The organism is Mesonia sp. HuA40 (assembly GCF_008017835.1).
Taxonomy (GTDB): Bacteria; Bacteroidota; Bacteroidia; order Flavobacteriales; family Flavobacteriaceae; genus Mesonia.
In genome coordinates this window covers 1-220217 of record NZ_VRLT01000026.1, presented here as the reverse complement: position 1 = coordinate 220217, position 220217 = coordinate 1, and the positions used below count along the sequence as shown (strand labels likewise).

Genomic DNA, 220217 nt, shown 5'->3' with positions numbered 1-220217 from the left:
TCTTTGACCGTTACGGTAAGCTATTGAAGCAATTAAGCCCAAGTGGTCCAGGATGGGACGGTACCTTTAACGGTAAGGCAATGCCATCAAATGACTACTGGTTTAGCGTAGAATACAAGCAAATTTTACCAACCGGTGAAGAGCGTATAGATACCTTTAAAGGTCACTTTACCTTGAAGAGATAATCAAGTTACCCTTTAAATTAAGAAAAGGCTGCTCCTAATAGAGCAGCCTTTTTTTTGCCATTTTAATAGTATTTATTGCTTAAAAGGATAGCCTTAAATAGTTTAAAGTCTGCTTAATTATGAATTCAAAACATTGGAATAGTTCACTTAGGGGTTTATTGAATTAAATAAAATCATTGCGGAGCTGGTAAAATGAACCGCTGTTTGCACTACAATAGGAAAAGCATTTTGTTATTTTGAAGCAATCTATACTTAGACAAAACATTTGTCTGGGGCAAGCAGTTGCAAAGAACCAGCCTATGAACTTGAAAAATTAGTAATAGAGGTTCAAAAACCTATAGTACAAGATTTTAGTGGGAGGTTATTTTTCTAAAATAGTCTTCTAGGCTCTCTTGTTCTTTGGTTAAAGAAAGTATTTTGCAATTATTGGCTTGAGACAAATCATAGATTTCGCCGCCCATATCCGTTTCGGTATCGAATTTTAAACGGTAGGAGCGAGCATCTATTGGTTCGCTTGAGATTAAATGCGGTAGGTGAGCAAACTTTTCTTCGCTTATGCCTTGGTCAAAAACCACTTGAATGATTTGATTTTTTTCTTGTTGTAAATCCGATAAGGGCTTATCAATTATCAATTCGCCCTTGTTCATAATCAACACCCGACTGCACATTGCTTCAACCTCTTGCATAATATGGGTGGAAAGAAAAATAGTTTTATCGGTACTAATACTTTTGATAAGATTCCTTATTTCTACCAATTGATTGGGATCTAAACCCGTAGTGGGTTCATCTAAAATCAGCACTTTGGGATCGTGCAACAAGGCTGTTGCAATTCCTACACGTTGGCGATAACCTTTTGAGAGCGCTTGAATTTTTTTACCTATTTCGGGTTGCAATCCCGTGAGTTCGATTACTTCTTGAATACGTTGTTTTGAACATTTATGAATACGAGCGTGAAACAATAAATACTCCCGTATATACATATCTTCATATAAGGGGTTGTGTTCGGGTAGATAGCCGGTCAAAGCTTGTACTTCTATAGGATTTGCTTGTACATCTATACCTTCTACAAAAGCGGATCCTGAACTAGGTTTAAGGTAGCCGGTAAGAATTTTCATCATAGTAGATTTTCCTGCGCCATTTGGTCCTAAAAAACCAATTACCTCTCCGCTTTTAATTTCAAAAGAAATTTCTTGGAGGGCTTGTTGTTGACCATAAAATTTACTCAGATTTTTTACCAGAATCCCCATAAATAATTCGTTTATGTTATTGGTTTAAGATTGTAAATTTACATATTTTATTGAAAGCCTACTTTTATTTATACTAGAGAATAAAGTATCTTCGTAAAAAAGATGAAATATGGGTAAGGAAATGTCTGGTAATACTGCAATGAACGATTGGTTGAAAGCTTTTAATTTAAATCGACCATTGTTAATTGCTGGTCCTTGTAGTGCCGAAACCGAAGAGCAAGTACTGGCCACAGCAAAAGCATTGCAAAACACAGACACCAATGTATTGCGTGCGGGTATTTGGAAACCCCGTACCAGACCTGGCAACTTTGAAGGCGTGGGTGCGCTGGGTTTAAAATGGCTTTTAAAAGCTAAAAGAGAAACCGGTTTGCTTACTACTACCGAGGTGGCCAACCCCATTCACGTAGATCTAGCTTTAAAGCACGAAGTTGATATTTTATGGATAGGGGCACGTACCAGTGTTTCTCCTTTTGCCGTTCAAGAAATTGCCGAAGCGCTTAAAGGGACTAACAAAATAGTACTGGTTAAAAATCCTATTAATCCAGACTTAAGTTTATGGCTAGGAGCTTTAGAACGTTTTTATAAAACCGGTATAGAGCAATTGGGTGCTATTCACCGTGGTTTTTCTAGCTATAAAGATAGTTTGTATAGAAATATACCCGAGTGGCAAATACCTATTGACCTAAGGCAAGAACTCCCCGATATACCCTTAATTTTAGATCCTTCTCACATCGCTGGCGATAGGAAGTTGATTTTTGATTTATGCCAAACCGCCTTAGATTTAAATTATAATGGATTGATGATTGAAACCCATCCTAATCCAGACCAAGCCTGGAGCGATGCTAAACAGCAAATAACGCCAGAAACGCTAGCAGACTATACCCGCAAATTAAAGGTGAGAAAGAAAAGTTCATCAAATCAAGATTATGAAGCCTCTTTAAGTCGGTTGCGCCTTCAAATTGATAAGTTAGATGAACAACTGATTCAAATACTTATCGATCGTATGCAAATTGCCGATAAAATTGGAGCGGTAAAAAAGAATCATAATGTGGCTATTTTACAACCAGAACGCTGGCAGGCCATATTACAAAAAATGATAAATTTGGGTGTAGATAAAGGTCTAGCCGAAGAATTTGTGTACAGACTCTTTCAAGCGATACATCAAGAGTCTATAGCCCACCAACAAAAAATATTGCACGCAAATAATTCGCAACAAGCAAATAGCCATTAAGCGGAAAGCCTATGAAAGAAGGAATCGTATATAAATCAACCGGAAGTTGGTATCTTGTCAAAGAAAAAGAAGAGGAGAATTTTTATAAGTGCCGCATCAAAGGCAAATTTAGAATAAAAGGAATCAAAAGTACCAACCCTGTTGCTGTAGGCGATCTTGTTTTGTTTCAATTAGAAGCAAACAAAGAAGAAGAAACAGGAGTTATTCAAGATATAAAACCTAGAGAAAATTATATCGTACGTAAATCGGTTAATTTGTCTAAACAAACGCATATCATAGCCTCCAATTTAGACCAAGCCTTTTTAATGGTTACGCTTAATAACCCGCCTACCTTTACTTCTTTTATCGATCGTTTTTTAGTAACCGCACAAGCTTATCAAATACCAACCACCATCTTGTTCAATAAAATAGATGCTTATACAGAAGATGAAAAAGATGAAATTCGGCATTTGGCTTTGTTGTATCGTGAAATTGGCTACACTTGTATAGGTACATCGGCGGTTAGCGGTAAAAATATTGAAAAAGTAAAAGAACTTCTTAAAGATAAAACGACCCTTTTAGCGGGTCATAGTGGTGTGGGTAAATCTACTTTAATCAATGCGATTGAGCCAAGCTTAGATTTAAAAACGGCGCAAATCTCTAACCAACATTTGCAAGGCCAACATACGACTACCTTTGCAGAGATGTTTGATTTGCCTGAAGGCGGACAAATAATCGATACTCCAGGAATCAAAGGTTTTGGAGTGGTAGATATGGAAAAAGAAGAGCTAGACCATTACTTTCCTGAATTTTTTGCTCGTAAAAAAGATTGTAAATTTCACAATTGCCTGCATCTCGAAGAGCCCAAATGTGCGGTTAAAGATGCTGTAGAAGAAGGCGATATTGCCTGGTCAAGGTATAAATCTTACTTGCAGTTGATACAAGGTGAAGACGAGAATTACAGAGTAGATATTTATAAAAATTAAAATATGCGAGCGACTATACAACGGGTGAGCCAAGCCAGCGTAGAGGTAGATAACCATATCGCTGGGGTTATTCAAGAAGGTTTGTTAATTTTATTGGGGGTTTGTGATGATGATACCGAAGATGACATTGCTTGGTTAAGCAAGAAAATTGCCCAACTGAGAATTTTCCGTGATGAACATAAACCCATGAATCGATCCCTAATCGATATTGATGGTGATGCGCTGGTGGTAAGTCAGTTTACCCTTTATGCCAATACTAAGAAGGGCAATCGCCCCAGTTTTGTTGACGCCGCTAGCCCTGAGCTGGCTAAAACACGTTACGAAGAATTTGTAAAGGCATTAGAAAAACAACTCGATAAGCGGGTGGCAACCGGCATATTTGGTGCCGATATGCAAGTTAGCCTAATCAATGACGGACCAGTTACCCTAAATATAGATACCAAAAACAGATAAATGATTATACAAGACGCACAAAAAGCAGTTGACGATTGGATTAAAACGCACGGAGTGCGGTATTTTAATGAATTGACCAATATGGCTCAGCTTACCGAAGAGGTAGGAGAGGTGGCCCGTATTATCGCCCGCCGTTATGGCGAGCAAAGCGAAAAAGAAAGCGATAAAAACAAAGACTTAGGCGAAGAACTAGCCGATGTGGTTTTTGTGGTACTCTGTTTGGCCAATCAAACCGGTGTAAATCTGCAAGAAGCTTTCGATAAAAAGCTTGAGCTCAAAACCAAACGCGATCACGATAGGCACCACCAGAACCAAAAACTTAAATGATGAGTTCTTTTAAACAAATACTAAAAGCACCCAATTTTTGGAAATCGGTGCTTTTTATTGGCCTAGCCTTTGTTTTGTTGTACAATGCAATTGATTACGCTTTTGGTTATTCGATGAATTGGGATCAATTTCTGGCGACCAAGTGGCAAGGAAGCACAAAATGGCGTTTTATCATCGCGAACATTTTGGGTGGGGCACTTTACGGATTTATCATTAGTTTTTTACGCTATCGCAAGCAAATCTTACAAGATAAGCACAAAAAATGATACGGCTAGAGCATAGTAAAACACCTATTGCGGCAAAGATTAAAATTAGCGGCTCCAAAAGCATTAGCAACCGCTTGCTCATACTTCAGCAATTTTGTCCAGATTTGATTTTAGATAACCTATCGGATAGCGAGGATACTCAAGTGCTTATTAAAGCCCTGCAAAGTCAAGAAGAACATATTAATGTGGGGCATGCCGGTACTGCTATGCGTTTTTTACTAGCTTATTTTGCTACGCAACAAAAAGTTACAAAAATTATAACCGGAAGCAAGCGTATGCAGCAACGACCGGTAGCACCTTTGGTGGAAGCCTTACGGCAGTTGGGAGCTAAAATTACCTACTTGGGTACCAAAGGCTACCCACCCGTGAAAATTCATGGGTTTTCTCAACAAATTGCTCAAATAAATATTAAGGCAGGTATTAGCAGTCAGTTTATAACGGCCTTACTATTGGTAGGGCATCAACTACCCTTGGGTTTAGACTTGCATTTACAGGGCAGGCTCATTTCAAAACCCTATGTACAAATGACTATTGACCTGTTGGCGCAATTGGGGGTGCATGTAGCAGTAGAGGAAAAACGAATATTAATTGAACCCCAGCAGCTTAAGCCGCAAAAGATTAATGTTGAACCCGATTGGAGCTCGGCTTCTTATTTTTATAGCGCCTTGGCTTTAGCGCCTGTAGGTTCAACTTGTTTCCTTTACGGATTTAAAACAAAAAGTTTACAAGGAGATGCCCGTTTAGTCTCTTGGTACAAAAAATTGGGGGTCGAAACCCAAGAAACATCCGAAGGATTACAATTGAAACGCGTGGAGAAAGAAATTCCGAGCCATCTTAGCCTAGACTTAGTCAACAACCCAGACCTGGCACAAACCTTAGTAGTTACCTGCTTGGGTTTAGGTATGAGCTGTGATTTGTCTGGCTTGCAAAGTTTAAAAATAAAAGAAACCGATAGACTACAAGCTTTAAAAAATGAAATGCAAGGCTTAGGGGCAACTTTGCGTATTACCGGTTCAAGTTTACATTTGAGCCGCCAACAAAATCCGCTGCAAAGCGCCACTATAAAAACCTACCAAGATCACCGTATGGCTATGGCTTTTGCACCATTAGCTTTAAAAGTACCCCTAATGATAGAGAATGAAGCAGTGGTAGCCAAATCTTACCGAAGCTTTTGGAAAGATTGGGAGAAAATGGGTTTTTTAATCAATTATAAAACAGGTTTTTATAAACTTATGGGTAAATCAAATAAAAGATAAGCAACTTTTATAAATACGCTGCCTAAGAAGTAATAATTTGTTCTGCGACTTATAAAAAAATATTGTACAATATTTAAGCGAAAATTGTACAATATTTATAAAAAAATTGTACAATATTTTTTCAAGAGTTGTACAACTTTTGTAAATAAGCTCCCTATGTTATTTTAAAAAGTACAGCAACTTTTGTTAGGTACTAGCCTATCTTTTTTCAAAATCTTATAGATGTACTGTTTTATTATTTCCTGTATTCAATTTTTTCAATTTCAAACCTTTATTAGTTTTGGCATCAGTAGCAGTAATAGAGGCATTATATTTAAAATAACAGCAAGCTTTGAATCCGCGAAAGCTAACCCACTAGATTTTAGGTAAAAAACATGTCGTTTTACTTGACAACCCCTAGTCTGAGGTTGTATATTTGCATTCTTTTAAAAATGATACTATGGGAATGAAACTTTCGCAGTTCAATTTTGAACTACCTAAAGAGTTATTAGCAGAATACCCTTCTGAGCATCGCGACGAAGCCCGTTTGATGGTAATACACAGAGAATCGGGAAAAATTGAGCATAAAATGTTTAAAGACCTAATCGATTATTTTGATACCGATGATGTAATGGTTTTTAATAACACGAAAGTGTTTCCTGCCCGTTTATTTGGAAACAAAGAGAAAACAGGGGCTCGTATTGAGGTTTTCTTATTAAGAGAGCTTAACGCCGAAACCCGATTATGGGATGTTTTGGTAGATCCTGCTAGGAAGATAAGAATAGGAAATAAACTATATTTTGGTGAAGATGAGAGTTTAGTGGCCGAGGTTATCGATAACACTACCTCTAGAGGAAGAACCCTACGCTTTTTATATGACGGATCTTATGAAGAGTTTAGAAAAAAATTAAATGATTTAGGAGAGACACCGCTACCCAAATACATCAAAAGGGAAGTAGAGCCAGAAGATGCAGAACGTTATCAAACCATATATGCCAAGCAAGAAGGAGCAGTAGCAGCCCCAACCGCTGGCTTGCATTTTTCTAAACATCTGTTGAAACGTCTAGAAATTAAAGGGATAAATCTTGCCGAAGTTACGCTTCACGTAGGATTAGGTACTTTTAATCCTGTTGAAGTGGAAGATCTGTCTAAACATAAAATGGATAGTGAAGAGGCAGAGATTGCCAAAGAAACTACTCAAATTGTTAATAAGGGTATAGAAGATAAGCGTCGCGTTTGTGCGGTAGGTACTACCGTTATGCGCTCTTTAGAAAGTGCGGTTTCATCAAACGGTACCTTGAACGAGTTTAAGGGATGGACCAATAAATTTATTTTTCCTCCTTATGACTTTAGTATTGCCAATTGTATGATTACTAATTTTCATACGCCAAAGTCAACGCTTTTAATGATGATTTCGGCATTTATGGGGCACGAATTAATGGAAAAAGCCTATAAAGAAGCCATTAAAGAAAAATACAAGTTTTATAGTTATGGCGATGCGATGTTAATTTTATAACTGCAACGCACACAATCTAGTAAAACCACACTTCGGTGTGGTTTTTTTGTTTAAATTTTAGTAAGCGTAAATAAAAATCTACCTTTGCAGCGTGAAAAAAGAGAAAAAAGATATACGGTCGCTCACTAAAGAGCAATTGAGAGATTTTTTTGTTTCTATTGGTGAAAAAGCCTTTAGGGGTAATCAAGTCTATGAGTGGTTGTGGTCTAAAGCGGCGCACGATTTTGATGCGATGACCAACCTCTCAAAAGAGGTAAGGCAATTGTTAGAAGAGCACTTTGTAATCAACCACATACAGGTAGATGAAATGCAGCGCAGTAGCGATGGCACCATTAAAAATGCCGTAAAATTACACGACGGTCTAACGGTAGAGTCTGTATTGATTCCTACCTTTTCTAGAACAACTGCCTGCGTTTCTTCACAAGTGGGTTGCAGTCTAGATTGTCAGTTTTGCGCTACAGCCCGCTTAAAGCGGATGCGTAATTTGAATGCCGATGAGATTTATGATCAAGTAGTCGCTATAGATCAAGAAAGCCGATTGTACAATGGTATACCCTTATCTAATATTGTTTATATGGGTATGGGAGAGCCATTGATGAATTATAAAAATGTATTGGCCTCTATAGAAAAAATAACCTCTCCCGAAGGACTTGGAATGTCGCCAAAGCGCATTACGGTTTCTACTTCGGGTGTGCCCAAGATGATAAAAAAATTAGCCGATGATGAGGTAAAATTTAATTTGGCTGTTTCCCTACATTCAGCTATTGATGAAGTGCGCACGCAAATCATGCCTTTTAATGCTAGTTTCCCTTTAAAAGATTTAAAAGAATCTTTAATTTATTGGTACCAGAAAACAAAGAGGAGAGTAACCTATGAATATTTAATTTGGAAAGACATCAATGACAAACCAAAAGACATTGCTGCATTAGTCGATTTTTGTAAAGCTATCCCCTGTAAGGTGAATATCATAGAATACAACCCAATAGATGATGGTGCTTTTCAACAAGCCGATACCCAGGTTACCTCGGCTTATCAGCGTGCTTTAGAACAGGCAGGTATAACGGTAACGGTAAGGCGTTCACGAGGTAAAGACATTGATGCTGCCTGTGGACAACTCGCTAATAAATCTTCTAAATAAAAAAGGCTGCCTTTTTAGACAGCCTCTTTTTTAGGTGTTGGTGGGCGAGATCTACTCGACCATAAATTTAAAACTTGCTTGTTTGTTACTCATATTTAATCGAGCAAAATAAACACCAGGTGTTAACTGACTAAGATCTATTTGTGCCGATTCTTTATTTACCTTAATGGTTTTGATTTGCTTACCTTGCAAGTTATAAAGATTTACTTCTTTTAATAATTGCGTGGTATTTATAAATAGCTGCTTGTTTTGCGTATAGAAAGTATGACTCAATGCATCTGCTTGATCTAAACCAGCAGTCCCTTCTGTAGTGAAACTCCAAGTAGGCGTATTTACAGCAGCGCCAGCATCGTTTTTAGGAATAACGCGCCAGTAATAAGTTGTTCCGTAGGTTACGTTGCTTAAGGTGGTGCTGGTACCATTTACATTACCCAAAATATTTAGCTGAGTAGGATCTGTGGCGGTAGGATCGCTTAAGTAAAATTCATATTGTGCTGGAGCGCCTCCTGTTGCGGCTGCCTCCCATGTTAAATCTACACTAAGTTGGTTTTGGTTGTCGGTATATAAGACTACCCCTGTGGCGCCATCTGCAGGCGTTGGATTGGCAGCGGGGTCTGGTGCAATGCTACTATCACCCGTTGTAAAAGACCAGGTAGCAGAGTTAGTCGCTGTTCCTGCAGCATTCTTGGCCACTACTTGCCAATAATAGGTTTCTCCTTCTTGAATACCGGTTACATTTACCGAAGTGTTTGGTGTTGAACCAAGCAAGTTGAGCTGAGTAGGATCTGTAGCGGTTGGGTCACTTAAGTAAAATTCATATTCATCTGGTGTACCTCCTGTTGTAGCAGCAACCCAAGAGAAACTTACTTGTGGTTGATTTTGAGCATTCATACTTACGCCTACTTGAGTAGCGCCATCGGCTGGAGAGGGTGTAGTAACGGCGTCGGGTAAAGTGGCTACTGTCGATGAACTCACCACATCAAAAGTAAACGCGTTGGTGCTTCCTAAACCAGCATTAGCATAATAGTTATCAAATGCTATATAATAGGTAGTGTTGGCATAAGCAACGAAAGATACGGTAGGGTCGTTTAAGGTAGCTCCACCGTCTGGGGTGGTTACCAAACTACCCCCAAGACAATTTAAACTGGTACAAGTACCATCAAATACACTAAAAGAAGGAAAATAATCTGTGCTACTCACCGAAGCAGGTGCAGGTGAAGTTACAGTAATGGTTTGGTCTTGAGTTGGTGTAAAGGTATACCAACCGCTACTGGTAATATCGGAGGCGGTGTAATAAGCAGGGTTACAAGTAGTGGTGGTTGCGGTTCCCGAAACCCCTGTTGCATTCACGGTAAGGGAAGCATTAAAATTTAAGGTAATACTTTGCGCATTGTTACAGTCAGACTGAGCATACAGCCAACCGGTAAAAAGCATGAGTAGTAAGGTAATTTTTTTCATGATAATTTGTTTTAACAATTGTTTTGTGAATATACTTAAATCTTATCATAAAAAAAATAATTGTTTGTAAATTAAAAATAAGATAGAGTTGTTGTTCTATATAATTTATCTAATCCAAATACCTGACTACAAGTGGGGCTTTCAAAAAAAAACACCCATAAAAATCATTTTATAATGCATAAAAAAAGGCTACCTAAAAGGCAGCCTTTAAACTATTAGTGTTAAGCGTAAATTACTTCTTAATCACTTTAAAGCTTTCTTTTTGACCGTTGATGTTTACTTGTACTAAGTATACGCCAGCGTTTAAGCTATTCAAGTTGATTTGAGCATCTTTAGCCTCTACGTTTTGATTGATTACCTCTTGACCTAAAAGGTTAAATACCGCTACATTGTTCATTGCATTTTCTGCATTGATGTTTAGTATCGCATTGGCATCAACAAAATGCTTGAAGTTTGCTTGAGCAATTGTTTCTGTTGAAAGTGAATTAGAGATCACCATGTTATCAAAATACATGCTTCCTACACCTGAGTTGTCGTGAGCAAGACGCATCTGATCAAACTGACCGCTAGACCAGTTTGTTCCTGTGTATATAGAAGTCCCATTCCAATATAAAGTAGCATTGCTCCCCGATAACTCAACTTTTATCGTTCCCCAAGTTCCGTTGGTGAAAGTTACCCCCGTATCGATGGTCGTCAAGCCTCCAGCACCATCATCATCAACTGCTATAATTTTACCAGTTGTTCCTTCGAAAAAAACCATCATACCGTAATTTTGACCGGTAATCATTTGAATAGCAGCATTAAAAGCAGAATTATCTAAATAAATATCGGCTTCAAACGAGAAGGAGGTATGATCTATTGGAGTGGTAAAATCATAAAAACCACCAATGATAGCTCCGCTTTGAGCTGGTATTCCATCAGCTACAAGATCAGTAATTTTAAAAGCATAAGTTCCATCAGAAGCGAAGTCATCGCTAATGTCTTGTTTGGTTACATTTCCTCCACCGTTCATTGGAGTAGAAATCCAGCCATTCTGATTATTAATGTCTCCTAAAGTGAAACCTTCGTTTGCTTCAAAAGATGTACTAAACACTTGCGCTTGCATTGTGAATGCTGCAACTAAGGCAGCAAAAGTTAAAGTAATTTTTTTCATAAATATAGTTTTTAATTTGAGGCTCTAAAGTAATAAAAATTTTATCGTTTTGCTTATAAATTAACACATTTTTAATTTGTAAGATATGTACCTTTGTCTTCTATGAAGATTATAGCCCAGATAAAACAGCCCATTGAGCACGAAATGCGCTTGTTTGAAGATAAGTTTAGACTGTTTATGTCTTCGCGTGTAGCTTTACTTAATAAGATTACCTACTATGTTGTAAACAGAAAAGGAAAGCAAATGCGCCCTATGTTTGTTTTTTTAGTTGCTAAAATGGTTGCAAAAGGCGAAGTAAACGACCGCACCTATCGAGGGGCATCGGTTATTGAGCTTATTCATACCGCAACCTTGGTGCACGATGACGTGGTTGATGATTCTAACCGGCGACGTGGTTTTTTCTCACTTAATGCATTATGGAAAAATAAAATAGCTGTCTTAGTAGGCGACTTTTTGTTATCAAAAGGTTTGCTATTGTCTATAGATAATGAAGATTTTGATTTGCTTAAAATTATTTCGGTAGCGGTGAGGGAGATGAGCGAAGGAGAATTGCTACAAATTGAAAAAGCACGCAAACTTGATATTACAGAGGAGGTTTACTACGAAATTATAAGACAAAAAACTGCTACGCTTATTGCAGCTTGCTGTAGCATAGGGGCGGCCGCTGTAAAACCTGATTCACCACACGTTGAAGCTATGCGAGAATTTGGCGAACTCATTGGAATGGCCTTTCAAATAAAAGATGACCTGTTTGATTATGGGCAAGAAAAAATAGGTAAACCCACCGGTATAGATATTAAGGAGCAAAAAATGACACTTCCGCTGATTTATGCCCTTAACCAAGCTTCGCCCAAAGAAAAAAACTGGCTGATAAACTCCATCAAAAATCATAATAAAGACCGCAAAAGGGTAAAAGAGGTTATTGCTTTTGTGAAAGCTCAAGGCGGATTGGATTACGCGGTAAAAGTGATGAAATCTTACCATTCGCGCGCACTTAAAATCTTGGAAAATTACCCCGATTCTCCCTATAAAACCTCATTGCTTTTGATGGTGAACTATGTTATTGAAAGAAAAAAATAATTTTTTTGTGCATCAGGCAACCTTTTTGCTTTTACTTTCGTCTATATAAATAGAAGTCCACACGAGAGTGAAAGTTATACGTTTACATAAAAAAGAATCCTTTAACCTAAATAAACTTAGGCGGCAAGACCGAAGAGAGCAAAAACGGCTCTACGAGCGGTACGCTCCAAAGATGCTTAGTGTAGCACGTATGTATATCAAAGATTTGCAATTTGCAGAAGATAGCATGCTTAGGGCATTTGTAAAAGTATTTTCCAAGATCAACCAATTTGATGAGAAGGGTAGTTTAGAAGGCTGGATACGCCGAATTGTAGTGCGAGAGGCGATAGATTTTTTACGTAAAAAACAAAACCTAATGTTTGAGGAAAAGCTAGAGAACCTGTCGCAACAATCTTGTGAGCAACCCAGTCTTGATCGGCAACAAATTGCCAATGACTTGCAACAGGCTTTAGATTTGTTGCCAGCTGGCTACCGCAGTGTTTTTGTTTTGTTTGAGGTCGAAGATTTTTCGCATAAACAAATTGCCGAGTGCTGTAATATTAGCGTGGGTACCTCTAAATCACAGTTGGCCAAGGCCAAAAAAATGTTGCAAGATATTATTAAGAATTCAAACAGTTGGAAAGATGGAAGTATGGGATAAGGAGCTTGAAAAGCTAAAAAATAGAGAGATTACCCCCTCAAATAATGCATGGTTTGAGATTGAACATCAACTCAATGGCAAAGCTAAGCGAAAGCGTAAAAGACTTTTTTTCTATGCTGTGGCGGCAAGCTTTTTATTGGGAGTTGTGCTAACGGGCTTGTTCAATCGGTCACAAGATGTCCCTGTAACAGATGTGGTGCAGCCTAAGCAGCAACCCGAAGAAAATACCATAAAAAAGTTAATAGAGGGTAAGCCGCAGTTCAAATCTGCCGATGAATTGAAACAGCTCTTTCCTCAGCAAGGCTTAAGCGAGACCACTGAGCAAAAACAAAATAAATCAGATTTTAATGCAGAGCGGCCTTTAATCCGTAAAGAAAAATTAAACAAATCTCTTCCTGTAATCGCTCAAGCTGAAGAAAAAATAGCGAATGAAATTCAACCCGATCACATGCTACCGCTTTTACCTCAAGAAAAAGTACAGCTTACTACTGCTCATTGGGATGAGGCGCAAATCGAAGCCGCATTGCAAAAAGCATTAGTGCAAATGGAGCAGCAAAAAGAATCAAAAATCTATAGCGTAGATGCTAATGCACTGCTGCAGGAGGTTGAACGTGAATTAGATGTGCAGTTTAGAGAAAAGATATATTATGCGCTGGAAAAGAGAATAGAAAATATTAAAAATGCAATTGTTAAACTTTAATTGAATCTTATGAAAAAACAACTACATGTATTAATGCTCGTATTCGCTTTGTTGGGCGGTACCTTAACCCAAGCTCAGGTAATTATAAAAACCGAAGCCAAGGAAAAACTTGAGCAATTAAACGCCCAAAAAAGCAGGGTGCAAGAAGAAGAAAAGGCGTATTTAAAAAAGGAAATTGAGCGCATTGAGCAAATGCAAGCCGAAAATAAAATTACAGCGGCCGAGGCGCAAAGACGCAAAGAGGCAGCTGCACAAAAATCGGCTCAGAACATCGCAAGTAAGATGCTTATCATCGACGAGCAAATTGCTTTGATCAATAGGAATAGCGACGATTATCAAGCGACAGAACTCACCTTGGGCATCGGTCTAAATAACGATAAAGAAGACAATAAACAATACGATGAAAAAGACGCTATTCTCAAGCGTACTACTTCTGGTTTTACCATGGCCTTTGGTTTGAGCAACGCTTTAATAGATGGTTCAATAGACGACTCGCCTTATAAAATTGCGGGGAGTAGGTTTTTTGAAATGGGTTATGAGTGGCAAACCGTATTAGATAAGAACGCTTGGTTGCGTTTACGTTACGGAGCTTCACTTCAGTTTAACGGATTAAAACCAGAAGACAATCAATATTTTGTCGAAGACGGTAATCAAACCGTTTTAGAAGAGTTTCCGGTAGAATTAGACAAAGCTAAACTACGTATGGATAATTTGGTTATTCCAATTCATTTAGAATTCGGGAAAGCCCATAAATATTTTGACAAGGGTACTGCTTGTTACACTAGCACAGATAAATTTAAGATGGGTATAGGAGGTTTTGTAGGCTTGAATTTGAATACCATCCAAAAACTAAAGTTTGAGGAGAATGGTAAAAACAGAAAAGAAAAGCGTAACCAAAGCTATAATACCAATAACTTTCTTTACGGATTAAGTGCTTATATTGGTTATGATTCTGTTTCTTTATATGCTAAATATGAATTGAATACGGTTTTTAAAGACAATGCCATAGATCAAAATGCAGTAGCATTAGGTTTGCGTTTTAGTTTTTAACTATTTCAGAAAAAGTAAAGTAAAAAAGGAAGCCTTGGGTTTCCTTTTTTTTTGTTTCATATTGTTTAATTTTGTCCCGCTTGGCTTCTAAACATCCAATCGCTTATGATTAAAAAATCCACCATCGATCAAGTTTTTGATGCCGCTCGAGTAGAAGAGGTTATTGGCGATTTTGTGCAATTAAAAAAATCGGGTAGTAACTTCAAAGGTTTGAGTCCGTTTACAGATGAACGAACTCCGAGTTTTATGGTTTCGCCAGTAAAACAAATCTGGAAAGACTTTAGTAGTGGTAAAGGAGGAAATGTAGTGGCTTTTTTAATGGAGCATGAGCATTTTAACTATCCTGAAGCGATAAAATACTTGGCAAAAAAATATGGGATTGAAATAGAAGAAACCCAACAAACCGATGAAGAAAAGGCACAAGCCGACGAACGTGAAAGCCTGTTCTTAATCAATGAATTTGCCCGCGATTATTTTGAGCGTATGCTGCACGAAACCCAACTGGGTAAAAGTATAGGCTTATCTTATTTCAAAGAACGCGGTTTCACTCAAGATACCATCAAGAAATTTCATTTAGGGTATTCGCCAGATGTTTGGGATGCTTTCACGCAAGAAGCCATTCAAAAAGGCTATAAACTTGAATTGCTCGAGAAAACCGGTTTGAGTATTGTAAAGGAGAACAAGCAGTTTGATCGATTTAAGGGTCGGGTGATGTTTCCTATTCATTCGATGTCTGGGCGGACACTTGGGTTTGGCGGACGTATTTTGCGTACCGATAAAAAAGCAGCAAAGTACCTCAATTCACCCGAAAGTCCGGTTTATCATAAGAGTCAAGTCCTTTACGGATTGCATTACGCTAAGCAAAGCATGGCCAAAGAAGATCGCTGCTATTTGGTAGAAGGTTATACCGATGTCATCCAGATGCATCAAGCGGGTATCGAAAATGTGGTGTCTTCTTCGGGTACGGCTTTGACCGAACAGCAAATACGATTGATTTTACGACTAACAAAGAATATTACCGTTCTGTTTGACGGGGATGAAGCAGGTATGCGAGCCGCTTTACGCGGAATTGATCTTATTCTAGCGCAAGGACTTAATGTTAAAGTATGTACTTTTCCAGAAGGAGAAGACCCCGATAGTTATGCCCGAAAGCATCCTGCCGAGGATATAAAGGCGTTTTTAAATAATAATGCCCAAGATTTTATAAGTTTTAAGGCCTCTTTATTGATGAAAGAGAGCGCTAACGATCCTATTCAAAAAGCCGCTACCATTCGCGATATGGTTGAAAGTATCGCAAAAATACCCGACCGTATTCAGCAAGAGATATACCTGCAAGAGTGTTCGCGCATCATGGATATTTCAGAGAACGTTTTGTATAGTTCGTTAGCCCAATTAACCGCTAGTCAAACCCGAAAAGCCAAACAAAAGTCTCAGCAGGCACCGGCTCCATCGGGTGGTATGCAGGTAGTTAAAGAGCAAACCCAACAAACCAAGGTAAATAGACAACACGAATTAGAAAAGCATATTATTCACCTTTTACTGCATTATGGCGCAGCCGAAGGTGAGTTTAAAGAAACCTATATAGAAGAAGATGAAGACGGAGAGGAGTTTTTAAAAACTGAACAGGTGACCCGCAAAGTATACGAGAAAATTTATTTAGATCTGCAAGAAGATGAGATTGAGTTTACCCATCCCGTATTTAAAGCGATCTATCAAAAGTTAATCGATACACTCAACCAAACCACAAGCCTAGATGTTTCTGCTTTTATTAGAGAGCTAGAGCCAGAGCACGCTCAATTGGTAAGTTCATTGGTTATGAGCCAGGAGAAAAACTTGCTTAGCCGTTGGGAAGACCAAAACATTTTTGTACGAGATATTCAAGATTTAGAGCCCTTAGAAGTAGAGCAAACCATTTTGCATTTGCGCAATTTATTGGTGCAGAAAAAAGTGCAAGAGTTAATGCAGGAAGTGATGCAAAATAAGGCTAACCATCACGCCAATATCCTTGAAGACATCAATGATTATAACGTTTTAAAAAAGATGATTGCCGATAAATTAAACCGGGTAATTTAGAAACGCATAGGTTATAATTACTTTAAATGCGGGGGAATGTTACAAACCGGTATAGGATTAATTTTATGTAAATTGGCCCGATTTAATCGAGTATAAATATTTAATACGGTTTCTTGTCTTGGGGTTAACTTATGATCTGTTGGGTTGGTTGTATATGCCATAGCCCATTCGAGTTCGTCATAACTCGCACCAAGCTGATCTTCATCGGTGCGGCTGTCTCCAAAAAGTCCGTCGGTAGGTGCTGCTTTTAGAATACTCGGTGCTACGTTAAGGTATTCTCCCAGCGCATAAACTTCACTTTTAAGTAAATCGGCAATAGGGCTAAGGTCTACACCACCATCGCCATATTTGGTAAAAAAGCCTACACCAAAATCTTCAATTTTGTTTCCAGTACCCGCCACAAGATAGCCGTGTAAACCTGCGAAGTAATATAAGGTGGTCATGCGCAAACGAGCTCTAGTGTTGGCAAGCGTTAAAGCGAGTTGGTCGGTGTCGGGTGTGCTAGGAAAACTATTTTTAAGGCTTTCGAAACTTGGGGTTAAATCGACTTCGAGCGAACTAACGTTACTAAATTCTCTTTTAAGGTTTTGAATGTGTTCTTTCCCGCGTTGCATTTGGCTAGCCGCTTGGTGTATTGGCATTTCAATACATAAAGTACGCAAACCTGTTTGCGCACATAAAGTTGAAGTTACGGCAGAATCAATACCGCCGCTAATGCCTACAACAAAGCCATTGGTTTTTGCTTGTGTGCTATAATTTTTAAGCCAATTTACAATGTGTTCGCTTACCTTATCTGTTTGCATAGTCGCTGGGTTTTTAGAGAAATTAAACTACCTTTGCCCCAAAAATAAGGCGAAAAATTTAGGAATAAAATTATATCGCTTTTATTGCAAAAAAATCAACCTATTGCATATGATTAAATTCAGGTATCTTTTGCCGATTTTACTACTATTGTTAGTAAGTTGTAGTCAAGAATCGGCCGTAGAACAGGCGATTGAGGAAATAGATATTTCGGTGCAAATCGATCGGTTTGATTTGGCATTTGGTAAGGCAACCCCAGAAGATTTGCCGCGCTTAAAAAGAGATTATCCTTTTTTGTTTCCAGAGCGTTTTCATGATTCAATTTGGGTAAATATGATGCGCGATACCATTAACCAAGAACTGCATGCCGAGGTTAAAAAAGCTTTTCCAGATATGCAGGAAGAAGCAGAAAAAATCGCTCATTTGTTTAAGCATTTTAAATATTATTTTCCTGGTTTTGGAGCACCCCGGGTAGTAAGTGTGACTTCAGAAGTTGATTATAAAAACAAGGTGGTGGTTAGCGATAGCTTAATGCTGATTGCCCTAGATACTTATTTGGGTGAAGATCATTTCTTTTATGATGGTTTGCAGGTTTTTCTAAAGAAAAATTTTAAAAAAGAAATGTTATTAAGTGATATAGCTGGTAGCTATGCTCGCCAATTGGTACCTAAGCCTAAGGGGAGAACTTTCTTAGAGCAGATGTTGTATTATGGCAAACAATTGTATCTTAAAGATTTGGTGATACCACATACAGAGGAGGCTTACCGTATGGGATATACTTTAGACGAAATGCAGTGGGCGCATAATAATGAAGCGCAAATCTGGAAATATTTCTTACAACAAGAGTTGCTCTACGATACCGATGTGCAGTTGCGTGAACGATTCATTAACATAGCACCCTTTAGTAAATTTTACTTGCAGCTCGATCAGGAAAGTCCGCCTCAATTGGGGCAGTATATCGGCTGGCAAATCGTTCGGCAATTTGCCGAAAAGCATCCAGACATTAGCTTAAAGCAGCTTTTGCAATTGCCTGCTCAAAAATTATTTCAAGAATCAAATTATAAACCTAGAAAACCAGAATAATGAGTACCAAACAGTCTGAAATAAAAATACACGTTGAGGTAGATGAAAACAATGTACCAGAATCTTTGCACTGGAGCGCAGAAGATGGAGGCGTGCGTCATGCCCAATCTAAAGCTATGATGCTTTCTTTGTGGGACAGTCAAAAGCAGGAAACCTTACGAATAGATCTTTGGACTAAAGATATGCCGGTAGACGAAATGAAGGTGTTTTTTCATCAAACGCTAGTCGCTATGAGCGATACTTTTTATCGCGCCACAGATGACGAAAAGATGATGGAAACCATGAAAGATTTTTGTGATTATTTTGCTGAAAAACTTGAACTTAAAAAGGAATAAGTAACTTAGTCAGTCAAACTTTGATTAATCTCATCTATGTAATTTAGCAGTTCTTCATCACCCATTCTCTTTGATGAAGAAGTGAGAAAATAAGGAGGTATTTCTTCCCAGTATTGCAGTAAAACAGATTTATAGTGCCCAATGTTTTTTTCTATTGCATTGGGCTTTAATTTGTCAAGCTTCGTAAACACAATACTAAAAGGAATTTGATGTTCGCCTAACCAAATCATAAAATCTAGATCAATATTCTGCGGCTCGTGTCTGGCATCAACCAAAACAAAGGCAGAAACCAATTGCTTACGCTCTTTAAAATAATCGGTAATAAACTTTTGAAAGGTTTTCTTGGCCTTTTTGCTAACGCGAGCATATCCGTAACCAGGCAAATCTACCAAATGCCAAGCTTTATTGATTAAAAAGTGGTTAATCAATTGCGTTTTACCAGGTCTTCCCGATGTTTTAGCCAAGTTTTTACGCTGGGTAAGCATATTGATGAGAGAAGATTTCCCTACATTACTGCGCCCAATAAAAGCATATTCAGGTAATTGGCTAGCCGGGCATTTTTTTACTTGGCTATTGCTCATTACAAATTCTGCAGAGGTAATCTTCATATAAATTATATGGATTTTGCTTTTAACCAGTCGTGTAAAATGGTATTGAAGGTATCGGGGTGCTCCATCATTGCCGCATGCCCGCACTTGTCTATCCAAAATAAATCAGAATTGGGTAGTAATTCATTAAACTCAACCGCTACTTCGGGCGGAGTAACATTATCTTGTTTTCCCCAAATGATGCAAGTGGGAGTTTTCATTTTAGGCAAATCTTTAGCCATATTGTGACGTATAGCCGATTTTGCAATGGCTAAGGTGCGTATTAATTTATTTTTATCGTTTACGGTATTGAAAACATCGTCTACAATTTCTTTTGTGGCAACCTTAGGATCATAAAAAACATTCTCAGCTTTTTTCTTTATAAACTCATAATCACCTCTTCTGGGGTAACTTTCTCCCATAGCGCTCTCGTATAAACCTGAACTTCCTGTGATTACCAGGGCTTTAACCCTTTCGGGAAATTTTTTAGTGGCTAATAAACCAATGTGGCCTCCAAGGGAGTTTCCAAGCAGAATAACTTCAGACCAACCTTTGTGATCTATAAAATCTTTTAAGTATTTCGCAAATGAGTTAATATTGGTTTTAAGCAATGATAAAGTGTAAAGTGGTAGTTCTGGAATTACTACTTTATAACCCTGTTTTGGGAAATAGTTGGCTACTCCGTCAAAATTACTTAATCCGCCCATGAGGCCGTGTAAAATCACGATGGGAGTTCCTTCCCCTAATTCTATATACTTAAACTTGCCTTCGGTTTTGATGTCTTGTTCCATGCACTAGTCTTGCTGTTAGCGTTAGCAAATATAGGTATTATTGTTAAAAACAATCTACTTTTAAAAGAAACCTAAGGCTAAAGGTACTGTTAATTGTGGCAAATTTAAAATCCAAAATCTAAAATAAGCCTTAAAATTTGGTTTTATGTTCCACAATTTCCCACTCGTTTAAATGCCGTGAATTGTAGCTTAAGGCTTTAATTTTCAAAAACTTATTAACAATGTGGAGAAATGTGGTAAAAAGTGGATAAAAAATCAATATATTTGACTATTCAAATCGATTTAATGCTTCATTTAACCGGAACATACGAGTGTAAAATAGACGCCAAGGGTAGGTTGATGCTGCCTGCTGCGCTAAAAAAGCAGTTGTTGCCCGAAATAGAAGATGGCTTTGTTTTAAAGCGTTCTGTATTTGATCAATGCTTAGAACTTTACCCGATGAGTGAGTGGAAAGAAATGATGTTGAAGATTAATAAGCTGAATCGGTTTAAGAAAAAGAACAACGATTTTATAAGACGATTTACAGCAGGTGTGAAGATTATAGAGGTAGATGCTGCTGGTCGTTTATTGGTGCCAAAAGACTTATTTAATTTTGCAGAATTGCAAAAAGAAGTAGTGCTTTCATCGCAGATGACTATCCTTGAATTGTGGGATAAGAAAAAGTATGAACAGGTTATTGACAATTCTGCAGATGATTTTGCAAGTCTAGCCGAAGAAGTAATGGGAGATCGAGATGAGCAATTATGAATATCATAAACCCGTATTGTTGCATCAAACTGTAGATGGTTTGGCAATAAACCCTAGCGGTACATATGTAGATGTAACCTTTGGGGGTGGTGGTCATTCAAGAGAAATTTTGAATCGGCTAAACGACCAAGGGAGGCTCTTTGCTTTTGATCAGGATGCAGACGCGCAAGCCAATGCAATAGAAGATAGTCGCTTTACCTTAATACCAGAGAATTTTAGGTATATCAAGCGTTTTTTACGTTTTTATGGAGTTAAAAAAGTAGATGGTATTCTTGGTGATTTTGGCGTTTCATCTCATCAATTTAATGAGGCTGAACGCGGATTTTCTACGCGTTTTAATGGGCGATTAGATATGCGCATGAATCAGAATGATAGTTTGTCGGCTTACCAAGTGATTAATACGTATGATGAAGCGCAGCTTAGAGATATGTTTTACGCTTACGCCGATTTAAAAAATGCTCCTAAACTTGCAAGAACAATCGTTGCGGCTAGGGCAGAAGCGCCTATAGTTACTTCGCAACAATTAAATGATTTGTTGACCCCATTATTGTTTAAGGGAAAGGAGTTTAAAATTTTAGCGCAAATTTATCAAGCTATAAGAATCGAGGTGAATCAGGAAATCGAATCTTTAAAAGAATTTTTATCGCAAACGCCAGAATTGTTAAACCCAGGCGGTCGTATTAGTTTGATCTCTTATCATTCGTTAGAAGATCGTTTGGTAAAACGCTTTGTAAGAAATGGCTTGTTTCAAGGTGAGCCTGAGAAAGATATGTTTGGGCGTGTTGAGGTGCCGTTTAAAAAGGTAGGAAAATTAATAGTGCCTACCCCACAAGAGGTGCAAGAAAACAATCGGGCAAGAAGTGCAAAACTTAGAATAGGCGTGCGTTTATAAGTTAAATAGCAGGAGGTATGAGTAGAGAGCGGGTGTATGATTTTTTGCGAGGCAAGTTTCTCTTAAGTGAAGAGGCAAGTAAACACTGGTGGTTTATTATTTTTTGTACGCTATTGGCTTTAATAATGATTGCTTCTTCACATAGTGCAGAACGAAAAGTGCACCTAATTGCAAAAATGAATAATGAAGTGCGCGAATTGAGGAGTGAGTCTATAGCGGCTAAAAAAAATTTAATGACTTTAAAAATGAAGTCTACTTTAGAAGAGAAATTAAAAAATACAGGGGTGGGTCCAGCAAAAAATCCGCCCAAAAAAATAATCGTTTATCTGAATGACTAACGAAAAGCAAATAACCAATCGAATTATAGTTGTAGCAAGCTTTATGCTTATTTTTGCTATAGGGGTAGGGTATAAGCTTTTTGAAATACAGGTAGTAGAAGGAGAAAAATACAGAGACCTGTCTGAAAAACGCATTTTCAAGAATTTTGAAATTCCAGCAAATCGAGGTAATCTTTATGACAGTAACGGTCACCTTCTGGCCACTTCTGTGCCCGAATATGATATCCGATTTGATGCCGTCACGGTATCCGAAGAAAATTTCAATAAAAATTTACGTCCGCTAGCCAAAGCTCTGGGTAAATTATTCAATCGGCCTGCCAGCCATTATATCAATAAATTAAAAGAAGCTCGGAATACTAAAAACAGGTACTATTTAGTAGCTCGCGGGGTGAGTTATACCCAGTATGTTCAATTACGGGAATTTCCTATGTTTAATTTGGGGGCCTTTAAAGGCGGATTTATTGCCGAACAGCGAACGGTTAGAGAGCTGCCGTTAGGTAAAATAGGTGAACGTACCGTAGGAAGAGGTCAGGCCGGATTAGAGGGAGCTTACAATGAGTATTTGCAAGGGAAAAACGGAAGACGTTTAAAACAGAAGATAGCCAAAGGGCAATGGAAACCTATTGGAGATGCAAACGAACTAGAACCACAAGATGGTCTAGATGTGTACTCTACCATAGATATCAATATGCAAGATGTGGCGCATCACGCTCTGTTGAGGCAATTAGAAAAGTATGAAGCGCACCACGGAACAGTGGTGGTTATGGAGACCAAAACAGGGGAGATTAAAGCCATGGCTAATTTAGCACGAACCAGTTTGGGGACATATTATGAAAAACGTAATTATGCCGTATGGGAAGCGCAGGAACCTGGCTCTACATATAAACTAATGACTTTAGTGGCTGCGCTTGAAGATAAGGTGGTAGATACCAGTGACGTGTTTGACACCGATGGCGGAAAGGTTTTATACTATGATCGTGCGGTGAGGGATTCTCGTTTTGGAGGTTACGGAAAGATTTCGGTGGCCCGAGCTTTTGAGGTTTCTTCTAACACTGTTTTTTCAAAGTTTATAACTCAAGGCTATCAGCATAACCCAGAAAAATTGGTTAATCGTTTAAGCTATATGGGCTTGAATGATCGTATTGGTCTTGATATTAAGGGAGAAGGAAAACCTCATATACCGCATCCAGATGACACAAATTGGTACGGTACTACACTCCCCTGGATGTCTTTTGGTTACGGTGTAACTATAACCCCCTTGCAAACACTTAGCTTTTATAATGCCATTGCCAACGATGGTTTAATGGTGAAACCACGTTTGATTAAGCAAGTAAAAGATAAAGACCGGTTAGTAGCGCATTACCAACAACCTGAGGTGAGAAATACTATTTGCTCAAAAGAGACCGCTGCTAAAGTGAAAAAGTTAATGGAGAATACGGTGAAAAAGGGTACCGCAACCAATATTTATAGCAAGGAGTTCTCAATGGCGGGTAAAACCGGAACTTGCTTAACGAATTATGGTTCAAAACAAAAAGACAAAGAATATATCGCTTCTTTTGTAGGGTATTTCCCCGCAGAACAACCTAAGTACTCGTGCATTGTTGTTATTACAAAACCCAATAGAAAATTAGGCTATTATGGAAGTACCGTTGCGGCTCCTGTTTTCAAAGAAATCGCACATGCGATTCATACCGATACGCCTATCACTAAAGAATTTGAATCGCTTGAAGTAGAAAACAAGAAAGTGAAACAAGCGTTCGAGAACTATTATGCTACGGCACAAAAGTTTAAAACCAAAGTGCCTAAAGTTATTGGTATGCCAGCCATGGATGCTGTGGCTTTATTAGAAAATTTAGGACTTCGTGTAGTTTTGAAAGGTACTGGTGAAGTGAAAAAACAGTCGTTAGAGGCTTATACCGATGTTAAACCCAATCAAACCATTTATTTATTAACAAGTTGATTACCCTAAGAGACATATTATATGGTGTGCCCATTGAGGGCACAAAAGGCAATACCCAAATAGCTATTACTAACTTGCACTTTGATAGCCGTAAGGTAGAGCTTAATGATGTTTTCGTGGCCATAAAGGGCACCGCAGTCGACGGGCATAAGTTTATCGAAAAAGCGGTTAATCAAGGCGCAATTGCAGTGGTTTGTGAGGTTTTTCCCGAACAGATTCAAGGAGGAGTTACCTATATTCAAGTAGCCGATACCAAAAAAGCATTAGCCATAATAGCTAATAATTTTTATGATTCGCCTTCAAAGAAATTGAAGCTAGTTGGGGTAACGGGTACCAATGGTAAAACAACAGTATCCAGTTTGTTGTACCAAATGTTTAAAAATGCCGGTTATGCTGTAGGACTTATCTCAACCATCAAAATTATGGTTGATGAAGAGGAGTATTCCACAAAGTTGACTACCCCAGATTCTATTACCATAAATAAGCATTTGGCCGCTATGGTTGATGCTGGTGTGGACTATTGTTTTATGGAGGTAAGCTCACACGGAATAGCTCAACACCGTACGGCAGGTCTGCATTTTGCAGGAGGTATATTTACCAATTTATCACACGACCATTTAGACTATCACAAGACTTTTGCTGAGTATAGAGATGTAAAGAAACGATTCTTTGATGAATTAGATAAAAGTGCCTTCGCTATTACTAATATAGACGATAAGAATGGCTTATTTATGTTGCAAAATACGCCAGCAAAAAAATATACCTATGCCCTTAAAACACTTGCCGATTATAAGGTTCAAATATTAGAAAATGAATTTACTGGTTTATTGCTTAAATTGAATAATCAAGAAGTATGGACCACCTTAATTGGGGCTTTCAACGCGTATAATATAGCGGCCATTTTTGCTGCAGCAGATTTATTAGACTTACCTGTTCTTGAGAATCTAAAACAAATCAGTAAACTAAAGGCTGTTAACGGGAGGTTTCAATATGTGGTTTCACCAAAGCAAAAAGTTACGGCTATAGTAGATTATGCCCACACCCCCGATGCGCTTAAAAATGTGCTGCAAACCATTAATTCTATACGCAGTAAGAATGAAAACTTAATAACTGTAGTCGGTTGTGGCGGAGATCGCGACAAAACCAAACGTCCCGTAATGGCTCAAGTCGCTACGGCTAGTAGCAATCGGGTTATTTTTACGAGTGACAACCCCAGAACCGAAGACCCCGATATAATAATTGAAGAAATGCAGGCTGGAGTAGAGCCGCAACATATAAGCAAATGTTTAGCCATTACTCAAAGAAAAGAAGCGATTAAAACTGCTTGTGCGTTGGCTCAAGATGGAGACATTATTTTAATTGCCGGAAAGGGTCATGAAACTTATCAAGAAATAAATGGCGTAAGAACCGATTTTGACGATTTAAAAGTCGTACAAGAATTTTTAATACAACTAAAGAAATAACTATGCTATATTATTTATTTGCATATCTAGAACAGCATTTCGACTTCCCTGGCGAACAACTTTATCAATTCCTTTCGTTTAGGGCTAGCTTGGCTATTTTATTTTCTTTATTGATTTCAACTATCTTCGGTAAGAGGATTATCAAGTACTTATTAAGAAAACAAGTGGGTGAAAGAGTACGTGAATTAGGACTTGAGGGTCAGGCCGAAAAAGCAGGAACTCCTACTATGGGAGGACTCATTATTATCTTAGCTACTCTTATTCCGGTGCTTTTATTTGCAAAATTAGACAACATTTATGTAGTCCTTTTGATTGTGGCCACCCTTTGGATGGGAGCAATAGGTTTTCTAGATGATTATATCAAAACATTTAAACAAAATAAAGAAGGCTTGCAGGGCAAGTTTAAGGTGATTGGGCAAGTTGGTTTAGGTATTATAATTGGGGCTACCATGTACCTACATCCCGATATAACGGTTAGGTCTAGTGTTTTATCAGAAACAAAATCTGAGCAAACCACTCTAGCCCAGGAGGGTCAACCTCAAATAGAAGAGGTGAAAAGCACTACTACAACCATTCCGTTTGTAAAAGATAATGAGTTTGACTACTCGAGCTTGATTAGTTGGATTAATCCGAGTTACAAAAAATATGCATGGCTGATTTTTATTCCTATTGTGATTTTTATTGTGACCGCTGTTTCTAACGGAGCCAATTTGACTGATGGAATAGACGGACTAGCAGCAGGTTCTTCGGCCATTATTGTTCTTACATTGGGGATTTTTGCTTGGGTATCGGGTAACGTTATTTTCTCAGAATATCTGGATGTTATGAATATTCCTAGATCGGGTGAAATGACCATTTTTATAACTGCTTTTGCAGGAGCATTGGTTGGCTTTTTATGGTACAATACTTATCCCGCTCAGGTTTTTATGGGTGATACCGGCAGTTTAACCATTGGAGGCGTTATAGCCGTTTTGGCTATCGCCACGCGTAAAGAACTATTAATACCTCTTTTATGTGGTATTTTTCTTATTGAAAATCTCTCGGTAGTATTACAAGTAGCTTGGTTTAAATACACCAAGAAGAAAACAGGAGTGGGGAGACGAATTTTCTTAATGTCACCCCTGCATCACCACTATCAAAAGAAAGGAATCCACGAAAGTAAAATTGTAGTTCGTTTCTGGGTGGTAGGTATATTTTTAGCCATTTTAACTATTGTAACCTTAAAGATAAGATAATGCAAAGGAGACTCGTTATATTGGGTGCTGGAGAAAGCGGGATGGGAGCTGCTCTTTTAGGGAAAAAAGAGGGGTATGAAGTTTTTGTATCTAGTTTGCAGATTATTGAAATGCGCTATAAACAAGTTTTACAACAAGAAGATATTGCATTCGAAGAAGATCAGCACAGTTTAGAACGCTTGCTTAAAGCCGATCTGGTGATGAAAAGTCCAGGAATTCCTGAGGATGCTCCAGTGGTGGTACAACTAAGAGAAGCTAGAATTAAAATTATTTCAGAAATTGAGTTTGCTAGTTTGCATACACACGCTATGCTCATTGGTATAACCGGAAGCAACGGTAAAACCACGGTTACTTCTTGGATTCATTATATTTTACAAAATGCTGGGATAGATGCTGTTCTTGCTGGGAATATTGGCGATAGTTTTGCCAAGAATGTAGCCCGTAAAAGTAATAATTGTTATGTGTTAGAATTGAGTAGCTTTCAGCTTGACGGAATAGAGACCTTTAAGCCACATATAGCCGTTTTAACCAATATAACTCCCGATCATCTCGACCGCTATCACAATCAATTTGAATCTTATATCGCAGCTAAGTTTCGCATTGTAAAAAATCAAACCCAACAGGATTATTTTATTTATGATGCCGATGACCCAGTGATTAATAATTGGTTATCTCAACACGAAATCAAATCTATAAAAATTCCCTTAAGTTCTAAAGAATTATCGGGTAATGGTGCTTTTTTAAAAGACGATGAGCTCCATATAAAAATAAACGAATCACATTTTACTATGGCTCAAGAAGATATTGCATTAAAAGGAATTCACAATACAAAAAATGCGATGGCTGCCTCTGCAGTTGCACAACTATTAAAAATTAGAAAACAAACGATTAAAGAAAGTTTACAGCGTTTTCATGGAGTAGAACATAGGTTAGAACGAGTGCTTAATAAAAACAAAGTAAGTTATATCAACGATTCTAAGGCAACTAACATCAATGCCACCTATTATGCATTAGACAGCGTTAAAGCCGATACGATATGGATAGTAGGAGGCGTAGATAAAGGTAACGATTATACAGAATTGCTAGCACTAGTTAATGAAAAGGTAAAAGCAATTATTTGTTTGGGGGTAGATAACCAAAAGTTAATAAACTCGTTTAACAATTGTGTAGATACCATAGTTGAAACTCAAAAAATGCAAGAAGCTGTAAGCCTTGCCCATGATTTAGCCAAACCTGGCGATACAGTTTTGTTATCGCCCGCTTGTGCTAGTTTTGATCTTTTTAAAAATTATGAAGATCGAGGGAATCAGTTTAAAGAAGCAGTGTTAAAGTTAAAATAATAGTAATAGTGAGCGCTAAAAAGAATAACATAAAGCAATTTCATTTCTTTCACCTTTTAAAAGGAGATAAGCTTATATGGGCTGTTGTAGTGTTATTGGGGTTGTTTTCTTTTATTCCCGTATATAGTGCAAGTAGTAATTTGGCCTATATTTATGGCAATGGTAACACCTTAAGCTTTTTATTAAATCATCTTGCGCACTTACTTATTGGTTTTTTCTTGATATTTGCGGTGAGTAAAATACCATACAATTACTTTAAAGGCTTGTGTGTACTGGCTCTGCCTTTGGTTATTATTTTATTGGTTTATACGCTCTTTCAAGGAACCACTATTGATGGAGCAAATGCTAGTAGATGGATCAAAATTCCTTTAATCAATAAAACCTTTCAAACATCTACAGCTGCTGCAGTAATATTAATGGTATTTGTAGCGCGTTATTTATCTAAAATAGCCGACAAAGAGATCACTTTTAAATCGAGTATGATTCATTTATGGCTACCAGTAGGAGCTGTTTTGGTACTTATTTTACCAGCCAATTTTAGTACAACTGCAATTTTATTTGCGATGATACTCATGCTGGTTGTGGTTGGAGGATATCCGTTGAAATACGTAGGAATTATATTATTAGCCGGCATAATTGTTTTAAGTGTTTTTATGTTATCGGCAAAAGCCTTTCCAGGTTTGTTTCCTAACCGGGTAGATACTTGGATTAGTAGGGTTGAAAATTTTGCCAGTGCAGATGACAAAGAAATTTATCAAGTTGAAAAGGCTAAAATAGCCATCGCTAGAGGAGGAGTTTTTGGGGTAGGTGTAGGTAAAAGTGTACAGCGTAATTTCTTGCCGCAGTCTTCATCAGACTTTATTTATGCGATAGTTGTTGAAGAAATGGGGCTCGTAGGCGGATTTCTAGTGCTATTTGCATATTTACTCATATTATTTAGACTGGTGGTTGTAGCTATAAAAGCCCCCAGTATATTTGGTAAACTATTGATAATTGGCGTTGGATTACCTATTGTTTTTCAAGCTCTGATTAATATGGGAGTGGCTACCGAGTTATTTCCGGTAACGGGGCAAACCCTACCTTTAGTTAGTAGTGGGGGGTCTTCTATATGGATGACTTGTGTGGCCTTAGGAATGGTGCAAAGTGTATGTGCAAAACGCGAATCGTTAAGAAATAAAACCGATTTACAAGGTCAACAAGACGATGCAAAATCGGGATATAATCAAGAAGAGAACCCATTAGAAATACTAAGCGAAACCCTATGAAGCCGTTACGAATCATATTGTCAGGAGGAGGAACAGGCGGGCATATTTATCCCGCTATTGCCATAGCGAATGAGCTTCAGGGTCGTTATCCAGAAGCCGAATTCTTATTTGTAGGTGCCAAGGATAAAATGGAAATGCAAAAAGTGCCACAAGCAGGTTACGCAATTAAAGGATTATGGATTAGCGGTATCCAGCGTAAGCTGAGTTTAGACAACCTAAGTTTTCCATTTAAATTATTAAGTAGTTTATCGGCTTCTAGAAAAATTATAAAAACCTTTAAGCCGCACGTTGCCGTTGGTACAGGAGGATTTGCAAGCGGACCTTTATTAAAAATGGCCAGTATGATGCAAATACCTAGTTTGATACAAGAACAAAACTCTTACGCTGGTATTACCAATAAGTGGTTAGGAAAATCTGTAGATAAAATTTGTGTGGCTTACCCTGATATGCAGCGGTATTTTCCCTCATCAAAGATAATTTATACAGGAAACCCAATCCGTAAAGAGATTACTAATGGAAGTGCTTCAAAATCTGAAGCTTTAGGTAAACTGGGTTTAAATCAACAACAGCCAGTACTTCTTGTATTGGGTGGTAGTTTAGGCTCAAAACGTATCAACCAAGAAATCGCTAAAAATGTAGAATGGTTTGCACAATTAGGTTTACAGGTAGTTTGGCAAACCGGTAAATTATATTTTGAGCAATATAAGCATTTAACTAGCCAAAGCGTGCGGGTAGTGCCTTTTATAGAAGAAATGAGTATGGCTTATGCTGCAGCAGATTTTATTGTTTCTCGCGCAGGTGCAGGTGCTGTTAGTGAATTAAGTGTGGTAGGAAAACCAACGCTATTTATACCTTCTCCTAATGTAGCAGAAAATCATCAAACCAAAAATGCCGAAGCTGTAGCACAACAAAAAGCTGCATTATATATCAAAGAGAAAGATTTAGAGACTAAGTTTCAAGAAGTTCTTTCTGAATTGGTGCAAGATGAACACAAACAACGCGAATTGAGTTTTAATTTTAAGCAGTTGGCAAAACCTCATGCCGCCGCACAAATAGTAGATGAAATTGAACAATTAATACAAGAAAAGTATGGTGAACTTTCGTAACATAGAAAACCTTTATTTTTTAGGTATTGGCGGTATAGGGATGAGCGCCCTGGCACGTTATTATACCGGTGGTAAATATCAAGTTTATGGTTATGATAGTACTCGTACCCAACTTACTCAAGCGTTAGAGCATGAAGGTGCTCAAGTAGTTTATCACGAAGAGGCTGGCTTAGGTCTGTTGCAAGGTTTAAGTAAAGCCAATACATTAGTGGTGTTTACCCCAGCCGTGGCTAAAACTAATATAATATTGTCTTATGCCCAGACCAACCAATTTCCCATACTAAAACGAGCCCAACTCTTAGGGGAGATTACAAAAAATCACCCTACGTTGGCTGTTGCTGGTACACATGGTAAAACCACTACTACTAGTATTTTAGCACATATTCTTAAAGTAGCAGAGGTACGTTTGACGGCCTTTTTAGGCGGTATTACCGAAAATTACAATACCAACTATTTAAACGATGGTAACGAGGCAATTGTGGTTGAAGCCGATGAATTTGATCGTTCGTTCATGCATCTAAGTCCGAGTATCGCTGGCATTACAAGTTTAGATGCCGATCATCTCGATATTTATAAAAATAAAGAGTCTTTAGAAGTTAGCTACCGTGCATTTATCTCAAAGATAAAGCAGCCTGAAAATTGTTTTAAAATAGAAGAATTAGCAATACCAGGGCAGCCGGTAGGGTATTCGGCTACTTGTGTTTATCAAATACTTCAGTATACCGTGCGTGAGGGCAAGTATATTTTTGATTTTAAAACACCCAATGGGGTTTTACGGGATCTTGAATTTGCTTTGCCAGGTAGGCATAATTTATTAAATGCAGCACTAGCAATGGCCATGGCTCTGCATTTTGGGGTAGCACCTAAGCATATGGCATCAGCACTAAGAAGCTTTAAAGGAATCAAAAGAAGATTTAGTATTCATTGCCATAAACCCCGTGTATTAATAGAGGATTACGCGCATCATCCTGAAGAAATTAAAGCGATGCATCAGGCGGTGAGTGAGATGTACCCAAATAAGCGATGTTTGGCTATTTTTCAGCCGCATTTATATTCTAGAACACAAGACTTTGCCACAGAATTTCAGCAAAGTTTGGCAGCTTTTGATGAAGTATTGTTATTGCCAATTTACCCTGCACGCGAGCAAGCCATCCCAGGGGTAAACAGTGAGATGCTACTTTCGGGTATAAAAAATGCGCAAAAAAAATGCATTCAAAAAACCGATTTAGTTTCGGAAGTGTTTCATTCGGATGCCGAGGTGGTTATATTATTAGGAGCAGGAGATATAGGGCTAGAGGCCGAAAAAATTAAAAAAGCGTTAAAACGTGAAAATTAATTGGAATTACATAAAAGGCTTTGCATTATTGAGCTTGATTGTGTTTCTGTACGGATTCACACAGCAGCGTAACCAAGCTAGAAAATTCGATCAATTGCAGGTAGTTTTTGTTAAGGATAGCGAAAAGTTTATCAGCGCCAAAGAGATAGAAAAAATTGTTTTACAAAATGAAAAATCTATTGAAAAAATACCTAAAGATAGTTTAGATTTGAAAGTTTTAGAAAAACATATAGACGAACATCCGTTGGTTAAAAACGCAGAGGTGTATTTAACTGTAAATGGGGATGTTATCGTTGAGGTGCAGCAAAAAAAACCATTGGCTAGAGTGTATGCTAATGCATCATTTTATATCGATGAAGATGCTAATAAGATGCCATTATCAAAAAACCATACGGCTCGAGTGCCCATGGTAAAGTATTCTGGGCAACAAGATTTAGGTTATGTGCGGGGTTTGTTGAAAGAAATTAATCAAGATAGTTTTTTAAAACATCAGGTTGTTTCTATAGAGGTAGATAAAAAAAAAGAGATTCGATTTTATGTGCGTGGTTATGATTTTGAAACTATCTTAGGAGATAGTACAGCGCTAGCAGAGAAACTAAGAAAATTTAAGGCGTTTTATAAAACCGCATTTATAGATAAAAAGTTGGAGCAGTACGAGAGTATAAAATTAAATTACAAACAGCAAGTAGTTGCTACCAAAAAGGTATAGAAACTGGTTATGGAAGTAAATGATCAAGAAATCGCAGTAGGGCTAGACATAGGTACAACCAAAATTGTAGCTATGATTGGTCGGTATAATGAATACGGTAAAACCGAAGTTTTAGGTGTTGGTAAATCTAAAAGCTTAGGAGTGCATCGTGGCGTAGTAAATAATATAACCCAAACCATACAATCTATACAACATGCCGTAGAACAGGCAGTTGCCGATGCCGGAATTGAAGTGAAAGACGTGGTGGTGGGTATTGCTGGTCAACACATCAGAAGTTTACAACATAGCGATTATATTACTCGTGAGAATGCCGAAGAAGTAATTGGTGCTCAAGATATAGAAACCTTGTGTAACCAGGTACATAAATTAGTTATGTTACCAGGCGAGGAGATTATTCATGTTTTGCCCCAGGAGTATAAAATAGACGGTCAGGGCGAAATAACTGAGCCAATCGGTATGTACGGCGGTAGATTGGAGGCCAATTTTCATGTGGTAGTAGGCCAGATCTCATCTATCAGAAACATAGGTCGTTGTATAAAAAGCTCTGGATTAGAACTAGAAGGAGTAACCTTAGAGCCATTAGCATCCGCCAAAGCAGTATTAAGTCAAGAAGAGAAAGAAGCCGGTGTAGCATTGGTTGATATAGGAGGAGGAACTTCTGACTTGGCTATTTTTAAAGATGGTATCATACGCCACACGGCAGTTATCCCATTTGGAGGAAATGTAATTACCGAAGATATTAAAGAGGGTTGCAGTATTATTGAAAAGCAAGCAGAGCTCCTAAAGGTGAAATTCGGTTCGGCTTGGCCTGGAGAAAATAAAGAAAATGAAATTGTATCTATTCCTGGCTTACGCGGAAGAGAACCCAAAGAAATATCTTTAAAAAATTTATCAAAAATTATTCATTACCGAGCGGTTGAAATTATTGAGCAGATTTATTTAGAGATAAAAAATTACGGTCACGAGGAACAAAAGAAAAAACTAATTGCAGGTATAGTTATTACCGGTGGTGGCGCACAATTAAAGCACTTAAAGCAATTGGTTGAATATGTAACCGGTATGGATACCCGTATAGGGTACCCCAATGAACATCTTGCAGGAGATAGCAATAAAGAAACCACCAGTCCTATGTACGCCACGGCTGTAGGTTTAGTTTTAAACAGCCTAGAGCGTAAACAGCAAGAAAAACAAGAGCGATTAGAAGCCGAACTTCGCCGTAAACACGCCGAGAATCATCAAGGTGTTAAAAGTGAAGACACTGGTAATATTATGAATGATTCAGTAAAGGAAGAGCAAATTGAAGGCGAACAACTAGAGCAAACCCATCAAGAAGAACAAGAGCGAGAGGTGAAAGCCAGTAATATAGCCCGCAAGAGCATTTTCGAGAAATGGTTTGACACCTTAAAAGATTTTTTAGATAAAGTAGAATAAAGTAAATAAGCGAAGCATAACACCCAAAATATAGAATTATGAGCAGCACAGAATTCGACATTTCATTTGATTTACCCAAAAATCAATCTAACGTGATCAAAGTGATTGGCGTTGGTGGCGGCGGTTCAAACGCCATTAATCATATGTTTGAACAAGGAATAAAAGGAGTAGATTTTGTAGTGTGCAACACCGATGCACAGGCCCTAGATAATAGTCCGGTTCCTATTAAGTTACAATTAGGAGTAAACCTAACCGAGGGGTTAGGAGCAGGTGCTAATCCAGAGATTGGAGAGCAGGCCGCTTTAGAGAGTTTTGAAGACCTTAAGAGCATGCTTAACACCAATACAAAAATGGTATTCATTACCGCAGGTATGGGTGGAGGTACCGGAACTGGAGCCGCACCAATTATTGCTCAACAGGCTAAAGAGATGGGTATTCTTACCGTAGGTATTGTAACCATTCCATTTCAGTTTGAAGGTAAAACAAGAAATGATCAAGCTCAACAAGGGGTAGAAAAATTAAGAAAACAAGTAGACTCGCTTATTGTTATTAATAATAATAAACTTCGTGAGGTTTATGGTAATTTAGGCTTTAAAGCCGGATTCTCTAAGGCCGATGAAGTTTTAGCTACTGCCTCACGAGGAATTGCAGAAGTAATTACACATCATTACCAACAAAATATAGATTTACGTGATGCTAAAACGGTATTGAGTAATAGCGGTACGGCCATTATGGGGTCTTCAACCGCCTCAGGTAGCAATAGAGCTCAAGAAGCCATCATTAAAGCATTAGATTCACCTTTATTAAACGATAATAAAATTACGGGCGCTAAAAACGTGTTGCTGCTTATTGTTTCAGGCTCCCAAGAAATTACTATCGATGAAATTGGAGAAATCAATGATCATATTCAAAATGAGGCTGGGCATAGTGCAAACATCATAATGGGTGTAGGAGAAGATTCTAACCTTGATGAGTCTATATCGGTAACCATAATTGCGACGGGTTTTGATGTAGAGCAACAAAATGTAATTGTGAATACAGAGGCTAAGAAGATTATTCACACCTTAGAAGATGAGCAGAAAGTAGTTCATGATTTAAGCGAGAAGCGCTTCCAATTACGTTCTTCTGCGGTAGACGAGCCTTTGCCTAAAGAAGAGCGGGAAGAAAGAGTAGTGCACACGCTATTTGAGCAAGAGCAGCTTGAAGAACCACAAGAGTCTACTAATGCGCAAGAACAAGAAGTGCAAGCTTCCGCGGAAGCGAATACAGATGATTTTGTTTTTGTTGATGCAACTAAGAATACAACCAAAGAACAAGAGCCAGTAGAAGAGAAAAGACAAGTTGAAGAAGATAAGGAGAAAGAACAGGTAAATTTTACATTTGATTTTCCTATTAATCCTATAGCTTCAAAACCTGCTTCTTCATCTATTTCGGAGGAGACTGCAAAAACAACTACGGAGGCAGAACCTACGTCATCTAAAATTATTCACAGGCTTGAGGAAGAGCCGAACGAAAAGCAAACACCATCTGCGCCAAAACCTAATGTAACTGGAGGAGTAAAACGCTATAGTTTAGATGACTATATGGAGGAGGAAAAACAGTTCCAAGAAAATAAAGCTCCAGAGGAAGATTATAGGCAACAGACTCAAATTGAAGTTAAACAGCCTGTTTCTGAACCTATAAGTAAGGTTGAGGCCGCTTCTTTTGAGAATAAAAATAATCTGGTAGAAGAGTCAAAAAATACAGAAGAAATCGATCCTTTAGAAAACCCGATATCGCAAGATCTTATTGCACGAGCGGCAGAGAGACGCAAGCGCATGAAAGAGTTCAACTATAAGTTTAGGAATAATTCATCTATAGAAGAAATTGAACGAATGCCAGCATATAAGCGAGCCGGTCTCGATTTAGAAGAAGGAGAAACCACAGGTGACACAAAACTATCTCGAACCAGTGTAAACGGTTCCTCAAGGGATAATTTGAATTTTAGAACGAACAACTCGTTTTTACACGATAATGTAGATTAAAAACAAAAATTATGAGTTTAGAAAAACAAGTAATGATAAAAATGAAAGAGGCCATGAAATCTAAAGATCAAATGGCCTTAGGAGCATTGCGTGCTATAAAAAATGCATTGATTTTAGCTAAGACAGAGGCTAATGCAACGGATTTGACTGAAGAGCAAGAAATCCAGATAGTACAAAAATTAGTGAAGCAACGTAGAGATAGCGCAGAAATTTACCAAAGTCAACAACGTGAAGATTTGGCAGAGCCAGAATTAGCCGAAGCTGAGGTTATTGCGCAATTTTTACCTAAGCAGCTTACTGAATCGGAGATTGAAGCCGAAGTGCAAGCTATAATTGCAGAAGTAGGAGCGTCTGGAATGCAAGATATGGGTAAAGTAATGGGTATAGCTAGCCAAAAAATGATGGGAAAAGCCGATGGTAAAACCATTTCGGCAATTGTTAGAAAAAAATTAGCATAAGTATACTATATTAGGTATTTTTGCGCTGCTAAAATAGCTATTAGGCCCCGTGGCGCAACTGAATAGCGCATCAGATTTCGGCTCTGAGGGTTGCAGGTTTGAATCCTGCCGGGGTCACGAATAAATAAAAAAACCTCACTTTCTGCCAAGCTTGCTTGAAACTGAAATTGAGGTTTTTTTATTTTCAAAGCGGAGCTTTTTCAGGAAGGCGTAGCCAATCTGCCGGGGTCACGAATAAATAAAAAAACCTCACTTTCTGCCAAGCTTGCTTGAAACTGAAATTGAGGTTTTTTTTATTTTCAAAGCGGAGCTTTGTCAGGAAGGCGTAGCCAATCTGCCGGGGTCACTTTTTTAGTCTGTAACTTCTTTTTTTTAAGGGGTTATTTTTTTATTGTGTCGCCCGTTGTGTCGCCCATTTAAATGTTCTTAAACTTCCTCATAAGGCTCATACAGAATTTCTGTTACTTATTGAGATCAAGTTTATCTAAGCATTTGATTTAACTTATAAAGAGCCCTTTTTTAGAGGTTATAAACATTTTTTCTCATCAATTATATTCCTAAAGTGTAAAAACAACCAGATTAGATTAACCTTTTAAGTACATAAATTCTAGATGAAATCAATTAACATCTTTAGTTAAACTATGATTTCTTGAGAAAATACAATTATTAGATCCATTTAATTTAAAATCCGCTAATCTGAAGTATTGAATTGTGTAAATATTCACATATTCTTTGTTTTTATTTTTTAATTTTAAGTTAAATATTAGAACGTATAAAGGTGCTTAATAAATTATTTTGCTTAGGATTTTGCTTTATGTTAGGCGTTTCTTCGGTAGCCTGTGATAATGACGACGGTAATGCACCAAACCAAAATCAATGTGCTTACCAAGGTTTTTCTTATTTGGACACAAATGACAACACAAGTATCTTTATTCCAGAAACCGATTTATATACCGATTTTTTTATCTCCTCATCAAACGAACCAGAAGTTGAAATTTATAAAACCGCTCAACCTGGTAGTTTTTACTTTTTAACCACTACTGTGGGGTTAAATGCAACAGGAACTGGTACGCTTAGTTTAAATGGGAATGTATATAATGTAAATGTAATTTGCCAGCGAACTGGTAACACGGTAGGAAATGAAATGCGATTTGATTTGACTGCAAATGGTTTAGAAGCCGAATTTTGTGTTATTATAGATAGAGTCCAGTAATAATTGAAACCGCCGCAAACTCGAAAATTTAGTAGTTACCCTAATTTTAAACTGGTTTAATAAAAATTAAACAACTATTACGGCGGTTATAATTGGTTAATTAGTATCTTAAAAATATTGAATTTATTTTTATTAAAAATACCCAGTAAAAGGTATATATAAATAAACCTCTATGAGTGGCATTTGTTTGCCTAAGTAATATTATTTTTATAAAACATTTTATTTAAAAATCATATTAATGAAATATTATTTTACCCTAATCTTGTTGATTGCATCTACAACGGCTATGATTGCACAAGAGTTTGAAGGCTCCTGGTATGGAGTGTTGCAGGCGGGAGGTCAACGTTTAAACCTAAGTTTTCATATCAATAAAACTGCACAAGGCTTTACCACTACAATGGATAGTCCTGACCAAAACGCAAAGGGAATACCAGTTAAAGTTACCCGAGTTGAAGGGTATAAACTACACTTAGAAGCACCACAACTTGCGTTGCGCTATAATGCAGAAATTAGAAAGGATACTCTTTTTGGTACCTTCGCTCAAGGCGGATTTAGTACGCCCTTAAACTTAACTAGAACAAAACCTGCTCAGTTGCGGCCTCAAGAACCACGTGATCCTTTTCCTTATACAGTAGAAGAAGTAAGTTTTGAAAATCAACAAGCAGGAATTCGGTTGGCTGGTAGTTTAACTTTGCCTAATTCTACCGATGATTTTCCTGCAGTTATCTTATTAAGTGGTAGTGGTCCCCAAGATCGTAATGAAAGTTTAATGGGGCATAAGCCATTTTTAGTACTAGCCGATTTCTTAACTAGAAACGGTATTGCTGTTTTGCGCTACGATGATAGAGGGGTGGGAGAATCTACAGGAGATTTTAGTCAAGCCAGTTTAAACGATTTGGTAAGTGATGCGGCTTCGGCACTTTCATTTTTAAAAAACTATGATCAGGTAAAAGAGATCGGTTTAATTGGTCATAGTGAAGGCGGATTGGTTGCTGCTATGCTTGCTAGTGGCAATTCGAATGTTGACTTTATCGTTAGTTTGGCGGGGCCTGGAGTACCTTTAGATGAACTGCTTATTGCCCAAAATAAAGAATTAAGTCTGGCGCTTGGTTTTACAGAGGAACAAGTACAACCAAGATTAGAATTCAATCAGAAAATGTTTGATTTAATAAAGAGCATAAGCGATGAAGAAGCTTTAAATCAGGCTGTAAATGATTTTTTTAATGAGCAAGAAATAAATTCCGCTCAAAAGCGAAATGAATTAAAACAGCAGTTTTTGAGTCCGGGTATTCGAAGTTTAATTAAAACTAATCCGGCTCTTTATTGGAGTAAAATAGAAGTACCTATATTAGCTTTAAATGGTGCGCTAGATTTGCAGGTCAACGCTAAAGACAATTTGCAAGCCATAAAAAACGCAAACAGCAGAGGAGGTTCAGCAAATGTTGTCGTGAAGAATTATCCTCATTTAAATCATTTATTTCAGGAAGCTAAAACGGGATTGCCGGCAGAATATGGGCAGATTGAGCAGACCATTGCTCCTATAGTTTTGCAAGATATTCTAGATTTTATTCAATATAATATTAAGAGAGAATAAGTATATTTGAATAAAATTTCAACATGAAAAAATTACTTATTTTACTACTTATAGCTATTTTTGTTATTGGCTGTAGCAATGAGCGTAAGGCGCTTAAAGAAAAACACGATGAGGTGCTACAAGAAGTATTTAATGCTCACGATGTAGCCATGCCTAAGATGGGAGAAATAAACACCCTGCTTAAGCAATTAGAAGAAAAAATTGATAGTACATCAGAATCAGGAAATTATATAAAAGCTCAAAAAGAATTGCAAGCGGCACATAAACATATGATGACTTGGATGCAGGATTTTTCTTCTAAATTTCCAGATGTTAACCAAATCGAAAATCTTGATGCAAAAGAATTAAAGCAACGTACGGATAGCTTAATAAGCGAAAAGCCGGCTGTGGAAGCCATGCGGGATCATGTTTTAAGAAGCATTAGCCGTGCTAAAGAAATTTTAAATAATTAGGCTAAGGCTTTCTAAAAAAAAGGTGGGTGCAATTGCACCCACCTTTTTTTATTAAACCAACTATTGCTCTTTTTGTATTTTTTTTACGAGGTAAGCTGCATCCTTTTTTATGCCACCTAAAGTTGCAGAACCGCGGGTATGCAGCCACGGAAGGCCTATAAAGTATAAGCCTCTCATTGTGCTCACTCCTCTGTGATGTTTGGGATAACCTTCGTGAGTAAGCTCTAAGCCTTCAATCCATTCAAAATTTGGTCGATAACCGGTTGCCCAAACAATATTTTTAACATCTTCTAGGATCGTTAATTCAGTTTCGATGCGTTTACCGTCTGCATCGGTTGTTCTACCTACGGGTATAACATTTTCTCTATTTAGTATCTCTTTTACGTTGGTGCCAATAACAGGCTGGCGGTTATTACTTATTCTTTTTCCAATAAAACTATTTTTGCTAAATGATAAAAAACCTGTCTTTGTAAACCACCACCAAAGTGTTTTACCTAAAATTTCTTGGGGTAAACTTTTAATATTGGTTTCTCCTGAAAAATAAACAGTATGTTGGTTTTGTTTAGAGACTTCATCAAGAATTTGAAAACCGCTGTCGCCATCACCCACAACTAAAGCATCGCCTTCTTTTAACTGTTGCGTATTTTGATAATAATTGCTGTGCATTTGGCAAATTTCATTAGAAATTTTTTTTGCGCAAGGTGGGGTGTATGGAATATGGAAAGGTCCTGTGGCAATGATTACATTTTTGGCTTGGTAAATCCCGTTATTATGCTTTAGATGAAAAATCTCGTCTTTTTTATAAATTTTTTGAATTAAGGTGTTTAACTCAATAGGGAAGTTAAAATGATTGGCGTAGGTTTTAAAATACTCGGCAACTTCATATTTATTAGGATAATGGCCCTTTGGGGCAGGAAAATCTAAGCCGGGTAAATGATTGAACTCCGTTGGTGTAAAAAGCTTTAATGAATCCCATCTATTTAACCAAGATGCTCCTATTTCACTTTCCTTATCAACCATTAAAAAAGATTGATTGTTTTGTTGTAGGTAATACGCCATTGCTAGACCTGCCTGAGCAGCGCCTACAATAATAAAGTCTTTCATAGCTTATAGGTATTTGCCCATGATAACGTAAAAATTTAAAAAAACCAAATTATGAAATGGAATAGAGGTTAAAAAATATTATATATTCGAAAAAAAATTAGTTTGGAAGAAGAAAAAATAAATATTTACTTTTTAGTCATAGTTTTAGGGGCCCTCTTTATATTCTTTGTTCTATTTTTATTGGGTAAGATCTTTTCAACGATAGAATATATTTATGCCACGCGCAGCAATAAACCCTTATTTATCCATTTTTATTGGCCTTTGCGTAAACTTACTCCAGACCAAAAGCAATTTATCAGCAAACGTTTTTCGTTTTATCGTCAATTAAATCGGCGAAAGCAACTTTTTTTTGATCACAGGGTAAGTGGTTTTTTAAAGCATAAAACTTTTGAAGGTCGTTCAGGGTTTGTGATCACTCCAGAAGTAGAGTTGTATGTGGCGGCCACTGCTATCATGCTTACTTTTGGAATGCGTCGCTATAAGTTACCTGTCTTGCAAAAAATTTTGATTTATCCAGAAATTTATCGCTCAACTATCACGAAACAAGATCACAAAGGAGAGTTTAACCCGCTTTTGAAAACCATGGTATTAAGTTGGAAAGATTTTCTTCTTGGTTTTGAACATCGCAGCGATAATGTTAATCTGGGGATTCATGAATTTATTCATGTCATCCAAATTAATAGTTATAAAGAGTCTAGTATTAGTGGAGATATTTTTATAGATGCTAGTAAAGAGATTATAAACAAGCTTAAGACAGACTCCTATAGAAATTATGTATTGCACTCTAAGTTTTTTAGAAATTATGCTTTTACTAATGAATTTGAGTTTATTGCGGTTTTGGTTGAGCATTTTATTGAATCGCCGCAGCGTTTAAAACAAGAATTCCCCGATTTATATATAAAAACCGGGGAAATGCTTAATTACCGAATGATTCGTTAAAAAAGCGGCAAAAAAGTTATAACAATTGATACAGAGCGCTTATGGGTTAGTTAGTATGAGCTTTGTATAAAAAATTATTAAGTATACAGAATTTTGCCGCCTTTCGTTGAAAAAAACTAATCTAACTTTAAACTTACATGTTGTAAAAGAATCAGTTTAATTCGCTCGGCAATCAAATTATTACCATCATTATCTAATGGTGAAATAGAAAATATACCATCGCCATCGGCATCTTTAATATCATCAAAATCTATGAAATTTGAATTAAAGGCGAGGTAGCTATCAAAGTTAATTAGAAGCTTTACTTTATTTTCTTCCACGGTTATAAATTCTTTGTTTGCACCATATTTAAGACGAATATCATTGCTACAGTCATGCCAGAAAATGAAGGGCTTACCCTTTATTTTTCCTGTTAATTGAATGCTTTTTTGATACATTTCATTTTCGGGGTTTTGATGTGAATCAAAAGAAAACACTATTTCTTCGTATAACCCATTAGGTATAGCAATATCAACTAAATTTACAGGTCTAGGATTGATTAAGTTAGCTAAAAACGGACCTTGAAGTTTAGGGTTCATACTGGCATTGTAATAACCGTCATTCTCTTTGATGTCATCATAATCGGCTAGTTTTATTTCAATATCCGATAAATTTACCCAGAACTGATCTATTTCAATATCATTAGGATTTGATGTTTTGTTGCTAAAATTGTTAACATCTGAAGTAAGTTGTACTTCTAATTTTCCCATACTATTGGGGGTGATGCTGTCGTCGTCTGAGCAGGAATACAAGAAGGGGAGGCAAATGCTGCATGCTAAGAACATGCCCAGCATTTTGCACGCTGCGGTGTTAAAAGGTTTCATAATAGGTTGATTTGGTTGTTAGTCTTGTAAAGATATTAAACCTAAATCGTTTGTTGTGTTAATCAACTGTTAATCAACCTTGTAGTTAATCTTGTTTTTTTACAATATCCTGAGTAATTAGGGTGGCGTGTATCCTGGAGTTTTCAATGAACCACTTATGCGTTTCTAAACCGCCACAAATAACGCCGGCCAAATAAATTCCTTTTTGATTGGTTTCCATCGTACGTTCATCGTAAAAGGGTATTTTTTTTGTTTTGTTGGCCCAATCAATTCCTAAGTCTTTGAGGAAATTAAAATTAGGTTGGTAACCGGTAAGCGCTAGTATAAAGTCGTTTGGAAGGATTATAGTTGAGGTTGGTGTACGCAATTCTATTTCGTCTTTGAGAATACGAGTAACCTCTGCATTAAAGTAGGCTTTAATACTACCTTCTTTTATGCGGTTCTCAATATCTGGTCTCACCCAATATTTTACTCGTTCTCCAATTTTTTCACCACGGATAATCATGCTTACTTTTCCGCCTTTTCGATAAATCTCGAGTGCGGCATCTACTGCAGAGTTACTCGCTCCTATTATTGCAACATGCTGTTGTGCGTAATAATGGGGGTCGTTGTAATAGTGATTTACTTTTGGTAAATCTTCACCTGGTACATTTAATTTATTCGGTATATCATAAAAGCCAGTGGCTACAATTATATTTTTGGCTTTATACGTAGCTTTGTTAGTCTTTATTTCGTAGGCAGTAGGAAGATTAGATTCATTAGATTGTTTTACCTCTAATACAGCTTCAAAAAGGTTTACCGCCAAATTGTTAGCAGTAGTAATTCTGCGGTAATACTCTAATGCTTCTTGCTTAGTAGGTTTAGGATTATTGCTTATGAAAGGAATGCCGCCTATTTCTAATTTTTCTGATGTCGAGAAAAAAGTCATATTGGTGGGGTAATGGTAAAGGGAGTTTACCAAAGCACCCTTGTCTAGAATAATATAGGATAAATTGTTCTTTTGGGCTTCAAGGCCGCAAGCCAACCCGATAGGGCCTGCACCAATTATCAGACAATCTAAAATCATTATTTTTGGGTAATTTCTTTTAAGTTAGCTATGGTTTCAATTGGCTGCTTGCTTTTAAATACAAAGCTACCAGCAACCAATACATCAGCACCAGCTTCAACTAGTGCTTTGGCATTTTTGTCTGTAACCCCACCGTCAATTTCAATTAAGGTATTGGCTTTTTTCGAAATAATAAGCTCTTTTAATGCCCTCACTTTTGTATAAGTATTTTCGATAAATGCTTGACCGCCAAACCCCGGATTTACACTCATCACACATACTAAATCAATATCTTGAATTACATCCTCAAGCAGTTGTATATTCGTGTGCGGATTTAAGGCTACCCCAGCTTTCATCCCTGCAGCTTTAATGGCTTGCAAAGTGCGGTGTAGGTGGGTACAGGCTTCAAAGTGTACCGTTAAATTATCTGCACCTAAATCGGCAAAGGTTTGAATGTAACGGTCTGGCTCTACAATCATCAAATGCACATCTATAGTTTTTTTAGCGTGTTTACTTATGGCTTTTAAAACAGGCATGCCAAAACTGATATTGGGTACAAATACGCCGTCCATAATGTCAATATGAAACCAGTCGGCCTGACTTTTATTTACCATTTCGATATCGCGCTGTAAATTGGCAAAATCGGCTGCTAAAATTGAGGGAGCAATTTTTGTCGCATTCATTTTTTGTTGTGTTGTTGATTTTTTGCAAAAATAAGCATTAACGGCTAGAATTGGTTTAAAATAAGTGCTTATTCTTTTCATACCGCGCTTTTATTATTATTTTTAGTGTTTGAAAATACCACATCAAAATGATTTTAATAGACAATTTAGGAAATACAAACCCTTATCTTAATCTTGCTTTAGAAGAATATATGCTTCGAAATTCTAAACAGGGTGAAGATTTTATTTTATTTTATATCAATGAGCCATCAATAATTATTGGGCGAAATCAAAATACCTTAGAAGAAATTAATACGAATTATATTGAAGAAAAAGGCATACATGTGGTAAGAAGAATATCTGGTGGGGGAGCGGTTTATCACGACCATGGGAATCTGAACTTTAGCTTTATTACCGATTATGATGTGAAAAGATTAAACAACTTTAAGAATTTCACACAACCTATTGTAAACATATTGAATGAGATGGGGGTTCCTGCAAAAATGGAGGGTAGAAACGACTTGTTGGCCAAAGGGAAAAAGATATCGGGTAATGCTCAGTTTTCTAGCGTCAAGCGGATGTTTAGTCACGGTACTTTATTATATGACACCAATTTAAGTGAAGTAGCCAAAGCACTTCAGGTTAAAATGAGTAAAATTCAGTCTAAAGGACATAAGTCAGTGCGTAGTAGAGTGGCCAACATTACAGAGTTTTTACCAGAACCTATGCGTATTGAAGATTTTAAGCAAAAAATTATAGACGGCCTGTTTAAAGAGAAAGAAGACTTTAGTATTTATAAGCTCACCGATGAAGAGTGGGCTGGAGTATACCAACTAAAAAAGGAAAAATATGATCAATGGGACTGGAATTATGGTAAGTCGCCTAAATTTAATATTCGACGTGAGAAAAAATTTCCGGTTGGTATAATTGATCTCCGCATTTTTGTAGAAAAAGGTCATATAGCGGCTATTAAGATATATGGAGACTTTTTTAGTAAAGATCCGGTAGATGAATTAGAGCATAAGCTTTTAGGTGTTCGTTATACATTGCCCGATATAAAAGAGGCTTTAGCTGGTGTAAACCTTAAAAACTATTTTGGCGATTTGGCCAAGGAAGATTTTATAGAGCTGCTCTATGGAGAAGATGAAGAGTCAACTGAATAAAAAAAACCGCCAATTGGCGGTTTTTTTATTTAACCTAAATAGGTCTTTAATATTTTACTTTTTGAGGTATGTTTAAGTCGGCGGATAGCTTTTTCTTTTATTTGACGCACACGTTCACGGGTCAAATCAAAAGTTTCTCCTATTTCTTCTAGAGTCATAGGTTGCTGGTCGCCTAAGCCAAAGTATAGTCTTAAAACATCGGCTTCTCTCGGAGTCAAAGTTTCAAGCGCTCGCTCAATTTCAGTTCTTAGAGAGTCGTGCATTAAATCTTTATCAGGATTTGGAGACTCACCAAATTTCAATACATCATATAAATTAGAATCTTCACCATCTATCAAAGGTGCATCCATGCTAACGTGTCTACCTGAATTTTTCAATGACTCTTTAACGTCGTTTACGGTCATATCTAATTCCTTGGCAATTTCTTCGGCACTTGGTGGGCGTTCATTGGCTTGCTCTAAAAAGGCAAATGTTTTATTAATCTTATTAATTGAGCCAATTTTGTTTAAGGGTAAACGTACAATTCTAGACTGCTCAGCCAAAGCTTGAAGTATAGATTGTCTGATCCACCAAACGGCATAAGAGATAAATTTAAAACCACGCGTTTCGTCAAATCGTTTTGCGGCTTTAATTAATCCTAAATTTCCTTCGTTGATTAAATCGGGAAGGGTAAGTCCTTGGTTTTGGTATTGTTTAGCTACCGATACCACAAAACGAAGGTTAGCGTTGGTTAATTTCTCTAAAGCTCGGTCATCACCTGCTTTAATACGTTGTGCTAACTCTACTTCTTCTTCTGCGGTAATCAAATCTACCTTACCAATTTCTTGCAAGTATTTGTCTAAAGATGCGGTTTCTCTATTGGTTACTTGCTTTGTAATTTTAAGTTGTCTCATTTAAAATGCTCCCAGTTAAATTAATGCTTGTATTAGGTTATACGTGCCTTTTTGAAAAAGGTTACAAAAGTAATACATTTTTATTTTGAGTGCACATAAAAAAAGCCTTAAACTCATTTAATTGATTTTAAGGCTTTTTTGTTCTGGCTTTTTTTAATTATACCCTTATGTGGCCATCGCCAAATACATAATATTTATTGGTGACCAATTGCTTAAGACCTAGTGGGCCACGATGATGTAGTTTGTCTGTGCTAATGGCTAGTTCTGCACCAACTCCCATTTGACCTCCATCTGTAAATCGAGTAGAGGCATTGTGATAAACCGCAGCACTGTCAATTTGCTCCATAAAAGCTAGAGCTTCGGTTTTATCCTCGGTAATGATGGCGGTAGAATGACCACCTGAATATTTATTTATCTTCTGAATAGCTTCTGACATACTTGAAACTTCAGCTACCAAAATTTTCATCGCTAAGAACTCTTCGTACCAAGCCTCTTTATCGGTTAGTAATTTCGTTTCTGGGCATAAAGCGTGGATTGATTCATCGGCCCAGACCGCTACATTTACTTCTTTTAAACTGCTATATAAATCAGCTACCTTTTCTTCGTAGTTCTCAATATTTTTATCTAATAGCACCTTATCTAAAGCATTGCAACCCGAAATTTTATTGGTTTTGGCATTGATGATAACTTTTTTGGCTTTGTCCCAATCAGCTTTTGGGGATACGTATAGAAAATTATTACCTCTACCACTAATCAGTACGGCGCAAGTGGCATTTTCTTTTACAAAATTAATCAAACGCTCTCCACCTCTCGGTACAATCAAGTCTAATGGTTCAGTTGGGTTTTTCAAGAATTCTCTTGTTTCGTGTCTATCCATTTGCATCAGACGTATCCAATCTTTACTTAAATTATTTTCGGCTAAAGCCTCATGCCAGCAAGATTCTAAAACTAAATTAGAGTGTTTAGCTTCTTTACCTCCCTTAAGTAAAATTTTATTATTGGCTTTAAAAGCTAATACGGCTGCTTCAATGGTAACATCGGGTCTAGATTCATAAATAATCATAATGGTTCCAAATGGAGCAGTTTTATTTATGATTTCTAAGCCGCTATCTAATTTTTTTTCGGCAATATTATTCCCAACAGGATCATCCTGTACTTTTACTTCTTTTATAGCTCTAATCATATCGTCAACCTTTGCTTCATCTACCACTAATCGGTCGTAAAGCGCTTGATCATCTTTAGAAAAAGCATCAAGATCTTTTTGATTGGCTGCTATAATTTCTTTTCTTCGTTGGTCAATGATTCGCATCATTGAATCTAATACATTATTTTTTTTATCTGTTTCTAATAATTGCATAAGCTTTGTTTTAATTCTTACTTCATTTAATCTTTTAGTCATTAACAATAAACTCTGTACCTACATTTTTACCTTCTACTATATCTACAATCACATTAGGTATTTTACCTTTTGCGATATAGGTAGGTATATCTTTAAGTGCGGTTTGCTTAGCTATTTTTAATTTACTTTCCATTCCTCCTCGGCCTTCACCTTCCCCTTTTTCTGAGGCTTGAACATATTTTTCAACATCCTGGTCTGGGGTCACTTGTTTAAGTCTTTCAGAGTCATCGTCGTCTGGATGCCCAGTATAAAGTCCGTCTGTATCGGTTAAAATAATCAAACGGTCGGCGTTAACCAATTCGGCCACTAGGCTGGCCAGCTCGTCATTATCTGAAAACATAGACATGGTAAGAGAAACCGCATCATCTTCATTGGCAATAGGAATAACCCCTTGTGATAGTAAACCTTCATAGCAATTGATCATGTTTTCTCTATGTCTTCCTGGTGCGAAATCGCGTTTAGTAGCTAAAACTTGTGCGCAGCGCATCCCGTAATCATGAAATAAGCTATAATAGTGTCGCATCATACGCGGTTGCCCGACAGCCGAATAAACTTGTCTTCTGGTAGAAGCATCTTCTATATTGCATTGACTAAGTACTTCTTTTCCGGCTATAGCCGATCCAGATGATACTAATATAACCATGACATCGCGCTCATAAAGTACCGCAATTTGCCGAACGATTTCTTTTAAAACTGGGCCTAAGATGCGATTATCTTTATTGGTCATTACATTAGTTCCTACTTTAACAACTACTCGTTTTATGTCTTTTGTTTCTGTCATTACTTGTTCTTCTTTTCTCCTAATTCAACAGCACGATTAAAAGCTGCATAAGCCGCTTCTTTAATGAGTTCATTTACATTGTTATCTTCCATAGAGTCAAGGGCGGCTCTTGTGGTTCCTCCTTTTGAGGCTACACGATCCATCCATGATTTTGGTGATAAGTCAGACTGATTGAATAATTCTACCGCTCCTTCGAAGGTGTTACTAACAAGAACCTTGGAGTCGTAATCTGAAAAGCCCATTTTTTTTGCTGCTTCGAGCATTGATTCCATAAAATAAAATACATAAGCAGGACCGCTACCTGATATACCCGTTGAAGCGTCTATAAAATTTTCGGTATCAACGTGAATAGATGCGCCGGTTGTATCTAATAAGTTACGAACGGTTAGCAATTCAACGCGTGTAACCGCATCGCTTTCTGTGTAAGAGGTAACTCCTTTACCCACTTGAGCAGGGAGATTAGGCATAGTGCGTACAACTTTTTGCGTATTTAAACCTTGCATTATGGTTTCGATGGTAATCCCGGCCATCAATGATACAAAAATTTGTTGCGGATTGATAAGAGGTTTCATTTGCTCAAAAAGTTCCTCGCAGTGGTAGGGCTTAACCGCGATAAAAACCAAGTCGGCGCTGGGGAGCACCTCCTCTAAATTGTCATAAACAGCAAATAAATTTTCTTCTTTTAATTTCGTAATTTTTTTTGGATCGGTATCAAAAATTCTAACTTTTTTTCCATTCATTAAAGCAGACTTAGCCATACCTTCAGAATAGGTTAAACCCATGTTACCGCCACCAATTACTAATAATTTCATTCCTTATTTTTAAGTTAATAATTTATTGTTGTCTTAATAGCTACAACTACCATGCGATAGTCGGAATTAGCAATAAAACTTCTTAAATAATAACTTTTTTTAACTTAAAAACAAATATTTAAGTATTGTTTAAGAATTACGTATAATTTTAACGAATTGAGGTTAGTTAATCGGTTTATTTAAAATAAAGAGACTGACACATTTGCCGAGAGGTGATAATTTGGCAGTATATAAAAAAGCCTTCCTGTATGGGGAAGGCTTAAAATTCTAAAATAATAATTTTTTATTCTTTGTTTTTCTGCTCTCTTGGTGGTCGAGGAAGAAGTGCCTTACGAGATACTTTTTCTTTTCTGGTTTTAGGATCAAAACCAAAATATTTTACGTCTATCACATCGCCAAGATTTACCACATCGGTAACATTGTTTGTTCTTTCCCAAGCCAATTCAGAGATATGCAATAAAACCTCATTTCCTGGTGCTTCTGTATATTCTACCACAGCTCCAAAATCTAAAAGTTTAATTACTTTTACTTCATAAACACTTCCTTTCTCAGGCTTAAAAGTAATAGCATCTATTTTAGCTAAAACTTTATCGATTCCTTCTTGGTCTGTACCCAGTATTTCTACAATACCTTCTTCGGTAACAGGATCTTCATTAATTACAATAGTAGTGTTGGTTTCTTTTTGTAATTCTTGAATTACTTTACCACCCGGACCAATAAGACTACCGATATATTCATTAGGAATTCTACGGGTAATCATTTTAGGAGCATGTGCTTTAACCGTTTCGTTTGGCTGGTCTATAGTGTCTGTAATTTTTTCTAAGATATGTAATCGACCTGCTCTGGCTTGTTGAAGCGCTTTAATTAAGATTTCATAACTTAAACCTTTTACTTTTATATCCATTTGGCAAGCGGTTATACCCTCTGCTGTACCAGTTACTTTAAAGTCCATATCACCTAAATGATCTTCGTCACCTAAAATATCTGATAGCACTGCATATTTACCACTATCGGCATCGCTAATAAGTCCCATTGCAATACCTGAAACCGGCTTTATAAGCTGAACCCCAGCATCCATAATTGCCATAGTTCCTGCACAAACGGTCGCCATAGAAGAAGAACCGTTAGATTCTAATATTTCTGAAACTACACGAACGGTGTAAGGGCAATTATCTGGAATCATTCCTTTTAGGGCGCGCTGAGCTAAATTACCATGTCCTATTTCTCTACGAGAAGTACCTCGAATAGGTCTTGCCTCACCAGTTGAGAATGGAGGAAAGTTGTAATGTAAGTAAAAAGTTTCTTCACCCTCAAAACTAGGCATATCTATTTGGTTTGCTTCGCGCGAAGTACCAAGGGTTACAGTTGCAAGCGCTTGGGTTTCACCTCGAGTAAAAATTGAAGAACCGTGAACAGAAGGTAAGTAATCAACTTCACACCATATTGGTCTAATCTCATCTGTTTTACGTCCGTCTAAACGTAAACCTTCATTTAAAGTTAAATCTCTTACTGCTGCTTTTTCGGCTTTGCTGTAGTACTTGCTTATTAAATCGCCATACTCCTCCTGCTCTTCTTCAGAAAAACTAGCGGTAATTTCTTCTTTAATTTCCGCGAAAGCTGCACTGCGTTCTGCTTTAGAAGAACCTGCTTTGGCTACTTCGTAAACCTTATCATAAGCCAAATCGTGAATTTGTTTAGCTAAGGCTTCATCTTCTCTTTCTCCGTCATAAGTTCTGGTTTCTTTTTTACCAAAAGCTTCGGCCAATTTTATTTGCGCCTCACATTGCTTTTTAATTGCTTCGTGAGCAAATTTGATGGCCTCGGTCATTTCTTCTTCAGAAATTTCTTTCATTTCTCCTTCAACCATCATAACAGAATCGGCAGAAGCACCAATCATCATATCGATATCCGACTCGGCTAATTGGCTACGCGTGGGGTTGATGATAAACTCACCATCTACACGACCTACACGAACTTCAGAAATGGCACACTCAAACGGTATGTCTGATAACTGAATAGCCGCCGAGGCAGCCAAACCAGCCATAGCATCTGGCATCACATCATCGTCATGAGACATAAGTTGAATCATAACCTGCGTTTCTGCGTGGTAATCTTTAGGGAAAAGTGGCCTTAAAACGCGATCTACAATACGCATAGTAAGCACTTCGCCATCACTTGGTCTTGCTTCTCTTTTAAAGAAACCGCCAGGATATCTTCCGGCAGCCGCAAATTTCTCTCTATAATCTACCGTTAAAGGTAAAAAATCAACGTCGCTTTGTTTGTAGTTAGAAACTACGGTACACAGCAGCATAGAATTTCCTGATTTCACAACAACAGAACCGTGGGCCTGTTTTGCTAATTTTCCGGTCTCGATAGAGATTTCTCTTCCATCTCCTAAATCGATAACCTCTTTAAATGTTTTTGGAATCATACTTTTTATTTCTAAGTTAACAATGGTCTCCGTCGGGATCCAGGACGGCCTGGGTTGTGTGTGTTGTGTGTAGTTGTAATGACCAATGAAAAACTATTACTGTAGCTTTTTCTTTATTTTTTTACACTAAGGTAAAAAAAAAGGGGCAAAACGCCCCCTTAAAATTATTTTCTAAGTCCTAAATCTTTTACGATTTCACGATACCTCATAATGTCTTTCTTCATTAGGTAGTCTAAAAGACGTCTTCTTTTACCTACTAGAGACACAAGAGCGCGCTCAGAGTTAAAATCTTTTTGGTTTCCTTTTAAATGTTTTGAGATGTGTGCAATTCGCTTAGTGAATAATGCGATTTGTCCTTCGGCAGATCCGGTATCGTTCTTACCGTTACCGTACTTCTCAAATAATTCTTGTTTTGCTTCTTTACTTAAATACATTCCAATATTATTTCAATGATTATTATGCATAGATAGATTTTCTATCAAGCGGCAAATATAAAACATAATTTTTTAATTTATTCTAGTTAATGCAATTATTTACTTCCGCTTTAAGCGGATTATTGTAAAGGATGATATTGAGAAAGTAGTCTAACTTTATAAATCCGTTATTCATTAAATTATAAAGTGGTTGACTTTGTCTTTTAGTTCGGTTAAATTCATATTAGTGCAAGTTACTTATTTTTTATAGCTTTGTGGTATGTTTAAAAATGCTGTCATAAAATTTCAAGCTTTTTTTATAGCTTTTGTACTACTGCTGTCTACCACTTCTTTTGCAGTAGAAAAGCAATTTTGTGCAGAGATATTAGTTGATTTTAGTTTTAGATTAGATACTCAATCTTGCTGTCCAGAGCCAGACCCAGAAGAGCAAATTAATTTTGAAAATTCTTGTTGCCAAGATTCTATCGAAGTTTTTTCTGGTCAAAAGCAACTTAAGCAAGATCAATCAGATTGGGATATTCAAGTGCCAAAAGCATCTATTTTATCTTTTACTTCTATCAATTCCGCTTTAAGCTTAATACAGGAGAAAAGACTCCATTTATTAATTTGGAGCAAGGCACCTCCATTCTGTAATACTCCGCTTTATTTGCGTAATGAGCAATGGCTCATTTAGACTTTTATTTTTTAATTAGACTGCCCTAGTAAATTTTATAGTAGGCAGTTTTTATGTTTTTTACCGAACATCAATTAAAAATTAAAAGTAATTACAATGAAAAGAATATTCTGCCTTTTTATGCTATTTTTAGGTATTTGTGCGGGTGCACAAGAAAAAATAAGCGGCGTTGTTTATGAGCGCGGAGAAAAAAATATGCCTTTGCCCGGCGCTAATGTGTATTGGCTAGGCACCCAAGTAGGAACCGTTACAGACTTTGACGGAAAATTTGACTTACCTTATAAAAGTGAATCTCAACAATTGGTGGTGAGTTATATTGGTTTTACAACCGATACCGTTGCGGTTAGGGATGCTAAAATTCCTTTAAAAATAGAGCTTGCACCTAAAAGCAATTTAGATGAAATTAAGATTGTTTCTAAAAAACAAGCAACTTCTAGATCGTTTTTAGATGCTCAAAATGTAATTAATGTAAGCAGCGATGAATTATTGAAGGCTGCTTGCTGTAATTTGTCTGAGAGTTTTGAGACAAATCCCTCTATAGATGTCAATTTTGCCGATGCTATCTCGGGTACTCGCCAAATTAAAATGCTGGGATTAACCAGCCCATACATACTTATTGCTACAGAAAATATACCTACGGTGCGCGGGGCTTCACAAGCCTATGGACTCACTTTTACTCCTGGAACTTGGGTAGAGAGTATTCAAATTACTAAAGGTGCAGGAAGTGTAGTTAATGGTTATGAAAGTATGGCAGGGCAAATAAATGTTGAGTTACAGAAACCCACCAAAGATGATCGGTTTTTCTTAAATCTTTATGGAGCCACTAATCAACGATTTGAGTTGAATTCTCATTTCAACACTCCGGTAAGCAAAAAATGGAGTACCGGCCTTTACGTGCACGGAAATATACACCAAGAAAAACACGATGTAAATCATGACGGTTTTTTAGATATGCCCTTATATCATCAAGTTAATGTGATGAACCGTTGGCAGTATACCGACACAGAAAAAGGCTTGGTTGGCTTTTTTAATATTAGGGCACTAACCGATGAAAAACAGGCGGGACAAGTAAATTTTGATCCAGAGCAACATAAACTAGGCAACCAAGTTTGGGGAAGCGAAATAAAAACGCAACGTTATGATTTCTCAAGTAAATTCGGGTATGTTAACCCAGATTTACCTTGGCAGAATATGGGGGCGCAATTTTCGGTTAGTCACCATAACCAAGAGTCGTATTTTGGATTGCGTAGGTATGATATAACGCAGAATAGCATATTTACTAATTTTATGTATAATAGTATAATTAGTGATTCTAGGCACAAAATAAAAACGGGTGTTAGTTTTACTTATGATGATTACGAAGAATTTGTAGAAAACAAAAGTTATACGCGAACAGATAATGCGGTAGGCGCTTTCTTTGAGTATAATTTTGACAACCTAGAAAAGCTAAATTTAACTTTAGGCTTACGGGCAGATCAGCATAACCGTATGGGCTTTTTCTTGACTCCTAGATTGCATATACGTTATTCCCCTTGGGGTAAATCGGCTTTTAGAGCATCAATAGGTAGAGGAAAGCGTTTGGCCAATATTTTTGCAGAAAATCAAAATTTGTTCGCTACCGCTAGAAGTATAAAAATCTATCCTTCCAATTCAGAAGGGGCTTACGGCTTAGATGCTGAGATTGCTTGGAATTATGGAGTTTCTTTTTTACAAGGATTTAATTTATGGGGCAATAAGGCAGATATTATCGTAGATTTTTACCGTACAGATTTTGAAAATCAGTTGGTTGCCGATTGGGAATCGCCTACGCAGATTCAGTTTTATAATTTAAAGAATGAAAGCTATGCCAACAGCTTTCAAGTAGAAGCTAATTATAATATTGCAAAAGGTTTACATACGCGTTTGGCTTATAAATATTATGATATAAAAACCAAGTATTTAAGTGGTGAGAAATTGAAGCCTCTTACGGCACAACATAGGTTTTTTGCTAATCTATCTTACGAAACGCCTATTAAAAATAATAGTACTTGGAAGTTTGATGTTACTTATAATTGGTTAGGGAAACAACGCTTTCCTCAAACCGATTCTAATCCGCAAGCCTATCAATTACCCGAATTTTCGCCAGAAGTAAATACGGTAAATGCCCAAGTAACGAGGGTGTTTTCGCCAAAGTTTGAAGTATATTTAGGAGGAGAAAACATAACTAACGTTAGGCAAAACCGACCTATTTTAGCAGCCGATAACCCGTTTGGCTCTAATTTTGATACTACTTTTGTATATGGTCCTATCTTTGGTAGTATGTATTATATGGGACTTCGTTATAAATTGAACTAATAATTAAAACTAAAATTAAAATGAAAAAAATAGTAAGTTTACTTTTATTTTTTGCCGTAAGTATGGCCTTTGCCCAAAGTAAAAACGCCAGAACAAGCCTTGTTGTAGATGGCGTTTGCGGTATGTGTAAAGAACGTATTGAAAAGGCAAGTATCAAAACTAAGGGGGTTAAAAGCGCCATTTGGAATGTTGAAACCCACGAGTTAAAACTGATTTATAATGCTAAGAAAGCAGATTTAGGTGAGGTGAAACAAAATATTTTGGCCGTGGGTCATGATGTAAACGATTTAAAAGCGAGCGACGAGGCGTATAATAGCGTACACGCTTGTTGCCGATACCGCGATGAGGCTGTTAAAGACGATCATAAAAAGGAAAAAGATCAATAAGTACAACTTTATTTAAAATTTAAAGCCTCTGAGATTTAAATCTTAGAGGCTTTTTTAAAAGGATTAATAAATTATTTTGCCAGGATTGGACTTAAAACTGATACCCTAAGCCTGTTTTTAAAGAAATACTTTTGTATTGGTTATAACCAAACCCGTACCCTATTTTTGCCGTAAGAAACAAATCTTTATACAAAGCAATATTTCCTTGTACCTGCAGTTGAAAAGTCTCATCTGACGATTTGCCGGTAACTATATAATCAGCGTTCCCTTCTAGATCTGTTATACTTTCTATCAAACCGTCATAAAACATACCTAAATAATTTACTTCACCAAAAACTTTAAATCTCTTTTGATTAATAATTAAATAGGCAACACCTATTTCCCATTTCTTAATTTCGGTTTCGCTATCTAGCCAAAACAAATCCTCATAATTGTCATCTGTTTTGGCATAAATTTTACCCCAAGATACTCCTAAGTGAAATCTTTTGTATACTTTTCTGGAGTATGCAATCTGAAATCCTGAACCACTAAAGGTATTGTTTTTTCTTGTTTTTACACTGAGGTATTCATAGTTTCCCTCTAAAAAATTACCTTCATTAAAAATAATTTCTGTAATTGTTTTTTTATCGTTTGAAGATTTTTCTTGAGCATAAGAGAAAGTGACAAAAATCGTTAATAGGAACAATAAGTATGCTTTTTTCATCTTAAAATTTTAATTGAATAATGATGTAAAGATATTCTTAAAATTCTTTTTACTTTAATCTAAATTATTCTATTTTAGACTAAAATAGTTGTAAAATGACTGGTATTGGGAAATGCATTAGAGCACTCAGACAAATAAAAGGCTATTCTCAGGAATATATGGCCATTAAATTACATATGTCGCAAAGTAATTATGCTAAAATAGAAAAAGAATTAATCAACATCTCAACCCAGCGCCTAAAAGCTATTGCTGCGGTTTTAGAAGTTAGTATGCACAGATTGCTAGTAGAACCTCCTCAAAAATCCGCTGCACTAATTGATGAAAAAGAGGATCTCAATTTGGAGGTAATGGAAGATTTTTTTACAACTAAAGTGCTTTATGAAAAAATAATTGAAGATAAAGACAAAGAAATTGCTTTTTTAAGGGAAGAAATAATGCAGCTTAGAACAAAATAATGTAATAGTTGTCAAACCTTTTTGGATTCATCATTCACGTAATACTCTTTGCCTACTTTATCTATAGGCATTTAAAATTATGTAAAATCTATTTTGGCAGACTTAATTTATTTTTTAAGCTCAGCTTCAGCTTGATTTAGATTCAAAATAAAACAAGCTAGCTTGTAAGCCAGCCTGTTTTTTATAGATTGAAGTGTTTTAAACTTCTTTATGCGCGAACTTGGTGGTTCTGAATTAAATCTAAGTATAAATTTACTTTATCTTTTAAATCTCTACGGTGAGTAATAAAATCTAAGAAACCATGTTCTTTTAAAAATTCTGCGGTTTGAAAATCATCTGGCAGATCTTTTCCAGTGGTATCTTTCACCACTCTAGGTCCAGCAAATCCAATAAGCGCTCCGGGTTCAGAAATATTAATATCGCCAAGCATCGCATAAGAGGCAGTAGTACCACCCGTTGTAGGGTCTGTACACAGAGAGATATAGGGTATCTTTTCTTCTGCGAGTTGAGCGATCATTACAGAGGTTTTTGCCAATTGCATTAAAGATAGTACGGCTTCTTGCATACGCGCACCTCCAGATTTTGATATAATCATTAATGGGATTCTGTTATCTAGAGAATATTTTGCTGCTCGAGCTATTTTTTCTCCTACAACGCTACCCATAGAACCGCCTACAAAGCTAAAATCCATACAAGCTACTACTAGATCTTTTCCTTTAGATTTACCTACTCCAACTCGAATAGCATCTTTTAGTCCGGTTTTTTTCTGGGCTTCCTGAATTCTGTCGGGGTATTTTTTCTTATCCTCAAATTTTAATGGATCTTTAGAAGTAAGATTTGCGTCTAATTCTTTGAATTTATTGTCATCAAATAATATCTCAAAATACTCTTTACTTCCTATTCTTACGTGGTAACCATCTTCTGGGCTTACGTAAAAATTTCTAGCCAACTCTTCGGCATCTACAATTTTACCAGTTGGAGATTTGTACCACAAGCCTTTGGGTACATCTTTTTTATCTTCGGTAGCGGTTTGTATTCCCTTTTTTGTTCTTTTAAACCAAGCCATAATTTTTACTTATTAATTGGGCAAATTTTATTTGCTTAATGTGTTGATATTATTAAGGTCTTCAAAAGCTTGTTTTAATCTTGTTTTAAAAGTGCTTTCACCTTCTCTTAACCATTTTCTTGGGTCGTAATATTTTTTATTTGGTAAATCTTCTCCTTCAGGATTTCCAATTTGCGAAGCTACATAGGCTTCATTATTTTTCATGTAATCTCTTACTCCTTCCGTAAAGGCATATTGCAAATCGGTGTCTATATTCATCTTAATTACCCCATAACCTATAGCTTCTCTTATTTCGGCTAGGCTAGAGCCACTGCCTCCGTGAAATACAAAATCAATATGGTTGTTGGGCACATTATAATGTTTGCTGATGTACTCTTGAGAATCTTTTAAGATGGTAGGGGTGAGCTTTACGTTACCGGGTTTATAAACTCCGTGCACATTTCCAAATGCGGCAGCAATGGTAAATTGATCGCTTACTTTACTAAGCTCTTCAAAAGCATAGGCTACTTCTTTGGGCTGTGTGTATAATTTAGATACATCTACATCTGTATTATCAACGCCATCTTCTTCGCCACCAGTAATACCCAGCTCAATTTCTAAAGTCATCCCCATCTTGCTCATGCGAGCCAAATATTCTTTGCAAATGGCAATGTTTTCTTCAAGAGGTTCTTCACTCAGGTCAATCATATGAGAACTATAAAGAGGTTTGCCTGTTTCTTTATAAAATTTTTCACCCTCGTCTAGCAAACCGTCTATCCAGGGTAGTAATTTTTTAGCACAATGATCGGTATGTAGGATAACCGTAGCGCCATAAGCTTCGGCCAACTGGTGAACGTGTTTGGCACCAGCTACGCCTCCTAAAATTGCGGCTTTTTGGTTTTCATTAGAAAGACCTTTACCTGCATTAAAAGAAGCTCCGCCATTTGAAAACTGTATGATAACGGGCGCGTTAAGCTCTGCAGCCGTTTCCATAACCGTATTTAGGGTGTTTGACCCTACAACATTCACGGCCGGTAGGGCATAGGCATGTTTCTTTGCGTGGTTAAATATAGCTTGCACCTCTTTACCTGTAGCAACTCCGGGTTTAATTTGATGACTCATATAGTTGATCTTATAAATTTAAGAGACAAAATTAATAAAATAAAATGGCTTAGAAAGGATAATTAATACCAACATTGTAAACCACATTGGCAAAATTATATTCTTGAAACCATTTTTGTTTCGTTTGGGCAGGATTGTAGGTTTTAAAACCAAGGTCAAGCCTGATGACAAAAAAGTCTAAATCATACCGCAGACCAAACCCAGTACTCACGGCGAGTTCTGTAAGGTCTTTTAGCTTTGTAAAGCGGGAAGCTTCATCTTTTACATTATCTTCTACATTCCAAATATTACCGATATCCGTGAAAACGGCACTATGCAAATCGCCAAATAAATTAAAACGGTATTCTAAATTAAAAGCAATTTTCATATTGGCTTCATTAAACTCGTTAATTCCGCCAGAGCTACCCGGTCCTAAACTGTAGGCTTGCCAACCGCGGTTATCATTGGTTCCTCCCGCAAAAAAACTTCTTGCAAAAGGTATACTGCTGGCGTTGCCATAGGGTAAGGCAATACCACCCATAATGCGTGCCGCAATAATATTGTCTTTGCCTAGATCCCAATGCTTGATAAAATCTGTTTCTAGTTTTATATATTGCGAAAATTGTACGCCAAATAAATCATAGTTACCCTGACTGTCTTTTTTTAAATTGAGCATTTTTCCTAGTAATGCAAGCGAATTTCCTGCGGTCTCTAGTTTAAAGCGAAACTGACTAAAGTCCCAATCGTAAATACCCTCTCTTGTGTTTTTATTGTACGAGAAATTGGTGGCCAAAATCAAGTTGTCCTCGGTTAATCTTTGCCTTCTTTCAATAATATCACGGGCTATTTGTTCTTGTTCGCGTGTTAAATTAATTTGATTGTTTCTTAGGTCGCGAATAAACCCATTAGCACCTTCGGGTATAATAAGATTGGGTAAGCCAGAACCAGATGAATTGTTATTGAAATAAGCGGGATTGATTTGCGAAATATTGTCTTGGGCAATTTCATTAAGCCGAGAGAAAGAGTTGGTGTATACGTTAAAGTAATTACTGGTGTTTAAATTTTTAACATATTGTAAATCGATTAAACTAAGCTTATGGCTCAGCGTTTCATTGGGATACCAACGGTAGAAAAAACTTCCTGTAACGTTTTGTTTGTCTAGTCCTATATTTTTTTGTGTGCTTAACCCAACGCGTAAGGTGGTGAACGGTGACATTTTTTTCGGAATTATTTTTTCGGTATTTAAAGGAAACGCAATACTAGGAAAAGTGAGGCTGGCATCGCTACCAATTTCTGAAATATTAAAAAATCGATCATTGGCATCAGCCGCTTCTTTTGAAGAACCCACACTACCTCTTGCTGCAATTTCTAGATTTTCTGCGCCACCAAATACATTTCTAATCAGTAAGGAGCCACCAAAACCAATACCAAAATCTTGAATGTTACTGCGTGAGGCATCTACGTTAAAATCTACTCCTAGTTTAGGTCTTGGGGTTAAAAAAACATTGGCAATAAGTTGCGTGCCGGTGCTGTCTCTTGGGTCGGGTTGATACTTGATGTCGGGGTATCTAAATTGCCCCAACTCATTTAACCTTCTGTAGGTTAAAGAGCGGTCGAGGTCTTTGTAAACATCTCCTTTCCTTATGAAAACCGCATTGGCTAAAGTTTTTGGCTTGTATTTTAACTTGCCAAAAGAGTAAATAGTATAGCCTTTGTATTGTGCCGAGTCTTGTGCAAAATTGCCAGATTTAAAAGAATAATCGGGAAATATGTTAACCTGACTAATGCGGTGAATTTTATAAGGTACCGTTTTGGTGCTGTCTTCGCGCGTAACTTCTCGGTTAGAAATTATAATATCGGTTTTTACCTTATGGTTGGTATCTAAAGTGTCGGCTTCAAAACTGATGAATTCTTTTTCAAAGTGGTACAAGCCTCGATTTCTGAAGAAGAAAGTGATTCTATCGCGTTCTGCCTCAAAATTATCGGTGTTAAACTGTTGTCCTGCTTTTAAAATACTTTCTTTTTTGCTTAGCATATACAAACTATCTGCCACCGGCGACTTTATTTGCTTTTGTATACTGTCAAGAACATAAGCTTTATTGGTGGTTACCCAATATTTAACACGCGTTCTGTCTTTTTTATGGTTTACCGATTTAAAATCCGCTTCAGCATTAAACCAACCACGGTTCCAGAAATAAGCTTCTAACCGATTTTTGCTTTTTACACTTTTGTTTTCATCATAAACACTGGGAGGTTCTCCCGATTCTTTTAAAGTATTATGAAAAGATAAATAGCCTCTTTTAATGCGGTCAACTTGTTTTTGTGAATAAATCGAAGCGAGTCGTTTTTTGCGGTTTGGCTTTCTGTTTAACCAAGCGGTATAACTCGAATCGGGGTTTGGTTTTGCTAGGTTATAAATGTGCAGCTTAAGCGGAATACCCAAAACCGGCAATTTGCTATTGGGTTTTTGGTAAAGCTGGTTGTATAGCTCATTGTCTTTTGACTTTTCGTTGTTTACAAGAATAGTATTTTCTGTGAGTAGTCGCTCATCCTCTTTAACTCTTTTTGTAGGATTACAGCTTACAAAATTTAAGACTAAGCAGAATAATATTATTTTTGCGGTAACGGCTCTCAAAATCATCTAAAAATTAGGTTCAAAAATACATCAATTTATGCTCAGCAAAAATCAAATAAAGTTAATAAACAGTCTTTCGCAAAAAAAATATAGGAACAAATATAATCTTTTTGTAGCCGAAGGAATTAAAGTTATAAAAGAGCTTTTAAACTCAAATTATGAATTGGAGTTGTTATATAGCACTACAGATGTATTTTATGTTCCAACAGAGAAATTACAACTTATCACCGAAGCCGATTTGAAAAAGATTAGCAAGCTGGCCACCCCGCAAGTCGCATTAGCGCTTTTTAAAATACCCGAAAAAAATGATACTATGAAAACGGTTGATTTTGCGGTAGCCTTAGACGGAGTGCGCGACCCAGGCAATTTAGGTACAATTATAAGACTTTGTGACTGGTTTGGTGTGAAGCAAATTCTGTGTTCTAATGATACTGTAGATTGTTATAATGAAAAAGTAGTGCAAGCAACTATGGGGTCTCTTGCTAGAGTACACATCGCTTATGCGGATTTATACGAAACTTTAAAAAACACCGATTTACCCCTACTAGGAACTTTTATGGATGGTGAAAATGTATATAAAACCCAATTACCGTCAAGCGGAATTTTAATATTAGGCAACGAAGCTAACGGCATTTCTTCCTCCATCGCAAGTTTAGCAAGTCAAAAAATAAGTATTCCACAATTTGGCGAAAACCAGTCTACCGAAAGTTTAAATGTAGCTACTGCCACAGCAATTTTATTAAGTGAATGGAGAAGAGGTTAATAGATTAGTGCCATTTGAAAATGGCGTTTATTTAGTTATCTAAATACTTTGCGTGTTAAAATTTTACGGCTAAGGGGAAATTGTTTAAGTTCTCCTTATTGTTTTGGAGTTAATCAATAACCAAAAACCGAAGCATAGTTATTGAAAAGTAAAATTAATAAAGATGCCGCGTGATTTCATAGATTCAATTTGCCCTGTGTAAGGACTGTTTGGGTCTTTATCTCGCTTAAGTTCATCGGTCATGCCAAATACACCGCGTATAGAGGGGGTGAATTTGAAATAAGGCAGGTAAAAATCAATGCCAAATCCTAGCTCAAAATAATTAGCATCATTAATCATTCTAAATTCGCCCGCTCTATTGTCATCTGGATTAGTTTCATTACTAGATAGGTTGATAGAGCGTGAAACCCCACCCACTACAAAGGGTTTAAAGTTGTTGAGTCTTTTGGTTGAAAACTTGACCAACAAAGGCACATGGATGTAAGTAGATTTGATATCTCTAAAATTGTCTTCGGGAATTTCGGTATAAGTAAAGGTGCGATTGGCAAAGACAACTCCAGGCTCTAACCTTAGATCAATATAATCATTGATTCTTAGATTTCCCAAAAGCCCTACATTAAAACCGATATCGTTTTTCACCACAATGTCGGTTGCGGGCTTATTGTATTGCAAGTCGAATCCGTAAGAGTTAAAGCCTAAAAAATAACCCCAAGACCAACGCTGCTTGTCCATATTATCTTTGTTGCGAATCTTTTCGGTGTTAAAAAATCCTTGTCCATAGCTGCTCGTGAGGCTTAAAAAAACCACCGTACACATCAATAAATATCTCATAAAATTACTTTGAAGCAGAATAAATTGTTGCTACACCCATAGTTTGCGGATGATGATTCACTTTATTAAACCCAATTTTCTTTAAAATATTGTTGAATTTTTCACCAAAAGGGAAAACCGCGGCACTATCGCTTAAATATTTGTAAGCCACCTTGTCTTTTGAGAATAGTTTTCCAATACCAGGCAACATATATTTAGTGTAAAATTTATATCCTTGTTTAAAAGGAGCTTTGGTAGGTACAGATGTTTCTAAAACAATAAAAATGCCTCCGGGTTTTAGCACGCGGAAAATTTCGGCTAATCCTTTTTCTAGGTTTTCAAAATTTCTAACGCCAAAAGCCACGGTAATAGCATCAAAAGTATCTTCTTTAAAAGGTAAAGCCTCAGAATCTCCTTGGGTCATCTTAATTTTATTGTCTAAGCCTTTACTTTCTATTTTTTTGCGTCCTACGCTAAGCATACCCTCAGATAAATCTAGTCCAATTACATCTGGTACTCCAGCTTCTGCTAGACTAATAGCCAAGTCTCCCGTTCCTGTTGCTATATCTAAAGCATTTTTGGGCTGGGTGTTCATAACCATTTGAATTACCTTTTTGCGCCAAGAAGTATCAATACCAAATGAGATAACACGATTGAGCCCATCGTAATTATCAGAGATGGTATCAAACATTTGTTCTACCTGCTTTTTCTTAGCTAGTTTTGAATCTTTATAAGGGGTGACTTTCTTTGCCATGGCTTTTTTTGACAAAGATAAGTTTTAATACTAAAAATAAGATTCACAAATAAAAAAATCGGTTAGAGCTTGGCATCTCCAATTGTAAATGCCATATCTTTGCCCTACCAAAAAAACCATTCATGAAAATTATCATTGCAGGGGCAGGAGAAGTTGGCTTTCATTTATCGAAGTTGCTTTCTTTTGAGTCTCAAGATATTACCCTTATAGATCCGGATGCCGAAAGTTTAGAGTATGCTGACAGTCATCTGGATATAAGAACCATAAAAGGAGATGCAACTTCAATTTTATTACTTCATGACGCTCAAATAAAAGGAGCCGATTTGGTGGTTGGTGTAACCAGTAGCGAGACAACCAACATAACCATTTGTGTTTTGGCTAAGCAATTGGGTGCCAAACGTACCATTGCGAGAATTAGAAATACCGAGTTTATCGAACATAAAGATGTGGTAGGCTTTGAGCAGTTTGGGATAGACGAACTCATTTCACCAGAATCATTAGCAGCTAAAGAAATTGAGTCGTTGGTAAAGCAATCGGCGTTTAATGATACCTTTGAGTTTGATGAGGGTGCCTTATCAATGATCGGTTTTAAACTTTCTCGTAATGCCCCATTTTTAGGTAAAACATTAAAAGAAGCGCAAAATATTTTTCCAGATATACCTTTTGTCTGTATTGCGATACAGCGTTATGGAACCCAATTTACGCTAATACCTCGTGGAGATACTGAGTTTAAGGAAGGAGATCAAGCCTATTTCATGTCCAGTAGGCAGGGTTCTGAACAGTTGTATAAATTAACCGGTAAACGAAGACAAGAAATAAAGAATGTGATGATTCTTGGAGGGAGTAAAATTGGTAAACAAACAGCGAAAGAATTGGCAAAAGCCAAATTTAATGTCAAGCTGGTTGAGAAAGATAGAGAAAAGGCATTTGAATTGGCAGATGAGATGAATGATACGCTAATAATTAATGGTGACGGAAGAAACGTAGGTTTATTAGAAGAGGAGAATATTCATGATATGGATGCTTTTATCTCGGTTACGGGAAATTCTGAAACCAATATCATGTCCTGCTTGGTGGCCAAATCTAAAGGGGTGAAAAAGACCATCGCTCTTGTAGAAAATATGGATTATTTTCAATTGAGTCATTCTATAGGAATAAACTCCTTAATCAATAAAAAATTACTGGCGGCAAACACTATCTTTAGATATGTACGTAAAGGAGAGGTTGTGGCCATGACCAAACTTAATAATTTAAATGCCGAATTGCTAGAGTTTATCGTGCATAAGAAATCAAAAGTTTGTGGTAAACGTATTGTAGATATTGACTTTCCTAGATCTACCATCGTGGGTGGTGTAGTTAGAAATGATAAGGGTATGATAGCTTCGGGCGATATTTTGATAGAGCCAGGAGACCGTATAGTGGTTTGCTCATTACCCCGATCTATCCATAAAATAGAAAAGCTATTTTCATAATGCCGAAACTTAATTTTAAGATTATTGTATACATTATGGGGTTGCTATTGTTATGCAATGGCGGCTTTATGCTTATTGCTACCTTGGTGAGCTGGATTTATAAAGATGGTGCCACGGTTCAAATTGCAGGAGCATCTGTTACCACAATGATGGTAGGTATGCTTTTTATGTTTACTACCCGAAATTATGCCAAAAAACTTAAACAAAGAGAAGGATATATAATTGTAACCTTTGGATGGATTTTTATGGCCTTAAGTGGTATGCTGCCTTATCTCTTTACGAGTGCTATCCCCGATATTACCAATGCATTCTTTGAAACAATGTCTGGTTATACAACTACTGGAGCCACTATTTTAGACGATATAGAAGTATTACCCGAAGGTGTTTTATTGTGGCGTAGCCTTACTCATTGGATAGGAGGTATGGGTATAATTGTGCTTGCGGTTGCTATTCTTCCGCTATTAGGAATAGGGGGTATGCAATTGTTTGCCGCTGAAGCACCAGGACCCAGCGCAGATAAATTAAAACCTAGAATTACAGACACGGCAAAAAGATTATGGCTTATTTATGTTGGTTACACCGCTGCCGAAACCATTTTATTAAATTTAGCCGGCATGTCTTTTTTTGATGCTGTAAATCATGCGCTTAGCACTTTGTCTACAGGAGGATTTTCAACTAAGAATGCAAGTGTTGCTTACTGGAATGATCAACCTTTAATTCAATATATTATTATTGTTTTTATGTTCTTAGCAGGTACTAACTTTGTGATGAGTTACTTTGCTTTTAAGGGAAAAATTCAACGCATTTTGCACGAAGATGAATTTAAATGGTATGCTATTTTTGTTTTTGGATTTGCTATTGTTGCTGCACTACTAATTTACTTTTATGCAGATACGAGTCAGTCTACCATAGTGCATCCAAAAGTTTGGGGGGAGTTTGAAAGTGCTTTTAGGCACGCGCTTTTTCAAATTTTAACAGTAATAACCACAACTGGTTTTATTACCGCCGATTTTACTTTATGGACACCCTTTTTGACTATTTTCTTTTTCGGGTTGTTTTTCTTAGGAGGTTCTGCCGGGTCTACTTCTGGAGGGGTAAAGGTGGTACGTCATATTATTATGATTAGAAATGGAATTGCTGAATTTAAACGAGCATTACACCCTAACGCAATTGTACCAGTACGTTACAACGGTAAGGGAATAAAAGGAGAGATTGTTTTTAATATTTTAGGGTTCTTTATTCTTTATATGTTGGCTTTTATTATTGGAGCTGTGGGATTGGCTGCGTTAGGCTTAGATTTTCCGACGGCAATTGGCGGTGCGGCTTCTTCTTTAGGGAACATAGGGCCTGCGTTTGGCGATTTGAGCCCGGTTGATAATTTTAACAGCCTGCCCATGTTAGGTAAATGGTGGTCTGCCTTTTTAATGCTTATAGGACGTTTAGAACTGTTTACAGTGCTTATTATTTTGACTCCCATGTTCTGGAGAAATCGTTAACTCTGAACTGCTTTTTAACGTCTTATTTTAAATTAAATGTTTTCTAGTAATTTAGATGCAAGTAATTTAAAGCTACCCAATTAGAATCAAATATTGTGAAACAACTTTGCCACCAATCGATCACTTATTCTTCTATATTACAGGCAAACACAATTAATGAATATGCCATCTGTAATTGGTACGACGAAAATGAGAATTTATTGCATTCTAGAGAGCAACCTAAACTCAAAAATGCTATAGCACAAACCTATAAATTGGAGATTTTAGCAACAGTTGACGGCTACAAATATTATGCTAATGTAAGTTCAAAAAGCCCATACCAATTTAGAAAGTATAAGTTTTAACCCAAGCGATCAAATAAGGTTTAATTTTCAAGTAGCTGTAGCCAGTTCGGGTTATATGAGTATTATCTCTACCCAAACCGTAATAGGTAATAATTAAATTTTAGATGTAATTGCAAACTCAATAAATATAAATGTTTCTACATAGCCTTCAGGTAAGTATGCTGTCGCATTAAAATGTAATGTAGAAAATATAGAAACCTAAATTTTAGTCATTCAATAAAAATTATATAATCCTTAAAAAATAAAATGCTTCCCAATAAGAGAAGCATTTTATATGTTGAATTTTAAGTATAATTAACTTAAAGCAGCCTTAATTTGTTGTATAGCCTGTGTAATTTCTTTTTCGCTGGCGGCATAAGAAAGACGTATACAGTTAGCATCTCCAAAAGCTTCACCCGTTACGGTAGCAACTTCGGCTTCTTCTAAAAGGTACATGCTTAAATCGGTGGCATTGTTGATTGTTTTTCCGCGGAAGCTTTTTCCATACAATTCCGAGACATCGGGAAAAACATAAAAAGCACCTTGTGGCGCGTTGCATTTAAAACCGGGAACATCGCTTAATAAATCTAAAATAAGTTTTCTACGTTCTTTAAACGTATCAATCATAAAAGAAATTTTGCTCACAGGAGCTTCTAGTGCGGCAATAGTTGCGCGTTGGGCAATACAATTGGCTCCGCTAGTAAACTGTCCTTGAATCTTGTTACAAGCTCGCGCTATATAGGAGGGAGCTCCGATATAGCCAATTCGCCAACCGGTCATCGCAAAAGCTTTGGAAACCCCATTAACGGTTACCGTGCGTTCATACATATCGTCAAAAGCGGCCATAGAGGCGTGCCTATTGGCTGTAAAATTAATGTGTTCGTAAATTTCATCGCTCACTATAATAATATCTGGATGTTTTTGAAGCACATCGGCTAGGGCTCTTAATTCTTCTTTACTGTACAACATACCGCTAGGATTGCAAGGAGAACTAAACCACAACATTTTGGTTTTGGGTGTAATGGCTTTTTCAAGCTGTTGTGGAGTCATTTTGAAATCTGTTTCGATAGTAGTTGGTACTTCTACAGGCACTCCTTCGGCAATTTTCACAATATCCTTGTAGCTCACCCAATACGGGCAGGGTAAAATAACTTCATCTCCTGGGTTGATACAAACCATGGCTACATTGGCTAAAGATTGTTTTGCCCCTGTAGATACAACAATCTGCGATTTGTCATAGTTGAGGTTGTTATCGCGTTTGAACTTGTTGATAATCGCTTGTTTTAAATCATCGTAACCATCAACTGGGGTATATTTATTATAATTATCATTGATGGCTGCAATAGCAGCATCTTTAATAAATTCTGGTGTATTAAAGTCGGGTTCGCCTAAGCTAAGGCTGATTATATTTTTACCTTCCGCTCTAAGCTCACGTCCTTTGGCCGCCATGGCTAAGGTTGCACTTGTCTCTAACCGGTTGATTCTGTCTGATAGCTTATTCATAGCAATAGGATTAAGTTAGGGCTATTTTTGGTTTGGCCCCCATTTCTTTTAAATGTTTAAAGTGAGCAACTATAGCTGCTCGTGTTGTTTTATATTCGTGGTAAGGCAACTCGCACTCTTGCGCTGTCTGCTTTACAATTTTAGCAATTTTATCGTAATGAATATGGCTGATATGTGGAAATATGTGGTGCTCAATTTGGTGATTTAAGCCGCCAGTAAACCAGTTTATGATTCTATTTTTAGTAGCAAAATTTACAGTGGTAAATAATTGATGAATCGCCCAAGTATTTTTTAAGTTTCCTTTTTCATCGGGCAAAGGCATTTCTGTATTTTCTACTACGTGTGCTAGTTGAAAAACAATACTTAAAATTAGTCCAGCGGTATAGTGCATGATAAAAAAGCCTAAAAGAATTTTCCACCAAGCAATACTCAAAACCAACATAGGTATAACAATCCAAATGGCAATATATAAGGCTTTGGTTATAGCTAAGGTGCTCCATTGCCATATAGGATTAGGCATTTTTCCATAACTTAATTTTTTCTTTAAATAGCGATGTGTTTGTTTGAAGTCTGTTGTTAATACCCAGTTAAAGGTTAGCAATCCGTAAAGAAAAACTGAATAATAATGTTGAAACTTATGAAATCTATGCCATTTACTGTGTTTGCTAAATCTGATAATGCGACCGGCTTCTAAATCTTCGTCGTGGCCGTGCACATTGGTGTAGGTGTGGTGCAATACATTGTGCTGTACCTGCCAGTTGTATACGTTGCCAGCTAAAATATACATACTACTCCCCATAATTTTATTAATCCATTTTTTGGAAGAGTAAGAACCATGGTTAGCATCGTGCATCACATTCATACCTACGCCTGCCATTCCTATGCCCATAATTATTGTGAGCAAAAGCATCCACCATTGGGAGATGTCTAAGGTTAACATTATAAAGTAAGGACTTAAAAACAGGCTAAACATGATTATAGTCTTAAGGTGGAGTTTCCAGTTACCCGTTTTATTAATGTTGTTTTCTTTGAAATAGGTGTTTACTCGCTTATTTAACGTCCTAAAAAACTTATTGGTGTCAATGCGAGAAAATTTTACAGTGTTGTTTTTCATTTAAAAATAATATAAGTTTCAAATTTAAACATTTCTATGCGTAAAATCGTTCTTTGTTATAGGGCAATTTTATGAGAAATGTCAAGGTTGATAAAAATAAGTATTTTAGCAGGTAAATATCAATTTTCACTTAAATAAATTGTTTTATGATTCCTGCTATATCATTGTTTGTCATTGTTAGTTTATCTGCCTTAATTACGCGTGTTGCAGCAATTGCTTTGGCGCATACTGGCTTATCTACAGAAGTTGCGCGTTTTCAAGCACGTTCTGCTTATACAGGTACGGGTTTTACTACTTCTGAAACCGAAAAAATCATGAATTTCCCAGTGCGTAGAAAAATCATTCATAGCCTAATGTTAATAGGGAATGCGGGTATTGTGACCACAATGTCTACATTAATATTAACCTTTGTTTTACCTAATAGCACCAGTAACCTGCTGTGGGGTTTATTCATAATTATAGTGGGTATGGCGATAATTTGGTGGGCGGTTCAAAGTCCTTGGGTTGATAAATACCTTTCTAAGGTTATTGGTAAGGCCTTAAAAAAGTACACTAGCATTGAAGTGAAAGATTATGCATCTATATTACATTTAGCCGAGGATTATCGAATTACGGAATTACGGGTAGATGAAGACTCTTGGTTGACTAATAAATCGCTTAACCAATTGGCTCTGCGTAAAGAGGGTATTATTGTTTTGGGTATTAAACGTAAAGACGGTCAATATTTAGGATCTCCTAACGGAAGTTCTCTCGTAAAAACAGGTGATTTATTAACCATGTACGGAAAGGAGGAAGTGTTTCTTAATTTAAATCAGCGTAAGCGTAATTTAGTGGGAGAGTTAGAACATCAAGAGCAAATGCGCAAAGAAGCAAATAATTAATTTTACTTTACGGATGGCTTATACGATTCTTATTATATTTGCATAAAATTGTAACGTGGAATTAATCAAGCATTATTTTCCTGATTTAAGTCAGGATCAAATAGATAAGTTTACTCAACTAAACGAATTATACCAAGATTGGAATCAAAAAATTAATGTGGTTTCAAGAAAAGATATAGACGAGATATATCTAAGACACGTTTTACATTCTTTGGGTATTGCTAAAATTCAAGGTTTTAAGCCAGGTGCTAAAATTATGGATGTTGGTACAGGAGGTGGTTTTCCTGGGGTTCCTTTAGCAATACTTTTTCCTGAAACAAGCTTTCATTTGGTAGATAGTATAGGTAAAAAAATAAAGGTGGTTAATGAAGTGGTAGAAGGCCTTGGTCTAGAAAATGTACGCAGCAGCAATTGCCGAGTAGAAGAAGTAAATGAGCAGTATGATTTTATTGTGAGTAGGGCGGTAGCTCAAATGGATACTTTTGTGCGTTGGGTAAAAGGTAAAATTGCCAAACGCCAGCAACATGAGTTGAAAAACGGAATTCTTTATCTTAAAGGTGGTGATCTTTCTGAGGAACTTGCGGTATATGAAACGGCAAAGATTTATGATTTAAAAGATTACTTTGAAGAAGATTTTTTTGAGACGAAAAGCGTAGTGCATTTGCCAATGAAATATAAAGCTTTGTAGATAAAACTAATTCATAAAAAAAAATCCGCTTGTAAGCGGATTTTTTTTGGTTGGATTATACCCTTTTATTCTCCTAAGAATGGATATCTGTAATCTGTTGGTGGAACAAAGGTTTCCTTGATAAGACGTGGTGAAACCCAACGCAATAAGTTAAGCTTAGATCCTGCTTTATCATTGGTTCCACTAGCTCGAGCACCACCAAATGGCTGTCTGCCCACTACGGCTCCAGTTGGTTTGTCGTTAATATAGAAGTTTCCAGCAGCATTCTGTAAAATATCTGTAGCAAGACTAGCGGCATATCTATCTTTAGACAAAATGGCTCCGGTAAGTGCGTAAATACTTGTTTCGTTTACCAAATGTAGGGTTTCTTCGTATTTTTCATCTTCATACACATAGATGGTTACTACTGGGCCAAATAACTCAGTTTCCATGGTCGTGTACTTTGGATTTGTGGTAAGTATTACCGTTGGTTCAATGAAATACCCTTTAGATTTGTCATAACCACCTCCCATAATAACTTCGGCATCTTTATCTTGCTTGGCTTGATCGATATAGCTGGCTAGTTTATCAAATGATTTTTCGTCTATAACAGCGGTAATAAAATTACTCATGTCTTCTGGAGATCCCATTTTGAATGATTTTAAATCTTCTTCAACATAAGATTTTACTTCATTCCATATAGAGTTGGGGATGTAGCAACGCGAGGCTGCACTACATTTTTGGCCTTGAAACTCAAATGCACCTCTTGAGATAGCTGTTGATACTTCTTTTGGGTTGGCCGAAGGGTGTGCTACAATAAAATCTTTTCCTCCTGTTTCACCTACAATACGTGGGTAAGTTTTATAATTATTTATGTTTTTACCAATTTCAGCCCAAATGTTTTGGAAAACACCAGTACTTCCTGTGAAATGTACTCCAGCGAAATCTGGACTCTTAAGTACAGTATCGGTGATCATGGCTGGGTCACCCATTACCATATTGATTACACCATCAGGGACTCCAGCTTCTTGAAACACTTCCATAAGTACTTGAGCAGAGAACATTTGTGTAGATGAGGGTTTCCAAACTACTACATTACCCATTAAAGCGGCAGAAGAAGGTAAGTTACCTGCAATAGCTGTAAAATTGAATGGAGTAATTGCATAAACAAATCCTTCTAATGGTCTATATTCTACACGGTTCCATGCCTTTTCATCAGATTCTGGTTGCTCATCATAGATTTGAGTCATATACTCTACGTTAAAACGTAAGAAGTCTATAATTTCACAAGCAGAGTCAATTTCGGCTTGATAAATGTTCTTTGACTGCCCAATCATTGTGGCGGCGTTAAGTCTTTGCCTGTAGGGGCCAGCGATTAAATCGGCCGCTTTAAGAAATACCGCAGCTCGTTGTTCCCAAGGTAATTTAGCCCACTTTTCACGAGCTTTTAATGCTTCTTCAATTGCAGTTTCAATATGACTTTTTTCAGCCATATGAAAAACACCTAAATCATGTTTGTGATCATGCGGGGGGTGCATATTTCTTGTTTTTCCCGTTTTAATTTGTTGGTTACCTATATATAATGGGATATCCATTTTTTGGTTGAACATCTCTTTGTAAGTTGCCAATGCTTCTTCTCTTTCTGGGGTTCCTGGCGCGTATGATTTTACGGGCTCATTTACCGCTGGAGGAACGTGAAAAAATCCTTTTCCCATAGTATTTTTAATTTTTAATTCTTGAATATTTTAAAGGCCTAAAGGTAACAAAATTAATGTAGGAAAGAATAGAAAAAGTCAACCGATTTTCAATCGCCTAAATTATTTTAAAATAAAGATAATGAAGTTGTTAGTGTTTAATTTAAAGCGAAAGGTGCACTAAGCTTAAAGGTGGGTATATGTACCTTAAATTTTTTGGTAGATGTAAAATTGATCATGTTGTAAAATCCGCTCATTGAGCCAAAGGGAGAGGTGAGTAGGCACCCACTACTATAAGTGTGAGATTCACCAGGCTTTAAAACAGGTTTTTTACCAATAACCCCTTCGCCTTTTACAATTTCATCTGGACTAAGGGCATCTTTAATTTTCCAGAATCTGGAGTTGAGTTGCACCGAGTCGTTGCTCTGGTTTTCAATGGTTATTTGATAAACAAAAGCAAAGTTAACCTTGTGGTTTTTAAGGAATACACCTTCAAAACTAGTTTTAACTGATATTTTTATACCTTTTGTTATTTGCTGAATCATTGTAAATTACATCTTGATAATGTCAAAATTAATTTGATAAATATAGCCAAAAATTATAGGAAAAAATAGCTTATGTAAAATTTTAATATTTTATTGACCTCTCAGCATTTTTGTTGTGTTTGAAATAAGAATTTTTTATAATAATATTAGGTGAGAGTTCGATTAATTGCTGATGTTGCGGCTGTTAGCCGAGCCCACGCCTATAATTCTGTCATAACGCCCACCTATGGGGCGGTAATAAACTAGAATGGTGTACTGGTTTTCGGTTTCATCAAAGTTTCCGCTAAAATACCCAAGATCAATGCTGCCATCTTTGTTTTTGAGTACATATTTATAATTGTAAAAACCTTGTTTCATCAAATACTTGAGCGTGTAGGCATCTTGTTTTTTGTCGTAAGTTAAACGAGTAGAATTGTCTAATTGGTAGTTGTTAAAATTTCCGTAAAGGTGAATTTCTCCTCCATTAAGTGGTTCGTAATTAAATAGCTTAAAATGCACCCAAGTGTATTCTGCTTCTATGTCTGGGTTATTTCCTTGAATGGTGTTGATCTTGAAGTGGCCATTTATATCTGGATTGTAAGTATACGGATCGTATTTTCTAACCTTATCGCCAAATAGGTAGGTGTTGTAAATATCGATAAGTGCCGTACGTTGAATATTCATTGTAGAAGCGCGAATGTCTTTGTTTTCAAAAAAAAGAAATTCATTTCCTCCCCAAAAAGCGCTTTCGTCATCGTAGCGGTAAATCAATTCATTGCCTAAAGTGTATTGAGGTTTAAGGTTGTAGATGGCTCTTTTTGTATTGTTGTTGGGAATGATTAAAGTTTTAAGGTTGGCCGCAGGATTTTGTATCAAAATATCATCCTGACCATTAATAGTAAAGTTTAAGACTTGTTTTTCATTAATGTATTTTAAATTGCGCGTACGTTTTACCTCTGCTTTTACCAAGGCTATATTTTCGTAAACCATAAATTTTCTGGAGAAAACAACCTCTCTTTGACTGTTTAAAATACTTAGTAGATAATTGCCACTTACTTTGAGCCCTTTCGTGATGTTGTTGGGTATTTGAAGATTATAATGGGTATAAATTTGCAGGGTGTTAAATGAATCTTCAAAATTTAAAATACGGGTGTCATCAAAACCGTTTAAAATTTCTGTTTTAGCTAGCTCAGATGGCGTCCAGTCAAAATTAAAATGTTCTAACTTGTAAAAATAATCGGCATTATCTCCTATAAGGTCATCAAAGCTTAGCTGTATAGTTGATCCTAGTTCTACAATTGGGGTTCCTCCAAACTCGTCTTGGCCTTTAAACTCAATGCTTCTTATGTATTCTGGGGGTGCTGTTTCTGCTACTTGCGCGCTAAAAATTTGGAAACAAAAAAGTAGGAATAAGGTGTTTAGGATTTTCATACCATTAAAATAAAGGTAAATATAAGCAAATGGTCTGCCAAGCTTTAAAAGTATTGGTCTGAATATTTGTAATTTAGAATAATTATAAATAATATAATATACTCGCAATCATACGGTCAAGAAGATAATTAAATTGCTAAATTTGCAATCGCAAATATTAACTTATAATTTAGGATTATGTCAAAAGGCATTAAGGTTAAAAAGGGATTGGATTTGCGTTTGGTAGGAGAGGCCTCTAAAGAGTTGGTTTCTGCCCGCGAATCTAAGACCTATGTTATTAAACCATCGGATTTTCATTTGGTGGTTCCTAAAATGATTGTAAAAGAAGGTGGGAGACTTAAAAAGGGTGATCCCATTTTTTATGCTAAAGGTAATGAGGACTTAAAAGTTCTTTCACCCGTTAGCGGTACACTTACCAAAATAGAGCGTGGAGCAAAACGCGTTATTTTAAGAATATTCATAGAGGCAGATGCGCAACAAGAAGAGACCGTATATAGTACGGTGAATATTTCTTCAGCAAAACCAGAGGAAATTAAGAAAGCTTGGTTGCAGGGTGGTTGTTGGCCATTTATAATGCAGCGTCCTTATGATGTGATCGCCAATCAAGGAACTACTCCAAGAGATATTTTTATTTCAGGATTTTCTACCGCTCCATTAGCGGCCGATGTTGACTTTGTACTTCAAGGTAAAGAAAAAGAGGTGCAAGCTGCATTAACAGCTTTGTCAAAATTAACTTCAGGAAAAGTTCATGTCGGTGTAAATTCAACGAGTGGTTTGTTTACCGCAATGAAAGATATTGAATTACATCAAGTGAGTGGGCCGCATCCTGCTGGAAATGTAGGGACTCAAATCAATAAGTTATCTCCTGTAAATAAAGGAGAAACAGTGTGGACGATAGCACCACAACATTTAGCGATTATGGGTGAGATGCTTTTGACAGGGAAATACAATCCAGAACGAATAGTTGCCTTTGTAGGTTCGAGTTTAGAGCGTCCTAAGTATTTTAAAACAAAAATTGGGGCAGAGTTAGATCCTGTAATTCAAGAAATTGGTTTAAAAGAAAAGAATGTTCGCGTTATAAATGGAGATGTGTTAACCGGCGATCAAGCTGAAAAACAAGGTGGGCATTTAGGTTTTGCCAATTCAGTTGTAACGGTTATTCCTGAAGGCGATGATTATGAGTTCTTTGGTTGGAACAAACCGGTTTTTGATAAGATATCAACTTCAAGAGCGCTTACTTTTTCTTGGTTAAACCCAAAGAAAAAATATGAACTAACAACCAATACCAACGGTGAGCATAGAGCTTTTGTACTTACAGGTAATTACGAGGAAGTTTTTCCTTTAGATATTTACCCGTTACAAACCTTAAAAGCTTGTATGGTTAAAGACTTAGACCAAATGGAAGCCTTGGGTATGTATGAAGTGGCGCCAGAAGATTTCGCATTAACAGAGTTTATTTGCGTGTCTAAACAACCACATCAGCAAATTATAAGAGAAGGTTTAGATTTAATGTATAAAGAAATAGGATAAGGTTATGGGATTGAAAGAAAACTTACATAAGCTTAAAATGAAATATGAAGGCAAAAAAATGGCGCCTGCCTTTAATGCACTTCATACATTTTTGTACTTACCCAATATGATTACAAAGGGAGGTACCCATATTAAAGCAGCCGATGATTTAAAAAGAACAATGAATACGGTTATTTTAGCCTTAGTTCCTTGTTTGATTTTTGGTATGTTTAATGCAGGATTCCAGCATTATGCAGCTATTAACGGCATGCCAGAGGATATGTCTTTCTTTAGTACTGCTTTTTGGAATATGGATAACTTTTTATTAGGGCTAGTAACCGTTCTTCCATTGGTGATTGTATCTTATGGAGTAGGTTTAGCTATAGAGTTTTTATTCGCAGTAATAAAAGGTCATGAGGTAGAAGAAGGGTATTTGGTAACAGGAATGCTAGTGCCACTAATTGTACCTATTGATATACCATTATGGATGCTAGCTGTAGCAGTTGCCTTTGGTGTAGTAATAGGAAAAGAGGTTTTTGGAGGAACAGGGATGAATATTCTTAACCCTGCTTTAACCATTAGAGCCTTTTTATTCTTTGCTTATCCTACTTGGATGAGTGGAGATAAAGTGTGGGTTCACGAAGCGGTTGAACGGGCAGGTACTCCAGACGCAATTTCGGGAGAAACTATCTTGGGTAGCTATGCACAAAATAGTGATGTGATGTACTCTTTACAAGATATGTTCTTTGGTTTTATTCCTGGTTCGGTAGGAGAAACTTCTAAACTTTTAATTGTTATAGGAGCTTTATTTTTAATTTTTACCAAAGTAGGAAGTTGGAGAATAATCTTAAGTACGCTTATCGGAGCCCTTGTTATGGGACTTATTTTTAATGGCGTAGTTGATGCCGGATGGATTCAAGAAGGTTCTAAGTTCTATGGATTAATGAGTGTGCCTTTCTGGCAACACCTTATTATAGGTAGTATCTTATTTGGGGCTGTTTATATGGCAACCGACCCAGTAAGTGCAGCACAAACCAATAAAGGAAAATGGATTTACGGATTTTTAATCGGTTTCATTTCGATTCTTATCCGTGTATTTAATCCAGCTTATCCAGAAGGAGTGTTCTTGGCTATTTTATTGATGAACGTATTTGCTCCTACCATAGATCACTACGTGATTCAAGGAAATATCAATAAACGCAAAAAACGTCTAAAAGTTAAAACAGCATAATAATGGCTATTAATACAGATAAAAATAGTTATACCATCATTTTTGCAATTGTGATGGTAGTTATAGTAGGAAGTTTGCTAGCTGGTTTTGCCAATGGTTTAAAACCAATGATTAAAGCAAATGAACGATATGAAAAACAACAAAACATACTTTATGCTTTGGGTGTGAACAACAACGAAGGTGCTAATGATGTTGTTTTTATTGGTACCGATCAAGTTGAAGAAGAATTTGAAAAATATATTACTAAGCAATTGGTAATTCAAGGAGATCAAGTAACCGAAGATGATCAAGCTTATTTAATTGACATCAGTAAAGAGGAAAATAAGGCAAAAAAGGCTGATTACCAAAGAAGACTTCCCTTGTTTGTTGCCAATTTAGAGGGCGAAGAGCTTTATGTTATGCCAGTTAGAGGTAAAGGACTTTGGGATGCCATTTGGGGATATGTAGCTGTTGATAAAAGCATGACCGTAAAAGGTGTTTATTTTGACCATAAAGGAGAAACACCTGGTTTAGGGGCCGAGATTAAACAACGCTACTTTATGGATGATTTTACGGGTGAGAAGTTCTTACACGGAGGAGCCTTCAAAGGTATAGAAGTTGCCAAAGGTAACAACGACCCTAAAAATCAAGATAAATCAGATAATGAGGTAGATGCCTTGGCGGGTGCAACCATCACAGGAGATGGTGTAAGCGCAATGCTAAGAAAAGATATCAAACTTTATGTGCCTTATTTTAAAACTTTAAACAACTAAAATTATGGGACTTTTATCTAGAAAAGACGCAAAGTTAATTACAGACCCATTAGCAGATAATAACCCCATTACCATTCAGGTTTTAGGTATTTGTTCTGCATTAGCTATTACCGCTCAGTTAAAGCCATCAATTGTTATGGCAATTTCAGTACTGTTTGTAATGGGAGTGGGTAACGTAGTGATTTCGTTATTACGGAATTTAATTCCTTCTAAAATTAGAATTATTGTACAATTAATCGTTGTAGCTACATTAGTAATTATTGTAGATCAAGTGCTTAAAGCTTTTGCTTACTCACTAAGTAAAGAACTTTCTGTATTTATTGGATTAATTATTACCAACTGTATTATTATGGGACGATTTGAGGCTTTTGCTTTAGGAAACGGACCTTGGAAATCCTTTCTTGATGGAATAGGTAATGCAGCGGGTTATGGTCTAATCTTAGTAATTGTTGGTTTTTTTAGAGAATTATTAGGATCGGGTACTTTATTTGGTTTCCAGGTATTAGGAGACCCTGTAGAGAAAACAGGCCTTTATGCAATAGGCTATGAAAATAATGGTTTTATGGTATTGCCTCCAATGGCACTTATCGTTGTAGGAATTATTATTTGGGTTCAACGCAGTAGAAATAAAGATTTAATAGAAGAGAATTAATAATTCGTTACGCGAATAATTCAGTAAAAAATTTATTATGGAACATTTAGAATTATTTTTTAAATCCATTTTCGTAGATAATATGGTATTTGCCTATTTCTTGGGAATGTGTTCTTACCTAGCTGTATCTAAAAAAGTAAGTACAGCAGTAGGTTTGGGGGCTGCGGTAATATTTGTATTAACCGTAACCGTACCTTTAAACTGGTTACTAGACCAGTATATTCTTCAAGAAGGGGCACTCACTTGGTTGGGCCCAGAATATGCAGATTATGACTTGAGTTTCTTATCGTTTATTTTATTTATTGCGACCATTGCAACTATGGTTCAATTGGTAGAAATTATTGTGGAGAAATTTTCACCTTCACTTTATAACTCTTTGGGTATTTTCTTGCCCTTAATTGCAGTAAACTGTGCGATTTTAGGAGGTTCATTATTTATGCAATCTAGAGATATTGCTTCTATAGATTTAGCTTTAAACTATGGTTTTAGTAGCGGTATCGGTTGGTTCTTGGCTATTGTGGCTATTGCTGCAATTCGTGAAAAAATTAGATACAGCAACGTTCCCGCTCCACTGCGTGGTCTTGGAATTACTTTTATCATTACTGGTTTAATGGCCATAGGCTTTATGAGTTTTGGTGGTATGTTAACTGGTGGTGATGAAGAAACTACCTCTTTAGAACCAAGTCAAGAAAATAGTGTAGGTATGCTGGAAGAAGAAAAAGGAAATACTAACCCAACTGCTGAAACCTTAGTGGTGTCAGATTTAAACAACCAAGAATAGTATGTTTTTAGCAAGTACAATTGGCGTAGTAGTTGCCACCGTAGTAGCTTTTTTAGTTTTAATTCTACTGCTTGTCGCATTACTACTTTTTACAAAACAAAAATTATCGCCTTCTGGTCCGGTTACTATAACCATTAATGATGAGAAGAAGATAGAGGTAGATTCTGGAGGAACCTTATTGTCTACCTTGGGTAAAGAAAAAATATTTTTACCATCTGCCTGTGGTGGTGGTGGAACTTGTATACAATGCGAATGCCACGTTTTAGAGGGTGGTGGTGAAGCCCTGCCTACTGAGACCCCTCACTTTACTCGAAAAGAATTGCAAGAAGGGGCAAGACTCTCTTGCCAAGTAAAGGTAAAACAAGATATGAATATCCATATACCAGAAGAGGTGTTTGGAATTAAGAAATGGGAAGCAACCGTAGTGCGTAACTACAATGTAGCCTCGTTTATTAAGGAGTTTGTAGTGGAGATTCCTGAAGATATGAATTATAAAGCTGGCGGGTATATTCAAATTGAGATTCCTCCTTGTGAAGTCAATTATAAAGATATTGATATCACAGCTCACCCAGAAGAGCATGAGACGCCAGACAAGTTCCAAGAGGAGTGGGATAAGTTTGGATTATGGCCATTGGTGATGAAAAATACAGAAACCGTAGAAAGAGCTTACTCTATGGCTTCTTACCCAGCCGAAGGTAGAGAAATTATGCTTAACGTGCGTATTGCTACGCCACCTTGGGATCGTGCCAAAAATCAATGGATGAATGTAAATCCTGGTGTGGCTTCAAGTTACATTTTTAACTGTAAAAAAGGAGATAAAGTAACTATATCTGGCCCTTACGGAGAATTCTTTATCAATGAATCTGAAGCAGAAATGCTTTATGTAGGTGGTGGAGCCGGTATGGCACCTATGCGATCGCATTTATATCACCTTTTCAAAACCTTAAAAACAGGAAGAAAAGTAACTTATTGGTACGGTGGTAGATCTAAACGAGAGTTATTCTACATTGAGCATTTTAGAGAACTAGAGCGTGAATTTCCAAATTTTAAATTTTACTTAGCCTTGTCTGAACCTTTAGAGGAAGATAATTGGAAGGTAAAAGAAGATATTCATTCTGAAGGGGACGGTTTTGTAGGATTTATTCACCAAGTGGTGATTGATCAATACCTAACAAAACATGATGAGCCAGAAGAAATTGAATTGTATTTCTGTGGACCTCCATTAATGAACCAAGCGGTTCAAAAAATGGGAGAAGACTTCGGTATTCCAGATGAGAATATCAGATTTGATGATTTTGGTGGATAAACCATCATTAATAATGTTTAAAAAGCCTTTTCATTTTAATGAAAAGGCTTTTTTTATACCAGAAGGCTAGTCTTCTTCGGTTGATAATCTAATAGTTCTTCAATGCGAAGTAAATTAGGTTGCTTATCAAGTTGACATAAATACTTGATCACCGCTTCTAGACCATAAAACAAATCATCTTGATTATAACTACCATTTCTACTTGAATTATACTTTAGTTTTTTTAAGAATATTACTTCTATATTAAGCAATTCTTGAGGAGTGAAGCCGGCATATTTGCGTCCGAGTACCTGATGTACTTTTCCTACATAATTCAAATTACCTTTTCCTATATTATCGCTGAAACCAGCCCAGAAATCAGCTTGATTTAAGATATTGCCCACCGCACATTTACAGTGGCAATTGGGGTGTAATTCTCCCTTGTGAAAAGCAATGTATAATTTACTTATCGCTTTCTCTGTTCTTTTCTTAAATGCCATTTTATTCTTTTTCTTTTAAGATAAATAAAAATCATAAAAACTTGATAATTAGAAAGTTGATTTAACATTTTCTTTTTTTTGGTTCAAGTTTATACATTGTGTAAAATATAGTATTTTTGAACTATGAAAGAAGAGCTAACAGAACAAGAACTGCATCAACTTGCTATGAACATAGTAGGTGAAGATTTAGAAAAACAAGGATTTGAATTTTTAGCTGTTAATTCTAAATTGAAAAAGAATCCACAATTTGTTGTTCAAAAGGAAAAACAAATGAGCTTTGTGGTTGTTCGGGCAATTTGTCACCCAAAAAAAGTTTCTGAAATGGATAAGGAGCTTATGCAAAAAGTAAAAGATCACGCTCTAAAGTTTGAGGCCGACACTTATTATGCACCTGTTGGTCTTGGGCATGGTGATGACTTTGAACAACCCGTGGTAAAAGATGAAGCATATAGTTTGCTTTATCCTGGTATAAAAAAAGTATGAGGCATATATATTTATTTTTGATTTGCTTGTTTGTCGCTTGTCAAGCACCACAGCAAGAAGAATTTATCATTTCTGGAGATGCTTTCGGCACTCGATACTACATCAATACACAAAAAAAATCAATAGAAAAATCTCAAATTGATAGCATTATAAATCGAGTTAATCAATCGGTTAGTACTTATTTGGAAACTAGCGATATTTCACGCGTGAATGCAGGAGATAGCACAATAGTTGTTGATTTTATCTTTTCGGATGTATTGCAGCTTTCTAAAACTATTTATAAAGAAACCGATGGTTTTTTTGATCCCACTGTAGGGGCCCTAAGAAATGCCTACGGATTTGGAACCAGTCCGGCTTTAAACGACCTTTCGCAACATACAATAGATTCTTTGTTGATGTTAACCGGTTTAGAAAAAATAAGCTTAACAAAACAAAATCAAATCCGTAAAGTAAATCCCAATATCTATATTGATTTTAATGCTATTGCCAAAGGCTACGGTATTGACCTCATAGCTGAATTTTTGAACAAACAAGGCATTGAAAATTATTTGGTTGAGCTTGGCGGTGAAATTGTTACACGTGGCCAAAACCTGCATAAAAATGCCGATTGGATAGTTGGAGTGGAAGGGATAGATTCTGATTTAGAGAATAGGAGCTATCAATATAAACTCAAACTTAAAAATGAAGCCTTAGCCTCTTCTGGCAATTACCGTAAATTTTGGGTAGATAGCCTTAGCGGAAAAAAATACGTGCATACTATAAATCCTAGAACTGGTCAAGCAACAACCACGAAAGTGACCAGCGCATCAATAATCGCAACGACTTGCGCCAAGGCTGATGCGTATGCTACAAGTGTGATGGCTATGGGAAAAAAGAAAACACTATCTTTTCTTAAGGAGGAGAACGGTATAAAAGCTGCTTACTTCACTTATATCGATAGCTTAGGCAAACAAAGGGAGTATATGACCCAATCGTTTAAAGAACGCTTGGTGAATTGATTATTTATAGACAATGGGCAATATCTCGTTGGGATCTACGCAGAATCTCTGTATTTCGCCAATGCTTAATTGCTGCGCATAGTGAACAGGTTTTACCTTGAATCCTACCTTAGACAATCTGTCAAAATAATCTTTACCGTAAATACGAACATGATCATATTGACCAAAAATTTCAGCTCTCTTTTTCGGGTCGGTTATTGTGTCATCTTCAAAAGTTGCTTCTCTCTGAACATCTTGTGGTACTTGAAGAATAGCAAAGCCACCGGTTTTTAAAACACGATATATTTCTTTCATCGCTTTATTATCATCGGGAATATGTTCTAGTACGTGATTACAAAAAATAACTTCAAAGTGATCATCCGGAAACGGTAGGTTACATATATCGGCTTTAACATCCGCTAGGGGAGACTCTAAATCGGTTGTCGTGTAATTTAAATGCGGTAATTTTCTAAATCGATGATAAAAGGCCTGCTCGGGAGCCACGTGCAACATTTTTCGAGGCAAACTAAAAAAATCAGTTTCACGTTTGAGGTAAAGCCAAAGTAATCTGTGGCGTTCTAAAGATAATGTAGATGGCGATAAAACATTTGCTCGGGTTTTTCCATATCCATATGGTAAAAATCGTCTGAATGATTTACCATCTATGGGATCTGTAAAGGTCGAGCCTTTTAAAAGAATACTCAAAAACGGCCGGGCTACATAACTTGCTTTGATAAGTAGCGGTCTAGGGACGTTATTGAGTATCCATTTAATCATTGTTTTTTAGGCTTTGGTGCTATTAGTTACTTTTTTAAATTCGTTTTCTTCGTCACTACTAATACCTAAGGCTTCATAAATATAGTCAAAGGTAGATAATAACTGTGGCTTACCATCTACTAAGGCCACATCATGCTCAAAGTGAGCACTAGGCAATCCGTCTTTGGTAAGTATGGTCCAGCCATCTTTTAATTGAATAATCCTTTTACTCCCCATATTTATCATAGGCTCAATAGCCACAACCATTCCTTCTACAAATTTTTTGCCGCGTCCTCTTCTTCCATAGTTAGGCATCTCCGGGTCTTCGTGCATGGTTTTTCCTATTCCATGACCTACCAATTCGCGTACTACGCCATACCCGTGTTTTTCTGCATAGTTTTGAATCGCATAGCCTACATCGCCAACGCGATTGCCTATTTTGAATTCTCTTATGCCTTGGTATAGCGACTCTTTAGTTACTTGCAGTAATTTTTCGACCTCTGGGCTTACTTCACCTACTTTAAACGTGTAAGCGTGATCGCCATAATAACCATTTTTTACGGCTCCGCAATCTATAGAAATGATGTCACCTTCCTTCAAAGGCTCGTCATTGGGTATTCCATGAACTACTTGAGCATTGGGACTCATACAAAGTGTATTTGGGAAATCATATAAGCCCAAAAATCCTGGTACAGCATCTTGAGAACGAATATACTCTTCTGCTATTTTATCTAATTGTAAGGTGGTTACACCGGGCTTTACGTAATCTGCTAGTACACCAAGTGTTCTGGAAACCACTAAGGCACTTTCACGCATTAACTCAATTTCTTCTATGCTTTTTGGTATAATCATATTTTATTTCTTTAAAAAAGAAAACCATCCTTTATTTGTTTTACGGTGTTGTGGTTTTTCTTTGAATAATAATTGATAAATTTCTCCCCAGCCTAAAAAGCCTCCTATATTTCTGTCATCTATAAATAAGTCGGCATTTATTTTTCGGCTTACAACAGCATCGTATTCCTCTTCAGGAAAACTTTGGTTAACCGCATAAAAAGTGAGACCGTTTTTCTCACAAAAATCTACCGCTTCCTGTAATTCTCTACCATAGCGATAGGTCCATAAAATCAATCGATGTCCTTTTTTTTGTAGTTTTTTTAAGGTTTCAAAGGCAAACATTTTAGGTTTGCCTATTCCAGGGTATTTATTTTCTACAATGGTGCCATCAAAATCAACGGCTATGATAAGCGATTTACTGTTGCTCATTATTTTAGTGATAAGGAGTGTAGTTTTGTTGGGTAACGATTTGAATGACGTCTTTAATAAAATTCTCATTAGGTCTTTCAACGTATCGGCCTGTTTCTTCTCCGGTTTTTTTATTGATAAAAATGAATGTAGGCACATACCTGATGTTGAATTTCTGCTCTATACCCTCACTTGTTTTTTTCATCCGGTTAACCGCATAAATTTTAAAATTTTCTGAATCAAAGTCAACTTCGTCGAGTAATTTTATAAGTTTAGGGTACTCTCTCTTACTATCTGGGCACCAAGTTCCAATAAAACCAATAATTTCATATTTCTTAAGGTGCTTTTTAAGTGTTTTCTTTTCAGTTTCGCTAAGTTCAAAATTTGTATATCCAGCTTCAAACCATGCCTTATGTTTTGAACGTTTAATGTCTTCTACCTCAAAATCACCAGTAAAAGCATAATTGTTTAAGTCTTTATAACTAGTCGCTTCTGTTTGAGTTTCTTGAATTGTATTCTTTGTAGCGGTTCCACAAGACCAAAGAGCAAGCGAAACTACAAGAAGGAAGATTGTTTTTTTCATGGTGTTAATAGTGATTGTTGCGTCATTAATTCGGGTTTGTCTAATTGCATTAAGTCTAGAATAGTAGGAGCTATATCTCCCAAAATGCCGTCTTTTAATTTTTTTGATTTATTTGAAATAAGAATGCAAGGTACAGGGTTGGTAGTATGTGAGGTGTTCGGACTTCCATCCTCATTTTTCATTTTTTCACAATTCCCATGATCGGCAAGTACCAATATGTGGTAATTTTCTTTGGCAGCCTCTATTATCTTACCCATACAGGTGTCTACTGTTTCACAGGCTTTAATAGCCGCTGGCAGACTTCCCGTATGACCTACCATATCTGGATTGGCAAAATTAATGCAAAAGAAATCGATATCATTTTCTTGTATACGGTCTACTAAACTTTCAGTTAACTCAGGGGCACTCATTTCGGGTTTGAGGTCATAGGTTGCAACTTGGGGAGAGTTTACCAGTATGCGTTCCTCTCCAGGGAATGGTGTTTCTCGTCCTCCAGAGAAGAAAAAAGTAACATGCGGATATTTTTCTGTTTCGGCCGCTCGCACTTGCGTTTTTCCCATAAAAGAAAGTGCCTCACCCAGTGTGGCCTTTATATGGCCTTTTGAAAAAACTACATTAATATTTTTAAAATTATCATCATATTGAGTCATCGTTACATAATACAAGGGCAAAGGCTTCAAGTCATATTCACGATTTTCTTCTTGAGATAAAACTTGGGTCAGTTGTCTACCGCGATCGGTTCTAAAGTTAAAAAAAATAACTACATCACCTTCCTGAATGCGTGTTTCTGTGTTGTGCGCTAAGAAATGAGGTTCTAAAAATTCATCGGTGATATCATTTTTATAACTTTGATCTATTGCGCTAAGAATGTCACGTGTTAAATGGCCTTTCCCGTGCACCAATAAATCATAGGCTTTTTTTATACGATCCCAACGTTTATCTCTGTCCATTGCATAATATCGCCCAATCACAGAGGCTAATAAAGAGTTCGTTTTCTCAAGAGTGGCTTCTAAGTCCTGAATGTAAGATTTAGCTGAATGCGGATCGACATCTCGTCCATCGGTAAAGGCGTGTACCCGTTTTCGTGTTACGCCAAAACTATGGGCAGCTTCTAATAATCCTTTTAAATGATTGATATGCGAATGAACGCCGCCATCACTTAGCAAACCTAAAAAATGAATGGATTTATCATTTTTTACGGCGTAATCAAAAGCTTGCTCAAGAACAGGCTCATCAAGAAGAGATTTATTCGCTACGGCTTTGTTTATTTTGGCTAAATCTTGATATACAATTCTTCCTGCTCCAAGGTTAAGGTGACCTACCTCGCTATTACCCATTTGGCCCGATGGCAATCCTACGTGTTCCCCATCTGTCCTTATATTTGACGTAGGATAGTTTTTTACTAAATGGTCAAAGAAAGGGGTTTTAGCCTGTTCAATTGCAGAAACATTTGCATCCTGCGTTTGGCCCCATCCATCTAAAATGAGTAAAATAGCTTTTTCTGACATAGTTGATGAAATTTTTATACAAATTTACATAACATATATTCTAATACACTAATTATTGAAGTAAAATCAATCGGGTAGGAGTAATTCATTTACTCCTAGAACGTGCGTTTTGATGTACTGGGTGAGCAAATCAGAGCTTAACATTTCAAAACCGCTGATGTCTTTTCTATTTAGATAAAATTTAAACAAATCAATTTTTAGAAACTCGCTTAAATAAGCTTTACTCAAAGGTTGATAAGAATAATGCCAAGGTTCATAAGAAAAGCCAGTACGCTTTGTTTCGTTGGGGTAGGTAAGCACCCAATGGTATTTTTGGCTATGTTCATTCATCCAGCATTTTAAAGAATGATAAACACCATGGGTTTCATAGTTTTTTTGAATTAAAATTTCTTTAGGGAAGGGTTTAGTGGCATCAACGATATCAATTTCTGTTCCCCAATGATGACGAGAAGTGCCGGGTAAAGTGGAGTATTCGAGTATACGATGAATACTTGCTTCTTTGGATAGACCTTGATTAGTAAGCTGATTGTATTTATTATTCCAAATACTTTTCTGTCTATTAAAGCTTCGGTAGCTAGATACGGCTTGGATTAATATTCCTGCTTTTCTAGCTTCTTTTTTCATACGCATAAAATCAAGATGAGCTTGCTTTCTGAGCATATGCTTACTGCCCACTAAAAGTGGCTTGCGTAAACCCAAAAGTTCTTGACTGTCTATTAACTGGCTATAAGTGATGAATGGTAAATTAGAGCTACCTGCCAATGCTATACTAGTTTTTATAAAATCACGTCTATTCAAATCAAAATACTTTTTACATTTTGTAATGCTCACCCACATCCTTAATGGTGAATATGTTGCTTGTTATTTCTGTATCAAATTTCAAATAAAACGGCACAGCATTTACACGGGCATTCCACCAAACTTTTTCGACCTTTTGTTGCTTGCAGTGATTTAAAATATGTTGCATTAAAAAATGACCTGCTCCCGTTCTTTGGTACTTTTTGCAAACCGCCATACCCCGTAGTTGATAACATTTACCTGTTTTATAGAAGGCACTATCAGATACTAACAAAGTAGCGACACCAATAAGTTGATTTTTTGAAAAAACCCCAAAATGAAGGCTTTCTTTACTCAAATCACCCTCAAATATACAATCTTGTTGACCTAATTTTGGTCTTAGAACTTCTTGCCTAATAGGTAAAACTGCTTTGGCTGGTATGAATTTAACCTGCATTTAAGCTTTTAATTTTTGGTATTCTTCGTTCTGTTCAAATTTTACCTCGGCAAAGGGGCAAAGCGGATCTATTTTTAGCTGATTTTCTTGTGCAAAACGAACGGCTTTTTCTAAAAGTTTAGAAGCAAACCCCTGACCTTCATGTCCTTTTTTTGTTTCAGTGTTATCAATAACAATTATATTTTGACCTTTTTTAAAATAAGAAAGTTCTGCAAGAACTCCCTTGTCACTCGGCATATAAAAAACCCCATTGGTTTCGTTTTCTCTGTGTTTAATTTTTTGCTCCATATTTATATTATTTAAAACCTTCTAGTTAAGATTTCGTTTTGGTTACACTACTTTTGGTGGTATAAAATTAATTTTTTCTTTTGCAAAGTCAAAATCTTATGTATATTTGCCCCACTTGCGGGAGTAGCTCAGTTGGTAGAGCGTCAGCCTTCCAAGCTGAATGTCGCCAGTTCGAACCTGGTCTCCCGCTCTTAATTAAATCCGCTTTAAGCGGATTTTTTTTTAAAAAATAGAGAGTCCTGTTAAACTAGTTAACTCTTCTAGTGCCTTCATACCCTTCTCAGAATTACCATGTTTGTTTAAAGGAGGACTCCATACCGCTACACTGTACTTATCTGGATGAATAGCAACAATGCCGCCACCGACGCCACTTTTACCAGGTAAACCTACCCGAAAACTGAATTCTCCTGCTTCATCATAAAAACCACAAGTTTGCATAAGGGCATTGATTCGTTTAGTACTATTTTCTTTTAGTATTTGTTTATTATTGTGTAATAAAATACCATCATTCGCAAAAACCATAAAGGCATTTGCGAGTTGTTTGCAAGACATAGCTAGCGAACATTGGTGAAAATAAAAATCTAACACCAAATCTACTTCATTGCGAATGTTTCCTAGCGCTTTCATGTAATTAACAAGCGCCACATTCCTGTAGCCAGTCTTTTTTTCTGAGGCAGCGACTTCTTCATCATAAGCAATACTGGTATCATTGGTTATTTCGTGTACAAAATCTAATAAAACTTGTTTTGGGTTGTCAAATGTACTTACCAGAATATCGGAAATTACCAAAGCACCTGAGTTTATAAAAGGGTTTCTAGGAATCCCTTTATCTTGTTCGAGTTGCATTAAAGAGTTAAAAGCATTGCCAGAGGGTTCTACATCTACTCGTTTCCAAATGCCTTTTGCGTACTTTTTGGCCAAAGCGAGCGTAAATACCTTCGAGATACTTTGTATGCTAAAGGTTTCTTCATAATCACCAAAACCAAAATTTTTACCGCTAATGCAAGCTAAATTCATTCCAAATTTATGACGGGGTACAAAAGCTAATTCAGGAATATAGTCTGCTACCTTGCCTAAATCGTCATAATTTACTAAGTCTTTTTCTATTATATTTAATATGGCTTGATAGTTCATTTATCCTAGGGTATTAAAATTAAAATCTGGTGCGATCTCCTTTGGTTTTTCACTGGGTAAAAAAAGACGGGCATTTAGTTTTCCTTTAAGTAAGCAAGAATCTCCTTGAATTCTTATCCAGCTTCCTTCGCGTAACCCTACGACGGGTGTTGAGTTAAGATTTAAAAACTCTAATATTCTTGTTTCGCGAGTTTCACCTTTGTGGGTGGAGTGAGGGTCTGGATCGAGATAATGCGGATTTATATTAAAGTTTAAAACACCAAGCGCCTCAAAGCTAGGCGGATATACTATGGGCATATCGTTGGTAGTATTTATGGTTTTACCGCAGATATTACTCCCTGCACTAGTACCTAAATAAGGCATACCTTTGAGTATCTTCTCTCTTAAAGGAGTTAATAAGTTGTTTTCGTGTAACTGTTTGGTTAATAAAAAAGTATTGCCACCTCCCGTAAATATAGCTTCGGCAGATTGAATGGCTTTGGTATAATTTTTAAATGTATGTAAGCCTACAACTGTTATGTTTTTTAAAAAAGATAAACCTTTCTTAGCTTTTTTAGTGTATTCTTCATGGGTTATACCTCCAGGTCTTGCAAAAGGTATAAACAATATAGACTTGCAACCGTTAAAAAGAATTTCTAACTCGGGTTTGAGATATTCTAGGTAATCCGATCCATGAACCGTAGAAGTACTTGCAATAATACTATTCATTAATATTTAATTTTTCATAAATTTTAGGTAAATTTATTTGATTTGGCAACTAACACAAAAGTTTATGCTTAATTTAACCTGATATTAGCTTACTTATGAAAAAAATTCTACTTCTAGTTCTCCTATTATCTAGCAGCCTATACGCACAGATAGACTCGCGTGTATTTGTAAAGGGTAAAATTATGTTAGACGATAATTTTAATTTAAATGATGTGCTTATTTACGACCTAAATACAGCTAGTGGTGTATTTACTAGTGATAATGGTGAGTTTATAATTAAAGTAGGTCTTAACGATCAGCTTTTGGTTTCTTCGGTGCAATTTGAAGATTTTAAGGTTATTGTTGACCAAGGCGTAATAGATAATAAAATTATAAATATTAAGATTAAGGGCTCTGAAAACGTTTTAGAAGAAGTTACCGTAAAGCCTTATAACCTTTCGGGGGATGTAATTGCCGATGTTCAAAAAATAAGCCTTGAAGAGGTGAAGCAAGCACGACCAGATTTTAACGAAGATGCTTATACTTTTCGATATAAATTTAGACCAGATGAACAATCGGCTGTAGAAAATATAGCCATTGAAAAAAGTTACCTTACCAATGGTCTCAATTTCACAAACATGATTAAAGCAATTGTAAATGGAAGCCGTAAAAAAGAGAATCAGAATTTAGACAAAGAACTTATGGCGCTTGAACAAAGTCCATTTTTTCAACAATATATAGAGGTGCCAAGCGATAGAATTCCAGCGTTTATTGATTATTTAAAAAATGAAGAAATAGATAGAAAATTATTCAAAAAAGGCAATGAATTAAATTTAATCGAGCATTTAATTGAAAAGAGTGAAGAATTCAAATTGCAACAATTAAAAAAATGATGCGTTTTTAAAGTATTGGGATAGTTTTTTAAATTCCATTTCATTAATACCTTTTTTGTTTTATGACTGCGCAAATGTCTCACCCTTTAGCACTTTTACTGCTAATCTTCTCTAGCCATGCTTTTGCTCAAACCCAAAATTTACACACAATTAAAGGGATGATCGTAGCCGACTCTATTGCGCAACGTGAAGTAAATATCGTTAATTTAAACACCAAAAAGGGAGTGGTAAGTCAAGCTGAAGGCCAATTTACTATTGAAGCGAAAGTAAATGATACATTGGTATTTTCTTCTTTACAATATGAGCCTTATTCATTAATTGTAAAAGAAGTGTATTTTCAAAAAACGCTAAAAATTTATTTGTTTCCCTTAGTCAATGAACTAGAGCAAGTAGAGGTTTCTAATAGTAGTCTTGCAGGTATTTTGCAAACCGATGTGAATCAATTAAAATTAAAACCCATTTTTAGAAATGAAGATCTAGGCTTTCCTACCCTAAAAAGGCCCAGTTTAGCAGAACGCCGATTGTATACAGCCATGAGCAGTGGCTCAGGACTACCTTTAGACCCTTTGTTAAATATGATTTCGGGGAGATTAAAAGTGCTTAAACGTCAAGTAGCTTATGAAAAGCTAGAGCAAAAGGTAAGTAAAGTATTCTCGCTGTTTTCACAGCATTTTTTTATCGATGACTTAGAAATTCCTGAACATTTTGTCGAAGATTTTATATATTATTGTTTAGAGTTCAGTAATTTTGATGAAATGTTAGGTCACCAAGATAAATTGCAGATGCTAGAATTTTTCAAATCCATAAAAATGACCTATTTAAAGAGGAAAGAGATTACTGAGTGAAGTCAAAACTATTTTTTATGCCCATCATTTTGGGTTTCATTTTAATTACAAGCTTATCTAAGCATAAGTTTTATGTAAGCGTAACCGATGTAATGCATAAAGAAGAGACAGGAGAGGTGCAAGTAATTAGTCGATTGTTCGTAGATGATTTTCAATTGCTTTTACAAACTCGCTACGATAAGTCTATACGATTAACTCCAGGTGAACTTGACGAAAAAACTCAAACTTTTATTCAACAATATTTTGATCAAAAATTTAGACTTGACTTCAACGGTCGCCATCAAAACCTGACCTATATTGGCAGTAAGTTTGAAGATGACCGAATAGTGTGTTTTTTTGAGGGGAAGTATGAAGAAACCATAAATGATATTAAAGTGAAAAACACTTTATTAATTGATTTATACGAAACTCAAAAAAATCTGTTTCATTTTACACGAAATGGAAATATCAATTCGCTGCTGCTGGTGAAAGAAAGACCAGAAGGGCTCATTCAAATTTAAAATTCAGCTTATGAATACTACAAACGCTATCAAAACCATTCTTATTTTTATGATTTGCATAGGTTTTGGTAATGCACAAGAGAAAAAGGAGATTCCAGAAAATAATAGGGTAGAGGCAGGACATACCAACCAGAACAAATTTAGGCAGCTCTACGATGAATTTTCTACCCCTAATCAATACCGCACCGGTTCTGGTGCTCCAGGCGAGGCTTATTATCAAAATACAGCCGATTATGACATGGATATTCAACTAGATGATCTAAACCAAAAACTATCTGGTTTTGAAACAATTACCTATACCAACAATTCTCCCGATGAGCTAACCTATCTTTGGGTGCAACTCGACCAAAATGTTAGAGGAGAAAAAGGTAAAAGTGATTTAATCAGGTCTCAAAAATTACCAGAGGTAACCCCCATGAATAGATTTGTTTCTACCTATGCTAAGCAGGCTTTTAAAGGAGGATTTAATATAGAATCGGTTAGTCATAAAGGCAAAGCTTTACCCTATACTATTCACCAGACTATGATGCGTGTAGATTTACCAAATGCTTTGCGGCCAGGTGATAAATTTCAATTTTCTATAAAATGGTGGTATAATCTAAACAATCATGTAACCGACGGTGGTCGATCTGGTTACGAGTATTTTAAAGAAGATGGAAATTATGCTTATGTAATTGCACAGTTTTTCCCTCGAATGGCCGTTTATAATGATGTAGAAGGCTGGCAAAACTATCAATTCTGGGGTAGTGGTGAGTTCGCTTTACCTTTTGGCGATTATAAAGTAAATATTACCGTACCTGCAGATCATATTTTAGACGCAACAGGTAAATTGAAAAACAGAAAAAAGGTTTTTAGTAAAAAAATGATCGAACGCTTTGAAAAAGCTAAAAATTCTTATGATAAACCTGTTTTCATTGTAACGCAAGAAGAGGCAGAAAAGGCCGAGAAAGGTTTTTCTAAAAAAACAAAAACCTGGCAATTTGAAGCCAAACAGGTGCGTGATTTTGCGTTTGCAAGCTCGCGTAAATTTATATGGGATATGCAGGCCGTAAAAATTGGTGACAAATCGGTTATGGCGGTTTCTTTATATCCTAAAGAAGGCAACCCGCTATGGGAAGAGTATTCTACCAAAGTGGTAGCTTCAACCCTTAAAAGCTATAGCCGAATGACTTTTGATTATCCTTATCATAAAGCCATTTCTGTTCACGCCAAAAGACAAGGTATGGAATACCCAATGATTTGTTGGAACTATGGTCGACCAGAAAAAGATGGCAGCTATTCAGACCGAGTGAAATTTGGAATGATAAGCGTAATTATTCATGAAATTGGGCATAATTTTTTTCCGATGATTGTAAATAGTGACGAGCGGCAATGGGGTTGGATGGATGAAGGCATAAATACTTTTGTACAATATGTAGCTGAGCAAGATTTTGCCGAAACCTATCCTAATGCTATTCAACCACTAAATAAATATCCGTCAAGAAGAGGCGATCCTGCTAAAATAGTGCCGTATATGAAAGGCAATCAAAGTTTTATTGCACCCATAATGAGTAATCCAGAGCAAGTGTATCAATTAGGTAATAACGCGTACGGTAAACCAGCAACGGCGCTTAATATTTTGAGAGAAACAGTAATGGGTAGAGAACTATTTGATTATGCTTTTAGAACCTATTCTCAGCGATGGATGTTTAAACACCCCACCCCAGAAGATTTCTTTAGAACTATGGAAGATGCTTCGAGTGTAGATTTAGACTGGTTTTGGAGAGGTTGGTTTTACACTACCGATGTGGTTGATATCGGTATTGAATCCGTAAAGAAATATTATGTAACCGATCAACCTACGGCCTCTGGGAGAACCTTTCTTCAAAACTATGGGGTGACAAATCCTAAAAACATAGATGCCTTATACGTTGTACCCGAAAATGATACCGAATTAACCAATGAGATGAAAAGTAAGACGACCCTTGAGAATGCACCGCGTTTAAAAGAGTTCTTATTAGATAACTTTACGGAAGTAGAACGGCAAGCCATTGAAGTTCCTAACTATTTTTATACCATTACCTTTGAAAAACCCGGAGGATTGGTAATGCCAATTTTAGTAACCTATACTTTTGCCGATGGCTCTGAAGAGCAAGTAACCTATCCTGCACAAATTTGGAGAAAAAATGATAGGCAGGTAAAACGTGTGTTGGCTAGCCAAGTTCAATTGGTAAAAGTACAAGTAGATAAAGATCAGCTAACAGCCGATGTAAATACCACCAATAATACTTGGCCCAAAGAAAAACAAGAAAACGAATTTGAACGTTTTAAAAAACAACAAAATTAAGCTAAAAAGCTCACTTTAACGGGTGAGCTTTTTTTATGAGAAAATTCCCTCGTATATTTGCATTATGTATATCAGTTTTTTATTTATAAGTGGAGCAGAAATAGCTTTTATAGTTTTTATATTAGTTATGGTTTTTGGTGCCGATAAAATTCCTGAAATAGCCAGAGGCTTAGGTCAGGGTATGCGTCAAATAAAAGACGCCACCAACGATATTAAAAATGAGATTACGCAAACCTCGAATGAGCATCTAGAAGACTTTAGGGGTAAAGAAATTACCGATGAAGTTGATAAGGTGAAAGAAGAAATAGAGGAGATCACAGGAGCGATAAGAAGACGTCGCTAATGCTAGATCAAATTAAACAATGGGATAGAGAGCTTTTTATTTATCTTAATAGTTTAGGGGTAGAGCAATACGATCAGTTTTGGATTCTTGTTACCCAAGAAGAATTCTGGATTCCCTTATATTTGTTTTTACTAGGTTTAATACTCTACAACTTTAAAGATGCAACTAGTCGTAAATACCTGCTATTGGGCTACCTGGGAAGCTTTGCTGTAACTTTTGGTATTACTCGTTTGATAAAATTTAGTGTGCAGCGGTTACGCCCCAACCAAGTAGATAGTTTAAAAGACTTAATACGGGTATTGCAAGAGCCAACCTATTTTAGCTTTGTCTCGGGACACACCTCAACGTCTATGGCCATTACAACTTATTTTGTGTTGCTTTTTAGGAAACGCTTTAGTTGGATTTATTTTCTTTACTTATGGCCTTTTTTATTTGCCAGCAGCCGTATCTATGTGGGGGTGCATTATCCATTAGATCTTTTAGCCGGAGCAATTCTAGGAGTAAGTATAGCTTTATTAATTTATGCTTTTGTTAAAAAAAATTCTCCGAATTTAACCAATGAAAATTTATAAACCTCAGCCTAGTCAAGCCCCTTATTACTATCAAAATTATCTTGATGCCGCACCAGGCGTTCATGTTTTAGAATCGCTTTCGCTCACCAAGCAAGCGAGTATAGATGTTTTTGAAAATATACCAGCATCACTTGAAGATTTTCGTTATGCGCCAGAAAAATGGACAATAAAGCAACTTTGGCAAGACATAATAGATTGCGAGCAGGTTTTTTCTTATCGTTTATTAAGAATTTTACGTGGAGACCAAACGGCATTAGTCGGTTTTGATGAAAATGCTTTTGCAGCCAATGATGCAAGCGACTTGCTTAGTTTAGACCAGCTTAAAGCTGATTTTTTATTGGTACGCCAGCATACTTTTATGTTGTTGAAACAATTGAGGGTAGAACAGCTTGATCTCGAGCTAGAAGCAAGCGACTGCCCCTTTTCACCCAGGATTTTGCTCTGGATCATTTCGGGGCACAACCAACATCATCTAAATATCTTAAAAGAACGCTATTTGTAAGTGTTTATTTTTTTCGGGTAATGGTAAGGCCATCCCTAATAGGTAGCATTACGCTTTCAACCCGTGGATCTTCGTTCACTTTTTTATTATAAGCCAATAGCACTCTTGTGTCCTCGTCATTAGGATTTAATGCTTTGGTAACTTTTCCGCTCCAAAGAACGTTGTCAGTAAGAATAATTCCACCTGAATTCAATTTGGGAACAATCAACTCAAAATAGGTAAGGTAGTTGTTTTTATCAGCATCTAAAAATACCAGATCAAAATTTAGATCAAGTCGAGGTATAATTTGCTTAGCTTCTCCTAAGTGTTGAATGATTTGTTTAGCCCAAGAAGATTTGTCAAAATATTTTCTTTGAAAATCAAATAGCTCTTCATTTTTATCAATTGTATGTAAAACACCATCGGTTTGCATGCCCTCAGCCATGCAAAGAGCAGAGTAACCGGTATAAGTTCCTAATTCTAAAATGTTTTTAGGATTTATTAATTTGGTTAACATGCTTAAAACCCTTCCTTGGTAATGCCCACTTAACATACGTGGTTGCAATATTTTTTGATGGGTTTCTCGGTTGAGTTTTTGTAAAAGTTCAGGTTCGGGTGAACTATGATTCACCGTGTATTGATCTATATCTTCGGGTAAGAAATGCATTAATTTAAAATCCTATTTAATAGTTTTTCTTGAGCGTCTTCATCTTTGCCGCATAACCAACGGATAATGTTATCGTCCCAAATAGCGGTACATTGCTCGCTTGTTAAAATATTTCGCTCAACGGCCAAATCTAATATTTTTCCCGGGTAAGAAGATTGGGAGTCACTCTCCATTTCTCCTAAAGGGTAAGGATCATCTAAGCCCATGATAATCTGTTGAGGTTTTTGGTTTTCTACCAATAATTTTAAAGAGCCTGTATCGTGTACCAAAGTGTCAAAAAAGATATTGGGATGTCCCACAGATTTTCTAGGATGTACTTTACCTTCAAATAAATCAGGTCTACCATCAAAACCTTGAATTCTTCGTCCTAGATTAATTTGTGCCAGCTGTCCGCCATGAGCAAAGCATACACGCATATTGGGATATTTATCAGGGTAACCATTTAAAGTTAAAAAATGATAAGCATCTGCACATTGTGCTAACATCCAGATTAAATGAAAACGCCATGCGGTGTTTTCTAGTTTTATGAACTTTTCACCATCGTAAGGGTGAATTTCAACAGCCAGGTTATATTGATTGGCTAATTCAAAAATAGGTTCATTTTCTTCATCAAAAATACATCGCCAGGTACCAATACTATCCATATAATGCGTGGGTAAGCAAAGCAGGCGCATATCTAATTCTTCTACACATCGTTCAATCTCCCATAAAGCACTTCTTACAAAACCGGGGTGAACCACAAATCCACAAGTAAATTTACTAGGGTTGTCATGTTGTACACGCGCATTAAAATCATTTTGAAAGCGTAGTGCTTTTTTCATCTCTTCAACCCTTAAACCGTTTCCGTAAAGTTGAGAAAGGTTGAGCACAACAGCATGATCGAGCTGGTTACGCTCCATCCACTCTAATTTTTCGTCTAAAAAGAAACTAGAATCGGTTACAGGTCTCTTCCAGTTTTTTTGCAACATGTATTTGCGTTCGTCATCAACCCAGAAAATTTCTTTTTCTTTCATAAAAGCCGGAATTTCTTCTGGATAGGGTAGTAAATGAGAGTGTCCGTTAATTCTTAATGATCGTCTGTTTTTCATGGTTTAAGTTTTTTAGGTAACCGATTAATACGGGTTTAATACCATAGATTCTAAGAGCTTATGTATAGATTACGTTCTAATTACAAGCTTTTGGTACGCCCACCGTCAACAGGTAGATTAATTCCGTTGATATAACCAGCGCTTTCACTAGCTAAAAAACAAATAGCATTAGCTATTTCTTGAGGTCGTGCAAATCGTTTTGCTGGCACGGCTTGCTGCATGCTTTGTTCAATTTCTTCTTGGGTCTTTCCTGTTTTTTGAGCCTTATTGCTAATAATTTCTTGTAATCTGCCGGTTGCGGTAGCTCCGGGTAATACATTATTCACTGTGATACCAAAAGCACCAACTTCATTGGCTAGCGTTTTGCTCCAATTGGCCACGGCACCGCGAATCGTGTTAGAAACGCCTAACCCATCTAAAGGCTGCTTTACCGATGTTGAGATTACATTGATAATTCGGCCAAAACCTCTTTTTTTCATTCCAGGGAGTACGGCTTGCGCTAAAATGTGGTTGCAAATTAGGTGCTGGTTAAAGGCATTGATAAACTCTTGTGTTTTGGCGTCAGCAATTTTGCCACCAGCGGGACCACCTGTATTATTTAAAAGTATATGAAAATCTTTTTTACGTAAGGCCTCTTGAAGGCTTTCTGCTAGTTTTTCGGGTTTAGAAAAATCAGCGATGATATAATCATGTTTTTGATCGTGATTGGTGGCTAATTCGGCTAAAGTTTCTTTTAACCTTTCCTCATTTCTAGCGACTAGAGTTATTTGCACTCCCTCTTGAGCGAGTGCTATTGCAGCTTCTTTTCCTATTCCGCTTGTACTACCACAAATTAATGCGTTTTTGTTATCTAAGTTTAATTGCATGTTGATTTAATTATTTTTTTATGCTTGGTATTGTATGCAAACGTTTTTGGGTTCAGTAAAAAAGTCTAATGCTTCAAAACCTCCTTCACGCCCAACGCCGCTTTCCTTTACACCCCCAAATGGTGTTCGCAAATCTCGGTTCAACCAGGTGTTTACCCAAACAATTCCGGCTTCAATTTCTTGACTTAGGCGCATACTTCTGTTAATATCATTTGTCCATACCGTTGATGAAAGTCCGTAGCGAACTTCATTGGCTAATTTTAATGCCTCCTTTTCGGTTTTAAAAGGCATTAAGGTAACTACGGGACCAAAAATTTCTTCTTGATTTAGACGACATTGGTTGTTGTTGACTTCTATGATGGTAGGCTCTAAAAAATATCCTTTTTCAAAACCTTTAGGATGCACCAAATTTCCACCCACAAGAATTTTAGCTTCTGCGGGATTTATTTGCTTTATGTAATTATAAACCTTTTTAAGATGGGCTTGAGAAACCAAAGCTCCTAAATCTGTACTAGGGTGGTTAGGGTCACCCACAATAAGTTTTTTGGTAGCCGCGACGAAGTCATTTTTGAATTTGTTGAAAATACTTTCTTCTACGTAAATTCTACTTCCGCAAAGGCAAATTTGACCTTGATTGGCAAATGAAGATTTCAGAGTGGTTTTTAACATTTTTTCATAATCACAATCTGCAAATACAAGGTTGGGGTTTTTACCTCCTAGTTCGAGCGAGAGTTTTTTAAACATGGGTGCAGCCGTGCGAGCTATATGTTGTCCTGTGCTAGTGCCTCCCGTAAATGAGATGGCTTTAATCGAGGGGTGTGCTACGATACTTTGACCGCAATGTTCACCCGATCCGTGTACAATGTTTAAAACTCCTGGCGGTAAACCAGCTTCTTGACAAACTTGACTGAGTAAAAAGGCAGTTACTGGAGTTACCTCACTTGGTTTTGCGATTACACAGTTTCCTGCGGCCAAAGCTGGAGCTATTTTCCAGCTAAAGAGATATAGTGGTAAATTCCAGGGAGAAATACAGCCAACTATTCCTACTGGTTTTCTTAGGGTAAAATTGATGCTGTTGGTGTGTACCGTTTGGTGCGATTTACTTGCATATTGAGTTATTGCTTTTGCAAAGAACCTAAAGTTAGCAATTGCCCTCGGAATATCAACTTTTCTTGCTAAACTTAAAGGTTTACCATTGTCTACAGATTCGGCTTGGGCAAACTCTTCTAGACGGTTTTCAATACCTTTTGCAATTCTTAACAAGCATTCACTCCTTTTTTCTATACTGGTGTTTGACCATCCAGAAAATGCTTTATTGGCTGCAGTTACAGCTTGGTTCACGTCTGTCTCTTGGCTGTTTGGTATTTGACCGTAAACCTCACCTAGAGCAGGGTTTATATTGTCTATCCATTCGTTGGAAGCAGGGTCAATTAGTTGTCCGTTAATAAAATTTTGTATGCGTAGCATCAATCAATTGGTTTTCTACAAATATAGAATTTCTTGATTTAGGATGCTTGGTTTTTCGTTATCTTAAATTATTAAATTGAAGCGCTTGAGTATTATTTTTGATTAATGTTGCTTCATAGTTTTAAACGAATCAGAATGAAAGTTGTTGAATTTTAGTTAATCAGCGATAATAGGATATTAGAACCAAACCCTAGTTTAGGGAAGTAAACTAGGGTTTGATAGTGGGGGTGTCTATATCATTATTAATGTCCTGCGTAAGCTTGTTTTTTATAAGCCACCACTTTTATTTCAATCAACAAATGGGGGTGAGGCAATTGATGTACAGCTACTGTGGTGCGGGTTGGTCCTGTTTCTTGATCAAAAAACTTAGCATAGGTCTCATTGTAGCCTTTAAAATCATTCATATTTACCAAAAAGGAGGTGACATCTACAACGTCTTTTAAGGAAGCACCTTCTTCTTTTAAAATTGCATCAATGTTGTTTAAAACTGCCTCAGTTTGTTTGCTAATATCTAAATTTGTGGTTCCCATTTCGTCAACTTCAACACCTTCAAAAGTGTTGTCTGCTCTACGTGAGCTGGTGCCCGAGACGTAAATAAAATCGCCTACTCGCTTAACGTGTGGATATTTACCTCTTGGTTTCGCTTTTCCTTCTATTACTTTTCCTGCCATTTTTCTTTATTTAGTTTTGAAGCTTACCGCTCCTATTTTATCTATTTGGGTTGTTATTTCGTTATTTTTCAGCAAAGGTATATGCTTGGTGGCCGCTCCGGCCAAAATTATGTGTCCAGGTTTTATTTTTACGCCAACTTTAGAGGTTAATCGGCTTAGCTCTATTACGGATTGCAATGGGTTGTTTAAAATTGCAGATGAACTTCCTTGTTCTTGCACTTTACTGTTTACCATTAGCGTGATGGGTAAATCGGTAATATCTTCTTTAAGATTTTGCCACTTGCCTATACAATAACCTGCAGATGAGCAATTGTCGGCTACCAAATCTTCTAGAGAAAAGGTGAATTTTTCATACCGAGTATCTATTAATTCGATTGCAACTGCCATCTTATCAACATACTTAGGGACGTCTTTTAACGGTATAGATTCTGTAATAGGCTGAGATACACGAAAAGCAATTTCAGGCTCAGCATTTGGTTTTATGTATTTACTTAGATCTACTTCGCTAAGCGGATTGATTTGCATGCCACTGGTTAGAAAGCCCCAAATTAGATCGTGCACACCCATTTGCTCCATTTTAGCACGTGAGGTAAATCCTAATTTAAATCCCGTTATATGCTCGGCTCGCTCTAGTCGCAAATTTATGGTTTTGCGTTGAACGGTATAAGCATCTTGCAAACTTAAATCAGGAAAATCTTTTTGCTGTATGGGCTGTGCCTTTAAAGTGGCTTGGTCAATTAAATGGGCAACTTGATCTAAATTCATGTATTGTTGGTTTACATCCCGCGAAGGATGGCATCTTCATTTAAGATTTCCTGTGTCTCTTGATTAATTTTATGAAGCAAATCTTCTAAATTCATCTCAGTATCTATTACTCCTTTATTCAGCAAACTCAATATGGCTTTATCCTGTGCTCTTCCTTTTTTCATTGCCTTGTTATACCCCAAATCCTCTCTAAAGGTAACCAACCTGTATTTTGAAGCATATTTTTTAGGATGTTTTTGCTCTAAAGCTGTTTCAATTTTTCTTTTTTTCTGAAAAATTTCTGCAGCCGTATGAGATTTCATCTCATGAAAATTATCAATAGCTAAATCGGCAATAGCATCAGCATCGGCTTTGCGCTCTTTTTGATAAGTATCAAAAATAGATTTCCAATTAGATGTGGGATTTTCTTCTATAATTTTGTCTAGCACTACCACGTCTTCAAAAGAAGCATTCATGCCTTGTCCGTAAAACGGAACTATTGCGTGCGCGGCATCACCAATGAGTAAAGTTTTTCCTGAACAACTCCAAGGATAGCATTTGACAGTGCCCAGCGGGCTCGTTGGATTTTCAAAAAAATCTTGAGTAAGTGTTGGCATATGCGGGTATGCAGAGGGGTATGTTTCTTTAAAATAAGCCTCTACTTTTTCTGGAGTATTTAGGTTGTTTAAGTTGTATTCTCCTCCTTCATAGGCCATAAAAAGGGTAACCGTAAAACTACCGTCTAGATTAGGTAGGGCAATAACCATATTTTCTCCTCTAGGCCAAATGTGCAAAGCGTTTTTTACTAGCCTATAGCCACCATCTTTTGTAGGAGGAATGCTTAACTCTTTGTAACCGTGAGTAAGAAAGTTTTGCGAGAAACTAAATAGAAATAAGCGGTCTTCCCACATACTTTTTCTTACTATAGAACCTGCGCCATCTGCTCCAAAAATCACATCTGACTTAAACTGCTTTTCTTCCTGGTTGGTTTCATCTTTAAACGTGGCTGTGGCGGCCTCCAGGTTTACATCAAGACAGGTGTGGTTAAATAAAATTTCTACATTTGGAAATTTTTCAGCCTCATCCAGAAGCAATGCGTTTAATCTAGTTCTCGAAATGGAATTGATGTACTCTGAAGTTAATCCGCTATAAGGCGAAAGAAATTCGTCTCGGTCCTTTTGGTGAATCATGCGGCCGTGCATCGGAATACATAATTCTTTAACCTTTTCTTCAATTCCTACTAGTTTCATAGCCTTTAAGCCACGATTGGATAAAGCAAGATTGATTGACCTGCCTGCCGAAATCTCATTTTTTCTTAGATCTGGCCTTTTTTCAATTAATTTTACTTGATAGCCTCTTTGTGCCAAACGTAACCCTAATAAGCTACCACATAAGCCAGCTCCTATAATTAATGTTGATTTTTCTTGCATCTTAACCCAAGTGTTTTTTTAAAGATTGAACCATTTTAAAGACATCTTCATAATTATTATAAAGAGGTGCTGGAGCGATTCGAATTACATTAGGTTCTCTCCAATCTGTTATTACGCCGTCTTTGATTAAGTTGTCAAAAAGGGATTTGTTAACTCCTGTCAATTTTAAGGAAAGTTGGCAACCTCGCTCATCGGGGTTTGATGGTGTTATTATTTGTATGCGATTATCTTGTAAATCTTTAATTAGAAACTCAAGATAACCAGTTAAATTTTTTGATTTTTGAATTAGCTTATCAAAGCCGGCCTCTTCAAATAAACTTAGAGATGCATTTATAGCGGCAAGAGATAAAATTGGGGGGTTGCTCAATTGCCAGCCCTCTGCTCCTGGGATTGGATCAAAATCTTGGCGCATATTAAATCTTGATTCTTTATCGTGGCCCCACCATCCTGCAAATCTAGGTAGTTTTAAATCGTTTTCATGTCTTTCATGAACAAAGCAACCACCCACGCTACCCGGACCGCTGTTGAGGTACTTATACGAACACCACACGGCAAAATCTGCGCCTATTTTATGTAAATTAGGTTGAATATTACCGGCGCCATGCGCTAAATCAAATCCTACTTTTATCTCATTTTGATGTCCTAATTGTACAATTTTTTTTAGCGGAAAAGATTGTCCCGTATAATAATTGGTACTGCCTATCATCATCAAGGCAATTCGATTACCTTGTTCTTCCACAATCTTTTGTAAGTCTTCAAACCTACATAATTCTTCACCCTCACGTGGTTCCCATAACAATAGTCCTTCTTCTGGACTAATTCCGTGAAAACGCAATTGCGATTCTACAGCATAGCGGTCTGAGGGGAAAGCATCTTTTTCAATTAGTATTTTAAATTTTCTATCTGTAGGTCTATAAAAACTAACCATCATCAAATGCAGGTTAACCGTAAGGGTGTTCATCATCACCACTTCTTTAGGTTTTGCACCTACGATTTTAGCCATTTTGTTGGTGAGTAATTCATGATACGGCACCCAAGGATTTTTTGCTAAGGTGTGTCCCTCAACTCCGTATTTCGCCCAGTCTTGTAATTCTTGATTGATGTATTCTTGAGTTCTTTTGGGTTGCAATCCTAGAGAATTGCCGCAAAGGTATATTTGATTTTGATTTTGATTGTTTTGTGGAAAATAAAATTCATTTCTAAATTTTGCTAATGGGTCTTTTTCGTCTTGTTCTTTAGCAAATTCTAGACTGTTTTTATATTGGGTCATAGCTGTTTTAGTTTGTAAGTGTAACAAATTTAGCAATTATTATGCAACTAGCTATTTTGTTTTTAGACAAAAAAAGCACTCTGGCTTCCCAGAATGCTTATGGTTTGTAGTTTACATTTACCTAATCTACGGCATCTTCTATTTCATCGCCAACATCTTCGGCTGCATTCTCTATATCATCTGCAGCCTTTTCGGTAGCGCTTTTTTCTCGACAGCCTACAAAGCTTGTGGCAAATAGGCCTAAAAAAAAGGCCGATAGCAATAATTTTCTCATAATTTTTAATTTTAATAGGCAAATAAAAGGTTTCATTTGCGTGGTTTTATTTAAATGTACAGTTTAGCTTGGAATTGTAATAGTATTTTAACCTGAAGTTAACGATTGTAGCTGTGGAAAAAAAAATCGGGATTTGAAAAAAATCCCGATTTCTGTATTAACTTAAGCTTCATCTAATCTAAAACACCTAACCAAATTTGAAGTTGCTTAAGGTTAATACGATTTAATGATATAAAGATACTTAAAATGCTTTAAATTAGCATTTTAGCTACTGGTAACATCTTGTTAAATCTTATTCCTTTTCATAAGATTTTTATTGTTTTTAAACCAATTTATAGCTTGATCTAAGCTCTCGACTTGGTGAATGTCTCCTTTATAAAACATTTCTTCGAATAAAAGATTTACTTTTGAGGAGCTAGTACGAGAAATTGCGATGTAGTGGGTGGGTCCAAGTGTTTCAATTACTTTCTTCCAAACCATAGGGTCAATGGCATAAGCGTTTATTTTATTTGAAATATATAAATTAGGAATTCCATCTGTATAAAAATTTGTAGCTACAGCAATTAAATGCTTAGCCTTTTCCCAATTCCATAATACTTCTGGCTTAATTTCGGCCACAATGAAATCCTTGCAAAAGTAAAAATCACCATGTTCTAATAGGATCTCTTTTAGAATATAATGCTTATGTGTTGATTCCTTAAATTTCACTTTTTGTGAATAGTAATTAATATTATGTTGTTTTAAGGTAAAAATACTTAAAAAAAACGAACCATTGTTGTTAAATTAATAATAGAAGTTTAATCATATTTATCCTCGGTTAAGTGTATGTAAATGTTCATATTGTTAACCAATTTTTAAGAATAGTCATTCCTAAAGGTGTAAGAATAGATTCGGGATGAAATTGAACTCCGAATAACTTAAGTTCCTTGTGTTCATAAGACATAAGACAGCCTTCTTCATCATAACTAGTAGGAGTTAGGCAATCTGGTAAATCTTTTACTGCCCAAGAATGATATCTGGCCACATCAAACTCTGTTGGTAGTCTATTTAACAAAGCGTCGGATGTATTTGTTCTTTTAATTCTTGAGGATACTCCATGGTATACTTTTTTTAGATTATATAAGTTGGCACCTAAAACTTCAGCTATAGCTTGATGACCTAAACATACTCCTAGAATGTTTTTGCTAGGACCATATTTTTTTATGATTTCTGCGAGCAACGGTGTTTCTTTGGGAAGTCCAGGACCTGGTGAAATTAAAATATGGCTGTAATTAGCAATAGAATTTAAGTCGATTAAATCAGGTCTTTTTACTATCGGAATGAAGTTATTCATTTCGATGTAGTGGGCAAGATTATAGACAAAACTATCGTGATTGTCTATAATTAAAACGTGATTAGGTTGCGGTGTAATGCTTTTCATTTGTGTGGTGCGAAATTAGGGTGTTTTTTTTATACTAGAAAGCTTTATTTAATTTTTGCATTTTAGGATTAATTGAGTTGTTTTTTTATTAGTTACATTTGTTACGCTAATTAAAATATTGGACATGGAAAATTTAGATCAAGAAACTTGGAGAAATCAACTTGCCAACGATAAAAATGCCGTCTTGTTAGATGTGAGAACGCCAGAAGAGTTTGAGGAAGGATTTATACCAGGAGCAATTTTAGCAAACATTCAAGAGCCTCAAGAATTTATGAACAGTACTCAAGAATTAGATAAGTCTAAAAACTTTTATGTGTATTGCAAGTCTGGCGGAAGAAGTACTCAGGCTTGTCAGATTATGGATCAACTAGGCTTTAGTTCTACCTTTAATTTAGAAGGAGGCTTTTCTATTTGGGAAGGCGAAGTAGCTAAATAATTTAAAGAACAATAGCAAGAAAGCCACGCCGAATTCGTGGCTTTTTTGTTACCGCATCTTTAAACAGATTGGAGGATTGCTGTTTAGGTGATTGCGGAAAATCAATATTATTCTGACAAGAAATTACTTTATTTAAGCAATAAGGCTAGGATAAGAAAGTTAGATTTAATTGTGATTGTTTTTCAAAAACCACTTTGTCGACAAATAGAGTTCAAGAAATGGCTTTTAACTAATTTAATAGTGTATAAATTAAAGTATTTGATGTACAATTTTGGGGTGGGGATGATATACAGACTTGAAAAAATTATTCCCTTAAAAAATCAAAAACTCAGAAATTGTCCTTGATTTCCTGATTGCCCTTTGAGCGGAAGATTCCTTATGAAATAAATATTCTCACGTTCAAACTCAAGTGATCCCGCAATGGAGTGAGGTTTAATATTTATTCGTGACCTCGCAAGATTTCAAACTTATATTATCTATATCAGTTACTATAAAACTTGCTCAAGTTATTGGTTTACCATTTCCTAAATAATTTCATTATATTCAGAAATTTCTTATGCGGGGATGATTTGGTATGCCCTCTTACCAAAGGGAGTAGTAATGTGATTTAACAACTTACGAATGTAGCGCTCAGTTCTGTCTACCAAGTAGTGAACGTTATTTGAAAATACGGAGTCTTTTTTAATTTTCATTTTAATGTATTTCCAATAATCTATATCTCATCTTAGGGTGAAAAATGCACCCTAATAAGCAAAAACTGTCATAAGTAGCTGTGGTGGAATTATTTATTCTGAAGGATGCATAAATGCAGCTTGGTTTATTTAATAATTATAAAATTTTTAATAAAAGTTAGAAAGAAAATAAATAAAATGTTGAAAGGGATTATCAAAGGTATTTTTTTTGCAATAGCGTAGAGATGCACTTAGCGCATTCTTAAGAAGGTGCCGATGAAAATGACCTAGCGTTCAAATAAACGCGTGAGAATGGCTCTTAGTTTGAGCGGACAACAAAAGGAGGTGAGGTGAGTTTTATTGCTATCTGTGTACTTATACAGAATGCAAAAGACAACCATGTTGTACGTGGTTTGAATAAATTTCTTGAAGTATCTACAAAAGCTTATTGTGAAAATAAGTATGTTCTAAGGACCATTGAAAATGGTGGTTGGGCTACATTTCAAGGTCTTGATTTTAAAGCAAATTATAGGTTAGGTGCAAGGTTACTTGTTACTTATCTTACCTCTCTTAACTTTAAGATTAGTGATGTTGTTGCGACTTTACTTCCTTATTGCCAATAGAAATGGTTTTAGCAGCAGTGGGAATTACTCATTTTTAAATCGTAATGAGGTCGTGTTAAACTTGATTATTTCGGCGATTTTCTAGTCGAACTATAGATGCCGATTGAAGAGATTTTTAGGCTCTTGTTCTAGCCAATTTTTTTTGAAAAGAATTGTTTAAGTATCCTAGGTCCACGGTAACCCTTAATAAACTATTTGGTAATATATTAGCTTGCATCTGAATAAGGTTACTACACTTTAGCGAAAGCGAGTCTATGAGAAACACGACCGTAGGAAGAGCGTAGCGTTAAAGCGTAAACTAACAAAAGTCATTCTTTATGGTTTTTACGATGGCTACATTTGAAGTAGTAATAAATAATATTACTTATGAGTAACTCAAAAACCGCCAAACACATAGTAGTAGCAGTAGTAGCTATGATTATTATTCACTTCTTGGTTAGTCTCTAAGCTCCCATGCTTACTAAAAAAAAGATGATGAGACCTAGTAGCTGGTGTCATCTAACTTCACTTTTCCGTTGAAAGTTTTATAAAGAAATAAGAAATAGCCTGCAAGCAAAGGTGACCCTATGGCTACTATGGTTAACATAATTCCCAAAGACTTTTGCGAAGAAGCCGCGTTATAAATAGTCACACTATATTCCGAGGCTATGGTAGATGGTAATAGTACTGGATATAATTGAAAAGCCACTAACATAAGTAAAAACGCCATTGTTAGAGATGAAAATACTAAAGCGTAAGCATATTTCTTTTTTGATACTAAACGAGGAATATTTGCAACAGATAAAAATGCAAGTAAGGGTATTATAAAGAAAATTGGATACTCCTTAAATTTGTCTGTAACACCTGGAAGAAATACTAATGTGTAAAGCGATGTCGCCGCGAAACTGACAATAAAGAAAATCATTCCCTTTTTTAATAAAAAGGTTAACCTGGCATGCAAACGTCCTTCTGTTTTAAGCAACAGAAAAATGGCTCCTTGTGTCATAAATAATGATACTGTGGTCAATCCTACCATTATGGCATAAGGATTTAGAAACGAAAAAAACATGCCCCCTTTATAACTGTAGTGTTCGCCCAGTTCAAAGCCTTGTAAAATATTAGCTAAAACAACACCTAGCAAGAATGAAATCAAAACATTTGAGCCAAAATAGATGATGTCCCACGTTTTACGCCACCACTTCATTTCTTCTGCGCTTCTGAATTTGATAGCTGCAGACCTAAGTACAAGAAGCATTAAAAACAACATAAATGGTACATACATAGCCGATAGCATCGTGGCATACATTACAGGAAACCCTGCAAACAAGGCACCTGCACCAATAATAAGCCATACTTGATTGGCATCCCATAAAGGACCAATGGCGTTAATGGCGATACGCCTACTTAAGTCTTTCCTGAAAAATAAATGCCACGCGCCAGCACCATAATCAAAGCCTTCTAGAATGGCATAACCAGAAAATAAAAGTCCTACAACTAAGTACCAAAGTGTTGGGTAATCTAAACCTAAAAAAGTTTCCATAGGTATGTGTTTAAACGTATTTTAAAAATTCATCAGGATTCTTAGCTTCATCATAAGGACCTTGCTTTATCTTTTTATTTACCGAATAGAGAAATAAAAGAAACAATATCGTGTAGACCACTAAAAATAGTATCAAAGAAAATAGTATTTGATTTGAAGAAACTTCTTGAGAGAAGCCTTCACTAGTTCTTAAATGACCATAGACAATCCAAGGTTGTCTTCCCATCTCAGCAGCAAACCAGCCTACTTGATTTGCTATTTGCGGTAATAAAACTGAGAACGCAAATATGCGTAACAACCATTTCTTTTCAAATAAAGTGCCTCGCCACCATAGGTAACTTGCGTACAAGGTTAGACCTATTAAGAACATCCCGATACTCACCATAATATGATAGAATTGAAATACAGCATTTACTTGACTAGGTCTGTCTTCTTTAGGGAAAGCCTTCAGTCCCGTTACTGGTTCTTCAAAATCCTGGTGTAATAAAAATGACAAACCACCAGGCACTTTAAGCCCTGTAACTTCTTGGGTTTCGTTATCTACCCAACCAAATAAATACATGTCTGCAGCGCCGTTTGCTTCATAATGGCCTTCTAGCGCTGCTAGTTTTGCAGGCTGATGTTCTGCAACAACTTCGGCAGACCTGTGACCAGAAAACAGCTGCGTAAGTGATATTACTGTGGCTAGACCTAAAGCTATTTTAAAAGCCTTTTTTGATATTTCTACATAACGCCCTTTTATTAAGTAATATGCGTGCACACTTAATACTAAAAAAGCACCGGCTAAAAAAGCACCTTGCCATACGTGAATGATTCTATCTACACTTGAAGGGTTGAATACCATCGCCCAGAAATCGGTAACTTCTGCTCTTGCATTAAAATCTTCACCTACAATATGATATCCCGCAGGTGTTTGTTGCCAGCTATTTGCTACAACAATCCACACCGCTGAAAACATAGACCCTAAAAACACCCCAATGGTTGATATGAAATGAACTTTAGGTGATACTCTGTTCCAACCAAAAAGTAGAATCCCTAAAAATGCACTTTCTAATCCAAAAGCAAATAAACCTTCTGCTGCTAGTGCGCTACCAAATATATCACCTACGTATCTGGAATAAACCGCCCAGTTTGTGCCAAACTCGAATTCCATAATGATACCTGTCGCCACACCTATACCAAAAGTTAAAGCAAAAATTTTTAACCAAAACCTAGTTAAAACCTCGTATTGTTTATTTCCAGTCTTCAAATACATTCCCTCCATAAAAACCATTATGAGGCCAAGACCTATGCTTAATGGCGGGTAGATGTAATGGAAAGCAATGGTGAAAGCAAACTGGATCCTTGCAAGAATTTCTGTATCCATTTCAATATATTTTTATACAAAATTAACGTTTTTTTGTATTCTATAGGTAACCGGTGTTACACAGTGAATGATTTCGTTTTAAAAGGTTTTCTTGTGTAATTTTAGTAGCTTTAGAAAGGCTAGTATTGGTCTAATTTTGTGATATAATTAGACCAATTTAAATGGTTGTAATTACGCTTTCGCGAAAGCGTATAAAACAAGAAATCTGGGCATTGAAAACGGTAGTATACTACTATATTTTTCTTTTAAACTGACTTTTATCATTGCTCTCGTTCTCTATTTAGAATACTATTGCAGTATGAAACTAATAAGTGCTATTATTTTATCTTTTTTACTGTTGAGTAACAGTCTTAAGGTATCGATTACCTATAGCTGGTATGCACTTGATATGGAAAGTTTTATAGAGCAACTTTGTGAAAATAAAGGCAAACCTGCGATGCAGTGTAATGGAAAGTGTTTCTTGACTAAGGTTTCAAAGAGCTCAACTTCAAACCCAGAAAAACCTGCGTTACAAATAGAATGGGAACAACTGGTGTATTGCGAGGTATATTCCAATACAGAGCAACTTGCTGCACCCATATACATAACAACTAATACTAGTAATTATATCCTTTTAAAAAGCGAGGAGAATCACACTCGCATCTTCCATCCACCCAGGACTGTTTTACTTACATAACAAATAATGCAGATAGGATAATGCAAGGCTTATCCTACAATCTTCCCGTAAGTAATTTAAAAAAAATTAAAATGAATTTTAGAAAATTAGTGCTAGTAGTAGCATTCTTTCCTGTGTTTTTGTGTGCGCAGGAAACGATAAAAAAAGACATAATTCAAAACGATAGTATAAAAACGGTGACGCTTAATACAGTACTCATCACAGGTAAACGAAATACAGACCCAGTACTTACCACAGTAAAAACAGAACTAGAAAAGAAAGTGGTACAACCCAAAAACGTTGCTGATCTTTTTACCGACCTTAATGGTTTCTCGCTTATTAAACGTGGTAATTATGCGATTGACCCATCGTTTAGAGCAAGTCAGTATGAACAGCTTAACATTCAATTTGATGGCGGTACAAAGGCGATGCACGCTTGCCCTAATCGAATGGACCCAGTGACTACACACGTAGTGCCTGAAGATATTGAACGCATAGAAGTAATAAAAGGACCTTATACCGTACGATATGGCGCTACCTTTGGCGGTATAGTAAATCTAGTTACTCAGCCACCGATGCGACTAGATAATGGCTTACACGGCAATGTGAGTACTGGTTATGAAACTAATGGTAATGCGTTGGTATCATCCATCAAATTGCATCAAGTAGCTGAAAAATACGATATCACTGCAAATGCTGGCTATCGTGATTTTGGCAATTATGAAGACGGTGATGAAACTGAAATTCCGTCATCATTTAGAAGTTTAGACTATGGCTTGCGAGTAGGATATAATTTAAGTGATTCCCAAAGAATACAAGCACACTGGCGACAATCTTACGGTAGAGATGTTTTACACGCTGGACTGCCTATGGATACAGAAGAGGACAACAGCTCTATTTTATCACTGGATTACAAATTATCTGATTTAAAAGGTTTCGTTAAGGAAGTAAACGCAAAAGCTTATTATTCTTTTGTAGACCACATTATGGCTAACAGCAGAAGACCTTCTTTTATGATGACAGAAGCTGTATCTACCATAGATGCCACTACTGCTGGCGGTAAGCTAGAGCTGAAAATGAAACCAACAGAAAAATGGATTCTTTATGGTGGGATAGATGCATTGCTTATTGCAAGAGATGGCGGTAGAACTCGCGTTGTAAAACGTAATATGATGGGCGATTTATTACCGCAACCTATGGTATTTCAAGATAAGATTTGGCAAGATTCCTATGTAAATGATTTTGGACTCTTTGCTGAAAATAAGTATGCCGTTTCAGACAAAACGATGTTAACGGCTGGGATGCGTTACGATGTAGTAGTCTCTGATATTAAAGACCCTGAAGCAGATTTTCAACAACTCTATGCCAATTTAGAACAGCGTGAAGAGCATAACGTTTCTGCTACAATATCAATGAAACATAAATTATCAGCTAATAAAACGCTAGAAGTTGCTTATGGCCGTGGTGTACGTTCTGCAAATATGATAGAGCGATACATTAATCATTTTTCTGTGGGGCAAGACCCTTTTGAATATGTAGGAAATCCTAATCTGGACGCTGAGGTAAATAATCAGTTTGAAATAGGTATTAAAGGTCGTAAACGTTTTGACAAAGGGATTAACGCTTTGCATTATGCTATATCTGGGTATTATGCACGTTATGAGAATTACATTGTTGCCGTTGTAGACCCTACACTCGATAGAAAGTTTATGCCCAATGCACAGCCACAAGAAGTAAAACGATTTATCAATTTAGATAAAGCAAACAAAACAGGTTTTGAAGCAGAGGCTACGATAGATTTTGCAAGCCACTTTAATTTTTCTAGCGCATTGTCTTACGTATATACAAGAAATCAAGACCTAGACGAAGCACTACCGCTAACACCACCATTTACAACCCGTTTTGGATTAGGATTTGAAAAAGAAAAATTCTGGGCGAGTTTAGACTATACTATAACGTCTAAGCAAGATGAGATTGCTACAAGCCTTAGAGAACAAGAAACACCTGGTTATGAGGTGTTGGATTTACGTTTCGGCTTCAAGCCTGTAAAGGATGTGAATATAGGTCTAGCGGTGCTCAATGTGTTTAATGAGACGTATAATAATCATTTAAATTTCTCTTTTGTGAATCAGGCTGATTTTACAAGAGCTCCTATAAATGACCCTGGAACAAACTTCTCGATTTTTGTGAAGTATGATTTCTAAAAAGTAGAAGCCCTTCAATATCGAAGGGCTTTCTCTTAAAGTTTCTTTCCTACGAAACGTATGACTTCTGCCGTTCCCTGATGATAGTTCCCTTCTTTAAGAGTTACGGTTTTTTCTTCTAGATAACTAAAATCTAGATTAGTAAACTCTTCTTTGACTTCATCGATAGAAAATAGCATTTCTATATTTTTTGGACCACCAGAAGCATTTCCTAATTGCGCTTTCGCGAAAGCTTCAAAAACAACGATACCATTCGGTTTTAAAAATTGCAATAGATGCTTGTGCGCTTGCTTACGGATACTTGCAGGAAAATGAGCATAGCACAAAGCAATAACGTCAAAAGCGGTATCACTATGAAATTGCATTACATCGGTAATTGTATACGTAATTGCAACCTTTTGTTCCTGAGCGAGTTGTAGCGCTTTTTCTTTTCCTTTTTCACTAGTGTCAAAAGCCATTACATTCCAACCTTGTGATGCTGCATATACCGCATTACGGCCTTCACCTTCGGCAGGGAAGAGTATGCTGCCAGAATCTAATATATCAAGCTGTTGTTTAAAAAAGACGTTTGGTTGTTTGCCATAGGCAAATGCCTGCTCGCCATAACGTTGATTCCAAAAATCGGTCATAGCTTATTTGGCTTTAATTATAAATTGATACGGTAGCAAGTTGGTATTGACGTCTATATTTGTGTAGCCAGCTTCTTTCAATTCAGCCTTTACAGTTTCTAGAGCTACTTTATGATTTAATGGAGGACCTACAGGAAGTTCCTTTTTGAGGAAATCAATAATGACCAGTTCACCATCGGATTGAATTCCTTCTTTGACCTTTGCAAAATAGGCGCTGCGGTTTTCTATATGATGGTAGGTGTTTACGATTAAAACCATATCTACTTCACCTGCAGATAAATTAGGGCTATCATAAGGTATTTTACGCAGCTCAATGTCTTCTATATTATTTGCTTCAATACGTTTTTTAAGTGCTGCTTGAAAGTCTTCACTTACATCTGCAGCAATGACATGGGCGCCTTTTTCAGCTAGCTTGACTGAAAAATAGCCCGAACCTGCACCGATGTCCATTATTTTTTTGCCTTCTAAATCACCTAGGTAATCCAGTACTATAGCAGGTTTTTGATAGGCATCTCGCTCTGGCGAATCAAATCGTTCAATCAATTCATCTACTGATGACTTGTGCATATACTCGTTTGCGGTTTTAGTATCATCTTTTTTGAGATGTTCGCCACCGTGATGCATTTCCTGTGTGATTTCTTGTTTTTCACTTTTCTTATCAGCTTCTTTACATCCTACAATTGCTGTAAGTAGCATCGCTGTAATTACTAGTTTTGTTGATTTCATTTTATTTTGATTTTAAGTTATGGTTCATTTTAATACTTAATAAATAGGTTGCGAGTCCTAAGACGATATTGCCCAGACCGATTAATATTTCAAAGGGACTATTGACAAATGCATAAACAATCATCCACAGGGATAGCGCAATATAAACTAATTGAAAAATTGGAAATAATGGGCTTTTATATCCTTTAGTTTCTTGATTTTTAACTTGTCTTCTTAATTTAAAAACGCCTAGTACCGTAGTCATAGATGATATGGTAAGTAATACACCATAGTAAATGAGTATCTGTTCAAAAGTTCCAGTGATAATTAACAAGCTGCTGATGACAAATTGAAGCCATAGTGCTCGCTTCGGAATGTTGCTTTTGGGAACACTAAAATAGTTCCAAAAGGTATGATCATTTGCAATACTCGAAGTTACTCGAGAACCTACCCAGACCATTGCGCTAATTCCTGATACCAACAACAGTGAAATAGCTAATCCAAAAACCGCGGCTATCTCGTTACCTAGCATTTTACGCATTGCAATGGTACCTACATCGAGTTGCCCTTTAAGCGCTGTTATGGGCACGTGTTTTAAAAAGATGTATTGTAGCAAAGTGTAAAGTAGTGTTACGATAAGTGTACCGACTATGAGCGCTATGGGTAAGGACTTTTTAGGGTTCTTGAATTCTTCTGTTATATATGCAGCGGCATTCCATCCAGAATATGAGTAACTCACATAGATTAATGCAATAGCAAATGCTGGTGAAATGAGCTGACTGTAGTCAGAATTTGAAAAGAGATGGGTATTATTAAAACTTGGCTCTAAATAAAGTCCTATCCCAATGAAAACAAGAATCAAAGCGATCTTTAAAAAGGTACTTATGTTCTGAAATTTTGAGTTTAAGTTTAAACTTTTGGTGTGAATAAAAGTAATGATGGCTACAAGTATTATACTTGCCCATTTAGGATTTAGATTATCTACAGGAAAATAGGCTATAAATGCCATTGCAGAAAGCGCTATGGGTGCAGCAAATCCAACAGTTATCGATATCCATCCAGACAGATACCCAATGAGCGGATGAAATAGTTTACTCAAAAACGCCTACTCGCCACCAGAGCGTGTGATATGCGTACCGATTTCAGCATAACTAAAAACTCCAGAAAGCGCGATTACACCACCTAAGACCCATAGTAGTAAAACTACTGTAGGATTGTTTAAAACTTTTAATTGAAAACCTAAACTTGTGAATGCCCCAGTCCCAACCATATAAGCCACCACAAGGGCAAGCCCTGTGGTGGTTGTAATTTTATATGTTTTAGATTTTGTAATAATTTGAAATTTAGTCTAGATAAGCAGATAGCATCCAAACAAGTTTCTCTTGCTCTACGATGTAATCACTCATTAAAGCAACTGTTCCTTCATCATTGGCTTCAGAAGCAATGGATAAAATTTCTCTTTCTTTACGTAATAAGATTTTTAATGATTCAAGAATGTTATGGATAGCTTCTTCTCCATCGGTTACATTTTCAGAAGACTTAATATCAGAGGTATCCAGATACTTTTTAAATGAATGTAATGGCCTTGCACTCAACGTTAGTACCCGCTCTGCAATTTCATCTACCTTTACTAGAGCGTCGTTATATAACTCTTCAAACTTAAGGTGTAATTCAAAGAATTTTTTTCCCTTTATATTCCAGTGGAATCCTCTAAGATTCATATAGAACATTTGGTAATTAGACAATAGGTCATTCAGTTGTGACGCGGTGGTTTAAGATGTTTTATGGTCTAAACCTATGTTATTTATGTTTTTCATAATCTGGTTTTTAATTTTTAATAGACTATTAAAAATAAAAAAGGGCTTTCGAAAGAATAAGGAAAACCCTCATTTTCTTTTCTAGATATCTTTTTTGGCTAAATACCAAGTAATTTTTTCTACTGAGTCGTCTGCTAATCTATCGTTTAAGGCATCTAAGGACTTTGGTGGCGGGCAAATTACTTTCTCACCACGTTTCCAATCCATCGGCATAGCAACTCCTTTTTCATCTGATACCTGGAGCGCATCTAAAACTCTTAAAATCTCATCCATATTACGACCTACATTAAGTGGGTAGTACATAATTAAACGAATCTTTTTAGATGGGTCGATAAAGAATACGGCTCTTACAGCAGCTGTCTCGCTTTCATTAGGTTGAAGCATTCCGTAAAGTTTTGATACTTTCATATCGATGTCTGCGATAATAGGGAAGTCGAAGTAAACTCCCGTGTTTTCTCTTACGTTTTGAACCCATCCTAGATGAGCGTGAATACTGTCTATGCTTAACCCTAGAAGCTCTGTATTTAAAGCATCAAACTCTGCTTTTCTTTCTGCAAATCCACTCAATTCAGTTGTGCAAACTGGTGTAAAATCTGCTGGGTGCGAAAACATCACTGTCCATTTGTCCTTAGCAAATTCAGACATTTTAATTTTTCCTTTTGTTGTCAAAGCTTCAAAATCTGGTGCTGTATCGCCTATCCTTGGCATAGAAGTAACCTGTTCTTTCAATAAATTTTCATTATCCATAGTATAGTTTTTAATGATTATTTTTCAAATATACTATAAATTTAAGCTATATTAAAACATGCTACAGTAACCTATGTTACATAGGTGTTTGATTAACTATTTTTAACAATTAGCAACTTATTTGGCTGAAAACGTTCTAGGTAAAAATCGACTTGTACTTCTATTATATACTTGGTATTCTGAAAAACAACAGAAAGCATTTCTTCTTCATATCTAGACTAAAATACAAATATAGGATTAGGAATTAGGGTTATAGCAGGCTTATAACCAGATGCGGTCTATAAACCATAACCCAAAAAAATTAGGAGGATACTCGTGTAAATAGGATGTTTAATGCACTTGTAAGGTCCTGTTTGTATCAGACTATCGCCCGCGACAAGTGTTGGGGATGGTGATAGATTTCTACCTAATTGCAATACGCCGAGTATTCTCATTAAAACTCCAATGACGACAAATGTTGACTTCAATATTTTGAAGAGCATCAAACTTGAAGAAATCAGATAAGAAGACGGCACAACAGATAGTAAACAGGATGAATTGCTTGCTTACTAATATGTAGTCACGTGACGTTTTTTATTTTAAATATAATGGTGTTATTATTTATATAGAAAGCGATTTTCAATATTGAAATACGCTTTTTTACTCTACTAGAAATATTTGTTTTACACCTTTTTTCCTTTCAACATTTTGTTCCAATACAAGTAAGGTAATCCGAATTTCTTAAGCATCCATAATCTCCAGTGTTCTTTAGCACTATCAAAAATTGGCATCTGTTTTAATTTAGGGTCTGGTTTGAAATTACCATCATAATCAAATTCTGCTAGGGTCATTTTTCCTTATCCAGTTACAAGTGTACAACTAGAATAGCCATTGTAAGATCTTGTACCTATTCTATTTTGAGCAATGAGTAGACTTAAGTGGTCTACCACTACAGGCACTTGTTTGCGTACGGCAGCTCCTGTTTTTGCAGTAGGTAGTCCTGCCACATCACCTAATCCAAAAATATTTGTGTACCTATTATGTTGTAGGGAATTGGTGTCTACATCTAACCATCCAGTTTCGTTTACAAGTGAAGACTCACGAACAAATTTTGGTGCTGCTTGTGGTGGTGCGAGATGAAGCATATCAAATGGGATTTTAATGATATTACCTTCTGTAAATTCTTCGGCTATACCATTATCTTCATTTAGTACACACTTGTTTTCATCGGGTGCAACGTGCTTGAAGTAAGCTACCTTGTGTTCTGCATCAATTTTGATAGGTGCATAAAAAGGTTTAAAGTTTATACCATATCTTCCTATAACCTTCATTAAAGTGTCTCGTATAGGTTTTACACCAAAAATGACGCTTCCTGGCGTTGCAAAGATTACATTGGTCTTCTTGAGAATTCCTTGTTTTCTAAAGTAATCGTAAGTGAGATTACCAGAACTTTTAGTAGCTACAGCATTATTTTCTGGGTTAAAAGCTGTTGTATAATCCCTAATCCAAGTAGCACCCTTGGGCATTACTTCTTTCATAGGTTTTCCAGTCTTTTTGTAATCATAAGCTCCAGCGCCTACTAGCGTCCACGCGGGCTGATAGTAATGTGTGTCTGCTGGTTCTATAATCCCAATACTTGTTTACTTTTTTTGCTCTAGAAGTTGAGCCGCAGTCATAATACCTGCAGTTCCTCCTCCTATTATTAATACCTGATAATGTGCTCCCATTTTTTTAAGCGTTTTTTTAATCCTATAAAAATACTTTCTTAAAAACTTGTATGCTGTAACTCAGGTCACATAAGCTTCATTATTAAGTTTATATACTTGCGGTATTAATTATTTTAAAGCAGAATGAAAACCCCAAACATAACAGATCTTGTAGGTAAGACAGATATTTATATAATAGATCAAATAATGAAAGAGCGTTATTCAGTAGGGCAAACAATACTTGATGCTGGTTGCGCAGAAGGGAGAAATCTGAGATGGTTTTATCTCAATAATTTTGATATTTATGGAATAGATACCGATAATGAGCGACTGGAAACTGCAAAACAACAGTATCCTAAACTTGCACATAATTTCAGCACAGGCAGTATTGAAAAGTTGCCTTATGATGATGCCAAGTTCCATCACATCATATGCAGTGCTGTGTTACATTTCGCGCAAAGCGAAAAACACTTTTTTACAATGTTATCAGAATTGATAAGAGTAATGAAACCTGAAGGAACGCTTTTTATACGAGTAGCATCTAATATTGGACTAGATGGTAATACACCTTACTTGAAAGAATCTCATACTAATAGAGATGGGACGTTTTTTATTACAAGAGAAATTATAGCATCGTTATTGACTGATTTTCCTGTTGAATTATTAGATCCAGTAAAAACGACTAATGTTCAAGACAAAAGAGCAATGACAACACTCGTTTTTCAGAAACTATAACTTTAAACCGACACCTAGACCTACTGTCCAGGTGTTATAGTCATCAAATCGCTGGTCTAGAAACACATAAGGTAAAAGGAATCCGTGATAGCCTTTTCATACTCCACACCTAGGGGTACCAGATAGAAAGATCCATCTGGTTCTAATTCTACACCAAGACCTACAGTAAGTACTAATTAGTGGATTCAAGTATACTCATAATGGATTCAATATAGATTTAGAATAGAGACAATTTGGTTTAAACCTTGCTTTGATATAAAGTTAGGATACTTAAAGACTAGGTTAGCTTTACCCAAGTATGATTTAAAGGGTATTGTAATTTAAATGCCGTGCAGGCTCTATAATATAGTATTTTATGAACGAGCTATCTACTAAAAATTAATAACTTTTAGAGTACAGTTAAGAGGAGTATGAAAACCCAAATTTTTCTTATATCGACTTGAAAAATTATTTGCTTAAAAAGTCAATAATCTAGAAATTGTTGATGATCCCCAAATCATATCATTTTAAATGTTGCTCTAAAAAACAGAAAACCACATAATTCATAAGAATTACGTGGTTTTGATAAGAGTTTAAGCTCTTTAAAGTGACCTCGGCAGGATTCAAACCTGCAACCTTCTGAGCCGTAATCAGATGCGCTATTCAGTTGCGCCACGAGGCCTTAAATTTGCTTCCATTTCTGGTTGCGGGTGCAAATATATACTAATTATACTATACAGCAAAGATTTATTAAATTTTTTTCTTTACTTTTATTGTTTTAAGACGAACTCAAATCCGTAAAAAATAATTGTAAAGAAAGTAAAGCGAAATGGACTTGAAAACATATATAAGAGATGTTGTAGATTTTCCTAAACCGGGAATTATATATAAAGATATAACTCCTCTTTTACAGCATCCAGAAGCTCTTAGGAAAGCTTTAGCGGATCTTAAAGCAAGTATTGGGGGGCTTCAGATTGATAAAGTGGTAGGTGTTGAGTCTAGAGGCTTTATTTTTGCTAGTATGTTGGCAGTAGAACTTCAAGCCGGTTTTGTAATGATTAGAAAAGCAAATAAATTACCCTTTAAGACCTTAGCAGAAACTTATTCTTTAGAGTACGGGCAAGATCAGGTAGAAATACATCAAGATTACATAAAGAGGGGAGATCGGGTGCTTTTACATGATGATGTATTAGCTAGCGGTGGCACTGCTTATGCGGCTGTAAGGTTAATAGAAAAACTAGGTGGCGAGGTAGTGCAATGCAATTTTCTACTTGAATTGGTTAATTTGAAGGGGCGAAAACGATTGGGTGAAAAAGAAGTTTTTAGTTTACTTTCCTTTTGAGTCTACTTTATTATAATGCATTTTTAATAACCCAGGCTTTATAAGCAATTATTGCTAGTTGTAATTTACTTGCTTTTTCAATTTGCAGCCCTTTTTTTGAGTAACTAGGTAAGACCCTTTTGTTAAGACGGGCTAGACTTTTAAAAATTAATTTCCTCATGGTTGTTTTTTATACGTGTAATTTAAAAATAAAATAATCCATTACCTATTTTGACATGAAAATAATTATTTATCGAATGGGTAGCAATATCTCTAATAACTTCCAAAAATTGTATATTCGCAAAAAAAATAAATGGCTGTACTTTTTATTTTAATCGGGCTAACCTTGCTAGTTGTTGGAGGTGAATTTTTAGTGAGATCATCTGTAGCACTTTCTTTTAAATTTAATATATCAAAAATGGTAATCGGGCTTACGGTAGTGTCTTTTGCCACCTCTATGCCAGAATTATTGGTGAGTTTACAGGCAGCTTTAGAAGGATTTTCAGATATAAGTTTAGGTAATGTGATTGGGTCTAATATTGCTAATATAGGGCTCGTTCTAGGTATTACGGCCATAATAGGTGATTTGGCTATAGATAAAGATTTCTATAAATTCAACTGGCCTGTAATGATAAGCCTTTCTTTATTATTATACGGTTTCTTAGCTAATGATGAGATGATAAGTAGAATTGAAGGCCTTATTTTTTTATTGGGAATTATCGCTTATTTAATCTTATTAATACGGAGAGCTCGAAAAAACACCGAGGTAATGCCTGACGAAGTAGATGAAGCTTTGCAAACCACAAGCTCTTTTAAAATAGTTGTTTGGTTAATAATCGGAATTAGTACTTTGTATTATGGTTCAGAGCTACTGGTAAATGGCGCTGTTGATCTTGCGGAGGCTCTTGGAATTAGTGAACGGGTTATCTCGGTAACTATGATTGCTATTGGTACCAGTGTTCCAGAATTAGCAGCTTCTGTAATTGCTGCCTTAAAGAAAGAAAAAGCTTTGTCGTTGGGTAATCTCATTGGTTCAAATATCTTTAATATAGCTTCTGTGCTGGGTTTGACAGCTATCATAAAACCAATTGTTATGCAATCAAAACAAGTATTGAGTTTCGATATTTTGTGGATGCTAGGTTTTGCATTAATCTTGTTACCTCTAATTTTCTTGCCTAAAAAATTCATTTTTAGTAGGTATAAGGGATTTATAATTTTTATAGCTTATACAATTTTTGTAGCTTTAAGTTTCGTGTAGATGTTTTTTATAGGGGGGGTGTTTGTTTGAAGTATTATTTTTTTTAAAAAAATAATCAAATTTAGGGGGTGTTTTTATTTTTAACTTACTTTTGCAGAGTAATTAAAAACACACACAACATGGGAAACCTTCGTTTTCAAGCACTAAAAGAAGCCTTAAACCGCCAACCTGTACGGGTATCTGAAGCACCTCGCCGTTCAGAAATATTTGGTAAAAATGTATTTAATGAAATGGCTATGCGCCAATACCTTACCAAAAGTTCTTACCGAAGTTTGATAGATGCTATTGATAAGGGAAGCAAAATTTCGCGAGATGTGGCAGATCACATATCCACAGGAATGAAAGAATGGGCTATAGCCAAAGGTGCGACCCATTATACACATTGGTTTCAACCACTTACTGGATCTTCAGCTGAAAAGCATGATGCGTTTTTTGATGTTGAAATGGGTGATGCTGCAATTGAAAAATTTGGTGGCGGACAATTGGTACAACAGGAACCTGACGCTTCTAGTTTCCCCAACGGGGGTATAAGAAATACATTTGAAGCTCGTGGTTATACGGCTTGGGATCCTACTTCACCAGCATTTATTTTAGGTACTACCTTATGTATACCTACCATTTTTGTTTCTTATACAGGAGAAGCCTTAGATTTTAAAACTCCTTTGTTACGTTCATTGCAAGTACTAGATCATTCGGCTACAGAAGTAGCACGTTATTTTGATAAGAAAGTAAATAAAGTGATTACAACTTTAGGTTGGGAGCAAGAATATTTTTTAATTGACGCCTCCCTAGCCAATAGTAGGCCAGATATAATGCAAGCTGGAAGAACGCTTTTGGGGCATTCTGCAGCAAAAGGCCAACAATTAGATGATCACTATTTTGGAGCGATACCTTCCCGTGTTCTAGATTACATGAGAGATTTAGAAAACGAGTGTATGCTTTTGGGTATTCCGGTTAAAACGAGACATAACGAGGTGGCACCAAGCCAATTTGAATTAGCGCCTATTTTTGAAGAGGCCAACTTGGCGGTAGATCACAACCAATTGCTTATGGATGTAATGGAGAAGGTGGCAGAGAAACATAAATTAAAAGTACTATTTCATGAAAAGCCATTTGCAGGAGTTAATGGTAGTGGTAAGCATAATAATTGGTCTCTATCTACCAGTACGGGAGTTAACCTATTGAGTCCAGGTTCTACTCCTATGAAAAATTTACAATTCCTTACCTTTTTTGTAAATACGATTAAAGCTGTAAATGAGAATGAAGAGCTGTTGCGTTCTGTAATTGCAACTGCATCAAACGATCATCGCTTGGGGGCCAATGAGGCTCCACCAGCCATTATATCCGTATTTATAGGTTCACAGCTTACAAATGTATTAGATGAACTAGAAAAAGTTACCGATGGTAAATTGTCTCCGCAAGAAAAAACAGAGCTAAAGCTAAATGTAGTAGGTAAAATACCTGAAATTTTGTTAGATAACACCGATCGAAATAGAACTTCCCCTTTCGCTTTCACGGGAAATAAATTTGAGTTTAGAGCAGTAGGTTCAACGGCTAACTGCGCTAAACCTATGACTTTGCTTAATATGATTGTTGCAAAACAATTAAAAGAGTTTAAGTTGCAAGTAGATTCTTTAATTAAAGATCAAAAGTTAAAAAAGGATGATGCTATTTTTAATGTTTTACGTGAGTATATTCGCGATTCAAAGCGAATAAGATTCGAAGGAGATGGATATGGAGAAGCTTGGGAGAAGGAAGCCAAAAAGAGAAAATTAAGCAACAATAAAACCACCCCCGAAGCGCTTAAAATTCAATTGCACCCCGATACTATTAAGTTATATGAAGAAATGGGAGTGATGAATAAAATAGAACTTGAAGCCAGGCATGCGATTAACTTAGAAGAATATTCTAAGCATATACAAATAGAGGGAAGGGTTCTAGGTGATATTGCCCGAAATCACGTAATTCCTACCGCCATTCGCTACCAAAACATTTTAATTAAAAACGTAAAAGGCCTTAAAGAGATTTACGGAGATAACTTTAGAAATTACGGGCAGGAGCAGTTGAATATAATTGAGCAAATTTCTCATCATATAGAGCAAATCAATTCTGGTATTACCGCCATGATAGATCAGCGTAAAAAAGCAAATAAACTTGAAGATCTTGAAAAAAGAGCAGAAGCTTACTGTTTTGAGGTAAAACCGTTTTTCGAAAAAATCAGGTACCATTGTGATAAACTAGAGCTTCTTGTTGATGATGAAATATGGACTTTGACCAAATACCGCGAAATGTTGTTAATTCATTAAGAGCTAAAAAAATAAATTAAGAGCTGCACTCCACTGGGTGCAGTTTTTTTTTGTTATAAATTGATTTATAGTGCTTTACATGGCTTAATTTAAGCGTAATTAACTTAAATTTAATCCTTTATCAGTCATTTAAATCGATAAATAGAGAAAAAGCAAAAAAGGGCATTAGAGTTGGATTTTTTAATTTGCGGATTTATAACTGGTATTGGGGATATTTAATTTTTCAAATTTCAACAAAGGTAATAATATCAAGTAATTTAATTTATGATATCCAATATTGGTAAAATTTATTATAATTTTTAAAGAGTATTAATACGTTTAAAATAAAAAATAACACATTAACTGTTTTTAATTGTTAAAAAAATACATTTTAACTAATTTTATCACGTTTTAAACGAGAATTTTAAATAATTGTTTGAAAGGGCGGCTTCTGTATGTAATTTAGTACCAGATTATTAGAGGAAGAAATTCCAAAGACAATCGATCCGAAAGGGACTGTTAACACCCTATCGAATTCAAAGAAAATGAAATTAGGTTTGCATTTTCTTTATTATAAGCTTATGAGTTTTGTGTCTTTTATACTAACGGAAGACATTAACCTAAAAACCGATTAGCTTAAAAACTAATCCTAATCAATCTTTAATTAATTTTTAACTAAAAATTACAATTATGAAAAAATCAATTTTCTGTGCAGCCGCTCTACTTTTTGGTGCTGTTGCTTTCGCTCAAAACACAAGTAATGTAGACCAAACCGGTGTTACTAATAAGGCTTGGGTAGATCAAAGTGGTAATAACAATAGTGATGTAGACCAAGAGTTTACAGCTAACAGAGCCGACATCGATCAAGTAGGACACAACTACTCTAAAGTAGATCAAAAAGGAAATGTGGGAGGTAATCCTGCAAGTGGTGACTCAAACTACGCAAAAGTAGATCAAAACGGAGGTTTGGTTACTCAACAAAGATCAACTGTTGAACAACAAGGAGATAGAAACAAAGCTTATGTAGATCAAGACGGGCAAGATAACCGTTCAAACATACAGCAAGGTAACGGGATGAATGCCGAAGATAACTGGGCAAATGCCATTCAGAATGGAGATGGTAACCGTTCTACAATCTTCCAAACTTATGATAATAACAGGTCTAAAGTTAATCAACAAGGAGATGATAACTATGCTAATGTAAGACAAATAGCCAGACCAAATCAGTCTAAAGGTAATTACTCAGATATCGAACAAATGGGTAATGATAACCGTGCTACTTCAAGACAAGAGACTTCAGGTGCATATTTAGCTCCAGGATACTCAAACGTAGAGAGAGTTAAGCAACATGACGACGGTAACAGATCTATTTTAGATCAATTGGGTGATTATAACCGCTCAGAAGTAACTCAGTCTGGAGGAGTAGGACTAAACACTAACTACGCTAATGTAGACCAAGATGGTGAAATGAACAAGTCTTACATCACGCAAAAAGAACAAGGTCTTATTACTGCAGATAACTATGCAAAAGTTACCCAGTCAGGAATGTTAGGAAACACAAGTCACGTAAATCAAGCAGGTGCAAACTCAGCTTGGGTGAACCAGTCTAACTAATATTTAGCAAATTATATCCTACTAACTAACCATCTCATTTCAAGTATTTAGTGTTAATTATCAACTAGATATCCGAGATGAGGATACTAAGGGTAAATGAATATAGAGAAAAGCTCTTTGGTTCGTTTACCCTTGTATTTTTAAATACTAATAAAATGAGAAAAAAATTAATTTTAATAGTTTTCTGCACTATTCTATTTAACTGGAATTCTGTCGCTCAAGAACAAAGTGAAGACAATCCAGAAATAGTTGAGGAAAATGCAGCCAATCTTAATTTTTTGAGTCGATTTGCCGAAACTAGTGTGCTGTCCGAACAAGTACCACCCTTAGGAAACCAGGTTTATATTGATCAAATAGGAGAACGAAATATTGTTATTACACAAGTCAATTCAAATCAATCTGAAGTACGACTAAGTCAGAATGGTAATGAGAATATTATTGGAGTGAGCTTAAAAGCAAAACAAATTAATGAAAGAATAAGTCAGTCTGGAGACAGTAATTTAGCATTACGTTATATAAATGATCCTCTAGGTACAATCAATTTTGAATTGATTCAAAATGGAGGAAACCAATACATACAACACGGAGCTAATCGATTAACGAATAACTTAAAAATAGAGCAAAGTGTTGGAGATCGTGGTATTATTATTAGAAGCTTTAGATAAATAAATTAAATCAATAAATTGAAACTGTTTAACTACATAACTATATTATTTTTTAGTGTGAATTTGGGTTTTTCTCAAGTTTACAATCAAACTATTGAGGCTAAAATACAAACTAATTTTCAAGATGATTTTTTAACGATTACTGGTACTGCTCTTAATAAAACAAGCTTCAATGCTAGTTTGAGGTATGAGTTGTCTGTTATAAAACACGTGGGCAGTAATCATTCAAAAAATAGCCAAGCAGGTCGATTCACTCTTTTACCTAATGAGGGAAAAGAACTTTCAAAGACCACCATAAATTTAGATGATAAAGCGAAGATTATTATTCTATTACTGATTTATGATATAGACGATCAATTGGTGGGTAAAGACCGATTGGTTTTAAACGAAAATAAAAATGAATCAATTCAAAATCAGCAAGCTAATGTAAAAAATATGATAAATAAGTTAAGCGCTAATGATGATGTGGGGTTTGTTTTAAGGGGAGTGGTTACGCAAGAAATGAAAACCAAAGCAGGAAATGATTTTTATAATTATTTCTCTACGATATATCGTCAAAGCGGAATAAATAGCCTGTACATTGTTCACGTAAAAGAACAATTTAATCTGGGAAGAAATACCAAAATACAAGTTTTGGTTAATCAAGATGTTGTCTATCAATTTTTTGTACAACCTAAACAAGATTATTTAAAAGGTATGGCCGAAAATGCGTTGAGGAGGCTTAGTGGCTATTTACAACAAATTGAAAGAAATAAAGAAACAATACAAAAATTTTAATATTATGAAGTCAATCCTAACCTTGCTTTTATTAATATTTAGTTTAGCGGTATCCGCACAACAACTAACTTATAAACCTAAAAACCCTGCATTTGGGGGCGATACTTTCAATTATCAATGGTTGCTTAGTTCTGCTAACGCTCAGAATGATTTTGAAGAGCAATCAGATCGTGATATCGATTCAGAATTAGAAGACTTTGCTAAAGGTCTAAATCGTCAATTATTAGGTCAACTCGAGCGTACATTACTCACCAACCAGTTGGGAGATGGTGATTTAAAACCAGGAACTTTTTCATTCGGAAGTTTAGAGGTAGAAATTTATGAATCACTAGAGGGTTTAGTGGTTAATATCCTAGACACTAATACGGGAGAGCAAACACAAATTATAGTACCTAATTAATTTCTGGACATTTATGAAACGATGGAAAACCATATCAGTTATCCTGGTTACGGGCTTTTTTGTTGGTTGTGGAACTTACTTTAATCAACCTATAAAACAACAAAAGGCACGTACCGGTGAATTGACCACAGCTAGCAAAACCTTAAAAGACCTTCCTAAACCACAGAAAAAAGTTGTAGTTGGTGTTTATTCTTTTAAAGATCAAACCGGGCAATATAAAGAAATTCAAAACGGGAGCTCTTTTAGTACTGCTGTAACCCAAGGAGGAACTTCAATATTGATAAAAGCATTAGAAGACTCGGAGTGGTTTACGCCAATAGAACGTGAAAACTTAAGTAATTTACTTAATGAGCGAAATATCATTAGATCTACAAGGCAAGAATACGCAGGGAGTAATGGCCCGGCAGTACCTCCGTTACTATTCGCAGGTGTGCTATTAGAAGGAGGGGTGGTGTCTTACGATACTAACATATTAACAGGAGGCTTTGGCGCACGATATTTTGGAGCAGGAGGCAGTACACAGTATAAACAAGATCGTATTACGATTTATTTACGGGCCATTTCCACCTCAAATGGTGAAATTTTAAAGACTGTCTATGTCTCAAAAACAATTTTGTCTCAAGCTATTGATGCAAGCTTGTTTAGGTATGTAAACTTTCAAAGACTTTTAGAGGTAGAAACTGGCTATACTAAAAATGAACCTTTACAATTGGTAGTCAAAGAGGCTATTGAAAAAGCTGTTGAGGCCATTATTATTGAGGGCTTAGAAGAGAAAATTTGGTCGGCAGAAAACACAGAAGAGGCACAAGCTTTAATCGAGAAATATAATCAACAGAAACAGGAAGAGCAGGCTGTTGAATTATATAACCGTAAAAAAATCGATTTTAATTATACAAACGCTATTGAAATTCAATTGGGGTTAAATAGATTTTTGGGAGATTATGGTGCGAGAGATTTTGACTATATCGGAAAATTAGGATACCATCACCGGTTCGTTCCTCATTTCGGAGCTAGTCTAAAGGGGTATGCTTTAGACTTTGAAATTCCGAACTCCAAAAACACCTTGCATTTAGGCGTTGATTTAGATACCGAGGTTTACCTCTTACCCTTTGATAAATTTTCACCCTTCTTTCATGCGGGGGCTGGTATGCTTTTTCAAAGCGAGAAAAATAACTGGTTTACAAATCAAGAGGAATTTTTTAAAATTCAATATGGAGCTGGTCTTCAATATAATTTAAACTCTAGATTAAATGTATTTTTAAAAGGAACTTATCACTTGTCTTTTTCTGATGAAATAGACGCATTGAATTATGGAAAACGAGATGATTATTTTCTCGATGTAGGAATCGGTTTAACCTATATGTTTGGAGGCAACAAAGAAAAAAACACAAATAAAGATGAAGAATAAACAATTACTATTTTTAATTCTTGCCTTTTTGGGTGTATTCCATTATGGCTGCGAAGAAGATACTATAGATGAATCTGAAATAGGAGATATTACTGGATCTGTAGTAAATAAAGAAGATAAATCACCTATTGCAAACGCTAAGATTTCTACAAATCCTGCTACTTCAACTGTATTTACTGATGATTTTGGTCAATTTATTCTAGAAGGTGTAAGCGTAGGAGAGTATTCGGTTCAGGCAAAAAAGGAAGGGCTTACAGCAAATTTTGAAGGGGTAACTGTTCAAGCGAACAGCAGTGTAAATGTTATATTCGAGATGGAAAATGAGGCGGTTTTAAATACACCACCAAAAGCTCCAGTACCTTTACTTCCTCAGGATAATCAAGTCGACGTATCAAACAATTTTGAGTTTGCTTGGGGTAAAAGTAAAGACAGAGAAGATCAAGAATCATTAACTTACACACTCGAAATTAGAGATGCTCAAAACCAAGAAGTGTTGCGTTTTGAAAATATTACAGATACGATCAAACAGGTTAATAATTTACAGTTTTCTAAACAATATTTTTGGCAAGTTAGCGTAAACGATGGTGTAAATGATGCAGTGCGAAGTGAATTATTTACATTTAAAACTACTGATTTTCCTGTAATTACTAATCATTTTGTTAAGAATGTGAATGGGAATAATGTAATCTTTGCACTTTCTGAAGATGAAGATGAAATTCAGCTTACATCAGAAAATTACAATAGCTTTAGACCCAGAAAAAACAATGCGGTAAATAAAATTGCTTTTATGCGAAGCGTAGGAGCCCAAACGCATCTGTTCACAATGAATCCAGATGGGAGTGACCAACAGCAAATCTCAAGTATTCCAATAGGAGGATTCAATATGGAAATGGTTGATTTTGATTGGACATCCAATGGCAACGCCCTGGTTTATCCTAATTTTACCAACCTTTTTCAAGTGAACTATACCGGTGGTGGCACACAAGCCATTTACCAAACATCAGACGGTAGTTTGATTACAGAAGTTGCCGTGTATGAAAATGACAATTCTAAAATAGCACTTATTACCAATGATAATAGTGGTTACAATGCAAAAGTATTTGTTTATGATTTAAATACAAATCTAGTCACTCATATGATTCAGCAAAACCTGCCTGGAGCAGTTGGCGGGATTGATTTTTCACCTGCAGGAAATCGCGTGTTGTTTACACGAGACGTGCAAGGTTTTGAAAATCCTAACTATAGGAAGTTAGATTCAAGAATATTTTTATATAACCTAAACACGCAAGCATTGGTAGATATTTCTAGTGAGAAAGAAGCAGGAACCAATGATTTGGATCCAAAGTTTTCGCCTACAGGTGCAGATATTATTTTTGTTAACGTTCCCAATAATTTAAATGCAACTCCACAAATTTATATTAGCGATATAAACCCTAACGATAATGAACCACGCTTTTTATTGGTAGATGGGGCCTATATGCCTGAATGGAAATAATATTTGAATAATAATATAAGCTTACTTGTAAATTAAGTACTTTTGCAACTTTAAAAGCATTTGATATGAACAAGGTAAGTAAACGATATGCTCAACGTGGAGTTTCTGCGCAAAAAGAAGATGTACACAACGCGATTAAAAACGTGGATAAAGGATTGTTTCCGCAAGCCTTTTGTAAAATTGTACCCGATTACTTAACTGGGTCTGAAGAACATTGCTTGGTTATGCATGCAGATGGTGCCGGTACTAAATCTTCCTTAGCTTATATGTATTGGAAAGAAACTGGAGACTTGAGTGTGTGGAAGGGAATTGCTCAAGATGCTTTAATTATGAATATTGATGACTTACTTTGTGTAGGAGCCACCGACAATATTCTTTTAAGCTCGACCATAGGGAGAAATAAAAATGTAATTCCCGGTGAAGTAATTTCGGCTATAATTACGGGAACAGAAGAATTAATCGAGAGCTTAAAAGAGCACGGGGTAAATATCTTTTCAACAGGAGGCGAGACTGCCGATGTAGGAGACTTGGTGCGCAGCATAATCGTAGATTCAACCGTGACAGCTAGAATGAGACGTGATCACGTTATCGACAACAAAAATATTCAAGCTGGAGATGTTATAGTTGGCTTAGCTTCATATGGTAAAGCTAGTTATGAAGATGCTTATAACGGCGGGATGGGTAGTAATGGACTAACCTCGGCAAGACATGATGTTTTTAATTCCGCTTTAGCGAAAAAATATCCCGAAAGTTTTGATGCGAATATACCCGAAGAATTGGTTTACTCAGGTTCAAAAAATTTACTTGATGAAACAGAAACAGAATTGGATGCAGGTAAGTTAGTTTTATCTCCAACACGAACTTACGCTCCTATTGTTAAAGAAGTTTTATCAAAAATAAACCGAAAAGAAATTCACGGTATGGTACATTGTAGTGGGGGTGCACAAACTAAAATCCTTCATTTTATTGAAAATTTACATATTGTAAAAGACAATATGTTTGAGGTGCCGCCGTTGTTTGCAATGATACAAGAAGAGAGTAAAACAGATTGGAAAGAGATGTATCAAGTTTTTAATATGGGGCATCGCTTAGAATTTTATGTTTCTCAAGAAGTGGCCGAACAAATTATTGCCATCTCAAAATCATTTGATGTAGATGCAAAAATAATAGGTCGAGTTGAAACTTCTAATAAAGGGAAAAGTCTTAGTATCCAATCAGATAAAGGAACTTTCGATTACTAAACCGATAAGTGTTGTTCATGAATTTGCGATTTGATAAGTTCAAAGCGTATCTTTTAGCTTGGATGTGCATTTTATGCGTGAATGTATCTTTTGCTCAGGTGTCTGATACACTTAAACCATTTAATTTTAGGGCCAGAACGGTCATACCTTCAAGTATAGATTACACGCCTAACCAAGTGCTTAAACGTAAGGTGCCGGTTTCTTATTGGACCAAGGTCAACAAAATAGAATACGATATTAGTGAGGTGGCTTTTGTTAATTGGAATGCGGGGGGAGTTTCATCATTATCTAGTTTGTTAAATGCAAAATTTAAACGTATTTATGAGCGAGGTTTTTTAAGATGGAACAATGAGTTGCTCGTGCGCTATGGTGTCAACCAACAAAAAGATGAAATTTTAAAAAAGACCGATGATAATATAGAGCTTAATTCGACCATTGGTTTTCGAGCAGATAGTCTTTCCAATTGGTTCTATTCGGCAAAAATGAGAGTAAGTACTCAATTAACCAATGGATATAAATATCCTAATACCGATGATAAAATATCAACATTTTTCTCGCCAGCCAATGTGTTTCTTGGGGTCGGGGGAGAAATTAACATCGAAGAGAAAAACTTTTCAGCCTATGCTTCGCCTTTAACACTAAGGTCTACAATGGTTTTCGACCAAGAATTAGCAAATCAAGGTGCTTTTGGTGTAACCCCTGCTGTTTATGATGAAGAAGGTAACCTGCTAAAAGAAGGTGAAAATACAAAAACAGAATTAGGTATATTGATTACCGCAGAACATGACTTGACCCTTTGGGAGAATGTTAGTATGCACAACAGACTTAGTTTATATTCAGACTATATAGATAAATTTGGCAACGTAGATGTTGATTGGGAGTTTCGCCTTAATTTTAAAGTCAATAGTTTTATCCGGGCACGTTTAGGGTCTCACTTAAAATATGATGACAATATAAAAATCCAAATTGAAAATGAAGCTGGAGAGCTAGTAGAAGGAGGCTCTCGAGTACAGTGGAAACAGCAATTAGGTATAGGGGTAACGGTTGCCTTTTAAACAGATTTTACCTCTAGTAATCTTCAAAACTTGTTAACTTTTTTCTGTTGATAAATAATTAAACCACTTTTAATCAGTTAGTTAGCATTATACTTTTGTAAACTTTTATTTTTATGGTGTGAAACATGTCTTTTTTTTTGCTAAGTTTATCTTTTGAAATTTAGTTAAAACAAAGACCGCAAAAAGCCTGATTATGAAAGTAAAAACAAAACAAAAAACTTCAGTTTTTTCACAAGATGAAGCATTCAAAGCTTCTCTAGAATATTTTAATGGCGATGATCTTGCTGCTCGTGTATGGGTAAACAAATACGCGCTAAAAGATTCTGAAGGGAATATCTATGAGGCAACTCCTAATGATATGCACCGTCGTATTGCTAAGGAAATAGCTAGAATAGAAAAAAGGTATCCTAACCCAATGAGTGAAGAGGAGGTTTTTAATCTTATTAAAGATTTTAAATATATTGTACCTCAAGGTAGCCCTATGGCCGGTATAGGAAACCCCTATCAGGTAGCCTCGCTTTCTAATTGTTTTGTTATAGGTAATGACGGCGATTCAGACTCCTACGGAGGGATAATGAAGATAGATCAAGAGCAAGTTCAGTTAATGAAGCGTCGTGGAGGGGTTGGTCACGATTTATCGCATATAAGGCCAAAAGGGAGCGAAGTGAAAAACTCTGCCCTTACTTCAACGGGGATAGTGCCTTTTATGGAGCGTTATTCGAATTCAACACGAGAAGTTGCGCAAGACGGTAGGCGAGGAGCCCTTATGCTGTCGGTATCTATAAATCATCCAGATGCAGAAGACTTTATTGATGCTAAAATGGAACAAGGTAAAGTTACCGGTGCTAATGTCTCGGTGAGGATTGATGATGAGTTTATGAAAGCAGTTAAAAACGATACATCTTATACTCAAAAATATCCTGTTTTTAGCGAAAAGCCAAAATTTGAAAAAGAAATTGATGCTTCAGGAGTATGGAAGAAGATAGTTCACAATGCCTGGAAATCAGCCGAACCAGGTATATTATTCTGGGATACAATTACGAGAGAATCTATACCAGATTGTTATGCTGACCTAGGGTATAAAACCGTATCAACAAATCCGTGCGGTGAAATACCATTGTGTCCTTACGATTCTTGTAGGTTATTGGCTATAAACTTATTCTCATACGTTAATAATCCTTTTACTCCAGAAGCTAGTTTTGACTTTGATTTATTTAAGAAGCATGCTGCTTACGCTCAGCGCATGATGGACGATATCATTGATCTCGAGCTTGAAAAAATAGATGCGATTATAGAAAAGATTGATGCTGATCCAGAATCTTCAGAAATTAAAGCAACCGAGCGTAATTTATGGAAAAACATTCAACGAAAAGCTGAAGAAGGAAGAAGAACAGGAATTGGTATTACAGCCGAAGGAGACATGTTAGCTGCCCTAGGAATCAAGTATGGTTCGCAAGAAGGTAACGAATTCTCGGTAGAAGTTCACAAAAATTTAGCTTTAGCCGTCTATCGCGGATCGGTTTATACCGCCAAGGAAAGAGGTCCTTTTGCAATCTATGATTCAGAAAGAGAGGCCAATAACCCGTTTATACTCCGTTTGAAAGAAGCCGATGAGCAACTGTATTATGAAATGATGGAGTATGGTAGACGAAACATAGCGCTACTAACAATAGCTCCAACTGGGACTACAAGTTTAATGACCCAAACAAGTTCGGGAATTGAACCCGTCTTTTTACCGGTCTATAAACGTAGGCGTAAAGTAAATCCAAATGACAAAGAAGCCCGTGTAGATTTTGTTGATGAAGTAGGCGATTCTTGGGAAGAGTATGTTGTATTTCATCACAGGTTTAAACAATGGATGCAAGTCCAAGGGTATGATGTGAATAAAAATTACACCCAACAAGAGTTAGATCAACTCGTGCAAGAGTCGCCCTATTACAAAGCTACCTCAAACGATGTAGATTGGTTAAGCAAAGTTCATATGCAAGGCGCAGTGCAAAAATGGGTAGATCACTCTATTAGTGTTACCATTAACTTACCTAACGATGTGTCAGAAGAATTAGTAGGAAAGCTCTACCTTGAAGCTTGGCAATCGGGATGTAAAGGGGTTACCGTTTATAGAGACGGTTCAAGAAGTGGTGTATTGATTTCAAACGAAGAAAAAGAAGAAGAAAATGCAGAAACTTTAACTGCTTTTCCTACAAAAAGACCAGATGTTTTAACAGCCGATATTGTGCGTTTTCAAAACAATAAAGAGAAGTGGATTGCTTTTATTGGAAGTATAAATGATCAACCTTATGAGATTTTTACCGGTCTAGCCGATGATGAAGACGGTATTTTATTGCCACGCTGGGTAACCAATGGATTAATAATTAAGAACAGAAATGCAGACGGTACTTCTCGTTATGATTTCCAATACGAGAATAAACGTGGTTATAAAACCACTATTGAAGGGCTTTCGCATAAATTTGACCCAGAGTATTGGAATTATGCAAAACTGATTTCGAGTACATTGCGCTACGGGATGCCAATCAATAAAATTGTAGACCTTATTAATAGTCTTCAGCTTGACAGCCAATCTATAAACACTTGGAAAAATGGTGTAGTGCGTGCACTCAAGCGATATGTAGAAGATGGAACTCAAGCCAAAGGCAGATGTCAAAGCTGTAACTCAGACCAATTGGTGTATCAAGAGGGATGCCTTACTTGCACCAATTGCGGTTCTTCAAAATGCGGATAAAATTAGTAAGTACTAAATTCAATGTGTAAATTAAAAAACGACCAATAAACATTGGTCGTTTTTTAATTTATACAACAAGTAATAGTTGCTTATGCGGATTTAATAGCAACTAGAAAAATATACTAGTTAGAGCATAATATTAAAAGCAGCAGTTAATACAATCAAGAAATAATCGTAAATTTGTGCAATTATTGAATTTTTATGATAGATAAATTAAACATAGTAAAGCAGCGATTTGACGAGGTTAACGATTTAATTATACAACCTGAAATCATTGCCGATCAAAAAAGATATGTAGAGCTTACAAAAGAGTATAAAGACCTTAAAAAGTTAATGGTAGAGCGAGAGCGCTATATAGAACTTACTCAAAATAAGAGCGAAGCCGAAGAGATTATTGCCGATGGGAGCGATGAAGAAATGGTCGAAATGGCCAAAATGCAGCTAGAAGAGGCTAAACAAGAACTTCCTGAGCTAGAAGAAAAAATAAGAATGATGCTTATACCTAAAGATCCTGAAGATGCTAAAAATGCAGTAGTTGAGGTTCGTGCGGGAACAGGCGGGGATGAAGCAAGTATTTTTGCAGGAGATATTTATAAAATGCTTACTAAATACTGTGAGAGCAAAGGCTGGAGTGTAAGTACAGTAGATTTTTCTGAAGGAACTAATGGAGGATTTAAAGAAATTCAATTTGAGGTGAGCGGAGAAGACGTTTATGGTACTTTAAAGTATGAAGCAGGAGTGCATCGTGTACAGCGTGTGCCACAAACAGAAACCCAAGGAAGGGTGCATACTAGCGCAGCAACCGTAATGGTTTTTCCAGAAGCCGAAGAATTTGATGTAGAAATAGATCCTAAAGATGTAAGAATTGACTACTTCTGTTCTTCTGGTCCTGGAGGGCAATCGGTAAATACAACCTATTCTGCAGTTCGTCTTACGCACGAGCCTACAGGTATAGTAGCTCAATGTCAAGATCAAAAATCACAGCATAAAAATAAAGAAAAGGCATTTAAAGTTTTACGCTCTAGATTGTATGATATGGAGCTGGCCAAAAAACAAGAGGCCGATGCAGCTAAAAGAGGTTCAATGGTAACTAGTGGTGACCGTAGTGCAAAAATTAGAACCTATAATTATCCGCAAGGCCGTGTTACCGACCACCGTATAAATTTAACTTTATATGATTTGTCTAATATAATGAACGGGGATATTCAAAAAATTATTGACGAATTAAAATTGGTTGCTAATACCGAAAAACTTAAAGAAGGATCAGATATCTTTTAATCTTTTAAAGGCACTTGCATCACTATTATGACCACAGCAGAACTTGTTCAGCAAATAAAACAAAAGAAATCTTTTTTATGCATCGGTTTAGATGCCGATTTAGATAAAATCCCCGAGCACTTACTTCAAGAAGAAGACCCAATTTTTGCTTTTAATAAAGCAATTATAGATGCAACCCATAAACTTGCCGTGGCTTATAAACCTAATACCGCTTTTTATGAAGCTTATGGTGTTAAGGGTTGGTTAGCTTTAGAAAAGACTATACGGTATATTAATGAGCAGTATCCTGATATTTTTACCATAGCAGATGCCAAAAGAGGTGATATAGGTAATACCTCTAGTCGCTACGCAAAAGCTTTTTTCGAAGATTTGGGATTTGATTCGGTGACGGTAGCTCCTTATATGGGTAAAGATTCAGTAGAGCCGTTTTTGGCTTTTCCCAATAAGCACACCATTTTATTGGCCTTAACCTCTAATGAGGGCGCACTCGATTTTCAAACGCAAGCTTTAGTGAATAACCAGGAGCTTTATCATAAAGTTTTGAAAACGGCTGTGAATTGGAAGAACTCGCAAAATTTAATGTTTGTAGTGGGCGCCACAAAAGCATCTTCGTTTAAGATTATTCGAGAGCTTGTGCCTAACCATTTTTTATTGGTTCCTGGGGTAGGAGCTCAAGGTGGAAATTTAAAAGAGGTTTGCGAATACGGGCTTAACAATCAAGTAGGCTTGCTAGTCAACTCTTCGCGAGGAATTATTTACGCTAGTAGACAAACAGATTTTGCAGAAGCCGCCAAAAACAAAGCCTTTGAACTTCAGCAACAAATGAAAGTTTATGTAGATCAATTATTGTCTTAAAGTTTAGAAAGAAGCAAGTTAACTTTAGAAATATCAAAATAGCCTCCTATGCAAGTTTTTGATCAATTAAACCGAAGGCTATGTTTAGATAAAGCCCCGCAACGAATAATCAGTTTGGTGCCAAGTCAAACAGAATTGTTGGTCGATTTAGGTTTAGCAGATAAAGTGGTTGGCGTAACTAAATTTTGTGTACACCCTAAAAATATCCGTAAACAAAGCACTGTGGTAGGAGGTACCAAACAAGTACATTTAGATAAAATTGAAGCATTAAACCCAGATATAATTCTGTGCAACAAAGAAGAGAATACACCAGAGATGGTTGACGAACTTCAAAAAATAGCACCGGTGCACGTTTCAGATGTGAATACGCTTCCTGAAGCTTTTGAGTTAATGCGTCAATATGGTGTTCTTTTTGATTGCAATTTAGCTATTGAAGAAATTCTTGCAGCTATTAACCAAAAACAGCAACAGCTGCAACTACAAGTGAGTAAAGCTCCATTGAAAAAAGTAGTTTATTTTATATGGAAAGATCCTTGGATGGTAGCGGCAAATCAGACCTTCATTCACCATATTTTGCACCTCGCAGGCTATCAAAATGTTTACGCCCACAAATCAAGGTATCCTGAAATTAATTGGGAAAATTTACCTCAAGTAGATTTTATTTTTTTGTCCTCAGAGCCTTTTCCGTTTAAAGAAAAACACATCCAAGAATTTCCTAAAAACTTACAAGATAAAGTTGTACTGGTTGATGGTGAATTTTTTAGCTGGTATGGTTCACGTCTACTTAAAGCTATGTCATATTTTATTAATTTATACAAAGAAATTTGTCAAATTAATCTTTCTTAAGGCGCAAAGGAATATCTTTTGTATTTTTATAAAGCTTGAGTTCAGTAATATTGGCGGGGAGATTAAAGCCTTTTTCATCTAGAGCCTCTTTTACTTTACGGATGATAAGCCCCCTAAAAATACGGGAAGAAACTCTGTAATCCAGCGTATCTACCCAAAAGAAAACCTTTAAGTTTACAGCGTTAACCGCTAGCTCTGTTTCGGTTACAAAATTCTGGTGGTCTAAATCGTTTTGAATGATTTCTGGTTGACTATTAATAATATCCATGATTATTTTCTTGGCTTGCTCTATATTATCTTCATACCCTATTCCTACAATAAACTCATTTCTAAAAAAGCCGTCGGCTGTATAGTTTTCTACCGCTTTGGTAAGTACATCAGAGTTAGGGATAAAAATGTCTCGCCCATCTGAGCTTTTGATATGCGTGTATCTAAAATTTAAAGCCTTTACCTTGCCAAAAAAATCACCTACCATAATGGTGTCATTAATGTGAAATGGTCTGTTGAACGCTAAGATAATTCCTGCTAAAAAATTTTTTCCAATGTCTTGAAAAGCAAATCCTAAAATAATGGCAGCACCACCAGCTGCTGTCAAAACTCCAGCGGCAATATTGCTTAAGCCAGCAATTTCGAGTGCTAGCATAAATGATAATAAAATAAAACTTATTTTGATGGCTTGCGCTAGAAATCTTGCCATCAAAGGGTCGGTAGTTTTACGCTTTATTCTTTTTAAATATATTTGAGAAATAAATTTAGCGATAAGACTCCCAAGAATAACTATTAATATTCCAATACCAATTTTGGGAAGAAGACCAATAAACTCTTGGTAATAGGCAGTAGCAGATTCTATAAACTTATCGGCAGCATTTTGGTTCATCGTTTTAGAGATTTAAGCATTTTAAATTAAAAATATTGACTGTTCCAACCGGCGCGTTTCAACTCTTGAAATATACGCCTTGCTTGCCGATTCAAGTAATCACTCTTTTTCTTGTTTTTTGGGGCTATAAGAAATGCCTTCTTCATAAGTAATTGATATTTTTCTTTCAAACGATCAATCCGACTTCTTTTACTTTTCCAAAACATGTTCGTTTTTTTATTATCAATTTAGAACATAATGTTTTGTATTTATGTTTAGGAAGTGGTAAAAAAAGTTAATTTTATTTAAAATTAAAATTGATCTTGAAGTGCAAAAACCTGTTGTAAAATTTGACTTGTACGAGCACTAACTTTGTTCCTTATTTGTTTCTCTTCTTGCTCAATCATAAAATATACACCCTCCAATGCTTGGTTCGTTACATAATCAGTTAAATCGGGGTTAACATTTTTGGTAAGGGGTATTTGGTTGTATTTGGTGATGAGATTACTCCAAATTTGGTCTGCTCCAACCTTGCGAAATGAATTTTGGATTACTGGATTAAATTTTTTGTATAATTCTTGATTAGTCTTAGCTTTTAAATACGCTGTTGCAGCATTTTGGTCTCCCATTAAAATATTTTTCGCATCGCTTATAGTCATTTGCGCAATAGCATTGACAAAAATAGGCGTTGCTTCTTTTACAGCATCTTCAGCCGCTCGGTTCAAGGCTTTAATCCCTTCATCTGCCAAATTGCCAAGTCCAATATCTCTAAGCGTATTTTCAACTCTGGTCAATTCTTTTGGTAATAAAATTTTAACCGCCTCATTTTGGTAAAATCCATTCTCTAAAGTAAGTTTTTTAACTTCTTGATCAACACCTTTTTTCAATGCCGCCTTAAGACCTTGTGCAATATCCTGATTGGTTAACACCTTGTTTTCTTGCGGAATTTGACTAGCAATACTTTGTAATTCTGCACAGGATTGAAGACTAAAAACGGCTAGTATAAATAAAAAGAAGTAAATATTTTTCATAATTGAAAGGGTTTAAAATTGATTTGACTATTAAGATATCGATTTGTTTTGTTATCAAAATTAAGAAAATTAGGTGTCATCTTTAGTTTTTGACTTAAAATAATAGTAGGCTTGCTAATAGTCTTTCCTTTCAGAGGATTTCAAAATTGAGAATCAAGACAAAAAGTAATTAGTTTTTCTTAAATTTACGCACGCTAAAAAAGGAATGTTAGTTATGGAAAATGTAAAAATATATAAACCCAAGCATAAAGTAAGAATTGTAACGGCCGCATCTTTATTTGATGGTCACGATGCCGCAATCAATATTATGCGTCGCATCATACAATCAACGGGAGTTGAGGTTATTCATTTGGGGCATGACCGTAGTGTAGAAGAAGTGGTAAACACTGCTATTCAAGAAGATGCTAACGCAATTGCTATGACTTCTTATCAAGGGGGGCATACAGAATATTTTAAGTATATGTATGATTTGCTTAAAGAAAAGAATGCCACTCATATTAAGATTTTTGGAGGTGGTGGTGGAGTAATTCTTCCCGAAGAAATTGAGGAATTAGAAACCTATGGTATTACTCGTATATACAGCCCAGACGATGGTCGGGAACTCGGGTTACAGGGTATGATTAATGATCTGGTAGAAAGATCAGATTACCCTTTGGGTGATAAAGCCAATATAGCATTGCAAAAAGTGCAAGATAAAGATCCAGGAAGTATGGCTCGTTTGATATCTTCTGCAGAGAATTTTCCAGAAACAGCACAAAATTTATTAGATGAGATTCACGAAATCAATAAAAGTTGTAAAACTCCCGTATTAGGAATTACAGGTACCGGAGGAGCAGGAAAGTCATCTCTAGTAGATGAATTGGTACGTCGTTTTTTATCTGACTTTACCGATAAAACTATTGGAATTATATCGGTAGACCCATCAAAAAGAAAAACGGGAGGAGCCCTTCTGGGCGATCGTATTCGTATGAATGCTATAAATTCTCCTCGGGTTTACATGCGCTCACTAGCCACAAGACAGTCTAATTTGGCTTTGTCAAAACACGTACGCGAAGCAGTTCAAGTGCTAAAAGCCGCACAGTATGACTTAATTATTTTAGAAACTTCGGGAATCGGACAAAGTGATACCGAGATATTAGACCATTCTGATGTTTCCTTGTATGTAATGACTCCCGAATTTGGAGCCGCTACGCAATTGGAAAAGATAGATATGCTTGATTTCGCCGATTTAGTAGCTATAAATAAATTTGACAAACGTGGCGCTCTTGACGCTTTGCGCGATGTAAAAAAACAATACAAGAGAAATCACCACCTATTTCATGAAGACGATGCCAATATACCGGTATTCGGGACCATAGCTTCCCAGTTCAATGACCCTGGTATGAATACGTTGTACAAAAATATCATGGATGCCTTGGCTAAAAAAACCGATGCATCCTTGAATAGTCAGTATCATATTACCAATGAAATGTCTGAGAAGATATTTGTTATCCCTCCAGCACGGGTACGCTACCTCTCTGAAATCTCAGAGAATAATCGAGCCTACGATCAAAATGTAAATATCCAGGTTAATGTAGCTCAAAAACTTTATGGCGTATATAAAACTATCACCACATTGCTTGATATTAAACTCTCGAAGCAAAACGAATTAGCTTATCTAAATAAAAACGGACTAGACGAGGAGGCGATAAAAAATGATTTGCAGGATGAATCGGATATTGATTTAATCAATCTATTAATCGCTCAGTTCAATAAAGTGAAAATGGATTTAGATCCTTATAATTGGGAAGAGATTTTAAATTGGCCAGCTACCATTAAGAAGTATCAGGACCCTATTTATAGCTTTAAAGTAAGAGATAAAGAAATAAAAATAGATACGCACACCACTTCGTTATCACATACGCAAATCCCTAAAGTTGCTTTACCAAAATATAAAGCTTGGGGCGATTTATTGTTGTGGATTCTTCAAGAAAATGTACCAGGAAAATTCCCATATACCGCAGGTTTATATCCGTTCAAACGCCAAGGAGAAGACCCTACCCGTATGTTTGCCGGTGAGGGAGGACCAGAAAGAACCAATAGAAGGTTTCATTATGTTAGTTTAGGCTTGCCCGCAAAAAGACTTTCTACGGCATTTGACTCGGTTACCCTTTACGGAAACGATCCCGATTTAAGACCAGATATTTATGGTAAAATTGGTAATGCTGGGGTTTCAATTTGCTGCTTAGATGATGCAAAAAAACTATATTCTGGATTTGATTTGGCACATCATTTAACCTCGGTAAGTATGACCATTAATGGTCCGGCTCCAATGTTGCTTGGTTTCTTTATGAATGCAGCCATAGATCAGCAATGCGAAAAATACATTAAAGAAAATGGTCTTGAGGAAGAAGTTGAGCAAAAAATAAAAGCGATTTATCAAGAAAGCGGATTAGAAAGGCCAACCTATAAAGGTGAATTGCCAGAGGGTAACAACGGTTTAGGACTAATGTTATTAGGTGTAACTGGAGATCGAGTTTTACCCAAAGAAGTGTATGAGAAAATAAAAAAAGAGACCATAGCTGTGGTACGCGGTACTGTTCAAGCAGATATTTTAAAAGAAGATCAAGCTCAGAATACCTGTATTTTTTCTACCGAATTTGCATTGCGTTTGATGGGCGATGTACAAGAATATTTCATAGAAAATCAAGTGCGTAATTTTTACTCGGTTTCTATATCAGGCTACCATATAGCCGAAGCAGGAGCCAACCCCATAACCCAATTGGCCTTAACTTTGGCTAACGGATTTACTTATGTAGAATATTACCTAAGTAGAGGTATGGATATCAATAAATTTGGTCCGAATCTTTCTTTCTTTTTCTCCAATGGTATTGATCCTGAATATGCTGTAATAGGTAGAGTAGCCCGTAGAATTTGGGCCAAGGCACTTAAAGAAAAATACGGAGCCAATCCTAGAGCACAAATGCTAAAATATCATATTCAAACCTCTGGTAGATCTTTACATGCTCAAGAAATCGATTTTAATGATATTAGAACTACACTTCAAGCGCTGTATGCTATTTATGATAACTGCAACTCTTTGCATACCAATGCTTATGATGAAGCTATTACAACTCCTACAGAAGAATCTGTGAGACGCGCAATGGCAATTCAGTTGATTATCAATAAAGAGTTAGGGCTTGCAAAAAATGAGAATCCAATTCAAGGTTCTTTTATCATTGAGGAATTGACTGAATTGGTAGAAGAAGCCGTATTGCAAGAGTTTGATAGAATTACTGAAAGAGGAGGTGTATTGGGCGCGATGGAAACCATGTACCAGCGTTCAAAAATACAGGAAGAAAGTCTTTATTATGAAACGCTAAAGCATAATGGAGATTTCCCTATAATTGGAGTAAACACTTTTTTAAGTAGTAAAGGCTCACCTACGGTTACACCAGGCGAGGTAATTCGTGCTACAGAAGAAGAAAAACAAAACCAAATTAAGACCCTTCAAAAACTGCATAAAACCTATGAAGATAGTGCCGATGATGCACTTGAGCGCGTTAAAGAAGCGGCTATTCAAAATAAGAATATGTTTGAAGAACTTATGGATGCAACAAAAGTGTGTTCATTAGGTCAAATTACAGAAGCTCTGTTTGAAGTAGGTGGGCAGTACCGTAGAAATATGTAAACTTTTAAACTGCCCTTATAGAAAGGGCAGTTTAATTTTATCACAACCGTAACAATATGAGTAAAAAGTTTAATTTATCTTACTGTTTTTTAATTTGTTTTAGCTTTATAAGTGCAGTTGGCGTGGCGCAACAACAAGTTAGTGCTAAAGAATTCCAAGCTGACTTAAACGAAAAGTTTAAAAATCCAGATTCTTCTCCACTGGCACAAGAGGATTTAGCAGATTTTGTATCATTATCGTTTTTTGAAATTGATTCAACTTTTATTGTAAAAGCTAAATTTGTTCGTACAGCAAACGATTCGGTTTTCGCTATGAAAACCACTACTAATCGATTGCCCTTATATGCAAAGTATGGCGAATTGCATTTTACTTATGAAAAAGTGCCTTATAAATTAAATGTTTATCAGAACCAACGCTTAAAATCAGATCCTGAGTATAAAAATTATTTTTTCATTCCCTTTACGGATTTATCTAACGGAAAAGAGACCTACGCCGGTGGTAGGTATTTAGATATCTGGATGAGCAGCTCTAACCAGTCAAGCTTGCAATTAGATTTTAATAAGGCCTATAATCCTTATTGCGTATATAATAAAAAGTATTCCTGCCCTATTCCGCCGGCAGAAAATCATTTAGAGTTTTCGGTTTTGGCAGGAGTAAAAATGTATAACAAAGATCAATAAGAAACTCGCATTAAATACAAGCCAATGCCAACAGCCAAATAACCTAAACATACACTTATTAAAGTGTAACCTATGAACTGCCAATAGGCTTGAGCTTGCAACATTTTAAAACCTTCTAGCCCAAAGCTTGAAAAGGTAGTAAATCCACCGCAAAAGCCAGAAATTACCAAAAGACTTAAAGCGGTAGAAAACTTTTCGGTTTTTAGTAGCCAACCGGCTACAAAGCCGATAATAAGACAGCCCAGTATATTTACTAATAGGGTGCCAAAAGGCCATGTGCTAGTATTGAAAAGGCGCTGTACAAAATAGCGCAAAGCACTTCCCAAGCCACCTCCTAAAAATACCAATAAAAAGGGTTTCATTTAGTTGTATTCATTTAATTGAAGCTCCTCTGTAGTTGTTCCGCTTTCAGCTTCTTCCAACGGCAAATACAATTCGGTTACCCAATTGGCTGGATTTTCTTCTTCATTAGAAGAAACCACGTAAATCATAAAGCGCTCCGCTTGTTTATCAACAATTAAAAATTCTTGCTGTGCATAAGCAAAAGCTTTTTCCCAAGCTTGTGTTAAGTTTTTATAATTTCCTTGTAAGGTTAATTTTAAAACTTTTCTTTTGGGTATAAAACCTGTAAGCACATCATCCGCTTCAAGCGTAATTACCCTTGAAGAAATAGGGATGCCTGCAGAAATTATTACCGATTGATTAAGGGTATCTATATTATTAAACACCGTGATACTAGAACCCGAAGCCTTTAATTTATTACGTTGCATATAAGCTTCAACTTGCTTTATTATTTTTTGACTTTTTTCAACAATCAAGTCAGAATTATTTTTTGTAGCCGTAGAAGCGTATAAATAGTAACCACCACTAAATTGGGTAGTGCCATCAATAGAGACGCTTGTTTTCTCCATTTCACGCATCAAATATTTATTTAGGTTTTTTAAACTTAAATTAAAATTTTCGGCTATAATTTTGTCTAGGCTTGGTGATTCCCATAAACTATAAAATTTAGCTAAAAAATTCCTTTTACCAGAAAGTGAAAGTTGTAATTGCGTGCTAGATTCAGATTCTTGTATTGTCCAGTCTAGATAGATTTCTGCCTTATTCCTCCCTTGACTCAAATTCATTTTTTGTTTGATTTTTGAGAAAGGCACACTTTCAACTGTGATTAATTTGCCAGAAATTTCACTAAAGCTGTCAAATTGGGCGATAGAATCAACTTTTTGAATTTTTTTATTCGCATTTATAGCGATAGTTGAGCCGCTAGAGTCAATCACAAAATTTTCCCAGTTCTTAAAATTATATATCTGTTTGAAAGCCATTGAGCGGGGAGCTTCAGTTTCTTGAGTAAGTGTGTATTTAAAGTTTCCGTCTAGTGTAGCAACATATAGTGTGGTACCAATAATAATTACTAAAATTAATAAAAAGATATATTTAAATATTTTCATACAAAAGTCTTGAGCATGGTAAAACGAATATACTTATTTTAGTCCACGAAAGTTTTAAACAGTTTAAAAATAAAATTAATTAAGATGAAATTAAAATTTATTCCCTTGTTTTTTGCAGCAGCACTTAGTGTATTGGCTTGTAAGCAAGAAAGTGCCAAATTAGAAAAACAAGAAGTTTCGACGGCCGAAATAGATCAAAAGCAGGACTTTGATTATGTAGTTGAAGAATTTGCCGATATTAAAATATTGCGTTACCAAATACCTGGATGGGAAAACCTAAGTTTAAAAGAACAAAAATTAGTTTATTACTTAACCCAAGCTGGCCTTGCGGGAAGAGATATTATTTGGGATCAAAATTACAGGCACAATTTAAAAATAAGAAAAGCCTTAGAGCACGTTGTGAATAATTACAACGGTGATAAAAATACAGCCTCTTGGGATAATTTTATGACCTATGTAAAACGCGTATGGTTTTCAAACGGTATACATCACCATTATTCTAACGATAAAATAAAGCCAGAATTTGAGAAATCTTATTTGAAAACCCTTTTAACTGAAACAAATTATAATCTTGAAGATGAGGTGTTCGAGGTAATTTTTAATGACAAGGATGCCAAAAAAGTAAACTTAGATGCTTCAAAAGGTTTGCTAAAAGGATCAGCAACTAATTTTTATGGAGTAGAGGTGACGGCAGCTGAGGTGGATGATTTTTACGCAAAAAAAACATCACCTAATCCAGAAAAGCCCCTTTCTTTTGGATTAAACTCTAAGCTGGTGAAGGAAAATGGGGAATTAATTGAAAGAACGTATAAGGTTGATGGTATGTACCATGAGTCAATCGTTAAAGTAATTGAATGGCTAGAAAAAGCAAAAACTGTTGCTGAAAATAAAGCGCAAGCAGATGCTTTGGAACTTTTAATAGAGTACTACACCACTGGAAAATTACAGGTTTGGGATGATTATAATGTGGCTTGGGTTGAAGCTACCGAGGGAAATATTGACTACATCAACGGATTTATAGAGGTGTACAATGATCCTAAAGGTTATCGAGGGTCTTTCGAAAATATCGTACAGATTAAAGACTTCGATATGTCAAAAAAAATGGCTGTATTAGAAGATAATGTGCAGTGGTTCGAAGACAATGCGCCAATTGCTAAGGAGCATAAAAAAGAAAATGTAAAAGGAGTTACTTACAAAACCGTTATTGTAGCTGGTGAAGCAGGTGACGCATCGCCCAGCACGCCCATCGGTGTAAACTTACCTAATGCCAATTGGATTAGACAAGAGCATGGTAGTAAATCGGTTTCGTTGGGTAATATCATAAATGCTTACAACAATGCTGGAGGCACTGATAAGTTAAAGGAGTTTGCTTATACTGAAGAAGAAATTAAATTATCTGAACAATATGGTGAATTGGCAGATAAATTACATACTGCTTTGCACGAAGTGGTTGGACACGCTTCGGGTAAACTTAATCCTGGCGTTGGAGAAACCAAAGAAACTTTAAAAGAATATGCATCGACCTTAGAAGAAGGAAGAGCAGATTTGGTTGGTTTATATTATTTAATGAACCCTAAATTGCAAGAACTCGGTTTAACCGATGATAGTGAGAAGCTAGGAAAAGCTGCTTATAATGATTATATTAGAAATGGATTAATGACCCAATTAACTAGAATTGAACTTGGTAAAGATATTGAGGAGGCTCATATGAGAAATAGACAATGGGTGAGCGCTTGGGTGTATGAAAAAGGAAAAGAAGATAATATAATTGAAAAAATCAACAAAGAAGGTAAGACTTATTTTGTAATAAATGATTATCAAAAACTACGCGAATTATTTGGAGAGTTACTTAAAGAAACGCAAAGAATTAAGTCAGAAGGTGATTTTAAAGCAGTTAAGGCACTTGTAGAGAATTATGGGGTTAAAGTAGATCAAGAATTGCATAAAGAAGTGATCGAAAGAAATTCTAAATTCAATGCTAAACCTTATAGCGGTTTTGTAAACCCTATTTTAATACCAGAAATGAATGAAGACGGTGAAATAATAAAAATAACCGTAGAGCAACCTGAATCTTTTATGCATCAAATGCTCAATTACAGCAAAAACTATAACTTCTTACCCTTAGAAAATTAAAAATAGAAGGTAATTGAATTAAGCCCCCCGTAATCTCAGGGGGCTTTTTAATTGAAGTCATATTTTTTTTCGATTGCATAGCGCAGCAATTCTCCTTTTCCTTGTAAACCTAGCTTTTTAATCATGTTTTTTCTATGGGTCTCTACCGTTGAAACAGAGCAATAGCGTTCTTCTGCTATTTCATTGCTGGTAAGCCCTTTTCCTATGAGTTGCAATATCTCACGTTCAGATTTACTTAAAATAGTTTTTTTGTTGCTAATATTTTGACCAAGAGTTTTTATATCTATGGCTTTATCATAATAATTCTCACCCTTTAAGACAGTATCAATCGCTATTTTAAGATCATTGAGACCAGAACTTTTTAAGATATATCCATGTGCACCGGCTTGGCGCATTTGTTCAATGGCTTCCAATTGGTCAAACATGGTAAAAGCAATTATTTTAATTTTGGGAAACAGCTGAGTAATGGTTTGGGTGAGGCTTATTCCGTCTAAAATGGGCATGCGAATATCGGTTAAAACTACATCGGGTTGTTTCTTTTTAATTTGCTCCAGCAAATCTTTTCCGTTATTAGCAGTATGAATTATTTTGTAGTCTTCTTCATATTTCAGCAATAAATCTATGCCGTCTATTAGCGATTGGTGGTCTTCTGCAATACTTATCTTTATCATAAGGGTATGTTTATAATTATGCTTGTACCCCGCTGAGGGTTAGAATCAATTTCAATGGTTCCCATCAGGTTTTCCACTCTTTTCTCAATACTTCCTAAGCCAATTCCTGTTTGGTTAGAAAATTTAAAATTTTTGGGTAGGCCAATGCCGTTATCCTCAACAATAATATTGAGACATGAGTCGTGATTGGTTAGCGATATGGTAGCTTGTGTGGCTTTAGCGTGCTTAATGATGTTGGTGAGTAATTCTTGAATAATTCTGTAAATTCTTATTTCTAAACTATTATCTAAACGATTATCTAAACCAAAATCTTCTACAGAAATTGCTAGATCTTGGGTAGAAAATTGGTTGGCAAGCTTTTTAATCGCGGGTAATAATCCTTTTTTAGCAATCACCCCAGTACTTTTTTCATGGGCCATTCCTCGTACTTTTTCATAAGCATCATTTATCAATTCCAGCCCATTTTGTAAGGCTTGTTGCTTAAAATTGGCATCAGGTTTTTGCAATTGCATTAAATTAATTTTTAGGGCAGCAAGAGTAGCACCTAAATTATCGTGTAGATTCTCAGCCAATCGCTGCCGCTCTTTCTCTTGACCTTCAATTAATGTATCTATACTGTTTAACTCTTGATCTTTGAGTTCTTTTTCAATTTGTTTTTGTTTTAATTGTTCCTCTTTACGGATCAGTTCTCGTTTCTTTCGTGCATTTTTCAATATTAAAAAAACAATTAAAGATCCTATCAATAAAGCTGAAATTATACCGGCCCATAAGAGCTGCTGTACCTTTTTCTTTCTTTCAATATCATGTTTTAAGACTATATTTTCTTTTTCTTTCTTTTCGGCCTCATATTTTTCTTGTAAATCTGCAATAGCTATTTTCTGCTTTTCATAGTTTATTTTTCGACGCAACTGTTCAGATTTATACATGTAATCTAAAGCCGTTTTGTAGTCTCCCAATTCATAATGACAGCGGGCAAGCTTTGCGTTTATTACCTTATGGTATAAATCTACATTAGTGCTAATAGGTACTTCTTTTGCTTGATTTATATAGTTCAAGGCCAGTTTAAACTTTTTTTCTTTCTCATAACTATTGGCATAGTTAATTAAGTTGTTTACCAATAATTCAGGTTCAGTGGTACTTTGTAAATAATCAATATTTTTTTGGTATTTAATACGGGCAGAGTCTTGTAAATTTTCATACCCAGAATGTATTAAACCTAAATTACCACGTGCCCGAACAAGCGATAAGCTATCGCCTATTTGACTTGCTAGCGCTATGGCTTTTTGATAATTTTCTTTTGCTTTAGGATAAGTATTACTTGAGAGGTAAGATACACCAAAACCCAAATGAGATTGAACCAGCGCTTTTATGTCGTTTTTTGATTGGGCATATTCATAAAAAGCTTGTAAGTGTCGTCTCGATTGTTCACTATTCTTGGCGTTACCTGTGTTAAAAATCTCATAGTTACAATAAGCTAATTCTTTTTCTAAGTTTAGCGATTTATAGATTTCTAATGCTTCAAAAAGTAAAGGTGAGGCTTTGTCATGCCTATCATTTAAATTGTAATTTTGAGCCAATTTTACCAAGTTATCTGCGCGAGATTTTGGGTTATCTTCCTTGTGAAGTTCCTCTTGATAATAGGCGATAGAATCAAATGCTTCCTTCGGTTGTTCCTGGGCTAAACTTAACGCAGATACAAATATAAACTGCAAGATTAGAAATGCTTTAAGCATTTGAAATGATACCGCCGCAGGCTTCGATAGGATATTGTAGATGTTGATTTGCTTCATCTTCACATAAAATTTGATAGGTGTTCATTTGGTGTTCAAGGAGCAATTCTTTTAAATTGTAGAGCATCGATGACGGTTCAACTTCTCCTGGAAGTTGATGATAAGAAATAATTTGTAACTGTTGGTTTATGATAGAAGTAAAATTCAATAAACTTAAATCGATGTCAAGGCTTATTTGGGTTTCTACAGGTTTATCTTTGTACCGATTAGTGGTGCCATCGCTAAGCATTACAACTAAAGTGGAACAAGTCTGATTACTCAAGTTGTAAAGTGCAAAATTGTAAAAAGAATGATTCGGAATGTTGATACTTAAGTGCAGCGCTAATTGTTTGAGATGGCTTTCATTGGTTAATTGAAAGTTTTTTAATTGGCTAACAATTGGAGATGATAATGTATTCATTGATATTTTTAGATTGGGTTAGTTTATGTAAATATATATAATTTAACATAAAAAAGCCTAATTTGATATCATTAATCCATTACATACCAGTGCGTATAGCTTCTACCGGATCTAATTTTGATGCCGATAGTGCAGGGATGATTCCTGCAATAAGGCCAATAGCGCCAGAAATGCTTATGCCTAAAATAGCATTATACGCAGATAATATAAACGTAAAATCGTCTGTTGCAGCTGAGGCAATAAGGGTAGTGAGGTAAACAAAAACCAAACCAACCAATCCTCCAATAATCGCTAAGATAACGGCTTCGAAAAGAAACTGAAGCAAGATGAATTTATTTTTAGCTCCCAATGATTTTTGTATACCAATAAGATTTGTTCGTTCTTTTACAGAAACAAACATTATATTGGCAATACCAAATCCGCCCACGAGCAAAGAAAACCCGCTAATTACCAAACCTATTAAATTTAATTGACCCGTTATATTATCAATAAAGTCGGTAAATCCTTTAAGTTGATTTATGAAGAAGTTATCGGTTTCTTCTGGTTTTAATCCTCTGTAGAGTCTCATTTTTTGAGTTAACATGGCCAAGTAGGCTTCATTGTCAACGTCTTCTTCTGGTTTGATAATAATTTGTGGGAATGTACCTCGATTATTATCTCCATAAATGCGGCGTGCAACATTTACTGGAATAAAAACACTACCATCTTTTGAAGGGCCAAACATGCTTGTTCCTTCTTTTTCTAAAATACCAATGACAGTAAATTTTCTTCCGTAAAGCCTCACTTCTTTATTGAGGGCACTTTCTGGATTAGAAAATAAATTTTCGGCAATTTCGTATCCCATTACCAATACCGGGCTTCCACTAACGGCTTCAGATTCATTGAAAAACCGGCCAGAAATTAGGCTTAAGTTTTCAATGTCGTAATACTCGCTACCTAATGGTGAAATTTGAACGCTTTGCGCTTGTTTACCCCCAAAGCTTATGGGTTTTGAGGGTACGTTAATTGTATAGGTAACCGCTTTGGTCTCAGGTAAATTCCTCTTTAAATACTGGTATTCCTGATAACTTACATCAGGAAATTGTTGTCTTTTCCATTGGGGTATTTCGGTTGGGCCAAAAGAAAATCGGGTGAGTATGATGGTACTACTATCTAAGGTGCTTAAACTTCCTTTTACCTCTTTCTCAAGTGAATCTACTGCAGCTAAAACAGCTATGATAGAAAATATACCAATGGTTACCCCCAGGAGTGATAAAAAGGTTCTTAGTTTATTATTGGTTAAGGCGTTAATCGCAAAGTTGAAACTTTCTTTTATAATCCTTAGATAAATCAGCATATAAACAATTTAATTAAGCTTAAATATAAGACGTTATGCGTTGGTATTTGTTACAAGATGATTTAAATTTTCAAATTTAGAATCGATGTTTTTATAGAACTGGCGATTTTTATTAAATAATGTTCTTTTATTTTTAAAACAACTGCATATTTTACTAAGAGAAATACTATTTTTGCGCTTTTAAACAACAACACAACATGAACGATTTAAAAACAATCAAATCAGCTTTAATTTCTGTATTCCATAAAGAAGGATTAGGACCAATTGTAGAAAAGTTAGATGCCTTAGGTGTTAAAATCTACTCTACTGGAGGTACAGAAAAATTTATAAAAGAAAAAGGGATAGATGTGATTGCGGTTGAGGATATTACAGATTATCCTTCAATCCTAGGCGGTAGAGTAAAGACTTTGCATCCTAAGGTATTTGGGGGTATCTTAAATAGACAGGAAAACCTACAGGATCAAGAGCAAATGGAAACTTACCAAATACCACAAATTGATTTGGTAATTGTAGATTTATATCCTTTTGAAAAAACTGTAGCTTCTGGAGCTAGTGAACAAGATATAGTCGAAAAAATCGATATTGGAGGAATTTCTTTAATTCGTGCCGCAGCCAAAAACTTTAAAGACGTTTTGTGTGTCTCTTCTAGAGAAGATTATGAACAATTATTAGCTGTTCTTAATGATAACCACGGTAAAACTTCGTTGAAAGATAGAAAGTTATTTGCGGCAAAATCTTTTAATGTTTCTTCACATTATGACACGGCGATTTTTAATTACTTTAATGAAGAAGAAACATCTTTTAAACAAAGTTACACTCAAGGTTCAGTTTTACGTTACGGGGAAAACCCGCATCAAAAAGGTTTCTTTTATGGTGATTTTGATGCAATGTTTAATAAATTGCACGGTAAAGAGTTATCATATAATAATTTGCTAGATGTAGATGCAGCGGTAAATTTAATGAAAGAATTTAGAGGTGATGCACCTACTTTTGCCATTTTAAAGCATAATAATGCCTGTGGGGTAGCCCAACGAGAGACCTTAAAACAAGCTTATCTAGATGCTTTAGCAGGCGATCCCGTTTCTGCTTTTGGAGGTATTTTAATAAGTAATCAAACCATAGATGAAGAAACGGCAAAAGAAATTCATCAATTATTTTGTGAAGTGGTTATCGCACCTAGCTATACAAATGAGGCTCTTTCAATTTTAAAAGGTAAGAAGAACCGTATACTTTTAGAACAAAAAGATACAGCTTTACCAAAACGTACTGTTCGTACTTGTTTAAATGGGGTTTTGGTACAAGATCAAGACTTTAAGACAGATTCAGCTAAAGATTTAAGAGAGGTAACCATCCAAAAGCCCAATTCAACAGAGTTGGAAGACTTGCTTTTTGCTTCAAAAATTTGCAAACATACCAAATCAAACACCATTGTTTTAGCCAAAAACAAACAACTTTGTGCTAGCGGTACTGGCCAAACGAGCCGAGTAGATGCCTTAAAACAAGCTATAGCTAAAGCAGAATCTTTTAATTTCGATTTAAAAGGGGCGGTAATGGCGAGTGATGCGTTTTTTCCTTTTCCAGATTGCGTTGAAATTGCTAACTTGGCAGGAATTAAGGCAGTAATTCAACCAGGAGGCTCAATAAAAGATGATTTAAGTATAGATTATTGCAATAAAAATGAAGTTTCCATGGTTATGACAGGTACACGTCATTTTAAACACTAATTTTATAATCGGTTGACCGATTTTTTAAAGCGCAGAGAACTAAATTATGGGATTTTTTGATTTTCTTACTGAAGAAATTGCAATTGACTTAGGTACGGCAAATACTTTGGTTATTCATAACGATAAAGTGGTGGTAGATAGCCCCTCTATTGTTGCTAGAGATAGAACCTCTAAAAAAATAATTGCAGCGGGTAAAGAGGCTGCGATGATGCAAGGTAAAACCCACGAAAATATAAAAACCATAAGGCCCTTAAAAGATGGTGTTATTGCCGATTTTGATGCAAGTGAGCAAATGCTTACTATGTTCATAAAAGAAATACCTGCTTTAAAAAAGAAAATTTTCACCCCTGCATTGCGCATGGTAATTTGTATACCCTCTGGTATTACCGAGGTTGAGATGCGAGCTGTAAAAGAAAGCGCAGAGCGAGTTAACGGTAAAGAGGTTTACCTTATTCACGAGCCTATGGCCGCAGCTATAGGGATAGGCGTAGACATCATGCAGCCAAAAGGGAATATGATTGTAGATATAGGAGGAGGTACCACAGAAATCGCAGTTATCGCATTAGGCGGTATTGTTTGCGATAGGTCTGTTAAAGTTGCGGGAGATGTTTTTACTAACGATATTGTTTACTATATGCGTACCCAGCATAACTTGTATGTAGGAGAGCGCACTGCCGAGAAAATAAAAATTCAAATTGGAGCAGCAACCGAGGATATCGAAGCGCCTCCAGAAGAAATGAATGTTCAAGGTAGAGACTTGTTAACAGGAAAACCAAAGCAAGTAAATATAACTTATAGAGAAATTGCTAAGGCATTAGATAAATCAATATTAAGAATAGAAGATGCGGTAATGGAGACCTTATCGCAGACTCCGCCCGAATTGGCTGCAGATATTTACAATACAGGTGTTTACCTTGCAGGAGGAGGCTCTATGCTACGAGGATTAGATAAGAGGCTTTCTTTAAAAACAGATCTTCCTGTATATATCGCAGAAGATCCCTTGCGTGCAGTGGTGCGTGGTACAGGAATTACACTTAAAAATATAAACAAATTCAAAGGTATTTTAATTAAATAAAATAGCATAAAGATGTAATGCAGCAAATAATTAATTTTCTTATATCTTATAAGAATACCCTGCTATTCTTGTTGTTATTTTGTATTTCCTTGATATTTACCATAGAGTCACATTCTTATCATAAAAGTAAGATTGTTTCGTCTGCAAATTGGCTTACAGGAGGAATTTATAACGCATTGAGCGGTGTAGATCAATATTTTAGATTAAAAAAGGATAATAAACTATTAGTCGAGGAAAATTTAGACCTTAGAAAACAGCTTTTAGAGGCACAGACGATTTTGAAAGAAAGAGGATCAGTGCAACTTAATATTTCCGATTCGGTTTATGAATTGAGTTCTGGTCGAGTAGTGGCAAACCGTTACAATCATTTAGATAATTACTTGTTGGTCAATAAGGGTGAAAAGGATAGTATTCAAGTAGATCTAGGGGTAATTACACAAAAAGGTATTGTAGGTATTGTAGAACAAACTGCCCAAAACCATAGTCGAGTTATTTCGATATTAAACTCGCAAATTGCAGTAAATGTCAAACTGAAAAAATCTAATCACTTTGGGACCCTAACTTGGAATGGTGAAAATCCGCAAATTATCCAAGTAGAAGACATACCTCGTCTAGCCGATGTGAAAAAAGGAGATACAATAACAACAGAAGGTCGTTCTTTAATTTTCCCGCCAAATTTACCAGTGGGCAAGGTGGTGAGTTTTGAACTTGAACCAGGTAAGAATTATTACACCATAAATGTCCAATTGTTTAATGATATGACTAATTTAAACTATGTTTATTTCATTAATAATAAGCAAAAAGGAGATTTACAAAATTTAGAATGAATACAATCTTAAAACATAGCACTCGATTTATACTGTTGGTTTTATTTCAGATATTTATTTTTAATAAAATTAATCTCTTTGAATTTGTTAATCCTCAGGTATATGTCATTTTCATAATATTATTACCCTTTGGTTTAAGTCATGCACGGGTAATGCTACTTTCATTTATACTGGGATTAAGCTTAGATTTTTTCGATGATACTGGTGGGATGCATGCTGCGGCCTGTGTATTTGTAGCCTACATACGTCCAATTTTATTACGGTTTGCATTTGGTATTAGTTATGAGTTAAATACATTGAAATTTAACCAGACTCCTGTTTCCCAAAGATTGTCTTACATTGGGTTAGTAATTTTAACGCATCATTTTGTTTTATACCTCTTAGAATATTTTAATTTTGAAAGGATGCTCGATATATTAGAAAAAACGATCTATTCAAGTGTCTTAACCTTTCTTTTTATTATACTGATTACCCTTATATTTAAATCAAAAAAAACGTGAGAAAATTTTTTCCAATTGTCTTAGTAAGTTTAACGGGCTTGATCTTTTTGATTAGGCTGTTGTATTTACAGGTAATTGATCGCTCTTATGAGGCGCTATCACGAAATAATGCGGTAAGCATTAAGTATGACTATCCTCAACGTGGATATATTTTTGATCGTGACGGTAACCTTTTGGTAGCCAATCAGCCTTCTTATGATGTGATGGCGATACCTAGAGAAATAAAGGAATTTGACACCATAGAATTAGCAAGTCTTTTAAATATAACCAAAGAAAAATTGATTGAACGGCTTGATAAAGCTCGTATTTATTCCCCGAGATTACGATCGGTAATTATTCCTCAGTTAACTCAAGACGAGTTTGCTTTGTTAAAAGAGAAAATGAGGAAATACAAGGGGTTTTATATTCAAAAGAGATCTTTGAGAGATTACAAGGTAAATCATTCAGCGAGCGTTTTAGGTTATATTTCAGAGGTAACTCAATCAGAGGTTAAAGAAAGTTCTTATTATAAGTTAGGCGATTTAACTGGTAGGTCTGGCGTTGAAAAACAATATGAATCGCTATTACGAGGTGTTAAAGGTGTAAACTACGTTCAAAAAGATCGGTTTAACCGGGAAATAGGGCCCTATAAAAATGGTATTTATGATACCCTATCGGTAAAAGGAAAAGATATTACGCTTACCCTTGATCAAGAGCTTCAAGCTTATGGTGAAAAATTAATGCAAAATAAACACGGGGGAATTGTTGCTATTGAGCCAAAATCGGGAGAGTTGCTTAGTGTTGTTACAGCTCCGTTCTATGATCCAGATTTGCTTGTTGGGCGTAAACGATCTGGGAATTATACAAAATTGTATTATGATAGTATCAATAAGCCACTGCTAAATAGAGGCTTGCAAGCTATGTATCCGCCTGGATCTCCATTTAAGGCCCTAACAGGGTTGGTTGCCTTAGAAGAAGGGGTAACCGATATAAATACCAAAGAATCTTGCTCACATGGCTTTCGTTACGGAAGAAACGCAAAAATGGGTTGTCATGCCCATGCCAGTCCGCTTGCCTTAACCCCAGCTCTGGCCAATTCTTGCAATGCTTATTTTGCTAAGACCTACAAAAGAATTATAGAGAAATACCCCACCGCTCACAAAGGTATGGATGTATGGTACAATCATTTAAGCAGTTTTGGGTTAGGAAATTATTTAGGAAATGATTTACCAGTAGGGCAGCCTGGAAGAATACCAGACGGAGATTATTATGACAAGTGGTACCCTAACACACGTTGGGCGGCTACTTATACCTTGTCAAATGCTATAGGTCAGGGAGAAATATTGGCTACACCTATTCAAATGGCAAATTTTACTGCGGCAATTGCCAACCGCGGGTATTACTACACACCGCATATTTTAAAAGCCATTGATGGTGAGCCAATAAAAGATGAGAAATTTACGCAAAAGAAAAAGACAAGTATAAGTAAAGAACATTTTGAGCCTATAGTTGAAGGGATGCATCAAGTTTATACTTCAGGAACGGCTAAATATTTGCAAATACCCAATATTGAAATTTGCGGAAAGACCGGGACTGCTGAAAATTTTACACGTATTGACGGAAAAAGGACTCAGCTTACAGACCACTCTTTATTTGTGGCTTTTGCACCAAAAGATGATCCTAAAATCGCCATTGCCGTAATAGTTGAAAACGGCTACTGGGGCTCACGTTATGCGGGAAGAATTGCTAGTTTGATGATTGAAAAATACCTCAAAGGCAAAATAACACGAAAGGATATGGAGCAGTGGATTTTGAGTCATAGCTTAGAAGAAGAGTATTTAAAACCCTATTCGGGTGAAGAATTTAAAATAAATCAGTAAAATGGGCAAAAGCTTTTTACCCGATTGGTTCACAATTTTTTTATATCTCATTTTGGTTTTATTTGGGTGGGTTAATATTTATTCGGCTAGTTTGAACGATGCAGCAACTGGCTTTTTTGACATGAACCAAATTTACGGTAAACAAGCTTTGTGGATTGGTTTATCTTTGGTTTTAATTGTAATCATGCTCTCGCTAGAAGCTAAATTTTACTATCGTTTTTCAAGCATTATTTATTTAGTATCGCTTCTTTCTTTATTGGGTCTTTTTATTTTTGGAAAAACCATTTCGGGGGCAACTTCTTGGTATAGTTTCGGAAGTTTCAGTTTGCAACCCAGTGAATTTGCCAAGGCAGCAACGGCACTAGCACTGGCTAAATATCTTAGCGATATACAAATCAATATAAAGAGTTTTAAAAATCAATTAAGCGCATTTCTTATCATTATCTTACCAGCGTTAATTATAATACCTCAACCCGACCCCGGTAGTGCCTTGGTGTATCTGGCTTTTTTCTTTCCGTTGTATCGAGAAGGGCTATCTGGGCTCTATTTAATCTTAGGTTTTTCTTTACTCTTTATTTTTGTTTTTACCCTAGCTGTAGGTAGTTTATGGGTGAGTGTGGGTGTTTTGGCGATTGCTCTTTTAATTTTATTTTTCAATCGTAAGAAAAAAAGAAAACATATTTCGCGCTATGTATTTTTAGGTGGCCTAGCGATACTATTTTCACTATCGGTTAATTATATTTTCGAAAACGTTTTTGAGCAGCGTCATCGTGACCGATTTAATCTTGTGCTAGGTAAAGAAGTAGATAGCAAAGGAATTGGTTATAATACCGATCAAAGTGAAATAGCCATAGGTAGTGGGGGCTTATGGGGCAAAGGGTGGACAAAAGGTACGCAAACTAAAGGAGGCTTTGTGCCAGAACAACATACCGATTATATCTTTAGCACCGTAGGAGAAGAATGGGGGTTTGTAGGCAGTGCAACTCTAACCCTCTTATTTGTAATTTTAATAATTCGGTTAATCGTTTTGGCTGAAAGACAGAAAAATCAATTTAGCCGAATATATGGTTATAGTGTAGCCGGAATTCTATTTATACATTTTGCTATCAACGTAGCGATGGTTATCGGTATTTTTCCTACTGTCGGTATTCCGTTACCTTTTTTTAGTTATGGCGGATCTTCTTTGTGGGGCTTTACGGTTTTGCTTTTCATTTTCATTCGTCTAGACGCTGCACGCCAAGAGATTTAATAATTTTTCACTTAAGATTAGAGACCAAGATTTTAATTTGAATTGAAGACGGGTTTAATTGAAAAGTTTAAAAAAGGGCGTATGTGTTTCTTCCGTAAAGGAAATATCAAAATAATTTATTGAGTAATAAGTCTACATCAATCAGTAAAATAGAAAAAACACCTGCCACTAGAATAAACTTCAATAAATTATGAATTAAGATATATTGGTATCGTGTGGTAGATTTCCATAAAAACAGTAGCGTAAGTAGTAAAAGTACAAAGCTCAAGATAAAATAGTAATCCATATACCCAATGTTGAAATCATAAAAAAATAAGAAGAGGATGGGAATAAGGGTTAATCCTACTAAGAAACTAATTAGAAATTTTGAAAATTTTATTCCATAAACCACTGGAATAGTATGGTATTTTTGGGTGAAATCGCCTTTTAGATTTTCTAAATCTTTGACCATTTCTCTTATAGAAATAATTAAAAACAAAAAGGTTGCGTGAATAAAAATAACCAAGTCAAAGTTTTTGTAATAAACAAAAACGACAAAAAAGGGAATTACAGCCAATATAGAGGCGGTTAAATTTCCGATAAACGGATACTTTTTAAGTTTGTGAGAATAAAACCACAAAAAGAAAATATACCCAGAGAAAAAAAGAACCAAAGAAAATGAAACATAGCTCACACAGACTACAGAAATGAAGTTTAGAACAAAATATACGCTTAGTTTAGTTTGTTGGCTGATATAATTATCTAAAAAGGTTTTATTAGGCCTATTGATAAGATCTTTTTCACTATCGTAGAAATTGTTAATAATATATCCAGAGGCTATAGCTAAACTCGAGCCTAGCACCAGTATAAATAGATTAGGATCAAAGAGCACCTTGCGTGTTGGAATATGTGGGGCAAGTATATATATGCTAGCAAAATATTGAGCTAGAGCTAATAATAGAATATTATAGCCTCGTACAACAGAAAACAAGCTTACCCACTTTAAAAACCGTTTCTTTCTAGCGGGGGTACTCATGGTTTAAAAGTTATAAACCACTTCTAGCTTATAATCTTTTAGTTCTTTTTGCGCTTTCTCAAAATCTTCAGTGAAACCTAGAATGTATCCTCCACCTCCAGAACCACATAGTTTTAGGTAATAATTTCCAGTATCAATTCCTTTTTTCCATAATTCATGAAACTGTTTAGGTATCATTGGCTTAAAGTTATCTAAAACTACATGAGAAAGCTGTTTTACGTTTTTGAACAAGGATTTCACATCTCCCTTCAAAAAGTCATCTACGCAAGCGTCTGTATGTTTTACAAATTTTTCTTTTAGCATTTTTCTAAACCCTTCTTGCTTCATATTTTCCATAAAAATATGAACCATAGGTGCTGTTTCACCTACAATACCGCTATCTAATAAGAACACCGCCCCTTTGCCATTGGTAGATTGAGACGGGATGCCTGCAGCTTCTACGTGATCTTGAGAATTGATAAGAATAGGGAGGCTGAGGTAACTATTTAAAGGGTCTAATCCAGATGATTTACCGTGAAAGAAAGACTCCATTTGTGAAAAAATAGCTTTCAAACATTGCAATTTTTCGCGATTTAGGTTTTCTAAAACAGTTATTTTTTTTAGCGCATATTGGTCATAAATTGCCGCTACGAGCGCTCCACTGCTCCCCACGCCATAGCCCTGTGGTATGCTGCTATCAAAATACATGCCCTCATCTAAATCTTGCTCAAATTTAGATAAGTCAAATCGCACTAAATCATTTCCTTCTTGCATCTCTGCCAGATAAGAAGCAAATCTTCTTAAATTTTTATTTGAGGCTTGTTGACTTAAAGATAGGGTTTCTTCTTTTTTAAGCGCACCTTTGTAAAAATTGTACGGTATAGAAAGACCTTTAGAGTCTTTAATGATGCCGTACTCGCCAAAGAGTAAAATTTTAGAGTAGAATAAGGGTCCTTTCATATATATATGTTTTCGGTCTATTAACTTTTAATTTCAGAAGCGCCCAGACCTACTTCGTCACAAATATACTGTCCTTTTTCGCAAAATGCAACTAACTGGTTCTTAACAAAGTCTAAAATTTTCTCCTTTTCTTTTTTAGGGTAAAGTAAATGAACATTTGCCCCGGCATCTAGTGTAAAACAAACTGCACTATCATTGGCCTCTCTATAAGCCCAGATACGATGAATTATTTCAAGAGTATTGGGTTTCATCAAGATAAAATAAGGATCGCTCATCATCATCATCGCATGCAATGCAAGCGCTTCCATTTCTACTATTTTTGTAAAACTCTTTAAATCACCTTCTTTTAAAACTATTTTTAATTGGCTTAATTGGTGTTGAGCTTGTTGAAACCGATTCTCGGCATATGGATGATTTAGCATCAAATTATGACCTAAAGTGCTGCTCACCTCCTTTTTTCCACGATCTACCAATAAAATGGTGTCTTGAAAGTCTTTAAATACAGCAGCTATAGGCTCTTCGTAAGGAATCGCAAATAACTGACTAGATTTCTTAGTTCCTTGGTGTTCTCCCCATAGCATTAATGGACCAGTAATGCTGCGAGCAGCACTTCCAGAACCCAGTCTAGCTATGAAAGAGGCTTTTTTTGCAAATTTTTTTTCTGTTAACTCTGGGTTGTGCTCTTTTTCAATACTTAGTAAGCAGCAGGCTAATGCAGCTAAACCGCTAGCCGAAGAGGCAATTCCACTACTATGAGGAAATGTGTTCTGCGTATAAATATCAAAATGATAATTCTTTAAAAAAGGAAGATAAGCTTCAATTCTATCAAAAAAGTTGGCTATTTTTGGTTCAAAACCAGGGGCGTGTTCTCCCTCTAAAAATACCTTGAAACTAAACTTATCTGCTTGTTTCTGTTTGGTGTAAATCACTTTTGTTTGCGTTTGGCAAGCAGATAGTGTAAAACTTAAAGAGGTATTTTTAGGCATTTGCAAACCATACTTTCCCCAATATTTTATCAAGGCAATATTGCTAGGTGCTTGCCAAGAATGAACTCCGTTTTCGGGTATATTTAAGGTAGGACAGCAAAATTCTTCTTCAACCATTTTTCTTTTTTTTACAAATATACTAATCTAAGTATGCCGATATTATGCTTATTAAAAATTAATTTCTAAATTTAAAATCAAAATGAGCACTATGTTTTCAAAAATTCGGTATATCTCTTTATCGGTTATGGTATGTCTACTAGTAGGACTCATTGCCTCAATTGTCACGCAAACTTCTATAGATTCGTGGTATTTTGATTTAATAAAACCAACTTTTACTCCTCCAGCTTGGTTGTTTGCTCCTGTATGGATGTTACTTTATGTTTTAATGGGTGTGGCAATGGGTTTGGTATTAAATCGAGGCTTGCATCATATTTGGGTCAAAACAGCGATTTATCATTTTGGATTTCAACTTTTACTTAATACTGCCTGGTCTATTGTTTTTTTTGGATTGCAAAGTCCGTTTTTTGCCTTGATGATAATCTTAGCTCTTTTTGTTGTGCTTTTATTTACATTTAAATGGTTTAAGATTGCGAGTCCGCTGGCAGCTTATCTTTTAATTCCGTACATCGCTTGGGTTGGCTGTGCAGCAATGCTCAATTTTGAAATTTGGCGCTTAAATTAAGCTATTTAAGTTACTTGTTTATCAGCTAAATAGGCTACAATAATTAATTGGGCTATATGATATATCATGAGCGGAAGTAACCATAAGCCTAAGAAGGGACTGCTAGAGAAAATGATTTTTGCCATTGCCGAGCCATGAACAAGTGACTTTTTTGAGCCGCAGAAACGAGCTGTTATTTGATCTTTTGTATTAAAATTTAAACTTCTGCCGAGTATTCCTAGACTAAAATAGATAATAAAAAAAAGAAGTAAAACTACGAGTATTATAACTATTAATTCTAGAATAGCTACTTTCTCAAAAACACCGGCCAAATAGGAATTGGCAAAACTTTGGTAAACTAAAAGAGCAATAATGGTCTTGTCAAATAAAGGTAAATAATGTATAAAAGGAGTTATTTTTTTCTTTACGGATTGCTGAATTAAAAAACCTATGCAAAGCGGAAGTAAAATCTGGCCAATCAATTTTATGATTACTTCATTAAATGATACGGCTTGCGCTGTGTTAGCTAAAAATAACTTTAGCCATAAGGGAGTGACAAATACACCAATAATCCCCGAAATACTGGCATTAAAGATGGCTGCAGGAACATTGCCTCGTGCCAATGATACCATGACCACACTAGATGAAACCGTAGAAGGCAAGCATGCCAAAAAGAAAAATCCAAACCAATAAATTTCAAAATCTGTTTCTTCCAGAAGGGGATAAAAAATAAGTATTAATAAAGGAAACACCAGAAATGTAAAACTTTGTATTAACAGGTGTAAACGAGTGTTTTTTAAGCCTTCTTTTAATGCTTCAATAGGTAATTTTAATCCGTAAAAGAAAAAAATAAAACCAATACCGTAATTGATGACACCCTCTAGCCACATGCTTTTAGATGGGTCAGGATAAATAAAGCTTAAACCCATAGCTGTTAACAAGGCAATAACAAACCAATTAAATTTCATGAGCAATATGTTTGGCCGCAATATATGCTGTAGTCCAGGCGTTTTGAAAATTGAAACCACCCGTAATGGCGTCTATGTTTAATACCTCGCCAGTGAAATACATGTTTTTGTGAGTTTTGCTTTCCATGCTTTTAAAATTTATCGTTTTTAATTCCACTCCACCGGCGGTAACAAACTCATCTTTAAAAGTACTTTTTCCTTGTATATTAAATTGGCTTGCGGTAAGACATTCGGCAAGCTTGTTAAGTTCTTTTTTGGTGATTTCTGCCCAAGAACACTCTTTATCAATTTGACAATAAGCTACCAAAGACTGCCAAAGTCTTTTGGGGATATCGACCACGCTATGAGTATGAACTTTTTGCTTTCCTAAAACTTGCTTTTTGCCTAATAATAATTCTAAGCAAGAAGAGGTAGTGCTGTTTTCTAGCCAGTTCACTTCAATTACAAATTGATAGTTTTTCTCGTGAAGGTGACGCGCACCCCAGGCCGATAACTTTAAAACGGCAGGACCACTTAATCCCCAGTGCGTGATTAATAAGGGGCCATAGGCGTCAAGCGGAAAATCTCTTAATTTAATGTGTGCTTGTGTGCTTAAGCCGGCTAAATTAAGAATTCGATTATCTTTTACATTAAATGTGAACAAAGAGGGTACGGGCGAAACTATTGCTATATTTAATTGGCTGAGTAGCTCCCATATTTTCGAACTGCTGCCCGTTGCCACCACTATTTTTTTACAGGTGTACGTGTTACGGGAGGTCCTTACTTGCCATAAATTATTTTCATATCTTATCTGGGTTGCAGCTTCTTGGGTTTGCACAGGAATTTTGTAACGGTTTAGTGCATTTAAAAAACAATCAATAATGCTTTGGGAGTCATCGCTGGTAGGAAAAACACGCCCATCTTCTTCTATTTTTAAAGCCACTTGATTTTGTTCTAACCAAGCCATCATATCTCCGGTCATAAATTGATGAAAAGGGCCCAGTAATTCACGTTCACCTCTAGGGTAGTTTTTGGTTAAATCTTGAGGTATAAATTCTGCATGGGTTACATTGCATCGCCCTCCACCCGAAATCTTAACCTTGTTTAATAATGTTTTGGAGCGTTCGATAATCAAAGGCCTAAGCTGGCTATTCATTTCGGCGATTTGAATGGCTGTGAAGACACCAGATGCGCCACCTCCTAAAATTATTATATCGTGATGCATAGGTTAAACGCTTATCTTAAAATAAGTAGAGGTACAGTGGTTTGGTAACTGATTTCAGTGGTTGTAGACTTTTGTATGAAACGGTCTATAAAGCTTTCTTCCTTGACAAATAGAGCGTGCAAGTCTACCTTGAAAAGCTGACAAAAAGCCTGAATAGCATAAGGGGCAGGGATACCGCTTAACCGATGGATTTTATAGTCTACAAATTGTAAGCTTGTTTTTTCTAGTGCGTTGTGTTTGGTATTGCTGTTATTTTGATTGATTTCTAACACATGAAGCTGCGGCTGAAATTCTCTAAAGATAAAAGCCAAATCGTTTAAATCTTTTTTGCTCAAGTCGTCATTTTGATGTTCACTAAACAGAATACTGTTCATTTTTTTGTACTCAAAATGCTGAGGGATTATTAAAGAGGTTACTTTCACTTGCCGAATTACCTTAAGCGCATTGCTACCAAATAAAGTCTCTTCTAAATTACTAGCGCCGTTTGTTCCTAGAACTACGGTGTCTATTTTGTATTTGTCAATACATGTTTCAATAGCCGAAATAAATCCGTCAAAAAGAACATGGCATTGAAAATTACCGTTAAACCCGTTAATTTCTTTTTGAAGTTTCTCAGCTAGGTTATTTAATTTGGTCTTGTTTTCGGTTATGACGCGTCTATAAATACTATCCTCTGGGTTTGCTGCCAATAGCTCTCCGGTAATATATGAGGAAGGTTTATCAATGGTTAATAGATGAAATTTACAATTGCTTTTTCCAAGTAAGCTTACGGCATATTTTAAAGCATTATAGGCATTGTCAGAAAAATCGGTTAACAATAAAATAGATTGCATGCACTAGAATTTTAAACCATAAAATTACGCATATTTAGCGATAACACATAGGCAATTGATCTTTATTTAAGCTAAAAAGCCTTGGATTAGATTTCCAAGGCTTTCGTTGATTTTGATATTATTAGTTTATCATTAATTTCTTTGTGTATTGCTGCTGTATACCTATAAATTTTATCAAATATAAGCCTTCTGATAAGCCTAGATGAATATTGTTCTCGCTTTGCGAGAGCTTAAAACTTTTAATTTTCTTCCCCATTAGATTGTATACCTCTAATTTATTAAAATTAAGATCGTTTTTAAAATTAATCTGGCCATCTGTTGGGTTGGGATATACTACAATATTTAAAGCTTCGGTATTTGGTGTACTCAAATTACATCCGAAAAGGCTAAAGTTAACCAAACCTAAATTAGGATCGTCTGTTTGGTGTACTATAACATCTTCTACCTGTGTATTGGTGGCGTTTGGGTTAGAACTAATCCAGCAATTTCCAATTGCATTTATGTTGTTTGAAGTATTGTTATACAAGGCGTAGATAGTACCGTTATTTCCATTGTTATCAAAACTGTTTTCACCCAAATCTTGATTGGTTCCTAAATTAATACTAGCATTTCCCAAAAGGGTAATTCCCCATAGATTTCCTGTAATTGTATTTTTGCGTGCAATTATGTTTTGAGTATTGGTGTTGCTATTTAAAGATATACCGCTACCGCCAGAATTTGGTAAATTTTGACTATCGTTATTATTGATATTGTTTTCTCTTATATAAGCGAAAGCATTTGGTCCTGCAATGGTGATTCCGTAACGGTTGTCTTCTACGGTATTATTATCTATAATCGCTCTAATCTCTTGATTTACAAAATTAGAGATGGCAATACCGCCAACTTTGTCCAAACTACGGTCGCCTATAATAGTATTCTCAATTATTTTTAGAGTGTCTTGGGTGCCTCCTGTAGGTCCCATATTTATTTGAGGTCTATTTTGATTGCTTTGGCTGTTTTTTTCTATCCAGTTGTTTAAAATACTCGCAGGAACATTTTGATTGGCACCAGAGGCAACAGCAGGTAAATCGTTTAAGGTAATGGTATTGTTTGCTATAACAGGAGCTCCTCTAGATAGAGAAATAGCCGCCCCTGTTGCCGCCCCCGAAATATGATGCGCAATATAGCTGTTGGTTATAGCAAAATCTTCTGTAAGCACACGCAGTCCACCACCATAGGTGATTTTAGTGTTGTTAATGGCTACCTCGGCTCCTTGTTCGAAGCGAAGACCATCAAAATGATTTTGAGGGTTTTCTGCCGAAATCACAACAGGATCTGATGCAGAATCAGTAAAAAAGCTGCCGGATACCGTAATGCGTATACCTGGGGCAACCATAAGTGAATCTGCGGTACTAATTTGTAAAGTGTCATTAGCCGAAATGGTTAGCGGTTGTGATAGAGTGTATCTTGTGCCATTAAAACTAATAGTGCTTGGGCTAGCCGTGACTAGATCTGATAGTGAGTAATTTATACCACTACCTGGGGTCGTAAATTGAGCCTGTATATTTAGGCTAAATAAAAATGCAAAGAAAAAAAAGGAAAGTTGTTTCATGGTTTTTTAAACAAAGTTAAAAACTTTGATGGGTAAATAAAAAAAATGGGCTTAAATGGGTAGATAATTATAAATGCATAAAAAATGAAACAAAGATCCCAACAACACAAAGATGTGGAAAATAGCATGATGATACGGTAATTTGGGAATACTATAAAGAACAGCTCCCATGGTATAAACGGCACCACCAGCAAACAACCAAAATAGTCCTTCTTGACTTAGAGCTGCGCTCAAAGGCTCGAAAACGAGCAATATAATCCAACCCATACCTACATATAGCAAGGTAGACACAATATTAAATCTACCAGTAAAAAACAACTTTAGTATTACCCCCAAAAGCGCAATACCCCAAACAAGATATAAAATTGAATGGCCCGTACTCTCGGGTAGCGCCAATAGAGTGAAGGGAGTGTAGGTGCCAGCAATTAAAACAAAAATCGCGGCGTGATCCAAAATATTTAGTCGGTACCTTATTTTACGATCTTTGGTATAATGGTAGGCTGTAGATGCGGCATAAAGTAAAATGAGACTAAAACCATAAATAGTATAGGCTACCCATGTATCAAATTGATTTATTTGAGTGCTTTTATGCAGTAAAAAGCATAACCCTATTAAACTTAAAATTAACCCCAAACCGTGGGAAACAACATTGAGTTTTTCTTCTTTCTTGTTGTAATATGATGGGTGATGAAATATTTTTCTAGAAGATGTTTTCATGAGATAAAGGTAAGTCTTTATGAGTTACAGTATAGCCTTAAATTACTAACTAGGTTGCTTTTGTTTCTTTTTATGATTGAGCTAAAATTAAGATAAATTAGCGTTTATGAGAGAGTACTAGTATTAAATATTTTAGCCCTTTAAGATAGATTCGCCTTAGGTTTTAAATTTTTCCTATAAATACCAGTAAAAGAATTTTTATTTCGCTTTTAGCGGAAGCTAGTGGTCTAGTCTTGGCTGTAACCAAGAAATTGACTTATCTGTGAATGTTTTTACAGTTAAAAATTTTTTACAATGATTGTGATGATTTATAGCATATAAAAACTTATTAATTTTGCTTAGGCTCTACGCCAATTAAAATAAAAATTACGACTTTTGAATTTTTTCACCGTAAGGAAAGAATTTTATTTTAAGCGTAGGGTTATTTCAAAAAAAATACTTTCAACTTTAAGTTTAATTATTTGATAGCTTGGCAGAAAAATACTAGTTTATGCTATAAAAAAATATGTCAAATAAATTTGAGTCAACAGAAAATTTATTAACCCTTCACCTTCCCGTAAAAATACCAAAGCATTTAATCGAGGGGCGTCTTAAAGATTTATTAATTGGTTTTTCAATAACTCGTGGTGATCAATCTACTTGGGCTGTAGTAAAAGATATATTTTTTGATATAGATAATAATCAAAAATTGATTCTAGATTTGGTAGTACAACTTAAAACCAAAATCCGTAAAGATAAAATACTTAAGATACAACTTCAGGCAGATGTTCAGTTTGATCCTAATAAACAAGAACTCTGGCTACGAGATTATGATATAATACTCCAACAAGAGTCTTGGATAAGTCAACAACTTATTCGAAGCATTATTAAAAAAACGATTAACAAAAAAATGGGGCAACCGCCAATTGTTTCGATAAATCAATTTACGGATAGCTTTCGAGATAAAATTAACGCCCATTTAAATGATATTATTCCTATTGAAAATAAGCTGATGCTCTACGGGAGTGTGGAATTCATAGAAATTAGTGCGATTAAATTTTATGCAAATAATATTGTAGTTCATCTATTGGTAGAAGGAAATTTGGCCGTGCAAATGATTTCTTTAGATGCTTTTTAAAGTTTATTAAGGGTGTATACAAGTTAATAAACAAATAATTAGACGCTTCTATAAGATAAATAAATTTTAACATAGGTTTAGTTTGATCTAGTTTGAAATTAACCAAACCTAGGGTAGATTTGTGTTTTTAATCTAATATTATGATAAATAAATTCGCTTTATTGTTATTAATCGTGATGGGTTTGGCGAGCTGCAAATCGAGTCAATCTAGTAAAAATAAAAATAATATGGCTCAGCTAAAGCAAAATACCACTACTACATGGCAGCTTATAGGATTAAGTGGTGAAGAAATTAAAGCTGGAGATAGCCAAAAACCTATACAATTTACCTTAGACGTGAATAATCGTGTTTATGGTTTTACAGGGTGTAATAATTTCAATGGAAACTTTAGCTTAGACGATAACTATGCCTTATCTTTTTCTCCGCTTGCTACTACTAGAATGGCCTGTCCAGATGTGAAGGTAAACGAACAAGAAGTCCTAAATATTTTCAATCAAACCAAATTTTACACGCTTGAGGGTGATAACTTATTCCTAAAAAACAGTCAGGATAATTTGCTAGCAAAATTTAAAAAAATTGAGCAACAAGAACAAATTGTAGAAAAGTATTGGAAATTAAAAGAGCTTAACGGAAAAACGATAGAAATGCAACCCAACCAGGATAAAGAGATTTATTTTATGCTTAAAACCGATGAAAATAGATTAACAGGTTTTGGCGGTTGTAATACTATAGGTGGTAGTTTCGAGTTGAAAACTGGTCAGCGTATAGATTTTTCTAATTTACTGAGTACCATGAGAATGTGCGAAGGGGATATCTCGAAAATAGAAAAGGAATTTTTTAAGGTATTTGACACCGCAGATAATTACAGCATAAAAAACGACCGTTTAACTTTAAATGTAGGGAGAAGGGCTCCATTAGCCGTTTTTGAAGCAGTATATTTTTAATATTCTTATGTAGTGTTCTATTCCCAGTCAAACCATCTTGAGGCTCTAACAAACCAATTTTGCCGTATTTAGATTTATTTTGAAAGATTAATTAGAATTTGGAGACTTTCATAAATCAATAAATGGAAGGGAAAGCAAAAAGAAAAATTCATTTCCAATGTTTAAAGGGTCGCAGAACCCGAGCTAGTAAAATAAATAGAAATCTTTCTACTTAGATTGATTATATTTTTACATCTAACTAGCTTTTAGGGTTGATCCATTTATTGTTGCAGATTATTAGCTAATTTGATACATATAAATGCCATAGCATTGTCGAATCAGAAGCGAATTGACCCCATACATAGTTCACTGAATAGTGAGCTAAGTTAGTTTCATAACAGATTTGATGTAGATTTAAATTAAAGACGATATGGTTTAAACCTTGCTTTGATAAAACGTTAGTATACTTAATGACAAAGTCAACTTTAAGCAAGTAAGATTTAAAGAGTAATAAGATTAAAATACCGCCTGGTGTTTAAAACTTAGTACTTTATGAATAAGCCATCTACTCGAAATTTAAAAGCTTCTAGGTCTTAATTTAGAGGTATGAAAAATGTAGATTTCTTTTTATACAGATAATCTTCAAATTTTGATTAAACACGGCGTATAGATTTGTTACAGTTAACTTTGATTCTGGATAAATAGAATTAAAGAAAATTATGAAAGAAATAAAAAACCCGACTTAATAATTTAAGTCGGGTTTTGTGTTGTGCGGGCGGAGAGACTCGAACTCTCACGCCGTGAAGCACTAGATCCTAAGTCTAGCGTGTCTACCAATTCCACCACGCCCGCAATTGTTTTATTAGAACTTAACTAAAGTATATTTCCTTAGCGAGTGCAAATATAAACAAAGACTGGAATAATCAAAGAATAACTTTAAAAAAATTTCATTTTTTATTCTAGTATGGCTATCTTCATCCCAATTAAAAAAACAAGGAATGAACAAGTCAAAAGCCTATTTAGAAGAAAATAAAGAGCGATTTCTCGAAGAGTTAATAGATTTATTAAAATTACCATCCATTAGTGCCGATCCTAGTTATAAAGATGATGTTATAGCTACAGCGCAGATGGTTAAAAAACGTTTGGTAGAAGCGGGTTGCACTCACGCCGAAATTTGCGAGACACCTGGATACCCTGTGGTCTATGCAGAACGCATAATAGATGAAAATTTACCAACCGTACTGGTTTATGGTCATTATGATGTGCAGCCGGCAGATCCCATTGAGTTGTGGAACAGTCCGGCCTTTGAACCTGTAATCAAAAAAACCGATAAGCACCCAGAAGGAGCTATTTTTGCTAGAGGGGCTTGTGACGATAAAGGCCAAATGTATATGCACGTGAAAGCCTTGGAATACATGGTGAAAAATGACGACCTACCTTGTAACGTGAAATTTATGATAGAAGGAGAAGAAGAAGTGGGTAGCGAAAATTTGGGTTGGTTTATTCAACGCAATCAAGAGAAATTAAAAAATGATGTTATCTTAATTTCTGATACTGGTATGATCGCTAAAGATGTGCCTTCGATTACTACAGGTTTACGCGGACTAAGTTATGTAGAGGTAGAAGTAACGGGACCAAATAGAGATCTACATTCAGGACTTTATGGAGGTGCTGTGGCCAACCCTATAAATATTTTAAGCAAGATGATTGCTTCTTTACACGATGAGAACAATAGAATTACCATTCCAGGTTTTTATGATAAGGTAGAAGAGCTTTCCCAAGTGGAGAGAGCTAAAATGGCTGAAGCGCCATTTGATGTAGAGCAATATAAAGAATCTATAGGCTTACACGATATATATGGCGAGAAGGGCTACACCACTAATGAACGAAATTCTATACGTCCAACTTTAGATGTAAACGGTATTTGGGGAGGATATATTGGTGAAGGTGCTAAAACAGTTATTCCTAGTAAGGCTTATGCCAAAATCTCTATGCGTTTAGTACCACATCAAGATTGGAAAGAGATAACAGAATTATTTCAAAAACATTTTGAATCTATCGCTCCAGATGGAGTATATGTTAAAGTGAAACCGCATCACGGAGGTCAGGGTTATGTTACCCCAATAGATGGTATAGAATACCAGGCTGCCAGCGAAGCTTATAAAGAGGTTTTTGGTAAAGAACCTATCCCTCAGCGTAGCGGAGGAAGTATACCAATTGTTGCTATGTTTGAGAAAGAACTTAAAAGTAAAACCATTTTGATGGGATTTGGTCTCGATAGCGATGCAATTCACTCCCCAAATGAGCATTTTGGTATTTGGAATTATTTAAAAGGTATTGAAACTATACCGTTTTTCTACAAGCATTTTGCTCGATTAAAACAAAAATAAACATGCAATTTAATAGAAGCCTCTTTAGTATTAAGAGGCTTTTTTCATTGAAAAAAGCGCTAAAAACAATTTTTCTCTTAAGCATTTAGAGTACTTCTTGAAAAATAAGTAACGCATCAGTGGCAGTGAGTCAATTAATTGTACCTTTGCAAAAAAAATATAGTAATGACTAAAAGACAAGGCAAAAAGAAAACGAAGAAAGAGTATGTTGTGCCTAAACCTCATAAGAAGCCAGCAGCTAAGAAGGTAGCTGTAGACAAACAGGTTAAAAATCCAGATGCTAAAATGCGTTTGAATAAATATATAGCTAACTCCGGTATTTGTAGCCGTAGAGACGCAGATATTTATATTAAGGCAGGAAATGTTCGGGTAAATGGAGAGGTGGTTACCGAAATGGGTTATAAGGTGCAACCCGATGATGAGGTAAGATTTGACGGTCGTAGAATAACTCCAGAAAGAAAAGAATATGTATTGCTTAATAAACCTAGCGGATTTTATGTTACTGGTAGCTTAGAAAGAAGTAATCGAACAGTAATGGATTTGGTGGCTAACGCATCAAAATCTAAACTGAGTCCTGTGGGTAAATTAGAAACCAGTGCTATGGGATTATTGCTATTTACCAACGACGGAACATTAGCTATGAATTTAGCTAATCCCAAAAAGGGGATAAGGCAAATCTACGATGTAGAACTGAATCGTAACCTCGATTTATCTGATCTGAAGAAAATAGAAGAAGGAATAGTTTTAGAAGATGGTAAGGTACATGTTAATGCCATCAGCTATGTTGAAAACCAAAGTAAACGTAATGTTGGTCTCGAAATACATAGTACAAAACCACATATTGTACAGCGTATGTTTAAAAAGCTAAATTATGAGGTGGTTCGGCTAGATCGTGTAGTATTTGGCGGACTTACGAAAAAAGATTTGCCCAGAGGCCATTATCGACATTTGAACAAACAAGAAGTCATTAACCTCGGGATGATTTAAAAAAAAAGCTTGGTAAATTTACCAAGCTTTTTTTATTACATTTTCTTTACAAATTTGGTAAGAATCACAATTTGCTGGCCATCTACTTTTCCCTCTATTTGTTCTTCATTGTCATGCACGAGAGAAACACGCCTAACAGCAGTACCTCTTTTCGCTACCATACTTGAACCCTTTACCGGTAAATCTTTAATAAGTACAACGTTATCTCCAGATTCAATTTGCACCCCATTGCTGTCTCGGTGTACCAATCCTGTAGTTGTTTCTTCTGTTTTATTCACCCCTTGTTTAGCATACTCCAAAACCTCATCTTCTATATACATCATATCAAGCAAATCCTGTGGCCAACCTTCATTTTTTAAAGCATTTAACAATCGCCATACTACAACTTGAACTGGTTTATCTGTGCTCCACATACTATCATTGAGGCAACGCCAATGGTTGGGGTCTAATTCTTGCTCTCCAGTAATTTGCAGGTGGCAAGTCTCGCAGCATAAAATACTATTCTCTATACTTGCTGCGTTTTGAGGGGGTAAATTATATATTTCTAAATTCTCCTTACTTCCGCAAAGTTCACAACTAGAAGAAGCACGCTGCATTAAATCTTGATCTAAGCTCATAATTCTGTTTTTTGAATGCTGCAAAAATACATTATTATAAATGCAGAATTGTTTTTATTTTTCAAAGACTGATATAAATCAATATTCTATTTTTTTTAAAGCGTTAATTTGTAAATTATAAATTAACTTTGCTTTGTTATCTAATGTTATGCGCAAATTTTATCATATTCTTTTTAGTTTTTTAGCCTTGTGCTTTTTTAATCCTCTATTTAGTAGTAATACCGAGGTTTTATATTCTAATGTACCGTTTCAGTTGCAGGAGATCAACAAGGTTATTATTCGTATAGAAGGAGAAAAAAAGATTATTGTTAATCAAGAAGTGGTACAGCCAGAAAATTTGGTAAAGGTGATTAATGCTATAGTTGATAGTCTAGAAGAAGAAAGTTTGTTTAGAGATTCTGCCACCTTAATTATAAGCGAAAGTTCAGACCCAGAGATTATTCAATTTGTTAAGCAATCCCTGAAAAAAACCCAAATTAGAATTCTAAACGTTCAACAACGAACAGAAATCAATCAAGAAAAAACTAAAATAGGAGAGGCACAGCTAGCACTGTATGACAGTCTTGTTAAAAACTGGAAACAAAGTAAAGTAGAAGACCGCATTTTAAAAGCCGAAGATTTAGAACAGGTAGAATACATTTATCAAAATATGACTTTTGAGCAACGAATCAAGGCCGAAAAACTTCCAGATTTTTTGCCTTTCGTAGAAGCTTTAACCCAAAAACAAACTTTGAGTGCACAACGACTCGATCTTTTTACTTATGATACACAATACCGTATTTTTTTAAACAACAACCAGGTTAAAAATGATACGTTAAAACACTACTCCATTCAAGATTTTGTGAAGTTTTATACTAATCCTGTACCCAATGATAGCCAAATCAAACAACAGGTTAATCTCTTTACAAAAGATTAATTCCCTTGTATTCTGCAAATTAATTCTTGTATTAATTTTTTGCCATCGCGCATATGCTTCTCTCTTTCTTCGATAGAAATAGCCCCATCTTTATCTTTTTTGATAGTATAGCTAAACACAAAATTCTTAGCTTGAGGAGATAAGCTAAGTAATCCAAAACGCAAATCATTTAAAATAATATAATCTTCTTTTTGCTCTATATTGTACCAACCTTCTGTAATTTTAATGAGTTTTTGCACTTGTGGCTCTTGCCTCAGAGGGTCAAGCAACAAATGGTTTTTGGGATACTTTGAAAAATGTATGGGCTGAGTGTCAAAAATAGAGTAGTGACCTATTAAGTAATGATTTTCTGTATCTACATTGGCCGTCCATAATAAACTATTAAAAGCCGTTGGTTTAGTTTCAATAGTTGTGTACGAAATCTCTTGATGGTTTAACGCACTTTTAAATTGCTGGTAGGTGTAAAACTTAAGTAGTAAAGTTACACCTAAATAAGTGGTACTCAGAATTAATCCCCATTTATTTAAGTTTTTACGTCGAGCGGATTTTTTAGGTAAACGCATAGCTGCTAGAACACAAATCAAAAAAGGTAGCGTATAAAGCGGATCTATCACAAATATATTCTTATAAGCTAAGCGTAGGTCTAATGGCCAAAAAAGTTGCGTACCCCAAGTAGTATGAGCATCAAGGAGGGGGTGCGTTAAAAAACCCCAAAAGAATAACCAAGACCAGTCTTTAAAATTGGCAGCTTTTTCAAAACGTGAAATGAACCACCCCATAATAGGAGCAAATAAAACCGCAAAAAAAATAGAATGTGTAAAACCACGATGAATAGCTAAAGCATCAACGGTAGTTACAAAATGCGAGGCAAAGGTATCTAAGTCGGGTATTGTGCCAGCAATAGCCCCATATAGCATGGCTTTATTACCTACTTTTTTACCTAAAACTACTTCGCCTACAGCAGCGCCCAATACAATTTGTGTAAGTGAATCCATTAATCTACAATTTCCATTTTTTTAAGTAAAAAAGAGGCGTTCATATTTTGGCAAATACCCTTTTTAAATTTATAATCAAAATGAAGCTCTTCGTTAATAATTTGAGCATCAAAATAATAGTTTTCTACTTGTGGTAAGCTATGGGCAACTTCACATAAACTTAAATCGTGGGTCGCAATAATTCCCGTGGAATGTGAGTTTACTAGTTTCTCAACAAATTTTCGCGAACCAATGGCTTTATCGGTGCTGTTGGTGCCTTTTAAAATCTCATCAAGAATAATAAAATACTTATCATTTTTAATTTGATCTACAATAAATTTTAACCGGGTTAATTCCGAAAAGAAATAGGAGGCATCGTCGGCTAGAGAATCTACTGTACGCATACTTGTGATTAGTTTTATTGGAGAGTATTCGCAAGTTTTAGCGCAAACAGGAAGTCCTACATTACCCATAACTATTTGTAGCGAAATGCTCCGTAAAAAAGTACTTTTTCCTGCCATATTGGCCCCAGTTATAATGAAAAACTCTTGTTGATTGATTTTATAATCATTTTTCACTGCATCTTTTGGGTTGATTAATGGATGCACAGCCTCGGTTGATTTTAATACTACTTCGTTTTGCGTTATTTTAGGATAGGTGTAGCTTTGGTGATTAAAAGCAAAACCACCTAAGGAGTTGTAAGCGTCAAAATAATCAATCGCTGTAAACCAATTTTCGGTGCTTGGAGCATATTGCTTGATCCATTGTTCTATTTCATAAGCTTTCCATAAATCCCAAAGCATAAAACCACTGATTAACTGCCCAAAGATCATAAAGTTCTTTCGCTCTATAGCATCTATAGTTTTAGAAAAATCCCTGACTAAAGTGGATGCTTTCTTTTGATTGATTTGAATTTTGTTTTGCTGATTCTTGTTCCATTCCGATTGAAAATCACTGTCCTCAATTAAAGCCAGCAATAAATGATATTGTTGAAATGTGCTTTGAATTTCGCTCACATAACCCGACAACTCGTTTATTTTTTTCGCATACCTCCCAATTATAATCCAACCCAAAATAAACCAGCCTGCCACATAAAACCAAGGAATTAAATCTAAAGCTAGGCTAAAAAATAACAAAAATGAGACAGCTGTAAAAACCTTAGGCAGCCATTTATAAACAGAGGGTACAAAAGGCTTGTAATTTTTAAACCAGTCTAAAACAATAGGCGGTTTTATTTTTACTTGAGTCATTTTAGCAATCGCCGTGAATTCTTGTCTAAACTTAATTTTTTTTGCAAGATCTCTAATACTGTCTTGTTTTTGCTCAATCTGGTCAATATTGTTGCTGCTTAGTAAATGGGCTAAGGTTCTTTTTCCCGAAGCTAAGGCGGTACGGTTGAGGTATTGAAAAAACGTTCGATTACCAAATAAATCGATATCTTGACTAAATTCGTGTTGGGCATCAATAAATTCTTCTCCATCTGGTAAATGGTGAAAATCCCGATTTAAAACTTTTAGTTCAGTTTCATTAAGTTCAATAAGCTGTCGCAATTTTTCTTTTTGTTGTTGAAGATCACTGTGCCTAGATACCAGAAATAAGAAAGAAACAATTCCTAAAAAAATAAAAAGAAATACAAGCGAAGTTGAATCGGAGTAAAAGTAAGTTAAAAAGCCAAAAAATAAGAAAACAGCCAATCTCAACATGCTTGAAGCAAAGAGTTGTTGCTTTAGTTTTCTTAGCTCAAGCTGAAATTCTTCTATATAGGCGCTATACGTAGTTTTGGGGTCTTGCATTAAAAATAAGATTAGGAGGTTAAAGTTTATTCAACTCTTCTTTTTGCTTTTTAGTTAATTTGCTAACTACCAGTTCATAACTGTGGTTGATAAAATGTATTATCTGTTTTGGTGTTAAATGCGGTCCGTTAATAACAACCGTATTCCAATGTTTTTTACTCATATGATAACCACCATAAATTTCATCGGGGTAGCGTTCTCTCAATTCGATGGCTTTTTCTGGGTCACATTTCAAGTTAATGGTAGGGCTTCCTGCTTCCCATTTTTCTAGTCCTATCAGAGCATACATCTTACCCATAACTTTAAAAACTAAGGTATGCTGATCAAAAGGAAAATCCTCTGTTGTGCCTGGCTTGTTAAGGCAATATTGCCGAATTTCATCAATCTCCATAAGTTATTTACCTATTCTTTTGGTGTTGGTAGTTGTGGGGCTTTTTTCGAGGATTAATGCAGAATAATCGAGTTTCCAATTGATGGTTTCAACAAGTTTTTCCATTAATTGTATAGTCTCCAAAGCTTGATTTTGAGCTTCGTTAAGCAAGCCGCTTTGAGGTATTTTTTCTACAATATAGCGTTTGGCTTCAGTGTTGATATCAGTCAAGTCAGTTGATGTAAAGGGGTTTGCCCACCCTTCACGTTTATCGTAATACTTAAAATCGGTTTCAATAGAGAGCAATTCGGGCTCGGGAAAATTGGTGAGCACGATGGTTTTTTCGGCCGTTTTGGCCTGCATTTGTATTTTGGTTAAATCAAAGCCTACGTGGGCTTTTGCTTCTATTAAGATAAGGGCTTTTTTACTTCCTAAAAATATATTTAACCACTTGTCTTTTACATTTTTATAATGATAAATTTCGGCAAAATCACCTTCTACGGTAATAAATTTACAAACCGCTCTAATTTTCTCCATTATAATGAGCGATTGTTGATCCTGCGATTGCTTTGCTTGATCTTTGTGGGTGAATCGGTAAACAAAATAGGCTGCCACGGCACCTACGGCCAAACCTAAGAAAAGTAGCTCCATTGTACTAAAAATCTAAAAAAGTTCATACAAAATCGGTTTACTGGGGGAAGCGTCGTTATGAAACGAGCTTATTTGTAAATTTAATAAATACTGTCCGTCTTTTACAGTATTTGGCACATAAATCAATTCGGTAATGCTGGCATCTAGGCGAGGCTTAGCAGGGTAATTCCAAAAGGCTTTGTGAGCCAGTAGTTTTCCATCATCTTTTTCGCGATCTATAGAAGGCAAGTCAATTAATAAATGCATCACTTTTAATTCACGTAGCAGCAAGGCGGCTTCTTCTTTTAAATAGGGCCAGTTGGTGTGACTATATTTAAAACTTTTCTTGGTCTCAGTGTTGGGTAGGGTCCTTATTATAATGGCTTCTGGATTATTATCGTTTAATGCTTTACGGATTTGATCTGCGGTAAAAATACAATCTCCATCGCTCAATTCTGGCGTTAAACTAATAAGCTGAGCCTCAAAAAAGAATTGGGTAAGGCAATCGTTAATGCTATAAAATTCTTTAGAAATATGGCCTACACACTCGGTATGGGTTCCATGCGCATGCGGATTAAAACTAATATCATTAAAGTTCACCGATGCTCCTTGTTTTACGCTAGCCACCCAGTTGCCATCTTGCACCGGCTTAATGCTTGGTACATCTTTATACCAAGCGGTTACATTTTGTTTATTACCATACAAGGTTAATGAAATATCTATAGGTTGGTTTAAGTTAACCATATAGTCTTTTTCAGAAATATTAATTTTTGCACGCATCAATACAAAAAACTTTTAATTAACCATAAACTGCTTAAAAAAACCAGAAAACCTAGCAAGACGAGCCAACTGCGTTTGTAATATTTTTGATGCAATTTTAAATCTTTACGGTAACTATAAAGCAATAAAAGGGCGAAAGCCACAATAAAAAAAAGGGTAAAAATAATTTGACCTTGCGTAAACATAGCTTTGTTTTTCACAAAATTAGGTATAAAAAGCCAAATGCTTTAGGCTAATGAAAAAAAAGAAAACAAAAAAGCGCTCTTTAAAAAGAACGCTGTAAGGCTTTTTTATGATAATGTAAAATTAATCTAATTTTACTTCGTATCGCCATCCAAATGGATCTTCGGCACGGTTGTACTGAATATCTTGAAGTCCTTTTTTGAAGCGAACACTGTATGGATTTTCTATTTTAGGTAAATCGTAGTATTTGTCCGCATATTCAAACCCTTCGATAAAAGCAATAGTCGCGGCAGTTCCTGTTCCAAAAATTTCTTTTAATGAACCATCCTCGGCAGCGCCTACCAATTCTTCTACAGTAATTTTTCTTACCTCTACTTCAACACCTTGATGCCTAGCTAAATCTATAATGCTCTTACGGGTTACCCCATCTAAAATACGATCGCTTGTAGGGGCTGTTATTAATTTATCGTTTATTCTAAAGAAAAGGTTCATGGTTCCTGCCTCTTCAAGATATTTATGGCTGTTAGAATCAGTCCATATAATTTGCTGGTAACCTTTTTCTTTAGCTAAATTAGTAGGATAAAACTGTGCGCCATAATTACCCGCTGCTTTAGCGAAACCTACACCACCATCTGCAGAACGTGAATAATGATCGGCTACTAGCACTTTTACAGGTGAATTGTAATAAGCTTTGGCCGGACAGCAGATAATCATAAACTTATATTCGTTAGAGGGTGAAGCCGAAACGCCATTTTCAGAAGCAATGACAAAAGGTCTTATATAAAGCGAATTTCCATCTCCTGGGTGTACCCATTTTTCATCTAACTTAAGTAAGGTTTCTAAGGCAGCGAAAAAATAGTCTTTGGGGAACTCAGGTATAGCCATTCTTTTAGAAGAAATATTAATTCGATTAAAGTTTTCTTCTGGTCTAAAAAGCCAAACCCTATTATTTTCATCTTTAAAGGCCTTCATCCCTTCAAAAACCGCTTGCCCATAATGAAAAACTTTAGCAGAGGGCTCAAACTCCATAGGACCATAAGGCAAGATTTTAGGTTTTTGCCAGGCGCCATCTTTGTAATCGCATAACATCATATGGTCGGCGTAGTTTTTTCCAAAGGCTATATTGTCAAAATCAATTTGGTCAATTTTTGATTTTTCTACTTGGCGTATATCTAAAATATCGGATGTGGAGTGCATAATAAAAAATTTTCACAAAAGTATTAAAATAAAACAACTTTTATACCGCTGCTTTTTTTAATTTTGACTAATCTAAAATATTTAAAAAAATGAAAAAGTTTTCTTTTCTAATTTTGTTGGCCTTTATGGCTTGTAAGCAAGAGAATAATCCGGCCCCGACCGAAAACCAAGAAACGCCAGAAGTGGTTGAAAAAACTGAAGTGAATTTTGTGAACTTTGGTGAAGAGATAGGAGATGCTAACGTCTTAACACGAGCCGAAATGAAAGCTCAATATGAGCAATTGGCCGAAGGAGATACGCTTAATGTTGCCTTTAAAAGTGAAGTAGAAAAAGTATGTAAGAAAAAAGGTTGCTGGATGTCTTTAGACCTGGGCGAAGATAAAGCCACTTTTGTTCGCTTTAAAGACTATGCCTTTTTTGTGCCTTTAAACAGCGAAGAGCGTGAAACCGTAGTAAAGGGGAAAGCTTTTATTAGTAAGACCTCTGTCGAAGAGCTAAAACATTATGCGAAAGATGCCGGGAAATCTCAAGAAGAAATAGATGCTATTACCGAGCCTAAGGTAGAGTATGCCTTTATGGCTGATGGAGTTTTAATGCAAGAGTAAATGAAAGCTAAATCTTTAATTACGCTTTTATTGTTACTGATTCTAATGGCTTGTAAAAATAAGCAAACTGTAGAACCCAATAAGCCAACTCCTTTAGTTGAAGAAAAAGAACCTATGCAGATGTATCAAATGTCTGAAATGGCTGCCTATATGGAGCAAATGTATGCCGCGCATCAACAAATGAAACAGCAAATTTTAGACGGAGAGGAGATTACTAAACTGAGTTTTGATTTAGAAAACTTGCACTCTGCAGCATTTACCGACCCTAAAGACTATGATGCTTTTTTTAAATCTTGGGCCAACCGTTTTAAGCAATATGAAATACAAATGATAGAAAATCCTGAGCAAGCGCAGCACTATTATAATCAAGCAATTCAGGCGTGTATTAGTTGTCATGAAGTAAAGTGTGCAGGACCGCTTCCGCGGATTAAAAAACTGATTATTAAGCCGTGAAACGCCAAATAGTTACCACTGCAGATGGTTCAAAAACCATCCAGATTATTGATTGGAACGAACAATATCATTCTAAACATGGGGCCTTGCAAGAGGCCTATCATGTTTTTATAAAGATGGGTTTTCAATTTATATGCAAACCTGAGTTATCTATTTTAGAAATTGGTTTTGGTACGGGCTTAAATGCTATCATTACCGCTATTGAATCAAAAAAAGCAAATCGAAAAGTTAATTATACAGGGGTAGAAGCTTACCCTGTGAGCCCAAACGAACTGGAACTTTTAAATTATAGCGACCTGTTTGAAAACGAATTTAAACTACTGGTCAATAAAATCCATCAGTCAACTTGGGAATCCCTACAACCCATAGAACCCCATTTTCACTTACACAAAAAACAGCAATTTTTCCAAGAAATTGAAGATAAGTCAGCGTATGATTTAATTTATTTTGACGCTTTTGGAGCAAGGGTGCAACCTGAACTTTGGGACAAGAATATTATGGCAAAAATGTATAGAGCACTTAATTCTCAAGGAGTCTTGGTCACCTATTCTGCGAAGGGCAGTGTTCGCAGAGCTTTGCAAGAAGTAGGATTTCAGGTAGAACGGCTTCCTGGTCCGCCAGGTAAACGCGAGATGCTACGAGCCATAAAAGCTTGTTAAACCCTTGCAAAACCTTTTATAGGTTTGTTTTTAAATTGTAAATTTAAATCAAAAAATGAAGGTTTTAATTACGGGGGCGACGGGGCTTATTGGTTCACAAATTGTTAGTCTATGCCAACGGGAAAACATAGCGGTGAATTATTTGACTACCAGTAAAGATAAGCTAGAAAACCAAGACTATTACAAAGGCTTTTATTGGAATCCTGAACAAGGAAAGATAGACGAATCTTGTTTTGAAGGGGTAACTAAGATAATTCATTTGGTAGGGGCAAGTGTAGCTAAGCGTTGGACAGAAAAGCAAAAAGAAATTATTTTATCCAGTAGGTTAACTACTACCCAACTTTTAATCGATACACTTAATCGCATAGAACATAAGGTTGATCATGTCATCTCGGCAAGCGCCATTGGTATTTACCCTAGTGATTTCCAAAAGTTATATCATGAAGACCAACACCCAATTGCTGATAATTTTTTAGGTGAAGTGGTAAAAAAATGGGAAGCTGCAGTCGACGGGTTTGAACAACTTGGAATAGATGTAGCTAAAATTAGAATAGGTCTGGTCTTATCAAAAAATGGTGGCGCACTAGAAAAAATAGCTAAACCTGTGCGATATGGTGTAGGAGCACCTTTAGGCACTGGTAAGCAATGGCAATCTTGGATTCATATTGAAGATTTGGCCAGTATCTTTTTATTTGTTGCAAAGAATAGATTAGAGGGCGTTTATAATGGTGTTGCTCCGAATCCAGTTACCAACAAACAACTCACTGTACAAATAGCAAAGGTTTTAGATAAGCCTTTGTGGCTGCCTAATGTGCCAGAATTTGTTCTTAAAACCGCATTGGGAGAAATGGCCACCATTGTACTTGGGAGTCAACTGGTTTCTAATAATAAAATTGATAGTCAAGGGTTTCTTTATAAGTTTACCCATATTAAACCAGCCTTAGAAGATTTATTATAAAAAAAGCGGTGAAACATTTTCACCGCTTTTTTTATAGTAAAAAGTTACCGTTATTATTTTGTAGCAATTACTACTAAACTTAACTCAATCTCGTCGTTAACAAACTTATCTTTCAAGTCGTCGAAAACACTTTTAGAGGCATAATTAACATTCCACTTTGTTCTATCAATAGTAAACGGCTCGCTTTTTAGAGTAAGCTTATTTTCACTTACCTCATAGTTTACAGGAATTTCGATATTTTTAGAAATATCTTTCATAGTTAAATTTCCTGCAAGCATTGTTTTGCCATCCATCTCCTTTACTTCAGTGATTTGAAACATAGCAGTAGGAAACTCGGCTACATTAAAAAAGTGATCTTCTTGTCCTTCAGCTGTTCCTTTTAAGTGTGCCATTAATTTATCACGGTCTTCACCTTCAAGATCGGTAACATCAATACTGGTCATATCTATAACTACCGTACCGCCAGAAAGCTTATCGCCGTCAACAGTAAATTCTCCTTTACTTAGCATAACTGTACCTGTGTGATCACCAGCAGGTTTAGAACCCACCCAGTCAATTTTTGACTCTGCTGTGTCTATGGCATAAGTTGCAGATTCAGCACTTGTTTCAGCAACTTCTTGTGCTTCTTTTGGATTGGTTTCGTTTTTAGCTTCATTTTTACAAGCTACGGTGCTTAATCCTAAAAAGGCTAATAGCATACCGTTTAATAATACTTTTTTCATAGTGGTATAAATAATTGATTTTAATGTGCGCAAAAATACAATGTTTGGCATTTAAAAAATCATAAAAATATGATAAAAAAAGTACAGGTGACATTTTGGCATTTTTATAAGAATGGCAACAGTTTTGCTCATAGGGCAACAGAGATTTAATTTTATTAATCATGAGCAAGGAACAAGAAAAGCAAAATAGCGAAAATTATAAAGAGCAACTAGACCAGGAAATGAATGATGTAATGCAGAATGAAGCCGAGGATAATCAGGCTGAAGCCGATAAAGAATCCAATCAAGAAATTAGTGAGTTGGATAATCTAAGAAATGATTTGCAGGAAGAAAAAGAAAAGTTTTTACGCCTATTTGCAGAATTTGAAAATTATAAACGCAGAACCAGTAAAGAGCGTATCGAGTTGTTTAAAACAGCGGGAGAAGAAATCATGCAGGTCATGCTTCCTGTTTTAGATGATTTTGATAGAGCTTTAAAAGAAATTCAGAAATCTGAAGATGAAAATATGCTTAAGGGAGTAGAGCTTATCAGTAATAAACTACGCAGAACTTTAGAAAGTAAAGGCTTAGCCCCTATCGCTGTTAAAGCTGGTGATAAGTTCGATGCCGATTTACACGAAGCTGTGACACAAATTCCGGCACCCGATAAAAAATTAAAAGGTAAGGTAATCGATGTGGTGGAGACAGGTTATACCTTAGGGGATAAAATTATTCGTTATCCAAAAGTGGTTACCGGTAAGTAATTAAATATAGAATCGATGAAAGAAGATTATTACGACATATTAGGAGTGAGTAAAAATGCGACCGAGGCCGAGATTAAAAAGGCCTATCGCAAAATGGCGGTGAAATACCACCCCGACAAAAATCCAGATGACCCTAAAGCCGAGGAGATGTTTAAAAAATCTGCCGAGGCTTATGATGTATTGAGTAACCCCGATAAAAGGGCACGTTATGACCAAATGGGACATGAAGCATTTAATGGTTCTGGTGGCTTTGGCGGCGGCGGAATGAATATGGATGATATCTTTAGTCAGTTTGGAGATATATTTGGCTCTGCTTTTGGTGGTGGTCAAGGTGGCTTTTCTGGCTTTGGTGGTGGTTTTGGTGGCGGTCAACGCCGCGCTAAAGGGAGCAATATGCGTATTCGTGTAAAGCTTACTTTAGAAGAAATTGCCAATGGTGTAGAGAAAAAAATCAAAGTAAAACGCAAGGTGCAAGCACCAGGAACAACTTACAGTACTTGTTCTACCTGTCAAGGTTCGGGGCAAGTTACCCGCGTAACCAATACCATTTTAGGTCGTATGCAAACCGCCTCTCCTTGTACTCAATGTGGAGGTAGCGGACAGGTTATAGATAAAAAACCTGCCGGAGCCGATGCACAAGGTATGATTCAAAAAGAAGAAACCGTATCAATAAAAATTCCAGCTGGGGTAGTAGAAGGAATGCAACTGAAGGTTTCAGGTAAAGGAAATGAAGCACCTGGTAATGGCATTTCGGGTGACTTGTTGGTTGCTATTGAAGAAAAAGAACATCCGTACTTACAGCGAGAGGGCGATAATTTACATTATGACCTTTATATCAGTTTTCCTGAGGCAGCACTTGGTGCTTCTAAAGAAATACAAACGGTTAGCGGTAAAGTACGTATAAAGATTGAAGCTGGCGTGCAAAGCGGCAAAATTTTGCGCTTGCGCAATAAGGGAATTCCAAGTATAAACGGATATGGTAAAGGAGATTTACTGGTGCATGTAAATGTTTGGACACCCAAAACGCTAAATAAAGAACAAAAAGAATTTTTCGAAAAAATGCAGGGAGATGATAATTTTGAACCTAATCCAGAAAAATCTGATAAATCTTTTTTTGAAAAAGTGAAAGATATGTTCTCATAATTGCAGTATTAACAAAATTTTATATATATTTGAATATCACCGATTGCATATTGGTGATATTTTTCTTTTTCATAGCAATTTTTTTCCCATCCTTATTTCATAGAAGTTTTAAGGATGGGTTTTGTTTTTTTAACCATTTCTTTATTAAATTTATCCCCTAATACTGCTTATGAATCTTCTAGAAATAAAAGGCCTTACCAAGAAATACGGAGACAAATTGGCTCTGGATTGTTTTTCTTTTAAGGTGCCTAAAAATAGCGTTTTTGGACTCTTGGGACCTAATGGTGCGGGGAAAACAACCTTAATCCGAATCTTGAATCAAATTACCCAACCCGATTCAGGTGAAATTTACTTAGATGATAGACCTCTTAAACCAAAAGATGTTGAGCTCATTGGCTACTTACCCGAAGAAAGAGGCCTGTATAAAAGCATGAAAGTGGTCGAACAGATTATTTATCTGGCTCAATTAAAAGGTATGTCTAAAAAGGATGCCAAGAAACGTATGCTTTATTGGTTTGATCGGCTAAATATAAAGGGTTGGGGAAACAAAAAAATTGAAGAGCTATCAAAGGGAATGGCGCAAAAAATTCAATTTATTGTTACGGTGATTCATAATCCACCTTTGTTAATTTTAGATGAGCCCTTTAGTGGTTTTGATCCAGTGAATGCAAATTTGATCAAAAATGAAATTTTAACTTTAAAGGAGGAGGGTGCAACTATTATTTTATCAACTCACCGAATGGAAAATGTAGAAGAGCTCTGCGATAATATAGCTTTGATTCATAAGTCTAAAAAAGTTTTAGACGGCCCTGTAAAGACCATTAAAAATAATTACCGAACGCAAACTTATGAGGTAGGTTTTCAATCGGAAAGAGCTGAGGAAATCACCAGGCAATTATCAAATAATTTTACGGTACAACCGGCTTATTTCAAGAATATTACTGCTCAAGCTAAGCTGCATGTCAAATTAAATGATCATCAATCTACCAGCTCGCTCCTGCAATTTCTTATTGATACAGAAGTAGAAATCACTCATTTCAGTGAGTTGGTTCCTTCGATAAATGATATATTTATAAAAACAGTAGAGCAACATGGGTAACTTAAGCCTTATTATAAAGCGCGAATATTTGGCCAGAATTAAAAACAAGGCTTTTATCATTATGACTTTTTTAAGTCCGCTTCTCGTTGTGGGGATGATATTCTTAGTGGCTTACCTTAGCAGTGTAAATAACGACGAAAAGAAGATAATTGCCCTTCACGATGTGCAAGAATTAATTAATAAAGAACTACCCAACACCAACCAGCTCGCGTTTGTAGATTTTTCAAACCTACCTTTAGATCAAGCTATTATGCGTGCTGATAAAGAAAACCTTTATGGTTTGCTTTATGTGCCTGCTTTGGAAGATGCTGCTATTTCTAATCCCAATATAGAATTCTTTGCTAAAGAGGCTCCCAGTAGTTTTTTAGTCTCAGATTTAGAACAAAAAATAAGTCGAATTATAACCGATACCAACTTGGCCAATGCAGGGATAGACAAAACCCAAATGCAACAAGCACAAACAAAAGTAAACCTACAAATTGAAGATTTTGACGGACAGTCAACCTCTAAATTGGCAGGCTATGTTAAAATGGTTTTTGGTGGTGCCGCGGGTTATTTACTTATGATGTTTATAATCATTTATGGCAATATGGTTATGCGCAGCGTTATAGAAGAAAAAACCAACCGTATTGTAGAAATTATTATTTCTTCGGTAAAACCGTTTCAATTAATGTTGGGTAAAATTACAGGTACTAGTTTGGCAGGTCTTACACAATTTCTAATTTGGCTGATCTTAGGCGGGTTTCTTTTGCTAATTAGCAGCAGCCTTATAGCACCAAATGAACCAGGAATAGCAAGCGCGGCGACACCTGTTAATAGCGATGAGATGGCCTTGCTATTTCAAAACATTATGGCACTCCCGCTCTTTAAAATAAGCCTTTCATTTTTCATTTATTTCATTGGGGGCTATTTCTTGTACAGTGCCATTTATGCGGCAATAGGTGCTGCAGTTGATAGTGAAACCGACACCCAGCAATTTATGTTTCCCATAATTATACCCCTTATGCTCGGAATTTATGTTGGCTTTTTTACGGTTATTGAAAACCCACACGGTACCGTAGCAACACTTTTTTCGCATATTCCTTTAACTTCTCCAATTGTTATGCTGATGCGAATTCCATTTGGAGTAGCTTGGTGGGAAGTATTAATATCTTTAAGTATTTTATTTGCTTCAGTTTTTTTTGTAATTATGATGGCAGCAAAAATTTATCGCATAGGTATTTTAATGTATGGTAAAAAGCCTACTTATAAGGAGTTATTAAAATGGTTAAAAAACTAATAAATTAAACCAAATCACGTCAAACAAACGTTAATGCTTTAATGAGTTTGTTGTAAATAATTATATTCGGTAAGAACTGACACTTCGATCAATTTATGAGAAATTTTTTTAAGGCTTTCAATTTTTGGCTAATCCTATTTTTAAGCTACTCTTGTGGTTTAAAAGCACAGACTACAGATCTTGCAAGGATTGAATATACTCGTATACCTTTTAGTAAGGGAAAACAATCCATGAATCGATTTAGGGCATTTATACAGGCCCCAATTCCCATAAAGGAAGATTATTTAGTATTCGGGGCCGAGTATAGAAAAACCGATTTAGATTTTAAAGAAGACATCCCTTTTGAATATAACCGATTAGAATCTACACAACGCATAGACGCTACCTTAGGCTATATTAAAAAAATTAAAGCAAGTAATTGGCGTTTAGCCTTTAGGGGCGGAATACGCTTTACCTCAAATTTTGAGCGTTCATTAGTGCAGGATGACCTAATATATCTAGGTGCCGTTTATGCGATAAACGATGTGAAACAACGGGATGAAAACGGTACGGTAATAGGAAAACCTTATCGCTGGATTTTCGGTTTGGTGTATACTAGCACCCCAGGGCGAAATTATCCCTTACCCCTAATTAATTTTTTTAGAAAACCTAATGATACTTGGTCGTACACTTTGGGTGTGCCGAAGACTTTATTAAGATATTCGTTTAATGATAAGCACCATCTTCACGCTTTCGCTTCTTTAGATAACCATTTCGCAAATATTCAAAACAATATACGTATAGATAATGTAAATCGAGTAGGCGAAAATATTTCTATGACCAACGTTACTCTAGGTCTAGGATATGAGTTTTATTTTACCGACCATTTACAATATTATTTGTATGTTGGCCATACAGTTTATAATGAATACAGAATAAGAGATAATAACCGTGACGATGTTTATGTTATTGAAAATGATAATACTTGGTATATTCGTTCAGGACTTAAATTTAAAATATAAATGGGAAAAATTTTAATCATAGAAGATGAGGCAGCGATTAGAAGGGTGCTTAAAAAAATATTAACCGAGGAGAGTAAAACTTATGAAGTTAGTGAAGCCGAAGATGGCTTGATTGGAATAGAACTCATAAAAAACAACGACTATGATTTGGTGTTATGCGATATCAAAATGCCAAAAATGGACGGTGTTGAGGTGCTCGATGCAGTCATGAAGATAAAGCCTGAAATTCCTGTGGTCATGATATCTGGCCATGGTGATTTAGAAACCGCAGTAGAAACTATGCGTAAAGGAGCTTTTGATTATATCGCCAAACCACCAGACCTCAATCGATTACTCAATACTGTGCGCCACGCACTAGACAGAAAATCACTGGTTACCGAAAATAAACGCCTAAAGAAGAAGGTAAGTAAAAATTACCAAATGATTGGTGAATCGCCAGCTATAGTGCAAATAAAAGAAATCATAGAAAAAGTCGCGCCAACCGAGGCTAGGGTACTTATAACCGGGCAAAATGGTACCGGTAAAGAATTGGTAGCACACTGGTTGCATCAAAAAAGTGAACGAGCCAAAGGACCAATGATTGAAGTGAATTGCGCTGCTATTCCAAGTGAATTGATCGAAAGTGAACTTTTTGGGCACGTAAAAGGTGCGTTTACTTCTGCCAACAAAGACCGCGCAGGTAAATTTGAAGCGGCAAATGGGGGTACTTTGTTTCTCGATGAAATAGGAGATATGAGTCTATCCGCGCAAGCTAAAGTTTTGCGAGCTTTACAAGAGAATAAGGTGCAAAGGGTAGGGTCTGATAAAGATTTAAAAGTTGATGTACGCGTAATTGCAGCAACCAATAAAAATTTAAAGGAAGAAATTAAAGCCAAGCGTTTTAGAGAAGATTTATACCATAGACTAGCGGTTATTCTTATTGCTGTTCCTAACTTAAACGATAGAAGAGAAGATATTCCTAGTTTAGTAAATTATTTTTCAGAAAAAATAGCCAAAGAACAGGGCACCTCGCCCAAAACCTTTAGTGAGGACGCTTTAAGCCAACTCAAAGATTATGATTGGACAGGTAATATTCGGGAATTACGAAATGTGGTTGAACGCTTGATGATTTTGGGAGGAAAAGAAATCACTCAGCGCGATGTTGAAGCCTTTGCGAGTAAATAAAAAAAATCCATTTAAGTAAAAAAAAGCAGCTGTAAGGCTGCTTTTTTTATTCTATATTTTGCTGGTCTTGGTATTCAGGATGCTTTTTAGGATCGTATTTTAAGAAATACATGGTTTTACCATCTTCTCTATTCCAAGTGTGGAATAATTCAAAACCAAATTTTTGATATACAATGGTATTTCGGCGCATTTGCGTTTCTGCAAATAGGGGCAAATTTAACTTATGCGCTCGTCTTAAAAACTCATCTTTCATTTGTTTTGCTACCTGCGTATCTGCACCGCGATTATCTTTACTAATTCCCCAAAACCAGCAGTATAAATAATCTTGGTCAGCTGGTCTTTGCTGGCGTACATATTTTTGATTTCGTAAAATTTTAGGAATATTTTTGAAACCTGTTACATGGTAAACCAACTTTAAATCTTCCCATTTATCTTTGAAAAAATTAGGTTTATCTTTACTGTTTTGAATAACAATACCAATACCCATCTCATTATCAGATAACACCAACGCGTCTTTAGCTATTGCTTTATCAAGCATATAAGTAGCTAAATATTTGAACCGCTGTTCGGTTTTCGCATCTTTCTTTACGATTTCCATAGAGGTTGGCGTCTCTTTCAAAATCTCGGCCATGCGCTCTACGATAGTGTTTTTGTCCAAATTAAAATGTTTTAAAGCGCAAAGATACTGATTTCACTTTTATTTTTAATAGGGCTCTTCTGGTTTATCGAGAATACTAAGGAATGTTGTGAAATTTGTTTTACTTTTAAGCAAAATACTCATCAGGCAGCTATAGCTATAAAACCAAACATTATGAAATCAATTGATATAAACGATTTTATCGCTTCAGAAAATGTAAATTTAAAAAATGCACCTACCCACATCGATTTAGGAGCAACCAATAAGGAGGCTAAACGAGCCCTAAAGCCTATCCGTAAAGAGCTTGCTGCCTGGCAAGATAAATTATATGCACACGGTAAATATTCGGTTTTGGTTTGTATACAGGGAATGGATACGGCAGGAAAAGATAGCTTGATCCGGGAGGTTTTTCAAGGCTTTAATTCACGTGGGGTGGTAGTACATAGCTTTAAAACTCCTTCTAAAAATGAATTGAAGCACGACTATCTTTGGAGACACTACAAGAGATTGCCAGAGCGTGGAAAATTTGGGATTTTTAATCGAACCCATTATGAAAATGTTTTGGTAACCCGCGTGCATCCCGAGTACATTCTAAATGAAAATTTGCCGCAAATTAATTCCGTAAAGGATATCACGCCTAAATTTTGGGAAAAACGCTTTGCAGAAATCAACTCCTTTGAGCAAACACTGGTTCAAAATGGTACACTTATTTTTAAATTTTTTCTTCATCTTTCTAAAGAAGAACAAAAAAATAGACTGCTGCGGCGTTTACATAAACCCGAGAAAAACTGGAAATTTTCACCCGGAGATATTGAAGAACGCAAGCTGTGGGACAACTACCAAGACTGCTATCAAGAAGCCATTCAAAAAACCAGTACACTAACAGCCCCCTGGTATATCATCCCATCCGATAATAAAAAATATGCGCGCTATTTGGTGGCTAAAATTTTGTTTGAACGCCTTACCACTTTCAAAGATGTTAAAGAACCCACGCTACCGCTAGATATTAAAAGTGAGTTGACCAATTACATTAAAGAACTTGAACAAGAGACAAATTAACATAGTTTTATTATGCTGGGTTTGCTTGACTTTTTAAATAGGTCTTATTTTTGGTAAAAACCACGTTTATGCCACTGTTAGGATCTATTATTAAAAAAGTCATCGATGTAAGCGGTACGCTCAATCAAAATTCAAATCCGGTTAAAGAACAAGAAGAAGTTTTAATGCATTTGCTTAAAACGGCTCAAGATACCGCCTTTGGTAAATATTATGGCTTTAAAGAATTGTTAGCGACAGAAGAGCCGCTTGTGGCTTTTCAAGAAACCGTACCTTATTTTGATTATCACCAAATGCATGAACGTTGGTGGGCGCAAACCCAAAAAGGACTTCCCGATATCACTTGGCCTGGTGCTCCAGAATACTTTGCGTTAAGCTCAGGCACCACCGGTAAAGCAAGTAAACGTATTCCGGTAACCGATGAGATGATAGAAGCTATTCGCCAAGCCGGGATAAAGCAGGTGAGCGCTTTAGCTAATTTTGAGCTGCCCGCTGATTTTTTTGAGAAAGAGATCATGATGTTGGGAAGTAGCACCAATCTGCAACAAAATCAGGGGCACCTAGAAGGTGAAATAAGTGGTATTAGTGCTAGTAATATTCCTTTTTGGTTTAAAGGCTATTATAAACCAGGCGAAGAAATTGCTCAAATAGACGATTGGGATGAGCGCGTAAAGCACATAGCCGAAAATGCTAAAAATTGGGATATCGGTGCCCTAAGTGGGATTCCATCTTGGATGGAGCTAATGCTAAAGGAGGTAATCAAGTACCACGGGGTAAATAATATTCATGAAGTTTGGCCTAATTTACAAGTTTATACCTCGGGAGGGGTGGCTTTTGAACCCTATGAAAAAAGTTTTAATGCCCTGCTGGGTAAACCAATAACTGTTATTGATACCTATTTGGCTTCAGAAGGGTTTTTAGCTTTTCAAAATAGTCCCGAAACAACCGCCATGAAATTGGTTACCGATAATGCAATTTATTTTGAATTTGTACCTTTTGAACCAGATTATATTAACGCCGATGGTTCATTGTGTCAAGATGCCCCTGTTTTAAGGCTCGATCAAGTTGAAGAAAATGTAGATTATGTACTGCTTATTAGTACTGTTTCGGGAGCTTGGAGGTATTTAATTGGCGATACCATTGCCTTTACGGATGTAAGTAAGGCCGAAATTAAAATTACGGGTAGAACTAAGTTTTTCCTTAATGTAGTTGGCTCTCAGCTTTCTGTGAATAAAATGAATCAAGCCATCCAGGAGCTAGAAGAACAATTCAGCATAAAACTACCTGAATTTACCGTGAGTGCTGTTAAAGAAAATGATGAATTTTATCACGTTTGGCACCTAGGAGTTAATGAAAAAGGAGTTATTGAAAACGAGAAGCTGGCCCAGGCCTTAGATGAGAATTTAAAAGCAGCGAATAAAAATTACCGTGTGGCAAGATCTAAAGCACTTAAAGGGGTAAAAGTACATACCATTCCACTCGATCTGTTTTATGAATGGAGTGGTGCCAATAAGAAAAAAGGCGGACAAGTAAAGATGGAAAAAGTGATGGGTGAAGAAAAATACACCGCTTTTAGAGATTTTGTAAAAAGTCACTTATAGCGCCCGTTTTTGAATTACTTTTTTTGCTACTTCTTGCTTTAGTTTGTCGGCTCCTAGCTCATTTACAAGTTCCATGATTTCTTCGGGAGACATGTATAAGTTTTTAATTCGGGCTTTATATGCAGGTGAAAGGTCTGCATTATTCAAAATAAAATTTTTGGTGGCCAAAATATAGTCCTTCATACCGTGTTTAATGGCATATGTATCAGCGGTACGCTCAACTTCCTTTAAATGTTTCTTAGAAAACAGGTATTTAAATCCTAAAAGAATTAAATCAAACGCATTTCGGTTGAGGTAATCCATAATATGTCCTAATTCGTGTCCAATCCAACCAATTAAAACTTCATCGGGTACATCTAGAATCGAAAATTTTTCTTTCTCGATATGAAATTTTTCAGAAATTAAAATAAAATAGGCGCGCTCATTCTTAGGCTTAAAAATACTACCAAAGGCTGGCTGCGCCTGCATAGTAGATTTCTTTATCGATGACTTAAATTTAAAACAAATGGTTGTGTCTTTTAAATCAGGAAAATAAGCCAGTGCTTCTTCAACTTGGGGCTGTATGCTTTTAGGTATTGATTTTCTGGTATAGTTTTTCACGTGCAATTGCTTTTAATTTACAAATTAGGTTTTTTGATTAAATACGGCTGTTAAGCAATTCTAAAAATTCTAGCGCCTTACTACCGCTCTAGCGTCATTATTTAGCCTTCAGGAAACAGAGCGACTTTATGAATTACAAGAAATAAAAATAATTAGATACGAATGTTTTATACGTGTAAAATGAGATTTCAATGCCTTATTTAACTAGGTCACAATAAATACCACTGCTGCTTATATTGTTAAAGTAATTTGATTTTTTTGACGTTAAAACTTCAAGCGATTTAAATTATAATTCTAACTAAACTGCATATCTTTGCGCACTATTAAAAGCAGAATCATGCAATTAAGCGCTTACACCAAAGAGTTTAAGAAGAACCTTAGCATTGCCTACCCAGTGATGTTGGGTCAATTGGGTCATGTATTAGTCGGTCTTGCCGATAATATTATGGTTGGTAAGCTGGGTGCTGCCCCTTTGGCAGCGGTTTCTCTGGGTAATTCATTGGTTTTTATTGCGCTTTCTATTGGGGTCGGATTTAGTTTTGCCATTACACCTTTGATTGCCGAGGCCGATGGTGCTAATAATATAGAAAAAGGTCGTTCTTACTTTCAACACGGTATCATCATGTGCTTAACAACAGGTGTTGCGCTGTTTCTAGCACTTTGGCTTGCCAAACCTGTATTGTTCTATCTCAATCAGCCCGATGAGGTGGTGCAATTAGCAATGCCTTATTTAGATATTGTAGCGTTTTCAATGATTCCACTAATGGTTTTTCAGGGTTTTAAGCAATTTGGCGACGGGTTATCACAAACAAAATACGCGATGTATGCTACCATCGGGGCCAATGTGGTTAACGTGCTATTTAATTATTTACTCATTTACGGAATTTGGATTTTTCCGCGATTAGAGTTAGAAGGAGCCGCTTTAGGAACTTTGATTTCGCGTTTCTTTATGCTTTTCTTCTTGTATTATATTTTAAGATCAAAAAAGAAATTTGCAACTTACTTTGTTTGGGCAAAAAAATCATTACAAAAGAAAGTGTTTAAACGCTTGTTTAATTTAGGCTTTCCCACAGCTTTACAAATGCTTTTTGAGGTAGGTGTTTTTACCGGTTCAGTTTTCCTAGCAGGTACCTTGGGCACAGATCCACAAGCGGCAAATCAAGTGGCTTTAAATTTAGCTTCTATGACATTTATGATTGCAGTAGGCCTTGGCGTAACTGCGACTATCCGGGTGGGTAATCAAAAAGGAAAAAAAGCTTTTAAAGACCTAAGGCGAATTGCTTTATCTACGTTTTTGTTAGTATTTTTAATCGAAGCCGTTTTTGCCGTAGGTTTTATCGTACTTAAAGATTGGTTGCCTACTTTTTATATAGACAATGCGCAGGTAATTTATCTAGCCTCTCAATTGCTTATCATAGCCGCTTTATTTCAGTTAAGTGATGGTTTGCAAGTTGTTATTTTAGGTGCTTTACGCGGATTGCAAGACGTAAAAATACCTACTTTGTTTTGTTTTATTGCCTATTGGGTAATAGGGTTTCCTATTTGTTTCTATCTCGGTAAGGAGGATGTACTAGGAAGTATGGGAATCTGGATTGGTCTTTTGGTAGGGCTTTCTGCTTCGGCGGTTATGTTATACTTTAGATTTAATTACCTTAGCAAAAAATTAATTGAAAAAGGAAGTATTTCTTTACCTTTATAAAAAATTCAAACTATGGAATTTCCAAAATTTTTACTCGCCGATAATACCGATTTTCCCGAGGCTATATTTATTGTGCATACCGATTACCCAAGATTTATAATCAATCTTCAAGATGACGAGATTGAGTGGCTGGAGGAGTTTGATGCACACGATCAAAAAGAACTGGAAAGTGAAGTTGAAAATTTAATCGAAGAGGCTTCGCAGTTTTACGACCGTGAAGTGGCACGCTACCAAGAATAAAACTATGCCCACTATAGAACAACTGCTGCAATGGGACCAAGAACTTTTCTTGTACCTTAATAATTTAGGTACACCCGTATGGGATTGGTTCTGGGTTTTTATAACGCATAAGTTTGCCGCCATACCTATGTATGCCTACTTACTTTATTTGCTTTATAAAAACTATAACTTAAAAACACTCGGAATTACACTGGTTTTTATTGCGCTTTTAATAACAGCTACAGATCAATTGGCTAATGTATTTAAAGACGCTTTTGCCAGACCCCGACCTTGTAAAGAAGATTTTATGGCTCAAGGCCGATTTTTAATGGATTATTGCGGTAAATACGGTTATTTTTCTGCACATGCAGCGAGCTCAACAGCTTTAGCCATCTTTCTAGGTAATATTCTAAAAAAATGGTATAAATCAGCCTTCCCTTTGCTATTAATATGGGCCATGTTGGTGAGCTATAGCCGTATTTATGTTGGTAAACATTACCCAGGAGATGTTATAACGGGTATACTCATAGGGAGTCTAATCGGGTTTTTATTTTATAAACTGCATCAAATCAGTATAAATAAGCTAAACGCTAAAGCTTAATTTATTTCTTTATGCAATTGGAGTAAATCAAAAGCAGCTTCAAACGGAGAAACTTCTTGTCGCTTTAAAGCCTCAATTTTTTCGGCTAAGGCTTGTTTTATTTTTGGGTTAGCATAAAAGTCGGCTTTTAATTGATCTTGTATGGTTTGCAAAAGCCAATGCTTATTTTGCTCTAAACGCAATTGTTCAAAATACCCATTGGCTTGGGTTAATTTAAAATAAGTCTCAAGCATTTCCCATATGCGGTCTATACCTTTTTGATGCAAGCCACTAGCAATTTTCACCAAAGGTTTCCAGGTGCTTTCCTTGGTCGGATAAAGATGCAGTGCTTTTTTAAATTCTGCCTGGGCTTGTCGTGCGGGTTTTAGGTTCTCTCCATCAGCTTTATTAATAACAATAGCATCGGCCATTTCCATAATACCACGTTTAATACCTTGTAACTCGTCACCCGCACCAGCTAATTTGAGCAACAAAAAAAAGTCAGTCATACTATGCACCAAAGTTTCACTTTGTCCCACCCCCACGGTTTCGATTAAAATAACATCAAAGCCTGCCGCTTCGCATAAAATAACCGATTCACGTGTTTTCTGCGCAACTCCACCAAGCGAATCTCCCGATGCCGTTGGCCGAATAAAAGCATTCTCTTGTTTTACTAATTCTTCCATACGGGTTTTGTCGCCCAAAATACTTCCGTGCGAAACGCTACTTGTAGGGTCTACAGCCAAAACGGCAACTTTTTTAGCATGTTGCTCGATAAGATAGTTCCCAAAAGCCTCTATAAAAGTACTTTTACCCACACCTGGCACCCCCGTAATGCCTATGCGAATAGATTTGCCCGAAGCAGGTAAACAGGTGTTGATAAGTGTTTTTACCGATTCAAAATGCTTCTGTTGCTTGCTTTCAACTAGGGTGATACCTTGACTCAAGGCCGTTTTATTGCCCGCTAATATACGCTCTGCTAAATCGGCGGCATTAATGCGTTTTTTTCGTAAAGCTTTAATACGTGCCGCATTTTTTGACCCAATAGATTGAGCGTGCTGTGATGTCTTTTCGCTTAAAGCCGATTTGTTTTTCTTGGGGGTGGGCATATACATTTTTATTTAGCACAAATTTATGAATTCATTCTTGAAAACGGATAAAAAGCTTTTTATCTTCAAGCCATAAATTAAACCTTAAATTTTTAAAAAAGATGAAAACTTTTTATACAGAACAAGCCACCGCAAAAGGAGGTAGAGCCGGACACGTAAAAACCGAAGACGGTAAGATAGATATGAACTTGAGTGTTCCTAAAGCCATGGGCGGAGACGATGGTGATGGAGTAAACCCAGAGCACTTTTTTGCTTGCGCTTATTCGGCATGTTATGGGGGTGCACTTGAGGCTGTGGCTAAAGAAGATAATATAGATTTAGGCGATTATAGCGTTTCGGCTTCTGTGAGTATTGGGCGCACAGATGAAGGTGACTTTCAATTGGCTGTAATCTTAGATTCTTATCTACCAACAGTTGATGTTGAAACAGGAGAGAAATTAGTGAATAAAGCACACGAAATTTGTCCGTTTTCTCGCGCCACACGAGATAATATTGATGTTACCCTAAATCTATTATTAGACGAATAATCTAATAAATGTTTAAACAAATATAAGCCTAGGTGCTCTTGCATCTAGGTTTTTTTGTTGAGTTTATCAATAGCAAAGCTCACTTGGGTTTGATCCCAACTTAAAACCATATAATACAATTGGTTTTGTTTCTCAAAATGAATACTAAAGCGTTCTACGGTCTCGGGTAATTTTTCAGTTGGCACCTCGATAATCAAAGCATCAAAGGCTTCGTCTCGTGCGGCTTTTTTTGTAGTCAGATCAATACCCCAAGCATACATCTTTTTATTAAAAATAATTTTCCAAGAATCCGGTTGGGGTATCGTCCATAAAGTGTATCGCCCGGCGTCCAGCAGCGAACCGTCAACTTGAATAGCTTGATTTACAGAGAAGGTAGTAGCTTCGTTAGCCCCTGTTCGCCAAACTTGGTTAAAAGGTACTAGTCCGCCAAAAATCTCCCTACCTCGTTTTGCAGGGCGGTTGTAAAAAACTTCTACTTTTAAATTTCCTGTACGATAATGTACGGTTTCCTCAGGACTATGTGATTTGGTTTGATTTTTGATTAAAAAGAAGCCAATGATGCCTCCAATAAGCAGAATAAGGAAGATACGAATACTTCTTTTCATATTTTTTAAGTGAAGATAAAAATTTTTTAGAAACTGCAACAATAAGAAAAGGCCATCGTATTTAAAAATGAATAGAAACTAATTAAGCTTTATTTTGTTTCAAAACGACTTAATCGAACGTTGCCGAAAGCAAGACAGACGCGCACAGTTGAAAATTTACAACAAATACTGTGACGCCATGTATTATGTAGCCCTGAGATTTTTAAAAAATCAACACGAGGCCGAAGAGGCTATGCAAGAAGGTTTTATCAAAGCTTTTTCAAAACTGCATCAATTTACAGGAGAAGTTACTTTTGGCGCTTGGTTAAAAAGGATTGTGATCAATACCAGTTTGGATATGCTTAAAGCTAAAAAGTTAAACTTAATCGCGATTAATGAGCAAACCTTAGGTAAGGTAGAAGAGGAAGACAATTGGAGCATTGCAGATGAGATTAGCGTAGAACAAGTAAAAGAGTGTATTGCTCAATTACCCGATAAATATCGCTTTGCATTAATGCTCTTTTTAATCGAAGGTTATGACCACGAAGAAATTTCGCAAATTTTAAATATAACACAAGTTTCGTCGCGTACCCTTGTGCATCGAGGAAAGAAAAAGTTGCAAGAACAATTAAAACATATTTACAATGGCACAGGATCTTAGAGAAATGTTGCAGTTTGAGGCCCAGAAAAAAGCAAACCCGCCCTTGGCAGATGGGCATAAAGATAGATTTTTAAGTCGGTTAGAGGCTGAGTTTCCTGCATCTCAAAATAAAAAAGACTATTTTCTATGGTATAAAATTGCTGCTGTTATAGTAGTGGTGTTGGTAAGCGGAGTGCTGTTTTGGCCCACTTCGCCTCAATTAAACCAAGAGCAATTGGTTGAAGAGCAGTCTGTGAATCCTGGAAGTCTTCCTGTTGTGCCGGCTACTATGTTGAGCCAAAGTTCGCCAGAATTTAAAAAGATAGAAGATTTTTATCTGGCAAACTTGCATACAGAACTGGCCGCTTTAACCATTACCCCAGAAAATAAAGAATTAATAGATGATTTTATGCTACAATTAGAGCAACTCGATGACGAATACCTAAAGCTTAATGAAGAAATTAAAGAATATGGTGTGAGTGAGGCCTCTATAGGTACGCTTATTCAAAACTTAGAGTTAAGACTCGACTTGTTAAAACGACTAAAAAGTAAATTAAAATCCCTTAAACAAGAGCAAAAGCAACAGTTAACGGGAATAAGCATATAGCATGAGAAAATTAGCTATTTATTATTGTAAAGTGTTAATCCTTAGTTTTTTTGGTTTGACGACTACCGCTTTGGTAGCCCAAAAAACCACATTATTACACGAAAAACTAGAGGTTAATGCCAAACCAAGTTTAGATTTAGAGTCTAGGCACACCCGAGTTATTATTGAAACTTGGAACCAAAACAGAACCGTAATAGAGGCCTATATTGAAGGTGTTGATTTGTCTGATGAACAAGTTGAACAAATCAAAAAACTCTGGGGGGTGAGCTTTAAAGCAGATAAAGACCGTATTTTCTTGCGTTCTTTTGCTCGGCCTGCACAGCAAATCGCCTACGAATTACAAAAAGCAACATTGAACAGCGAAACAGCAGCAGATTATCCTAAGCCAGGCGAAATGAAGTTGATGAAGAATTTGCTAGCTGAGTTAAATGCACTAAATATTACCAGTAGCGCACTTCAAAAAATCAGTAAACTCAAATTTGATTATAGCGCATACCAGAAGCAAGGAAAAGAATACTTAAGGGCCTATGAAAATTTGGTGTTATCTTTCTTAGAAGATAAAGAAAATGCCGCAGTGCTTCAACGTCAATCTGAATTGCAAAAAAATGCAGCCAATCAAACTTGGCGCCAAGAGCTAGAGCGCAAAATGCAGCAAATGGAAGCCCAGTTCAATGAAAGAATTACTGCTTGGTCAATGAGCGAAAATAATTCCAATACGCACTTAAAAAAGGAAGTTGTAGAGCATCCTGACGGAAGAAAAACAACCCAAATTTTTATGGTTTCTACACTGAGTCCTAATGCAAACAAGGCTCCAGAGAAAGCTTTAATCGTTCCTATTGTAAAGGTTAAAATTCCTTCGCAATCTAGTATAAAAATCAAGCAGCGCTATGGCGCATTAAATTTGGAGAAACCGGTTAGTAATTTACAAGTACAATTGGCTTATGCATCGCTTAAAGCGGATAGGATAATAGGAGAAAACAATAGGGTAGAAGTAGCTTATGCTCCTGTAAATATTAATTTTTGGGAACATGGAGAGCTGCATATAAATTACGTAAAACAAGCTGAAATAGGCAAGGTGAAAAGTATGGCCTTAAGAGCTAACGCAAGTGATTTAAGTATAGAAGAGTGGAATGGCTTTGGTAGATTAACCAGTACCTTCGGACAGTTGAAAATCTTGAAAATAGGAGCCGATTTTAATCGTCTTGATATGAACTTGAGCAATACCGATTTGAGTATAGCAATGCCAAAACTGGCCTTTGAGCTCAATTATACGGGTAGTAAAAGTAATTTGAAACTACCCTCTAATATTAAAGTTACTCGAGATAACACCTATGGCACAGAATTGGTTACAGGTTTCTTTAAAGATAAGACAACCGATAATCGAATTAATATCGATGTGAAATTTAGTAAAGTTGTTTTTAATTAGTTTTTTTATTTGGTTTTTGTGTAAAAATAGTTTTGCTTTATAAGTGAAACTATTTTTTTATGTTTAATAAACCTTCTTTAGCTTTTTTATCATCACTTACTACAGATTTTACTCCGGTAATAAAAGGCTTTGCACATCAGACTTATATTCCCTTAGACCTTTCAATTCATCAAAACTTGCTGAGTACTTCGGTTTTGTTTAACCCCGTACAAATGCAAGAACGTTTGACCCAATGGTTGCATAAAAACCAAGCCGAAGTCGCTTTTGGTGGATATATGGAATTGCGTAAAATTTATGATCGGAGTATGCATTTTTTGACAGATGAAGCACAAAAGAGAAATTTACACCTGGGGGTTGATTTTTGGGCAGCTGCAGAAACACCTGTTGTGGCTCCCATAGCTGGTCGTGTGCACAGTTTAGCAAACAATGAAGGGTACGGAAATTATGGTCCAACACTACTATTAGAACATCAAATTAGTGGGCATCAATTCTTCAGTTTATACGGTCATTTAAGTTTAGCTAGTCTTTCGCTCTTACAACAAGGCGACCTTGTAAAAGCAGGAGATACCATTGGTTTTTTAGGAGATGCAAGGGTAAATGGTGATTACGCTCCACATCTACATTTTCAGTTAATTTTAGATATTGAAAATTATGTAGGAGATTACCCTGGCGTGGCAAGGGCTTTAGAAAAGCCATACTACTTGAAGAATTGTCCCGACCCTAATATACTTTTGAAATACAAATCCGCGTAAGCTACTTTTTCTTGACAAAAAGCGCCACTAAAGCAGAAGTTACAATACCCATTGCCAAGGCATAGAATATAGATTGGATAATATAACTACGCATACTAAAATATTGTTTGGCTAAATCTGGATGCATATTACGTTGCTCAATAGCGTATTTGGTGGCATTTTTAAAATAATCGGGAGTTATAAAGGTGGCTCCGATATATTGTACCAAGGGTGAGAGAAGCGCCACAATTGCCGATAATACCGCACCAGAAACCACGGCTTGAGACCAAGTGATCTGGCCATTGTAAAACCATTCTCTTTTTTGTCGCAAAGCCAAATAATACAATAAAATATAAGGTATAGCAATTAAATTGGTATAAATAGGGTGTAAATCGATATACTGGTCGTGAAGCCCTACACCTTTTTCTATACTCAGCCAAAAAAGGGTAAGAATACTAAAGTAGATTGCCCATTTAAATTCTATTTTAAAATTCTTCATGTGAGTTGAACTGTTGACTTGTTGTGAAATGTAAAAATACAAAAAGCGGTCTTATCAAAAAAAGTTATAAAGAAGACTTTTAAGGTATAAGACCGCTTTGTTTTTAAAAGGTACAGTATTTTAGTGTTTAGTTAAAACCCATTGTCCTTTTTCTAATAAGGGTATTGCTTGTTTGTATTTTAAGGTTTTGCTTTCTCCCGTTGCAACATTGCGAATAGTAACCTTGTCATTGCGTCCAATTTTGGGTTGTTCACGAACAATGGTTTCGGTTACTTGTGGTTGTTGTGAGGCTTGTTGACCCGCGGCTCTGTTTTGAGCAGCACGCTCATCCATATTAGGGATTTCCTCTTTAGAAGTCTCTAGATTTTCTTTAGGTCTTTGCTCACGAGCTTCTTGAATATTGGTTTCTTGCTGAGGTATTTCTCCTTTAAACAAGAAGGAAATCACCTCTTTATTTACCTCATCTAACATCGATTTGAATAATTCAAACGCCTCAAATTTATAAATAAGCAAGGGGTCTTTTTGTTCGTGAACCGCAAGTTGTACACTTTGCTTTAATTCATCCATTTTACGCAAATGGGTTTTCCAAGCATCATCGATAATAGCCAAAGTGATATTTTTCTCAAAATCTTGAACCAATTGTTTACCTTCGGTTTCATAAGCCATTTTTAAATTGGTGGCAACCTGTAAGGTTTTTTGACCGTCAGAGAAAGGTACTCCAATACGCTCAAAACGATCACCTTGGGTTTCAAAAATTTGTTTGATTACAGGATAAGCTCTTTCTGCATTGGCCCGCATACGCTCTTCGTAATTGGCATAAGCAGCTTTATAAACTTTACCCGCTAACTCTTGTGGCTTTAGTTTTTCAAAAATTTTTTCATCTACAGGAGAATCCATAGAGAAATAACGAATCAACTCAAATTCAAAGTTTTTAAAATCAGCAGCATTTTTGTTGGTTTCGGTAATCGATTCCGATAGATCGAAAATCATATTGGCCAAATCAACACGTAAACGTTCCCCGAATAGGGCGTGGTATCTACGCTTATAAATCACTTCACGCTGCGCATTCATTACATCATCATATTCTAACAAGCGCTTTCTTACACCAAAATTGTTTTCCTCTACTTTTTTCTGGGCACGTTCTATAGATTTAGAAATCATACTATGCTGTATAACCTCACCTTCTTCAAGCCCCATGCGGTCCATTAGTTTAGCAATACGTTCACTACCAAAGAGGCGCATTAAATTATCTTCTAAAGAAACGTAGAATTGTGAACTACCTGGATCTCCTTGACGACCAGCACGACCTCTTAACTGTCTGTCTACTCGTCTCGAATCGTGGCGTTCGGTACCAATAATGGCCAAACCACCAGCTTCTTTCACTTCTTTACTCAGTTTAATATCGGTACCACGACCTGCCATATTGGTTGCAATGGTTACCACTCCAGCTTTACCCGCTTCTTCTACAATATCAGCTTCTTTCTTGTGTAATTTTGCGTTCAATACATTATGCGGTACATTTCTTATTTTAAGCATACGGCTAAGCAGCTCTGAAATATCTACCGAGGTTGTACCAATAAGTACGGGGCGTCCTGCTTGCGATAATTTGGTTACCTCCTCAATAACTGCATTGTATTTTTCGCGTTTGGTTTTGTATACCAAATCTTCTTTATCTTTACGTGCAATAGGCCGGTTGGTAGGTATCTCAACAACATCCAATTCATAAATTTCCCAGAATTCGCCCGCCTCGGTTACCGCTGTACCGGTCATACCCGATAACTTGCCGTACATTCTAAAGTAATTTTGTAAGGTTACGGTAGCAAAGGTTTGCGTGGCATCCTCAATCTTTACATTTTCTTTGGCCTCAATAGCTTGGTGTAACCCGTCGCTATATCTACGCCCATCCATAATACGGCCAGTCTGTTCATCTACAATCTTCACTTTATTGTCCATCACCACATACTCGGTATCTTTTTCAAAAAGTGTATAAGCTTTTAAAAGTTGACGCAGGGTGTGAATTCTTTCGCTTTTTACACTATAATCTCTAAAGAGTTCTTCTTTTAATGCAGCTTCTTCTTCTTTAGGTAGGTTTTTTTGCTCAATTTTAGAGATTTCCATACCAATCTCGGGCATCACAAAAAAGTTAGGATCTTCTTTACCCGATAAAAACTCAACTCCCTTATCGGTTAAGTCAATTTGGTTGTTTTTCTCTTCAATTACAAAATACAACTCAGCGTCTACCTTTGGCATCTCGCGGTTGTTATCTTGCATATAGTGATTTTCGGTTTTTTGCAGTAGCTGCTTGATACCCTCTTCACTTAAAAATTTGATTAATGCTTTGTTTTTAGGCAATCCGCGGAAAACGCGAAGCAATAAAAATCCACCTTGTTTGGTATCTCCTGCAGCGATAAGCTTTTTGGCTTCTGCCAATACGCCAACAAGATACTTGCGTTGAACTTCAACTATTTTACTGATTTGAGGTTTTAATGCATCAAATTCGTGCACATCTCCTTTAGGCACTGGTCCCGAAATAATAAGTGGAGTTCGGGCATCATCAATCAATACCGAATCGACCTCATCTACAATGGCATAGTTGTGCTTACGCTGAACTAAATCATTAGGTGAGTGACTCATATTATCACGCAGGTAGTCAAAACCAAACTCGTTATTGGTACCGTAGGTAATATCGGCATTATAAGCTTTTCTCCTAGCTTCAGAATTAGGTCTATGATAATCGATACAATCTACTGTAAGACCGTGAAATTGAAAGATAGGAGCCATCCAAGCGCTATCCCTTTTGGCCAAGTAATCGTTTACCGTTACAAGGTGTACACCCTTTCCGGTTAATGCATTAAGGTATACCGGTAGGGTTGCCACTAAGGTTTTCCCTTCACCCGTTTGCATTTCGGCAATTTTACCTTGGTGCATAGCAATACCACCAATCAGCTGAACATCGTAGTGTATCATATCCCACTGCACTTCTTTACCGGCGGCATCCCATCGGTTTAACCAAATGGCTTTATCTTCTCCCTCTAGATTTACATAGTCTTTAGTGGCAGAAAGTTCGCGATCATAGGCGGTGGCTTTTACCTCTAAACGCTCGTTATGGCAAAAGCGTTTAGCGGTTTCTTTAACCGTTGCAAAAGCTTCTGGTAAAATATCATTTAAAACCTGCTCAGAAACCGTATAAACTTCTTTCTCAAGACTGTCTATTTTGTTGTAATGGTCTTCTTTGAGGTTGATGTCTTCTTCTTGACTAGCCTTTTCTTTTAAAGCTGCAATTTCTTCGGTTAAATTTTGGGTAGCCGATTTTATTTTAGCTTTAAAATCGCTTGTCTTCTGCCTTAATTGATCGAGGCTAAGTTGTTCAAAGTCTTTTTCTAAAGCTTTGATTTTTTCTACAATAGGTTTGATGGCTTTGATGTCTTTTTCAGACTTGTCGCCAATAAATACTTTTAATACCGAGTCTAAAAACCCCATAACTTGTAATTGTTTTTATAAGTGTCAAATGTAAGCAAAAAAAAAGCCTCACAGGGAGACTTTTTTCTAGTTATTTTGCTGATTTTTAATATTCATCTTCGTTCCAAAGGTAATCTTCATCGGTGGGGTAATCTGGCCAAATTTCCTCTATTGAATCATAAGAATCACCTTCATCTTCTATAGATTGTAAATTTTCAACCACCTCTAAAGGAGCTCCCGTTCTAATAGCATAATCTATCAATTCATCTTTGGTTGCTGGCCAAGGGGCATCACTTAAGTAGGATGCTAATTCTAAAGTCCAATACATCTGATACTCGTGTTTAATTTCTGCAAAAATAAATTTTTAATTGAATAGTCCAAGAAAAAAATCTATTATTTTATTTTTTTGATTTGTAAGAACTTGTGTGTACTAAATAAAGCTGGTTGTATGCTTAATTTTCATCCTTCTTAGGAATCCACTTTACTTCGTCAACACCTAAGTCTTTTGTCAATTTTCGTGCCAGCACAAAAAGATAATCCGATAATCGGTTCAAATAACTCAAAATACTCGGGTCAAATGGCTCCAACTCATTTAAAGCGGCAGCCATACGCTCGGCACGTCTGCAAACACAGCGTGCGATATGACAATATGACACGGTGGTATGTCCTCCTGGTAGTATAAAATGCGTCATCTGGGGAAGACGCTCATTCATTTGATCTATGCGTTCTTCTAAAAAGCTTATCTCTTGATCGTTGACTTTTTTGATGGCTAAACGCTCTTTACCGTTTTTTAACTTGGCTTTTTCCGGATCTGTGGCTAATTCCGCGCCAAGCGTAAATAAATGATGCTGTATGGCAAAAAGATCTTGTTTTGTATCCCGGTCGATATCTTGATCTTTGATTAAACCAATTTGGGCATTAAGTTCATCTACACTGCCGTAACTTTCTATGCGAATATGATGTTTGGGTACACGTGTGCCGCCAAATAGTGCAGTGGTACCTTGATCTCCTGTCTTGGTATAAATTTTCATTTTCTTTTTTTGCATACAAAGTAAGAAAGAAAAAGATAAATGTAGAATTTTTATATAATCAATTTGAATGTATTGGGAGATGAAGCCAAAATTTTAAAGGATGCGAATGACTCGGTTCAAATTTGTAGCCTAAACCATTTATAGTAATACCTTATGCATTTTCTTTCTCTTTCTCTGCTCTTTTGGCTTTCAAACGTTCTTTAAACGCTCGCGTACTTCTAGGCTTACGCTTGGTTTTATTGCGATTATTGTTGGCAATTACTGCGAGAAACAGTATTACTAGCCCGCCGAAAACAAGTAAAATTTGAGTGAGCGGAGAGAGGTTCTCAAGTTGCATAACTTTTTGGCTTTTGTTTCACATCGGTTTCAATAAGTCCGTCGCGCAGTCGAATTACCCTATGCGCGTGGGCTGCAATATCTTCTTCGTGAGTAACTAAAATTACCGTATTGCCTGCGGCGTGAATTGCATCAAAAAGATGCATAATTTCTACAGAGGTTTTAGAATCTAGATTTCCCGTAGGCTCATCGGCTAAGATAATAGAAGGCTTGTTTACCAAAGCACGCCCCACGGCTACTCTTTGACGCTGTCCACCTGAAAGCTGATTGGGTTTATGGTCCATCCGATCGCCTAGCCCAACGTCTTGCAATACTTCGGCCGCTCGCTCGTTGCGTTCTTGTCTTGATTTGCCAGCATAAATCATAGGTAAAGCCACATTGTCTAAAGCTGTGGTTCGCGGAAGCAAATTAAAGGTTTGAAATACAAAGCCGATTTCTTTATTTCTAATCTCTGCCAACTCATCATCGCTGAGCTGAGAAACATCCTGGCCGTTTAAAATGTATTTTCCGGCGGTAGGGGTATCTAAACAGCCTAGTAAATTCATCAAAGTTGATTTTCCTGATCCAGACGGCCCCATAATCGCAACGTATTCGCCTTTTTCAATAACCAGGTCTATGCCTTTTAAAACGTGTACGGTTTCTTGGCCAAGTTTAAAATCTCGGGTAATTTTAGTAATATCAATAACTTTATTCATACTTCTGCTTTCTGTTTTATAAGACGTTAGCACGGCAGCTTTGTTACATGCGAATGCTAAATTCTTCTTTAGCTTGCTCAGCTCTAAAAAATACCAAGCCCCAATAAAAACAATCTATGCTTACCTTTACCTCGGGATGCTTTTTAATCCGCTCCCAAGCGCGCTGCATACCAGCCGACCAGTAAATGTCGTCTATAATAAATACACTGTCGTTGTGTTTATGCGCCAACAAGGTACAAAAATACGCGTAAGTAGCCTGCTCATCATGGTGCCCATCTATAAAAGCCAGATCAATATTATGGGGTACTTGCTTTAAAGTATCTTTAAACAAGCCCAAATGCAACTGCCAATTGTTGCGTTGCATTTTTTGCATTTGGTTTTGGGCTAATTTTGCCGTGGCCTGGCAGGCTTCAAAGCTGTGTACTTGCGTGCCCGAATTTGCGGCCATCCCAATACTTCCCAAGCCCAATGAAGTGCCCAATTCAACCGCTTGCTTGATATCAAAATAACGGCAAATTCTATAAAGCAGTTGACTGCGTTTAAGCGAACTCCCGGCTTGTTTGCCAATAGCACTTACCTTTCTTTTTTTATTGGGATTAAAAACCCGTGAACCGGCACCAAAATCTTTTACCTCAATCGCATGGTGATTACTACGCATAGCTTTATGATATGCCTTGATAAGCCGATAAGCCGCATAGTCTTTTTTGTCGTATAAACATCGGGTTACCCAATTATACACAAAGGGAGAGTGTACCCCGTGGGCATTGGTACTTTTTAACCAAAATCTAGGATATGATTTTAACAAGTGATTCATATACTATTTTTTTTTCGCTTAAAGCGGATAGTTTTACTCCAGCTCCATACTCAGTTCAAACCAGCGTTCGGTTTTTTCTTCCAATTCTTTTTCTAGCTGCTGCAGTGCAATAGATTTTTCTTTGATTTCATCTTCGCTTAATTCCGATAAAAAGGCTTGCTGTAGTTGCTCTTTCTTTTTTTCTAATTGAGTGATTTCTTTTTCGAGACGCTTAAACAGCTTTTGATCGTTGTAGGATAATTTTTTAGCCTGCTTTTGTTCGGCATAAGCTGCTTTGGCGCTGGTGTCTTTATCTGGCGTTGGTTCTGGGGTGCTACTGCTCTCGTAAGCCCGGTAATCGGAGTAGTTACCAGGGAAATCCTCGATTTTTCCGCCCCCTTTAAACACCAATAAGTGGTCTACAATCTTATCCATAAAGTAACGGTCGTGCGAAACTACAATCAAGCAACCGGGATAATCTAATAAAAAGCTTTCGAGCACATTTAAGGTTACAATATCCAAATCATTGGTAGGCTCATCTAAAATCAAGAAATTAGGATTCTGTATGAGTACCGTACATAAATAAAGTCTTTTGCGCTCGCCTCCACTTAATTTTTCTACAAAGTCATACTGCTTTTTACGGTCGAATAAAAATCGCTCCAGCAATTGCGCTGCCGAAATTTGCCTTCCTTTTTTAAGCGGAATATAATCGCCAAACTCGCGAATCACATCAATTACCTTTTGGCCTTCTTTAATGGCAATTCCCTTCTGGGTGTAATAGCCAAATTTTATGGTTTCTCCTAGTGTGATTTTTCCCGCATCGGGCTTTAAAGCACCGGTGACGATATTTAAAAAGGTAGATTTTCCTGTTCCGTTTTTACCGATGATGCCTACACGCTCTCCTGACTGAAAGTTGTAGCTAAACTGGTCTAGTAAAACTTTATCGTCATAGCTTTTACTCACCTTGTGTAACTCGACAATTTTATTACCCATACGCTCCATATTTATTTCGAGCTGTACTTGGTGGTCTTTACGACGTTGATGCGCTCTAGCCTTGATGTCACTAAAATCGGCGATACGCGATTTCGATTTGGTGGTACGGGCTTTGGGTTGACGCCGCATCCAATCCAATTCTTTTTTATACAACTGCTTGGCTTTATCGGTATTGGTTTCTTCTAGCGCCACTCGTGCCTCTTTTTTATCAAGGTAGTAGGAGTAATTGCCTTTGTAGGTATAGAGGTTTCCGTTTTCTAATTCTATGATTTCATTACACACACGTTCTAAGAAATAACGATCGTGGGTAACCATAAACAGGGTGAAGTTTTCGCGCTTAAAAAAATCTTCTAACCACTCGATCATTTCTAGATCTAGGTGGTTGGTGGGCTCATCAAGAATCAATAAATCGGGACGGTCTAATAGCACCGTCGCCAATGCCAATCGTTTTTTTTGGCCTCCACTCAGGCTGGCAACCGGCTGGTCTAAGCGGTCTAATTTAAGCTGAGATAATATTTGCTTGTATTCGGTTTCAAAATCCCAAGCTTGTTGTGCCTCCATTTTTTCAAAGGCCGCTTGGTAAGCTTCGGTGTCTTCGGGGTTTTTTAATGCTTTTTCGTAAGCGGCGATAATCCGTAAAGTCTCGTTGTCGCTGCTAAAAATTGTTTGCTCTACACTCAAGTTGGGGTCGAGTTGAGGTTCTTGAGGCAAAAATGCGGTTTTGATCGATTTTCTAAAAACCACCTGTCCCTCATCGGGTAGTTCTTGCTGCGATAAAATATTGAGCAAAGAGGTTTTTCCTGTTCCATTTTTAGCGATTAAGGCTATTTTTTGTCCTTGGTTAATGCCAAAAGAAAGTCCCGTAAATAAGACCCGCTCGCCAAAAGCCTTAGCAATATTTTCTATAGAAGCGTAATTCAAAACGTAAGATTTTTACACAAATAAACGAGAAATATTTGAGTTTACTTCTTTTGGGTTTTATTATTACTTGTTAAAACTTATATTTGTGGCTTATATAGCCTAATTTACGCCTATGAAATACAGCCAATTAATCGTCTTTATATTGCTAATACTAGGATTGAGTTCGTGTATCAGTACAGAACGATTAACCTATTTGCAAGAAGAAAAAAGTCAAATAGACAGTTTGATGGCTGTGCGCAAGTTGCAACCGCCTTATCGCGTGCAAACCAATGATTTGTTGAGTATTCGTATCAAGGCACTCGATCAAGAATTGGTGGCGATGTTTAACCCCATAAACGATAGTGAGATATCGGCTACTGGCGAAGAGCGTTTGTATTACGATGGTTTTCGTGTAGATGATCATGGGAATATTCGCGTTCCTACTTTAGGCGAAGTAAATGTGCTGGGCTATACCTTGGCAGAGATTCGAGAGAAAATTGAGAAACGCTTGCTAGCCGATTATTTTAAAGAGGAGGCCAATATTTTTGTAACCGTAAAATTAGCTGGGGTGCGTTATACAACCATTGGTGAGATTGGTTCGGGTAGCCAAGTTATTTACAAAGACCAAGTAACCATTATGGAGGCCATTGCCAATGCAGGCGATATCGAAGTTACGGGAGATCGTACAGATGTGGTGATCCTGCGCCAATATCCCGAAGGCCAAAAGGTACACCATATAGATCTTACCAATCTAGATGCCATTCATTCTCCTTATTATTATATACAACCCAACGATTTGATTATCGTAAAACCGCTGCCGCAAAAGAGTCTGGGCTTTGGGGCCAACGGTTTAGAAACCTTTACCGCCATAGCTTCTGTGGTTACTTTGTTTACTTCGATCATTTTATTGTCAACGCGTTTATAGATGGAAGAAGAATTTGCCCTACAAGAACAAGAACAAAATTTTGACTTTAAAGGCTTTGTCTTTAAAGTTTTTAGCTATTGGTATATTTTTGCCATTAGTATTGCGGTGGGTTTGGGAATTGCCTACTACATTAACGTGCGCAAATTACCGGTTTATCAACTGAGTTCGCTCATCAGCATCAAAGACGATCAAAATCCGTTTTTCACCTCCAACACTAGCCTCACCTTTAATTGGGGCGGAACCTCCGATAAAGTAAGTACCGCCGTTACCACCTTAAAAACACGCTCGCATAACGAGCAGGTGGTTGAGGAGTTAGACTATTATGTCAATTACCTGCAAGAAGGTAAATACCAGCTCATCGATGCCTATGGCTCGGTGCCTTTTCAATTTGAAGTGGACACTAGCGCTTTTCAGGTATTGTACACACCGCTTAAAGTTGTTTTTAAAGACGAAAAGCGTTTTGAGCTCTCCTATAATTTAGAAGAAGCCGCTCAGGCTTCGGCAATGCGGTATAGCGATAAGAAATTGGGACAAGTAGGGCTACCCGCAGGAGCTTTTAAAAAACAATATCAAGTTAAAGAGCCTATTGAACTGCCATTTTTAAAAGGCCGACTCTTGCCTAATGATATGCCCGTAATAATAGGTAAGCCCTATTATATCGAGTTACATAATTTTAATCAGGTGGTTAAAAACTACCAAAACATTCAAATTCGACCAGAAGAAAAAGGTTCTTCGGTATTGAGTCTCGCTTTACGCGGAAACAATAAAGCTAAAATTGTAGATTACCTCAATACCACCGCGGCCGTACTAAGCCGTAATATGCTCGATAGAAAAAACCTTTTTGCCACCAAAACCATTCGGTTTATCGATAGCAGTTTGCAAAAACGTGCCGAAGAATTACGTGGGGTAGAAGACGAACTCAATGATTTTAGAAAGAACAATTCGATTATAGACATCACTGGCGAAGCGCAACAACTAAGAGACCGCCTAACCGTGCTCGATGAGCAAGAACAAGAATTAAGTCGCAAGCTAAACTATTTCAATACTTTAAAAGACTATTTGCAGTCGCGTACAGATTATTCTAATGTACCTGCACCTAGTGTTTCGGGTATAGAAGAGCCCAGCATTTCAAGCGGAGTGGGGCGCATCGTGCAATTGTCTGAGCAGCGCAGCGCTTATGAATACGGGGCTAAAGCCAATAACCCCAAATTTAAAGATATCGATAGGCAAATCAATGCTACCAAAGAGGTATTGCTAGAGAATATCGCCAGTTCAACCGGATTGTTACAAGACGAGATCAATTCCGTAAAGCGTACCATCAATCAGCTGGAAGCCAAAGTACGTCAACTGCCGCAAGACGAGCAAGACCTTTTAAATATTCAGCGCCGCTACACTATAAGTGAGCAAACCTATAACCTGTTTTTAAACAAACGCAACGAGGCCGGCTTAGTAAAAGCCGCTAATGTCAGCGACGTGCAGGTAATCGATGAGGCAAAAGATGTAGGCGGAGGTAAAATAGGGCCTAATACTCAGCTCAATTATGTGATGGCTATTTTACTGGGTAGTGCCATACCGCTGGTGTTCGTTTTTATTCTTGTTTTCCTAGATAACAAAGTGAACAGCGTTAAAGATGTTGAAAAATTATCGCCTATTTCTATTTTGGGTATGGTGGGCAAAAGTCGTTTATCTTCCAATTTGGTGGTTTACCACAAATCTAAATCGGCTATAGCCGAGAGCTTTCGCGGATTGCGTACCAGTCTTCAATTTATCTACCGCCAAAGACAATTGCAAGGTTGTAAAACCGTGCTGGTGACCTCCTCGATTTCGGGAGAGGGTAAAACTTTTATATCTATGAACTTGGCATCGGTATTTGCCATAAGCGGAAAGAAAACGCTGTTGATGGGATTGGATTTGCGCAAACCTAAAATTTTTGACGATTTCCAAATCAATAACGATAAAGGGGTGGTTAATTATTTGATCAATCAAGATGGTGTTGATGATATCATACAACAAACACGCTATGATAATTTAGATGTGATTACTTCGGGGGCCGTGCCGCCTAACCCTTCTGAGTTATTGATGAAACAAGAGATGGAAGATTTGATTCGACAACTCGAAAAGCGCTATGATTACATAATATTAGATACTCCACCCATCGGTTTGGTATCGGATGCTTTGAACCTGACTAAATTCTCAGATGCCAATTTATATATTGTACGTCAAAATTATACCCGTAAGGGGATGTTGAACGTGATCAACGAAAAATATAAATCGGGTGAGGTTAAGAACATCAGTTTTGTACTGAATTACTTCCAGCAAAAAGCCAAATACGGTTATGGTTATGGCTACGGCTATGGTTACGGATACAGTTATGGCAACTATGGCAACGGTTACCACGAACCCGAAACCAAGCGAAGCTGGTACCGCCGTTTATTTAAAAACAAAAAATAAGATTATTGCACTATGAATAATTCTCCAAAAATTGCCATTATAGGCTTAGGATATGTAGGTTTACCCTTAGCGGTTGCCTTTGCCCAAAAATATAAGGTGCTAGGGTTTGATATCAATACCCAACGTGTAAATGAGCTGCAGGGCGGTCACGACCATACCCTTGAGGTGAGTGACGACTTGCTGCAAGAGGTGCTCCAGCTTTCGGGTGATAAGGGGCTTAGCCTTAGTGCACAAGCCGATGATTTACACGACGCCCAGGTGTATATTGTTACGGTTCCCACACCTACCGATAAAAACCACCGCCCGGTACTCACTCCCTTAGAAAAGGCCAGTGAAACCATTGGCAAATACCTTAAAAAAGACGATGTGGTGATTTATGAATCTACTGTTTACCCTGGGGTAACCGAGGAGGTTTGTGTGCCGATTTTAGAGCAATTAGCTGGACTAAAGTTCAATAAAGATTTTTATGCGGGCTATTCTCCCGAGCGCATCAATCCGGGCGATAAAAAGCATACTGTAACCCAAATTCTAAAGGTGACCTCGGGTTCTACACCAGCGATTGCCCAAAGCATCGATCAATTATATGCTTCGGTAATTACCGCTGGCACGCACTTGGCGCCAAGTATTAAAGTGGCCGAAGCGGCAAAGGTGATCGAAAATTCGCAGCGCGATATCAATATTGCCTTTGTAAACGAATTGAGTAAAATCTTTAGACTGCTCGATATTGATACCGATGCGGTTTTAGAAGCTGCCGCTACAAAATGGAATTTTATCAAATTCACCCCCGGTTTAGTAGGGGGGCACTGTATTGGGGTAGATCCTTATTATTTGGCACAACGCGCTCAAGAAGCCGGCTATAATCCCGAAATTATTTTGGCGGGAAGACGCATGAATGATGGTATGGGACGCTATGTGGCCCAAGAAGTGATAAAATTAATGGTGAAAAAAGAAGCCCAGATCAAAGGCGGAAACGCTTTGGTTTTAGGAATTACTTTTAAAGAAAACTGTCCCGATGTGCGCAATACCAAGGCCATTGATGTGATTGAAGAATTAAAAACATACAACTTAAATGTTGACGTGTGCGACCCTTGGGCCAACCCCGATGAGGTGAAAAGTATTTTTGGTATTAATCTCATTAGCGATTGCAATAAGCTCGATAAAAAATACGATACGGTAGTTTTGTGTGTGAGTCATAACGAGTTTTTAACAATGGATTTAAACCGACTTAAAAAGCCAGAAACCGTGGTTTTTGATGTAAAGTCTTGCTTACCCCTTGACCAAATCGATGCGCGTTTATAAATTCACGCATGCCTATCGGGTTAAAGTACAAATGAAAAAGAAAAATTAATATGCCTATTTGGCCTACAATTCCCCCTTTTAGGGGGACTTTTGTTTGGTGAAAAGCCCAAAATAAAGACTAAGATTACTCAATGGCTTGGTAGATCGCTTTGCTTTATGTTATTTGAAAAGCAGGATAGACTCCGTTGAGTTAAGAAGCAAAGAAAAGACCTTGTATCTCTAAGCATTAAACAGAAAAAACTATATTTGCAAGCAAAGACAAACGCGCAGAACACATGATGTATTCAGAGGCCTTTCATCAAGGAGATTTAGGAGAGTATTCATTTTTAGTAACGGGAGGAGCCGGTTTTATAGGTTCTAATTTAGTGGAGTACCTACTAAAACACGGAGCTAAAAAAGTTCGGGTTTTAGATAACCTCTCCAATGGTTATTATGCCAATATTCAGGAATTTGAAGACTTGCCTAACTTTGAATTCATCGAAGGTGACATACGCGATTTAAGCACCTGCCAAAAAGCTATGCAAGGTATAGATTATGTAAGTCACCAAGCAGCTTTAGGCTCGGTACCACGATCAATCGATGACCCAGTGACTTCAAATGAGGTGAATGTAAGTGGTTTTCTTAATATGTTGGTTGCTCAAAAAGAAAGTACTTCCGTAAAGCGATTGGTATATGCCGCCTCTAGTTCTACTTATGGTGACTCTAAAGCTTTACCCAAAGTAGAGGCCACTATCGGGAAACCATTATCGCCCTATGCGGTAACCAAGTATGTAAATGAATTGTATGCCGATGTGTTTGCTAAAACCTATGGCACTCAACTTATAGGATTGCGTTATTTTAATGTATTCGGACCCAAACAGAGTCCCAATGGCGCTTATGCAGCAGTGATCCCCCTATTTATGCAAGCCTTAAAAGAAGAAAAAGCGCCTACCATTAATGGCGATGGAGAACAAACGCGAGATTTTACTTTTGTAGCCAATGCGGTGCAAGCCAATATCAAAGCCATGTTTGCTCCAGATGAGGCGGCCAACGAGGTATATAATGTAGCGGTAGGCGAACGTATTAGCCTAAATAAGTTATGGGAGAGTTTAAAAGATACTTCTGGTAAAAAGGTGGAAGCTCAATACGGTGCGCCAAGAAAAGGAGATGTGCGAGACAGTTTAGCCGATATTACCAAAGCTAAAACCCAAATGGGATATAGTCCTAAAGTGCGTGTAGATCAAGGTTTGGTCATTACTTGGGAAAAGTTTGTAAAGTCATGAAACAAGAAAACTGGTTGTATGAAATAAGTCCGCGTAAAAAACTCATCGATCTTAATATTCGAGAGATTTGGCGCTACCGCGATTTGCTGATTTTGTTTGTAAAACGCGATATTGTAACGCTTTATAAACAAACCATCTTAGGGCCTTTATGGTATATCATACAGCCGCTTTTTACTTCGGTAATTTTAACGCTGATTTTCAATAATGTGGCGGGCGTAACTACCGGAGCCATCCCCTCGTTTTTATTTAACCTGGCGGGGATTACGGCGTGGAATTATTTTAAAGATTGCCTTACGGGAACTTCCAATATTTTTCGTGGCAATGCAGCGATTTTTGGTAAGGTGTACTTTCCGCGGGCCATTATGCCTTTGAGTATTACCATTTCTAATTTATTAAAGTTTGGGATACAGCTGGGTATTTTTATAGGTTTTTACCTGTATTTTGTACTCACGGGAAAATCGATTGCTCCCAATGTTTACTTGTTTTTGTTCCCGGTTTATGTCATGATGATGGCGCTGATGGGGCTCGGTTTGGGAATGACCATTTCGGCCTTTACCACCAAGTATCGCGATTTAACGGTGTTGGTAGGCTTTGCTACCTCTTTACTGATGTACGTTTCGGCCGTGCCTTTTCCGTTGGCCAAAGCCAAAGAGAAATTACCAGAGCTAAGCTGGGCATTTGAGTACAACCCCATTACACAAATCATCGAAGGATTCCGTTTTATTAGTCTTGATTTTGGCGAATTTAGCTGGGGCGGATTGTTATATGCTTTTGTTTTCTCGGTATTAATATTTTTCATCGGCCTCATAATTTTTAACCGAACCGAGAAGAATTTTATCGATACGGTTTAAAATCTACCTTGTCAGCGCGAGTGCGTTTTTATGGCGTGAGCCATAAAAATGTGTATCGAGATCCCGAATGCTCGGGACTCCCAAATGGTCGCACTAAGTACTAGTATTTTAAACCACGCCCTGTCACACCGATTTCTATGACAAATCCAAGCTATTTTTATAATAAGTTTGATTTTTAATAAGAGCCAAAGCTATGTGTAAAAGTT

The 220217-nt window shown here is 36.3% G+C and carries 213 protein-coding genes, 4 tRNA genes and 1 pseudogene; 120 read left to right on the top strand and 98 right to left on the bottom strand.

Annotated features, from left to right (window positions below; translation table 11 throughout):
* Positions 1-185 (top strand): T9SS type B sorting domain-containing protein (locus FT993_RS05260; RefSeq protein ID WP_147861489.1); only part of this gene is annotated, 185 nt, incomplete at its 5' end.
* A 350-nt stretch (positions 186-535) separates the two neighbouring features.
* Here FT993_RS05260 and gldA read toward each other — a convergent pair.
* The gene (gldA, locus tag FT993_RS05255) at positions 536-1432 is read right to left on the bottom strand and encodes a gliding motility-associated ABC transporter ATP-binding subunit GldA (RefSeq protein WP_147861488.1); all 897 of its coding nucleotides are present in this window, start codon (positions 1430-1432) and stop codon (positions 536-538) included.
* Positions 1433-1553: 121 nt separating this feature from the next.
* On the opposite strand from gldA, the gene FT993_RS05250 reads away from it, so the two are divergent.
* The 8 genes from FT993_RS05250 (at position 1554) to rlmN (ending at position 8563) form a co-directional block, all read left to right on the top strand.
* Complete coding sequence (locus tag FT993_RS05250; protein ID WP_147861499.1) at positions 1554-2663, top strand: chorismate mutase; 1110 nt, start codon at positions 1554-1556, stop codon at positions 2661-2663.
* 11 nt (positions 2664-2674) lie between these two features.
* Positions 2675-3628 carry a ribosome small subunit-dependent GTPase A gene (gene rsgA / locus FT993_RS05245; protein WP_147861487.1) on the top strand — a complete coding sequence of 318 codons (954 nt, stop codon included), beginning with the start codon at positions 2675-2677 and terminating at the stop codon, positions 3626-3628.
* A 3-nt stretch (positions 3629-3631) separates the two neighbouring features.
* Entirely contained in the window at positions 3632-4081 is a 450-nt protein-coding gene (gene dtd, locus FT993_RS05240; RefSeq protein ID WP_147861486.1) for a D-aminoacyl-tRNA deacylase, read from the top strand.
* Positions 4082-4408, top strand: coding sequence for a nucleotide pyrophosphohydrolase (locus FT993_RS05235; protein ID WP_147861485.1), 327 nt, complete (start codon positions 4082-4084; stop codon positions 4406-4408).
* Complete coding sequence (locus FT993_RS05230) at positions 4405-4674, top strand: hypothetical protein (RefSeq protein ID WP_187240758.1); 270 nt, start codon at positions 4405-4407, stop codon at positions 4672-4674. Before FT993_RS05235 ends, FT993_RS05230 begins: the two co-directional genes overlap by 4 nt.
* Positions 4671-5930 (top strand): 3-phosphoshikimate 1-carboxyvinyltransferase, encoded by a 1260-nt coding sequence (locus FT993_RS05225; protein WP_147861483.1) that lies wholly within the window; start codon positions 4671-4673, stop codon positions 5928-5930. The genes FT993_RS05230 and FT993_RS05225 overlap by 4 nt, the downstream gene beginning before the upstream one ends.
* Positions 5931-6375: 445 nt before the next feature.
* Positions 6376-7425 carry a tRNA preQ1(34) S-adenosylmethionine ribosyltransferase-isomerase QueA gene (queA, locus tag FT993_RS05220; RefSeq protein ID WP_147861498.1) on the top strand — a complete coding sequence of 350 codons (1050 nt, stop codon included), beginning with the start codon at positions 6376-6378 and terminating at the stop codon, positions 7423-7425.
* A gap of 91 nt (positions 7426-7516) precedes the next feature.
* Positions 7517-8563: a 23S rRNA (adenine(2503)-C(2))-methyltransferase RlmN gene (gene rlmN / locus FT993_RS05215; RefSeq protein WP_147861482.1), complete on the top strand. Its 1047-nt coding sequence runs from the start codon at positions 7517-7519 to the stop codon at positions 8561-8563.
* Between the two features lie 51 nt (positions 8564-8614).
* On the opposite strand, the gene FT993_RS05210 is transcribed toward rlmN, so the two are convergent.
* The gene (locus FT993_RS05210) at positions 8615-10021 is read right to left on the bottom strand and encodes a T9SS type A sorting domain-containing protein (protein WP_147861481.1); all 1407 of its coding nucleotides are present in this window, start codon (positions 10019-10021) and stop codon (positions 8615-8617) included.
* A 232-nt stretch (positions 10022-10253) separates the two neighbouring features.
* The gene (locus tag FT993_RS05205; protein ID WP_147861480.1) at positions 10254-11174 is read right to left on the bottom strand and encodes a T9SS type A sorting domain-containing protein; all 921 of its coding nucleotides are present in this window, start codon (positions 11172-11174) and stop codon (positions 10254-10256) included.
* A 102-nt stretch (positions 11175-11276) separates the two neighbouring features.
* Here FT993_RS05205 and FT993_RS05200 point away from each other — a divergent pair, with 102 nt between their 5' ends.
* The 5 genes from FT993_RS05200 to dnaG all read left to right on the top strand — a co-directional run bounded on the left by FT993_RS05200 (position 11277) and on the right by dnaG (position 16717).
* Positions 11277-12254: a polyprenyl synthetase family protein gene (locus FT993_RS05200; RefSeq protein ID WP_147861479.1), complete on the top strand. Its 978-nt coding sequence runs from the start codon at positions 11277-11279 to the stop codon at positions 12252-12254.
* Positions 12255-12321: 67 nt separating this feature from the next.
* Positions 12322-12894: an RNA polymerase sigma factor gene (locus FT993_RS05195; protein WP_147861478.1), complete on the top strand. Its 573-nt coding sequence runs from the start codon at positions 12322-12324 to the stop codon at positions 12892-12894.
* Complete coding sequence (locus FT993_RS05190) at positions 12878-13594, top strand: hypothetical protein (protein ID WP_147861477.1); 717 nt, start codon at positions 12878-12880, stop codon at positions 13592-13594. Before FT993_RS05195 ends, FT993_RS05190 begins: the two co-directional genes overlap by 17 nt.
* A 9-nt stretch (positions 13595-13603) precedes the next feature.
* Positions 13604-14644, top strand: coding sequence for a hypothetical protein (locus tag FT993_RS05185; RefSeq protein ID WP_147861476.1), 1041 nt, complete (start codon positions 13604-13606; stop codon positions 14642-14644).
* 105 nt (positions 14645-14749) lie between these two features.
* Positions 14750-16717, top strand: coding sequence for a DNA primase (gene dnaG, locus FT993_RS05180; protein ID WP_147861475.1), 1968 nt, complete (start codon positions 14750-14752; stop codon positions 16715-16717).
* A gap of 17 nt (positions 16718-16734) precedes the next feature.
* Here the strand turns inward: dnaG and nadE are convergent, their stop codons facing one another.
* Positions 16735-17520, bottom strand: a complete 786-nt coding sequence (gene nadE, locus FT993_RS05175; protein WP_147861474.1) for an NAD(+) synthase — start codon at positions 17518-17520, stop codon at positions 16735-16737.
* A 109-nt stretch (positions 17521-17629) separates the two neighbouring features.
* On the opposite strand from nadE, the gene gldB reads away from it, so the two are divergent.
* Together gldB and gldC are read left to right on the top strand one after the other, a co-directional pair.
* Complete coding sequence (gldB, locus tag FT993_RS05170) at positions 17630-18601, top strand: gliding motility lipoprotein GldB (RefSeq protein WP_147861473.1); 972 nt, start codon at positions 17630-17632, stop codon at positions 18599-18601.
* Positions 18601-18936 carry a gliding motility protein GldC gene (gldC, locus tag FT993_RS05165; protein ID WP_147861472.1) on the top strand — a complete coding sequence of 112 codons (336 nt, stop codon included), beginning with the start codon at positions 18601-18603 and terminating at the stop codon, positions 18934-18936. Before gldB ends, gldC begins: the two co-directional genes overlap by 1 nt.
* Before the next feature lie 5 nt (positions 18937-18941).
* On the opposite strand, the gene yihA is transcribed toward gldC, so the two are convergent.
* Both yihA and FT993_RS05155 read right to left on the bottom strand, forming a co-directional pair.
* Positions 18942-19544 carry a ribosome biogenesis GTP-binding protein YihA/YsxC gene (gene yihA / locus FT993_RS05160; protein WP_147861471.1) on the bottom strand — a complete coding sequence of 201 codons (603 nt, stop codon included), beginning with the start codon at positions 19542-19544 and terminating at the stop codon, positions 18942-18944.
* Positions 19545-19549: 5 nt separating this feature from the next.
* Positions 19550-20314 (bottom strand): alpha/beta fold hydrolase, encoded by a 765-nt coding sequence (locus tag FT993_RS05155; RefSeq protein ID WP_147861470.1) that lies wholly within the window; start codon positions 20312-20314, stop codon positions 19550-19552.
* 285 nt (positions 20315-20599) lie between these two features.
* Here FT993_RS05155 and mraZ point away from each other — a divergent pair, with 285 nt between their 5' ends.
* The 18 genes from mraZ to FT993_RS05065 all read left to right on the top strand — a co-directional run bounded on the left by mraZ (position 20600) and on the right by FT993_RS05065 (position 39877).
* Positions 20600-21061, top strand: a complete 462-nt coding sequence (gene mraZ / locus FT993_RS05150) for a division/cell wall cluster transcriptional repressor MraZ (protein WP_147861497.1) — start codon at positions 20600-20602, stop codon at positions 21059-21061.
* Positions 21048-21953, top strand: coding sequence for a 16S rRNA (cytosine(1402)-N(4))-methyltransferase RsmH (gene rsmH, locus FT993_RS05145; protein WP_147861469.1), 906 nt, complete (start codon positions 21048-21050; stop codon positions 21951-21953). Before mraZ ends, rsmH begins: the two co-directional genes overlap by 14 nt.
* A gap of 17 nt (positions 21954-21970) precedes the next feature.
* Positions 21971-22291, top strand: a complete 321-nt coding sequence (locus FT993_RS05140) for an FtsL-like putative cell division protein (RefSeq protein WP_147861468.1) — start codon at positions 21971-21973, stop codon at positions 22289-22291.
* Positions 22284-24251: a penicillin-binding protein gene (locus FT993_RS05135; RefSeq protein ID WP_147861467.1), complete on the top strand. Its 1968-nt coding sequence runs from the start codon at positions 22284-22286 to the stop codon at positions 24249-24251. The genes FT993_RS05140 and FT993_RS05135 overlap by 8 nt, the downstream gene beginning before the upstream one ends.
* Positions 24248-25714, top strand: coding sequence for a UDP-N-acetylmuramoyl-L-alanyl-D-glutamate--2,6-diaminopimelate ligase (locus FT993_RS05130; protein WP_147861466.1), 1467 nt, complete (start codon positions 24248-24250; stop codon positions 25712-25714). The genes FT993_RS05135 and FT993_RS05130 overlap by 4 nt, the downstream gene beginning before the upstream one ends.
* 2 nt (positions 25715-25716) lie before the next feature.
* Positions 25717-26949: a phospho-N-acetylmuramoyl-pentapeptide-transferase gene (gene mraY / locus FT993_RS05125; RefSeq protein ID WP_147861465.1), complete on the top strand. Its 1233-nt coding sequence runs from the start codon at positions 25717-25719 to the stop codon at positions 26947-26949.
* Positions 26949-28289 (top strand): UDP-N-acetylmuramoyl-L-alanine--D-glutamate ligase, encoded by a 1341-nt coding sequence (murD, locus tag FT993_RS05120; RefSeq protein ID WP_147861464.1) that lies wholly within the window; start codon positions 26949-26951, stop codon positions 28287-28289. Before mraY ends, murD begins: the two co-directional genes overlap by 1 nt.
* 8 nt (positions 28290-28297) lie before the next feature.
* Complete coding sequence (locus tag FT993_RS05115; RefSeq protein ID WP_255504427.1) at positions 28298-29554, top strand: FtsW/RodA/SpoVE family cell cycle protein; 1257 nt, start codon at positions 28298-28300, stop codon at positions 29552-29554.
* Positions 29551-30660, top strand: a complete 1110-nt coding sequence (gene murG, locus FT993_RS05110; RefSeq protein WP_147861463.1) for an undecaprenyldiphospho-muramoylpentapeptide beta-N-acetylglucosaminyltransferase — start codon at positions 29551-29553, stop codon at positions 30658-30660. Before FT993_RS05115 ends, murG begins: the two co-directional genes overlap by 4 nt.
* Entirely contained in the window at positions 30644-31996 is a 1353-nt protein-coding gene (murC, locus tag FT993_RS05105) for a UDP-N-acetylmuramate--L-alanine ligase (RefSeq protein WP_147861462.1), read from the top strand. Before murG ends, murC begins: the two co-directional genes overlap by 17 nt.
* Entirely contained in the window at positions 31986-32705 is a 720-nt protein-coding gene (locus tag FT993_RS05100; RefSeq protein WP_147861461.1) for a cell division protein FtsQ/DivIB, read from the top strand. Before murC ends, FT993_RS05100 begins: the two co-directional genes overlap by 11 nt.
* 9 nt (positions 32706-32714) lie before the next feature.
* A complete protein-coding gene (ftsA, locus tag FT993_RS05095) occupies positions 32715-34136 on the top strand; it encodes a cell division protein FtsA (protein WP_147861460.1) in 1422 nt (473 codons plus the stop codon).
* A 38-nt stretch (positions 34137-34174) separates the two neighbouring features.
* Positions 34175-36160 carry a cell division protein FtsZ gene (gene ftsZ, locus FT993_RS05090; RefSeq protein ID WP_147861459.1) on the top strand — a complete coding sequence of 662 codons (1986 nt, stop codon included), beginning with the start codon at positions 34175-34177 and terminating at the stop codon, positions 36158-36160.
* An 11-nt stretch (positions 36161-36171) separates the two neighbouring features.
* Entirely contained in the window at positions 36172-36618 is a 447-nt protein-coding gene (locus FT993_RS05085) for a GatB/YqeY domain-containing protein (protein WP_147861458.1), read from the top strand.
* A gap of 43 nt (positions 36619-36661) precedes the next feature.
* Positions 36662-36735, top strand: a tRNA-Arg gene (locus FT993_RS05080).
* 661 nt (positions 36736-37396) lie between these two features.
* Positions 37397-37831, top strand: a complete 435-nt coding sequence (locus FT993_RS05075; RefSeq protein ID WP_255504426.1) for a hypothetical protein — start codon at positions 37397-37399, stop codon at positions 37829-37831.
* Between the two features lie 238 nt (positions 37832-38069).
* Positions 38070-39425: a S9 family peptidase gene (locus tag FT993_RS05070; RefSeq protein WP_147861457.1), complete on the top strand. Its 1356-nt coding sequence runs from the start codon at positions 38070-38072 to the stop codon at positions 39423-39425.
* Between the two features lie 23 nt (positions 39426-39448).
* Positions 39449-39877: a hypothetical protein gene (locus FT993_RS05065; protein WP_147861456.1), complete on the top strand. Its 429-nt coding sequence runs from the start codon at positions 39449-39451 to the stop codon at positions 39875-39877.
* A 60-nt stretch (positions 39878-39937) separates the two neighbouring features.
* Here FT993_RS05065 and FT993_RS05060 read toward each other — a convergent pair whose 3' ends face one another.
* Entirely contained in the window at positions 39938-40981 is a 1044-nt protein-coding gene (locus FT993_RS05060; RefSeq protein ID WP_147861455.1) for an NAD(P)/FAD-dependent oxidoreductase, read from the bottom strand.
* 102 nt (positions 40982-41083) lie between these two features.
* Here FT993_RS05060 and FT993_RS05055 point away from each other — a divergent pair, with 102 nt between their 5' ends.
* Positions 41084-41920, top strand: a complete 837-nt coding sequence (locus FT993_RS05055) for a zinc-dependent peptidase (RefSeq protein ID WP_187240757.1) — start codon at positions 41084-41086, stop codon at positions 41918-41920.
* Between the two features lie 116 nt (positions 41921-42036).
* Here the strand turns inward: FT993_RS05055 and FT993_RS05050 are convergent, their stop codons facing one another.
* The 3 genes from FT993_RS05050 to rpe form a co-directional block, all read right to left on the bottom strand.
* On the bottom strand, positions 42037-42783 hold the full coding sequence (locus FT993_RS05050) for a hypothetical protein (RefSeq protein WP_147861453.1): 747 nt from the start codon (positions 42781-42783) through the stop codon (positions 42037-42039).
* A gap of 85 nt (positions 42784-42868) precedes the next feature.
* A complete protein-coding gene (locus tag FT993_RS05045) occupies positions 42869-43849 on the bottom strand; it encodes a YpdA family putative bacillithiol disulfide reductase (RefSeq protein WP_147861452.1) in 981 nt (326 codons plus the stop codon).
* Positions 43849-44511: a ribulose-phosphate 3-epimerase gene (gene rpe / locus FT993_RS05040; RefSeq protein ID WP_147861494.1), complete on the bottom strand. Its 663-nt coding sequence runs from the start codon at positions 44509-44511 to the stop codon at positions 43849-43851. Before rpe ends, FT993_RS05045 begins: the two co-directional genes overlap by 1 nt.
* 128 nt (positions 44512-44639) lie before the next feature.
* Here rpe and FT993_RS05035 point away from each other — a divergent pair, with 128 nt between their 5' ends.
* On the top strand, positions 44640-45653 hold the full coding sequence (locus FT993_RS05035) for a lipoate--protein ligase (RefSeq protein ID WP_147861451.1): 1014 nt from the start codon (positions 44640-44642) through the stop codon (positions 45651-45653).
* A 29-nt stretch (positions 45654-45682) separates the two neighbouring features.
* Here FT993_RS05035 and FT993_RS05030 read toward each other — a convergent pair whose 3' ends face one another.
* The 6 genes from FT993_RS05030 to rpsO all read right to left on the bottom strand — a co-directional run bounded on the left by FT993_RS05030 (position 45683) and on the right by rpsO (position 52403).
* Positions 45683-46546 (bottom strand): RNA polymerase sigma factor RpoD/SigA, encoded by an 864-nt coding sequence (locus FT993_RS05030; RefSeq protein WP_147861450.1) that lies wholly within the window; start codon positions 46544-46546, stop codon positions 45683-45685.
* A gap of 157 nt (positions 46547-46703) precedes the next feature.
* Positions 46704-47903 carry a glutamate-5-semialdehyde dehydrogenase gene (locus tag FT993_RS05025; protein WP_255504425.1) on the bottom strand — a complete coding sequence of 400 codons (1200 nt, stop codon included), beginning with the start codon at positions 47901-47903 and terminating at the stop codon, positions 46704-46706.
* Between the two features lie 34 nt (positions 47904-47937).
* Positions 47938-48726 carry a glutamate 5-kinase gene (gene proB, locus FT993_RS05020; RefSeq protein ID WP_147861448.1) on the bottom strand — a complete coding sequence of 263 codons (789 nt, stop codon included), beginning with the start codon at positions 48724-48726 and terminating at the stop codon, positions 47938-47940.
* Positions 48726-49538 (bottom strand): pyrroline-5-carboxylate reductase, encoded by an 813-nt coding sequence (gene proC / locus FT993_RS05015; protein ID WP_147861447.1) that lies wholly within the window; start codon positions 49536-49538, stop codon positions 48726-48728. The genes proB and proC overlap by 1 nt, the downstream gene beginning before the upstream one ends.
* 283 nt (positions 49539-49821) lie before the next feature.
* The gene (locus FT993_RS05010) at positions 49822-51969 is read right to left on the bottom strand and encodes a polyribonucleotide nucleotidyltransferase (protein ID WP_147861446.1); all 2148 of its coding nucleotides are present in this window, start codon (positions 51967-51969) and stop codon (positions 49822-49824) included.
* 164 nt (positions 51970-52133) lie between these two features.
* Positions 52134-52403: a 30S ribosomal protein S15 gene (rpsO, locus tag FT993_RS05005; protein ID WP_147861445.1), complete on the bottom strand. Its 270-nt coding sequence runs from the start codon at positions 52401-52403 to the stop codon at positions 52134-52136.
* Between the two features lie 259 nt (positions 52404-52662).
* Here rpsO and FT993_RS05000 point away from each other — a divergent pair, with 259 nt between their 5' ends.
* The 3 genes from FT993_RS05000 (at position 52663) to FT993_RS04990 (ending at position 55796) form a co-directional block, all read left to right on the top strand.
* The gene (locus FT993_RS05000; RefSeq protein WP_147861444.1) at positions 52663-53076 is read left to right on the top strand and encodes a hypothetical protein; all 414 of its coding nucleotides are present in this window, start codon (positions 52663-52665) and stop codon (positions 53074-53076) included.
* Between the two features lie 96 nt (positions 53077-53172).
* Positions 53173-55410 carry a TonB-dependent receptor gene (locus FT993_RS04995; protein WP_147861443.1) on the top strand — a complete coding sequence of 746 codons (2238 nt, stop codon included), beginning with the start codon at positions 53173-53175 and terminating at the stop codon, positions 55408-55410.
* Between the two features lie 20 nt (positions 55411-55430).
* Positions 55431-55796: a heavy-metal-associated domain-containing protein gene (locus tag FT993_RS04990; protein ID WP_187240756.1), complete on the top strand. Its 366-nt coding sequence runs from the start codon at positions 55431-55433 to the stop codon at positions 55794-55796.
* 91 nt (positions 55797-55887) lie between these two features.
* Here FT993_RS04990 and FT993_RS04985 read toward each other — a convergent pair whose 3' ends face one another.
* A complete protein-coding gene (locus FT993_RS04985) occupies positions 55888-56499 on the bottom strand; it encodes a hypothetical protein (RefSeq protein WP_147861441.1) in 612 nt (203 codons plus the stop codon).
* Between the two features lie 95 nt (positions 56500-56594).
* Here FT993_RS04985 and FT993_RS04980 point away from each other — a divergent pair, with 95 nt between their 5' ends.
* Positions 56595-56954 (top strand): helix-turn-helix domain-containing protein, encoded by a 360-nt coding sequence (locus tag FT993_RS04980; protein WP_147861440.1) that lies wholly within the window; start codon positions 56595-56597, stop codon positions 56952-56954.
* Positions 56955-57162: 208 nt separating this feature from the next.
* On the opposite strand, the gene accD is transcribed toward FT993_RS04980, so the two are convergent.
* From accD to FT993_RS04965, 3 genes are read right to left on the bottom strand one after another with little or no spacing between them, the layout of a single operon-like run.
* Positions 57163-58020 carry an acetyl-CoA carboxylase, carboxyltransferase subunit beta gene (accD, locus tag FT993_RS04975; RefSeq protein WP_147861439.1) on the bottom strand — a complete coding sequence of 286 codons (858 nt, stop codon included), beginning with the start codon at positions 58018-58020 and terminating at the stop codon, positions 57163-57165.
* A gap of 27 nt (positions 58021-58047) precedes the next feature.
* Positions 58048-59121, bottom strand: a complete 1074-nt coding sequence (gene fbaA, locus FT993_RS04970) for a class II fructose-bisphosphate aldolase (protein WP_147861438.1) — start codon at positions 59119-59121, stop codon at positions 58048-58050.
* A 49-nt stretch (positions 59122-59170) separates the two neighbouring features.
* A complete protein-coding gene (locus FT993_RS04965) occupies positions 59171-61741 on the bottom strand; it encodes a BamA/TamA family outer membrane protein (protein WP_147861437.1) in 2571 nt (856 codons plus the stop codon).
* A 31-nt stretch (positions 61742-61772) separates the two neighbouring features.
* Here FT993_RS04965 and FT993_RS04960 point away from each other — a divergent pair, with 31 nt between their 5' ends.
* The gene (locus FT993_RS04960) at positions 61773-62498 is read left to right on the top strand and encodes an RNA methyltransferase (protein WP_147861436.1); all 726 of its coding nucleotides are present in this window, start codon (positions 61773-61775) and stop codon (positions 62496-62498) included.
* Between the two features lie 138 nt (positions 62499-62636).
* Here FT993_RS04960 and FT993_RS04955 read toward each other — a convergent pair whose 3' ends face one another.
* Both FT993_RS04955 and ubiE read right to left on the bottom strand, forming a co-directional pair.
* The gene (locus FT993_RS04955; RefSeq protein WP_147861435.1) at positions 62637-63329 is read right to left on the bottom strand and encodes a porin family protein; all 693 of its coding nucleotides are present in this window, start codon (positions 63327-63329) and stop codon (positions 62637-62639) included.
* A gap of 4 nt (positions 63330-63333) precedes the next feature.
* Positions 63334-64062, bottom strand: a complete 729-nt coding sequence (gene ubiE / locus FT993_RS04950; protein ID WP_147861434.1) for a bifunctional demethylmenaquinone methyltransferase/2-methoxy-6-polyprenyl-1,4-benzoquinol methylase UbiE — start codon at positions 64060-64062, stop codon at positions 63334-63336.
* A gap of 122 nt (positions 64063-64184) precedes the next feature.
* On the opposite strand from ubiE, the gene trkA reads away from it, so the two are divergent.
* The 3 genes from trkA to FT993_RS04935 all read left to right on the top strand — a co-directional run bounded on the left by trkA (position 64185) and on the right by FT993_RS04935 (position 67374).
* A complete protein-coding gene (gene trkA, locus FT993_RS04945) occupies positions 64185-65534 on the top strand; it encodes a Trk system potassium transporter TrkA (RefSeq protein ID WP_147861433.1) in 1350 nt (449 codons plus the stop codon).
* Entirely contained in the window at positions 65534-67030 is a 1497-nt protein-coding gene (locus FT993_RS04940) for a TrkH family potassium uptake protein (RefSeq protein WP_147861432.1), read from the top strand. Before trkA ends, FT993_RS04940 begins: the two co-directional genes overlap by 1 nt.
* Positions 67031-67125: 95 nt before the next feature.
* Positions 67126-67374 carry a hypothetical protein gene (locus FT993_RS04935; RefSeq protein ID WP_147861431.1) on the top strand — a complete coding sequence of 83 codons (249 nt, stop codon included), beginning with the start codon at positions 67126-67128 and terminating at the stop codon, positions 67372-67374.
* Between the two features lie 294 nt (positions 67375-67668).
* On the opposite strand, the gene FT993_RS04930 is transcribed toward FT993_RS04935, so the two are convergent.
* Both FT993_RS04930 and FT993_RS04925 read right to left on the bottom strand, forming a co-directional pair.
* A complete protein-coding gene (locus tag FT993_RS04930; RefSeq protein ID WP_147861430.1) occupies positions 67669-68856 on the bottom strand; it encodes a pyridoxal phosphate-dependent aminotransferase in 1188 nt (395 codons plus the stop codon).
* Between the two features lie 10 nt (positions 68857-68866).
* Positions 68867-69970 carry an acyl-CoA desaturase gene (locus tag FT993_RS04925; RefSeq protein WP_147861429.1) on the bottom strand — a complete coding sequence of 368 codons (1104 nt, stop codon included), beginning with the start codon at positions 69968-69970 and terminating at the stop codon, positions 68867-68869.
* Between the two features lie 146 nt (positions 69971-70116).
* Here FT993_RS04925 and FT993_RS04920 point away from each other — a divergent pair, with 146 nt between their 5' ends.
* Together FT993_RS04920 and rsmG are read left to right on the top strand one after the other, a co-directional pair.
* Positions 70117-70851: a TrkA C-terminal domain-containing protein gene (locus FT993_RS04920; protein ID WP_147861428.1), complete on the top strand. Its 735-nt coding sequence runs from the start codon at positions 70117-70119 to the stop codon at positions 70849-70851.
* A gap of 55 nt (positions 70852-70906) precedes the next feature.
* Positions 70907-71539, top strand: a complete 633-nt coding sequence (rsmG, locus tag FT993_RS04915) for a 16S rRNA (guanine(527)-N(7))-methyltransferase RsmG (RefSeq protein ID WP_147861427.1) — start codon at positions 70907-70909, stop codon at positions 71537-71539.
* Between the two features lie 65 nt (positions 71540-71604).
* Here rsmG and pruA read toward each other — a convergent pair whose 3' ends face one another.
* The 3 genes from pruA to FT993_RS04900 all read right to left on the bottom strand — a co-directional run bounded on the left by pruA (position 71605) and on the right by FT993_RS04900 (position 75167).
* Complete coding sequence (pruA, locus tag FT993_RS04910) at positions 71605-73233, bottom strand: L-glutamate gamma-semialdehyde dehydrogenase (RefSeq protein ID WP_147861426.1); 1629 nt, start codon at positions 73231-73233, stop codon at positions 71605-71607.
* Between the two features lie 137 nt (positions 73234-73370).
* Positions 73371-73757, bottom strand: coding sequence for a Co2+/Mg2+ efflux protein ApaG (gene apaG, locus FT993_RS04905; RefSeq protein WP_147861425.1), 387 nt, complete (start codon positions 73755-73757; stop codon positions 73371-73373).
* A 162-nt stretch (positions 73758-73919) separates the two neighbouring features.
* Positions 73920-75167: a DUF5103 domain-containing protein gene (locus FT993_RS04900; protein ID WP_147861424.1), complete on the bottom strand. Its 1248-nt coding sequence runs from the start codon at positions 75165-75167 to the stop codon at positions 73920-73922.
* Positions 75168-75344: 177 nt separating this feature from the next.
* Between FT993_RS04900 and FT993_RS04895 the strand changes: the two genes are divergently transcribed.
* From FT993_RS04895 to nqrF, 6 genes are read left to right on the top strand one after another with little or no spacing between them, the layout of a single operon-like run.
* Positions 75345-76697 carry a Na(+)-translocating NADH-quinone reductase subunit A gene (locus tag FT993_RS04895; RefSeq protein ID WP_147861423.1) on the top strand — a complete coding sequence of 451 codons (1353 nt, stop codon included), beginning with the start codon at positions 75345-75347 and terminating at the stop codon, positions 76695-76697.
* 4 nt (positions 76698-76701) lie between these two features.
* Complete coding sequence (locus FT993_RS04890) at positions 76702-77907, top strand: NADH:ubiquinone reductase (Na(+)-transporting) subunit B (protein WP_147861422.1); 1206 nt, start codon at positions 76702-76704, stop codon at positions 77905-77907.
* A 2-nt stretch (positions 77908-77909) separates the two neighbouring features.
* Positions 77910-78659: a Na(+)-translocating NADH-quinone reductase subunit C gene (locus FT993_RS04885; protein ID WP_147861421.1), complete on the top strand. Its 750-nt coding sequence runs from the start codon at positions 77910-77912 to the stop codon at positions 78657-78659.
* A 4-nt stretch (positions 78660-78663) separates the two neighbouring features.
* Positions 78664-79311, top strand: a complete 648-nt coding sequence (locus tag FT993_RS04880) for an NADH:ubiquinone reductase (Na(+)-transporting) subunit D (protein WP_147861420.1) — start codon at positions 78664-78666, stop codon at positions 79309-79311.
* A 37-nt stretch (positions 79312-79348) separates the two neighbouring features.
* The gene (gene nqrE, locus FT993_RS04875; RefSeq protein WP_147861419.1) at positions 79349-80092 is read left to right on the top strand and encodes an NADH:ubiquinone reductase (Na(+)-transporting) subunit E; all 744 of its coding nucleotides are present in this window, start codon (positions 79349-79351) and stop codon (positions 80090-80092) included.
* A gap of 1 nt (position 80093) precedes the next feature.
* On the top strand, positions 80094-81398 hold the full coding sequence (nqrF, locus tag FT993_RS04870; RefSeq protein WP_147861418.1) for an NADH:ubiquinone reductase (Na(+)-transporting) subunit F: 1305 nt from the start codon (positions 80094-80096) through the stop codon (positions 81396-81398).
* Positions 81399-81451: 53 nt separating this feature from the next.
* Here nqrF and FT993_RS04865 read toward each other — a convergent pair whose 3' ends face one another.
* The gene (locus FT993_RS04865; RefSeq protein WP_147861417.1) at positions 81452-81877 is read right to left on the bottom strand and encodes a Na(+)-translocating NADH-quinone reductase subunit F; all 426 of its coding nucleotides are present in this window, start codon (positions 81875-81877) and stop codon (positions 81452-81454) included.
* A 123-nt stretch (positions 81878-82000) separates the two neighbouring features.
* Here FT993_RS04865 and FT993_RS04860 point away from each other — a divergent pair, with 123 nt between their 5' ends.
* On the top strand, positions 82001-82360 hold the full coding sequence (locus FT993_RS04860; protein ID WP_147861416.1) for a Na(+)-translocating NADH-quinone reductase subunit F: 360 nt from the start codon (positions 82001-82003) through the stop codon (positions 82358-82360).
* Complete coding sequence (locus FT993_RS04855) at positions 82357-83358, top strand: FAD:protein FMN transferase (protein ID WP_147861415.1); 1002 nt, start codon at positions 82357-82359, stop codon at positions 83356-83358. The genes FT993_RS04860 and FT993_RS04855 overlap by 4 nt, the downstream gene beginning before the upstream one ends.
* On the opposite strand, the gene FT993_RS04850 is transcribed toward FT993_RS04855, so the two are convergent.
* From FT993_RS04850 to FT993_RS04815, 8 genes are all read right to left on the bottom strand, one after another.
* The gene (locus tag FT993_RS04850; RefSeq protein ID WP_147861414.1) at positions 83359-84114 is read right to left on the bottom strand and encodes a class I SAM-dependent methyltransferase; all 756 of its coding nucleotides are present in this window, start codon (positions 84112-84114) and stop codon (positions 83359-83361) included.
* Between the two features lie 6 nt (positions 84115-84120).
* Positions 84121-84945: a type I methionyl aminopeptidase gene (gene map / locus FT993_RS04845; RefSeq protein ID WP_147861413.1), complete on the bottom strand. Its 825-nt coding sequence runs from the start codon at positions 84943-84945 to the stop codon at positions 84121-84123.
* A 3-nt stretch (positions 84946-84948) separates the two neighbouring features.
* Entirely contained in the window at positions 84949-85356 is a 408-nt protein-coding gene (locus FT993_RS04840; RefSeq protein WP_147861412.1) for a BT0820 family HAD-type phosphatase, read from the bottom strand.
* 4 nt (positions 85357-85360) lie between these two features.
* A complete protein-coding gene (locus tag FT993_RS04835) occupies positions 85361-85918 on the bottom strand; it encodes a thioredoxin family protein (protein WP_147861411.1) in 558 nt (185 codons plus the stop codon).
* Complete coding sequence (gene gpmI, locus FT993_RS04830; RefSeq protein ID WP_147861410.1) at positions 85915-87426, bottom strand: 2,3-bisphosphoglycerate-independent phosphoglycerate mutase; 1512 nt, start codon at positions 87424-87426, stop codon at positions 85915-85917. Before gpmI ends, FT993_RS04835 begins: the two co-directional genes overlap by 4 nt.
* Positions 87427-87492: 66 nt before the next feature.
* The gene (locus tag FT993_RS04825) at positions 87493-88224 is read right to left on the bottom strand and encodes a M15 family metallopeptidase (protein ID WP_187240755.1); all 732 of its coding nucleotides are present in this window, start codon (positions 88222-88224) and stop codon (positions 87493-87495) included.
* 13 nt (positions 88225-88237) lie between these two features.
* Positions 88238-88660, bottom strand: a complete 423-nt coding sequence (locus FT993_RS04820) for a GNAT family N-acetyltransferase (RefSeq protein ID WP_147861408.1) — start codon at positions 88658-88660, stop codon at positions 88238-88240.
* Positions 88661-88948 carry a GNAT family N-acetyltransferase gene (locus FT993_RS04815; protein WP_147861407.1) on the bottom strand — a complete coding sequence of 96 codons (288 nt, stop codon included), beginning with the start codon at positions 88946-88948 and terminating at the stop codon, positions 88661-88663.
* Between the two features lie 117 nt (positions 88949-89065).
* Between FT993_RS04815 and FT993_RS04810 the strand changes: the two genes are divergently transcribed.
* Positions 89066-89138, top strand: a tRNA-Gly gene (locus FT993_RS04810).
* Between the two features lie 32 nt (positions 89139-89170).
* Here the strand turns inward: FT993_RS04810 and FT993_RS04805 are convergent.
* Together FT993_RS04805 and pepE are read right to left on the bottom strand one after the other, a co-directional pair.
* Entirely contained in the window at positions 89171-90082 is a 912-nt protein-coding gene (locus FT993_RS04805) for a glutaminase (protein WP_147861406.1), read from the bottom strand.
* Positions 90083-90790, bottom strand: coding sequence for a dipeptidase PepE (pepE, locus tag FT993_RS04800; RefSeq protein ID WP_147861405.1), 708 nt, complete (start codon positions 90788-90790; stop codon positions 90083-90085).
* A gap of 182 nt (positions 90791-90972) precedes the next feature.
* On the opposite strand from pepE, the gene FT993_RS04795 reads away from it, so the two are divergent.
* From FT993_RS04795 to FT993_RS04765, 7 genes are all read left to right on the top strand, one after another.
* Complete coding sequence (locus FT993_RS04795) at positions 90973-91662, top strand: hypothetical protein (protein ID WP_187240754.1); 690 nt, start codon at positions 90973-90975, stop codon at positions 91660-91662.
* Between the two features lie 74 nt (positions 91663-91736).
* On the top strand, positions 91737-92507 hold the full coding sequence (locus FT993_RS04790; RefSeq protein WP_147861403.1) for a hypothetical protein: 771 nt from the start codon (positions 91737-91739) through the stop codon (positions 92505-92507).
* A 17-nt stretch (positions 92508-92524) separates the two neighbouring features.
* Positions 92525-93007 carry a DUF6702 family protein gene (locus tag FT993_RS04785; protein WP_147861402.1) on the top strand — a complete coding sequence of 161 codons (483 nt, stop codon included), beginning with the start codon at positions 92525-92527 and terminating at the stop codon, positions 93005-93007.
* Between the two features lie 10 nt (positions 93008-93017).
* Positions 93018-95333, top strand: coding sequence for a M1 family metallopeptidase (locus FT993_RS04780; RefSeq protein WP_255504424.1), 2316 nt, complete (start codon positions 93018-93020; stop codon positions 95331-95333).
* A gap of 64 nt (positions 95334-95397) precedes the next feature.
* Positions 95398-95676: a twin-arginine translocase TatA/TatE family subunit gene (locus tag FT993_RS04775; protein WP_147861401.1), complete on the top strand. Its 279-nt coding sequence runs from the start codon at positions 95398-95400 to the stop codon at positions 95674-95676.
* Positions 95676-96248: a phosphatase PAP2 family protein gene (locus FT993_RS04770; protein WP_147861400.1), complete on the top strand. Its 573-nt coding sequence runs from the start codon at positions 95676-95678 to the stop codon at positions 96246-96248. Before FT993_RS04775 ends, FT993_RS04770 begins: the two co-directional genes overlap by 1 nt.
* Positions 96235-96750 carry a DinB family protein gene (locus FT993_RS04765; protein ID WP_147861399.1) on the top strand — a complete coding sequence of 172 codons (516 nt, stop codon included), beginning with the start codon at positions 96235-96237 and terminating at the stop codon, positions 96748-96750. The genes FT993_RS04770 and FT993_RS04765 overlap by 14 nt, the downstream gene beginning before the upstream one ends.
* A gap of 4 nt (positions 96751-96754) precedes the next feature.
* Here FT993_RS04765 and FT993_RS04760 read toward each other — a convergent pair whose 3' ends face one another.
* From FT993_RS04760 to FT993_RS04715, 11 genes are all read right to left on the bottom strand, one after another.
* Positions 96755-97396: an O-methyltransferase gene (locus FT993_RS04760; RefSeq protein WP_147861398.1), complete on the bottom strand. Its 642-nt coding sequence runs from the start codon at positions 97394-97396 to the stop codon at positions 96755-96757.
* Positions 97396-98484 carry an amidohydrolase family protein gene (locus tag FT993_RS04755; RefSeq protein ID WP_147861397.1) on the bottom strand — a complete coding sequence of 363 codons (1089 nt, stop codon included), beginning with the start codon at positions 98482-98484 and terminating at the stop codon, positions 97396-97398. The genes FT993_RS04760 and FT993_RS04755 overlap by 1 nt, the downstream gene beginning before the upstream one ends.
* A gap of 80 nt (positions 98485-98564) precedes the next feature.
* Positions 98565-99350, bottom strand: coding sequence for an SDR family oxidoreductase (locus FT993_RS04750; protein WP_147861396.1), 786 nt, complete (start codon positions 99348-99350; stop codon positions 98565-98567).
* 18 nt (positions 99351-99368) lie between these two features.
* Positions 99369-100817, bottom strand: coding sequence for an aldehyde dehydrogenase (locus FT993_RS04745; protein WP_147861395.1), 1449 nt, complete (start codon positions 100815-100817; stop codon positions 99369-99371).
* Between the two features lie 242 nt (positions 100818-101059).
* On the bottom strand, positions 101060-101488 hold the full coding sequence (locus FT993_RS04740) for a RidA family protein (RefSeq protein ID WP_147861394.1): 429 nt from the start codon (positions 101486-101488) through the stop codon (positions 101060-101062).
* 6 nt (positions 101489-101494) lie between these two features.
* Positions 101495-102253 carry a 2-keto-4-pentenoate hydratase gene (locus tag FT993_RS04735; RefSeq protein WP_147861393.1) on the bottom strand — a complete coding sequence of 253 codons (759 nt, stop codon included), beginning with the start codon at positions 102251-102253 and terminating at the stop codon, positions 101495-101497.
* Between the two features lie 11 nt (positions 102254-102264).
* Complete coding sequence (locus FT993_RS04730; RefSeq protein WP_147861392.1) at positions 102265-103662, bottom strand: NAD(P)/FAD-dependent oxidoreductase; 1398 nt, start codon at positions 103660-103662, stop codon at positions 102265-102267.
* 1 nt (position 103663) lies between these two features.
* A complete protein-coding gene (gene kynU, locus FT993_RS04725) occupies positions 103664-104932 on the bottom strand; it encodes a kynureninase (protein WP_147861391.1) in 1269 nt (422 codons plus the stop codon).
* A 121-nt stretch (positions 104933-105053) separates the two neighbouring features.
* Positions 105054-105206: a hypothetical protein gene (locus FT993_RS12280; RefSeq protein ID WP_187240753.1), complete on the bottom strand. Its 153-nt coding sequence runs from the start codon at positions 105204-105206 to the stop codon at positions 105054-105056.
* A gap of 285 nt (positions 105207-105491) precedes the next feature.
* Positions 105492-105914, bottom strand: coding sequence for a hypothetical protein (locus tag FT993_RS04720; RefSeq protein WP_147861390.1), 423 nt, complete (start codon positions 105912-105914; stop codon positions 105492-105494).
* A gap of 127 nt (positions 105915-106041) precedes the next feature.
* Positions 106042-106626, bottom strand: a complete 585-nt coding sequence (locus FT993_RS04715; protein ID WP_147861389.1) for an aminodeoxychorismate/anthranilate synthase component II — start codon at positions 106624-106626, stop codon at positions 106042-106044.
* 124 nt (positions 106627-106750) lie between these two features.
* Between FT993_RS04715 and FT993_RS04710 the strand changes: the two genes are divergently transcribed.
* Together FT993_RS04710 and FT993_RS04705 are read left to right on the top strand one after the other, a co-directional pair.
* Positions 106751-107062 (top strand): rhodanese-like domain-containing protein, encoded by a 312-nt coding sequence (locus FT993_RS04710; protein WP_147861388.1) that lies wholly within the window; start codon positions 106751-106753, stop codon positions 107060-107062.
* A gap of 1021 nt (positions 107063-108083) precedes the next feature.
* Positions 108084-108356 (top strand): hypothetical protein, encoded by a 273-nt coding sequence (locus FT993_RS04705; RefSeq protein WP_147861387.1) that lies wholly within the window; start codon positions 108084-108086, stop codon positions 108354-108356.
* Positions 108357-108837: 481 nt separating this feature from the next.
* Here FT993_RS04705 and cydB read toward each other — a convergent pair whose 3' ends face one another.
* The gene (cydB, locus tag FT993_RS04700; protein ID WP_147861386.1) at positions 108838-109875 is read right to left on the bottom strand and encodes a cytochrome d ubiquinol oxidase subunit II; all 1038 of its coding nucleotides are present in this window, start codon (positions 109873-109875) and stop codon (positions 108838-108840) included.
* Between the two features lie 10 nt (positions 109876-109885).
* Positions 109886-111241 carry a cytochrome ubiquinol oxidase subunit I gene (locus FT993_RS04695; RefSeq protein WP_147861385.1) on the bottom strand — a complete coding sequence of 452 codons (1356 nt, stop codon included), beginning with the start codon at positions 111239-111241 and terminating at the stop codon, positions 109886-109888.
* Between the two features lie 747 nt (positions 111242-111988).
* On the opposite strand from FT993_RS04695, the gene FT993_RS04690 reads away from it, so the two are divergent.
* Positions 111989-114100, top strand: coding sequence for a TonB-dependent receptor domain-containing protein (locus FT993_RS04690; protein WP_147861384.1), 2112 nt, complete (start codon positions 111989-111991; stop codon positions 114098-114100).
* Positions 114101-114135: 35 nt separating this feature from the next.
* Here the strand turns inward: FT993_RS04690 and FT993_RS04685 are convergent, their stop codons facing one another.
* The 8 genes and pseudogenes from FT993_RS04685 to FT993_RS04655 form a co-directional block, all read right to left on the bottom strand.
* Positions 114136-114729: a bifunctional 2-polyprenyl-6-hydroxyphenol methylase/3-demethylubiquinol 3-O-methyltransferase UbiG gene (locus FT993_RS04685; RefSeq protein ID WP_147861383.1), complete on the bottom strand. Its 594-nt coding sequence runs from the start codon at positions 114727-114729 to the stop codon at positions 114136-114138.
* 3 nt (positions 114730-114732) lie between these two features.
* A complete protein-coding gene (locus FT993_RS04680) occupies positions 114733-115425 on the bottom strand; it encodes a class I SAM-dependent methyltransferase (RefSeq protein ID WP_147861382.1) in 693 nt (230 codons plus the stop codon).
* 31 nt (positions 115426-115456) lie between these two features.
* Positions 115457-116533 (bottom strand): APC family permease, encoded by a 1077-nt coding sequence (locus FT993_RS04675; RefSeq protein WP_222708301.1) that lies wholly within the window; start codon positions 116531-116533, stop codon positions 115457-115459.
* A gap of 6 nt (positions 116534-116539) precedes the next feature.
* A complete protein-coding gene (locus tag FT993_RS12405; protein WP_222708300.1) occupies positions 116540-116716 on the bottom strand; it encodes a hypothetical protein in 177 nt (58 codons plus the stop codon).
* Positions 116717-116777: 61 nt separating this feature from the next.
* Positions 116778-117191, bottom strand: a complete 414-nt coding sequence (locus FT993_RS04670; RefSeq protein WP_255504429.1) for a Dps family protein — start codon at positions 117189-117191, stop codon at positions 116778-116780.
* Between the two features lie 141 nt (positions 117192-117332).
* Complete coding sequence (locus FT993_RS04665; protein ID WP_147861381.1) at positions 117333-117998, bottom strand: peroxiredoxin; 666 nt, start codon at positions 117996-117998, stop codon at positions 117333-117335.
* Positions 117999-118276: 278 nt separating this feature from the next.
* On the bottom strand, positions 118277-118480 hold the full coding sequence (locus tag FT993_RS12570; protein WP_147861380.1) for an isoprenylcysteine carboxylmethyltransferase family protein: 204 nt from the start codon (positions 118478-118480) through the stop codon (positions 118277-118279).
* 180 nt (positions 118481-118660) lie between these two features.
* A pseudogene (locus FT993_RS04655) lies at positions 118661-119611 on the bottom strand (FAD/NAD(P)-binding oxidoreductase).
* Between the two features lie 216 nt (positions 119612-119827).
* On the opposite strand from FT993_RS04655, the gene FT993_RS04650 reads away from it, so the two are divergent.
* The gene (locus FT993_RS04650) at positions 119828-120418 is read left to right on the top strand and encodes a bifunctional 2-polyprenyl-6-hydroxyphenol methylase/3-demethylubiquinol 3-O-methyltransferase UbiG (RefSeq protein WP_147861379.1); all 591 of its coding nucleotides are present in this window, start codon (positions 119828-119830) and stop codon (positions 120416-120418) included.
* 587 nt (positions 120419-121005) lie between these two features.
* Here FT993_RS04650 and FT993_RS04645 read toward each other — a convergent pair.
* Positions 121006-121079 (bottom strand) — tRNA-Arg (locus FT993_RS04645).
* Positions 121080-121226: 147 nt separating this feature from the next.
* On the opposite strand from FT993_RS04645, the gene FT993_RS04640 reads away from it, so the two are divergent.
* The 15 genes from FT993_RS04640 to FT993_RS04565 all read left to right on the top strand — a co-directional run bounded on the left by FT993_RS04640 (position 121227) and on the right by FT993_RS04565 (position 139635).
* Positions 121227-121739, top strand: a complete 513-nt coding sequence (locus FT993_RS04640) for an adenine phosphoribosyltransferase (RefSeq protein ID WP_147861378.1) — start codon at positions 121227-121229, stop codon at positions 121737-121739.
* A 292-nt stretch (positions 121740-122031) separates the two neighbouring features.
* The gene (locus FT993_RS04630; protein ID WP_147861376.1) at positions 122032-122976 is read left to right on the top strand and encodes a calcium/sodium antiporter; all 945 of its coding nucleotides are present in this window, start codon (positions 122032-122034) and stop codon (positions 122974-122976) included.
* Between the two features lie 119 nt (positions 122977-123095).
* A complete protein-coding gene (locus tag FT993_RS04625; protein ID WP_147861375.1) occupies positions 123096-125282 on the top strand; it encodes a glutamine synthetase III in 2187 nt (728 codons plus the stop codon).
* Positions 125283-125951: 669 nt separating this feature from the next.
* Positions 125952-126875 (top strand): hypothetical protein, encoded by a 924-nt coding sequence (locus FT993_RS04620; RefSeq protein WP_147861374.1) that lies wholly within the window; start codon positions 125952-125954, stop codon positions 126873-126875.
* 155 nt (positions 126876-127030) lie between these two features.
* Positions 127031-127540, top strand: coding sequence for a hypothetical protein (locus tag FT993_RS04615; RefSeq protein ID WP_147861373.1), 510 nt, complete (start codon positions 127031-127033; stop codon positions 127538-127540).
* Positions 127541-127558: 18 nt separating this feature from the next.
* Entirely contained in the window at positions 127559-128317 is a 759-nt protein-coding gene (gene csgH / locus FT993_RS04610; RefSeq protein ID WP_147861372.1) for a curli-like amyloid fiber formation chaperone CsgH, read from the top strand.
* A gap of 4 nt (positions 128318-128321) precedes the next feature.
* Positions 128322-128717: a curli production assembly/transport component CsgF gene (locus tag FT993_RS04605; RefSeq protein ID WP_147861371.1), complete on the top strand. Its 396-nt coding sequence runs from the start codon at positions 128322-128324 to the stop codon at positions 128715-128717.
* 13 nt (positions 128718-128730) lie between these two features.
* Positions 128731-130125, top strand: a complete 1395-nt coding sequence (locus tag FT993_RS04600) for a CsgG/HfaB family protein (RefSeq protein ID WP_147861370.1) — start codon at positions 128731-128733, stop codon at positions 130123-130125.
* The gene (locus FT993_RS04595) at positions 130115-131620 is read left to right on the top strand and encodes a carboxypeptidase-like regulatory domain-containing protein (protein ID WP_147861369.1); all 1506 of its coding nucleotides are present in this window, start codon (positions 130115-130117) and stop codon (positions 131618-131620) included. Before FT993_RS04600 ends, FT993_RS04595 begins: the two co-directional genes overlap by 11 nt.
* Before the next feature lie 65 nt (positions 131621-131685).
* Complete coding sequence (locus FT993_RS04590; RefSeq protein ID WP_147861368.1) at positions 131686-132861, top strand: AIR synthase related protein; 1176 nt, start codon at positions 131686-131688, stop codon at positions 132859-132861.
* Between the two features lie 17 nt (positions 132862-132878).
* On the top strand, positions 132879-133916 hold the full coding sequence (locus tag FT993_RS04585; protein ID WP_255504423.1) for a DUF3078 domain-containing protein: 1038 nt from the start codon (positions 132879-132881) through the stop codon (positions 133914-133916).
* 193 nt (positions 133917-134109) lie between these two features.
* Positions 134110-136656 carry an adenosylcobalamin-dependent ribonucleoside-diphosphate reductase gene (locus FT993_RS04580; protein ID WP_147861367.1) on the top strand — a complete coding sequence of 849 codons (2547 nt, stop codon included), beginning with the start codon at positions 134110-134112 and terminating at the stop codon, positions 136654-136656.
* A 201-nt stretch (positions 136657-136857) separates the two neighbouring features.
* Complete coding sequence (gene prfA, locus FT993_RS04575) at positions 136858-137934, top strand: peptide chain release factor 1 (protein WP_147861366.1); 1077 nt, start codon at positions 136858-136860, stop codon at positions 137932-137934.
* A gap of 27 nt (positions 137935-137961) precedes the next feature.
* Positions 137962-138789 carry an orotidine-5'-phosphate decarboxylase gene (pyrF, locus tag FT993_RS04570; protein ID WP_147861365.1) on the top strand — a complete coding sequence of 276 codons (828 nt, stop codon included), beginning with the start codon at positions 137962-137964 and terminating at the stop codon, positions 138787-138789.
* A gap of 48 nt (positions 138790-138837) precedes the next feature.
* Positions 138838-139635, top strand: a complete 798-nt coding sequence (locus FT993_RS04565) for an ABC transporter substrate-binding protein (RefSeq protein WP_147861364.1) — start codon at positions 138838-138840, stop codon at positions 139633-139635.
* On the opposite strand, the gene FT993_RS04560 is transcribed toward FT993_RS04565, so the two are convergent.
* The 3 genes from FT993_RS04560 to FT993_RS04550 all read right to left on the bottom strand — a co-directional run bounded on the left by FT993_RS04560 (position 139622) and on the right by FT993_RS04550 (position 141522).
* Positions 139622-140512 (bottom strand): mechanosensitive ion channel family protein, encoded by an 891-nt coding sequence (locus FT993_RS04560; RefSeq protein WP_147861363.1) that lies wholly within the window; start codon positions 140510-140512, stop codon positions 139622-139624. The genes FT993_RS04565 and FT993_RS04560 overlap by 14 nt on opposite strands.
* A gap of 26 nt (positions 140513-140538) precedes the next feature.
* Positions 140539-140718: a Lacal_2735 family protein gene (locus tag FT993_RS04555; RefSeq protein ID WP_147861362.1), complete on the bottom strand. Its 180-nt coding sequence runs from the start codon at positions 140716-140718 to the stop codon at positions 140539-140541.
* A gap of 84 nt (positions 140719-140802) precedes the next feature.
* A complete protein-coding gene (locus FT993_RS04550; protein WP_147861361.1) occupies positions 140803-141522 on the bottom strand; it encodes a DUF4197 domain-containing protein in 720 nt (239 codons plus the stop codon).
* Positions 141523-141736: 214 nt separating this feature from the next.
* Here FT993_RS04550 and FT993_RS04545 point away from each other — a divergent pair, with 214 nt between their 5' ends.
* Both FT993_RS04545 and FT993_RS04540 read left to right on the top strand, forming a co-directional pair.
* On the top strand, positions 141737-145192 hold the full coding sequence (locus FT993_RS04545; RefSeq protein ID WP_147861360.1) for a methylmalonyl-CoA mutase family protein: 3456 nt from the start codon (positions 141737-141739) through the stop codon (positions 145190-145192).
* Between the two features lie 56 nt (positions 145193-145248).
* A complete protein-coding gene (locus FT993_RS04540) occupies positions 145249-145872 on the top strand; it encodes a DUF1684 domain-containing protein (protein WP_147861359.1) in 624 nt (207 codons plus the stop codon).
* On the opposite strand, the gene crcB is transcribed toward FT993_RS04540, so the two are convergent.
* Entirely contained in the window at positions 145866-146234 is a 369-nt protein-coding gene (gene crcB / locus FT993_RS04535; RefSeq protein ID WP_147861358.1) for a fluoride efflux transporter CrcB, read from the bottom strand. The two genes, FT993_RS04540 and crcB, sit on opposite strands and share 7 nt — an antisense overlap.
* A complete protein-coding gene (locus FT993_RS04530; protein ID WP_147861357.1) occupies positions 146235-147320 on the bottom strand; it encodes a GyrI-like domain-containing protein in 1086 nt (361 codons plus the stop codon). It lies immediately after the preceding gene.
* A gap of 84 nt (positions 147321-147404) precedes the next feature.
* Between FT993_RS04530 and FT993_RS04525 the strand changes: the two genes are divergently transcribed.
* Complete coding sequence (locus tag FT993_RS04525; RefSeq protein ID WP_147861356.1) at positions 147405-149453, top strand: dihydrofolate reductase; 2049 nt, start codon at positions 147405-147407, stop codon at positions 149451-149453.
* A gap of 47 nt (positions 149454-149500) precedes the next feature.
* Here the strand turns inward: FT993_RS04525 and FT993_RS04520 are convergent, their stop codons facing one another.
* From FT993_RS04520 to FT993_RS04505, 4 genes are all read right to left on the bottom strand, one after another.
* Complete coding sequence (locus FT993_RS04520; protein ID WP_147861355.1) at positions 149501-150124, bottom strand: response regulator transcription factor; 624 nt, start codon at positions 150122-150124, stop codon at positions 149501-149503.
* Positions 150121-151914 (bottom strand): sensor histidine kinase, encoded by a 1794-nt coding sequence (locus tag FT993_RS04515; protein ID WP_147861354.1) that lies wholly within the window; start codon positions 151912-151914, stop codon positions 150121-150123. The genes FT993_RS04520 and FT993_RS04515 overlap by 4 nt, the downstream gene beginning before the upstream one ends.
* The gene (locus tag FT993_RS04510) at positions 151850-152314 is read right to left on the bottom strand and encodes a hypothetical protein (RefSeq protein ID WP_147861353.1); all 465 of its coding nucleotides are present in this window, start codon (positions 152312-152314) and stop codon (positions 151850-151852) included. The genes FT993_RS04515 and FT993_RS04510 overlap by 65 nt, the downstream gene beginning before the upstream one ends.
* Before the next feature lie 79 nt (positions 152315-152393).
* The gene (locus FT993_RS04505; protein ID WP_147861352.1) at positions 152394-153650 is read right to left on the bottom strand and encodes an ABC transporter permease; all 1257 of its coding nucleotides are present in this window, start codon (positions 153648-153650) and stop codon (positions 152394-152396) included.
* Positions 153651-153847: 197 nt separating this feature from the next.
* On the opposite strand from FT993_RS04505, the gene purH reads away from it, so the two are divergent.
* From purH to rodA, 5 genes are all read left to right on the top strand, one after another.
* Complete coding sequence (purH, locus tag FT993_RS04500; RefSeq protein ID WP_147861351.1) at positions 153848-155374, top strand: bifunctional phosphoribosylaminoimidazolecarboxamide formyltransferase/IMP cyclohydrolase; 1527 nt, start codon at positions 153848-153850, stop codon at positions 155372-155374.
* Between the two features lie 46 nt (positions 155375-155420).
* Positions 155421-156449: a rod shape-determining protein gene (locus FT993_RS04495; protein WP_147861350.1), complete on the top strand. Its 1029-nt coding sequence runs from the start codon at positions 155421-155423 to the stop codon at positions 156447-156449.
* 17 nt (positions 156450-156466) lie between these two features.
* Positions 156467-157276: a rod shape-determining protein MreC gene (gene mreC, locus FT993_RS04490; RefSeq protein WP_147861349.1), complete on the top strand. Its 810-nt coding sequence runs from the start codon at positions 156467-156469 to the stop codon at positions 157274-157276.
* Positions 157277-157772: 496 nt separating this feature from the next.
* A complete protein-coding gene (gene mrdA, locus FT993_RS04485) occupies positions 157773-159635 on the top strand; it encodes a penicillin-binding protein 2 (RefSeq protein ID WP_147861348.1) in 1863 nt (620 codons plus the stop codon).
* A gap of 1 nt (position 159636) precedes the next feature.
* Positions 159637-160884 (top strand): rod shape-determining protein RodA, encoded by a 1248-nt coding sequence (gene rodA, locus FT993_RS04480; RefSeq protein WP_147861347.1) that lies wholly within the window; start codon positions 159637-159639, stop codon positions 160882-160884.
* 106 nt (positions 160885-160990) lie between these two features.
* Here rodA and FT993_RS04475 read toward each other — a convergent pair whose 3' ends face one another.
* From FT993_RS04475 to mvaD, 3 genes are read right to left on the bottom strand one after another with little or no spacing between them, the layout of a single operon-like run.
* Positions 160991-161899, bottom strand: a complete 909-nt coding sequence (locus FT993_RS04475; protein ID WP_147861346.1) for a geranylgeranylglycerol-phosphate geranylgeranyltransferase — start codon at positions 161897-161899, stop codon at positions 160991-160993.
* Between the two features lie 3 nt (positions 161900-161902).
* Complete coding sequence (locus FT993_RS04470; protein ID WP_147861345.1) at positions 161903-162838, bottom strand: mevalonate kinase; 936 nt, start codon at positions 162836-162838, stop codon at positions 161903-161905.
* Positions 162839-162858: 20 nt separating this feature from the next.
* Positions 162859-163941 (bottom strand): diphosphomevalonate decarboxylase, encoded by a 1083-nt coding sequence (gene mvaD / locus FT993_RS04465; protein ID WP_147861344.1) that lies wholly within the window; start codon positions 163939-163941, stop codon positions 162859-162861.
* Between the two features lie 91 nt (positions 163942-164032).
* Between mvaD and FT993_RS04460 the strand changes: the two genes are divergently transcribed.
* Positions 164033-164506, top strand: coding sequence for a TspO/MBR family protein (locus FT993_RS04460; RefSeq protein ID WP_147861343.1), 474 nt, complete (start codon positions 164033-164035; stop codon positions 164504-164506).
* A 5-nt stretch (positions 164507-164511) separates the two neighbouring features.
* Here the strand turns inward: FT993_RS04460 and FT993_RS04455 are convergent, their stop codons facing one another.
* From FT993_RS04455 to FT993_RS04435, 5 genes are all read right to left on the bottom strand, one after another.
* A complete protein-coding gene (locus tag FT993_RS04455; protein WP_147861342.1) occupies positions 164512-165453 on the bottom strand; it encodes a bile acid:sodium symporter family protein in 942 nt (313 codons plus the stop codon).
* Positions 165443-166657: an NAD(P)/FAD-dependent oxidoreductase gene (locus FT993_RS04450; RefSeq protein ID WP_147861341.1), complete on the bottom strand. Its 1215-nt coding sequence runs from the start codon at positions 166655-166657 to the stop codon at positions 165443-165445. The genes FT993_RS04455 and FT993_RS04450 overlap by 11 nt, the downstream gene beginning before the upstream one ends.
* Positions 166658-166668: 11 nt before the next feature.
* Positions 166669-167490: a universal stress protein gene (locus FT993_RS04445; RefSeq protein ID WP_147861340.1), complete on the bottom strand. Its 822-nt coding sequence runs from the start codon at positions 167488-167490 to the stop codon at positions 166669-166671.
* Positions 167491-167611: 121 nt separating this feature from the next.
* A complete protein-coding gene (locus tag FT993_RS04440; protein ID WP_147861339.1) occupies positions 167612-169081 on the bottom strand; it encodes a T9SS type A sorting domain-containing protein in 1470 nt (489 codons plus the stop codon).
* A gap of 51 nt (positions 169082-169132) precedes the next feature.
* Entirely contained in the window at positions 169133-169798 is a 666-nt protein-coding gene (locus FT993_RS04435) for a hemolysin III family protein (RefSeq protein WP_147861338.1), read from the bottom strand.
* A gap of 505 nt (positions 169799-170303) precedes the next feature.
* Here FT993_RS04435 and FT993_RS04430 point away from each other — a divergent pair.
* Complete coding sequence (locus FT993_RS04430) at positions 170304-170915, top strand: DUF4403 family protein (protein WP_147861337.1); 612 nt, start codon at positions 170304-170306, stop codon at positions 170913-170915.
* A 140-nt stretch (positions 170916-171055) separates the two neighbouring features.
* Positions 171056-171859, top strand: coding sequence for an META domain-containing protein (locus FT993_RS04425; protein WP_147861336.1), 804 nt, complete (start codon positions 171056-171058; stop codon positions 171857-171859).
* Between the two features lie 749 nt (positions 171860-172608).
* On the opposite strand, the gene FT993_RS04420 is transcribed toward FT993_RS04425, so the two are convergent.
* A tRNA-Leu gene (locus FT993_RS04420) sits at positions 172609-172690 on the bottom strand.
* A 146-nt stretch (positions 172691-172836) separates the two neighbouring features.
* On the opposite strand from FT993_RS04420, the gene FT993_RS04415 reads away from it, so the two are divergent.
* On the top strand, positions 172837-174228 hold the full coding sequence (locus FT993_RS04415; RefSeq protein ID WP_147861335.1) for a dipeptidase: 1392 nt from the start codon (positions 172837-172839) through the stop codon (positions 174226-174228).
* 165 nt (positions 174229-174393) lie between these two features.
* Positions 174394-175215 carry a pseudouridine synthase gene (locus tag FT993_RS04410; RefSeq protein ID WP_147861334.1) on the top strand — a complete coding sequence of 274 codons (822 nt, stop codon included), beginning with the start codon at positions 174394-174396 and terminating at the stop codon, positions 175213-175215.
* Between the two features lie 35 nt (positions 175216-175250).
* On the opposite strand, the gene FT993_RS04405 is transcribed toward FT993_RS04410, so the two are convergent.
* Positions 175251-175832, bottom strand: a complete 582-nt coding sequence (locus FT993_RS04405; RefSeq protein WP_147861333.1) for an alkylphosphonate utilization protein — start codon at positions 175830-175832, stop codon at positions 175251-175253.
* A 148-nt stretch (positions 175833-175980) separates the two neighbouring features.
* Between FT993_RS04405 and FT993_RS04400 the strand changes: the two genes are divergently transcribed.
* Positions 175981-176748 carry a hypothetical protein gene (locus FT993_RS04400; protein WP_147861332.1) on the top strand — a complete coding sequence of 256 codons (768 nt, stop codon included), beginning with the start codon at positions 175981-175983 and terminating at the stop codon, positions 176746-176748.
* Here the strand turns inward: FT993_RS04400 and FT993_RS04395 are convergent.
* The 6 genes from FT993_RS04395 to FT993_RS04365 all read right to left on the bottom strand — a co-directional run bounded on the left by FT993_RS04395 (position 176745) and on the right by FT993_RS04365 (position 182675).
* Positions 176745-177743, bottom strand: a complete 999-nt coding sequence (locus tag FT993_RS04395; protein WP_147861331.1) for a metal-dependent hydrolase — start codon at positions 177741-177743, stop codon at positions 176745-176747. The genes FT993_RS04400 and FT993_RS04395 overlap by 4 nt on opposite strands.
* Positions 177743-179515, bottom strand: a complete 1773-nt coding sequence (locus FT993_RS04390) for a DNA mismatch repair protein MutS (protein WP_147861330.1) — start codon at positions 179513-179515, stop codon at positions 177743-177745. The genes FT993_RS04395 and FT993_RS04390 overlap by 1 nt, the downstream gene beginning before the upstream one ends.
* 19 nt (positions 179516-179534) lie before the next feature.
* A complete protein-coding gene (locus FT993_RS04385) occupies positions 179535-179906 on the bottom strand; it encodes an MmcQ/YjbR family DNA-binding protein (protein ID WP_147861329.1) in 372 nt (123 codons plus the stop codon).
* Between the two features lie 3 nt (positions 179907-179909).
* Complete coding sequence (locus tag FT993_RS04380) at positions 179910-180536, bottom strand: DUF4230 domain-containing protein (RefSeq protein ID WP_147861328.1); 627 nt, start codon at positions 180534-180536, stop codon at positions 179910-179912.
* 12 nt (positions 180537-180548) lie between these two features.
* On the bottom strand, positions 180549-181295 hold the full coding sequence (locus tag FT993_RS04375; RefSeq protein WP_147861327.1) for a cyclase family protein: 747 nt from the start codon (positions 181293-181295) through the stop codon (positions 180549-180551).
* Between the two features lie 306 nt (positions 181296-181601).
* Positions 181602-182675, bottom strand: coding sequence for a branched-chain amino acid aminotransferase (locus FT993_RS04365; RefSeq protein WP_147861326.1), 1074 nt, complete (start codon positions 182673-182675; stop codon positions 181602-181604).
* 89 nt (positions 182676-182764) lie between these two features.
* On the opposite strand from FT993_RS04365, the gene FT993_RS04360 reads away from it, so the two are divergent.
* The 4 genes from FT993_RS04360 to FT993_RS04345 are packed head-to-tail and all read left to right on the top strand — an operon-like array spanning position 182765 to position 185350.
* On the top strand, positions 182765-183280 hold the full coding sequence (locus FT993_RS04360; RefSeq protein ID WP_147861325.1) for a DUF4920 domain-containing protein: 516 nt from the start codon (positions 182765-182767) through the stop codon (positions 183278-183280).
* A complete protein-coding gene (locus tag FT993_RS04355; protein ID WP_147861324.1) occupies positions 183281-183733 on the top strand; it encodes a hypothetical protein in 453 nt (150 codons plus the stop codon).
* On the top strand, positions 183730-184392 hold the full coding sequence (gene mnmD / locus FT993_RS04350) for a tRNA (5-methylaminomethyl-2-thiouridine)(34)-methyltransferase MnmD (RefSeq protein WP_147861323.1): 663 nt from the start codon (positions 183730-183732) through the stop codon (positions 184390-184392). Before FT993_RS04355 ends, mnmD begins: the two co-directional genes overlap by 4 nt.
* A 55-nt stretch (positions 184393-184447) precedes the next feature.
* Positions 184448-185350: a TIGR01777 family oxidoreductase gene (locus tag FT993_RS04345; protein WP_147861322.1), complete on the top strand. Its 903-nt coding sequence runs from the start codon at positions 184448-184450 to the stop codon at positions 185348-185350.
* A gap of 53 nt (positions 185351-185403) precedes the next feature.
* Here FT993_RS04345 and FT993_RS04340 read toward each other — a convergent pair whose 3' ends face one another.
* On the bottom strand, positions 185404-186072 hold the full coding sequence (locus tag FT993_RS04340; protein WP_147861321.1) for a YceI family protein: 669 nt from the start codon (positions 186070-186072) through the stop codon (positions 185404-185406).
* A 161-nt stretch (positions 186073-186233) separates the two neighbouring features.
* Between FT993_RS04340 and FT993_RS04335 the strand changes: the two genes are divergently transcribed.
* The 6 genes from FT993_RS04335 (at position 186234) to FT993_RS04310 (ending at position 192501) form a co-directional block, all read left to right on the top strand.
* Complete coding sequence (locus tag FT993_RS04335; protein ID WP_147861320.1) at positions 186234-186815, top strand: nucleotide exchange factor GrpE; 582 nt, start codon at positions 186234-186236, stop codon at positions 186813-186815.
* A 15-nt stretch (positions 186816-186830) separates the two neighbouring features.
* Positions 186831-187958: a molecular chaperone DnaJ gene (gene dnaJ, locus FT993_RS04330; RefSeq protein ID WP_147861319.1), complete on the top strand. Its 1128-nt coding sequence runs from the start codon at positions 186831-186833 to the stop codon at positions 187956-187958.
* Positions 187959-188127: 169 nt separating this feature from the next.
* Positions 188128-189057 (top strand): ABC transporter ATP-binding protein, encoded by a 930-nt coding sequence (locus tag FT993_RS04325; RefSeq protein ID WP_147861318.1) that lies wholly within the window; start codon positions 188128-188130, stop codon positions 189055-189057.
* Positions 189050-190336 (top strand): ABC transporter permease, encoded by a 1287-nt coding sequence (locus FT993_RS04320; RefSeq protein ID WP_147861317.1) that lies wholly within the window; start codon positions 189050-189052, stop codon positions 190334-190336. The genes FT993_RS04325 and FT993_RS04320 overlap by 8 nt, the downstream gene beginning before the upstream one ends.
* A gap of 95 nt (positions 190337-190431) precedes the next feature.
* Entirely contained in the window at positions 190432-191337 is a 906-nt protein-coding gene (locus tag FT993_RS04315; RefSeq protein WP_147861316.1) for a DUF6268 family outer membrane beta-barrel protein, read from the top strand.
* Positions 191338-192501 carry a sigma-54 dependent transcriptional regulator gene (locus FT993_RS04310; protein ID WP_147861315.1) on the top strand — a complete coding sequence of 388 codons (1164 nt, stop codon included), beginning with the start codon at positions 191338-191340 and terminating at the stop codon, positions 192499-192501.
* 46 nt (positions 192502-192547) lie between these two features.
* Here FT993_RS04310 and FT993_RS04305 read toward each other — a convergent pair whose 3' ends face one another.
* Positions 192548-193159 (bottom strand): hypothetical protein, encoded by a 612-nt coding sequence (locus FT993_RS04305; protein WP_147861314.1) that lies wholly within the window; start codon positions 193157-193159, stop codon positions 192548-192550.
* A gap of 153 nt (positions 193160-193312) precedes the next feature.
* Between FT993_RS04305 and FT993_RS04300 the strand changes: the two genes are divergently transcribed.
* Both FT993_RS04300 and FT993_RS04295 read left to right on the top strand, forming a co-directional pair.
* Positions 193313-194197, top strand: coding sequence for a PPK2 family polyphosphate kinase (locus FT993_RS04300; RefSeq protein WP_147861313.1), 885 nt, complete (start codon positions 193313-193315; stop codon positions 194195-194197).
* 68 nt (positions 194198-194265) lie between these two features.
* On the top strand, positions 194266-195795 hold the full coding sequence (locus FT993_RS04295) for a GH3 auxin-responsive promoter family protein (protein ID WP_147861312.1): 1530 nt from the start codon (positions 194266-194268) through the stop codon (positions 195793-195795).
* Here the strand turns inward: FT993_RS04295 and FT993_RS04290 are convergent.
* Positions 195790-196395 carry a hypothetical protein gene (locus FT993_RS04290; RefSeq protein WP_147861311.1) on the bottom strand — a complete coding sequence of 202 codons (606 nt, stop codon included), beginning with the start codon at positions 196393-196395 and terminating at the stop codon, positions 195790-195792. The two genes, FT993_RS04295 and FT993_RS04290, sit on opposite strands and share 6 nt — an antisense overlap.
* A gap of 337 nt (positions 196396-196732) precedes the next feature.
* On the opposite strand from FT993_RS04290, the gene FT993_RS04285 reads away from it, so the two are divergent.
* The 3 genes from FT993_RS04285 to FT993_RS04275 are packed head-to-tail and all read left to right on the top strand — an operon-like array spanning position 196733 to position 198914.
* Positions 196733-198094, top strand: coding sequence for an MATE family efflux transporter (locus FT993_RS04285; RefSeq protein WP_147861310.1), 1362 nt, complete (start codon positions 196733-196735; stop codon positions 198092-198094).
* Between the two features lie 12 nt (positions 198095-198106).
* A complete protein-coding gene (locus FT993_RS04280) occupies positions 198107-198334 on the top strand; it encodes a hypothetical protein (RefSeq protein WP_147861309.1) in 228 nt (75 codons plus the stop codon).
* Positions 198335-198338: 4 nt separating this feature from the next.
* Entirely contained in the window at positions 198339-198914 is a 576-nt protein-coding gene (locus FT993_RS04275; protein ID WP_147861308.1) for a phosphatase PAP2 family protein, read from the top strand.
* Here the strand turns inward: FT993_RS04275 and meaB are convergent.
* Positions 198911-200002: a methylmalonyl Co-A mutase-associated GTPase MeaB gene (gene meaB / locus FT993_RS04270; RefSeq protein ID WP_147861307.1), complete on the bottom strand. Its 1092-nt coding sequence runs from the start codon at positions 200000-200002 to the stop codon at positions 198911-198913. The genes FT993_RS04275 and meaB overlap by 4 nt on opposite strands.
* A gap of 101 nt (positions 200003-200103) precedes the next feature.
* Between meaB and FT993_RS04265 the strand changes: the two genes are divergently transcribed.
* Positions 200104-200529 (top strand): organic hydroperoxide resistance protein, encoded by a 426-nt coding sequence (locus tag FT993_RS04265; protein ID WP_147861306.1) that lies wholly within the window; start codon positions 200104-200106, stop codon positions 200527-200529.
* A gap of 44 nt (positions 200530-200573) precedes the next feature.
* Here FT993_RS04265 and FT993_RS04260 read toward each other — a convergent pair whose 3' ends face one another.
* Complete coding sequence (locus tag FT993_RS04260; protein ID WP_147861305.1) at positions 200574-201134, bottom strand: DUF2911 domain-containing protein; 561 nt, start codon at positions 201132-201134, stop codon at positions 200574-200576.
* Between the two features lie 94 nt (positions 201135-201228).
* On the opposite strand from FT993_RS04260, the gene FT993_RS04255 reads away from it, so the two are divergent.
* The 4 genes from FT993_RS04255 to FT993_RS04240 are packed head-to-tail and all read left to right on the top strand — an operon-like array spanning position 201229 to position 204538.
* Positions 201229-201774: an RNA polymerase sigma factor gene (locus FT993_RS04255; RefSeq protein WP_147861304.1), complete on the top strand. Its 546-nt coding sequence runs from the start codon at positions 201229-201231 to the stop codon at positions 201772-201774.
* Positions 201758-202360 (top strand): hypothetical protein, encoded by a 603-nt coding sequence (locus tag FT993_RS04250; RefSeq protein ID WP_147861303.1) that lies wholly within the window; start codon positions 201758-201760, stop codon positions 202358-202360. The genes FT993_RS04255 and FT993_RS04250 overlap by 17 nt, the downstream gene beginning before the upstream one ends.
* Before the next feature lies 1 nt (position 202361).
* A complete protein-coding gene (locus FT993_RS04245) occupies positions 202362-203786 on the top strand; it encodes a hypothetical protein (RefSeq protein ID WP_147861302.1) in 1425 nt (474 codons plus the stop codon).
* A gap of 59 nt (positions 203787-203845) precedes the next feature.
* Positions 203846-204538: a peptidoglycan DD-metalloendopeptidase family protein gene (locus tag FT993_RS04240; RefSeq protein WP_147861301.1), complete on the top strand. Its 693-nt coding sequence runs from the start codon at positions 203846-203848 to the stop codon at positions 204536-204538.
* Position 204539: 1 nt separating this feature from the next.
* Here FT993_RS04240 and FT993_RS04235 read toward each other — a convergent pair whose 3' ends face one another.
* From FT993_RS04235 to FT993_RS04200, 8 genes are all read right to left on the bottom strand, one after another.
* The gene (locus FT993_RS04235) at positions 204540-205016 is read right to left on the bottom strand and encodes a DUF4199 domain-containing protein (protein WP_147861300.1); all 477 of its coding nucleotides are present in this window, start codon (positions 205014-205016) and stop codon (positions 204540-204542) included.
* Between the two features lie 120 nt (positions 205017-205136).
* Complete coding sequence (gene secA / locus FT993_RS04230; protein ID WP_147861299.1) at positions 205137-208496, bottom strand: preprotein translocase subunit SecA; 3360 nt, start codon at positions 208494-208496, stop codon at positions 205137-205139.
* An 85-nt stretch (positions 208497-208581) separates the two neighbouring features.
* Positions 208582-208803: a DUF2795 domain-containing protein gene (locus FT993_RS04225; RefSeq protein WP_006989959.1), complete on the bottom strand. Its 222-nt coding sequence runs from the start codon at positions 208801-208803 to the stop codon at positions 208582-208584.
* Positions 208804-208927: 124 nt separating this feature from the next.
* Complete coding sequence (locus FT993_RS04220; protein WP_147861298.1) at positions 208928-209506, bottom strand: cob(I)yrinic acid a,c-diamide adenosyltransferase; 579 nt, start codon at positions 209504-209506, stop codon at positions 208928-208930.
* Between the two features lie 151 nt (positions 209507-209657).
* Positions 209658-209843: a hypothetical protein gene (locus FT993_RS04215; protein WP_147861297.1), complete on the bottom strand. Its 186-nt coding sequence runs from the start codon at positions 209841-209843 to the stop codon at positions 209658-209660.
* Positions 209833-210537 (bottom strand): ABC transporter ATP-binding protein, encoded by a 705-nt coding sequence (locus FT993_RS04210; protein ID WP_147861296.1) that lies wholly within the window; start codon positions 210535-210537, stop codon positions 209833-209835. Before FT993_RS04210 ends, FT993_RS04215 begins: the two co-directional genes overlap by 11 nt.
* 43 nt (positions 210538-210580) lie before the next feature.
* Positions 210581-211351 (bottom strand): O-methyltransferase, encoded by a 771-nt coding sequence (locus FT993_RS04205; protein ID WP_147861295.1) that lies wholly within the window; start codon positions 211349-211351, stop codon positions 210581-210583.
* Between the two features lie 33 nt (positions 211352-211384).
* On the bottom strand, positions 211385-213244 hold the full coding sequence (locus tag FT993_RS04200) for an ABC-F family ATP-binding cassette domain-containing protein (protein WP_147861294.1): 1860 nt from the start codon (positions 213242-213244) through the stop codon (positions 211385-211387).
* 112 nt (positions 213245-213356) lie between these two features.
* Between FT993_RS04200 and FT993_RS04195 the strand changes: the two genes are divergently transcribed.
* The 5 genes from FT993_RS04195 to FT993_RS04175 all read left to right on the top strand — a co-directional run bounded on the left by FT993_RS04195 (position 213357) and on the right by FT993_RS04175 (position 220011).
* Complete coding sequence (locus tag FT993_RS04195; RefSeq protein ID WP_147861293.1) at positions 213357-214148, top strand: polysaccharide biosynthesis/export family protein; 792 nt, start codon at positions 213357-213359, stop codon at positions 214146-214148.
* Entirely contained in the window at positions 214149-216599 is a 2451-nt protein-coding gene (locus FT993_RS04190; protein WP_147861292.1) for a tyrosine-protein kinase, read from the top strand.
* A 12-nt stretch (positions 216600-216611) separates the two neighbouring features.
* The gene (locus FT993_RS04185; RefSeq protein ID WP_147861291.1) at positions 216612-217898 is read left to right on the top strand and encodes a nucleotide sugar dehydrogenase; all 1287 of its coding nucleotides are present in this window, start codon (positions 216612-216614) and stop codon (positions 217896-217898) included.
* Between the two features lie 278 nt (positions 217899-218176).
* Positions 218177-219160 carry an SDR family oxidoreductase gene (locus tag FT993_RS04180; RefSeq protein WP_147861490.1) on the top strand — a complete coding sequence of 328 codons (984 nt, stop codon included), beginning with the start codon at positions 218177-218179 and terminating at the stop codon, positions 219158-219160.
* The gene (locus tag FT993_RS04175; RefSeq protein WP_147861290.1) at positions 219157-220011 is read left to right on the top strand and encodes an ABC transporter permease; all 855 of its coding nucleotides are present in this window, start codon (positions 219157-219159) and stop codon (positions 220009-220011) included. The genes FT993_RS04180 and FT993_RS04175 overlap by 4 nt, the downstream gene beginning before the upstream one ends.
* Positions 220012-220217: the final 206 nt, after the last annotated feature.

What these genes read in the sequence shown, in the direction of transcription:
- gldA (WP_147861488.1), bottom strand. Translation starts at nt 1,432, where the DNA reads ATGGGGATTCTGGTAAAAAATCTGAGTAAATTTTATGGTCAACAACAA.
- FT993_RS05250 (WP_147861499.1), top strand. Translation starts at nt 1,554, where the DNA reads ATGTCTGGTAATACTGCAATGAACGATTGGTTGAAAGCTTTTAATTTA.
- rsgA (WP_147861487.1), top strand. Translation starts at nt 2,675, where the DNA reads ATGAAAGAAGGAATCGTATATAAATCAACCGGAAGTTGGTATCTTGTC.
- dtd (WP_147861486.1), top strand. Translation starts at nt 3,632, where the DNA reads ATGCGAGCGACTATACAACGGGTGAGCCAAGCCAGCGTAGAGGTAGAT.
- FT993_RS05235 (WP_147861485.1), top strand. Translation starts at nt 4,082, where the DNA reads ATGATTATACAAGACGCACAAAAAGCAGTTGACGATTGGATTAAAACG.
- FT993_RS05230 (WP_187240758.1), top strand. Translation starts at nt 4,405, where the DNA reads ATGATGAGTTCTTTTAAACAAATACTAAAAGCACCCAATTTTTGGAAA.
- FT993_RS05225 (WP_147861483.1), top strand. Translation starts at nt 4,671, where the DNA reads ATGATACGGCTAGAGCATAGTAAAACACCTATTGCGGCAAAGATTAAA.
- queA (WP_147861498.1), top strand. Translation starts at nt 6,376, where the DNA reads ATGAAACTTTCGCAGTTCAATTTTGAACTACCTAAAGAGTTATTAGCA.
- FT993_RS05210 (WP_147861481.1), bottom strand. Translation starts at nt 10,021, where the DNA reads ATGAAAAAAATTACCTTACTACTCATGCTTTTTACCGGTTGGCTGTAT.
- FT993_RS05205 (WP_147861480.1), bottom strand. Translation starts at nt 11,174, where the DNA reads ATGAAAAAAATTACTTTAACTTTTGCTGCCTTAGTTGCAGCATTCACA.
- FT993_RS05200 (WP_147861479.1), top strand. Translation starts at nt 11,277, where the DNA reads ATGAAGATTATAGCCCAGATAAAACAGCCCATTGAGCACGAAATGCGC.
- FT993_RS05190 (WP_147861477.1), top strand. Translation starts at nt 12,878, where the DNA reads ATGGAAGTATGGGATAAGGAGCTTGAAAAGCTAAAAAATAGAGAGATT.
- FT993_RS05185 (WP_147861476.1), top strand. Translation starts at nt 13,604, where the DNA reads ATGAAAAAACAACTACATGTATTAATGCTCGTATTCGCTTTGTTGGGC.
- dnaG (WP_147861475.1), top strand. Translation starts at nt 14,750, where the DNA reads ATGATTAAAAAATCCACCATCGATCAAGTTTTTGATGCCGCTCGAGTA.
- nadE (WP_147861474.1), bottom strand. Translation starts at nt 17,520, where the DNA reads ATGCAAACAGATAAGGTAAGCGAACACATTGTAAATTGGCTTAAAAAT.
- gldB (WP_147861473.1), top strand. Translation starts at nt 17,630, where the DNA reads ATGATTAAATTCAGGTATCTTTTGCCGATTTTACTACTATTGTTAGTA.
- gldC (WP_147861472.1), top strand. Translation starts at nt 18,601, where the DNA reads ATGAGTACCAAACAGTCTGAAATAAAAATACACGTTGAGGTAGATGAA.
- yihA (WP_147861471.1), bottom strand. Translation starts at nt 19,544, where the DNA reads ATGAAGATTACCTCTGCAGAATTTGTAATGAGCAATAGCCAAGTAAAA.
- FT993_RS05155 (WP_147861470.1), bottom strand. Translation starts at nt 20,314, where the DNA reads ATGGAACAAGACATCAAAACCGAAGGCAAGTTTAAGTATATAGAATTA.
- mraZ (WP_147861497.1), top strand. Translation starts at nt 20,600, where the DNA reads ATGCTTCATTTAACCGGAACATACGAGTGTAAAATAGACGCCAAGGGT.
- rsmH (WP_147861469.1), top strand. Translation starts at nt 21,048, where the DNA reads ATGAGCAATTATGAATATCATAAACCCGTATTGTTGCATCAAACTGTA.
- FT993_RS05140 (WP_147861468.1), top strand. Translation starts at nt 21,971, where the DNA reads ATGAGTAGAGAGCGGGTGTATGATTTTTTGCGAGGCAAGTTTCTCTTA.
- FT993_RS05135 (WP_147861467.1), top strand. Translation starts at nt 22,284, where the DNA reads ATGACTAACGAAAAGCAAATAACCAATCGAATTATAGTTGTAGCAAGC.
- mraY (WP_147861465.1), top strand. Translation starts at nt 25,717, where the DNA reads ATGCTATATTATTTATTTGCATATCTAGAACAGCATTTCGACTTCCCT.
- murD (WP_147861464.1), top strand. Translation starts at nt 26,949, where the DNA reads ATGCAAAGGAGACTCGTTATATTGGGTGCTGGAGAAAGCGGGATGGGA.
- murG (WP_147861463.1), top strand. Translation starts at nt 29,551, where the DNA reads ATGAAGCCGTTACGAATCATATTGTCAGGAGGAGGAACAGGCGGGCAT.
- murC (WP_147861462.1), top strand. Translation starts at nt 30,644, where the DNA reads ATGGTGAACTTTCGTAACATAGAAAACCTTTATTTTTTAGGTATTGGC.
- ftsA (WP_147861460.1), top strand. Translation starts at nt 32,715, where the DNA reads ATGGAAGTAAATGATCAAGAAATCGCAGTAGGGCTAGACATAGGTACA.
- ftsZ (WP_147861459.1), top strand. Translation starts at nt 34,175, where the DNA reads ATGAGCAGCACAGAATTCGACATTTCATTTGATTTACCCAAAAATCAA.
- FT993_RS05085 (WP_147861458.1), top strand. Translation starts at nt 36,172, where the DNA reads ATGAGTTTAGAAAAACAAGTAATGATAAAAATGAAAGAGGCCATGAAA.
- FT993_RS05070 (WP_147861457.1), top strand. Translation starts at nt 38,070, where the DNA reads ATGAAATATTATTTTACCCTAATCTTGTTGATTGCATCTACAACGGCT.
- FT993_RS05065 (WP_147861456.1), top strand. Translation starts at nt 39,449, where the DNA reads ATGAAAAAATTACTTATTTTACTACTTATAGCTATTTTTGTTATTGGC.
- FT993_RS05060 (WP_147861455.1), bottom strand. Translation starts at nt 40,981, where the DNA reads ATGAAAGACTTTATTATTGTAGGCGCTGCTCAGGCAGGTCTAGCAATG.
- FT993_RS05050 (WP_147861453.1), bottom strand. Translation starts at nt 42,783, where the DNA reads ATGAAACCTTTTAACACCGCAGCGTGCAAAATGCTGGGCATGTTCTTA.
- FT993_RS05045 (WP_147861452.1), bottom strand. Translation starts at nt 43,849, where the DNA reads ATGATTTTAGATTGTCTGATAATTGGTGCAGGCCCTATCGGGTTGGCT.
- rpe (WP_147861494.1), bottom strand. Translation starts at nt 44,511, where the DNA reads ATGAATGCGACAAAAATTGCTCCCTCAATTTTAGCAGCCGATTTTGCC.
- FT993_RS05035 (WP_147861451.1), top strand. Translation starts at nt 44,640, where the DNA reads ATGATTTTAATAGACAATTTAGGAAATACAAACCCTTATCTTAATCTT.
- FT993_RS05030 (WP_147861450.1), bottom strand. Translation starts at nt 46,546, where the DNA reads ATGAGACAACTTAAAATTACAAAGCAAGTAACCAATAGAGAAACCGCA.
- FT993_RS05025 (WP_255504425.1), bottom strand. Translation starts at nt 47,903, where the DNA reads ATGCAATTATTAGAAACAGATAAAAAAAATAATGTATTAGATTCAATG.
- proB (WP_147861448.1), bottom strand. Translation starts at nt 48,726, where the DNA reads ATGACAGAAACAAAAGACATAAAACGAGTAGTTGTTAAAGTAGGAACT.
- proC (WP_147861447.1), bottom strand. Translation starts at nt 49,538, where the DNA reads ATGAAATTATTAGTAATTGGTGGCGGTAACATGGGTTTAACCTATTCT.
- FT993_RS05010 (WP_147861446.1), bottom strand. Translation starts at nt 51,969, where the DNA reads ATGATTCCAAAAACATTTAAAGAGGTTATCGATTTAGGAGATGGAAGA.
- rpsO (WP_147861445.1), bottom strand. Translation starts at nt 52,403, where the DNA reads ATGTATTTAAGTAAAGAAGCAAAACAAGAATTATTTGAGAAGTACGGT.
- FT993_RS05000 (WP_147861444.1), top strand. Translation starts at nt 52,663, where the DNA reads ATGTTTAAAAATGCTGTCATAAAATTTCAAGCTTTTTTTATAGCTTTT.
- FT993_RS04995 (WP_147861443.1), top strand. Translation starts at nt 53,173, where the DNA reads ATGAAAAGAATATTCTGCCTTTTTATGCTATTTTTAGGTATTTGTGCG.
- FT993_RS04990 (WP_187240756.1), top strand. Translation starts at nt 55,431, where the DNA reads ATGAAAAAAATAGTAAGTTTACTTTTATTTTTTGCCGTAAGTATGGCC.
- FT993_RS04985 (WP_147861441.1), bottom strand. Translation starts at nt 56,499, where the DNA reads ATGAAAAAAGCATACTTATTGTTCCTATTAACGATTTTTGTCACTTTC.
- FT993_RS04980 (WP_147861440.1), top strand. Translation starts at nt 56,595, where the DNA reads ATGACTGGTATTGGGAAATGCATTAGAGCACTCAGACAAATAAAAGGC.
- accD (WP_147861439.1), bottom strand. Translation starts at nt 58,020, where the DNA reads ATGGCTTGGTTTAAAAGAACAAAAAAGGGAATACAAACCGCTACCGAA.
- fbaA (WP_147861438.1), bottom strand. Translation starts at nt 59,121, where the DNA reads ATGAGTCATCAAATTAAACCCGGAGTTGCTACAGGTAAAGAGGTGCAA.
- FT993_RS04965 (WP_147861437.1), bottom strand. Translation starts at nt 61,741, where the DNA reads ATGATTTTGAGAGCCGTTACCGCAAAAATAATATTATTCTGCTTAGTC.
- FT993_RS04960 (WP_147861436.1), top strand. Translation starts at nt 61,773, where the DNA reads ATGCTCAGCAAAAATCAAATAAAGTTAATAAACAGTCTTTCGCAAAAA.
- FT993_RS04955 (WP_147861435.1), bottom strand. Translation starts at nt 63,329, where the DNA reads ATGAGATATTTATTGATGTGTACGGTGGTTTTTTTAAGCCTCACGAGC.
- ubiE (WP_147861434.1), bottom strand. Translation starts at nt 64,062, where the DNA reads ATGGCAAAGAAAGTCACCCCTTATAAAGATTCAAAACTAGCTAAGAAA.
- trkA (WP_147861433.1), top strand. Translation starts at nt 64,185, where the DNA reads ATGAAAATTATCATTGCAGGGGCAGGAGAAGTTGGCTTTCATTTATCG.
- FT993_RS04940 (WP_147861432.1), top strand. Translation starts at nt 65,534, where the DNA reads ATGCCGAAACTTAATTTTAAGATTATTGTATACATTATGGGGTTGCTA.
- FT993_RS04930 (WP_147861430.1), bottom strand. Translation starts at nt 68,856, where the DNA reads ATGAATAAGCTATCAGACAGAATCAACCGGTTAGAGACAAGTGCAACC.
- FT993_RS04925 (WP_147861429.1), bottom strand. Translation starts at nt 69,970, where the DNA reads ATGAAAAACAACACTGTAAAATTTTCTCGCATTGACACCAATAAGTTT.
- FT993_RS04920 (WP_147861428.1), top strand. Translation starts at nt 70,117, where the DNA reads ATGATTCCTGCTATATCATTGTTTGTCATTGTTAGTTTATCTGCCTTA.
- pruA (WP_147861426.1), bottom strand. Translation starts at nt 73,233, where the DNA reads ATGGGAAAAGGATTTTTTCACGTTCCTCCAGCGGTAAATGAGCCCGTA.
- apaG (WP_147861425.1), bottom strand. Translation starts at nt 73,757, where the DNA reads ATGATTCAGCAAATAACAAAAGGTATAAAAATATCAGTTAAAACTAGT.
- FT993_RS04900 (WP_147861424.1), bottom strand. Translation starts at nt 75,167, where the DNA reads ATGAAAATCCTAAACACCTTATTCCTACTTTTTTGTTTCCAAATTTTT.
- FT993_RS04895 (WP_147861423.1), top strand. Translation starts at nt 75,345, where the DNA reads ATGTCAAAAGGCATTAAGGTTAAAAAGGGATTGGATTTGCGTTTGGTA.
- FT993_RS04890 (WP_147861422.1), top strand. Translation starts at nt 76,702, where the DNA reads ATGGGATTGAAAGAAAACTTACATAAGCTTAAAATGAAATATGAAGGC.
- FT993_RS04885 (WP_147861421.1), top strand. Translation starts at nt 77,910, where the DNA reads ATGGCTATTAATACAGATAAAAATAGTTATACCATCATTTTTGCAATT.
- FT993_RS04880 (WP_147861420.1), top strand. Translation starts at nt 78,664, where the DNA reads ATGGGACTTTTATCTAGAAAAGACGCAAAGTTAATTACAGACCCATTA.
- nqrE (WP_147861419.1), top strand. Translation starts at nt 79,349, where the DNA reads ATGGAACATTTAGAATTATTTTTTAAATCCATTTTCGTAGATAATATG.
- nqrF (WP_147861418.1), top strand. Translation starts at nt 80,094, where the DNA reads ATGTTTTTAGCAAGTACAATTGGCGTAGTAGTTGCCACCGTAGTAGCT.
- FT993_RS04865 (WP_147861417.1), bottom strand. Translation starts at nt 81,877, where the DNA reads ATGGCATTTAAGAAAAGAACAGAGAAAGCGATAAGTAAATTATACATT.
- FT993_RS04860 (WP_147861416.1), top strand. Translation starts at nt 82,001, where the DNA reads ATGAAAGAAGAGCTAACAGAACAAGAACTGCATCAACTTGCTATGAAC.
- FT993_RS04855 (WP_147861415.1), top strand. Translation starts at nt 82,357, where the DNA reads ATGAGGCATATATATTTATTTTTGATTTGCTTGTTTGTCGCTTGTCAA.
- FT993_RS04850 (WP_147861414.1), bottom strand. Translation starts at nt 84,114, where the DNA reads ATGATTAAATGGATACTCAATAACGTCCCTAGACCGCTACTTATCAAA.
- map (WP_147861413.1), bottom strand. Translation starts at nt 84,945, where the DNA reads ATGATTATACCAAAAAGCATAGAAGAAATTGAGTTAATGCGTGAAAGT.
- FT993_RS04840 (WP_147861412.1), bottom strand. Translation starts at nt 85,356, where the DNA reads ATGAGCAACAGTAAATCGCTTATCATAGCCGTTGATTTTGATGGCACC.
- FT993_RS04835 (WP_147861411.1), bottom strand. Translation starts at nt 85,918, where the DNA reads ATGAAAAAAACAATCTTCCTTCTTGTAGTTTCGCTTGCTCTTTGGTCT.
- gpmI (WP_147861410.1), bottom strand. Translation starts at nt 87,426, where the DNA reads ATGTCAGAAAAAGCTATTTTACTCATTTTAGATGGATGGGGCCAAACG.
- FT993_RS04820 (WP_147861408.1), bottom strand. Translation starts at nt 88,660, where the DNA reads ATGCAGGTTAAATTCATACCAGCCAAAGCAGTTTTACCTATTAGGCAA.
- FT993_RS04815 (WP_147861407.1), bottom strand. Translation starts at nt 88,948, where the DNA reads ATGGAGCAAAAAATTAAACACAGAGAAAACGAAACCAATGGGGTTTTT.
- FT993_RS04805 (WP_147861406.1), bottom strand. Translation starts at nt 90,082, where the DNA reads ATGAACTATCAAGCCATATTAAATATAATAGAAAAAGACTTAGTAAAT.
- pepE (WP_147861405.1), bottom strand. Translation starts at nt 90,790, where the DNA reads ATGAATAGTATTATTGCAAGTACTTCTACGGTTCATGGATCGGATTAC.
- FT993_RS04795 (WP_187240754.1), top strand. Translation starts at nt 90,973, where the DNA reads ATGTTAGACGATAATTTTAATTTAAATGATGTGCTTATTTACGACCTA.
- FT993_RS04790 (WP_147861403.1), top strand. Translation starts at nt 91,737, where the DNA reads ATGTCTCACCCTTTAGCACTTTTACTGCTAATCTTCTCTAGCCATGCT.
- FT993_RS04785 (WP_147861402.1), top strand. Translation starts at nt 92,525, where the DNA reads ATGCCCATCATTTTGGGTTTCATTTTAATTACAAGCTTATCTAAGCAT.
- FT993_RS04780 (WP_255504424.1), top strand. Translation starts at nt 93,018, where the DNA reads ATGAATACTACAAACGCTATCAAAACCATTCTTATTTTTATGATTTGC.
- FT993_RS04775 (WP_147861401.1), top strand. Translation starts at nt 95,398, where the DNA reads ATGTATATCAGTTTTTTATTTATAAGTGGAGCAGAAATAGCTTTTATA.
- FT993_RS04770 (WP_147861400.1), top strand. Translation starts at nt 95,676, where the DNA reads ATGCTAGATCAAATTAAACAATGGGATAGAGAGCTTTTTATTTATCTT.
- FT993_RS04765 (WP_147861399.1), top strand. Translation starts at nt 96,235, where the DNA reads ATGAAAATTTATAAACCTCAGCCTAGTCAAGCCCCTTATTACTATCAA.
- FT993_RS04760 (WP_147861398.1), bottom strand. Translation starts at nt 97,396, where the DNA reads ATGCATTTCTTACCCGAAGATATAGATCAATACACGGTGAATCATAGT.
- FT993_RS04755 (WP_147861397.1), bottom strand. Translation starts at nt 98,484, where the DNA reads ATGAAAAACAGACGATCATTAAGAATTAACGGACACTCTCATTTACTA.
- FT993_RS04750 (WP_147861396.1), bottom strand. Translation starts at nt 99,350, where the DNA reads ATGCAATTAAACTTAGATAACAAAAACGCATTAATTTGTGGTAGTACA.
- FT993_RS04745 (WP_147861395.1), bottom strand. Translation starts at nt 100,817, where the DNA reads ATGCTACGCATACAAAATTTTATTAACGGACAACTAATTGACCCTGCT.
- FT993_RS04740 (WP_147861394.1), bottom strand. Translation starts at nt 101,488, where the DNA reads ATGGCAGGAAAAGTAATAGAAGGAAAAGCGAAACCAAGAGGTAAATAT.
- FT993_RS04735 (WP_147861393.1), bottom strand. Translation starts at nt 102,253, where the DNA reads ATGAATTTAGATCAAGTTGCCCATTTAATTGACCAAGCCACTTTAAAG.
- FT993_RS04730 (WP_147861392.1), bottom strand. Translation starts at nt 103,662, where the DNA reads ATGCAAGAAAAATCAACATTAATTATAGGAGCTGGCTTATGTGGTAGC.
- kynU (WP_147861391.1), bottom strand. Translation starts at nt 104,932, where the DNA reads ATGACCCAATATAAAAACAGTCTAGAATTTGCTAAAGAACAAGACGAA.
- FT993_RS12280 (WP_187240753.1), bottom strand. Translation starts at nt 105,206, where the DNA reads ATGAGAAAATTATTGCTATCGGCCTTTTTTTTAGGCCTATTTGCCACA.
- FT993_RS04715 (WP_147861389.1), bottom strand. Translation starts at nt 106,626, where the DNA reads ATGAAAAGCATTACACCGCAACCTAATCACGTTTTAATTATAGACAAT.
- FT993_RS04710 (WP_147861388.1), top strand. Translation starts at nt 106,751, where the DNA reads ATGGAAAATTTAGATCAAGAAACTTGGAGAAATCAACTTGCCAACGAT.
- cydB (WP_147861386.1), bottom strand. Translation starts at nt 109,875, where the DNA reads ATGGAAACTTTTTTAGGTTTAGATTACCCAACACTTTGGTACTTAGTT.
- FT993_RS04695 (WP_147861385.1), bottom strand. Translation starts at nt 111,241, where the DNA reads ATGGATACAGAAATTCTTGCAAGGATCCAGTTTGCTTTCACCATTGCT.
- FT993_RS04690 (WP_147861384.1), top strand. Translation starts at nt 111,989, where the DNA reads ATGAATTTTAGAAAATTAGTGCTAGTAGTAGCATTCTTTCCTGTGTTT.
- FT993_RS04685 (WP_147861383.1), bottom strand. Translation starts at nt 114,729, where the DNA reads ATGACCGATTTTTGGAATCAACGTTATGGCGAGCAGGCATTTGCCTAT.
- FT993_RS04680 (WP_147861382.1), bottom strand. Translation starts at nt 115,425, where the DNA reads ATGCTACTTACAGCAATTGTAGGATGTAAAGAAGCTGATAAGAAAAGT.
- FT993_RS04665 (WP_147861381.1), bottom strand. Translation starts at nt 117,998, where the DNA reads ATGGATAATGAAAATTTATTGAAAGAACAGGTTACTTCTATGCCAAGG.
- FT993_RS12570 (WP_147861380.1), bottom strand. Translation starts at nt 118,480, where the DNA reads ATGCTCTTCAAAATATTGAAGTCAACATTTGTCGTCATTGGAGTTTTA.
- FT993_RS04650 (WP_147861379.1), top strand. Translation starts at nt 119,828, where the DNA reads ATGAAAACCCCAAACATAACAGATCTTGTAGGTAAGACAGATATTTAT.
- FT993_RS04640 (WP_147861378.1), top strand. Translation starts at nt 121,227, where the DNA reads ATGGACTTGAAAACATATATAAGAGATGTTGTAGATTTTCCTAAACCG.
- FT993_RS04630 (WP_147861376.1), top strand. Translation starts at nt 122,032, where the DNA reads ATGGCTGTACTTTTTATTTTAATCGGGCTAACCTTGCTAGTTGTTGGA.
- FT993_RS04625 (WP_147861375.1), top strand. Translation starts at nt 123,096, where the DNA reads ATGGGAAACCTTCGTTTTCAAGCACTAAAAGAAGCCTTAAACCGCCAA.
- FT993_RS04620 (WP_147861374.1), top strand. Translation starts at nt 125,952, where the DNA reads ATGAAAAAATCAATTTTCTGTGCAGCCGCTCTACTTTTTGGTGCTGTT.
- FT993_RS04615 (WP_147861373.1), top strand. Translation starts at nt 127,031, where the DNA reads ATGAGAAAAAAATTAATTTTAATAGTTTTCTGCACTATTCTATTTAAC.
- FT993_RS04605 (WP_147861371.1), top strand. Translation starts at nt 128,322, where the DNA reads ATGAAGTCAATCCTAACCTTGCTTTTATTAATATTTAGTTTAGCGGTA.
- FT993_RS04600 (WP_147861370.1), top strand. Translation starts at nt 128,731, where the DNA reads ATGAAACGATGGAAAACCATATCAGTTATCCTGGTTACGGGCTTTTTT.
- FT993_RS04595 (WP_147861369.1), top strand. Translation starts at nt 130,115, where the DNA reads ATGAAGAATAAACAATTACTATTTTTAATTCTTGCCTTTTTGGGTGTA.
- FT993_RS04590 (WP_147861368.1), top strand. Translation starts at nt 131,686, where the DNA reads ATGAACAAGGTAAGTAAACGATATGCTCAACGTGGAGTTTCTGCGCAA.
- FT993_RS04585 (WP_255504423.1), top strand. Translation starts at nt 132,879, where the DNA reads ATGAATTTGCGATTTGATAAGTTCAAAGCGTATCTTTTAGCTTGGATG.
- FT993_RS04580 (WP_147861367.1), top strand. Translation starts at nt 134,110, where the DNA reads ATGAAAGTAAAAACAAAACAAAAAACTTCAGTTTTTTCACAAGATGAA.
- prfA (WP_147861366.1), top strand. Translation starts at nt 136,858, where the DNA reads ATGATAGATAAATTAAACATAGTAAAGCAGCGATTTGACGAGGTTAAC.
- pyrF (WP_147861365.1), top strand. Translation starts at nt 137,962, where the DNA reads ATGACCACAGCAGAACTTGTTCAGCAAATAAAACAAAAGAAATCTTTT.
- FT993_RS04565 (WP_147861364.1), top strand. Translation starts at nt 138,838, where the DNA reads ATGCAAGTTTTTGATCAATTAAACCGAAGGCTATGTTTAGATAAAGCC.
- FT993_RS04560 (WP_147861363.1), bottom strand. Translation starts at nt 140,512, where the DNA reads ATGAACCAAAATGCTGCCGATAAGTTTATAGAATCTGCTACTGCCTAT.
- FT993_RS04555 (WP_147861362.1), bottom strand. Translation starts at nt 140,718, where the DNA reads ATGTTTTGGAAAAGTAAAAGAAGTCGGATTGATCGTTTGAAAGAAAAA.
- FT993_RS04550 (WP_147861361.1), bottom strand. Translation starts at nt 141,522, where the DNA reads ATGAAAAATATTTACTTCTTTTTATTTATACTAGCCGTTTTTAGTCTT.
- FT993_RS04545 (WP_147861360.1), top strand. Translation starts at nt 141,737, where the DNA reads ATGGAAAATGTAAAAATATATAAACCCAAGCATAAAGTAAGAATTGTA.
- FT993_RS04540 (WP_147861359.1), top strand. Translation starts at nt 145,249, where the DNA reads ATGAGTAAAAAGTTTAATTTATCTTACTGTTTTTTAATTTGTTTTAGC.
- crcB (WP_147861358.1), bottom strand. Translation starts at nt 146,234, where the DNA reads ATGAAACCCTTTTTATTGGTATTTTTAGGAGGTGGCTTGGGAAGTGCT.
- FT993_RS04530 (WP_147861357.1), bottom strand. Translation starts at nt 147,320, where the DNA reads ATGAAAATATTTAAATATATCTTTTTATTAATTTTAGTAATTATTATT.
- FT993_RS04525 (WP_147861356.1), top strand. Translation starts at nt 147,405, where the DNA reads ATGAAATTAAAATTTATTCCCTTGTTTTTTGCAGCAGCACTTAGTGTA.
- FT993_RS04520 (WP_147861355.1), bottom strand. Translation starts at nt 150,124, where the DNA reads ATGATAAAGATAAGTATTGCAGAAGACCACCAATCGCTAATAGACGGC.
- FT993_RS04515 (WP_147861354.1), bottom strand. Translation starts at nt 151,914, where the DNA reads ATGAAGCAAATCAACATCTACAATATCCTATCGAAGCCTGCGGCGGTA.
- FT993_RS04510 (WP_147861353.1), bottom strand. Translation starts at nt 152,314, where the DNA reads ATGAATACATTATCATCTCCAATTGTTAGCCAATTAAAAAACTTTCAA.
- FT993_RS04505 (WP_147861352.1), bottom strand. Translation starts at nt 153,650, where the DNA reads ATGCTGATTTATCTAAGGATTATAAAAGAAAGTTTCAACTTTGCGATT.
- purH (WP_147861351.1), top strand. Translation starts at nt 153,848, where the DNA reads ATGAACGATTTAAAAACAATCAAATCAGCTTTAATTTCTGTATTCCAT.
- FT993_RS04495 (WP_147861350.1), top strand. Translation starts at nt 155,421, where the DNA reads ATGGGATTTTTTGATTTTCTTACTGAAGAAATTGCAATTGACTTAGGT.
- mreC (WP_147861349.1), top strand. Translation starts at nt 156,467, where the DNA reads ATGCAGCAAATAATTAATTTTCTTATATCTTATAAGAATACCCTGCTA.
- rodA (WP_147861347.1), top strand. Translation starts at nt 159,637, where the DNA reads ATGGGCAAAAGCTTTTTACCCGATTGGTTCACAATTTTTTTATATCTC.
- FT993_RS04475 (WP_147861346.1), bottom strand. Translation starts at nt 161,899, where the DNA reads ATGAGTACCCCCGCTAGAAAGAAACGGTTTTTAAAGTGGGTAAGCTTG.
- FT993_RS04470 (WP_147861345.1), bottom strand. Translation starts at nt 162,838, where the DNA reads ATGAAAGGACCCTTATTCTACTCTAAAATTTTACTCTTTGGCGAGTAC.
- mvaD (WP_147861344.1), bottom strand. Translation starts at nt 163,941, where the DNA reads ATGGTTGAAGAAGAATTTTGCTGTCCTACCTTAAATATACCCGAAAAC.
- FT993_RS04460 (WP_147861343.1), top strand. Translation starts at nt 164,033, where the DNA reads ATGTTTTCAAAAATTCGGTATATCTCTTTATCGGTTATGGTATGTCTA.
- FT993_RS04455 (WP_147861342.1), bottom strand. Translation starts at nt 165,453, where the DNA reads ATGAAATTTAATTGGTTTGTTATTGCCTTGTTAACAGCTATGGGTTTA.
- FT993_RS04450 (WP_147861341.1), bottom strand. Translation starts at nt 166,657, where the DNA reads ATGCATCACGATATAATAATTTTAGGAGGTGGCGCATCTGGTGTCTTC.
- FT993_RS04445 (WP_147861340.1), bottom strand. Translation starts at nt 167,490, where the DNA reads ATGCAATCTATTTTATTGTTAACCGATTTTTCTGACAATGCCTATAAT.
- FT993_RS04440 (WP_147861339.1), bottom strand. Translation starts at nt 169,081, where the DNA reads ATGAAACAACTTTCCTTTTTTTTCTTTGCATTTTTATTTAGCCTAAAT.
- FT993_RS04435 (WP_147861338.1), bottom strand. Translation starts at nt 169,798, where the DNA reads ATGAAAACATCTTCTAGAAAAATATTTCATCACCCATCATATTACAAC.
- FT993_RS04430 (WP_147861337.1), top strand. Translation starts at nt 170,304, where the DNA reads ATGTCAAATAAATTTGAGTCAACAGAAAATTTATTAACCCTTCACCTT.
- FT993_RS04425 (WP_147861336.1), top strand. Translation starts at nt 171,056, where the DNA reads ATGATAAATAAATTCGCTTTATTGTTATTAATCGTGATGGGTTTGGCG.
- FT993_RS04415 (WP_147861335.1), top strand. Translation starts at nt 172,837, where the DNA reads ATGAACAAGTCAAAAGCCTATTTAGAAGAAAATAAAGAGCGATTTCTC.
- FT993_RS04410 (WP_147861334.1), top strand. Translation starts at nt 174,394, where the DNA reads ATGACTAAAAGACAAGGCAAAAAGAAAACGAAGAAAGAGTATGTTGTG.
- FT993_RS04405 (WP_147861333.1), bottom strand. Translation starts at nt 175,832, where the DNA reads ATGAGCTTAGATCAAGATTTAATGCAGCGTGCTTCTTCTAGTTGTGAA.
- FT993_RS04400 (WP_147861332.1), top strand. Translation starts at nt 175,981, where the DNA reads ATGCGCAAATTTTATCATATTCTTTTTAGTTTTTTAGCCTTGTGCTTT.
- FT993_RS04395 (WP_147861331.1), bottom strand. Translation starts at nt 177,743, where the DNA reads ATGGATTCACTTACACAAATTGTATTGGGCGCTGCTGTAGGCGAAGTA.
- FT993_RS04390 (WP_147861330.1), bottom strand. Translation starts at nt 179,515, where the DNA reads ATGCAAGACCCCAAAACTACGTATAGCGCCTATATAGAAGAATTTCAG.
- FT993_RS04385 (WP_147861329.1), bottom strand. Translation starts at nt 179,906, where the DNA reads ATGGAGATTGATGAAATTCGGCAATATTGCCTTAACAAGCCAGGCACA.
- FT993_RS04380 (WP_147861328.1), bottom strand. Translation starts at nt 180,536, where the DNA reads ATGGAGCTACTTTTCTTAGGTTTGGCCGTAGGTGCCGTGGCAGCCTAT.
- FT993_RS04375 (WP_147861327.1), bottom strand. Translation starts at nt 181,295, where the DNA reads ATGCGTGCAAAAATTAATATTTCTGAAAAAGACTATATGGTTAACTTA.
- FT993_RS04365 (WP_147861326.1), bottom strand. Translation starts at nt 182,675, where the DNA reads ATGCACTCCACATCCGATATTTTAGATATACGCCAAGTAGAAAAATCA.
- FT993_RS04360 (WP_147861325.1), top strand. Translation starts at nt 182,765, where the DNA reads ATGAAAAAGTTTTCTTTTCTAATTTTGTTGGCCTTTATGGCTTGTAAG.
- FT993_RS04355 (WP_147861324.1), top strand. Translation starts at nt 183,281, where the DNA reads ATGAAAGCTAAATCTTTAATTACGCTTTTATTGTTACTGATTCTAATG.
- FT993_RS04345 (WP_147861322.1), top strand. Translation starts at nt 184,448, where the DNA reads ATGAAGGTTTTAATTACGGGGGCGACGGGGCTTATTGGTTCACAAATT.
- FT993_RS04340 (WP_147861321.1), bottom strand. Translation starts at nt 186,072, where the DNA reads ATGAAAAAAGTATTATTAAACGGTATGCTATTAGCCTTTTTAGGATTA.
- FT993_RS04335 (WP_147861320.1), top strand. Translation starts at nt 186,234, where the DNA reads ATGAGCAAGGAACAAGAAAAGCAAAATAGCGAAAATTATAAAGAGCAA.
- dnaJ (WP_147861319.1), top strand. Translation starts at nt 186,831, where the DNA reads ATGAAAGAAGATTATTACGACATATTAGGAGTGAGTAAAAATGCGACC.
- FT993_RS04325 (WP_147861318.1), top strand. Translation starts at nt 188,128, where the DNA reads ATGAATCTTCTAGAAATAAAAGGCCTTACCAAGAAATACGGAGACAAA.
- FT993_RS04320 (WP_147861317.1), top strand. Translation starts at nt 189,050, where the DNA reads ATGGGTAACTTAAGCCTTATTATAAAGCGCGAATATTTGGCCAGAATT.
- FT993_RS04315 (WP_147861316.1), top strand. Translation starts at nt 190,432, where the DNA reads ATGAGAAATTTTTTTAAGGCTTTCAATTTTTGGCTAATCCTATTTTTA.
- FT993_RS04310 (WP_147861315.1), top strand. Translation starts at nt 191,338, where the DNA reads ATGGGAAAAATTTTAATCATAGAAGATGAGGCAGCGATTAGAAGGGTG.
- FT993_RS04300 (WP_147861313.1), top strand. Translation starts at nt 193,313, where the DNA reads ATGAAATCAATTGATATAAACGATTTTATCGCTTCAGAAAATGTAAAT.
- FT993_RS04295 (WP_147861312.1), top strand. Translation starts at nt 194,266, where the DNA reads ATGCCACTGTTAGGATCTATTATTAAAAAAGTCATCGATGTAAGCGGT.
- FT993_RS04285 (WP_147861310.1), top strand. Translation starts at nt 196,733, where the DNA reads ATGCAATTAAGCGCTTACACCAAAGAGTTTAAGAAGAACCTTAGCATT.
- FT993_RS04280 (WP_147861309.1), top strand. Translation starts at nt 198,107, where the DNA reads ATGGAATTTCCAAAATTTTTACTCGCCGATAATACCGATTTTCCCGAG.
- FT993_RS04275 (WP_147861308.1), top strand. Translation starts at nt 198,339, where the DNA reads ATGCCCACTATAGAACAACTGCTGCAATGGGACCAAGAACTTTTCTTG.
- meaB (WP_147861307.1), bottom strand. Translation starts at nt 200,002, where the DNA reads ATGCCCACCCCCAAGAAAAACAAATCGGCTTTAAGCGAAAAGACATCA.
- FT993_RS04265 (WP_147861306.1), top strand. Translation starts at nt 200,104, where the DNA reads ATGAAAACTTTTTATACAGAACAAGCCACCGCAAAAGGAGGTAGAGCC.
- FT993_RS04260 (WP_147861305.1), bottom strand. Translation starts at nt 201,134, where the DNA reads ATGAAAAGAAGTATTCGTATCTTCCTTATTCTGCTTATTGGAGGCATC.
- FT993_RS04250 (WP_147861303.1), top strand. Translation starts at nt 201,758, where the DNA reads ATGGCACAGGATCTTAGAGAAATGTTGCAGTTTGAGGCCCAGAAAAAA.
- FT993_RS04245 (WP_147861302.1), top strand. Translation starts at nt 202,362, where the DNA reads ATGAGAAAATTAGCTATTTATTATTGTAAAGTGTTAATCCTTAGTTTT.
- FT993_RS04240 (WP_147861301.1), top strand. Translation starts at nt 203,846, where the DNA reads ATGTTTAATAAACCTTCTTTAGCTTTTTTATCATCACTTACTACAGAT.
- FT993_RS04235 (WP_147861300.1), bottom strand. Translation starts at nt 205,016, where the DNA reads ATGAAGAATTTTAAAATAGAATTTAAATGGGCAATCTACTTTAGTATT.
- secA (WP_147861299.1), bottom strand. Translation starts at nt 208,496, where the DNA reads ATGGGGTTTTTAGACTCGGTATTAAAAGTATTTATTGGCGACAAGTCT.
- FT993_RS04225 (WP_006989959.1), bottom strand. Translation starts at nt 208,803, where the DNA reads ATGTATTGGACTTTAGAATTAGCATCCTACTTAAGTGATGCCCCTTGG.
- FT993_RS04220 (WP_147861298.1), bottom strand. Translation starts at nt 209,506, where the DNA reads ATGAAAATTTATACCAAGACAGGAGATCAAGGTACCACTGCACTATTT.
- FT993_RS04215 (WP_147861297.1), bottom strand. Translation starts at nt 209,843, where the DNA reads ATGCAACTTGAGAACCTCTCTCCGCTCACTCAAATTTTACTTGTTTTC.
- FT993_RS04210 (WP_147861296.1), bottom strand. Translation starts at nt 210,537, where the DNA reads ATGAATAAAGTTATTGATATTACTAAAATTACCCGAGATTTTAAACTT.
- FT993_RS04205 (WP_147861295.1), bottom strand. Translation starts at nt 211,351, where the DNA reads ATGAATCACTTGTTAAAATCATATCCTAGATTTTGGTTAAAAAGTACC.
- FT993_RS04195 (WP_147861293.1), top strand. Translation starts at nt 213,357, where the DNA reads ATGAAATACAGCCAATTAATCGTCTTTATATTGCTAATACTAGGATTG.
- FT993_RS04190 (WP_147861292.1), top strand. Translation starts at nt 214,149, where the DNA reads ATGGAAGAAGAATTTGCCCTACAAGAACAAGAACAAAATTTTGACTTT.
- FT993_RS04185 (WP_147861291.1), top strand. Translation starts at nt 216,612, where the DNA reads ATGAATAATTCTCCAAAAATTGCCATTATAGGCTTAGGATATGTAGGT.
- FT993_RS04180 (WP_147861490.1), top strand. Translation starts at nt 218,177, where the DNA reads ATGTATTCAGAGGCCTTTCATCAAGGAGATTTAGGAGAGTATTCATTT.
- FT993_RS04175 (WP_147861290.1), top strand. Translation starts at nt 219,157, where the DNA reads ATGAAACAAGAAAACTGGTTGTATGAAATAAGTCCGCGTAAAAAACTC.